The following is a 229,437-nucleotide window of genomic DNA, read 5'->3' as shown; positions in this document are numbered from 1 at the left end:
ATGCCTTGCGGCGACGGGCTCGCGAATCCTCCGGAACTGACTTAAGTCAGTGACTGAAACATGCGAGCGCAGTCAACAATAAGGTCATTTGAAGGACGGAGAGTATAAGAAACCTCTTTAAAGCGCGCTAAGTAGACCACAGAGAGAGGAAAAAGTACCGGGAGGGAATGTGATCCAACCAAACATTTACAAAACATTTGGTTGGACTGGCACAATTTGCTTAGGAGGCTAGCGCTTCAAGCCGGGATGGCCGTGCCTTCAGGCGTGCGCTTCGCTATAAACCTCGCCTTTCGGTTGGCGAATGGTGGTGGACAGCGCCAGCGAAATAATCAGTAGCGCGAATATAACGCAGAAGGTGACATAGAACCCGCCGAACAGCGAGGCAATCAGCGACCCGCAGATACTGCCGATACCGAAGCCGAGGTAAATCACACCGTAGTTTTTCGCCAGGTTGTTCAGACCGAAGAATTCGCTAATCAACGATGGGAACACGGTAATGGTGCCGCCGAAGTTGAAGGCCACACAGGCGATAGCGGCAAAGAAGGTCATCGCGTTCAACGGAGCGAACAGCAGCGCCGCCATCCCAATCAGGGATACCACCTGACCAATCGTAATCACGCGGATGCGGGAGATTTTATCCGACAGGATGCCCAGCACCAGACGTCCGCTCAGGTTAGCGATAGAGATAACGGTGACCGCATTCGCCGCCGTTGCGACATCCAGATGTACCATCCCCTGAGCGATATCTTTCGCCACGCCAATCACATACAGACCACTCATGCAGGCGGTCAGGAACATCACAGCTAACATCCAGTACTGCGGTTTACGCATCGACTCAGCCAGCGTGAAGTCATTTTCCACCACGCCGTTGTGGGAAGTCGCGGTATGTTCTGGCGCATCTTTCATTAATGTCGCACCGAAGACAATCATCACCAGGACGATGGCACCCCAGATAATGAAGGTTTTCTCCAGCCCGACGGTAGCCAGCAGATGGGTATCAATAAACTTAAAGCCAAGGCTGCCGAGACCGTAAGAACCAATGGAGAAGGCAGAAATCAGCCCCTTACGTTCCGGGAACCATTTCACGCAGTTGGAGAGCGTCAGCAGGTAGCCCGCGCCGTCCGCCAGACCCACCAGCAGACCCGCGCTCAGCCACAGCATTAACAGGCTGTTGGAGTGGGCGGTGAGGAAAAAGCCGAGGCCCAGCAAAATCCCGGACGCCATCGTGACGCGTTTGACGCCAAAACGTTCCTGTAATTTACCGGCAACGGAAGAGGATAGCGCCAGACCGAGACTTAACAGACCGAAGGAGAAAGCCACCTGGCTGACCGGTTCATCCAGTTTTGCGGAAAGGGAACTGTTGAACAAACTCCATGTATAAACCGATCCCAGCGCGAATTGTGTAACGATCGTGCCGGCTAGCGTAAGCCAGCGGGTATATTGACTGTTTGCAGCGTTCATAGCAGATATCCTGAAGAATTAACTGCCGCCACAATAGCGAAGTCCCCTGACCGCCAGGTTAAAAAAGGCATGAAATGCCATCAGCATGGAATGAAATGCATGCAGGCAGGAATGAATGACATTGGAAAAGCGATGGCGCATGAAAACATCGGCAATATGTTAGTGTTTACTATCTTACAACCCTGCGCCATTACTGTATTTTTTAGGTAACAACTACGTTTCCAGGATGCTACAAAAACGCTAAAAGTTAGCGCTGACACCCATCACGTAGAGATAATTTGCGCCCGTCGTCGGATTTTCCGCCTGGGATAATGCCGCCCATGCCGCAAGGTGTGAATTGAGCGACATGTCTGCCCCAAAGGTCACATCGCGCCAGGCGGCATCCTGCCCGCGGTTTGGCCCAATCTGTTCCGACGACAGCGGTTGGTTATAGCTCACCTGCGCCCACGGGTGCACGCCCCACAGCTCCTGGTAGTCCATACGCCAGCCGAGCGTATTGACCCATGGATTGTCGGTCGCCCGACGCGCCGGCGGGGTCGATACCACATCGCTACGCAAGCTCGCCACCGGCCCGGAGGTCACGCCGTTGGCCAGGGCAAAATTCCAGCCCACGCTCATCCCGTGGCTGCTGTCCGGCGGTGCGACGGCCTGATTCAATGCCATGCCGGGAAGATCGCCGGAGGCATTCATCCGCTCAGCCAGAATATCTTCATAACGTGGTTGGTGATCGCTATCCCACGTATAGCGCTCAGAGGTATTACTTTTAGTATCGTTAGCGATATATTCCTGTTGCCAGGCATACGCACCAGTAACCAATGAGGCCCAGACGGCCACACACGCCGGAAGCAAGCGCCCCCGAATGCCATAGCTTTTCTTTATTATCATTAATGCGACTCCAGAGAAGAGCCAAACCAGTATTATTGCTGTGTTTTTATGGGATCGGCTTCCCGTGAATACCCGGAATAATGTGACTGGACGAGCGAATGCTGCCAATGCACATGCAACCTGAATAATGGCGGGTATATTTGAGAGTGGTATCCCTGTATTAACTATTATCTTTATCTTTCAGCCGTCAAGGTGAACGCGTAAGTTTTATTGCTAAAGGGAGAGAGACATGCAACGTTGCGGATGGGTAAGCCAGGACCCGCTTTATATCGATTATCATGATACCGAGTGGGGCGTTGCGCAAAGAGATGCCCATAAACTGTTTGAAATGATCTGCCTTGAGGGCCAGCAGGCCGGGCTGTCGTGGATAACGGTCCTGAAAAAACGCGAAAATTATCGCCAGGCCTTTCATCATTTCGACCCCGTTCGCGTCGCAGCCATGGACAACGCCGATATTGAACGGCTGGTGCTGGATGCCGGTATTATTCGTCATCGTGGGAAAATTCAGGCTATTATTGGCAACGCGCGCGCTTTCCTGGAAATGGAGCAAAGTGGCGAGCCTTTCAACGATTTTGTCTGGTCTTTCGTCGACAATCAGCCACAAATTTCCCATGCCGCCACCCTGGCGGAAATCCCGACCACGACCCCAGCTTCCGATGCGCTCTCAAAGGCGCTGAAAAAACGCGGCTTTAAGTTTGTCGGCTCCACAATCTGCTACTCCTTCATGCAGGCCTGCGGTCTGGTCAACGATCACGTGACGAGCTGCTTCTGCTACCCGGGAGGCGATGATGATCCGCAAGTGGGACGCTAACGATACCGCTCCGCTGCTCACCCTGTGGCTGGAAAGCACCATTCATGCGCATCCGTTTATCCGTGAAGCATACTGGCATGAGAGTCTCGCGGTAGTGCGCGATGTCTATCTGCCCGCCGCCAGCAGCTGGGTGTGGGAAGAGCATGGCGTGGTCAAAGGGTTTGTCAGCGTCATGGAAGCCCGCTTTATCGGTGCGCTGTTCGTCGCCCCGGATGCCATTCGGCGGGGCATCGGCAGCGCGCTGCTGGAGGAGGTCAAACAGCATTACCTCTGGCTAAGTCTGGAGGTGTATCAGAAAAACGTTGAGGCGGTGAATTTCTACCATGCGCAAGGCTTCCGGATAGAAGACTGCGCATGGCAGGATGATACCTTACAGCCGACCTGGATTATGCATTGGCCGGCGGATCAAACGCTGTAAGCGTCAGCGCGGGACCATCATATTTCTCCAGCCACGCCAGCGCCGTATTTCCGGCGCAGCCGTTGCCCAGCCGCGAGGTCGGGATATCTTTGGTCAGCATGTTCACCGCGCCGTTTTTGCAGATGCCCGCCTGCGGGTCAATATCAGGCCAGGCGCCTTCGTGCAGGCAGATAACGCCCGGACGAATGCCGTCGGTCACCACCGCGCCGGCCAGCACCTGGCCCCGCGCGTTCCAGACCCGCACCACATCACCGTCGGCAATATTGCGCGCCTGCGCATCCTGCGGGTGTATGGTCAGCGGTTCACGGCCGGCAACGGCGTAACGTTCACGTAGCGATGTGTGGTTAAGCTGGCTGTGCAGACGATGCGCCGGGTGCGCCGAGAGAACCTGCAGCTGCCCGGCCTGCGCGTTACCGTGCCACTCATCCGGTGCCAGCCACATCGGGTGTGGCGGACAGTCGGGATAGGCAAAACCGGCAATCGTCGGGGAGTGGATCTCAATTTTTCCGCTGGCGGTTTTCAACGGATGGGCCTGCGGGTCGGCGCGGAAGTCGGCGAAGCGGGCAAAGCGCGCATTCTCCGGGTTCTCCGGCATCTCTATCAGCTGGTTAGCCTGCCAGAATTGCTCAAACGGCGGCAGGGTGACCTGCTGGCTCGCCCCGCGTTGCGCCGCAATCTGGTAGAAACTCTCCAGCCACTGTAGATCACTTTTCCCTTCCGTAAAGCGCTCACGGCCCCCGGCTTCCCACCGCTCGCTGAGATCGGCAAAGACGTCAAAATCATCCCGCGCCTCATCGCGCGGCGCCACCACGCGCTTCATCGGGACCAGATGCTGGTTGCTGTAATCCCCGGTCATCGTCAGATCGTGACGTTCAAACGAGGTAGTCGCCGGCAAAACGATATCGGCATGACGAGCGGCGGCGGTCCAGAAGCATTCGGAAATCACGATAAGCTCCGGCTTCTGCCACGCCTGGATCAGGCGGTTGGTATCCTGGTGATGGGTAAAGTTGGCGCCGCCCGCCCACCAGACGAAACGGATATCCGGGAAGTGGCGGTCCATCCCGTTATGCTGATACGCGGCGCCGGGGTTTTCCAGCGCTTCGACGATACGCGCCACCGGGATTTTATCAACGGCGTCAGTGCCGCCCGCCACGCTGCCCTGCATCGATGCCAGCACCGCCGCCCGTCGGGTGGGGTTGCCGCCATTGGAAAAATGGTAAGAAAGCCCGAAGCCACCGCCAGGGGTACCAATCTGCCCCAGCATCGCGGCGAGAGTCACCAGCATCCAGTGTTTTTGCTCACCGTACTGCTGGCGCTGCATTCCCCAGCCGGACATCAGCATGGTGGTATTTTCGTGGAATAACGCCGCCAGTTCACGGATCTTAGCTGCGCTAACGCCGCAGATATCGGCGGCCCACTCGGCACTTTTCGGTGTGCCGTCGCTCTCGCCGGTCAGGTAGCGGGCGAAAATGTCATAGCCGCTGGTGTAGCGCGCAAGAAACGCCGTGTCCTGCCAGCCGTTTTCCACCAGCGTATGGGCGATCCCCAGCATCATCGCCACGTCCGTGCCCATATGGGGCGCGATCCACTCGCCGTCCTGGCCGAAGAAATCCACGGTTTCCGATCGCATCGGATCGATACAGATCACCCGCTTGCCGCTTTTGCGCAGCCGGTCAAACCATTCGATCCCCTGCTCATCGGAAGCGTTCCAGGCAATTTTTAGCGTATTCAGCGGGTTGGCGCTCCACAGCACCACCACATCGCTGTGCTCCAGCACCATCGGCCAGCTGGTTTGCTGCTGATACACCTCATTGCCACCCACGACATACGGCATAATCGCCTGCGCCGCCCCGGTGGAATAGTCACCCAGGTGGCCGGTGTATCCCCCCGCCAGGCTCATATAGCGTTGCAATAACGTCGCCGCTTTGTGCAGGACGCCGTTAGAGCGCCAGCCGTAGGAACCGGCAAAAATCGATGCGGGCCCGTAACTTTCCCGGATCCGTCGGTGCTGGGTATGGATAAGATCCAGCGCCTGCTGCCAGCTCACCCGGACAAACTCATCCTGGCCACGAACACCCTGCGGGTGCTCCGGCGAGTCCAGAAAACCTTTCCGTACCATCGGATAGCGCACGCGGGTTTTGCTATGCACTTGCTCGCGCACGGCGGTTTGCAGCGAGTTGGCGAAAGAGGTCTCCAGCGCGCCGCGAGACGAGAGGACATTTTCTCCATCCGTTTCAACCAGCATTGGCCCCCAGTGGGCTGCGGTTAAGATGGTTTCGGTTGCAGATGAGGTTGGCAAAGCAGGCTCCTGGTCAGCGAATGCAGGTGTGGTGACGGTCTGTTACGCGACCGTTCAATGTTATTTACAAAAAGAGATGTTATCCGGGGAATTTTCTACGCTTTTGGGCGTCATAATCAACCGTCACGCGCGCTGTGACAAAGAATAAAAAGGATTAAGGAAATAACATGAAAAAAAGCGTACTCATGATTGCGGCGGTAGTTAGCGGCACCCTGGCCATTTCTGGCTGTACCACTAACCCGTACACCGGCGAACGCGAAGCGGGCAAATCCGGGATCGGTGCCGGCATCGGCTCACTGGTCGGCGCGGGCGTAGGCGCCCTCTCCTCGTCGAAAAAAGATCGCGGTAAAGGTGCGTTGATTGGCGCAGCAGCCGGGGCGGCGCTGGGCGGCGGTATCGGTTATTACATGGATGTGCAGGAAGCAAAACTGCGCGAGAAAATGCAGGGAACCGGGGTCAGCGTGACGCGAAATGGCGATAACATCGTGCTGAACATGCCGAATAACGTCACTTTCGACAGCAGCAGCGCCAACCTGAAACCTGCCGGCGCCAACACCCTGACCGGCGTGGCAATGGTTCTGAAAGAGTATGAAAAAACCGCGGTGAACGTCGTGGGCTATACCGACAGCACCGGCGGTCAGGATCTGAATATGCGTCTGTCACAGCAACGTGCCGACAGCGTCGCCAGCGCGTTGATCACCCAGGGCGTTTCCGCAAACCGTATCCGCACCAGCGGACTGGGCCCGGCGAACCCGATTGCCAGCAACAGTACGGCAGAAGGCAAAGCGCAGAACCGTCGCGTGGAAATCACCCTCAGCCCGCTCCAGTAATCCCGCCGGTCATTGCACCGATTGCGGTTTCCTCCGCCCGGCAACGCTCACCTGCCGGGCAAAATGCTTGATATAGCCAATTTTCGCGCTAAGGTGTTCTCCAGATTTCAGCAAAGGATGCCATCATGGCGAAAGCGGCGCGAGCAACTATTAGCGATGTGGCGAAAGCCGCAAAGACCGGAAAAACCAGTATTTCACGCTATCTCAATGGCGAAAAACACCTGCTTTCCGATGACCTGCTGGCCAGAATTGAAGCCGCAATTGCTGAACTCAACTATCACCCCAGCCTGATGGCGCGCGGGCTGAAGCATGGCCGGACCCGGCTTATTGGCCTGATTATCGCCGACATCACCAACCCCTACTCCGTCAATGTCCTCAGCGGTATCGAAGCCGCCTGCCGGGAGAAAGGCTTTACCCTGCTGGTGTGTAATACCAACAACCAGCTCGACCAGGAGCTGCACTATCTCGACCTGCTGCGCAGCTATCAGGTTGAAGGTATCGTCGTCAATGCGGTGGGGATGCGTGAAGAGGGGCTGAATCGCCTGCAACAGTCGGCGCTGCCGATGGTGCTTATCGACCGCAAAATTCCTGATTTCGCCTGTGACGTCGTCGGTCTGGACAACACCCAGGCCGCGACTACGGCGACAGAGCATCTGGTAGAGAAAGGCTTCGAGGCCCTGCTGTTCCTGAGTGAACCGCTGGGTTCGGTGAACACCCGCCGCGAGCGCCTGAGCGCGTTTCGCGCCACGATCCAGCGCCACACCGGCATCGTCGCGGAGAACGCCGAAGTCCAGCTTAACGACGGCGCGATGCTGGATACGGTGCTGCGCCAGTTCTACTCCCGGCATCGCGGCATGCGCAAGGCGCTGATTTCCGCCAACGGCGCGCTGACGCTGCAGATTGCGCGCGCACTCAAACGGGTCGACCTGATTTGGGGCAGCGATATTGGCCTGCTCGGTTTCGATGAGCTGGAGTGGGCGGAGCTGGCTGGCGTGGGCATCACTACCCTGAAACAACCCACGTGGCAGATTGGCTATGCCGCCGTTGAACAGGTGGTTCGGCGTATTGAAGGCAGCAACGATCCTGTCTGCGAGCGGGTATTTTCCGGCGAGCTGATCGTGCGCGGCTCCACCTCCCGCTAATCATCCTTCGTGATGGTGATCATAAATCAGACATCCTTCGCTTTCCTTTGGAACCGGTACCATCTAGCGTTATAGAAAGATTCGCTACAGTGCTACCGGGAGTTTGTCAGATGGCCAGAAAGATTATTGTCGTGACCGCCGCCTATGGTCACGATCGCATTAAGGAACTGGGTGGGCAATCCGCCGTACTGCCGTTTATCGCCGGCTCCGGCGCCGACGGCGTGGAAATCCGCCGTGAATTATTCAGCGCGGACGAGCTCAATCAGCTGCCCGCGCTGGCGGCGGACATCGAGCGCCATAGCCTGTTAGCCTGCTATTCCGCGCCGGAAGCCCTGTTTGAAGCCAATGGCGCCCTCAACCCGCGCCTGCCGGCGCTGCTGCAGGAGGCGCAAACCCTCAACGCCCTGTGGTTGAAACTGTCGCTGGGCCACTTCACCCATCACCAGGATCTGGAAACGCTGCGCCACACTTTGCAGGAGAGCGGCATGGCGCTGGTGGTGGAAAACGACCAGACCGACTGCGGCCAGCTGGCGCCGATGCTGCGCTTTCAGTCCGCCTGCCGGGTGAAACAGCTGCCGGTGACCCTGACCTTCGATATGGGGAACTGGCTGTGGGTTGGCGATTCGCCCGAAGAGGCCGCCCGCCATCTGGCGCCCACCGTCAGCTATATCCATGTCAAAGCCGCAGAACCTCACCTGGAAAACTATCGCGCCGTTCCCCCTGATGAAGCGCCGACGCGCTGGCTGGCCCTGCTCGATAACCTGCCCGCCGATGCCCCGCGCGGTATCGAATTTCCGCTGGTTGGCCACGATCTGACGGCCGTGACCCGCCGCTACGTCAATTTGCTACGCGAGGAGTAAGCCATGGAAAACAAGGTGATAGAAAGCTCGAACACGCAAACCCCATTAGATGTCATCACCATTGGCGAAGCGATGGCCATGTTTGTCGCCACGCAAACCGGCGATCTGGCCGACGTCGAGCACTTTATCAAACGCGTGGCAGGGGCGGAGTTAAACGTCGCCACCGGTCTGGCTCGTCTGGGGCTGAAAGTGGGCTGGGTCAGCCGCGTCGGCAAGGACAGCTTCGGCCGTTTTGTCCTGCGTTCACTGGCAAAAGAGGGCATTGATGCGCGCGGCGTTAGCGAAGACAGCCGTTACGCAACCGGCTTCCAGCTGAAATCAAAAGTCGAAAATGGAACCGATCCCATTGTGGAGTACTTCCGTAAAGGCTCCGCCGCCAGCCACCTCTCGACGGATGATTTCCACGCCGATTACTTCGCCAGCGCCCGCCATCTGCACCTCAGCGGCGTGGCGGCGGCACTGTCAGAAAGCTCATATACCCTGCTGGATCATGCGGCCAGCACCATGAAAGCCCAGGGGAAAACGATCTCTTTCGATCCTAACCTGCGCCCGGTGCTGTGGAAGAGTGAGGCCGACATGGTCGAGAAGCTTAACCAGCTGGCCTTCCAGGCCGATTGGGTTCTGCCGGGCCTGAAAGAAGGGATGATCCTCACCGGCCAGCAGACCCCGGAAGGTATCGCAGATTTCTATCTGACGCGCGGCGTGCAGGCGGTGATTATTAAAACCGGCTCCGACGGCGCCTGGTTTAAAACCGCCGCGGGTGAGCAAGGGGCGGTCGCCGCCGTCACCGTCGACAACGTGGTTGATACCGTGGGCGCTGGCGATGGTTTTGCCGTCGGGGTGATCAGCGCCCTGCTGGAAGGTCACGCGCTGCATCATGCGGTGCAACGCGGGAACCGCATCGGCGCGCTGGCGATTCAGGTCCAGGGCGATAGCGAAGGATTACCGACTCGCGAGGCGCTGGGCGAATAGCCCAGGCTGGCGAACCATAACAGCCTCTTCTGTACCCTACATACAGCGGCGGCATCATAAACCTCAACTTTAGAGGCAAGCCTATGAACAGCTCAACCAATGCAGCAAAACGTTGGTGGTACATCATGCCTATCGTGTTTATCACGTACAGCCTGGCGTACCTCGACCGCGCAAACTTCAGTTTTGCTTCGGCAGCGGGCATTACTGAAGATTTAGGCATTACCAAAGGGGTGTCGTCGCTCCTGGGGGCGCTTTTCTTCCTCGGCTATTTCTTCTTCCAGATCCCGGGGGCGATTTACGCCGAGCGCCGCAGCGTGCGCAAACTGATTTTTATCTGTCTGATTCTGTGGGGTGCCTGCGCCTCGCTGACCGGCATGGTACACAATATTCCGGCGCTGGCGGCTATCCGCTTTATTCTGGGCGTCGTCGAAGCGGCAGTGATGCCGGCCATGCTGATTTACATCAGTAACTGGTTTACCAAATCTGAACGCTCGCGGGCCAATACCTTCTTAATTCTGGGGAACCCGGTCACGGTACTGTGGATGTCGGTGGTATCCGGCTACCTGATTCAGTCCTTCGGCTGGCGTGAAATGTTCATTATTGAAGGCGTCCCAGCGGTGCTTTGGGCCTTCTGCTGGTGGGTGCTGGTAAAAGACAAACCGTCACAGGTCAACTGGCTTGCTGAAAGCGAAAAAGCGGCGCTGCAGGCGCAACTGGAAAGCGAACAGCAGGGCATCAAAGCCGTGCGTAACTACGGCGAAGCCTTCCGTTCACGTAACGTTATTCTGCTGTGCATGCAGTATTTTGCCTGGAGCATCGGGGTGTACGGTTTCGTCCTGTGGCTGCCGTCGATTATCCGCAGCGGCGGTGTCAATATGGGCATGGTGGAAGTGGGCTGGCTCTCTTCCGTACCGTACCTGGCCGCAACTGTCGCGATGATCGTAGTGTCATGGGCGTCCGATAAAATGCAAAACCGTAAACTGTTCGTCTGGCCGCTGCTGCTGATTGGCGGGCTGGCCTTTATCGGTTCCTGGGCGGTCGGCGCCAACCATTTCTGGGCTTCATATACCCTGCTGGTGATTGCCGGTGCAGCGATGTATGCCCCTTATGGCCCGTTCTTCGCCATTATCCCGGAAATGCTGCCACGTAACGTCGCCGGCGGCGCGATGGCGCTGATTAACAGCATGGGTGCGTTAGGTTCGTTCTTTGGCTCGTGGTTCGTGGGTTACCTGAACGGCAGCACCGGCAGCCCGTCCGCCTCATACATTTTCATGGGGGTGGCGCTTTTCGTCTCGGTATGGCTTACTTTAATTGTTAAGCCTGCTAATCATCAAAAACTTCCGCTTGGCGCTCGACACGCCTGACCTTTATCACCAGGGAGATCCGCATGAAGCCGTCCGTTATTCTCTACAAAACGCTTCCCGACGACCTGCTACAACGTCTGGAAAAACACTTTACCGTGACTCAGGTTAAGAATCTGAGCCACGACACTATCCAGCAGCACGCCGATGCCTTTGCCAACGCGGTAGGGCTGCTGGGATCGAGCGAAAAAGTTGATGCCGCGTTACTGGAGAAAATGCCCAGGCTTCGTGCTACCTCAACCATCTCCGTCGGCTACGACAACTTCGATGTTGCGGCGCTGAACGCGCGTAAGGTGCTTCTGATGCATACGCCGACCGTGCTCACCGAAACGGTGGCCGATACGGTGATGGCGCTGGTGTTAAGCACGTCGCGTCGCGTCGTCGAAGTGGCGAATCGCGTGAAAGCCGGGGAGTGGACCAAAAGCATTGGTCCGGATTGGTTCGGCACCGATGTGCACCACAAAACGCTGGGGATCGTCGGCATGGGCCGCATTGGGATGGCGCTGGCACAACGGGCGCACGCCGGTTTCGGCATGCCGATTCTGTACAATGCCCGCAGCCGACATCCACAGGCGGAGGAGCGCTTCAACGCGCGTTACTGCGATCTGGATACGCTGCTGCAGGAAGCCGATGTGGTCTGCCTGATCCTGCCGTTGACCGCGGAAACGCATCATCTGTTCAACGCCGACAAATTTGCCCTAATGAAGTCCTCCGCCATCTTTATTAATGCCGGACGCGGTCCGGTCGTTGATGAACAGGCGCTGATCGCAGCATTACAGCAAGGCGAAATCCACGCGGCGGGGCTTGATGTTTTCGAGCAGGAACCGCTGGCGAAAGACTCTCCGTTGCTGAGTCTGCCGAATGTCGTCGCGCTGCCGCATATCGGTTCCGCTACCCATGAGACCCGCTACAACATGGCGGCCTGTGCGGTAGATAACCTGATTGATGCGCTGAATGGTCAGGTGGACAAAAACTGCGTTAACCCGCAGGTAAAGTGAAGGGATAAGCTGATACTACCCGGCAGCATACGGCCGGGCAGTCTCCCGGGTCGGCCTCAGAGCCAGACCCGGGGTGGCAAACCGATTAACGCGTTGCGTTAACTGCCGCCGTCCACGCCTGGTTGAAAGCCTGATGCTGGGCAGCCAGCGGGCCAATCAGGGTGTTGTACTGGCTGGCCTGCTGCGACGTCGGGAACTGGATCCCGTTCGCCACGAAGCTCACCTGAGTATTTTGCTGAGCGATGAAATCACCCACCTGTACCAGCTGCTGCGTGAAGACCTGCGCGGCAGGGATCAGCGGCTGCAATGCATTGGCCGGAGTGGTCACGACTTTATTGTAAACCTGGTCAAAGACCGGCTTCAGATCGTCACCCTGCTTCAGCGCGCTATGTGCGCCATCGGCCTGCATTTTTGCATTTTCCAGCTGCTGGCTCAGCACGCCCAGCGCACCGTTTGCCTGGCGCAGCGGTTCACGCTGAGTCACATAATCCTGGGGAACGCGAATCGCGCCCACGCTATCTACGACCGGACGCAGACCTGCATCCATCGCCTGACTTACCTGCTGTGAATAGCCGTAAATCACCGCGTAATCGGAGACAAAAGGACCGAACTGTTTTTTCTGATCGGCAGTCAGCGTCGGCAGACGTTCGCCGCTACGCATTGCCGTATTTTGCAGGAAATCGATAAACGCTTTGCGCTGATCGCCTTCTTTATCAAAACACCCACTCAGGCTAACCACCATCAATAAGGCCGCAATAGCCGCAAACCAGCGAGAGCAGGACTTTCCTGTCGCCATTTTTTTACTCCTTTCAGCCAAAAAAAGCGCACACAGACACACACGTGCCAGACGCTGACAAGGATAGTCCAGGTCGGCCCGGCAGGATACTCTTTCCTGACAATCTCCGCAGGAAAAGCACGGTTCCCGGCGTTTTATCGCCAGAGGCTGGCGTATGTTAAGCCCATCACAATTACCGCCATCATTCATCGGTCGCTAAAAAACAACAACTTCATGATTTAACTAATATTTAAAAAACACACTTTCTGCCCGACGGCGAAAGCGAACGATAATCGCACGCTTCCTGGCGTGCCTGCGTTGCCTGGGTAGGCGTTCGGTGATTTGATAAACGAGCGATTAACGGCAACTCGTTCGATTATCGCACAAATTATCTCAACGACAGCGAGGGAGTGAGTCATCACCCTGCCCCGCTCTGGCTGCCAGGAATGCCGTATGAATAAGACAACCATCGATATTCAGGCTTTTATTAATGAACATCCGTTTACCAGATATCAGTGGATGATTCTGGCCTTATGCTTTATCACCGTCGCGCTGGACGGGTTCGATACCGCCATTATCGGTTTTATTGCCTCTGACCTGGTGCAGGAATGGGGCGTGGAGAAATCCGCCTTAGGCCCGGTGATGAGCGCCGCGCTGGTCGGTCTGGCGGTTGGTGCGCTGACCGCCGGCCCGCTGGCTGACCGCATTGGTCGCAAGAAAGTCCTGCTCATGTCGATTGTGGTTTTCGGCAGCTTTAGTCTGTTGACCGCCTTCGCCACCAGCCTCAACCAGCTGGCGCTGCTGCGCTTTTTGACCGGCCTGGGACTTGGCGCCGCGATGCCTAACGCGGCCACGCTGTTGAGCGAATATGCCCCTGAACGCCGTCGCGCGTTGCTAGTGAACCTGATGTTCGTCGGCTTCCCGATGGGTTCATCGCTGGGCGGCTTTCTCTCGGCCTGGATGATCCCCCATTACGGCTGGCAAAGCGTGTTGATCCTCGGCGGCGTCATGCCGCTGCTGCTGGCGGTGGCGCTGGTGTTCTTATTGCCGGAGTCGGCGCGCTATATGGTCGTCAAACGCCAGCCAGCGCCACGTATTGCGGCGATTCTCCGGCGTATCGCGCCGCTGCCGGAGCAGGTTGACTTTACGCTGCATGAAGCCGACCAGGTGAAAGAGAAATCGGCGCTGGCGGTGATTTTCTCGCCGCGCTACATCGTCGGGACCGTGATGCTGTGCATGACCTACTTTATGGGGCTGCTCATCTTCTATTTACTGACCAGCTGGCTGCCGCTGCTGATTCGCGAAACCGGCGCATCGATGAGCCAGGCATCAATCATCACCGCGTTGTTCCCGCTGGGCGGCGGTATCGGGGTACTGATCCTCGGCGCGCTGATGGACAAGATAAACCCCAATAAAGTGGTGGCTGTGGGCTGGCTGTTGACCGGTATTTTCGTCTGCCTCGTGGGCTTCTCTACCAGCAGCCTGGTCTTGATGGGGGTGATGGTGTTTATTGCCGGCAGCATCATGAACGGCGCGCAATCCTCAATGCCCGCCCTGGCCGCCGGATTTTATCCGACCCAAGGTCGGGCGACCGGCGTGGCATGGATGCTGGGTATCGGCCGATTTGGCGGCATCCTTGGTGCCTTCAGCGGTGCGTTCCTGATGCAGGCTCAGCTCTCCTTCGAGACCATTTTCACCCTGCTGTCGATTCCGGCGTTCTTATCTGCCGGTGCGCTGCTGGTGAAATATAAGATGAGCAAGCAGCAACAGGCATCGCCTCAGACCCAGGCAAAAAGCATGCAAAAAGCCTGATCCTCAGGCCAGCGGGAAGCCGCTGGCCTGACCGTTTTCATCAGCGTTTACAAAAATTTTCCATAGCCGATCGACTGATGATTAATCATCACCTTACCTGCCGTTTTCCTCTGCGTATCGCCGCTCAAACGATAGCCTGCATGCACATAATCACCCACGTGATCATTATTTGCCTTTTTTCTGACTATTCTTAATAGGCTAAATAAATCTACCCTTTTGCTGTGTGATAAAAGGAGTTCTCAATGGAATATAAAGATCCCGTGTTTGAACTGCTTAGCAGCCTGGAACAAATTGTTTTTAAAGATATTTCGCCGACTAACGCCCAGCCCAGGAAGCAGACCGCATTCAGCGAGTTTGAGCGGCTTCGTCAAGGCAGCGGCCTGCAAATTGATGATTTTGCCAATGCCATGGGCGTCAGCGTGGCGATGGTACAGGAGTGGGAATCAAGACGGGTGAAACCCTCTTCCACCGAGCTCAAATTAATGCGCCTGATTCAGGCAAACCCTCAGCTTTCAAGGCAACTTCTCGACTAAAGTTCTATAATGAAGTGAGGGTCTGACTACGGTCCTGATACGGGACCGTTTTTATTTGTGTGAAAAAAAGGTTTGCTATCGCTACGCAAAAATGAGTTAATGCTCGCAGGTTTGATGTACAGACCACAGAGCATTGGTATAGAGTAGTCCTTGAGCGGTTATCATAGATACCCCGGTAGTGAACTTTCCCTTTATAGCTTCAAATCTGTAGTCCAGACCTTATCGCCGAAAGGTTCATTTATTATTTAAAGGTATTTCGCTATGTCCGGTAAAATGACTGGTATCGTAAAATGGTTCAACGCTGACAAAGGCTTCGGCTTCATCACTCCTGATGACGGTTCTAAAGACGTGTTCGTACACTTCTCCGCTATCATGAACGATGGCTACAAATCTCTGGATGAAGGTCAGAAAGTTTCCTTCACCATCGAAAGCGGCGCTAAAGGCCCGGCAGCTGGTAACGTAACCAGCCTGTAAGCTTAAATTAAGCTCAGAATTCAAGATCCCTGCCTCACGGCGGGGATTTTTTTATCTGTAGATCAACAACCGCCGTCTTCACAGAGGGCGGTTTTTTTGTCTTCACAGCGCTGAAAAATGCCAGCCTTCCATGCGCCACTCCAGCGAGTGGGTCAGCCGCAATCCCTGGAGAAAATCATCGTCATGCGACACGACAATCATCGCCCCAGGAAACGCCGCTAATGCCGACTCAATAGCCCGGGTGGACACTAAATCAAGATGGTTAGTTGGCTCATCTAACAACAGAAGCTGCGCCGCTTCACGCCGCCACAGCACACAGGCCAGCGCGGCTTTTAATCGCTCGCCGCCGCTCAATGCCGACAACGGCAGATTAATTTTATCCGCCCCCAGTTGCAGTTGGGCAAGACGGCTGCGTAATGCGCCCGCCTCCAGCGGCGTATCATCAAGATTAAGGTGCGCCATGACCGACAGCGACAAATCCAGCTGCGACAAGTTCTGATCCAGCCAGGCCGCATGCACCGATACCCGACACTCGCCGGATAAAGGTGCCACCAGACCCATCAGCGTTTTCAGAAGCGTGGTTTTCCCGCAACCGTTAGGGCCACGCAACGCCACGCGCAGCGGTCCGTCAAGCCGCCAGTCAAGCGGCAGAGTGTCAGAAAATGCCAGCTGTAAAGCGTCGAGGACTAATACCTGTTTGCCGGCGGAAATCTGACTCCCCGGCAAGGTAAACATCACCGCCGCCTCTTCTTCAACCCGCTCACGCGCCTGAGCAACCGCAGCGTTTAGTGCGCTATTTTGTTCCCGGTGCTGGCGATGCACTGTACCCGGACGCTCCTTCGCCGCCCCTTTGTATTTCACCCGCTCAAAGGAGGCGATATTCAGCGTATCAACCACTCGCAGTGTCTGAGCAGAGCGTCGCTGGCTGGCGTCATGTTCCTTTTGCATCCGTATACGCGTACGACGGCGCTCGGTTGCAGCATGTTCCAATGCCGAACGTGCCGCCTGCTGCTCCACATCACGCTGCTGCTGATAATCGGCGTAGTTGCCTCCGTAGCTGCGCAGCGCGCCGGGCGTGTGTTCAAGTATGCGCGGCATGTTAGCCAACAGCGCACGATCGTGACTCGCTATCAGCGCCCCTCCGGGCCAGCGTTCAAGCTGTTGATACAACCAATCGCGTCCTTGTCTGTCCAGATGGTTAGTTGGCTCGTCCAGCAATAAATAGTCCGCGCCTGACAGAAAGGCCCCGCACAGCAACGCTTTCACCCGCTCCCCGCCGCTCAGTGAAGATGCGAGTCGATCGGGGGAAAACGCTGGCAGATCAGCAGCTTCAAACGCCGTACTCAGGCGATCGCGTAGATCCCAGAAACCTTCCAGGCTATCGACGTCATCAGGCAGCCCTTCACCGCACTCAAGCCGCCGCAAAGCAGAAAATATGGACTCATAGCCCAACAGGGCAGCCAGCGATGTGCTGGAGGTGATAGCCGGCTGTTGGGCAACATAGGCCAGTGAGGTACCGCGTTCGATATGTCCACCAGAGGGAGAATCTATGCCCGCCAGCAGGCGCAGCAGCCGGGTTTTCCCGACGCCATTTCGCCCGACCAGACCGCAGAGTGAACTCTCCAGCGCGATATTCAGCGGACCAAAAAGCATTTCTCCCGTCGCAAACTGACAGGTGACCTGATGCAAAATAAAAGAGGGGGATTGGGCACAATGGGCCATAAGCACTCCTGAATGAAATCAATACATCCCCTGCTGACGCAGTGCGCTAGCAAGGATCCGAATTCAGCAGGCGTGTTTGTCCATTTCAGTGTGCTCTCAGTGAGACGAGGGATTCGTCGGGGCATAGAATAGCCATACCCCCGCCCTTATGACAAGGTTAATTTTCCAACAACCGTGATCAGGCTAATCAACTCTCCCCGCTAGCAGATGCAAAACACTGTCGATATCGCTTAATTTTTATCGCTCAATTTTCATTCTAATTTTTTGACAGAGATGAGCAAATTGTTCTGATTTTAATCAGTCGTCAATAGTCCTATTATTTATCACATCAGAGCAACAACGCGCTCTAACACACAAAACCACTTAAGGAATATGACCATGAAATCTATCAAAACTTTAGCTGTAGTTTCCGCTCTCTCCCTGATGTCTTTCGGTGCGTTTGCCCAGAGTATCAGCACCACCGCCTCCACGCTGGACCGCGCAGAAGCGAAAATTGCCGCTCAGGCAGCCGAACAGGGTGCGTCATACAAAATCACCAGCGCCCAGTTTAACAACCGCGTGCATATGACTGCCGAACTGACCAAATAAGTCGTCCCCGTTTTTGCCGGGCCGCCGGACGTGAACCAGACAGGCGACAACGACAACACGATGAAGAAGGAATACAGAATGAAAAATATCAGCGTGATCACCGCCCTGTTGCTGGCTGCTTCACTCTCCTCTGGCGTGATGGCCGCAGAGCGTCAGCCTGCACAGCCGGAAGCCGGTTCGAACATTGATACCTCAGTGCATCAGAATCGCATCAACGTCAGCCACGCGTTTGATAAAGAGAACCTGACTGCAGGGACTCTGCAATAAATCAGAAGGGCCGAACGGCCCGTAGATGAGCTAATCCATCGCTTAGCGCATAAAAAAACCTGCCATCGGGCAGGTTTTTTGTTTTGCAGACGCAACCGTTACTGCAGCAGAGAGATATCCGCAACCTGCAGGAACAGCTCGCGAAGCTTCGACAGCAGCGTCAGACGGTTGATACGCACGTCTTTATCTTCGGCATTCACCATCACGTTCTCAAAGAACTCATCCACCGGCTCACGCAGGGCGGCCAGCTCGATCAGCGCTTCCTGATAACGACCTTCGGCAAAGTACGGCTGCAGCTTATCGCGCAGTACGACCAGGTTTCTGGCGAGGTTCATCTCAGCATCTTCCTTCAGCACCGAGGCGTGAACGATGTCGTTCAGAACTTCGTCGGACTTCGCCAGGATGTTGGAAACACGCTTGTTGGCCGCGGCCAGTGCAGACGACGCTTCCAGAGTACGGAAGTGCGATACCGCCTTCATGCGGGCATCGAAATCTGCCGGACGGGTCGGACGACGCGCCAGTACCGCCTGAATGGTGTCAACGGTGTAGCCTTCATCCTGATACCAGGCGCGGAAACGACCGAGCATGAAGTCGATAACATCATCGACAACCTTCGCGTTGGTCAGCTTGTCGCCGTACAGACGCACCGCTTCTTCAGTCAGCGTCTGCAGATCCAGATTCAGGTTCTTCTCGACGATGATGCGCAGCACGCCCAGCGCGGCACGACGCAGCGCAAACGGGTCTTTATCACCTTTAGGATGCTGGCCGATGCCAAAGATACCCGCCAGGGTGTCCATCTTGTCGGCAATCGCCACGGCACAGGCTACCGGGTTGGACGGCAGGTCATCACCGGCAAAGCGCGGCTGATACTGCTCGTTCAGCGCGACGGCAACGTCTTCGGCTTCGCCATCATGGCGCGCGTAGTGCATCCCCATGACGCCCTGAGTATCGGTGAACTCGAAGACCATATTGGTCATCAGGTCGCACTTCGACAGCAGGCCTGCACGGGTCGCGTGGTTAACGTCGGCGCCGATCTGACCGGCAATCCAGCCCGCCAGGGCCTGAATACGGTCGGTTTTGTCGCGCAGCGTGCCCAGCTGCTGCTGGAACAGCACGGTCTGCAGACGCGGCAGATGATCTTCCAGACGCTTTTTACGGTCGGTATTGAAGAAGAACTCCGCATCCGCCAGGCGCGGACGAACCACCTTCTCGTTACCGGAGATGATCTGCTGCGGGTCTTTAGATTCGATGTTAGCCACGAAGATAAAGTTCGGCAGCAGTTTGCCGTCCTCGGCATACACCGGGAAGTACTTCTGGTCACCTTTCATGGTGTAAACCAGCGCTTCAGACGGTACCGCGAGGAATTTTTCTTCGAATTTCGCTGTCAGGACTACCGGCCACTCGACCAGCGAGGTGACCTCTTCCAGCAGGCTTTCGCTGAGATCGGCTTTACCACCAATCTTCTGCGCCGCAGCTTCTGCGTCGGCTTTAATCATCGCTTTACGCGTTGCGTAATCCGCCACCACTTTGCCGCGCTCCAGCAGAATCTGCGGATACTGATCGGCATTGTCGATGGTGAACTCCGGCTCGCCCATAAAGTGGTGACCACGAATCACGCGGTCGGAAGCGATACCCAGAATCGTTGCCGGGATCACTTTATCACCCAGCAGCAGCGTCACGGTGTGGACCGGACGGACGAAGTGGACGTCAGAGTCGCCCCAACGCATCAGTTTCGGGATCGGCAGTTTCGCGAGTGAGGTTGCTACCATGTTTGGCAGCAGCGCTTCGGCGCTTTCGCCCGTCACATGCGCACGATACAGCAGCCATTCACCTTTATCGGTAGCCAGACGCTCGGCCTGGTCGACGGTGATCCCGCAGCCACGCGCCCAGCCTTCGGCCGCTTTGCTCGGTTTGCCTTCTGCATCAAACGCCGCAGAGACTGCCGGGCCGCGTTTTTCGACTTCGCGATCCGGCTGAGATGCCGCCAGGTTAGCGACTTTCAGCGCCAGACGACGCGGTGCAGCAAACCATTCAACGGCGCCGTGGGCGAGGCCAGCAGCATCCAGTTCCGCGGTAACATTCGCAGCAAAGGATTCAGCCAGGCTGCGCAGGGCTTTTGGTGGCAGCTCTTCGGTGCCGATTTCCACCAGGAAAGTTTTATCAGACATGGCCGCCTCTTATTTGTTTTTGTTGCACATCGGGAAGCCGAGGGCTTCACGGGAAGCGTAGTAAGCTTCCGCCACTGCTTTGGTCAGGGTGCGAATGCGCAGGATATAGCGCTGACGCTCGGTGACGGAAATGGCTTTACGTGCATCCAGCAGGTTGAAGCTATGGGCGGCCTTCAGAATACGCTCGTAGGCAGGCAGCGGCAGCGGGTTTTCCAGCGCCAGCAGCTGCTGTGCTTCTTTCTCATACTGCTCGAAGCAGGAGAACAGGAAGTCGACATCCGCGTATTCAAAGTTGTAGGTCGATTGCTCGACTTCGTTCTGATGGAACACGTCGCCGTAGGTGGTTTTACCCAGCGGGCCGTCGCTCCAGACCAGGTCGTAAACGCTGTCTACGCCCTGAATGTACATTGCCAGACGTTCCAGACCGTAGGTGATCTCACCGGTAACCGGTTTGCATTCCAGGCCACCCACCTGTTGGAAGTAAGTGAACTGCGTCACTTCCATGCCGTTCAGCCACACTTCCCAACCCAGACCCCAGGCACCCAGCGTCGGGTTTTCCCAGTTGTCTTCCACGAAGCGAATATCGTGAATGGTCGGATCCATACCCAGCTCTTTCAGAGACCCAAGGTACAGCTCCTGAATGTTGTCCGGCGATGGCTTAATGACCACCTGGAACTGGTAATAGTGCTGTAAGCGGTTCGGGTTTTCGCCATAGCGACCGTCGGTCGGACGGCGGGAAGGCTGCACATAGGCGGTCGCCATCGGCTCTGGCCCCAGCGCACGCAGGCAGGTCATCGGGTGAGAGGTGCCGGCGCCGACTTCCATGTCCAGTGGTTGAACAATGGTGCAGCCCTGACGAGCCCAGTAATCCTGTAAGGTCAGGATCAGGCCCTGGAAGGTCCTGGTATCAAACTTTTGCATATTATTTCGTGCTGGATACGTGTGGATTTAAAGGAAGGGATCAGTATACCCGCTGGATGCGAGATATACAGTACGAAACGGTGTTGTTTAAACAAAATTGCGGAAATTAGCGCCATCATGGGGCATCAGAGCCCGATTTACCGCATAGAAAGATGTAAAAACTGCCCGTCTGGGTCAAAAGAACAGATAAAGTGCTCATTCTTCGAGGTCAGGCCAGAGAGCTCGTAGCTCCCCTGGAACTGCTCGAAACGGCTGACGTCCACCATTCGGGTTCCGGTACTATAGCGTTTCGCCGCCTGATCCTTGCACAGTTGCTCCATATTAAGGGTAATTTGCGGCGTAATACGCGCACGCTGCGCTTTTTGCACCGGCTGAGCTGGCGACTGGCTGCAGCCCGCAAGCAGGAGCACTAACAGACCAGAAAATAAATATTTCATCACCATTTTTTCCAACCGTTTTGTTAGCAAATTGTTATCTTGCAGGCTACGTGAAATCACCGGACCATTGTGCGAATCTCTCCACATCCCGACAAGAGTATTGCGGGAAACTCGGAATATTCCATTGCGACACCCTCCGATAAGGGAAGTCAGACTCTCTTTAAGCAGGAGCAACTGAGGCACTGATGCAGGAAAAAATACGCTGGATTACACATTTGCGCGGTATCGCATGCCTGATGGTGGTGATGATTCACAGCACCACGTGGTACATCACCCATCCCCATACGATTAACCTGCTGGACTGGGATATTGCCAACCTGCTTAACTCCGCGTCCCGGGCCAGCGTCCCGCTGTTTTTCATGATGTCAGGTTATCTGTTTTTCGGTGAACGCAGCGCCCAGCCGCGGCATTTCCTGCGTATCGTCCTGTGTGTACTGTTCTATAGCGCGCTGTCGCTGCTCTACATCACCTTGTTCACCCACATCAACGTGCTGCTGTCGCTGAAGAATCTGCTGCAAAAACCGGTGTTCTATCACCTGTGGTTTTTCTTCGCCATCATCGTCATTTACCTGCTCTCTCCGCTGCTGCAGGTGAAACAGGTGGCGCCCAAAATGCTGCTGGTCCTGATGCTGGTCATCGGCCTGCTGGCGAACCCCAACATGGTGTCGGTTAAAGCCGGCGGCATCGAATGGCTGCCGCTCAACCTCTACATCAACGGCGATACGTTTTACTACGTCCTGTATGGCGTGCTGGGCCGGGCAATAGGCATGATGGAGACGGAGAAAAAATGGCTCACGCTGCTGTGCGCCGGGCTTGTTGCCACGGCTGTCTGGGGGATTTCACGCGGGACTCTGCACGAGCTGGCGTGGCGGGGCGACTTCGGCGATACCTGGTATTTATACTGTGGACCGGCGGTGTTTATCTGCGCGATAGCCCTGTTCACGCTGGTGAAAAACACGCTGAACCAGTGCCAGATCCCTTTCCTGACGCTGATTGCCCGTCATTCGCTGGGGATCTACGGCTTTCATGCCCTGCTCATTCATGCGCTGCGGGCCAGCGGCCTGGTGCTGACCCGCTGGCCGCTGCTGGATATTTTGTGGGTGTTTGGTGCGGCGTTGTCGGGCAGCCTGCTGCTGTCGATACTGCTACAGCGCCTGGATACCCGACGTCTGGTCAGCTAATCCCCCGGATTTATGACGACATCAGCGGCAACAGCTGCTGATAAATCTGCCGGAAGGTTTCCCGGCGCGGCGCATAACGGGCAAAACGTTCGGCGTCGGGTCGGTGCGCCTGTTCCAGCGGCAATTGCGGCAGCAGGTCTGAGAACGCCACGCCTTTATGCAGCGCCAGCTGCGCCAGACGAGCGGCCCCAAGGGCTGGCCCGACGTCACCGCCGGTGCGGAAATCAAGCTGCTGACCGCTGATATCCGCCAGCATCTGCCGCCACCAGGGACTGCGCGCCCCGCCGCCAATCAGGGTGATACTTTCCGGTTTCACGCCGCAGGCATGCACCACGTCCATGCCGTCCGCCAGCGCATAACCCACGCCTTCCAGCACCGCGCGCGCCAGCTCCGCCGGGCCATGCTGATGAGTCAGGCCGAAAAATACGCCTTTGGCGTGCGGGTTGTTGTGCGGGGTACGCTCGCCGGAGAGATAGGGTAAAAACCAGACCGCATCGCTATGCTCATTCGCCGATTCCGCCGCGGCGATCAGCGCAGGCACGGTGCCAAGGCCGGTCAGTTTTGCAGCCCAATCCAGGCAGGAAGCAGCGCTCAGCATCACCGACATCAAATGCCAGCGACCCGGCAGGGCGTGGCAAAAACTGTGTACCGCGCTTTCAGGTTTGCTAAGAAAGCCGTTGCTGACCGCGAAATAGACCCCGGAGGTTCCCAAAGAGAGCATGGCCTGGCCCGCGTCCGCCATCCCCACGCCGACCGCGCCGGCAGCGTTATCGCCGCCGCCAGCCACCACCAGCGCCTGCGGCATATTCCAGGCCTGAGCGACCTCGGCACGCAGCGTCCCCGTCACCTCACAGCCCTCAAACAGCGCGGGCATGTTATCGCGGCTCAGGCCGCAGGCGGCGAGCATCTCATCGCTCCAGTCGCGTTTTTCGACATCCATCCACAGGGTGCCGGCGGCATCTGACATATCGCTGGCATAATCACCGGTCATCCGCAGACGGAGATAATCTTTCGGCAGCAGGACTTTATCGACCTGACGGAAGATCTCAGGCTCATGGTGCTGAACCCAGAGTAATTTCGGCGCGGTGAAACCCGGCATCATCAGGTTGCCGGTAATCTGCCGCGAGCGCCCCACGGCCTGTTCCAGCTCGGCACACTCGTCTCCGCTACGCCCGTCATTCCACAAAATCGCCGGACGCAGAACCCGCTGTTGTTTATCCAGCAACGTGGCGCCGTGCATCTGCCCGGCAATACCGATGGCTTTGACGTCGCGCAGCGCGTGCTGTGCGCCCAACGCCTGCATGGCGTGGTCTGTCGCCTGCCACCATTGCTCGGGGTCTTGTTCAGACCACAGCGGGTGTGGGCGCGATACGTTGAGGGGCGCGGTGTGCGACGCCAGAAGCTCACCCTGCTCATTGAGCAGAATGGCCTTCACGCCCGAAGTGCCTAAATCAATCCCGATGTACATACGGACTCTCCTTAATCGCGCGCCACGGCTAAGAGCCTATCCCAGTAGGCGTAGATGTTGCAGCCAGTTTGGGCACGGACAGCGCGGAACCACCGGAGCGTACACGCAGTACGTGAGGATGGTGAGCACTGCCCAGGGCCAAAATGGCAAATAAAATAGCCTAATGGGATCGGCTCTAAGCGTGGCGCGAGAATGCATGCTATTGCAACGCCCGGCAGTGCCGGGCGTCATCATTACTTATCAAAGAGATAATAGTTAACCAGATTCTCCAGTTGCTCCTGATGGCCGCTCTGGTGCTGCGGCGCCAGATTATGCTGCGCCGCGTACTGGGCGATCTCCGTCAGGGTCATTTTCCCGGACAGGATTTGCTGGCCCAGATCGCCGTTCCAGCCGGCGTAGCGCTTCGCGACGCGCTTATCCAGCTCTCCCTCTTCAATCATGCGCGCCGCCACTTTCAGCGACAGTGCCATGGTATCCATCGCCCCAATATGACCATAGAACAGATCGTATTTGTCGGTGCTCTGGCGACGCACTTTGGCATCAAAGTTCAGCCCGCCGGTGGTAAAACCGCCCGCTTTGAGGATTTCATACATCACCAGCGCATTCTCTTCCACGCTGTTCGGGAACTGGTCGGTGTCCCAACCCAGCTGCGGGTCGCCGCGGTTGGCATCGACGGACCCAAACAGCCCCAGCGCAATGGCGGTGGCAATTTCGTGGTGGAACGAGTGGCCGGCCAGGGTCGCGTGGTTGGCTTCAATGTTCAGTTTGATCTCTTTTTCGAGGCCGAACTGCTTGAGGAAGCCGTAGACGGTAGAGGCATCGTAATCGTACTGATGCTTGGTTGGCTCCTGCGGTTTAGGTTCAATCAGCAGCGTGCCCTGGAAACCGATTTTATGTTTGTGTTCAACCACCAGCTGCATGAAACGGCCAATTTGCTCACGTTCCTGGCGCAGGTCGGTATTCAGCAGGGTTTCGTAACCTTCACGACCGCCCCACAGGACATAGTTTTCCCCGCCCAGTTTGTGGGTCGCATCCATGGCGGTCACGACCTGAGTCGCCGCCCAGCTAAAGACTTCCGGATCCGGATTAGTCGCAGCCCCGGCACCGTAGCGCGGGTTGGTGAAGCAGTTTGCTGTGCCCCACAGCAGCTTCACGCCGCTTTGTTCCTGCTTCGCCGCCAGCACATCCACCATCCGGGAGAAATTCTCCAGGTACTCTTTCAGCGAGGCGCCTTCCGGAGAGACGTCCACATCGTGGAAGCAGTAATAGGGGACGTTCAGCTTGTGGAAAAACTCAAAGGCGACATCGGCTTTACGTTTGGCCATTTCCAGCGCATCGCCCGGCTGCTGCCACGGACGGTTAAAAGAGCCCACGCCAAACATATCGGCCCCGTTCCAGCAGAACGTATGCCAGTAGCAGGCGGCAAACCGCAGATGCTCTTCCATACGTTTGCCCAACACCAGCTCGTCCGGGTTGTAGTGACGGAATGCCAGCGGGTTAGTGGTTTTCGGGCCTTCATAACGAACGCGATCGAGTTGATCGAAATAGGTCTGCATAATGAACTCCATATTCAGGGATGCGGCGGGTAATATCTCTGACCTCAATATAGAATCGCTGTTTTACTTTCCTCAATTACGTTATTTCACACCACCATTGAGAGAATCCACAAACGTGCGCCAGATCCCATAACGCGATATTAATAACCACACCGCCACTTTCCCTTCAGAGACATATCAATGATATAGCGCAAACCATCATTTTTAAAAATAAGATCGTGGTCATAAATCAGCAAACAAACGAAATTTCGTAACCGCAAAATAAGCACAGATAATTGCCAGCGGTCCTTTGGCTGTTAAGAATCTACTAAGTACCAGGCCGTTTCTTTACCCCGTTCGTCTTATCCTGCACCCTACAAAAAAGGCGTTATTATTATGAAGATAAAGAACCTTTGCCTCACGCTCTGTGCTTCACTCCTGCTCACCAGCATGGTGGGTATGGCTAAAGAAGTTAAGATTGGTATGGCCATTGACGATCTCCGTCTTGAACGCTGGCAGAAAGATCGTGATATTTTTGTCAACAAAGCCGAATCATTAGGTGCGAAAGTATTTGTGCAGTCCGCCAATGGTAATGAAGAAACACAAATGTCGCAAATCGAAAATATGATAAATCGCGGCGTCGATGTTCTGGTTATTATTCCCTACAACGGTCAGGTATTAAGTAATGTCATTAAAGAAGCGAAACAGGAAGGGATTAAAGTCCTGGCCTATGACCGCCTGATCAACAACGCCGATATCGATTTCTATATTTCATTTGATAACGAAAAAGTTGGCGAAATGCAGGCCCAGAGTCTGGTTGATAAAACCCCGCAGGGGAATTATTTCCTGATGGGCGGCTCTCCGGTCGATAACAACGCCAAGCTGTTCCGAGCCGGGCAGATGAAAGTCCTCAAGCCGTATATTGATGAAGGCAAGATTAAAATTGTCGGCGACCAGTGGGTCGACGGCTGGCTGCCGGAAAATGCGCTGAAAATTATGGAAAATGCGCTCACCGCCAACAATAACAAAATCGATGCGGTTGTCGCGTCTAATGACGCTACCGCCGGCGGCGCCATTCAGGCATTAAGCGCCCAGGGCCTGGCAGGTAAAGTGGCGATATCCGGTCAGGATGCCGACCTTGCCGGCGTGAAACGTATTATTGCCGGAACCCAGACCATGACCGTCTACAAACCGATCACCACCCTGGCCACCACCGCGGCGGAGATCGCCGTCGAGTTAGGCAACGATAAGCAACCGAAGGCCGATACCACGCTGAACAATGGGCTGAAAGATGTCCCGGCCCGGCTGTTAACCCCGGTTGAAGTGAATAAAGACAATATCGAACAAACGGTGATCAAAGACGGGTTCCACAAAAAGAGCGAATTATAATTTTTGGCGCCCCTGCCGGGGCGCTATTTCTGTCCAGCCGGATATCGCTTATGCGGAGCATCTATGACCTGGTTACTCGAAATGAAAAACATCACCAAATCCTTCGGCACCGTCAAAGCGCTGGATAATATCAGCCTGCGGCTCAATGCCGGGGAAATTGTCTCATTATGTGGTGAAAATGGCTCGGGAAAATCCACCCTGATGAAAGTCTTGTGCGGCATTTATCCTCACGGCAGCTATCAAGGGGAGATCGTTTTTGCCGGTGAAACCATCACGCCCCATCATATTCGTGACACCGAACGCAAAGGCATTGCCATTATTCATCAGGAGCTCGCGCTGGTAAAACACCTGAGCGTGCTGGAGAATATTTTTCTTGGTGCGGAAATATCCCGCCATGGCCTGCTCGATTATGAAACCATGACCCTGCGCTGTCAGAAATTGCTGACCCAGGTTAATTTAGCCATTTCACCCGACACCCGCGTCGGCGATTTAGGCCTCGGTCAGCAGCAGTTGGTTGAAATTGCTAAAGCGCTCAATAAGCAGGTCCGTTTATTAATTCTCGATGAGCCTACAGCGTCATTAACCGAGCAGGAAACGGCGATTCTGCTGAATATTATTCGCGATCTCCAGCATCACGGGATCGCCTGTATTTACATCTCCCACAAGCTGAATGAGGTGAAGGCCATCTCCGACACCATCTGCGTCATTCGCGACGGTCAGCATATCGGCACCCGCGACGCCAGCGGCATGAATGAAGATGACGTGATCACCATGATGGTAGGCCGCGAACTCACCGCCCTCTACCCCAACGAACCGCACGAACGCGGCGATGAAATTCTACGCGTCGAGCATTTAACCGCATGGCACCCGGTGAATCGCCATATTAAGCGGGTCAACGATGTCTCCTTCTCGCTGCATAAAGGCGAGATCCTCGGCATTGCCGGGCTGGTCGGTGCCGGGCGCACCGAGGCCGTGCAATGCCTGTTTGGCGTCTGGCCGGGGCGCTGGCAGGGGGACATTTTCATCGACGGACAACCGGTTGCTATTCATCACTGCCAGCAGGCTATCGCCCACGGTATCGCCATGGTGCCGGAGGATCGCAAAAAAGATGGCATCGTCCCGGTGATGGCGGTCGGAAAGAACATCACCCTGGCGGCGCTGGACCAGTTTACCGGCCCGCTGAGCAGCCTGGATGATGCCGCCGAGCAGCACTGCATTCAGCAATCCATTCAGCGGCTGAAAATCAAAACCTCCTCGTCGGAGCTGGCCATCGGTCGTCTGAGCGGCGGCAATCAGCAGAAAGCGATTCTGGCCCGTTGCCTGCTGCTGAATCCCCGCATTCTGATCCTCGATGAGCCAACCCGCGGCATCGATATCGGCGCGAAATACGAAATCTACAAACTGATTAATCAACTGGTGCAGCAGGGTATCGCCGTCATCGTCATCTCTTCCGAACTCCCCGAGGTGCTGGGGTTAAGCGATCGGGTGCTGGTGATGCATGAAGGCAAGCTGAAAGCCAATTTAGTCAACCACGATCTGACCCAGGAACAGGTGATGGAAGCCGCGCTGAGGAGCGAACCCCATGTCGAAAAACACGTCGTCTGAGATTAAAGTTATCCCGCCCGCCCCTGCTGGCCTGCCTGGATTCAAGGGGCTGAACCTGCAGGTTTTCGTCATGCTCGCCGCGATCGTGGTGATTATGCTGTTCTTCACCTGGGCCACCGAGGGGGCCTATTTAAGCGCGCGTAATATTTCCAACCTGCTGCGACAGACGGCGATCACCGGGATTCTGGCGGTCGGCATGGTCTTCGTGATTATTTCCGCAGAGATCGACCTCTCCGTTGGTTCGATGATGGGCTTGCTCGGCGGTGCGGCGGCGATTTTTGACGTCTGGCTTGGCTGGCCACTGCCGCTGACCATCGTGGTCACACTGGTCATGGGGCTGCTGCTTGGTGCCTGGAACGGTTGGTGGGTTGCCTATCGCAAAGTCCCGTCGTTTATCGTGACCCTCGCCGGGATGCTGGCGTTCCGCGGTATTCTCATCGGCATTACCAACGGCACCACCGTCTCCCCCACCAGCCCGGCGATGTCGCAAATTGGCCAAAGCTATCTGCCCGATGGCCTGGGCTTCGGCATCGGGGTGATGGGCATGGCGGCCTTTATCGTCTGGCAGTGGCGCGGTCGCCTGCGTCGCCAGTCGTTGGGATTAACCACGCCGGCTCCCACCTCTACGGTGGCGCGTCAGAGCATTACCGCAGTTATCGTGTTAGGCGCCATCTGGTTATTAAACGATTATCGCGGCGTGCCGACGCCGGTGCTGATTCTGGCGGCTCTGCTGCTGGCAGGCATGTTTATGGCGACCCGCACCGCGTTTGGCCGCCGGATCTACGCCATTGGCGGTAATCTGGAAGCCGCGCGTCTGTCCGGCATCAGCGTCGAGCGCACCAAACTGGCGGTCTTTGCTATCAATGGCCTGATGGTGGCGATCGCCGGCCTGATTCTGAGCTCGCGTCTGGGGGCCGGTTCGCCTTCCGCCGGGAACATTGCCGAGCTGGATGCCATCGCCGCCTGCGTTATCGGCGGTACCAGCCTGGCCGGCGGCGTGGGGAGCGTCGCAGGAGCGGTCATGGGGGCCTTTATTATGTCGGCGCTGGATAACGGCATGAGCATGATGGACGTCGCGACCTTCTGGCAGTACATCGTCAAAGGCGCCATTTTGCTGCTGGCGGTATGGATGGATTCAGCCACCAAACGTCGCGGGTAGGTCCGTTAAGAAAATAATGCCCGAATTATTTGCGCTACCGCCAGATTTGCGCATAAGACGCTTGTCATGATTCGGGCATTGGCCGGTATTGTATGGCCAGTCAGAAAGACCAGGGAACAACACTATGTTTGCAAAGCGCCACCGTATTACGCTGCTGTTCAATGCCAACAAAGCCTATGACCGGCAGGTTGTCGAAGGGGTTGGTGAATATTTACAGGCATCGCAACAGGAATGGGACATCTTCATTGAAGAGGATTTTCGGGCGCGAATTGAGAATATCAGGGAGTGGTTGGGTGACGGCGTCATTGCCGATTATGACGACCCGGAAATTGAAAAACTGCTCGCGGGGGTCGAGGTGCCGATTATCGGCGTGGGCGGCTCCTACCACCATCCCGACGACTATCCTCCGGTGCACTATATCGCGACGGATAACGCCGCGCTGGTTGAGAGCGCCTTTCTGCATTTGAAAGAAAAAGGCGTGCAGCGTTTCGCCTTCTACGGCCTGCCGACCTCCAGCGGCAAGCGCTGGGCGGTGGAGCGCGAGCATGCGTTCTGTCAGTTGGTCGCGAAAGAGAAATATCGCGGCGTGGTCTATCAGGGACTGGAGACCGCGCCGGAGAACTGGCAGCACGCCCAGAATCGCCTGGCCGACTGGCTACAGACGCTGCCTCCGCAAACCGGCATTATCGCGGTGACCGACGCCCGCGCCCGCCATGTGTTACAGGCCTGCGAACTGCTGCATATTCCGGTGCCGGAGAAGCTGTGCGTCATTGGGATTGATAACGAAGAGCTGACCCGCTACCTGTCGCGCGTCGCGCTCTCCTCGGTGGCCCAGGGAACCCGCCAGATGGGCTACCAGGCGGCAAAGCTGCTGCATCGTCTGCTGGATAATGAGCCGCTGCCGCTGCAGCGTCGGCTGGTTGCGCCTATGCGTGTCGTCGAGCGCCGCTCAACGGACTACCGCTCGCTGAGCGATCCCTCGGTCATTCAGGCGATGCACTACATCCGCAATAACGCCTGCAAAGGCATTAAGGTCGAACAGGTGCTGGATGCCGTCGGCATCTCCCGCTCCAACCTCGAGAAGCGCTTCAAAGAGGAGGTGGGCGATACCATTCACACCATCATTCATAGCGAGAAGTTAGAGAAGGCCCGCAGCCTGCTGGTCTCCACCACGCTGTCGATTAACGAAATCTCACAGATGTGCGGCTATCCGTCGCTGCAATATTTCTATTCGGTGTTTAAGAAAGAGTACGACGTCACGCCGAAGGAGTACCGGGACCGGCACAGTGAAGTGATGATGTAGGGCATGTAGCAGAGACAGACGCAGGGAAAAGTGCAGAAAGAAAAATGCCCGGGCTTGCGCACCGGGCATTTTCAATTACATATGAGCAGCAATTAAGCGCTGATTGTCCTGATACATCGCGAAGAGATAGTTGTTGTAGCTCGACCCTTTGGTCGAATAGCCCTTCAGCTTATGAATCATGGTGCTGGCCGTCACTTCCTGATCCGTTTTACGCAGCTGCGCGCGGGATTTGCGGAAGGATTTGTAAGCCGGGTGCGTGTTCAGGTTAGTCACATACGCCTGAACCGACTGCTCTACAGAATCAAACTGCGAATAGCCTTTCATGGCACCCTGGCAATTACCGCCGCCACATTTCATACCAAACAGGTTGTTGTTCACACGCGCCAGTTTGGACGTGCCCCAACCACTTTCCGCTGCCGCCATCGTCGCGACCATACTGTTTGGAATGATATCAACGCGGTCCATCAGCGTGTTCCATGGAATGTGTCGGGTATTACCGGACCATTTCACTTTATAGCGTGACGCAATGTCCTTCAGACGTGTACGCTCTGTCGGTGACCAGCGCGAGTCGTACTGCTTAGTAACAAGCCAGTTGCGATCGGCGGTAATCACCTGATTTTGTTTAGTAATATAAGGCATTACTGTCCGGAGAAACGCTTTTTTCCTTGGTGTCCCGGAAGGGTATTTTCGCAAATCAGGAAGTGAACTGCTCTTTACACTATTGCGAGAATACTCTTGTTTACTGCTTACCTTAACTTGACTACTTTTTGTAACTTTTGAGGCTTTATGACTCGTTGTTGCCGTGTGGGTTGTTGCCAACACACTACCTGAAAATATGCAGGTAAGTAACATGAGTATCGCCGCCCCATATCGTCGCATGGGAATCGATATCATTAGATCTCCTGGTCGGATTTAATCATTCCAACACCTTGTTTTACGCAAAAAAACGTTAATTGAGTCGCGAATAGTATCAAAAATACCCAGTGAGAGCACTAACAGAAATAGTCCAATTCCTAAATGCTGTCATCTGAAATCGGTTTCGGTGCCGTTACGAGGGTGCGAAAATGCTAGCGCCGTCTCATTTTTTGTCTATTTTTTGACCTCTGTCACTCACCCCTTTTCGTCATCCCTGCAAAAGCCTCGGCGGGATGAGTTCATCCCTGAATTTGCCGGGCACACTAGGTAAAAACCGCTCACAGGACTCCGGAATGAAACTCGCTGCGCTTGCGTCGCTGTTGTTGCCTGGGATGGCGTTCGCCGCCTGGACCACCACTGATTTTCCTGCCTTCACTGAAGAAGGCAGCGGCCGATTTATCAGTCAAAATGAGGTGGCGAAGGGTACACGTCCTTTACACATTAATTTTGACCAACAGTGCTGGCAGCCCGCCGGAGCCATAAAACTCAACCAGATGCTGTCGATGGAACCCTGCCACGGTACCCCTGCACAGTGGCGGGTTTTCCGCGAAGGTCTGTACACTCTGGCGGTGGATACCCGTTCCGGTACGCCGACGTTGATGATCTCGCTGGAGGAAAAAGAGCCGGTGACGGCGTCGGCCACGCCGCTGCGCCAGTGCCCGAAATGGGACGGCAAGCCGCTGACGCTGGACGTCAGCAAAACCTTTGCCGAAGGCAGCCAGGTCCGTGATTTCTACAGCGGCAACATCGCCACGGTCAGCGGCGGCAAAATCACCCTGCAACCGGCGCACAACAGCAACGGCTTACTGCTGCTCGAGCAGGCAAAAACCGCCGCCGACGCCCCGTTCAACTGGCATAACGCCACCGTCTATTTCGTCCTGACCGATCGCTTTGTCAACGGCAATCCGGCGAACGACAACAGCTACGGGCGCCACAAAGACGGCATGCAGGAAATTGGCACCTTCCACGGCGGTGACCTGCAGGGCCTGACCAGCAAACTGGATTACCTGAAAACATTAGGCGTTAACGCGCTGTGGATAAGCTCGCCGCTGGAGCAAATACACGGCTGGGTCGGCGGCGGAACCAAGGGTGACTTCCCCCATTACGCTTACCACGGCTACTACGCCCAGGACTGGACCAAACTGGATGCCAATATGGGCACCGAGGCGGATTTACGCCGTCTGGTCGACGAAGCCCACAAACGCGGCATTCGCATCCTGTTCGACGTGGTGATGAACCACATCGGCTACGCCACGCTCGCCGACATGCAGGAGTTCAAATTCGGATCGCTGTACCTGCAGGGCAACGAGTTGAAAAAGACGCTTGGAGAGCACTGGACCGACTGGAAACCCGGCCCGGGCCAGAGTTGGCACAGTTTTAACGACTACATCAACTTCAGCGATAAAGCCGGCTGGGAAAAATGGTGGGGGAAAAAGTGGATCCGCACCGATATTGGCGACTACGACAACCCCGGCTTTGACGATCTGACCATGTCGCTGGCCTTCCTGCCGGACCTGAAAACCGAATCGACCACCGCTTCCGGGCTGCCGAACTTCTATCAACAGAAGCCGGACACCGCGGCAAAAGCGATCCCCGGCTACACGCCGCGCGATTATCTGACCCACTGGCTGAGTCAGTGGGTGCGTGATTATGGCATCGACGGTTTCCGCGTCGATACCGCCAAGCACGTGGAACAGGCCGCGTGGCAACAGCTGAAAACCCAGGCCACCGCGGCGCTGGCGGAATGGAAACAGGCCAACCCGGACAAAGCGCTGGATAACGCCCCGTTCTGGATGACCGGCGAAGCCTGGGGTCACGGCGTGATGCAGAGCGATTACTACCGCCACGGTTTTGATGCGATGATTAACTTCGACTATCAAGACCAGGCGGCGAAGGCCTCAGGCTGTCTCTCCGGGATTGATCTGACCTGGCAGCAGATGGCGGATAAACTGCAGACCTTTAACGTCCTGAGCTACCTCTCCTCTCACGATACCCGCCTGTTCCGTGAAGGCGGCTCGTCGGCGGCAGAACTGTTGCTGCTGGCGCCAGGAGCGGTACAGATCTTCTACGGCGATGAGTCCGCCAGGCCGTTTGGCCCTACCGGGTCCGATCCGCTGCAAGGAACCCGTTCCGATATGAACTGGCAGGATGTCGAGGGTAAAGCCGCCCTCAGCGTCAGCCACTGGCAGAAGCTCGGCCAGTTCCGCGCCCGCCACCCGGCGATTGGCATGGGTAAACAGACCACCCTCTCGATGCCGCAGGGCTATGGCTTCACCCGCGAAAGCGGCGATGACAAAGTCATGGTGGTGTGGGCTGGCCAGCGATAACCCGCCTTCTGGAGGCTCCTCCGTTCCTGGAGGAGCCTTAACAGAATAAATAACTGCAGAACAAAATAATCAAAGAATAATCGCGATACCTTTGTCGATCCTGCCGATTTGCACCGCGCTAACGCTGGCGTTATGGTTACCCACTTTCCAGGAAGACCGATAGATTATCCGCGATGACATTTTCACTTTTCGGCGACAAATTCACCCGTCATTCGGGCATTACCCGCTTGATGGAAGACCTCAATGACGGCCTGCGCACGCCAGGCGCCATCATGCTGGGCGGCGGTAACCCCGCGCAGATCCCAGAGATGAATGACTACTTCAACAATCTGCTGGCCGATATGCTGAGCAACGGCAAAGCCCTTGATGCGCTTTGCAATTACGACGGCCCACAGGGGAAAAGCGAGTTGCTGACTCTGCTGGCGGAGATGCTGCGGGACGAACTGGGCTGGGAGATTGAACCACAGAATATTGCACTAACAAATGGCAGTCAGAGTGCATTTTTCTACTTATTTAACCTCTTTGCCGGGCGCCGTGCGGATGGCACCACCCGTAAAGTCCTGTTCCCGCTGACGCCGGAATATATCGGCTACGCCGACTCGGGCCTCGAAGAGGATCTGTTTGTCGCCACACGACCGAATATCGAGCTGCTGCCGGAAGGCCAGTTTAAATATCACGTCGATTTCGAGCACCTGCAGATAACCGAAGAGACCGGCATGATTTGCGTCTCTCGCCCCACCAACCCCACCGGCAACGTCATTACCGATGAAGAGCTGATCAAGCTCGATGCGCTGGCCCATCAGCACGGGGTGCCGCTGGTGATTGATAACGCCTATGGCGTGCCGTTCCCGGGCATTATCTTCAGCGATGCCAGACCGCTGTGGAACCCCAATATTGTGCTGTGCATGAGCCTGTCAAAACTGGGGCTGCCGGGCAGCCGCTGCGGCATCATCATCGCCAATGAAAAGATCATTACCGCCATCAGCAATATGAACGGGATTATCAGCCTGGCGCCAGGCGGAATGGGCCCGGCGATGATGTGTGAAATGATCAAACGCCATGACCTGCTGCGGCTGTCAGAAACGGTGATTAAGCCGTTCTATTACCAGCGCGTACAGGAGACGATCGCGACCATTCGCCGCTATCTTTCCGAAGAACGCTGCCTGATTCATAAACCGGAAGGGGCGATTTTCCTCTGGCTGTGGTTTAAAGATCTGCCGATCTCCACCGAACTGCTGTATCAGCGTTTGAAAAAGCGTGGCGTGCTGATGGTGCCGGGCGACTATTTCTTCCCGGGGCTGGATAAACCCTGGCCGCACACCCATCAATGTATGCGTATGAACTACGTACCGGACCCGGAAAAAATCGAAGCGGGCGTGAAAATCCTCGCCGAAGAGATTGAGCGGGCCTGGAGTGAACAGGGCGCGTAACCAACCCGTCGCCCCGGCAGGCGCGCCAGCGCTGCCTCCGGGGAATACGCTACATCGCCAGCGCCATGCGCTGGCGACGCTCGGCGCTTAGTCTTTCCAGCTCGATCGGTTCCATGCAGTGCAGCGCCTGGGTCGGACAGGCCGCCATGCAGGCCGGACCTGCCTCGCTGTGGCTGCATAAATCGCATTTCAACGCCTGCACCCCTTCCCCGGTCATCATCACGCTCATCGCCCCATACGGGCAAGCCACCATACAGCTTTTACAGCCGATACAGCGGCGCTGGTCGACGCGCCAGACCCCACGGTCGCGCTGGATAGCCTCAACCGGACAGACATTGGCACAGGGGGCATCTTCACATTGCCGGCACAGGGTGGCCGTAGACAGCGCATCGCTTTTCACCACGCGAATGCGCGGCGCAAACTGAGTCGCAGAAACCGTCGAACAACTTTGGTCGTGCTGATGGGAGACCACGCAGGCCACTTCACAGGTACGGCAGCCAATACACTTCTGCGCATCCGCGATGATAAAACGGTTCATCCACTGCTCCATTGGGGATAAAACGGCAGCGTGCCAGAAAAATCCTCCTGCGCGCCTTGATCCTGAATGGAGTCAGCGGTCTTTTTTTCGCTACGTCAGCGGAATTTGGTCATCTGCCTTAGTTTTCTCTTACGGCAAAACCCAGCTCACGGGAAATCGCCTCTGCGGTATCGCGCAGCGGTTTCAGCAAGTTCTTTTCGCCCACCTGCTTCAGGCGCGAGGTCGACAGGGAGATAGAGATCGCATAAGGCACCCGGCGATGGATATCGAACACCGGCACCGCCAGGCAGGAGACGCCCAGCTCGTTCTCTTCCCGGTCCATCGCCATATTACGCTCGCGGATCTGCGCCAGCTCATCATGCATCGCCGGCAGCCCGGTGATGGTATTTCGGGTCAGCGGCTGAATAATATCCTGGTGAGTTTCCCAGTAGCTCTCGACATAGTCAGGGTGACCAAAAGCCATGTAGATCTTGCCCATCGCCGAGCAGTACAGCGGCATATGCTGGCCGATATAGGCCCGCGTGCGCAGCATCCCGGTGGTGGGTTCCAGCTTGTAAATCAGAATGGCGTGATCATCTTCCCGGCTGGAGAAGTTCACCGTCTCGCCGGTGACCAGGTTCAGCGTCTCAAGGTGCGGCGCAGCAACGTGGATGATATTCAGTGAGGAGAGCGCTTTTTGCCCCACCGCAATGAACTTGGTGGTCAGCCGATAGCTACCGGCCGCGGGTGCGGGCGTCACATAGCCACAGGACTGGAGCCCCTGCAGCAGGCGATGGACGGTGCTTTTGTTCAAGCCCGCCAGCTCCGAAAGGTGCGCCAGCGGGCAACCGTTCGGATAGTTACTGAGGATTTCAATCAGCATCAACCCGCGGAACAGGCTCTGGCTTCCCGCAGGCCTTTCTTTATCTTGCGTCATTTCTCTCTCTTTTGTGTCCATCGCGTCAGCTCCCCTTTTCGACCCGCTCTGATGGTAGCGCAAAGTGTGTTTCACTTCACGATCTGAACAGAAATTTTGTAATTATATGATTTTATTGAATTTCAAAAACAACCTCACCGATTGCTTTGTCAAATCATGATCGATATATTTGAAATCAGATTTCGCATAGTGAAATTTATAGCGTGCAAAACGTTCTTTCCCACGCATCGGGAGGTCACCTTAAATGGCAGAAGCAGCAGTGTTGTCTCCGTTGTTATCCATGCGCCACATTATCAAGCGCTTTGGTGGAAACGTGGCGGTCAATAACGTCAGCCTAGATATTTATCCGGGCCAGGTTGTAGCGCTGCTGGGAGAAAACGGTGCCGGTAAATCGACGCTGATTAAGGTGCTGGCGGGCGTTTATTCCCGTGATGGCGGAGAGATCCTGTTTCGCGGGCAGCCGGTGGATTCCGCCGCCGCGTTACGTCAGGGCAACGAACAACCCATCGCCTTTATTCATCAGGATTTAGGCCTGGTAGAGTGGATGACCGTCGCCGAAAACATGGCGCTGGTGATGGGTTTCCCCCGTCGCTTCGGCCTGATTGACTGGGCGGCCACCAAACGCCAGGCGCAAAAAGCGCTGGAAGATATCGGCATTCAGCTCGACCCGGATGACCGCGTGTTTGACCTTTCCCGCACCGAAAAATCCCTGCTGGCGATTGCCCGCGCGGTGGCCGTTGATGCCTCGGTGCTGGTGCTCGATGAACCGACAGCCTCACTGCCTGCTGACGATGTCCGCCACCTGTTCCGCGTGATGAACATCCTGCGCGAGAAACAGGTCGGCATGATTTACATCACCCACCGCCTGGATGAGGTGATGGAGATGGCTGATACCGTGTGCGCAATGCGCGACGGCTGCTACGCCGGGGGCGGCGATATCGGTCGCTATAGCCTGCGTGGTCTGGTCGAACTGATTGTGGGTGAAAGCCTCCGCGACGATCAGCGTCAGGCCTTACCCGATGCCACCGCGCCGGTGCTGTTGAAAATGGACAACGTCAAAGTGGGCGATACCGGGCCGGTCTCCTTCGAGCTGCGTGCCGGTGAGATGGTGGCACTCGCCGGTCTGCGTGGCGCCGGTCAGGAAGAAATTGGACGTTTACTGTTTGCCTGCAGGCCGCAGGAGAGTGGACAAATCACCTTAAGTGGCGTGCCGTTTACGGCGACAACACCAGGGGAGGCGATGTCCGCAGGCATCTCTTTTGTTGCCGGCGACCGTCTTCATGAAAGTCTGATCCCGGGCATGATGGTGCGTGAAAACCTGTTTATGAACCCGTGTAAACACGGTCACGCGCTGCTTTCCCGCTATAACGAAAAAAGCGAAGCGCCACTGAGCTGGGAGAAAATCCGCCAGTTCGACGTGCGTCCTGCGCAGATAAATATTGAAATCAGTGCACTGTCGGGCGGCAACCAGCAAAAAGTGGTCATGGCGCGTTGGCTCTCGCTCAATGCACCGTTGCTCATCCTGGAAGATCCTTCTGCCGGCGTTGACGTAGGCGCACGCGCAGAAATTTACGATTTACTCAATCAGGCGCTGCAAAACGGCGTTGCCATTCTGGTCATCTCCAACGACCTGGAAGAGGTGGCGCACATCTGTAACCGGGCGCTGGTGTTTAACCGCGGGCAGATCGTCGGCGAACTTCTCAACCAGGATGTCACCTTTGCCAGATTGCTTGAGCTGGCATCGGGCAGCGGCACCATACATTAAGTCGGAGTGCGTTATGGCTAAAACATCAATGAAATCGACGGCCCTGGAATCACGCGTATCACTTCATGAACACGGTGCGGCCACCTGGCTTGGACAATTGACCACTCGTTACGGTTTACCCGCGATCTGCGTGATGCTGGTTATCGTTTTTTCACTGACAACGCCTTCGTTTGCTTCCCTGTTGACGCTGCAGGCGATTCTCGACAGCAAATCGAAAATCGCCCTGCTGGCGCTGGCAGCCACCATCCCGATGATTGTCGGCAAAATCGACCTGAACGTCGGCTTCGGCATCGTGCTCTGGCACATCCTCGCTATTACGTTGCAGGTTGAATATGGTTTCTCCTGGCCCGTCGCTGTGGCGATCGTGCTGGTGCTCTCTGCGCTCTACGGCTTACTGAACGGGATTCTGGTGGCGCTGGCGGATATCGACAGCTTTGTTGCGACCCTGGGTTCCGGTACGGTGCTGTACGCCATCGCGCTCTGGCACTCTGGCGGTCGGCAGATCGTCGGTGACTTGCCGGATGCCTTTATCGCTCTGCATCACTCCGACCTGTTCGGCATTCCGGTGGTGGCCTTCTACGTCCTTATTGCCGCCGTGGTGCTGTGGATTATCACCGAACATACCCCGATCGGCCGCTGCATGTATGCGGTGGGCGGCAACCCCGTCGCCGCAGCGCTCAACGGCATTTCCGTTAATCGTTACATCATCGGGGCATTCATTACTTCCAGCACCTTAACCGGCTTTACCGGGGTGATCATCGCCGCCGAACAGGGCGTGGGCCAGGCCAGCGTCGGGATGGATTATCTGCTCCCGGCTCTGGTGGGCGCCTTCCTTGGCAGCACCACGATTCGTCCCGGCCGGGTGAACGTCTGGGGCACGGTGGTCGGTATTGCGGTGCTGGCGATTGGTATTGCGGGTATCCAGCAGTTCGGCGGCGCGTTTTGGGTCGAACCGCTGTTTAACGGCGCGACGCTGCTGCTGTCGATTACCCTGGCGGGCTACGCCCAACGCCGTCGGGCATTAAATAAAAAACTGGTGCAGCGGACACAATCGCCAGCATCAGGCTCCTCCGTTACCCAATGACTCTCGCGTAAGGAACTGAAAATGAATAACAAAATAGTTCAATGCTGTCTGGCTGCCGGGTTGATGATGGCAAGTGGTTTCAGCCTCGCCGACGATGCCTTTGTTCAGCAAGCGAAAACGGCGATTGCCAAAGCAACCGCGCCAGTCACCACATGGGACGGCCCAACCCAGGGCCCGGCGCTGCAGCCGAATAAGAAGATCATTTTCATCGCCTCGGACATGAAAAACGGCGGCGTACTGGGCGTTAAAGAGGGTCTGGAGGAAGCGGCGAAAACCGCAGGCTGGCAGCTGGATGTGCTGGATGGAGCAGGTTCGGTGAAAGACCAACTGGCGGCGCTGAACCAGGCGATCGCCCGTAAACCGGACGGGATCGTCATTGGCGGCTGGAACCCGAACGTCGCCAAAATTCCGCTGAAAAAAGCCGTAAAAGAGGGCATCGTGCTGACCGCATGGCACGCGGTTCCCGCGCCTGGCCCGGTTCCGGCTTACAACATTTTCTACAACGTGACCTCCGACTCGAACGACGTCTCGCGCATGGCGGCGCTGTATGCGGTGGCGAAATCCAACGGCACCGCCAGGGTGCTGATTTTCACCGACTCGCTGTACCAAATCGCGCTGGATAAAGCCAACGCGATGAAGAAGGTGATCGAGCAGTGCAGCGGTTGCCAGGTGGTGGAGTTTATTGATACTCCGCTGGCCGATACCTCCAACCGCATGCCGGGCATGACCTACAGCCTGATCCAAAAATATGGCGACAAATTCGAATACTCGCTGGCGATTAACGACCTGTACTTCGACTTTATGGCCCCAGCCCTGCAAACCGCGGGTAAAGGCAGCGGCGATAAACCACCGTACAACATCTCCGCTGGCGATGGTTCCGTCACTGCCTACCAGCGTGTGCGTGAAGGCAAAGCGCAGATCGCAACCGTCCCAGAGCCGCTGAAACTGCACGGCTGGCAGCTGCTGGACGAATTTAACCGCGCCTTCGCGGGCAAAGCGCCGTCTGGGTATGTCACTCCGGCACATCTGGTGACCAAAGACAATATCGCCGCCGACGGCGGCCAGAACAACGAATTCGACCCGGACAACCATTATCGCGATCGCTACAAAGCCATCTGGGGCGTGAAGTGAGATGTTAGCCGTCACGGGAAGTGTTGAACGTCTGTGCTCACCGGCGATCTGGGCGGAAGGCCCGGTGTGGCTGGCAGACCAGCAGTGCCTGATTTTCAGCGATGTGAAAGGCAACAGAATGTTCCGCTGGGATGGGCAAAATGGCGTCAGCGTGTTTCGTGCCGAATCCCACTTTGCCAACGGCAACGCGCGGGACTTGCAAGGGCGTTTGTTGACCTGCGAGCACGGTCGGCGCGGGATCAGCCGTACCGACGCCGCAGGCAATCACACCCTGCTGGTGGATAAAGTCGACGGGCTGCGTTTTAACTCACCCAACGATATCGCGGTGCGCCAGGACGGGTCGATTTGGTTTACCGATCCGCCCTACGGCATCGTCGGTGACGAAGAGGGCTATCGCGCCGCCAGTCAGGTCATTGGCTGCTACGTCTACCGCTTTGATGAAACGCGTCACCAGGTCGCGATTGCCATCAGCGATACCCAGCGCCCCAATGGGCTGGCCTTTTCGCCGGATGATAAATGGTTATACGTAGCAGATATGTCGGTTATTGATTTTCCGAGCCAGGGTCGCCGGGAAATTCGTGCTTACCGTCTTGAAGGCGATAACGCGCTATTTTCCCACGTCGTCACCCAGGTCAAACCGGGTATTCCGGACGGATTCTGCGTCGATCAGGACGGGAATATTTACTGCAGCTGCGAGACGGGGATTTTGATTTTCTCCGCCGCAGGCGAATTACTGAACACGATTGCGGTCCCCGAGCGCGTCTCTAACTGCACCTTTGGTGGCCCCGACGGGAATACGCTTTTTATTACGGCGACGACATCGCTGTACCGGGTGACCCTCACCCCATCCCGCCTTCAGGGATAAACCGGAGTAATACCGAAACGCACCGGCCCTGCCGGCGTGTTTTTGCAACCTGACACTATTTAGTGGAATCACATTCCACTATGTGAAACACAAGCTGTAATGGAGAAAAGGTATGTTACTGAGTTTTTCTGACCTTAAAAATGAGTTTACCCGTGTCCTGCTGGCACGCGGCGTGGCGGCTGAAACCGCCGATGCCTGTGCTGAAATGTTCGCTCGCACCACCGAGTCAGGCGTCTATTCCCACGGCGTAAACCGCTTCCCGCGCTTTATTCAGCAACTGGAAAACGGCGATATCATCCCGGAGGCCCAGCCAAAACGCACCACTTCGCTGGGGGCGATTGAGCAGTGGGATGCCCAGCGTTCAATCGGTAACCTGACGGCGAAAAAAATGATGGACCGGGCCATTGAACTGGCTTCTGACCACGGTATTGGTCTGGTTGCTGTGCGAAACGCCAACCACTGGATGCGCGGCGGCAGCTACGGCTGGCAGGCGGCGGAAAAAGGCTACATCGGTATCTGCTGGACCAACTCCATTGCCGTGATGCCGCCGTGGGGTGCCAAAGAGTGCCGCATCGGAACCAACCCACTGATCGTCGCCATTCCGTCAACGCCGATCACCATGGTGGACATGTCGATGTCGATGTTCTCCTACGGCATGCTGGAAGTGAACCGTCTGGCGGGCCGCCAGCTGCCGGTTGACGGCGGCTTTGATGACGAAGGCAACCTGACCAAAGACCCGGCGCCGATCGAGAAAAACCGCCGTATTCTGCCGATGGGTTACTGGAAAGGTTCGGGCCTCTCCATTGTGCTGGACATGATCGCCACCCTGCTTTCCGATGGCGCTTCCGTCGCTGCGGTAACTGAAGACAACAGTGACGAATTCAACATTTCACAAGTCTTTATTGCTATCGAAGTGGACAAGCTGATCGACGGTGCCACCCGCGACGCCAAGCTGCAACGCATCATGGATTACATCACCAGCGCCGAACGTGCCGACGAAAACGTGCCGGTCCGTCTGCCCGGTCATGAGTTTTCCCGTCTGCTGGAAGAGAACCGCCGCAACGGCATCACCGTTGATGACAGCGTGTGGGCAAAAATCAAAGCGCTGTAAGGAATATCATCATGATTTATGGACATATTTCTCAACCCAACGCCTGCCGGTATCCGGCGGCGATTGAAAAGGCACTGGAATTTTTGCGCACCACGGACTTCGGCAAACTGGAGACCGGGGTGGTCGAAATCGAGGGGCGCACGATCTTCGCGCAGATCCTCGACCTGACCACCCGCCCGCACGATGAATTGCGCCCGGAAGTACACCGCCGCTACCTGGATATCCAGTTTTTATATTCCGGTGAAGAGCAGATCGGTGTTGCTATCGATACCGGCAATAATGTCGTCAGTGAAGAATTACTTGAGCAGCGGGATATTATTTTCTATCACCACAGCGAAAATGAATCGTTAATAGAAATGAGGCCGGGGAACTACGCCATATTTTTCCCGCAGGATGTTCACCGACCAGCCTGTAATAAACACCGGGCAACGGCAATCAGGAAAATAGTGGTTAAAGTTGCTATTTCCGCTTTAGATTAATCCGTAATTTATTTGTCGCACGGCGATAAATAAAAGGAGTGAAAAATGGAAAGAAATGACGCCGGTTATATCATCGGCGCATACCCTTGCGCGCCTTCATTTCACCAAAAGAGCGAACAAGAAGAGACGGAATTCTGGCGCTTACTCGCGGACACGCCCCACATCCGTGGGCTCGAGCAGCCATGCCATGAGAACTTTCACCCCTATGGCGATGAGTGGTTGATCCAGCATACGCCGCAGGAGTGGAAGATGGTGGTGACAGCCATCCCGGAAACGATGCGGCGCCGCGGCGGCGGCAACACGGCTTTCGGCCTGGCCTCCAGCGATGAAGAACAGCGCCTGGCATGCGTCGAATTCCATCGTCATTTACGCAACAAAATCAATGCGCTAAACAAACGTTTTGCCGGCAAGGTTATCTCCCTGGAGCTGCAGGCCGCGCCGCTTGCAGGCAATACGAACGTTGGGCAGGCAACCGATGCTTTCGCGCATTCCATCAAAGAGATAGCGGCGTGGGACTGGTCATGCTCACTCGTGCTGGAACATTGTGATGCCATGAACCAACCGGCGCCGCGCAAAGGCTTTCTGCCGCTGGAAAACGTGCTGGAGGTCCTGGCAGGTTACAACATCGATATCTGTATCAACTGGGCGCGTTCGGCGATTGAAGGGCGTAATACCGCCCTGCCGCTGACGCATGCTCAGGCGGTACATGCCGCAGGCAAACTGGGGGCGCTGATGTTCTCTGGCACCGCAACCCAAGGGCCGTACGGCGAATGGACTGACCTGCACACCCCGTTCGCCCCGTTCTGCCCGCACAGCCTGTTAACGGCGGCGCACGCACAAGAACTATTTAATGTGGCTGATTCAGCAAAATTACAGTTTGCCGGTATTAAGTTACTGGAAATTGATGAGAATGCTGATGCGAATCATCGCATAGCCATATTACGCGATGGCATTAACGCGTTAAACCTAGCCCAACAATAAATATAAAGCGTCAATTTAATCGCAACGTCAGCTACTTTAAACACGAGATTAATATGAACACTTCCTCTTACGCTACAACCGCGGATATTCCGCGCCAACGCTGGTTAAGAATTATTCCCCCTATTCTTATCGCGTGTATTATTTCCTATATGGACCGGGTCAACATTGCTTTCGCCATGCCCGGCGGGATGGATGCTGAACTCGGTATTTCTGCCACCATGGCGGGGCTGGCGGGCGGGATTTTCTTTATCGGCTATCTGTTTTTACAGGTGCCGGGCGGAAAAATCGCGGTCCACGGCAGCGGCAAGAAGTTTATCGGCTGGTCGCTGGTTGCCTGGGCGGTGATTTCGGTCCTGACCGGTTTAATCACCAACCAGTATCAGCTGCTGGTCCTGCGCTTCTTACTGGGCGTCGCCGAAGGAGGCATGTTGCCCGTGGTGCTGACGATGATCAGCAACTGGTTCCCGGATGCTGAACGTGGCCGTGCCAACGCGATTGTGATTATGTTTGTCCCGATTGCCGGCATTATCACCGCCCCGCTCTCCGGGTGGATCATTACCATCCTCGACTGGCGCTGGCTGTTCATTATTGAAGGCTTGCTCTCGGTGGTGGTGTTGGCGTTGTGGGCCTATACCGTCTACGACCGTCCGCAGGAAGCCCGGTGGATTTCTGAAGCCGAAAAGCGCTACCTCGTCGATACCCTCGCCGCCGAGCAACGCGCCATCGCCGGAACCACCGTCAAAAATGCGTCCCTCAGCGCCGTTCTGGCCGACAGAACCATGTGGCAACTGATCGCCCTGAACTTCTTCTATCAGACCGGTATTTACGGCTACACCCTGTGGCTCCCCACCATTCTCAAAGAGCTGACGCACAGCAGCATGGGGCAGGTTGGGATGCTCGCTATCCTGCCGTACGTCGGGGCGATTGCCGGGATGTTCCTGTTCTCTTCCCTCTCTGACCGTACCGGAAAACGCAAACTGTTCGTCTGCCTGCCGCTGGTTGGCTTTGCCCTGTGCATGTTCCTGTCGGTGGCGTTGAAGAACAACGTCTGGCTGGCCTATGCCGCGCTGGTGGGCTGCGGCTTCTTCCTGCAGTCCGCGGCGGGGGTGTTCTGGACCATTCCGGCCCGTCTGTTCAGCGCTGAAATGGCCGGCGGCGCCCGTGGCGTCATCAACGCCCTCGGCAACCTCGGCGGCTTCTGCGGCCCATACGCGGTGGGCGTACTGATCACCCTCTACAGCAAAGACGCCGGGGTTTACTGCCTGGCGATCTCCCTGGCGCTGGCTGCGCTGATGGCCCTTCTGCTGCCGTCAAAATGCGATACCGGCGCAGCCCCGGTAAAGACGATGAGCCCACGTAAACACGCGGCGTAAACCCTGCCGGGGGGTCTGCGCCTCCCGGCAACAAAGAGAATGCAAAGATGAGTGAGAAAAAGACCTTCTGGCTCGGTATCGATTGTGGTGGTACCTATCTGAAAGCCGGTTTATATGACGCCAAAGGTCATGAGCATGGCATTCATCGGCAGTCGCTGCAGACGGCGTCGCCATTGCCAGGCTATGCCGAACGTGACATGCACCAGCTCTGGCAACAGTGCGTGGCGACCATCGCCGGGCTACTGCAACGCACCGGCGTCGTGGGCGAAAAGATTGCCGGGATCGGTATTTCGGCGCAGGGCAAGGGGCTGTTTCTCCTGGATAAACAGGATCGGCCGCTGGGCAATGCCATGCTCTCTTCCGATCGCCGGGCGCTGGACATCGTCCAACGCTGGCAGCAGGACGGCATCCCTGAGCAGCTGTATCCGGTCACCCGCCAGACGCTGTGGACCGGGCATCCGGCCTCGTTGCTGCGCTGGGTAAAAGAGCATGAGCCTCAGCGTTACGCGCAGATCGGCAGCGTTATGATGGGGCACGACTACCTGCGCTGGTGCTTAACCGGCGTCAAAGGCTGCGAAGAGAGCAACATCTCCGAGTCCAACCTCTACAACATGGCAACCGGCCAGTACGACCCACAGCTGACCCGCTGGCTGGGCATCAGTGAAATCGATAGCGCGTTACCGCCCATCGTCGGTTCAGCAGAAATATGCGGGGAAATCACCGCTCAGGCAGCCGCTATTACCGGTCTGGCGGCGGGAACCCCCGTCGTCGGCGGTCTGTTTGATGTGGTTTCCACCGCACTCTGTGCAGGGATCGAAGATGAGTTCACCCTCAATGCGGTGATGGGGACCTGGGCGGTGACCAGCGGGATCACCCACGGCCTGCGCGACCACGAGGCCCACCCTTACGTTTACGGGCGCTACGTCAACGACGGGCAGTACATCGTTCACGAAGCCAGCCCGACCTCTTCCGGCAATCTCGAATGGTTCACGGCCCAATGGGGCGATCTCTCTTTCGATGAGATAAACCGGGCCGTCGCCGGGCTGCCGAAAGCCGACAGCCAGCTCTTTTTCCTGCCGTTTCTCTACGGCAGCAACGCCGGGCTGGAGATGACCTGCGGGTTTTACGGTCTGCAGGCGCTGCACACCCGTGCCCATCTGCTGCAGGCGGTCTACGAAGGGGTGGTCTTCAGCCATATGACCCACCTGAACCGCATGCGTGAACGCTTTACCGATGTGCACGCCCTGCGCGTCACCGGCGGCCCGGCGCACTCTGACGTCTGGATGCAGATGCTGGCCGACGTCAGCGGTCTGTGCATCGAACTGCCGCAGGTCGAGGAGACCGGCTGCTTCGGCGCGGCCCTTGCCGCCCGCGTCGGAACCGGCGTCTACCGCACCTTCCACGACGCCCAGCACGATCTACAACATCCGGTACGCACGCTGCAGCCCGACATGGCCGCGCACGCGCGCTACCAGCACAAATACCAGCAATACCAACATTTGATTCAGGCACTACAGGGCTACCACGCCCGCATTAAGGAGCACGCACTATGAGCCGTCCATTACTGCAACTGGCGCTCGACCATACCCATCTTCAGGCGGCACAGCACGATGTCGCCCTGTTACAGGACCACGTCGATATCGTTGAAGCCGGCACGATCCTGTGCCTTGCCGAAGGGCTGCGCGCGGTGACCGCCCTGCGCGCCCAGTGTCCGGACAAAATTATCGTCGCCGACTGGAAGGTGGCGGATGCCGGCGAAACCCTGGCACAGCAGGCGTTTAACGCCGGTGCCAACTGGATGACCATCATCTGCGCCGCCCCGCTCGCCACGGTAGAGAAAGGCCACGCCGTGGCGCAGGCCTGCGGTGGAGAAATTCAGATGGAGCTGTTTGGCAACTGGACGCTGGAGGATGCCCGCGGCTGGTATCGCACCGGGGTTCGTCAGGCGATCTACCACCGCGGACGCGACGCCCAGGCCAGCGGACAACAGTGGAGTGACGCCGACCTGACGCGCATGAAGGCGCTGTCGGATATTGGCCTCGAGCTGTCGATTACCGGCGGCATCACCCCCGCCGACCTGACGCTGTTCCGCGATATTAACGTCAAAGCGTTTATTGCCGGACGCGCATTGTCAGGCGCCGCCCACCCGGCACAGGTTGCCGGTGAATTCCACGCACAGATTGACGCCATCTGGGGAGAACAGCATGCGTAATCATCCATTAGGTATCTATGAGAAAGCGCTGGCCAAAGATCTCAGCTGGCCAGAGCGGCTGGTACTGGCAAAAAGCTGCGGGTTTGATTTTGTTGAAATGTCGGTGGATGAGACCGACGACCGCCTGTCGCGCCTCGACTGGAGCCCCGCTCAGCGCGCCTCGCTGGTGACCGCCATGCTGGAAACCGGGGTGGCCATTCCGTCGATGTGCCTCTCCGCCCATCGCCGCTTTCCTTTTGGCAGCCGCGATGAGTCCACCCGCCAGCGAGCGCGGGAGATCATGACCAAAGCCATCCGTCTGGCGCGCGATCTGGGTATCCGCACCATTCAGCTGGCGGGCTATGACGTCTACTACGAAGAACATGATGAAGGCACCCGTCAGCGCTTTGCCGAAGGGCTGGCGTGGGCGGTGGAACAGGCCGCGGCAGCGCAGGTGATGCTGGCGGTGGAGATCATGGATACCGCCTTTATGAACTCTATCAGCAAGTGGAAAGCGTGGGATGAGATGCTCTCTTCTCCGTGGTTCACCGTTTATCCGGACGTCGGCAACCTCAGCGCCTGGGGTAACGATGTGGCCGCCGAGCTGAAACTGGGTATCGACCGCATCGCCGCCATCCATCTGAAAGACACCCAGCCGGTCACCGCGCACAGCCCAGGGCAGTTTCGTGACGTGCCGTTTGGCGAAGGCTGTGTCGATTTTGTCGGCATTTTCAAAACCCTGCACGAGCTGAACTATCGCGGCTCGTTCCTGATTGAAATGTGGACGGAGAAAGCCAGCGAACCGGTGCTGGAAATTATCCAGGCGCGGCGCTGGATTGAATCGCGGATGCAGGAAGGAGGATTTACATGTTAGAACAACTCAAAGCCGAGGTCCTGGCCGCCAACCTGGCGCTGCCGGCACACCACCTGGTGACGTTTACCTGGGGCAATGTCAGCGCGGTCGATGACACCCGCACGCTGATGGTCATCAAGCCTTCCGGCGTCGAGTACACGGTGATGACCGCCGACGATATGGTGGTGGTGGAGATCGCCAGCGGTAAGGTCGTTGAAGGCAGCAAAAAGCCGTCTTCCGATACCCCGACCCATCTGGCGCTCTATCGCCGCTATCCGCAGATCGGCGGGATCGTGCACACCCATTCCCGCCACGCGACGATCTGGTCGCAGGCGGGCATCGACCTGCCGGCCTGGGGCACCACCCATGCGGACTATTTCTATGGTGCCATTCCCTGCACCCGCCTGATGACCGTCGACGAAATTAACGGCGAATATGAATATCAGACCGGCGAAGTGATCATTAAAACCTTCGAAGAACGCGGGCTGGATCCAGCGCAGATCCCGGCGGTCCTCGTCCATTCGCACGGCCCGTTCGCCTGGGGCAAAGACGCCGCCGATGCGGTGCATAACGCGGTGGTGCTGGAGGAGTGCGCTTACATGGGGCTGTTCTCGCGCCAGCTGGCCCCGCAACTGCCGGATATGCAGTCTGAACTGCTCGATAAACACTATCTGCGTAAACACGGCGCCAATGCCTATTACGGGCAAAACTGACGTCTGCCGCTTGACGCGCCTGTCCGGGCTACCGACGCGATCCGGTAGCCCGGACAGCGCAGCGCCACCGGGGTAGTTTTTGTATGAACCGCTAAATCCTACGCCGAATTCACGTGCTCTTTACAATAGCGTCGCTTCCAGGCCGCCGGGGTCAGACTGGTGTGCTTGCGGAAAATTTTGCGGAAATAGCCCACATCGTTAAACCCACACTTCAACGCCACGTCGGTCAACGACAGCGAATCGCTGATCAGCAGCTTTTCCGCCGCCCTCACCCGCTGGCGATGCAGCGCTTCGGTGAGCGTCAGCCGGAAAGCATGGCGATAGACCCGCCCAAGATAGTCCGCGTTGCAGTGCAGCTCCTTCGCCAGCGTGGAGGCGGAAATCGGCAGATGAAACCGGGTCAGGATGATTTGCTGCGCTTTCCACGCCAGCGCGGTACCGGGGCTATCGGCGGGCTGCTCGCTGGCCGCCGCCGCAATCTGCTGCAAAATCAGCAGCAGGATCAGCTCCAGCGCGACGCTACGATGAATATTTTCCTGTTCGTGCAAGAATTGCCTGAACAGGGAGATTATATATTGCGGCTCGCTCACCCGCGTGTGCTGGGGCACCGCCAGCAGCGCTTCTGGCAGCAACGCGGCCTCGTCTGATATCACTTCGAAATGCAGCCAGTAGAATTTTAAATCCGCCGGAAATTGCCCTACCCCAACATGCAAACGCTGCGGCCACAGCAGCAAACTTTCCCCGGCATTTACGCTAAATACCTCGTTATCTTCGCGAATCGTTAATGTCCCTTTTTCAACGAAGATAATTTCCCAGGAGCGAAGCTGTCGTGCCGGATGGCTACCAATACCGCGAGAAATAAATAACCCGCCATTTTGGACTCTAATCGGTAAAGACATGGATAATTCAAGCATAGATATGAAAATTCCCGCTATTTGCATCACCAGATATTCGCTTTACCTTTGATTATTCAAGATAAAACAGCATGATTCAGGATCGCAATCACACTTTTATCATGAAGTCGGAATCGTCACCTTTTTATACTTTTCCCTTCCCTTGTTAGCCCAGGTATTTAGTGCAGAATAAATAACGTACTTTGCAAATGACAAATAAAAGCCCGCACTTCAGCGGGATATTATTCCGCACATCATCTCCGGGAGTTATTTATGACTTCGGCTCCGATTACGACAAGTGAATTAGCACAACGCACCCAGGACGATACCCTCACGCTCCGTGAAAAAATCGGTTATGGCCTGGGCGATGCGGGCGGGACAGTCATTACCTGCCTGATCATGAACTTTTTAACCTTCTTCTATACCGACGTCTTTGGACTGACGCCAGCGCTGGTCGGGACGCTGTTCCTGGCGCTGCGCGTGTTTGACGCCATCTCCGACCCGATTATGGGCGTGCTGGCCGACCGTACCCAAAGCCGCTGGGGACGCTTTCGCCCGTGGCAGCTGTGGATAGCGCTGCCCATCGGCATCATCGGCGTTCTGACCTTTACCGTGCCGGATGCCAGCATGGGCGTAAAAATCGCCTGGGCTTTCGGCACGTATCTGCTGCTGTCGGTGAGCTATACCGCGATTAACGTGCCCTACTGCGCGCTGATTAACACCATGACCACGCGCCACAGTGAAGTGATCTCATGCCAGGCGTGGCGTTTTGTACTGTGCGGCGTGGCAGGGTTCCTGGTATCCGTTGGGCTACCGTGGCTGGTGAAGGCGCTCGGCCAGGGCAACACCGCGCAGGGTTATCAGTATGGCGTCGGCGTACTCTGCGCCATCGCGGTGGTGATGTTCCTGTGCTGTTTCTTCTGGGTTCGCGAACGCGTCTCGCTGGACATGATGGGCAAATTCACCCTGCGCGAGCATATCGCCGGGCTGCGCCAGAACGACCAGCTGCTGCTGATGCTGGTGATGTCGTTCCTGCTGATCAACGTCTTTAATATCCGCGGCGGCGGCTACATGTACTTCATCACCTACGTGTTGGGTGGCTCTACCGGCTATACCTCGCTGTTCTTCACCATGGTGACCTTCGCCTCGATTGGCGGCTCGGTGATTATCAACCTGCTGTCGCGCCGCTTCGATACCGTCAAACTCTACTACTACACCAACCTGGTGTTAGCCGCGATTGCCTTCGCGATGTGGTTTTTGCCGACCGGCCCGGCCTACCAGACCTTGTGGCTGGTGGTGATCCTCGGTAACGGCATTATTCTCGGCTTCACCCTGCCGCTGCACTTCTCGCTGATGGCCTTCTCCGACGACTACGGCGAGTGGAAGACCGGCGTGCGCTCTTCCGGCATGAACTTCGCCTTTAACCTGTTCTTCATCAAGCTGGCGTGGGCCTCCAGCGCCGGCATTATCAGCCTGGTGTTTATCTATGTGGCCTATCAGCCGGGCGCGGAAAACCAAACGGCATCATCGCTGGCCGGTATCTCCTCCATGGAGACCCTGCTGCCTGCCCTGTTCCATCTGCTGCTGGCCTTCACCATTCGCGCCTGCAAGCTTAATAATCCTATGATGGCGCGCATTGCCAGCGACTTGCGCACCCGTCACGTTCAGTCTTAAGGAGTCCGTCATGTCTGTTATGGAAGTCGATCTGCACAAACTGAAAATCAGCGACCCGTTCCTCGGCCAGTACCAGCAGCTGGTGCGCGATGTGGTGATCCCATATCAATGGGACGCGCTGAACGACCGCATTGCCGAGGCGGACCCGAGCCATGCGATAGAAAACTTCCGGATTGCCGCGGGGCAGCAGGAAGGAGAATTTTACGGCATGGTCTTTCAGGACAGCGACGTGGCGAAATGGCTGGAAGCCGTTGCCTGGTCGCTGTGCCAGAAGCCGGACGCCGAACTGGAAAAAACCGCCGACGAGGTGATTGAACTGGTGGCGGCCGCCCAGTGCGAAGATGGCTACCTGAACACCTATTTCACGGTCAAAGCCCCGGCGGAACGCTGGACCAACCTTGCGGAATGCCATGAGCTGTACTGCGCGGGCCACATGATTGAAGCGGGCGTCGCCTTCTTCCAGGCCACCGGCAAACGCCGCCTGCTGGAGGTGGTCTGCCGTCTCGCCGACCATATCGACAGCGTGTTCGGCCCCGGCGAGAACCAGCTGCACGGCTACCCCGGCCACCCGGAAATCGAGCTGGCGTTAATGCGTCTTTACGATATCACCCAGCAGCCGCGCTATCTGGCGCTGGTGAACTACTTCGTCGAAGAGCGTGGCACCCAGCCGCACTTTTACGATATCGAATATGAAAAGCGGGGCAAAACCTCCTACTGGAACACCTACGGTCCGGCCTGGATGGTGATGGATAAGCCCTACAGCCAGGCGCATCAGCCGATTGCCGAACAGCCCGTCGCCATCGGCCATGCGGTGCGTTTTGTCTACCTGATGACCGGCGTTGCCCATCTCGCCCGCTTAAGCCAGGACGAGGGGAAACGTCAGGACTGCCTGCGCCTGTGGAACAATATGGCCCAGCGCCAGCTGTATATTACCGGCGGCATTGGTTCGCAGAGCAGCGGCGAAGCCTTCAGCAGCGACTATGACCTGCCAAACGACACGGTTTACGCGGAGAGCTGCGCGTCGATCGGGCTGATGATGTTTGCCCGCCGGATGCTGGAGATGGAAGCCGACAGCCAGTATGCCGATGTGATGGAGCGCGCGCTGTATAACACCGTGCTGGGCGGGATGGCGCTGGATGGTAAGCACTTCTTTTACGTTAACCCGTTAGAAGTGCACCCGACATCGTTAAAATTCAACCATATCTATGACCATGTGAAGCCCGTGCGTCAGCGCTGGTTTGGCTGCGCCTGCTGCCCGCCAAACATTGCCCGCGTGCTGACCTCGCTGGGGCACTATATCTACACGCCGCATCAGGATGCGCTGTACATCAACCTGTATGTGGGGAACAGCGCGGAGATCCCGGTAGGGGATGAAACTCTGCGCCTGCGTATCAGCGGCAACTATCCGTGGCAGGAGCAGGTGAAGATCGCGATCGACTCGCCGACGCCGGTCAATCACACCCTGGCGCTGCGCCTGCCGGACTGGTGCGATGATCCGCAGGTGACGCTCAACGGCAAGCCGGTGGCGCAGGATGTGCGCAAGGGGTATCTGCATATCAGCCATCGCTGGCAGGAAGGCGACACGCTTCTGTTAACACTGCCGATGCCGGTGCGCCGTCTTTACGGTAATCCGCTGGTGCGTCATCAGGCCGGCCAGGTTGCCGTTCAGCGCGGTCCGCTGGTGTACTGTCTGGAGCAGGCGGATAACGGCGAGCAATTGCATAACCTGCAGCTGCCGCGCGACGCCCGGTTCAGCGCCTTTGAAGGGAAAGGGATTTTTGCCCACAAGGTGATCCTGCAGGCGCCGGGTTATAAGCAAACGGCGGAAGAGGCCGGTCAGCAGGCGCTGTGGCATTACGACCGCGCACCGACAACCCGCCAGCCGCAGACCCTGACCTTTATTCCGTGGTTCAGTTGGGCTAACCGTGGCGAAGGTGAGATGCGCATCTGGGTGAAAGAAGCGGAGGCATAAGCGCGAAGGCTGTCGCTGAACCACCGGCGGATTCACATTTCCCGGTGGCGCTGCGCTGACCGGGCTACGGGTCGGTGGTCCGGGCTGGTTTCCCGGTGGCGCTACGCTGACCGGGCTACGGATCGGTGGCCTGGGCTGGGTCCGGGCTACGGGTTGGTAGCCCGGACAGGCGCGTCAAGCGCCGCCTCCGGGATTTCCCTGGCTACAGGAACAGCGCCTTATCGCGCAGGATATGGTCGTTGCCGCGTCGGCGGGTAAAACCAATCCGGTCGAAATATTCCAGGATCTGAATCGCCAGCTTGCGCCCGACGTTCAGGGTATCGCGGAAATCGGCCGCACAGGTGGATCCGCGCGCCAGATCCAGCTCGCGGATCATCCTCGCGAACGCCACAATCCGATCGTTACGGTAATAACGATCTTTGACGATCGCCGTAATCATCCCCTGCTGCGCGGCCTGACGTAACACCGCACGCATAACAGGCTCTTCGACACGGGCCTCCCGTGCCAGATCGCGCACCCACCAGGGCTCATCGGCAAACAGCCCGGCAACCCGCTGCCAGATGACCTGCTGCTCATCGGTAAAGCCCGCGGTATGCTCCGGCAGATGCAACCAGCCGTGATGGCTGCAAACAATCCCGCTGTCGCGCATCTGCTCGATCAGCAGCAGCACCAGCGCTTCGTCTTCCATCGGTAACGCAATACGTCGCAAACGCTCGCGGCCCGGACCCGGCTCGTCGCGATGCTGGTCATGATAACGCGCCAGGGCGTCGAGCAGCTTGCGCTGCCAGCGCGCGGCCAGCGGGGCACTGAGCAGACTGTTGCCCGCCTGCAGGTAATCCGGGCGATTGATCAAGGCGTTCAGGCCTTCATCGCTGAGCTGACGCGCCCAGGCAAAATCATCAAGGCGAACCGCATCGCGTTGCAGATGAATATCCAGCGCCTGAGCATCATCGCGCTGCGATGCGGCCAGCGCCGCCAGCCACTGTAAATATTCGGGCTTACGCTTGCCGCGACGCGGCGGAGCCAGCGCCACCACCCGCGCGCCGGCCAGGGTGACGCGGGCGGAAATATCGCGCAGCACCAGCCGATCGTTATCCGCCAGCCACAGCGGCGTATCCAGCACCAGCTCCGCCAGCGCCCCCTCCAGCAGCGATACGCGGCCGGTAATGTGGCTGGCAGCATGGTGAATATGCAGCGGTTGCCACTGGCTCAGCGGCGTGTGGCACTGCAGTTCAACAATCACCCGTTCCGAGGCTTCCGGCGGCCGTGTCGAGAGCAGCCAGTCGCCGCGATTCAGCGCCTCTTTTTGCGCATCGCCGACAATATTCAGCGCAATGCGTTGGCCTGCCCAGGCCTGTCCAACCGCCTGGTTCTGCGCGTGCAGACCGCGCACGCGCATCGGTTTATCGACCCCGGTCAGCCACAGCGTATCGCCCACATTGACCTCGCCCGACAGCGCCGTGCCGGTGACCACCAGCCCGGCACCTTTAACCGTAAAGGCCCGGTCGATCGCCAGACGAAAGCGCTGGTGCTGCGGGTGCGCACGGGCAGACAGCTGCAGTAAATGCTCACGCAGTTCGGCGATCCCCTGGTTTTCAGTGGCCGCGGTGGCAAACAGCGTGGCGTCGGTAAAACCAAATTCTGCCAGCACCGCCGTCACGTCGCCACGCACCTCTTCAACGCGTTGCGCTTCGACGCGGTCCGCTTTGGTCAGCGCGACGGTCAGCGTCGGCTTGCCCGTCAGCTGGAGGATCGCGAGATGTTCGCGGGTCTGGGCCATGACGCCATCGTCACAGGCCACCACCAACAGCGCGTGATCGATGCCGCCCACCCCCGCCAGCATGTTGGACAAAAACTTTTCATGACCGGGCACGTCGATAAATCCCAGCACCCGCCCATCGGGCTGCGGCCAGTAGGCGTAGCCGAGGTCAATCGTCATGCCGCGTGCTTTTTCTTCCGGCAGGCGATCGGCATTGATGCCGGTAATGGCCTGCAGCAGCGTGGTTTTGCCGTGGTCAACGTGCCCGGCGGTGGCAATAATCATCTCAGTAGCATCTCCATAAACCCGGATTCATCGTCAAGACAGCGTAGGTCCAGCCACAGGCGCCCCTCATAAACCCTGCCGATAACCGGCACCGGCAGCAGGCGCCAGCGGGCCGCCAGCGCGTCGAGTTGGCTGCCGCGGCCGTCGCGTGGGCTGAACGTCAGCGCCGCGCTGGGTAAACGGTCCACCGGCAGCGAGCCGCTGCCAATCTGCGACAGGCACGGCTCTACCCGCAGCGCAAAGTCGGGATAATGTGCCGCCAGGGCGCTCAGCATGCGCTGGCCCTGCTCGGCAATATCCTCCGCCTGGCGGGTCAGCAGGCGTAGCGTCGGCAGACGGTCGGCCAGTTTTTCAGGGTGCAGATACAGACGCAGCGTGGCTTCCAGCGCCGCGAGGGTCATCTTATCGACCCGCAGCGCGCGTTTCAGCGGGTGGTTTTGCAGGCGGGCGATCAACGCTTTCTTGCCGACAATAATCCCCGCCTGGGGACCACCCAGCAGTTTATCGCCGGAGAAGCTCACCAGGCTGACGCCGGCGGCAATCATCTCCTGCGGCATCGGCTCTTTCGGCAGGCCGTACTGGCTTAAATCGACCAGTGAACCGCTGCCAAGGTCAACCACAACCGGCACATTCATCTCCTGCCCGAGGGCCGCCAGTTCGGTTTCATCGACCACCTTCGTAAAACCTTCAATGCTGTAGTTGCTGGTGTGGACTTTCATCAACAGGCCGGTATTGTCATTCACCGCCTGGCGATAATCTTTCGCGTGGGTACGGTTGGTGGTGCCGACTTCATGCAGCACACAGCCGGCCTGGCGCATCACGTCGGGAATGCGGAACGCGCCGCCGATCTCCACCAGCTCACCGCGCGAAACGACCACCTCTTTGCTCGCCGCCGTCGCCGCCAGCATCAGCAGCACCGCCGCCGCGTTATTGTTAACGATACAGGCATCTTCCGCACCGGTAATCCGACACAGCAGCTCAGCCAGCGCGCGATCGCGGTGGCCGCGCCCGGCATCATCGAGGCTGTACTCCAGCGTCACCGGTGCCCGCATCGCCCGCACTACCGCCTCGACCGCTGCATCGGCCTGTACGGCACGCCCTAAATTGGTATGCAGTACGGTGCCGGTCAGGTTGAAAACCGGACGCAGCGCGCTTTGCCCGGTTTGCGCCAGCCGCCGCGCGGTCTCCTGCGCCCAGTCGTCACACCAGGCCGGCAGCGCCTGCGTCTGACGAACAGATTCACGGGCCTCTTCCAGCATCTGACGCAGCAGCGCCACAACCTGAGCATGGCCATACTCGGCCAGCACGGTGGAAAACGCGGGATCGCGGAGCAAACGGTCGGTAGCCGGAAGGCGGGTGTAAAGCGCACGAATATCGGTAGTCATGAATGGACCTGGCGGTAGGTTATTTTCCCCCCTCCCGACGGGAGAGGGAGTCAACAAATCAGCAGTGATTGTAACGTCTCCAGGGGGAAACTGTTACCTGTCTGGGTCAAGTCCTTGGTGGTTCGGTACGGGCAAAACTGGCGCGCTGGAACAGCGTATCGACCAGTTTAATGAGCCTGGGCCGCGTCGCGCACCAGCCGGGGGCCACCCGACGGAAGTTAAGGTAGGCAATGGCGCACGCCGCCGAGATCGAGGCCAGATTGACCTCATCGGTACGCAGGCTGCCGTCGGCAACGTGAGCCTCGAGGGCATCGAGGCCCCGGGCCACCTTCTCCCGCTGGCGCAGCAGTTCGCTTTCCGACTGCTGCGCCGGAGGACGGGCCTTTTCACGCACCAGCGCCTGTGCCGCCTCCATCACGCCATCGGCCAGGGCTTCCATCTGGCGCATTTTTAGCGCCGCCTGCGGGTCCGCGGGCAGCATCGCCGGTGCGACGCCGAGCAGTTCAAGATATTGCGCGATAATGGGCGAGTCGAACCAGCACTCGCCGCCGTCGGTGACCAGCACCGGCACTTTGCCTAACGGATTGAATTTACCGACCCCGTTGACCTCCTGGTAGGGAAATTCATTGACGAATTCAAAGGGGAGATTTTTCTCCAGCAGAATGACGGAGATTTTGCGCACAAAGGGACTGGTGTAGCTGCCGATCAGTTTCATTGCCTGCTCCTTTCGCCAACAAAAGTAGAAGCCTAATGGGATAGGTTCTATACCCTAAATAATTCGAGTTGCAGGAAGGCGGCGACGCAGAGAATCCCCAGGAGCTTACTCAAGTAAGTGACTGGGGTGAACGAGGACAAATTCGTCAGGAACGAATTTGAACGCTGCTCGCAGCGCCCGTAGGGCGAGGCCCAGGGATGGGCCGAGTATTGCCAACGCCCATGCAACTTGAAGTATGACGGGTATAAGTATGGTTCAGGCACAGACAAATGGCAGACTGACGTTGCGTCAGTCTGCCGCGGTTTGAATTAATGATCGAGATAGAGGTAGTGCATCCAGCTGGTCATGCGCAGCAGCACCTTCCTCATCACCGAGACATGGCTGAAGTGATCGGAGTAGACCGCCACCTGGGCATAGATGCCATCCGGCAGCGAATCCACGTCGGCGTTGGCATCAAGCTCGATGGTCGCCAGCACGCCATCGGTCCCCGGCAGGACGCTCAGCGACTGCAACGCCCCCTGCGCCTGGTAGGAACCGCCGGGCACGACCGGAAGAATGCTGGTCAGCTTGCCATGAAAAACCTGGCCCGGCAGAGCGTTGAAGACCGCTTCGGCATCATCGCCAGGTTTAAGTCGCAGCAACGAGTTCTGGCGGAACTGGGCCACAATCTGGCGCTTTTGTTCCGGAATAAAGACCATCACCGGACGCAGCGGCAGCGCCGCCGCATAGGTGCCGGGGCGGATCAGCACCTGCGTCACGTAGCCGTTGCTCGGGGCACGAATGACCGTCTGGTCGAGGTTATATTTCGCCTCTGCCAGTTGGGCACGCAGGCTGACAACCTGCGACTGTTCGCCGCCCACCGTACTGTCTAACTGACTCTGAACCTGCGCCTGATCAGCGATCGACGCTTTCACTAACGCATCCTGCGCCAGATAGTTTTGCCGGGCGTTATCGATATCGCTCTCGGAGAACGGATTGACTCTCGCCTGGCTGCCCTTCAGGTAACGCTGATAATCTTTGTAGAGCCGATCGCGCTCGGCGGAAACGCGAACCGTGTTGGCCTGTGCTTCCGAAAGCTGCGCCTTCAGCGTATTAATGCTGTGCATGGCGGTCACCAGATCCGCCTGCAGCCGATCCACCCGGGCCTGATAACGCGCCGGGTCGATAGTAAACAGCACATCGCCTTTGTTAACCCGCTGGTTGGTTTTATCCGTGACGGTACTGACAATCCCGGTCACCTGCGGGGTAATCGGAATAGAAATAACCGCTTTTTGCGCCGTAAAGGTATAAGGGTGGTTATAGTTCATTAATAATATGAGGGCACCGACCAGAAATATACCGCCCAGCGTTGCCGTGGCCAATGTCCACTGATTAACCGGAATACGGAATATTTTAAACACGGTCCATGCAAGCGCGACATAGGTCAATACAATAAGCAGATCCATGATTAGCGCTCCGGCGTCTCTTTATCTGTGGAGGGGGACACCGCCCCTAGTCGTTTTTCCAGCTCGGCAACGCGTTGCGATAGTTGATCAACGCTGGGATCGCGCTCGGGAGGCGGGATATGGGATTTCATTCCCCACCCGCGTTCAGGTTGATAGAGCGTGGCCCAGATCCACAGAAATGGCCAGATAACATGCAGCGTAAACAGGCTCACCCATCCAGCGGTATGGATGGCGTCAGCGTGGGGGTGATTACGTTTTTTAGCCATTAGATATGGAATATCGTGGATCGCGATGATGCCATAGAAAAGAACCAGAAAAACAAAAATCAATACACCCAGTGCAAAGTAGTTGAGAAACATATGTGCCTCACTAAATACGATGTCAAATCGTCAATGATTTAAAATGCTAAGCAATCAAATTAATTAATTAAATTAAATTACAAACGGCGTGTATTTATAATTTAAGGCCGGGGAGTATTGGTTTTCGCTATTCTCCTTGCAAGTTTTTAAGCGTGACAAAATATATCTTGAATAACAACATACTTAACTTTACACGTTGAGCTTAAGACAGATCTTTACTTTTTTCCATGTCGGGTTTTGATGATGTTTTTTCATTCAGTTCGTCAGTCGTGGCTGGCGCAAGCGGTGACGGCCAGATGGAATTTGTGGTGGATCACAGTCGGAAAAAACAGCGCACTTTTTATTGTGATTAACATCACATTATCAAAACAAACAACAAACCATATTTCGTGACATATCTCACATTAATTATCCGAAATGGCCTATTTTTGACCTGCTGCATTTTTTTTGCACAGCCATTTTGTGATGCACATCACTATAAATGACCGTCGAATGCCTATATTCACGTGACTCAGATCACATAAAAAGCCACCGACTGGACAGTTTTACGATTCGGTGCCAAATTCGCTTCATCAAACAGGGTCCGGCGACCTCTGCCGCCATATTAACAACAAGCCTCAGGCTTTTAGCCTACGCGATAAGCTCAACAGAAGAAGGGGTGTTTTATGTCATCCGATATCAAGATCAAGGTGCAAAGCTTTGGTCGTTTCCTCAGCAATATGGTGATGCCCAACATCGGCGCGTTTATCGCGTGGGGTATCATCACCGCACTTTTCATACCAACGGGATGGTTACCAAGCGAAACGCTGGCGAAGTTAGTCGGTCCCATGATCACCTATCTGCTGCCACTGCTGATTGGTTACACCGGTGGTAAGTTGATTGGCGGCGAGCGCGGTGGCGTGGTTGGTGCCATTACCACCATGGGCGTCATTGTCGGTGCCGATATGCCGATGTTCCTCGGCGCGATGATCGCCGGTCCGCTGGGCGGCTGGGCGATTAAACACTTTGATAGCTGGGTAGACGGTAAGATCAAATCCGGCTTCGAGATGCTGGTCAACAACTTCTCCGCCGGCATTATCGGGATGATCCTCGCCATCCTGGCCTTCCTCGGCATTGGCCCGGCGGTTGAAGTCCTGTCCAAAATTCTGGCAGCGGGTGTTAACTTCATGGTTGTCCATGACATGCTGCCGCTGGCATCCATCTTCGTCGAGCCGGCGAAAATCCTGTTCCTGAACAACGCGATTAACCACGGTATCTTCTCACCGCTGGGTATTCAGCAGTCTCACGAACTGGGCAAATCCATCTTCTTCCTGATTGAAGCTAACCCGGGTCCGGGGATGGGCGTCCTGCTGGCCTACATGTTCTTTGGCCGCGGCAGCGCGAAGCAGTCTGCAGGCGGTGCGGCAATCATCCACTTCCTGGGCGGTATCCACGAAATTTACTTCCCGTATGTGCTGATGAACCCGCGTCTGATCCTCGCCGTTATCCTTGGCGGTATGACTGGCGTGTTCACCCTGACCATCCTCAACGGCGGTCTGGTTTCTCCGGCGTCTCCGGGTTCTATCCTGGCGGTACTGGCGATGACCCCGAAAGGTGCCTACTTCGCGAACATCGCAGCGATTGTTGCGGCTATGGCGGTCTCGTTCGTGGTCTCCGCTATCCTGCTGAAAACCAGCAAAGTGAAAGAAGAAGATGATATCGATGCCGCGACCCGTCGCATGCACGATATGAAAGCCGAATCCAAAGGTGCTGCAACGCCGCTGTCTGCCGGGAACGTCGCTAACGATCTGAGCCACGTACGCAAAATCATCGTTGCCTGTGATGCCGGTATGGGTTCCAGCGCCATGGGTGCCGGCGTACTGCGTAAGAAAGTGCAGGATGCGGGACTGAGCGCAATCTCCGTTACCAACTGTGCAATCAACAACCTGCCGCCGGATGTCGACCTGGTGATTACCCACCGCGACCTGACCGAGCGGGCGATGCGCCAGGTGCCGCAGGCCCAGCATATTTCGCTGACCAACTTCCTCGACAGTGGCCTGTATACCAGCCTGACCGAACGTCTGGTTGCCGCGCAGCGCCATGAAGATAACGAAGTGAAAGTACGCGACAGTCTGAAAGACAGCTTTGATGCCAAAGACACCAACCTGTTCAAACTCGGTGCCGATAACATCTTCCTCGGCTGCACAGCGGCAACCAAAGAAGAAGCGATCCTCTTCGCCGGTGAACAGCTGGTCAAAGGGGGCTACGTTGAGCCGGAGTATGTGCAGGCGATGCTGGACCGTGAAAAACTGACCCCGACCTATCTGGGTGAGTCCATTGCGGTACCGCACGGCACCATTGAAGCCAAAGACCGCGTTCTCAAGACCGGCGTGGTGTTCTGCCAGTATCCGCAGGGCGTCCGCTTCGGTGAAGAAGAAGATGACATTGCCCGTCTGGTCATCGGTATCGCGGCCCGCAACAACGAGCACATCCACGTGATCACCAGCCTGACCAACGCGCTGGATGATGAATCAGTTATTGAACGCCTGATTCATGCCACCAGCGTTGACGAAGTGCTGGCGCTGCTGGCGGGGAATAAAGCGTAATTTAACCCAGGCCCTCTCTTCCTGAACGGGAGAGAGGGTTCCGGTGAGGGACAAGCCTCACCCGAACCCTCTCAGGTAAAAACATTAATGAAGGTTAATACTATGAATGCATTACATTTTGGCGCAGGTAATATCGGACGTGGCTTCATCGGCAAACTGCTGGCTGATGCGGGACTCGCATTAACATTCGCCGATGTGAATCAGGTCGTCCTGGATGCCCTGAATGCCCGTCATAGCTATCAGGTCCATGTTGTCGGCGAGAACGAGCAGGTGGATACCGTTTCCGGCGTCAATGCTGTCAGCAGCATCGGCGACGAGGTGGTTGACCTGATTGCCCACGTCGACCTGATCACCACCGCCGTCGGCCCGGTGGTTCTGGAACGCATCGCACCGGCTATCGCGAAAGGGCTGGCGCAACGTAATGCTCAGGGGATCGCCACCCCGCTGAACATCATCGCCTGTGAGAACATGGTGCGCGGCACCACGCAGCTCAAAGGCCACGTGTTTAAGGCCCTGGCAGAAGAAGACAAAGCCTGGGTTGAGGCCAACGTCGGGTTTGTCGATTCCGCCGTTGACCGGATTGTGCCGCCGTCCGCCTCCGCAACTCACGATCCGCTGGAAGTGACGGTGGAAACCTTCAGCGAGTGGATCGTCGATAAAACCCAGTTTAAAGGTGCGCTGCCCGAGATCCCAGGAATGGAATTAACCGACAACCTGATGGCATTTGTCGAGCGTAAGCTATTCACCTTAAACACCGGACATGCTATAACCGCCTACCTTGGAAAACTGGCCGGTCACCAGACAATCCGCGACGCGATTCTCGATGAGCGCATTCGCGCGGTGGTCAAAGGGGCCATGGAGGAGAGCGGTGCGGTGCTGATCAAACGCTACGGCTTTGATGCACAGAAGCACGCTGCCTACATCCAGAAAATCCTCGGCCGTTTCGAGAACCCGTACCTGAAAGATGACGTGGAGCGCGTAGGTCGTCAGCCGCTGCGTAAACTGAGCGCCGGCGATCGTCTGATCAAACCGCTGCTGGGCACGCTGGAGTATGCACTGCCGCACGTTAATCTGGTGAAAGGGATCGCTGCCGCGATGCACTTCCGTAGCGAAGACGATCCGCAGGCGCAGGAACTGGCTGCGTTGATTGACGAGAAAGGCCCACAGGCCGCACTGGCAGAAATTTCTGGCCTCGATGCAGCAAGCGCCGTGGTAGCGGAGGCCGTTCTCGACTATAACGCGACCAAATGATGCAAGATCTGGCGCGGTATGAACCGCGCCCATTACCACCCCTGTCAGATATGCAGGCAATAATGGAAGAAACACAGGCATTTGAAAACCGCGTGCTTGAGCGTCTGAATGCTGGCAAAACCGTACGAAGCTTCCTGATTGCGGCCGTCGAACTACTCACGGAAGCGGTCAATATCCTGGTGCTTCAGGTCTTCCGCAAAGACGATTACGCGGTGAAATACGCAGTGGAACCGTTGCTGGATGGTGACGGGCCGCTGGGCGACCTTTCTGTACGCCTGAAGCTGATTTACGGCCTTGGGGTGATAAGTCGCGCCGAATACGAAGACGCCGAGCTGCTGATGGCCCTGCGGGAAGAGCTCAATCACGACGGTAATGACTACAGTTTTACCGATGATGAGATTCTTGGGCCGTTTGGCGAGCTGCATTGCGTCGCCGCCCTGCCGCCGTTGCCGCTGTTCGATGACAGCGACGATGAACTGCTGGCAATGCAGAAACTGCGCTACCAGCAGGTTGTGCGTTCAACGATGATGCTGTCTCTGACTGAGCTGATTTCCCGAATCAGCTTAAAAAAAGCCTTCCAGAAATCAACGCTCTGATCCGGACTCTACCTGTTCATCAACAGGCCGGTAAAGCTGCCGGTAGTACTCCAGACGACTCAGATACAGCGCCTCTTTATTCTGCGGAATATCGCGCGGCACGCGCTGTATGCGCGGGGATTTTTTCAGATACTCCATAAATGCCTGGCTTGAAGCCATAAAATCAACCGTCTTGTCGATAATACGCGGTACGCCGTCACCGATTTTTGTCATCATGCCCTCCTCTTTTTCATGGATAAATCTTATAAAGGATCGGATAAAAGCAGGGGGTTGTTTGAGGAAAACGTGCGGTATTACCGACGAACTTCACAGAGATGAAATTCAGGCGAACATTAGTCATAATATTATTTATATTCAAATAATTAAGATTCATCACTTCTGATGCTCGCGCGGAAAAAACGCCGCATTTTTGATAAATAACTACCCACAATACCCGTCACAGCCCATACTATATGACGTCGAAATCCCTTTATTAATAGATTAAGTCACCATGAAAGAAGTCGAAAAGAATGAAATTAAGCGTTTGAGCGACCGTCTCGACGCCATCCGCCACCAGCAGGCGGACCTGTCTCTGGTTGAAGCGGCGGACAAGTACGCCGAACTGGAAAAAGAAAAAACCACCATCGAAGCTGAGCTCGTTCGCCTGCGCGACGTGCAGGGCCAGAAACTGAGCAAAGAAGCGCAACAGTTGATGAAGCTGCCGCATCGCCGCGCGATCACCAAAAAAGAGCAGGCCGATATGGGCAAGCTGAAGAAAAGCGTGCGCGGGCTGGTGATTGTCCATCCGATGACCGCGCTCGGCCGCGAAATGGGCCTCAAAGAGATGACCGGCTTTTCAAAAACCGCGTTCTGATCTTTAGCTCCTGAGCATTCCCCCGGTGGCGCTACGCTTGCCGGGGCGACCTGATTCCTCCCCCGCATTATTGGCCCTACCAATTATTTCTTAAACCGTCCAGCAGTTCACATATCCATCATTTTTGGTCACAGATATATTGCCTGGTAATAACATTTGGTTAACCATTCGTTGTCGTTAATCCTACAACTGAATTTGGCTGGGCCAATTTTACAAATAATGTGACCTGCAAGGAGCGCAGACTCAGCACCACATTATGATGGCCCGATGGAGACCTGCATGAACCTCTGGCAACAAAACTACGATCCGGCCGGCAATATCTGGATCTCGAGTCTTATCGCATCGCTACCGATTCTGTTTTTCTTTTTTGCCCTGATTAAGCTCAAACTCAAAGGGTACGTCGCGGCAACCTGGACCGTCGCCATTGCGCTGTCGGTCGCGCTGCTGTTCTATAAAATGCCGGTCGACCGCGCGCTGACGTCCGTGGTTTACGGCTTCTTTTACGGCCTGTGGCCTATCGCGTGGATTATTATCGCCGCGGTGTTCGTCTATAAGATCTCGGTCAAAACCGGGCAGTTCGACATTATTCGCTCATCGATTCTCTCGATTACCCCTGACCAACGTCTGCAGATGTTGATTGTCGGCTTCTCCTTCGGGGCATTCCTGGAAGGGGCCGCGGGCTTTGGCGCCCCGGTGGCAATTACCGCCGCGCTGCTGGTTGGCCTGGGCTTTAACCCGCTGTATGCCGCCGGGCTGTGCCTGATCGTCAACACCGCGCCGGTCGCCTTCGGAGCGATGGGGATCCCGATTCTGGTTGCCGGTCAGGTGACCGGGATTGATAGCTTCGCCATCGGCCAGATGGTGGGTCGCCAGCTGCCGTTCCTGACCATTATCGTGCTGTTCTGGATTATGGCGATTATGGATGGCTGGCGCGGCATCAAAGAGACCTGGCCGGCCGTGATGGTCGCCGGTGGCTCTTTCGCTATTGCCCAGTATCTCAGCTCCAACTTCCTCGGGCCGGAACTGCCGGATATCATCTCCTCGCTGGTGTCGCTGGTCTGTCTGACCCTGTTCCTCAAACGCTGGCAGCCGGTGCGCATTTTCCGCTTCGGCGATATGGGCGCGGCACAGGTCGATCAAACGCTGGCCCGCACCCACTACAGCGCCGGACAGGTGGTTCGCGCCTGGTCGCCCTTCCTGTTCCTGACCGCCACCGTGACCTTATGGAGCATCCCGCCGTTTAAAGCCCTGTTCGCCCCCGGCGGTGCGATGTATGACTTCGTCATCAATATCTCCGTGCCGTTCCTCGATAAGATGGTCGCCCGCATGCCGCCGGTAGTCAGCGCAGCGACCCCTTACGCCGCGGTGTATAAGTTCGACTGGCTGTCCGCCACCGGCACCGCCATCCTGTTCGCAGCGCTGCTTTCTATCGTCTGGCTGCGCATGAAGCCAAAAGATGCGCTGGTCACCTTTGGCAGCACGCTGAAAGAGCTGGCGCTGCCGATTTACTCCATCGGTATGGTGCTGGCGTTCGCCTTTATCTCTAACTATTCCGGGCTCTCTTCGACGCTGGCGCTGGCCCTGGCGCATACCGGACACGCGTTTACCTTCTTCTCGCCGTTCCTCGGCTGGCTGGGGGTATTCCTGACCGGTTCGGATACCTCATCTAACGCCCTGTTCGCCGCGCTGCAGGCCACCGCAGCCCAGCAAATCGGCGTCTCCGATATCCTGCTGGTCGCGGCTAACACCACCGGCGGCGTCACCGGCAAGATGATTTCACCGCAGTCCATCGCCATCGCCTGTGCGGCGGTCGGCCTGGTGGGTAAAGAGTCGGATCTGTTCCGCTTCACGGTGAAACACAGCCTGATCTTTACCTGCATGGTTGGCGTCATCACCACGTTGCAGGCCTATGTATTAACCTGGATGATCCCATGATAGTGATGCCCCGGCGCCTTGCAGACGATGTGGCTCGTCGTGTGCGAGCGCTGATTGAAGAACAACATCTGGAGGCGGGCATGCGATTGCCCGCCGAGCGCCAGCTGGCCGCACAGCTTGGCGTTTCACGTAACTCACTGCGTGAAGCACTGGCGATGCTGGTCAATGAAGGTCTGCTTGTCAGCCGCCGCGGCGGCGGGACCTTCCTGCGCTGGCAGCATGAGGCGTGGTCGGAACAGAACATCGTCCAGCCACTGAAAACCTTGCTCGCCGACGATCCCGATTACAGCTTTGATATTCTGGAAGCCCGCCACGCCATCGAAGCCAGCACCGCCTGGCATGCGGCGCTGCGGGCGACCGATGCCGAAAAAGAGCGTATTCGCCTGTGCTTTGAAGCCACCCAGAGCGAAGACCCGGACCTCGCCTCGCAGGCCGACGTCCGCTTCCACCTGGCGATTGCCGAAGCCTCACATAACGTTGTGCTGCTGCAAACCATGCGCGGCTTTTTCGACCTCTTACAATCCTCGGTCAAGCAAAGCCGCCAGCGGATGTACCTCGTCCCGCCGGTATTCGCCCGCCTCACCGAGCAGCACCAGGCCGTGATGGAGGCCATTTTCGCCGGTGACGCCGAAGGCGCACGGCAGGCGATGATGGCGCATCTCGGCTTTGTCCACGCCACGATTAAACACTTTGATGAAGACCAGGCCCGCCAGGCGCGAATTACCCGCCTGCCCGGTGACCATAATGAAAATGCCAGGGAGAACCCGTGATGATTATTTCAGCCGCCAGCGACTATCGCGCCGCCGCCCAGCGGATCCTGCCGCCGTTTCTGTTCCATTACATTGACGGCGGTGCCTATGCCGAACACACGCTGCGCCGCAACGTTGAAGACCTCTCCGACGTGGCGTTACGCCAGCGGATACTGAAGAACATGTCGGATCTGAGCCTGGAGACCTCGCTGTTCAAAGAGACCCTCTCCATGCCGGTTGCGCTGGCGCCGGTTGGGCTGTGCGGCATGTACGCGCGTCGCGGTGAAGTGCAGGCGGCAGGGGCGGCGGACGATAAAGGCATTCCGTTTACCCTCTCCACCGTTTCGGTCTGCCCGATCGAAGAGGTTGCGCCGACCATCAAGCGCCCGATGTGGTTCCAGCTGTACGTACTGCGCGACCGTGGCTTTATGCGCAACGCGCTGGAGCGTGCCAAAGCCGCAGGATGTTCAACCCTGGTGTTTACCGTGGATATGCCGACGCCTGGCGCACGCTATCGTGATGCCCATTCCGGCATGAGCGGCCCGAATGCCGCTATGCGCCGCTACTGGCAGGCGATGACCCATCCGCAGTGGGCATGGGACGTCGGCTTAAACGGTCGCCCGCACGACCTCGGTAATATCTCGACCTATCTGGGCAAACCGACCGGTCTTGAGGACTATATTGGCTGGCTGGCGAATAACTTCGATCCGTCGATTTCGTGGAAGGACCTTGAGTGGATCCGCGAGTTCTGGGATGGCCCGATGGTGATCAAAGGGATCCTCGACCCGGAAGATGCGCGCGATGCGGTGCGCTTTGGCGCCGACGGGATTGTGGTCTCCAACCACGGCGGCCGCCAGCTCGACGGCGTCCTCTCCTCCGCCCGTGCCCTGCCGGCTATCGCCGATGCGGTGAAAGGCGACATCACGATCCTTGCCGATAGCGGTATCCGCAACGGCCTTGATGTGGTGCGGATGATTGCGCTGGGTGCCGATAGCGTACTGTTGGGTCGCGCCTATCTGTACGCCCTGGCCACCCACGGTAAGCAAGGGGTCGCTAACCTGCTGAACCTGATTGAGAAAGAGATGAAGGTGGCGATGACCCTGACCGGGGCGAAGAGCATCGGCGAAATCAGCCGTGATTCGCTGGTGCAGAGCGCCGACGCGCTCCAGACCTTCGCGGCCCTCAAGCAGGGTAACGCGGCGTAATCTGCCCGCCCGGCGCGCGCCCGCAGGGGTGAGCGCCGGGCAAATATCTGCTATTCTGCCCCCCGCGATCAAGAGCCTAATGAGACAGGGCAGCATGCTGAACATTGTATTATTCGAACCAGAAATCCCGCCGAATACCGGCAATATTATCCGCCTGTGCGCCAACACCGGCTTTCGCCTGCATATCATCGAGCCGATGGGATTCACCTGGGATGATAAGCGCCTACGCCGCGCCGGGCTGGATTACCATGAGTTCACCGCCGTTCAGCGTCATCACGATTATCACGCCTTTGTGGAAAGCGCAAAGCCGCAGCGCCTGTTCGCTCTGACCACCAAAGGTACGCCGGCCCACAGCGCGGTCAGCTATCAAGAGGGTGATTTTTTGATGTTTGGCCCGGAAACGCGCGGCCTGCCGGCCAGCATTCTTGATGCTCTGCCCGCAGAGCAGAAAATCCGAATCCCAATGATGCCGGACAGCCGCAGCATGAATCTGTCAAACGCCGTGTCGGTGGTGGTATATGAGGCGTGGCGCCAGCTGGGATATGCTGGCGCAGTATTGCGTAGTTGAGTCCCGGACAGCGCTCGGTTTTATCGCCCGGATAGATGCGCAGCATCTATCCGGGAAATCAATCAAATCCCGTCACCGTATTCGAAAGTATGGTGTATCCCGTTGAAGTGCTGGTCCATATCCATCGCCGGTTTGTCGCTCTCCGGCTTCCCGACGATACGCGCCGGCACGCCCGCCGCGGTGGTGTGCGGCGGCACTGGCTGAAGCACCACAGAGCCGGCGCCGATTTTCGCGCCGCGCCCGACTTCGATATTGCCGAGGATCTTCGCCCCGGCGCCAATCATGACCCCTTCGCGAATTTTCGGATGACGGTCACCGCTGGTTTTACCGGTACCGCCCAGGGTTACGGACTGCAGAATGGAGACGTCGTCTTCAATCACCGCCGTTTCGCCGACAACAATGCCGGTGGCGTGATCGAGCATGATCCCGCGGCCAATTTTAGCCGCCGGGTGGATATCGACCTGGAACGAGACCGACACCTGGTTTTGCAGGAAAATCGCCAGCGCGCGACGCCCCTGCGCCCACAGCCAGTGACCAATACGGTAAGCCTGCAGCGCGTGGAAGCCTTTCAGGTACAGCAGCGGGGTTGAATATTTATCGACTGCCGGGTCTCGGGTGCGCACGGCCTGAATGTCACAGGCGGCGGAGGCAACCATTTCCGGGTCTGCGGCATAGGCCTCTTCCACCACTTCGCGAATGGCGATGGCAGGCATAATCGGTGATGCCAGCTTGTTGGCCAGCATATAGCTCAGGGCGCTGCCCAGATTTTCGTGCTTGAGTAGCGTTGCGTGGTAAAAACTGGCGAGCATTGGCTCACAGTCAGCTAAAGCCCGAGCTTCGGCTTTAATATTATTCCAGACGATATCCAGTTCTTCACACGGCATTGCTGACTCCAGACGATATAATAATGACCGGCCAGTTCTTTGCTGGCCGGGTCATTCAGGTGATCCAGGTTCCATCGCAGTTAGTTGCTACGCTCGTCCTTGCGTGCACGACCTAATAAGCTCAATGCTGCCTCGCGCGCATTTTTTCCGCAATACAATACCTGATAAATTTGCTCAGTTATTGGCATTTCGACACCTAAACGCTGTGCCAGAACGCGAACTTCCTTGGTATTGCGATAACCTTCGACTACCTGGCCAATCGTATCCTGTGCGCCTTGTACATCCATGCCCTGACCGAGCATCATGCCAAAGCGACGGTTACGCGACTGGTTATCGGTGCAGGTCAGCACTAAATCGCCGAGTCCCGCCATGCCCATAAAGGTTTCCGGGTCTGCGCCCAGCGCGGCGCCGAGACGAGACATTTCCACCAGGCCACGGGTAATCAGCGCGGTACGCGCATTGGCGCCAAAGCCGATGCCGTCAGACATCCCGGCGCCGATAGCGATGACGTTTTTCACCGCGCCGCCAAGCTGCACGCCGATAAAGTCCGGGTTGATATATACCCGGAAGCTTTTGCCGCAGTGCAGCAGGCGTTGCAGATCGTCAGCAAACTGCGGATCCGTTGCGGCCAACGAAATGGCCGTCGGCAGCCCCGCCGCCAGTTCTTTGGCGAAGGTGGGGCCAGAAATGACCGCCAGCGGGATAGTGTCGCCCAGCGCTTCGCGCGCGACATCCTGCAGTAAGCGGCCGGTTTCCGCCTCAAGCCCCTTGGTCGCCCAGACCAGGCGCGCATCAGGGCGCATCAGCGGTTTAATCTGACGCAGGACCTGGCCAAAAACATGGCTCGGCACCACCACCAGAATGTCACGGCTGGCGGCCAGTGCGGCAGCAAGGTCGCTTTCAAGATGCAGCGTGTCAGGGAACGGAACGTCAGGGAGGAACGCCGCATTGCAGCGATCGTGCTGCAGCGTCGCGATATGTTTCGGGTCATGGCCCCAGAGTACGACATCGTGGCCATTTCTTGCCAGGGTGATGGCAAGAGCGGTGCCGTAAGAGCCGGCACCGATCACAGTCATTGCAGCATTAAGTGCGTTCATCAGGCATCCTGATGTTGTTCGGCACCTTCGCCAGCCTGCTGCTGCAGATAGTTCATAAACAGCGCATCAAAGTTCACTGGCGCAAGGTTCAGTTGCGGGAAGGTACCGCGAGAAACCAGGCTGGTGATGCACTCACGCGCATACGGGAACAGGATGTTCGGGCAGTATGCACCGAGGCAATGTGCCATCTGGTTGCCGTCAATGCCTTCGATGGAGAAAATACCGCCCTGCTGTACTTCGCACAGGAATGCAGTTTCTTCGCCCAGCGAGGCGGTTACGGTCACACGCAGCACCACTTCATAAACGCCTTCAGCCAGCTGGCTGGAAGCGGTATCCAGATCAAGTTTAACCTCTGGCTGCCAGTCTTTCTGGAAAACTTGCGGCGCGTTCGGCGCTTCAAAGGAGATATCCTTGGTATAAATACGTTGGATCTGGAACGTCATTTCGGTGCTGTTTTGTTCTGACATAGTAAAACCCTTTCGTGTTGTCCTTAAATACGTCTATCCGAGGTGGATGGACGCAAAATTAGCGCAGCAGGGGATCAAGTCCACCACGTGAATCAAGCGCATACAAGTCGTCACAGCCGCCAATGTGCTGTTCATCAATAAAAATCTGCGGAACCGTCGTCCGACCGCTGCGCTGGATCATCTCTTCACGCTTTGCGGCATTGCCATCGATCGGCAGTTCATTGAAGGTTACGCCTTTGCTGTTCAGCAGCGCTTTAGCACGCACGCAGAACGGACAGGTCGCTTTGGTATAGATATCAATATTGGCCATGACTTCACTCCTGTTTTTACCCTGAGGATTTTACGCCGCAGACAAGGCGCCCCCCGGCGGTTCAGCGCAATGGGGGACCCGGTCACGCCATAAAGACGCGGGGTAAATTATTTGCCGCGTACCAGCGGAAGGTTCTCGCCGCTCCAGCCAGCGATGCCTTCTTTCAGTACAAAGACTTTCTCGAATCCGGCTTTATTCAGCGAGCTGGCTGGATCTTGAGCCTGCATACCGGAACCGTCTACCACTATAATGGGTTGTGCTTTGTGCTTTTCCAACTCACCCACGTTATTTGCCTTGATATCGCTCGGCAGCAGGTTGATGGAGCCAGCAATATGGCCTTTACGGAAATCGTCACGCTGACGCAGGTCGACGACAACGGCATCTTCTTTGTTGATTAGGCGCGTCGCTTCACCACGGGTAATGACTTTAACTTTCGACATCAGCCCTTTAAAGGTGGTGAACAGCACCGCCACCAGCAGCGCGATCCACGCGATGCTCAGGACGGGATGACGGCCGACGAATTGCATAATTTCTTGCATGGGGGGTTACAACTCCCGACTAAGTGATAAAAAAACCAGGGAAGGAGTATACCTGTGCATTGCGGCAAATACAGCCAGTGAGCGCGATGTAATGCATTTTCTGCGGTCCGTCACGAAAAAATAATCGCCGCGTGACTTTCGTTGACGATTGCCGCTCTCTTTCTTTGATCTTTTACGGTGCTTTGATCGATTCAGCTGTAGTAAAATTACGCAAATTTTCTGTCTTTGAGCATGAGGTTGTCGCAATGTCGAATTCTAAAAAGCCAATGGTACTGGTCATTCTTGATGGCTATGGCTATCGTGAAGACCAGCAGGATAACGCGATTTATAGCGCGAAAACCCCCGTCATGGACGCATTGTGGGCCAAACGTCCCCATACGCTGATTGACGCTTCTGGTCTGGAAGTCGGTCTGCCGGACCGCCAGATGGGTAACTCTGAAGTGGGTCACGTTAACCTCGGCGCCGGTCGTATCGTGTATCAGGATCTGACCCGTCTCGATGTCGAAATTAAAGAACGCACCTTCTTTGCTAACCCGGTGCTGACCGCCGCGGTCGATAAAGCCGTTGCTGCCGGTAAAGCGGTGCACATCATGGGCCTGATGTCTGCTGGCGGCGTTCACAGCCACGAAGACCACATTATGGCGATGGTAGAACTGGCCGCAGAGCGCGGTGCAGAAAAAATCTACCTGCACGCTTTCCTTGATGGCCGCGATACCCCGCCGCGCAGCGCTGAAAACTCCCTGGCCAAATTTGAAGAAAAATTTGCGGCCCTGGGCAAAGGCCGTGTGGCTTCTATCATTGGTCGCTACTACGCGATGGACCGTGACAACCGTTGGGATCGCGTTGAACAGGCGTATGACCTGATGACCCTGGCGAAAGGCGAGTTCCAGGCAGACAGCGCAGTCGCCGGTCTGCAGGCCGCTTACGCCCGTGATGAAAATGACGAATTCGTTAAAGCGACCGTGATCCGTGCTGAAGGCCAGGCCGATGCCGCCATGGAAGATGGCGATGCGCTGATCTTCATGAACTTCCGTGCCGACCGTGCGCGTGAAATCACCCGCGCCTTCGTGAACGCCGATTTCGACGGCTTCGCCCGTAAGAAAACCGTCAAACTCGACTTCGTGATGCTGACCGAATACGCCGCCGACATCAAAGTCGCCTGCGCCTATCCGCCTGCTTCACTGGCCAACACCTTCGGCGAGTGGATGGCGAAGAACGACAAAACCCAGCTGCGTATCTCCGAAACGGAAAAATATGCTCATGTGACCTTCTTCTTCAACGGCGGTGTCGAAGAGCCGTTCCAGGGCGAAGAGCGCATTCTGATCAACTCCCCGAAAGTGGCGACCTACGATCTGCAACCGGAAATGAGCTCTGCCGAGCTGACCGAAAAACTGGTTGGCGCCATCAAAGGCGGTCAGTATGACACCATCATCTGTAACTACCCGAACGGCGATATGGTCGGTCATACCGGGGTGATGGAAGCGGCGATTAAAGCCGTTGAAACCCTGGATAACTGCATCGAGCAGGTCACCAAAGCGGTAGAATCCGTCGGCGGCCAGCTGCTGATTACCGCCGATCATGGTAACGCAGAACAGATGCGCGATCCGGCAACCGGCCAGGCCCATACCGCTCACACCAACCTGCCGGTTCCGCTGATCTACGTTGGCGATAAAAACGTCAAAGTGGCTGAAGGTGGCAAGCTTTCCGATATCGCGCCAACCATGTTGTCGCTCATGGGAATGGAAATCCCGCAAGAGATGACTGGCAAGCCGCTGTTCATCGTGGAATAATCCTTCCCCATGAGGGGAAAGGCGACTTATTCAAACACATGGATCGCAACGGCTGTTCGATCCGTCCTTTACGCCAGCGCACTCAGCGCTGGCGTATTGCTGTGCGCCGCACCCGCTCAGGCGGACGATCGTGACCAGCTAAAATCCATTCAGGCTGACATCGCCGCGAAACAGCAGGCGATCAAGCAGCAGCAACAGCAGCGCGCTTCCCTGCTCGCCCAGCTCAAGGCCCAGGAAGAAGCCATTTCCGCCGCGGCCCGTAAACTCCGTGAAACCCAGGACACCCTTAATCAGCTGAATAAGCAGATTAACGAGATGAACGCGTCTATCGCGAAGCTCGAGCGCCAGCGCGCCTCCCAGGAGCGCAACCTCTCCGCTCAGCTCGATGCCGCGTTCCGTCAGGGGCCGCATACCGGGGTGCAGATGATCCTCAGCGGTGAAGAGGGGCAGCGTAACCAGCGCATGCAGGTCTATTACGGTTACCTGAACCAGGCTCGCCAGGAAACCATCCTCCAGCTGAAGCAGACCCGCGAAGAGGTCGCCGCCCAAAAGGCCGAGCTGGAAGAGAAACAGAGCCAGCAGCAGACGCTGGTTTACGAACAGCGGGCACAGCAGGCGAAGCTGGAACAAGCGCGCAACGAACGTAAGAAAACCCTTTCAGGCCTTGAATCCTCCATTCAGAAAGGCCAGCAGCAGCTTGGCGAAATGCGGGCCAACGAATCGCGCCTGCGTGGTCGCATCGCTCAGGCGGAAGCCGCGGCGAAGGCCCGTGCCGATCGAGAAGCCCGCGATGCGCAGGCCGTGCGCGATCGCCAGCAGGATGCGTCCCGTAAAGGCACCACCTACAAACCAACGGAAAGCGAGCGTTCGCTGATGTCCCGTACCGGCGGTCTGGGCTCGCCGCGCGGTCAGGCCTACTGGCCGGTTCGCGGAACGTTGCTTCATCGTTATGGCGAACAGCTGCAAGGTGAACTACGTTGGAAAGGGATGGTTATCGCTGCGTCTGAAGGTACCGAGGTCAAGGCAATTGCCGATGGCCGGGTCATTCTCGCCGACTGGCTGCAGGGCTACGGCCTGGTAGTCGTGGTCGAACACGGTAAAGGTGACATGAGCCTTTACGGCTATAACCAAAGCGCGCTGGTCAGCGTCGGCACTCAGGTCCGGGCGGGCCAGCCGATTGCTCTCGTAGGCAGCAGCGGCGGTCAGGGCCGCCCGTCGCTCTATTTCGAAATTCGTCGCCAGGGTCAGGCGGTCAATCCACAGCCGTGGTTGGGAAGATAAGTTTTGCTTCAATTTCGCAGAATTGCATTCGCGGTAGCCGGTTCGCTGGCTATGGCATCGCCCGCATTTGCCGGCAAACTCTCCATTGTTATCGACGACTTTGGCTACCGTCCCCAGACGGAAAGCCAGGTGCTGGCGCTGCCAGCGACCATTTCCATCGCCGTTTTACCGAACGCGCCCCATGCGCATGAAATGGCGACCCGGGCGCACAATCTCGGTCACGAAGTACTGATCCACCTGCCGATGGCGCCAATCAGCAAACAGCCGCTGGAAAAAGATACCCTGCGCCCTGATATGAGCAGCAGTGAGATCGAACGTATCATCCGCGACGCCTATGGCAAGGTGCCCTACGCCGTTGGCCTGAACAACCATATGGGCAGCGCGATGACCTCCAGCCTGTTCGGCATGCAAAAGGTGATGCAGGCGCTGGAGCGCTACAACCTCTACTTCCTCGATAGCGTCACCATCGGGAATACCCAGGCCATGCGCGCCGCGCAGGGGACCGGGGTCAAGGTTATCAAGCGCAAGGTGTTTCTGGATGACACGCAAAATGAGGCCGATATTCGCGTCCAGTTTAATCGGGCGATCGCTCTGGCACGCCGTAACGGTTCCGCCATCGCCATCGGTCACCCGCACCCCACCACGGTGCGCGTGCTGCAGCAGATGGTCTATAACCTGCCGCCGGATATCACCCTCGTTCGCCCCAGCAGCCTGCTGAACGAGCCTCAGGTCGATACCTCAACGCCAGACAAAGGCCAGCCGCCAGCGCAGAACACTCAGCCGCGCAACCCGTTCCGCGGCGTGAAATTCTGCAAGCCGAAGCATCCGCCTGAGCCGGTTTCCGCCAGTCGTTTCTTCACTATCCTGAGCGAAAGCATCAGCCAGAGCACCCTGGTGCAGTACTACCAGCTGAAATGGCAGGGCTGGGATAACCCCAATAACTAAGAGCCTGTCCCGGTAGGCGTAGATTGATGCGGCCAGCCTGGCCACGGACAGCGCGGAACCACCGGAGCGTACACGCAGTACGTGAGGATGGTGAGCACTGCCCAGGGCCAAAATGGCAAATAAAATAGCCTAATGGGCCAGGCTCTAAGTTGAGCGGGAATCTGTCTGCTTCTCCACGGCAGGTTCCCGTTTGTCATCCCCGGCATACCAGGCTTTAAAATACTTCAGAAAACTGTACAAGGTCGCATACAGCCCGGTGACCACCCCAACCTTCCCCTGACGCCACGCGCCGCTGAACAGATACCACTTAAAAAACGCGCCAATCGCGCTGACGATCCCGCGGCATAAAGACGGCCTGATCTTCTGGTTTTTAACCAGTCGGGTGGTGTAACCATTCAGCTTATTAAACACTTCGTGCAGCGAATAAAACGTATCGTGGCGCACGTGGCCCGGCAGCTTGAGTGAGCGCCTGTGGCCCACCACCTGATCGTCGACCGGGCGGTCATTAAAGGCGGCGGTGGTACGGTTAAACAAGCGGACCGGGTAATCCGGCGAGGAGACGGGGTAGATAGTTCTGACCGCCTCGCCAAGCACATACCAGTAACGCGGCAGACGCCACGCGCAGGCCGGATCGGGCGCCTCGCCAGCTTTCAGCTTCAGGATCGCCGCGACGACGTCGCTATCAAGAATTTCATCGCTATCCATGCACAGCACCCAGTCATGGCTGGCCAGGGCCGTGGCGTAGTTCATCTGATCGCCGTGGGCGGTATAGGGGTGGTGATGAACCGTTAGGCCGAACTGCTGGCAGATATCCAGCGTCGCATCGCTGCTGCCGGAATCGACGACAATACACTCATCCGCTACGGCGAGCAGCGGGGGCAAAACCTGCCGTAGAAGGCGGGCAGAATTACAGGTCAGCAGGCAAACAGAGAGTTTAAACATGGTTTTATAAAATTAAACGGTGATTAAACGACTGTATAAACGAATAGGCTAAAAATCGATTTAGAAATAGTGCGTTTGCGATGAAGACGCGTTGAAATGTTATCCAAAACTAAATAAAAAAAAGCGCCCGCAGGCGCTCAGTGGATCGCGACGTTACGCCCGGTCATCGCCGGGCGGCAGTCGTTATGGCTCAATCCCAGCTCAGAATCACTTTGCCGGACTGGCCGGAGCGCATCGCGTCAAAGCCCTGCTGGAATTCATCGATGCCGAAACGGTGGGTGATGATCGGCGAGAGATCCAGACCAGACTGGATCAGGGCCGCCATCTTGTACCAGGTTTCAAACATTTCGCGGCCATAAATCCCTTTGATTAACAGCCCCTTAAAGATGACCTTGGTCCAGTCGATCGACATATCCGACGGCGGAATACCGAGCATCGCAACGCGACCGCCGTGGTTCATGGTGTCCAGCATGGTGCGGAAGGCCGGCGGCGCGCCAGACATTTCCAGCCCGACGTCGAAGCCTTCGGTCATGCCCAGTTCCGCCATCACGTCAGTCAGGCTCTCCTGCGCGACGTTGACCGCGCGGGTCACGCCCATCTTACGCGCCAGGCCCAGGCGGTATTCGTTGACGTCGGTGATGACGACGTTGCGAGCACCTACGTGCTTAGCCACCGCCGCCGCCATGATGCCGATCGGGCCCGCACCGGACACCAGCACGTCTTCACCTACCAGGTCGAAGGAGAGCGCGGTATGCACGGCGTTACCAAACGGGTCAAAAATGGACGCCAGATCGTCAGAAATGTTGTCCGGAATTTTGAAGGCGTTGAAGGCCGGGATCACCAGGTATTGCGCGAAGCAGCCCGGACGGTTGACGCCCACGCCGATAGTATTGCGGCACAGGTGAGTACGCCCGGCACGGCAGTTACGGCAGTGGCCGCAGGTAATATGCCCTTCACCGGAAACGCGGTCGCCAATCTTAAAGCCACGCACTTCCTGACCGATACCCACCACCTCACCGACGTACTCATGCCCAACCACCATCGGTACCGGGATGGTTTTTTGCGACCACTCGTCCCAGTTATAGATGTGTACGTCAGTACCGCAAATCGCGGTCTTGCGGATTTTGATCAGCAGATCGTTATGGCCGACTTCCGGTTCCGGTACGTCGGTCATCCAGATGCCTTCTTCCGCTTTCAGTTTGGATAACGCTTTCATCTCACACCCTCAGGCAATGACGCCCAGTTGTTTGCCGATGCGGGTAAAGGCTTCCACCGCACGTTCAATTTGTTCAGGGGTATGCGCCGCCGACATCTGGGTGCGAATACGCGCCTGGCCTTTTGGTACCACCGGATAGAAGAACCCGGTGACGTAAATACCTTCTTTTTGCAGTTCGCGCGCAAAGTTCTGCGCCACCACGGCTTCGCCCAGCATTACCGGGATAATGGCGTGGTCGGCGCCGGCGAGGGTAAAGCCCGCGGCGGTCATTTTTTCGCGGAACAGGCGTGCGTTGGACCACAGGCGGTCGCGCAGCTCGCTGCCGCTCTCGACCATCTCCAGCACTTTGATGGAGGCGGCGACGATCGCCGGTGCCAGCGAGTTGGAGAACAGGTACGGGCGCGAGCGCTGGCGCAGCCACTCAACCACCTCTTTGCGTGCGGCAGTGTAGCCGCCAGACGCGCCGCCCAGCGCTTTGCCGAGCGTACCGGTGATGATGTCCACCCGGCCCATCACGTCGCAGTATTCATGGGAGCCACGACCGTTGTCGCCGACAAAGCCGACGGCGTGAGAGTCATCGACCATCACCAGCGCATCGTACTGGTCCGCCAGGTCGCAGACGCCTTTCAGGTTGGCAATGACGCCATCCATTGAGAATACGCCGTCGGTGGCAATCAGCACGTGACGCACGCCGGCTTCACGGGCCTCTTTCAGACGTGCTTCCAGCTCCTGCATATCATTATTGGCATAGCGATAGCGTTTCGCTTTGCACAGACGTACGCCGTCGATGATTGAAGCGTGGTTAAGGGCATCAGAAATAATGGCATCTTCCGGCCCCAGCAGGGTTTCAAACAGGCCGCCGTTGGCATCGAAGCAGGAGGAGTAGAGAATCGCATCTTCCATACCGAGGAACTCAGCCAGCTTCTTCTCAAGCGCTTTGTGGCTGTCCTGAGTCCCACAGATGAAGCGCACGGAAGCCATACCGAAACCGTGGCTGTCCATGCCGTCTTTTGCCGCGGCGATCAGTGCCGGGTGGTTCGCCAGACCCAGGTAGTTATTGGCGCAGAAGTTAATAACGTTGCTGCCGCCGACGGTGATATCCGCCTGCTGCGCCGATGTGATAATGCGTTCTTCTTTAAACAACCCCTCTGCACGAGCGGTCTCCAGGTCATTGGTTAACTGTTTGTAAAAATCACCACGCATTGCAACTCTCCAGATTCGGCAAAATTTGGCACATATTACCCAAAGCTATACGCTGATACGAGATGATGCATGCCTTAATGAATTATTTGCAGCATTAATCACGCTCAACACCCCCTTTTCGGCGAATGGCTGAAGCCTTCTCCATGTGGTGATATGATATGAATATTCGCGTCCGGATTGTCTCTGGACGCCACACTTCAAAGGTTACAGTTATGATCATCGTTACCGGCGGCGCAGGCTTTATCGGCAGCAACATCGTTAAAGCCCTGAATGACAAAGGCATTACCGACATTCTGGTCGTAGACAATCTGAAAGACGGCACCAAGTTTGTGAATCTGGTTGACCTGAACATCGCGGATTACATGGATAAAGAAGACTTCCTGATCCAGGTGATGGCCGGCGAAGAGTTTGGCGAAATCGAAGCGGTGTTCCATGAAGGCGCCTGCTCTTCCACCACAGAGTGGGACGGCAAGTACATGATGGATAACAACTATCAGTACTCTAAAGAGCTTCTGCATTACTGCCTGGAGCGCCAGATCCCGTTCCTGTACGCCTCTTCGGCGGCGACCTACGGCGGTCGCACCAGCGACTTTATCGAATCCCGCGAATACGAGCAGCCACTGAACGTCTACGGCTACTCCAAATTCCTGTTTGACGAGTACGTCCGCCAGATCATGCCGGAAGCAGACTCGCAGATCGTCGGCTTCCGTTACTTCAACGTTTACGGGCCGCGTGAAGGCCACAAAGGCAGCATGGCGAGCGTGGCATTCCACCTCAACACCCAGCTGAACAACGGCGAAAGCCCGAAACTGTTCGAAGGCAGCGATGGCTTCAAACGCGATTTCGTCTACGTGGGTGACGTCGCTGCGGTGAACCTGTGGTTCTGGGAAAACGGCGTCTCCGGGATTTTCAACCTGGGTACCGGTCGTGCAGAATCCTTCCAGGCGGTGGCGGACGCTACGCTGGCCTATCACCAGAAAGGCAGCATCGAGTACATCCCGTTCCCGGATAAGCTGAAAGGCCGCTATCAGGCGTTTACTCAGGCGGATATGACCAACCTGCGCGCAGCAGGCTACGACAAACCGTTTAAAACCGTTGCCGAAGGCGTAACGGAATATATGGCCTGGCTCAACCGCGACAGCGATACAAATTCACAAAATCATTCGAGCGGTAACAAGGCGGCAGCTAAGTGAATCTCCGGGAGCTTACAAAAGTAAGTGACCGGAGTGAACGCAGGTAGCCAACGCAGAGACCGTTTGAAGGATGAAGTGAATGAAAATATTGGTGGTTGGCCCGTCCTGGGTGGGCGACATGATGATGTCGCAAAGTCTCTATCGCACGCTCAAGGCGCGCTATCCCCAGGCCATTATCGACGTGATGGCGCCCGCGTGGTGCCGTCCGTTGTTGTCGCGTATGCCAGAAGTCAACGAAGCCATCCCGATGCCGCTCGGCCACGGTGCGCTGGCCATCGGCGAACGTCGCAAGCTCGGGCACAGCCTGCGCGAACGTCGTTACGACCGCGCCTATGTGCTGCCAAACTCGTTTAAATCGGCGCTGGTCCCCTTCTTCGCCAATATTCCGCACCGTACCGGCTGGCGGGGTGAGATGCGCTACGGTTTGTTGAACGATGCGCGGGTGCTGGATAAAGACGCCTGGCCACTGATGGTCGAGCGCTATGTCGCGCTGGCTTACGATAACGGCGTCATGCGCAGCGCCAAAGATCTGCCGCAGCCTCTGCTCTGGCCACAGCTGCAGGTTTTCGACGGTGAAAAATCGCAGGTCTGTAACGCCTTTGCTATTTCGGCCGATCGGCCCATGGTCGGCTTCTGCCCCGGCGCGGAATTTGGCCCGGCTAAACGCTGGCCGCATTACCACTATGCCGAACTGGCAAAGCAACTCATCGATACCGGGTACCAGGTTATCCTGTTCGGCTCGGCCAAAGATCATGAAGCCGGTAACGACATTCTCGCCGCGCTGAACACTCAGCAGCAGGCATGGTGCCGCAACCTGGCGGGCGAAACCCAGCTTGAGCAAGCGGTGGTGTTGATTGCCGCCTGTAAAGCGGTGGTCAGCAATGACTCTGGCCTGATGCACGTTGCCGCAGCATTGAACCGCCCGCTGGTGGCGCTATATGGCCCGAGCAGCCCCGATTTCACCCCACCGCTGTCGCACCAGGCGCGGGTTATCCGTCTGATTAGCGGCTATCACAAAGTCCGTAAAGGCGATGCCGAGCAAGGCTACCATCAGAGCCTGATCGATATTACACCGCAGCGCGTGCTGGAAGAGCTGACCGCGCTGCTGCAGGAAAAACCGGAACAAGAGGAAGCGTAACGGATGCGGGTATTGATCGTGAAAACCTCGTCCATGGGCGACGTCCTGCATACGCTGCCCGCGCTGACCGACGCTGCGCAGGCCATTCCCGGCATTCGTTTTGACTGGGCTGTGGAGGAAGGGTTCGCGCAGATCCCCTCCTGGCATAATACCGTCGACCGCGTGATCCCGGTCGCCATTCGCCGCTGGCGCAAAGCCTGGTTCTCTGCGCCGATTAAAGCGGAGCGCGCGGCCTTTCGTCAGGCCATCCGCGCCCAGCGCTATGATGCCATTATCGATGCCCAGGGCCTGGTCAAAAGCGCCGCGTTAGTGACCCGCCTGGCGCAGGGGGTCAAGCACGGCATGGACTGGCACAGCGCCCGCGAGCCGCTGGCGAGCCTGTTCTACAATCGCCGTCACGCGATTGCAAAGCAGCAACACGCCGTCGAGCGTACCCGGGAACTGTTTGCCAAAAGCCTCGGCTATACCCGACCGACGCAGCAGGGTGATTATGCCATCGCCCGTCACTTTACGGATGCGTCAGCTGCTGCGGCTACGCCGTACCTGGTCTTCCTGCATGCCACCACTCGCGACGATAAGCACTGGCCAGAAAGCCACTGGCAGGCGCTGATCGCCCTGCTGGCCGACAGCGGTCTGCAGATTAAGCTGCCGTGGGGCGCACCGCACGAAGAGGCGCGGGCTAAACGGCTGGCAGCAGGCCACGACGGTGTCGAGGTGCTGCCGCGGATGAGCCTGGAGCAGGTCGCTCAGGTGCTGGCGGGCGCCAGAGGCGTGGTCTCCGTCGATACCGGTCTGAGCCATCTGACCGCGGCGCTCGATAAGCCGAACTTTACGCTGTATGGCCCCACCGATCCGGGGCTGATTGGCGGCTACGGTCAAAATCAGTTTGTCGTCCGCCCGGACAGCGGCAACAGCACCGGGGATATTGCCGCAGAGCAGGTGGCGCAGTTGCTAAAATCACAAGGACTGCTGTAATGGGTTCACTGTTTAAGCAATTTTATCGCTACACCCGCCCGCGGGCCTACCGCCACAACGAAAATCTCTGGCCATGGACGAAAATCACCCGCGCGGCAAGCGGGGAAATTAGCACGCTGGTTTATAAAGGAAAATCCGTTCCGCTGGTCAGCCTGAGCGCGCTCAAAAATACCTTTTCCGGGCCGCTGCTGCTTACCGCCACTGGCCCTTCAGTGAAAGAGATCGATTTTTCCGTTACACCTGCTTCAGTACCGGTAATGGGCGTTAACGGTGCTTATTTTCTGACGGGCCAGGTCAATTTCTCTTTCTATTTGATTGTGGATATGGAGTTTTTCGACCGAAAGCCCGAGATCATCGCCGCCATCGTCGCTAATCCTAAGATTCTGTTTTTTACAACGGTTCACGGCATTGCCAAAATAATAGACCGACTGGGTTTCGGCCATATTCAGTGCCGCCTCGCGGCGATCGAAGATGCGTGTTATCGCATTTATCAGGCCCGAATTCCGTGTGCCAATATTAAAAAGACATTCCACCAGGCTGATACCGTCATCCTGCATCAACATTCTGACGAGATTGGGTTTGCCATCGATATTCGCCAGGGGATATTTGATGCAGGCACCGTCGCCTACTGGGCATTGCAGATTATTGCCTGGCTGGGGTTTGATAAAGTGATCATTGCGGGTCTGGACATGACCAACTTTGAGCAGCCGAGATTTTATGAAAGCAACAGCAATAAGCTCCCTTCTTATCTGGCAAACAAGGTCGAATCGTTGATTTTCCCGGCCTTTGAACTTGCCAGCACCTATATGTGCAGCGTAGGTATCGATATTATCAATACCTCAACAGAGAGCGCTATTCCTGAGCATATATTCAATAAAGCACCGTTTAGCCAGTCCATGAAAGCAGTGACCCGCTAGGCCACTGCATTTCCTGTATCACGGTTGCGCCTGTTTTACGCGTTGTAATCCAGCACAGATAACCAGGCAGACGATAAACATAACGATAAACCGGTCATGAATAAAAAGCGTATCGACCAAACCAAACAAAATAACCGGCGCACATACAAACATCGTTGCACATGACAACACCCGCTTCCTGTGCACATAGAATAGCATTGCGGCATACAGCCCCAGCAGAATGACTCCACTGATAGCCCCTTGCAGCGACATCGTCTCTATCAGGTCATTATGCAGGTGATAAACCATATTGCGGATCCCTTCCGGGTTACCCTGCTCTTTCTCCTGCATCAGCTGCAACAGAATGTCATAGCGTTGCTGTGCACTCACCCCGGTCGGATGGCGGTATATTTCGTAGAGCCCCGTATGCCACATGCTCAATCTGGCGCCTAATGAGGTGTTGTTATCACTCTGATATTCTGAAAGTTCCGTCACCGCATCCACTGCACGCGTTTTGATAGAGGGAAACGCAATTTCAATGATCACCACTGAGAGCAAGACGGATACCAGACACAGCGCAATCATTTTGGACTTCGACATGAAGTTACTGTTCAGTAAGGCATATATCAAAATAGCGGGGTAAAAAAGTAGCACTGAACGCGTTTGCGTTAAAAAGATAACCCAGAAAGAGAAAACAATGACCCCAAATATTATATATTGCCGATAACGCATATTGACACATGCTAAAGCATACAGCGTCACCATCGTATAAAGAGCATACAGATAAGCGCTCAGGGTTGCAGAGTTACCAATTCTCAAGCGATCGTCAGAGACAAAAAAGTGGAAATGTAAGGCATACAACGTTAAATACGTGAAACCAAACAACAGCACAGCATTAATAAACTTCCCCGGCCCCACCGATATAAGTCTTAATATCGCGGAAACTAACGGTACCATTACGGCACCGATGATCAGATAACTCCCCGTACGCACGTAACTCACGTCCGCCATATAAATTTCCGCGGCATTCGCAGGAAACCGATATGCCCACAACAGTTGTGAACTTCCCATCAAAAACAAGAACAGCGCCAGGATCAACTCTTCTTTTTTGAAACGAAGTGCTTTGGCATGACACAGGGCATAGCCAACCGTCATGAGCGCAGAAAGGTAGAAAAGATTTCTCCCCATGATTTTTTCTGTCATAACGGAAGCGGCAGCCAGAATTGCTGCCAGAAATATAAGCAAGGGGAACTTATCTTTGATCATGAACGATTAACTTCTCACAAATGGGGGAACCCATACCTCACCGCAATCCCACGGTCTTGGTTTCCCGTGGAAGCATACGATGCGCGTCCCGGGTGGAACGGAACCATTCCCGGTGGCATGTTCATTTTTTTTCTTACTGACCACATGCTTTTTATAGCTCACGATTTGTCCCGGGAGGATATCCTGCCAGATAGCAGCATGAGGATAAATCTTACTAATAAACTCCTGATCGCCACCGCTCTGATAGCGTGACATAAACAGTTCAGGATAACGTTTAAACGCCTCCCAGACCTTATACTTCTCCTCATGCGGGATGCGCATAATGGCCGAGTTTTTCGTTTTCTGCGGGAAAAAGAAATCGCTGAGCATGGTCAGTCGGGTATTCTGCAAAATATCGGAAATATCACCCACAACAACAATATCCAGATCAATATAAAAAATATCGTCGTCAATTTTTTGCGGATCAAATATTTCAATCTTTGACCACCAGCCAGGCAGGTTTTCCGTCAGCTTAATTGTCTGCACGCCGGGAATAGTCAGATCGGTAAAGCACACTTTTTCGATGTCATCCGGTAATTGCTTATACAACCACTGAACATGATCATGATTATAATCACCACCAGAACGCAATACCGTTACAATTTTCATACATGCCTCATAAATGAAAACACAGTGCATCGAAAAATAAAGACCAGCAGGCCGATGTAAAATCGGCGCTAATATTACACTAGAAAACCGGTGTATCTCTATGACACACAGTTATTTTATGTAAGATTTCTCCGGAATTGATAGTATTCCGCCAACGTCATTCCCTTCACCTGCGGGGCCAGCCAACTGAAAAACGCTTCCAGGTCAGCATATAAGCGCTCGATATCCTGCTCGTTTTTAAACGTTGGGCTGCCGCCAGGCATGTACTCAGAAGAGTGGAGCATATATTCAACGTAGTCATTCCCCTGCGTCAACGTCTGGGTTACGACTTTTTTCATGGTCTCGACGTTGCCGCCCATCGGACGCAGCCAGTGCACCGACGGCGATCGGACTTTGCCGCGCAGACGGTCGTAGCCCTGCTTCACGCTGTTCATCCAGCCGGAGTGCTTATACTGAATGCTCATCGGCACTTCCAGCAGCGAGGAATGCCCCTCGCGGCTGATGTCGTTCTCATCGAGGAAATAGGCATGCTGCGGGAAGCGACGATAATCGGTACCGCCATCGCCCTGCGGTGCGCCTTTCGCCGTCTTCCAGTTGACCCGCGGGGTCACCGAACAATCCACCAGATAGCCATGCTCCACCAGCAGGCGAGCATAGCGCTCGTCGAAGGCCCAGCGCCCGGCGCGGTGGCTGACCATTTTGGTCTGGAAAGTCTCTTCCAGCAGATGGGTCATATAGGCGACTTTTTCACGCATTGCCGCATCGGAATATTCAACCAGGTAGGGCTTATGACGCCAGTCATCGTCGGTCAACGGGTCCGTCGGCGGGCTATTCCAGGCATGCAGGTGCATGCCAATCTCCGCCGTACCACGGGCAATCACATCTTTGGCGAAGTCGATATAGAAGGGGTCGATCGCCATTTCATAGTTGGTCAGATAGACGGGTTTAAAACCATACTTTTCGCAAAGCTGCTGAAAACGCGGTAAATAGCGCGCATTCTCGGTGGTAATGCTGTCGTGTTTTTGCCAGAGGTTGTCGCCCTCTGTATCAATCGTGATGAGAAATGCGGGTTTGTGCACGAAAACGTCCTCAGACCATACGTATCGGGTCATGGTAGAGCAATACAACGCTTCTCTCAATCTGTCTGATCCCCTAGAATCGGAAACCTGATACTGAATGAAGAACAGAGAATGACGCCTGAAACCCGCTCTCCCGGCACCGTGACCCCGGCGCGAATCCTGGTCATCAAGCTGCGCCACCATGGCGATATGCTATTGATCACGCCGCTCATTCACGCCCTCAAACAGCAATATCCCGCGGCCAGCGTCGATGTTCTGCTTTATGAAGAAACCCGGGATATGCTCGCGGCCAATCCTGACATCCGCCAGATTTTTGCCATTGACCGGCGCTGGAAAAAACAGGGGAAAGGGCATCAGCTCAGGATGGAATTCAGACTGATCCGCACCTTGCGCCAGCAGCACTACGATATGGTGCTTAATCTTGCGGACCAGTGGCCCAGCGCCATCATCACCAGACTGACCGGCGCGGCGACGCGTATCGGCTTTGACTTCCCGAAACGCCGCCATCCGGCCTGGCGTTTCTGCCACACCGCGCTGGCCTCAACCCAGGCACATCAGCGCCTGCACACGGTGCAGCAGAACCTGTCTATTCTGGCCCCGCTCGGTTTCGCTCTCGATGATGCCCCGGCGCGGATGGGCTACAGCGAACAGGACTGGGCCACCAGCCGTTCACTGCTGCCCGAGGGGTTTGAAAATCACTACATCGTGATTCAACCGACCTCCCGCTGGTTCTTTAAATGCTGGCGGGAAGATCGCATGAGCGCCGTGATTAACGCGCTGTCTGACGCCGGCTACGCTATCGTCCTGACCTCCGGACCGGATGCCAAAGAGAAGCAGATGGTGGACACCATTATTGCCGGCAGCCCGCAGGCTCGCCTGCACTCGCTTGCCGGTCAGCTGTCCCTGCGTCAGCTGGCGGCGGTCATCGACCATGCCCGCCTGTTTATCGGCGTGGATTCAGTGCCCATGCATATGGCAGCCGCCCTCGGCACGCCGCTGGTGGCACTGTTCGGCCCGTCAAAGCTAACGTTCTGGCGTCCGTGGCAGGCACAAGGCGAAGTCATCTGGGCCGGCGATTTCGGTCCCCTGCCTGATCCTGATGACATTGATACCGGCACCACTGAACGGTATCTCGATTTAATCCCCACCGACGCGGTGATCGCGGCGGCGAAAAAGGTACTGGCATGAGTACATTCAGGCTGGCCCTGGTGCGACAGAAATATCGCCCGGACGGCGGCGCGGAGCGTTTCGTCTCCCGTGCGCTGGAAGCCCTTGATAGCAGCAATATTGAACTGAACGTCATCACCCGTGAATGGCAAGGGCCGGTCAAACCCGACTGGCAGATCCACATCTGCAATCCGCGCAAATGGGGCCGCATCAGCCGCGAGCGCGGTTTCGCCAATGCCGCGCGCCAGCTATGGCAGCGCGAACAGTTCGATCTGGTGCAGAGCCATGAGCGTATCCCTGGCTGCGATCTCTATCGCGCCGGTGACGGCGTCCACCAGCGCTGGCTGCACCAGCGCTCGCGTATTCTGCCCGGCTGGAAAAGCCGCCTGCTGTTTGCTGACCGCTATCATCGCTATGTCATGCAGGCCGAGCGGGAGATGTATCAGGACCCGCATCTGCGGGGAGTGATCTGCAATGCCGCGATGATCAAGCAAGAGATCATCGATGATTTCGCGATCCCGGCAGAGAAGATCCACGTTATCTACAACGCCATTGACCACCGGCGGTTCCTGCCGCCCACCGCCGAGGCCTTCGCGGCCCTGCGCGCGCAGTGGGATCTCCCGCTGCAGGCGACCTGTCTGGTGTACGTCGGTTCCGGTTTCGAGCGTAAAGGACTGGAGGCGGCGATTCGCGCCATTGCGCCCACCGACCGCTATCTGCTGGTGGTGGGCAAAGACAAAGATCAGAACCGCTACCAGTCGCTGGCGAAAACGCTGCACTGTGAAAACCGGGTACGCTTCTTCGGGATGCAGTCGGAAACCCTGCCGTTTTACCAGATGGCCGACGGCCTGCTGCTGCCGACGCTGTATGACCCGTTCCCTAACGTCATTCTGGAAGCCATGGCCTGCGGTCTGCCGGTGATCACCACCACCGGCTGCGGTGGTCAGGAGTTTATCGTTCAGGGTCACAACGGGTATGTCTGCGACGCGCTGGATATTCCGGCGCTACAGCAGGCGGTGGTCGCGCTTCCCGCCCGCGCGCTGGGCTCCAGCGAAGGCGAGCGCGCCCGGGAACGCATTATGGACTGCACCAGCGAACGCTTGTCGGCGCAGCTGCTCTCCCTCTATCAGGATCTGGTGAAATAGCGATGCGCATACTGTTTGTCATTGACGGCCTGCCCGGCGGCGGTGCCGAAAAAGTGGTGCTGACCCTGGCAGAGCACTTTCTGAGCCAGGGTGAACGGGTGTCGCTGTTTTCTCTGCGCGACGTCTGCGAGTATCCGCTGCCGGAAAGGCTGGATTACCAGGTCATTGGCGACCGTTGCCGCGCCCCGTGGCGCAAACTCACCGAACTGTCGCGCCGCGCCCGCCAACTGGATGCGGCTGTCGCGCAAGCCGAGCAGCAGGGCGAGTTCGATCTGGTGCTCTCCAGCCTGCATAAAACCGACCGCATCGTCGCCCGCAGCCGCCAGCTCGCCCACCGTAACCTCTGGTTCTGCCTGCATGGCGTCTTCTCCACCTCATACCTCGGTCACCGCACCGGTTTCGACCGTTGGATGAAGCAGCAGAAGATTAAGCGCGTCTACCAGGGACGCAACATCGTGAGCGTCTCCAGTGCGGTAGGCCAGGATCTGGTCGAACAGTTCGCGGTGCGCCCGGCGCAGTTAAAAACGATTTATAACCCGTTCGACATCGCCGCGCTGCGTGCCGCCGCCGATGCCCCCAGCGATCGGCCCGATGGCGACTATATTATTCACGTCGGCCGTTTTCATCCCGGTAAGCGTCATGACCGCCTGATTGAGGCCTACGCGCAAAGCGGTATTACTGCGCCACTGGTGCTGCTGGGCCAGGGCAAACCGGAGCAGGAACAGCGCCTGCGCCAGCTGGCGCAACAGCACCAGGTGGCCGACAGGGTGCTGTTTAAAGGCTTTCAGCAAAACCCGCTGCCGTGGATCAAACAGGCGCGGATGCTGGTGCTCAGCTCCGACAGCGAAGGTTTTGGCAACGTGGTGGTTGAAGCGCTACTGCTGGATACGCCCGTCGCCAGCACCCGCTGTCCTGGCGGGGTCACGGAAATCCTCACTGGCGAATTAGCCCGCGGTCTGGCCGATCTGAACAGCCCGGCGCTGGCCCGGACGATGCAAAGCATTTACCATAGCCCGCCGGCCATCGAACCTTCGACGCTGGAGAAATTCAGCGTCGATACGATTTGTCAGCAGTACCGTCAATTGCGTCGCGACTGACGCCGCTATTTAACCAGGATCGAATGATTTATGAGTCAAACGCCTTTACTGAGTATCGTGGCCGCCGTCTACAACGGTGAAAAATTCCTTGCGCAATTCTTCGAGTGCCTTGAGCAACAGCAGCTGGAAAGCTATGAACTGATCCTGGTGAACGACGGCTCAACGGACGGGAGCCTCGCGGTCATCGAGGCGTGGAAAGCGCGCCTGCAAAACGTGAGGGTCCTGGAACAGGAAAACCAGGGCGTCTCGGTCGCCCGCAACACCGGTCTGGCGGTAGCGACCGGTAAGTACCTGGCGTTTCCGGATATCGACGATAAGCTCTATTCCGGCATGTACCGCACGCTGCTGGAGATGGCAGAAAAGGGCAACCTGGATATCGCCACCTGCAACGGCCGTTATGTTTACGAGACCCGCCAGGATATTCATCCGATTCTGCCGCCGGACCGCCTGCCCTCGACCGGGGTTGTGCCCGGTCACGTCTGGCTCAAACAGGCGCTGGACTCGCGCAAGTTCCTGCACGTCACCTGGCTGAATATCTATCGCCGGGACTTTATCATGCAGCACCACTTCCACTTTGAGCCAGGACTGCGCCATCAGGACATTCCCTGGACCACGGAAGCGCTGCTGGCGGCAGAGCGCGTGCAGTACACCAGCGAACAATTCTACGATTACTATATTCACTCGGAATCGGTATCGCATAAGCCGGACAACGACGACACCCTGATGCGTTCGGCACGCCACTACATGAAGATTCTGGAGATGCTGGACGCCATCAACGAGCGCTATCCGGACAAGGTGCGCCACATTTCCGCCTGCCGCTGGCAAATCGCCAAAGAGGGGCTGGGAATTATTCATACCTTCGATAGCATGAAAGATGAGTCAAAAAAGCATATCATCATTAAAGAGTTCTTTGACCGCGGCATCTGGCGTCTGATCTGGAAAAATGCGCGGACCTTCCGTTTACGCTGGCGCCTTGGCCGGCGCTACCTGCGGATTAAACGTTATCGCGACGCGGCCTGATTCACAATCCCGCTGTTGCCGCCAAAGAGATAGCTTTACGCGGGCTAAATGCTTAGAATTTGCCCGCTAAAACATAAAACGGATAAATCGCTTGGAATTGCTTTATACCACCCTACTCTACCTTATTCAGCCGCTGGTATGGCTGCGATTGCTGCTGCGCAGCCGTAAGGCGCCGGCCTATCGAAAGCGCTGGGCTGAACGTTATGGCTATTGTCAGAACAAGGTAGCACCGGATGGGATTTTGCTGCATTCCGTTTCCGTCGGTGAGACGCTTGCAGCCATCCCGTTAGTGCGTGCGCTGCGCCACCGCTACCCTTCCCTGCCGATCACCGTCACCACCATGACGCCGACCGGCTCCGAGCGCGCCATGTCGGCCTTCGGCAAAGATGTTCACCACGTCTACCTGCCGTATGATTTACCCTGCGCGATGAACCGTTTTCTCAATACCGTTCAGCCGAAGCTGGTTATCGTGATGGAAACCGAGCTGTGGCCCAATATGGTCGCCGCGCTGCATAAACGTAAAATCCCGCTGGTCATCGCCAACGCCCGCCTGTCGGAGCGTTCAGCAAAAGGCTATGCCAAACTCGGCAAGTTTATGCGTCGCCTGCTCAGCCGCATCACCCTGATTGCCGCGCAAAACGAAGAAGACGCCAACCGCTTCCTGGCCCTCGGCCTGAAGCGCAACCAGCTGGCGGTAACCGGTAGCCTCAAATTCGATATCTCCGTGACGCCAGAGCTGGCGGCACGTGCCGTGACCCTGCGTCGCCAGTGGGCGCCGCACCGCAAAGTGTGGATCGCCACCAGCACCCACGATGGCGAAGAGCAAATCATCCTGCAGGCGCACAAAAAGCTGCTGGAGACCTTCCCTGATTTACTGCTGATTCTGGTTCCTCGCCACCCTGAACGCTTCGGCGATGCGCGAGACATGGTGCAGAAAGCGGGCATGCGCTTCACGCTGCGCAGCACCGGCGAAATCCCATCGAACGATACCCAGGTGGTGATCGGCGATACCATGGGCGAACTGATGCTGCTGTACGGCATTGCCGACCTCGCTTTTGTTGGCGGCAGCCTGGTTGAACGGGGCGGTCATAACCCGCTGGAACCGGCGGCGCACGCTATCCCGGTGCTGATGGGCCCGCACACCTTCAACTTTAAAGACATCTGCGCCAAGCTGCAGCAGGACGACGGCCTGATTACGGTGACCGACGTGAGTTCACTGGTCACCCAGGTATCTAACCTGCTGACCGACGAAGACTACCGTCTGTGGTACGGCCGCCATGCGGTGGAAGTGCTGCATCAAAACCAGGGAGCGCTTTCGCGTCTGCTGCATTTGCTGCAACCCTATCTTCCGCAGCGGAGCCACTGATGGCTCCCCGACTGTCCGTCGTGCTGATCGCCAAAAACGCGGCGGAGCTGCTGGCGGATTGCCTCGCCTCAGTGAGCTGGGCCGATGAAATCGTGCTGCTGGATTCCGGCAGCAGCGATAACACCGTCGAACTGGCCCGCAGCCTCGGCGCCACGGTCTACATCAACACCGACTGGCAGGGCTACGGTATTCAACGCCAGCGCGCTCAGGATTATGCGACCGGCGAGTATGTGCTGATGCTTGATACCGATGAGCGCGTCACGCCGGAGCTGGAGCAATCCATCCGCCGGGTTCTGGAAGCGCCTGACAACAGTGCGGTGTACAGCATTGCCCGTCGCAACTATTTCCTGGGTCGCTTTATGCGCCATAGCGGTTGGTACCCCGACCGCGTGATGCGTTTGTACGAACGCCGCCGTTTCCGCTATAACAATAATCTGGTACACGAATCCCTTGATGCCAAAGGCGCGCAGGTTATCGAACTGTCGGGCGATTTACTGCATCTGACCTGCCGCGACTTCTCCGGCTTCCAGCAAAAACAGCTGGCCTATGCCACCGCCTGGGCGCAGGAGCGCCACCAGAAGGGGAAGAAGACCTCGCTGGCGGGTATCTTTGGCCATACGCTGGGCGCGTTTGTCAAAACGCTGCTGCTGCGCGGCGGCGTGCTGGATGGTAAACAAGGCTGGCTACTCGCCGTGGTCAACGCGCAGTATACGTTTAATAAATACACCGAGCTGTGGGCGCTGAGCCGCGGCTACTCAGAGAAAGTGTAATTATGAGCACAAAAGCGATCTATCCTGGGACCTTCGACCCCATCACCAACGGCCATATCGATATCGTCACCCGGGCGGCCAGCATGTTTGACAAGGTGCTGTTGGCGATTGCCGCCAGCCCGAGCAAGAAGCCGATGTTCACCCTCGATGAACGCATCGCGCTGGCAGAACAGGCGACGGCGCATCTGGTCAACGTTGAGGTGATTGGCTTTAGCGATCTGATGGCTAATTTTGCTCGCGCCCAGCAGGCAAATATTTTGATTCGCGGCTTACGCGCGGTGGCGGATTTCGAATATGAGATGCAGCTGGCGCACATGAACCGCCATCTGATGCCGACACTCGAAAGCGTCTTTCTGATGCCGTGCAAAGAGTGGTCGTTTATCTCTTCATCGCTGGTGAAGGAAGTGGCGCGCCATCAGGGCGATGTGTCCCACTTTCTTCCTGCCAACGTGCACCAGGCGCTGCTGAAGAAGCTCTAGTCCTGCGCCATCGGGGTTATTCCCGGAGGCGGTGCGCTGCACCTGTCCAGTCTACCGGAGCAGGCGCAGCGCGAGCCGGGATCACACAACCACCACACGTTACTTCTGGCACTGGCGGCAATAAAAGGTCGCCCGCTGCGCATGTTTGCTGGCGATAATCGGGGTACCGCAGATGCGGCAAGGCTCGCCTTTGCGGCCATAGACCTGCAGTTCCTGGGCAAAATACCCCGGCTTACCGTCGCTTTGCAGGAAATCCTTCAACGTCGTTCCACCCTGCTCAATCGAACGCAACAACACCGCTTTAATCACCTTGACCAGCCGCTCACACTCTTCACGCGACAGCGACGAGGCCAGCCGATCGGGATGGATCCCCGCGGAAAACAGTGATTCGCTGGCGTAGATATTGCCGACGCCGACCACCAGCTTGTTGTCCATCAGCCACGGCTTAATGGGCGCTTTCTTCTTCGCGCACTTCAGCTGGAGATACTCTGCAGTGAAGGCATCGCTCAGCGGCTCCGGCCCCAGATGCGCCAGCGCCGGATGGCCCTCCAGCGCTTTGGTCCACAGCCAGGCGCCAAAGCGACGCGGGTCGGTGTAACGCAGCACATAGCCGTTGCTCATCACCAGATCCACATGGTCATGCTTTTCGGCGGGCAGGTCGTCCTTGAGGATGCGCAGGCTCCCGGACATCCCCAGATGGATGATGATCCAACCGTCGGGCAGTTCCAGCAGCAGATATTTGGCGCGTCGGCGTACGCTCAGCACCGGTACGTCGCTCAGGCGATAGATTTCGTCACTGACCGGCCAGCGCAGGCGTCCGTTGCGAATCACGGCGTGCTGGATGGTCGCGCCCACCAGATACGGTTCAATACCGCGACGGCTGGTTTCTACCTCAGGTAATTCAGGCATTTAATTTCCTCCGTTAACCTAACGTATTGTGATTCAGCAGCAGGCGTCTGGGAAGCAAATTCCCGGCAGGGGTTGTCCGCAAGTTTCCGTGGGACAAAAAGCAGAAAACCCCGCCGAGGCGGGGTTTCCTTTACATCGAAAACTAAAATTATTTGATTTTAGCTTCTTTGTATAAAACGTGCTGACGGACAACTGGATCGAACTTTTTCAGTTCCAGTTTTTCCGGCTTAGTACGTTTGTTCTTCGTGGTGGTATAGAAGTGACCAGTACCAGCAGAAGAAACCAGCTTGATTTTCTCACGAATACCTTTAGCCATGATTTATTTCCTCTTAGTACTTAGTACTTTTCGCCACGGGCACGCAGTTCGGACAGAACTGTATCGATGCCTTTCTTATCAATAACACGCATACCTTTAGCAGATACACGCAGGGTGACAAAACGCTTTTCGCTCTCAACCCAGAAACGGTGAGAGTGCAGGTTCGGCAGGAAACGGCGTTTGGTCGCGTTCAGTGCGTGGGAACGGTTGTTACCGGTCACCGGACGCTTGCCAGTAACTTGGCAGACTCGGGACATGTCTATTCTCCAAAAATCAAATTAGCTCGAGCTTCGTATGGGGTATTGGCGCCTCGTCAGGCTTTACAGCCCGGTCATCGCAGTTCTACACGTCATCTTTCAAGCTACTTCAGCGTTGGCTCACCCAGGTCATGTACAGAGTACGTTCCCAGGGATTCACTCTCTTGCCGACTTGATGCAACCTGAATGATTGGGTGTCTAAGTGAACCATCGATTGCCAGGCCCAAATGCCAAACCCGAGATTCTCAAAGGTGGCGTAGTATACGCTGACTCGGCGATGTGCTCAAGTCCCGAACAGACAAAGATCCCGCGGGATCGCGTGATCGGGGCTAAATCCAGCCGCGCTCGGCAAAAGATACGTACGCACCGCGGCCGATTACAAGATGATCGAGCACTCGTATCTCCATGAAACCACAACACTTTACCACCCTTTCGGTAATCAGTCTGTCAGCCTTACTCGGCTCAGGACTACCGGACGGATGATTATGTGCAAGGATCACCGCAGCGGCGTTCACTTTGATGGCTTCGCGTACAATTTCTCGCGGATGCACCTCTACGTGGCTAAGAGTACCAGAAAAAAGCCGGCTATGTTTCAATACCCGGTTCTGATTATCTAAAAAGATCACGATAAAGATCTCCCGCTCTTCATGGGCCAGATGGCTTTGTAGAAACTCCAGCGTCATCATCGGCGTTTCCAGGGAGGGTTCCGCAATCAACCGCAGGCTAAAATAACGCCGGGCCAGTTCGGCAATCCCCTTCAGCTGAGCATATTTTGCCAGGCCAATCCCTTCGACCTCATTAAACCGGGCTTTATCCGCCGACAGCAGGCCATGAAGAGACCCGAAGTGCTTCAGCAGGTCTTCCGCATAGACCATGACATCTTTCTGCCGCGTCCCGGTGCGTAAAAACAGCGCCAGCAGTTCAATATCCGATAACGCTTCAATGCCATAAAGCGACATTTTTTCCCTCGGCATGAGGGCCTCGTCTGCATCCATAGGGCCTCTCCTTTCCAGTGCCGCCTATCCTGGCACAGCCCGCTGGCGCTGCCGACCACCACGTCGCCCGCTTGCGTAGCGTCTCGCAAAGTGAATGCCTGGTAGCCGCACGACGGCGACAGGATTGTGGTAAGATGCGCGGATTCTGGTGTACTGCAACAGGAAAGAATCATGATGAGTCTGGCTGGTAAAAAGATCGTTCTGGGCGTGAGCGGCGGCATTGCTGCTTATAAGACGCCAGAGCTGGTGCGCCGCCTGCGTGACCGTGGCGCGGACGTCCGCGTCGCCATGACCGAAGCCGCGAAAGCCTTCATTACCCCGCTGAGCCTACAGGCGGTATCCGGGTATCCGGTATCCGATAGCCTGCTCGACCCGGCTGCGGAAGCGGCGATGGGCCATATCGAGCTGGGTAAATGGGCGGACCTGGTTATCCTCGCACCGGCCACCGCCGATCTGATTGCCCGTGTCGCCGCCGGTATGGCCAATGACCTGGTCTCCACCATCTGCCTCGCAACCCCTTCTCCGGTTGCCGTCGTACCGGCGATGAACCAGCAAATGTACCGTGCCGCAGCCACCCAGCATAACCTGACCGTCCTTGCCTCACGCGGCCTGCTGCTCTGGGGCCCGGATAGCGGCAGCCAGGCCTGTGGCGATATCGGCCCGGGCCGTATGCTGGACCCGATGACCATCGTCGATATGGCAGCTGCGCATTTTTCGCCTGTCAAAGATTTGCAACATCTCAATATCATGATTACCGCTGGCCCTACCCGTGAGCCGCTGGATCCGGTGCGCTATATCACCAACCACAGCTCCGGTAAAATGGGGTTCGCCATTGCCGCCGCCGCCGCCAACCGCGGGGCGAACGTGACCCTGGTGAGCGGGCCGGTCTCTTTACCCACGCCGCCGCTGGTACAGCGCATCGATGTGACCACCGCGCTGGAGATGGAATCAGCAGTCCAGCAAGGCGCTCAGCAACAGCAGATTTTTATTGGCTGCGCCGCCGTAGCCGACTATCGTGCCGTGGCGATTGCTGAAGAAAAAATTAAAAAGCAAGGTGATGAACTCACCATCAGGATGGTCAAAAATCCGGATATCGTTGCCGGGGTAGCCGGACTGACGACTAACCGACCGTTTGTCGTTGGGTTTGCTGCCGAAACGAATAATGTGGAAGAATACGCGAGGCAAAAACGCGCTCGCAAAAATCTCGACCTGATTTGTGCTAACGATGTTTCGCAGCCTAATCAAGGATTTAACAGCGACAGCAATGCATTACACCTTTTCTGGCAGGATGGAGATAAGCGCTTACCACTTGAGCGCAAGGAACTCCTGGGCCAATTATTACTCGACGAGATCGTGACCCGCTATGATGAAAAAAATCGACGTTAAGATTCTGGACCCGCGTGTTGGCCAGCAATTTCCGCTGCCAACCTATGCCACCTCCGGTTCTGCCGGACTTGACCTGCGAGCCTGTCTCGATGACGCCGTAGAGCTGGCACCGGGCGCCACCACGCTGCTGCCGACCGGTCTGGCAATCCATATCGCCGACCCTTCTCTGGCGGCGGTGATTCTGCCGCGTTCCGGGCTGGGCCATAAGCATGGCGTGGTACTGGGCAATCTGGTCGGGCTTATCGACTCTGACTACCAGGGACAGCTGATGGTTTCCGTGTGGAACCGTGGTCAGCAGAGCTTTACTATTGAGCCCGGCGAGCGCATCGCTCAGATGGTCTTTGTACCCGTCGTCCAGGCGGAATTTAACCTGGTGGAAGATTTTGACGCCACCGAACGTGGCGAAGGCGGCTTTGGCCACTCAGGGCGCGCATAAGCCCGACCACAGTACATCCGCATCCCAAAGTGCATTAATGCAATAACATCACCGCAAACGACCGTTTGCGGTCACTTTGTGGATGCCTGCCTGACTAGTGCTTATTTTCAGGGGTATTTTAAAACATGGCAGAAAAACAAACTGCGAAAAGGAATCGTCGCGAAGAAATACTTCAGTCTCTGGCCCTGATGCTTGAATCCAGCGATGGAAGCCAGCGGATTACCACAGCGAAACTGGCGGCATCCGTTGGGGTCTCCGAAGCGGCGTTGTACCGTCATTTCCCGAGTAAAACCCGCATGTTTGATAGTCTGATCGAGTTTATCGAAGACAGTCTGATTACGCGCATCAATTTGATTTTAAAAGATGAAAAGGACACATCGGCACGACTTCGCCTGATTGTGCTGCTGATTCTTGGGTTTGGTGAGCGTAATCCTGGGCTGACGCGGATTTTGACCGGCCATGCGCTGATGTTCGAACAGGACCGTCTGCAAGGGCGGATTAACCAGCTATTCGAACGCATCGAGGTTCAGCTGCGCCAGGTGATGCGCGAAAAGAAAATGCGTGAAGGTGAAGGCTATGCCGTCGATGAAGCCCTGCTGGCCAGCCAGCTGCTGGCGTTCTGCGAGGGCATGCTGTCACGTTTTGTACGCAGCGAGTTTAAGTATCGTCCGACGGATGACTTTGACGCCCGCTGGCCGCTGGTCGCCGCCCAATTGCAGTAGTCCGCATCACGCTCTATGCAGCCCAAAAGGCTGCATCTCATTTTTGATTTATCTGTTATAAAGCCCAGGACAATTCGTTGAATTGCCAGATGTTTTCGGCTCGACCTCTCTCATAACATCCTTTGATTGCATCTTTTCAATGGACAAGGAGAAGGCTGATGGCGACATCACGGCGTGAATTGCTCAAACTGGGCGGTCTGGCGACCGCATCACTATTGCTCAGTCAAAAAAGTTTCGCGGCCTGGGCACCATCTGCACGTTATCCCGACCCACGCATTATGGCGACGGATGACAGCTTCCGCCGCTATATGCTTGCCAGCGCAAAAGTCGAACAGATCGCCACGGGCTTTCGCTGGGCGGAAGGACCGGTATGGTTTGGCGATACGCGTATGCTGCTCTGGAGCGATATTCCCAATAACGCCATCATGCGCTGGGATGAAGCCACCGGTGAAACCAGCGTCTTTCGTCAACCGGCAAACTACGCGAACGGCCACGCCCGCGACCGGCAGGGACGGCTGATTAGCTGCGAGCACGACACCCGCCGCATTACCCGCACCGAATACGACGGTACGATTACCGTCCTGGCCGACAGCTTTGACGGCAAACCGCTAAATTCGCCAAACGATATCGTCGTGAAGTCGGACGGCAGCATCTGGTTTACCGATCCGCCGTTCGGTATCAGCGGGTTCTATGAAGGACACAAAGCCACGCCGCAGTTGCCTCAGAACGTCTATCGGCTGGATCCAGAAAGCCGCAAGCTGAGCGTCATGCTGGGCGACGTAAAAGGGCCAAACGGACTCTGTTTCTCCGCCGATGAGAAAACGCTGTACGTCGTGGAGAGCCGTGCGACGCCAAACCGTCTTATCCTGGCGTGGGATGTTGTCGATAACACGTTGAAAAACAAAAGAGTACACATTGACTGCGGTAACGGCACCGCTGACGGTATCGCCTGCGACATGGACGGGAATCTGTGGTGTGGTTGGGGAACCGGCAGCGAGGAGCTGGACGGGGTGCGCGTCTTCAATCCTCAGGGGAAAAACATCGGCATCATTCAATTGCCGGAACGCTGCGCGAACCTCTGTTTTGGCGGTGAGCAGCGCAATCGCCTGTTTATGGCCTCCAGCACCTCAATCTATTCGCTGTACGTCAATGCCCAGGGGGCAAAGCTGGTCTGAAACCGACCCGGCAGGTCGTTGCCTGCCGGGCTGAGGCTTATACCCCGTAGGCTTCGCGATAAGCCCGCACCGCTGCCAGATGCTCAGCCATCTCTGGCTTCTCTTCCAGGTAGGAAATCAACTCTTTCAGGGTGACGATGGAGATCACTTTACAGCCGTAATCGCGCTCAACTTCCTGAATCGCAGAGATGTCGCCACGCCCGCGTTCCTGACGATCCAGAGAAATCAGGACGCCCGCCAGTTCAGCGCCGTGCGCCTGGATAATTTCCATCGACTCACGAATCGCGGTGCCGGCGGTGATGACGTCGTCGACCAGCATAACTCGTCCCTGCAGAGTGCTGCCGACCAGGTTGCCGCCTTCACCATGGGTCTTCGCTTCTTTGCGGTTAAAGCAGTATGGCAAATCCAGATCGTGGTGTTCCGCCAGCGCTACCGCGGTAGTGGTCGCGATAGGGATACCTTTATAGGCCGGGCCAAACAGCAGATCGAAATCGATGCCGGAATCGACCAGCGCCTCGGCATAGAAACGGCCTAACAGTGCCAGATCGCGCCCGGTGTTAAACAGGCCGGCGTTGAAGAAATAGGGGCTCTTACGCCCGGATTTCAGCGTAAACTCGCCAAACTTAAGGACCTGTTTGCTAAGCGCAAACTCAATAAACTGGCGCTGATATAACTTCATAGAATAGCCCCTTACTATTTTCAGACAAAAAAAAGGCGACTTCTCAGTCGCCTTAAAAACTAGTTTTCTAACGCCGCTTTCTGCGTCGCCACAATGGATTCGATTCCCCCTCGGGCCAACGCCAACAGGGTGAGTAGCTCTTCGTGGGTAAACGGCTCGCCTTCTGCCGTGCCCTGCACCTCAATGATGCGACCGTCTTCGGTCATCACCACGTTCATATCAGTTTCCGCTGCCGAATCTTCGACATACTCCAGATCGCACAGCGCTTCGCCGTTGACGATACCGACGGAAACCGCCGCCACCATCCCTTTCATCGGGTTGCTTTTCAGCTTGCCGGCAGCAACCAGCTTATTCAGCGCATCGGCCAGCGCCACGCAGGCACCGGTAATGGATGCGGTACGGGTGCCGCCGTCCGCCTGCAGAACATCGCAGTCGAGGGTAATGGTGAATTCGCCGAGTGCTTTCAGGTCTACTGCTGCGCGCAGTGCACGTGCAATCAGACGCTGGATTTCCATCGTGCGGCCGCCCTGCTTACCTTTCGCCGCTTCACGCGCGTTACGGGTATGGGTTGCGCGCGGCAGCATGCCGTATTCTGCGGTGATCCATCCTTGTCCCTGACCTTTCAGGAAACGTGGCACACCTTCGTCGATCGACGCGGTGCACAACACTTTGGTGTCACCAAATTCGACCAGCACGGAGCCTTCTGCGTGTATTGTATAGTTACGGGTCAGGGTGACGGGACGCACCTGATTAGCGCTACGACCTGCTGGACGCATAATGTTATCTCCGGCTTGAAACGAATGTGGCGCGCATTATACACAAATTCATGCAGTATGCATCGAGGCGAGAAGCACCTGACAACATAGATAAAATGTGTTTCCGGCATTGCGGTGCCGCCAGGCACGAGGCTGTCAGAAGGATAACGTGTATATAGCGATAATGCTCGCTTATTCCTATCCTGACAGGCCCCTGAAAGCTATAATCCACCTCACTCTCCTTTAAAAACAGGAACGTCTATGATCCGCAGTATGACCGCCTATGCCCGGCGAGAAATCAAGGGTGACTGGGGCAGCGCCGCGTGGGAACTGCGCTCGGTAAACCAACGATACCTGGAAACCTATTTCCGCCTGCCGGAGCAGTTCCGTAGCCTGGAGCCCGTTGTACGTGAGCGCATTCGTTCGCGCCTGACCCGTGGCAAAGTAGAATGTACCTTACGCTTTGAACAGGATCCCAGCGCTCAGGGCGAGCTGATTCTGAACGAAAACCTCGCTAAACAGCTGGTCAATGCCGCCAACTGGGTCAAAATGCAGAGCGACGAAGGCGAAATTAACCCGGTGGATATTCTGCGCTGGCCTGGGGTGATGGCAGCCCGTGAGCAGGACCTCGACGCGATTACCGCTGAAATTTTGTCCGCCCTGGACGGTGCGCTGGATGATTTTATCGTCGCCCGCGAGAGCGAAGGCCAGGCGCTGAAAACCCTGATCGAGCAGCGTCTCGACGGCGTGACCGCCGAGGTGACAAAAGTCCGCGCCCATATGCCGGAAATCTTGCAGTGGCAGCGTGACCGCCTGGTCTCGAAACTGGAAGATGCAGAAGTACAGCTGGAAAATAACCGCCTCGAACAAGAGCTGGTTCTGATGGCACAGCGTATCGATGTGGCCGAAGAACTGGACCGTCTGGAAGCGCACGTTAAAGAAACCTGGAACATCCTGAAGAAGAAAGAGGCCGTTGGCCGTCGTCTCGACTTTATGATGCAGGAGTTTAACCGCGAGTCGAATACCCTGGCGTCAAAATCCATCAATGCGGAAGTGACCAAATCCGCCATCGAACTGAAAGTGCTGATCGAGCAAATGCGCGAGCAGATTCAGAACATAGAGTAAGGTTTTATTGACCTCTATCAAAAATCAACAACCCGCCAAGCCCGCACTCTAGCGGGCTTTTTTGTTATCATGAGCTATCATAAAGAATCACGGAAGCGCAAGTTAATGGTGTACCCAAGGGTGTACCTTTTGCAGATAAAAAATTCCACTTTGGGTACACCTCAATTTCAAGTTCGGATATATGACCAATGCCAAAGCTTACAGACATGCAGATCCGCGCATGGATAAAGTCGGGAGAGCGATTTGAAGGCCGTTCGGACGGTAATGGCCTTTATTTGAGGTTCAGAGAAGTAGATAAAACTCCAACATGGCGGTTCCGCTTCAAGCTTGCTGGGAGATCTCGTGCCATGCTCATTGGCTCTTATGCCGACCTGTCCCTTTCCAAAGCCAGAGAGGTAGCAAAAGAGTTATCTGCTCGTATCGCGTTGGGTTATGACGTAGCAGCAGAGAAGCAGATACGTAAAGCTGAAGCGCTGGCGAAGATTGAGGCGGAGAAAAATGCCCTACGCGTTTCTGATCTTGCAGCCGAATACTTCCAACGACAAATCCTTCCACGTTGGAAACACCCTGATATTCTTCGTAGACGCATCGACAAGGATATAAACCCATGCATCGGTCATATGAAAGTGGAAGAGGTCAAGCCTCGTCATATCGACAATATGCTGAAAGGTATTGTTGATCGCGGAGCCCCCACCATCGCAACAGATGTACTTCGTTGGACACGCCGTATTTTCGACTATGGCATTAAACGTATGCACCTCGAGGTAAATCCCTGTTCTGCATTTGAAGTTTCCGATGCTGGTGGAAAGGAAATTGCCCGTGATCGCTGGTTAAGCCGCGCTGAACTTATACGGTTCTTCCAAGCTATGCGTGTGGCAAAAGGTTTTAGCCGTCAGAACGAAATTACCTTTAAGCTGTTACTTACTCTCTGTGTCCGCAAAATGGAGCTTTGCGCCGCCCGCTGGGAGGAGTTTGATTTAGATAGCGCTATCTGGCACTTGCCTGAAGAGCGTAGCAAAAACGGCGATGCTATAGATATACCACTACCCCAGCCAGCAGTTGAATGGTTACGCGAACTTCATACCTTCTCATGTAACAGTGTTTGGGTCTTACCTGCGCGAAAAATGCAACACAGAATGATCCCCCACATCCAAGAAAGCACCCTCCCCGTTGCGCTGGCAAAGGTACGTGCTGAAATGTCAGACATTCCCAACTTTACAATTCATGATTTTCGACGTACAGCGCGAACTCATTTAGCCGCACTAGGTATCGATCCACTCGTGGCTGAAAGATGCCTAAACCACCGCATAAGAGGCGTAGAAGGTATTTATAACCGTCACCAGTATTTTCAAGAGCGTAAAGCAGCATTGTCTCTTTGGGCAAATTTACTATTGGAGTTAGACACCTATTGAAGAATGCAACAGACATTAATTAAAAGACTGACTACATGAAAATAGTTTTGGACTTAGGGGAAGGCATAGAGAGGCATACCGCTTAGTTCTGACACTCCTTCAAGAATGAGTTAAAGGTAACGTAATGAATGAAGCAATGAAAAAAAATATATGGGCTGATAAAAATATCCCAGCAATAGAATATTGCAAACTTGAACGTTCTGCAGAATTACTTGGATGTCATATTAATGATTTACTACATTGGGCAGAGATCAACGCAATTCAATTGTGCTTAAAAATAGACTGGATGCCGGCGGTCATTGAAACATATAATACTAATGACTCATATCTTACTTGGCTTAATAAACAGTTAAACAGAAAAGGCCTCTTGCAACCTAGCATTAGCTTCTCAAAATCATCAAATTTTACACCGAGTGTGATTATGGCGGACCCCAATACATCTGATCTAATATACACTTTAGACAATGCAACCCTTGCATATGATATACAGCGAAATGATGAGGGTTTAATTTATGGTCATGCCGAAGGTTTATGGTGTTTCTTTGTGAGAAATATGAATGATAATATTTATGAGAAGTTAGCAAACCACCATTCCGTAACTTTTGAATTCCTTGACTTAGCCATTCATGCTTCAGATAGGGAAGAAGAACCTGATTTTCATCTTTCGGCATCTGATATCAAAGAGCTTGATTTTTTTGGAGGGGAAAATGAGGATTTATTCATTGAAGAAAACTTGCCAGATATAATCACATTGACAAAGAATGATTTATACATATCTAGGAAACAGATAGAATATATTTACACTAATAAAGGTAGAGTTATGGATAGTATTGTAACTGGAGATAAAACTCGTCCAATTAAAGACTTAAACAAAATTGAAGAATCAATCAAAAACAAAAGAAAGGCTCCTAAAAAAGAAGCTTTAATACAACAGCTAATGATTCTGAACGGTGTGAACCCTGATACGCCATTAAAGACCCTTTTGGCTTTGCTTGGCATAACCCAAGAAAAGCAACGGGCATATAGTGAGACACAATTACACAGAGCTGTTAGTAAACTACTAAGTGATGCCCCCCTTGATGCTGATCCTAAGACACTTGCGAGATGGTTAAAAGAAGAAGGAGCCCGTTAGTGTTAGGATTGGGATCCTATCCTGATATCCGGATTTTAACCTTTAAAATCCCGACTGATTTAAATTTCTTTGATTTAATTATCCCGTTACGAACCATCAGCCATCAGAAAGAGGTAACGGGATATATGAGAAATCAACCTTACGCACAATCCGCAATTCCAACAACCGGCTACATCCGCCGCTACCGTCTGGCAGAAATGCTGGGTATGAGCCTTTCTACTCTGGATCGCAAGGTACGCAACGGCACTTTACCGAAGCCAACAAAGCTGGGTGAGAAAATCACTGCATTTGACGCAGTGGAGATCAATCGCTGGCTGGAGGAACGTCGCCATTCCGCCTAGTGGGAAACAATACTTGTGAGAACGAATTGTTGTTGTACCGGAAAAGTTATCAACTAAAACGGACTCGATGACGATACGGGGCAAACAACGGGTATAACTGATTATCAATAATCAATATGGATCCAGGTTTCATGCGGGTCTTAGAAAACTACTCTGGGGCCATAAAAGCTGAATCGGCTGCAGACTGCGGTTTCAGCAGGAATGCATCTGATTTTGATTAATCAACCCGTTATGTTGAGACATGGTATTTTTTTTAGGCACAGCAGTCAGGTATCTGTTCGTTGGTGCGATAGCAAAATTTTAGCGGAGTAAAAAGTGACAAAGAAAAAATATGACCTTTCTGGTCAGGGCCAAACTCAGCCCAAAATCAGCCCAGATGATATTTCAGTAATCAACTTTGAGGGTGTAAAAGTCCGCATTGTTAAGAGCAATGGCGAACCCTGGTTCATTATTAAGGATATTTGTGCGGCACTGGAAATCGCCGATCATCTGGTACCTTTGCGCCGTCTGGGCGCACATGAAAAGGGGGAGTATTCAATACCTACCCTTGGAGGCATTCAGCGGATGATTGCCGTTTCTGAATCTGGTTTCTACAAATTGATTGCCCGAAGCCGAAAGGCCTCGACAGAGGGCTCGGCGGCTTTCCGATTCAGCGAGTGGGTATTCGGTGAGGTAATACCTTCGATCCGTAAAACTGGCTCCTATGGTGTGCCGTTTGCGTTCCTGAACGATTTTAGCAAGCGTATGGCGGCGTACCAGCAGGAGGCCAGTAAACGCGGGTACAAGTTGCAACGTTGCAAGGAGGTAAAACAGGCTCTGGAAAGCGAAGAAGCAGAGTTATGGCGCAAGTATCAGCCTGATTTTCTGGAGGGGGCGAGCGATGCGTAATTTCATCACTGTACAAAATAGCCGTATGCCGCTGGTGGAGTATCAAGGGCAAAGAGTGGTCACGTTCTCTATGGTGGATGAGGCCCACCAGCCAAATAAAAAGGGCGAGGTTCGCGGCCTCGCCCTTGGGTACCAAGCGGATCAATCTTCTGACGTATCTGCTTTCTTACGACGCTGTCTGCGCTTAATTTCGCCTTTAGCCGCAGCCACAAGAAACCCCGCAGTACTTTCGCCGGTTTCTTTAAGCTGTTCGATTTCTTCCATGACTTCATGGGGGATTCGAACCGTCGTCATTTGCGACTTAGCATTCTTCGCACCTGTTGCCATTACTGAGACTCCTTTGAGCAGGTGTATTTCAGTATACGCAAGAAAATTAGCAAAAAAAACCTTGAGGTGTATTTCACTTGGGGTTATTTTAAACTCCCCAGGTGACATACACCTAATGAGAGCGAAGCCCGCGGGTGCTACCAACACCAACGGGCCTCTTACCAGCAACGTTAACGGAGATAACGCTATGGCTGTGCCGCAGTGTACCCAAACTCACCCTAAATTTACATGGCGCTTTCTGGCGCTTGGCCTCTCTACCCGTGAAATCCTGTCTGTGGATGCCTCCACTGAGCGAGAAGCTCGGGAGCTAACTCCTTCAGGCTGCGTGATCATTTTCATAGCCCGTACCAGGCTGGTGGAGGTGAATTATGCTCGCAACTAAATATGTTCAGGCTGAGAAATTCAGTGGTCGTGTGCTGGTGACGTTCGAGAACGGCGAAATTATCCGTGAGCAGGTAGCCCGTCAAAACGAACACCTGGCAACCCTTGAGGGATTTATTGAAACCGCGCGCCTGGCCGGTTTTACCGTTATTCCCCCTGCAGCCGTAAGCGAGTAACACCATGAAGAAAATTAAATCCGGATTAAGTTCCGGGGGCAAAACTCAGCCTGAGATCAGACCTGGCGATAAATGGAAAGACAAACATGGCTCTGTCGTTACCGTTTCTGAATATGCCCGGAACAGGGTGATTTATTACCGGGAGGGTTACTCCTCCCCGTGTATCTGCTCATCGGAAAGGCTGAGGCGTGACTTTCGGCTGGTTGCCAAAGCCCCACCAGCGCAAAGCAGTGATTTAAGCAGAGTCATGAGCGTTACGGGCGCAGAAAGAATCAGGGTTGTACGGGAAATTATTCAGGAACGGGGAAAGCGAAAATGAAAAACGCACCGAATTTAAAAAATCTGCCGAAGGACAAATTCACGGAGGCGATTATTTTTGCTGGCGCGGATGCCTGGGTGCATGCAAAAGCCTGGCAGGAAAATAACCCGGCGCATGACACCGTTCCTCCGGTCACGCTGGGTACCTCCCAGTTAACCGAACTGGATAACCTGCGAATCATCGATCACGGGCGCCGCTATGCCCGTGTTTATCGTGCCGGGGAACTGGAGCAGGAAACCATTACGGCCATTGCCACGCAGCTGGCGATAGCAGGGGTGCAGGAAGCCCGTTTTTATTCTGAAAGCTACGAACTGCTGGAGAACTGGACGGCGCAGCTGCCCCGGCTGAAGGCTGCTGCCGAAGAAAAACAGTCAGCGGTACCCGCAAACAAGGCCACCCGCAAACCCCATGACACCCACGGTGACGCGCTCAGGTCACACGTTGAGAGCCGCGCTGACGGTGTGTTCTGGGTAGAGCCAAAACAGGACCGTGATTCAGGCGAGGTGATTAACCGTGAAAGCTGGCTGTGTTCGCCGCTCGATGTAACCGGCATCGGGACCGACGGTACCGAGCGTTTCCTGATATTGCGCTGGCTGGCTCAGGGGGCATCGACTGAAACCACACAGGCCATTCCCCTGGCTGATATTGGTGAACGGGAGGGCTGGCGCAAGCTAAAGGCTGGTGGGGTGAACGTGACCACCAGAACAGGCCTTCGCGCCACCCTGGCTGACTGGCTGCAGCGTTCTGGTAACGGTGAGGTCTGGCAGGTATCACACGCCACAGGCTGGCAGCATGGCGCATACATCATGCCTGACGGGGAAATCATTGGTACACCTGCAGCCCCTGTCCTGTTTAACGGCCGTAGTTCTGCCGCAGCCGGCTACACGCTGAAGGGCACTGCAGAGGGCTGGCGTGAAAGCGTGGGACGCTTAGCCGCAGGGAATTACTCCATGATGACGGGTATTGCCGCGGCACTCGCCGCACCGCTTATCGGGCTGGTGGAGGCTGACGGCTTCGGGCTGCATTTCTACGAGCAGTCGAGCGCAGGTAAAACCACGACCGCCAACGTCGCTGCCAGCCTGTACGGAAATCCTGACCTGTTGCGCCTGACGTGGTACGGGACGGCGCTGGGGCTGGCAAACGAAGCAGCGGCCCACAATGACGCGCTGATGCCCCTGGATGAAATCGGGCAGGGTGCTGACCCCGTGGAGGTCTATAAGTCGGCCTACGCCCTGTTTAACGGCACAGGCAAGCTGCAGGGCGCGAAGGAAGGCGGTAACCGGGAGCTGAAACGCTGGCGAACGGTCGCTGTCAGTACGGGGGAGGTGGATTTAGAAACCTTCATCGCCGGGGCGGGGCGCAAGGCCAAAGCGGGCCAGCTGGTACGCCTTCTGAATATCCCTCTCAGCAAGGCCATTCATTTTCAGGAATACCAGAACGGGAAGCAGCACGCCGATGCGCTGAAAGATGCCTGGCAGCACCAGCACGGGGCAGCAGGGCGTGAATGGGTTAAATGGCTGGCGGACCACCAGCAGGAAGCGAAAGACGCTGTGAGGGCGGCAGAGGCACGCTGGCGCAGTCTTATTCCTGCCGACTATGGGGAACAGGTTCACCGTGTAGGGGCGCGGTTTGCGATCCTTGAGGCGGCGCTGGTGCTGGGGGAAGTGATAACCGGATGGGACACACAGACCAGCCGTGATGCCATACAGCACAGCTTTAATGCCTGGGTGCGCGAGTTCGGCACAGGGAACAAAGAACACCAGCAGATTATTGAGCAGTGTGAGGCCTTTCTTAACGCCTATGGCATGAGCCGTTTCGCTCCGCTGGATTATGACCCGCGCGATTTACCTATCCACGAACTGTACGGCTACAGGGACAAAGGCGGCGAGTCAGATGAACCTGTGCTGTTTTATGTCCTGCCTGCGCCGTTCAGGGATCAGCTTGCAAAAGGATTCAACAAGGACACCGCCGCACGAATTCTCAGTGAGGCCGGAATGCTGAAAAAGTCCTCCAGCGTTAAGGGGTGGCAAATCCGCATGCCACGGCTCAGACACCTGAACAATGCCCGCCCCTGGGCGTATGCGTTGTTCTTCGCGCCGGAGGCTGAACCAGAGCCAGAACAAAAACTCACACGCGAGGCATAAAACAGTTAGCCCAGTTAGACCAGATAGCAGGTGAAATAATTAACTCATTGTTATTTATATAAACCTTATCCAAAAACTGGTCTAACTCTGGGCTAAATATTGGTGTGTTTGGGCTAAATATTCATGTTTCTGGGCTAACTAATCCTCAGAGGAGGGCTGGTCCAACCCAAAAATCCGCAAATTTAGCCCAAACCCCTAACGAGTTAGCCCAAGAAATCAGAGTGCATTCAGTTAAATCAACAAGTTAAGTGCGTTGGGCTAAATGGTCCAACTGGGCTGACTACTTTTCTGTGTATATAACGAATTTTTCAGGAGTGGAAATGAGCGATCGTTCAAACGTGATAGATGAATTACTGATGTCCCTGAGGCTGGAAACTGATGCCAGCTCTTTCAGAAAGGCCAGCGACACAATCAACGGGATAAAAAGCAGCATGCTTCAGCTTGCTGCAGCGACCGGAACGGGGATGGGATTTAAGGCTGTCACCAGTGACCTGGCAGTTACCGTCCAGGGCATGATGAATCTTTCCCGCAATACAGGCCTTGCGGTAGAGAAAATCCGGGCGTTAAAGCATTCTTTCGCCATGCTGACGGGCAACGGGAATGATGCTGTCGGGTTTATCCAGAAGATGAAGCAGCTGCAGTTTACAATTGACAGCCATACACTGAATGAGAAGGCGTACATCAGCGGGGCGTTTTCACCGGAAAAATTTAACGCCGAATATAAACGGGATCCGATGGCTGCAGTTCGCTATTACCTGGAGTCTGTAAACAGGGAACAGGCTCCGACCCGGCGTCAGGAGCTGATTAACTCAACAATCGGACAGGATGAAAAAATACAGGCCTTTCTGAACGCTGGTGTACAGCACCTTGATAAATCCATGCAGTCATGGTCGCAGGTAGGAAGGAATATGCCTGAAAATCTGGATGCCGATACCGAACTGTTTATTCAGCGTATGGGGATGCTTCAGACCCAGTTCAGCCAGCTGGCTGAAAGTATAGGTTCTGACCTTTACCCAGTGATTAATGATGTACTGGGTATCATTTCAGATTTCATCAGAGAGCACCCAGGGGCATCTAAGGCGCTGGCTTATGGCACAATGGCTGGTGGCACGCTCGGGGCAGCAGCATTGCTGAAAGGCTTATTCACCCGAGGGGCGGCAATTAAGTTTTCCGGTGGCGGTTCCGCTGCGGCGGCCGCAGGAGGAAGTGCATTAGGAATGGTTCCGCAGCTGGCTCTTGCTGCAGGTACGGCTTACATGACTGAACCCTTGCTGGATAGTGCACTGAATACTGCCTTTGGGAACTTTGATTACTTCCAGCGTTTGCGTACTGCCCAGACCTGGGGAGACTTCGGTGATGCTCTCATGGGGAAAGGGGATGCCCACTGGAACGGAGGGAAATGGGTTGATAATCGTGGCGGCTTACCTGGTGTCACAGGACAGGCAAACGGTGGTACTTCGCTCCCGCGGGGGATCCGTAACAATAATCCCGGCAATCTTAATTTTGCGGGTCAGCGTGGCGCTTCGCTGGAAGGTGGCCCCGGGGGAAGGTTTGCCACTTTTGATTCTATGGACGAGGGCGTAGCGGCACTTCATCGCCAGCTGGGGCTCTATCTTCAACGCGGGAAAAATACCATATCCTCCATTGTGAAGACCTACGCCCCGTCATCTGATGGCAACAACGTCGGCGCATACATTCAGGCGCTGTCGAAAAAAACAGGCTTAGATCCCAATGCGGTGATATCTGCAGGCGATACCCAGACGATGGTTAATCTCATGAAGGGGATTATCGATCATGAGAACGGGGGCAATTATCTTTCCAAAGGTGATATATCACGCGTCATAAGCAGCGGGATGAATTACGACCCCATGCAGTACCTTAGTGGCTATGGCGCTCCTGTGGTTTCATCCACCAGCAGCCATACCGGAGGAACCATCAATCAGACAAACCACTACAACATAACTGCTGGTGGCGTGGATGCCGACGGCCTGGTGAGGCGTATCAAGCAGGAACAGTCGGAGGACATTCATCAGGCATTGAATATGACCAAGACTGACAAATTCTAATACCCCTAACTTCCTGATAGGATTAATCCGAATACTTTCAACTGGGATAGGGATATGAAGAAAACTTTGATTGCAACATTAGTGGGCATAACGATGTTAACCGGGTGTGGGCCACAAGAGTTAACCCCGGAACAAAAACAGGAAGTTGCGGCTCTTAAGACTGAGCTATCACAGACTGAGGGCGAAATCTCAGCAGCGAAAGAAGTTGATCAACAATTTTCTGGTGGGCTGATCAAGAATTTAACCACCGCAAGACTTGAAGTTTTGGGAACGAATAAGGCTCTTTTGGAACAGCGTATAAATGCTATTGAGTCCGGTGCCAAAATTGATTTAGTAGTCTCTGGTACCAAGCCAGACCCTGAACTTGCGGCCTCCATTAAAACAGAGATCGATAATCTGACTGCAAAAATCAACGAAGCTAAAGCAGATGCCAGCCAGTACACTGGCGGTTTGATACAGGTACTCAAACTATCAGCCGTTGCCACTGAAGAACAAAGCATGGCTATGCTGCAGCAAAAATATCTAACCGCTAAGTATGGTCTCGCTGAAGTTAAGCTGGCACCAATTCAGGACAGTGCAGCAACCGCCAGTGACAAGAAGGAAGCAACGGCTAAAACTACACAAGAACAACCCCCTCTTTTGCCACCCGCTGAAGGCCCGTTCGGTCTTGAGGCTGGTCTGACCCAGAAAAATATCGAAGATATGATCGGGGCAAAGCTAAAACCACTACCGGACAGCGTGAATCTCTATACTTCCGATAAACTACCAAAGCAAAACGCGGATTTTGAAATGTATGGTTTGTTGATCTCGCCTAAAGCTGGCTTATGTCAAATTAGGGCTGTCGGTAAAAACATTGATACCGATAGCTATGGGCTTGCCTTAAAATCCCGGTTTGAAGATTTAAGTAGCTCGTTAAGCTCACTTTATGGAAAGGCAGAAACCACAGACCTTTTACTGGCTGGTTCAATCTGGAAAGAGCCTCAGGACTGGATGATGGGGCTAAATAAAAAAGAGCGCTTCCTATCCGCCACCTGGAAAGGCACAAAAGAAACGCCGCTAAAAAATAATATTGGCGCTATTTCTATCGAAGCCAGAGCGAACAGTTCTGCACAGGGATATGTTTACCTACAGTATACATTTACAAATGATGATGTTTGTCAGGCGGAGATTGAGGGAGCGAAAAAGAGCTCTCTGTAACTAATCACGCAAAAGCCTCATGAATTGGGGCTTTACTGATGTTGATATAAATATATTGTGTAAAACGGGAGAGATATGAATTCACGTGATGAAGCTGGTTCGTTTGGTTTACCTGAAGGAGAGAAAGGTGAAATCATCACCATGATAGATTTTGGTGAGTTTATGGAGGTTTACACAGAACAATCCACATATAAACTCATGACTCCAGATAGTATTGATCCTAAGAGAGAACATCAAAACGTACCCTGGGTGTATACTAAAATTTCTGACTTTGGAGCATCTAATCCTTTAGTTGCTAATACTGTAATTATGGTTAACGAGTTTTTAAGGCAACTTTACTCCAATGAGGATAGTAATCGCATTCAAATTATTAGTAAGGCGAGAGATATAAAAAATGTTTTGTTGAATTACTTGCTCTCTCTGCAGTCTTTGATAGACAATTCAAATTCTGAAATCAAAAAGTTTATTGAAAATGGAAGTGTCATGAATGGTAAGGCTCATGCTTATTTCCCTCAGTTAAAAGAGCTAGATGGACATGCAACGGATTTTTTGATTTCAGCCAAGCGATGCATCCAGGAAATTTCTGTGATGGTGAATTTTTTCTTACCATTAAAGAGCAAGCATGGGCGAATTGATAGGTTGTTAAAGGATGTAAAGACAAATCATCAGGATGCGACAATGCTAATCAATGTTCTAAAAGAACACTTGCCGATGTGCGAGCATATTTATAGTTTTAGGAATGCACAGGAACACGCCGCCACAACTGATGCGCCGTTGATAGTCAATAACTTTAGCTTTGAAAATGGAAATGAAATTAATCCTCCCAAATGGGGGATAAAAGGACAGGGATTTAAGTGTGTTCATGAAGAAGCAAATGAAATACTTTGGTTCCTGATTACATTTTTTGAAGAGGTATTTTTATCATGTGTGTCGTTGGTCTTTCCAACATTCCCAAAATATGAAATAGTTTTTAATGAAAACCCAGTGAAAAAGAACCCCGTGCGCTACAGACTCCATTTATCACTTCCAGATGAATTTATTAATAAAGAGCAGTAAAACGCATCTTTATGCAACTTATAATGTAGTGGGGTTGGCTAACTTTTATGGAGTGTATATGTTGTTAACTAAAGCAGCTTATGCCCGTCACTGTGGTGTGAGCCGCCAGACTGTCTATGATTGGGTAGCCAAGGGTGAAGTAGTGATGTCCGGTAGCAAAATTGACGTTGAAGCTACTGAACAAATGCAGCATGGCAACGAACATTCTGAGGGCAAGGACTACCTGGTTCTGTCTGCCTCACAGGTAATTGAATGGATTCATACCAATCAGGACAAGTTCCCTGCGGCGCAAAGCCAGGAAGAGGCAAAACAGCTACTGGAAGCCGCCACCCAGTTAATTTCATACGATATTGAGTACCTGTTTGATGGAGACGGAGAAGAGGTTGTCAGGCTTTATCACGAACCCGACGATTGCGAGCACTATTTCCATGGGTTTCACCAGCTGGGCAATGCTATAGCCTTCATACAGGATTTTATCTTGGCAGATTGCCTGAGGATGAAATTACGCGGGAAAGGAGACCATATTGACCCTGAGTGGGACCGTTGGTCAATAAAGGGGCTTAAGGCATTGTGTACGCCGACTGAAACAGATGAGGCTCGTTTAAAGCGCTTCCACGAACACATGGGGGAGGATGAAAGTTAGTGTTGAAAAGTATGCTGTAAGTCATTGCCCAGGGGAAAAGCTTAAACTCAGTACAGCCTCAATCAAAACGCCCATCCAAAGTGGGAACCTACTCTCTGGCTCTTGCTATCGCGGTGTCCAAGAAAAATACGAGCCGAAAATATACAGAATTATTAAGGTCAAGGACGGCTTTCAGGAGAAAAGTGTCAAGTTGGTATGCTAAGAAATGCTAAGGTTTAGGGCAAAAAAAAGAAAAGTGTAAACCAGCCTACAGGCCTTGTGATTACTGGTTTTTTCGTTATGAAGAGCTTCGGTTTTAGTCAGAAAACCCCGTAACTTTGGATAAAATGTGTCAACCTGCGATGCTTAGAAATGCCAGGGTTTTTGCGCAAAAAATGCGTAGTTCCTAAGAAATCCTAAGGTTTGATGGGGCAGAACGGCAAGTATAAACCACGCTGAGAACGGTACGAATACCGGGCTAAGGACAAATCTGTCAAGTGATGATGTATAGAAATGTTAAGGTTCGCGCGGGATGAAAAGCAAAAGTGTAAAGTGACCATCCTCACTTGCGCCAGCCCCCCAAGAGTCATGGCTGGTTTTATGCTCCTGTTTCCCTCACAACGTCTGGAAGAGTGAAAGGAACTGAGCAGGGGTGCTTAAGTTACAGTTGCTTCAGTCAGTTTGCTTAATTATGTACGAGTTACTTTTTTCCCAGATCTAACTCAGAGCGCATTTGGTTAATTATCTTGTCCTTGAGTTCTTTAATTTGTTCAGCTTTAGCTTTCATTTTCTTAGCTATTGGGGCATCCAGATCAGGGGCAATAAGCACTTGATTGAGTTCACCTAACCATTCAGAAGTCATTTTCATAATTTCCTGATTCAATTGCTCAAACTCAGCAGTTAGCATGAAAAGTTCATCAGAACCTAAAATTTTCAGTGAGGTGATTTCTTCAGTCGCCTTTCGATGAGAATCTTGGATTTGTGAAGGAAATCGACCTATTTCATCGCTGAATTTGACCATTGCTTCTGGTGAGCTATTGGACTCGAGTAACTCTCTAAACGCGTTTCTTAATGTAACCTTGGTAAACTTCTCGTAATCTACGCCCACTCCAGCAGCAGCTTCTTCATACTTTTTGAAGTAATCAGTATAAACTTTTGTTCTGATGTCTAAAGTTTTATATCTAAGTTCCCTCCTTGCCTTTGTATGATGTATTAAAATTGGAACGATTACTGATGCTAGCACTGCCGTAATTGCAGGAATTACTAGTTTAGGATCAAGCCACAACGTATTACATGCTGTTTCTAAAATATCGTTAGCCATATACCCTACTTTTATCTTTTTTAAAGTGTAAAGCCCCAATTAGGGGCTCTCAGGAAAACTACGGGAATACTGACCACCCATGCATCGCAAGAACCTCTTTTTCCAACTCCACCGATTCAGGTGAATTAATTTTCAATTCCGGAAGTAAAATGTAATAACAATCTTCATCGAACTGACAGACAACCTGAGAGATCTCAAGTGACTCATGCCACATTGAATCCTGAATGAACATTCCAGGTGTGGGCAGTAAGTTGGTTTCATAAGTTTTAGTGATCTGCTTGTAAGGCTCACCTTCTGGCAACACCATCATTCTCTGTGCTTTGATCATGGTCATAGAATCCTTTAATTTTGTAGATTGCGATACTTAGGCAAATAAGCAATATATCATCTTTCAGCTTATCAATTTCATCAACAAAAATGCTATCTTATGGTCATTCTTGCTTCTTTGTAGGTGTCAACATGGCTAAAGACTTAACAACCTCTGCTCATGACAGACAGAACATCCTTAACAATTCTTATGCCTTGAGCCATGCAGAAAAACACATGGCCTTGGGAGGCATTGAGTTCAACGGTGAAAGGCTTTTTACTAAAAATCAGCTCATGGAGATTTTCAGTATTAGCGATGCGACTGTGGAACGATACATTGCAAATCATAGTGATGAGTTGAAGAACAACGGCTACCGTTTGATAAAAGGGAAAGAGCTAAGAGAATTCAAGAGCTTAGACCATGTCTCCCTCATCAATGAGGGTAACAAGGCACCAACCATCGGGGTGTTCAATTTTAGAGCAGTTTTGAACTTCGCGATGCTACTTGCTGAGAGTGAACAAGCAAAAATCATTCGAACAAGATTATTAGATATAGTGATTGATACTCTTGCTGAGCGTGCAGGCGGCCATACTAAGTACATAAACCAAAGAGATGAGAACTATCTTCTCGCTTCATTTCAAGAAGAAAGCTATCGCAAGCAGTTCACAGATGCTTTGGAAGAGTGTGTTGAAGGCAATAATTGGAAATATGCAAAATTCACGAACCTTGTTTATCAGAGCATTTTTCATGAAGATGCTGCAGAGTACCGTAAGGTACTGAATTTAGCCCAAAAAGATAAAATTAGAGATACTATGTACTCGGAAGTTCTTACTCTGATTGCAGGATTTGAGTCTGGTATCGCGCACGAACTAAAAAACGAGTTTAATCGACTAGGAAGGAAATTGACTCAGCCAGAAGCTGAAACATTATTCAGGCAGTTCGAATCACATCCCCTCTTTAAGCCTATGATGCTTGATGCGCGCTCGAAAATGGCAAGTAGAGATTTGTGTTTTCGTGACGCGCTGCACGAAAAATTAGAAGCTTATGTTAGAGCCGTTCCTGAAGCTGATTTCGAGAGATTCTTAGGTGAAAAAAGCAAATCGCTTGAAGAACGGTTAAATGACCCTGAAACCTTAGAAGTTTTCAAGCGACTTAAAGATCGCTAAGGAAAACCATGGAAGAGCTACGCTTCAACTATTTTGATATTGAGCACGCGATTACTGTTCATGATTGGATAATAGTAAAGTCAGGTGGTTTCGAAGGAATCAGGGATATCGGTATTTTAGAAAGTGCATTAGACCACATCCAAAATGATTGGTACTACCCTGGTTTTGTGGACAAGCTTGCACACTTGTTTTTTGCCATCAATAAATTTCATGCTTTCAACGATGGCAACAAACGCTCAAGTATTGCCCTCTCCACATATTTCTTAGAAATCAATGGACTAGGGCATTGTGTTAATTTTTTTGCGCAAGAAATGGAAAACATTGCTGTTTGGGTTGCAGATGGAGCAATTGAGAAAGAGTTGCTCGGCGCAATCATTCATGACTTGGTTCTATGTGAAGAGCTTCTGGAAAGCACAAAACTGGAAATTGCTCTTGCAGTTTCAGCTTATGAAGCCCGCAAGGCAGAGCAGCCATGAACTAAAGTCTAAACACTTAAAATTTGTGTACCCAAGGGTGTACACAAATTCATATCCAGTATATGACAACTCCATTAAAACAAGGCCTCTACTCAAATACTAAACAAACAGATTCAGAATATCGAGTAATCGCTTTTGCTGGCTCTCTGCATAGTGAGCCAGCATTATTTTTTCTTATCTGTTTTTTCGCCATCGACCCACAATCATCCCTGAATGACTCGCCACATCCAACCTCATACATTAGTTTTTCCTGGGGAAAACGCTTCGCCTTAGAAAATCTCAATCGTGATCTTGCGCACAAATCGCTAACCTTCCCGGCATCACTGTGGGGGATCTATGCTGCTTCATATTCTTTATTTAATTGGTATCACCGCCGAAGCGATGACCGGTGCTCTGGCGGCCGGGCGCCGCCGGATGGATACCTTCGGCGTCATTATCATTGCGACCGCAACCGCACTGGGCGGTGGTTCAGTCCGGGATATCCTGCTGGGACACTACCCGCTCGGATGGGTCAAGAACCCGGAATACGTCATTATTGTTGCCGTTGCCGCGGTACTCACCACCATTGCCGCGCCGGTGATGCCCCATTTACGCCGTTTGTTTCTGGTCCTCGACGCCCTGGGCCTGATCGTCTTCTCCATCATCGGTGCACAGATTGCGCTGGATATGGGAGAAGGGCCGGTCATCGCCTCCATCGCGGCAGTGGTCACCGGGGTATTCGGCGGCGTATTGCGGGATATGTTCTGCAAACGCATCCCACTGGTGTTCCAGAAAGAACTGTATGCCGGCATCTCATTTGCCGCTGCTATCCTCTATATCGCCCTGCAACACTACGTCAGCAGCCACGATGTGGTGGTTATCTCCACCCTGTTGTTTGGCTTTACCGCCCGCATGCTGGCGCTACGTTGGAAGCTGGGACTGCCCGTCTTCAACTACAACCATAGCGCTCACTGATCGCGTCAAAACCCCGGAATACCTTGCCTGCCGAGCCAGTACGCCAGCGCGGCAACCTCCGGGTGCTGAAGAAAAATGACCAGCTGTCGGGCGCGCTCTGCGCCCACCCCAGGCAGGCGCTGCCACTGCGCTTCATTGCGCGCCTGGAGCTGCTGCCAGCTCTCCCCCGCCAGACCGGCCAGCGCCACCTGAGGAATCGGTATCCCCATTGCCTGTATCCAGCGCAGAAACGGCTGCTCGCGAGCCAGATTAAACTGATGCCATAACCGCTGTCCCCGTGCCGCAGAGATCCCTGGAATCCGCGCCAGCTGCTGGGGGGTTAATGTCAGCCAGGAGAAAAGATGCTCCAGCGGGTGGGTAAGCTGAATGGTCCGCCATACCGACTCCCCGACACCATCAAGATTCAGTATCGGTTTTGACGACAGCCAGACCAGCCGGGAGAGAAACTGTTCACTGCAGCCAGGCGCCAGGAAATAACAGCTCAGTGGCGTATAACGTTCCGCCGGCGGCTGCGGTTTATCCCGCGGGCTTACCCGCCATACCACGCGGTCGATACGCGGAATACCCTGGCCTGCCAGGCTGATCTGCAACTGGTCGCCGCGGCCAATATCCAGACGCTTCCAGCGAGACAGCGACCCGACACTCACCCGCTGAACCAGCTTGTCATCCAGGCGCTCCGGTTCCAGCCGGGCCACCACGGCAATGTTGCCGCTGCGCCCGATGCGAAACTGGATGTCGCGGACCTCCATCAGCCGCGACATCGGCGGATATTTCCATGCGACTACCCACTCTCCCTGCCCTGGTGACCAGTATCGCCCGGCGGGCTCCTGCCCACGGCGCACAACCACGCCATCGGTAGCAAATGGCAGCGCTGAGGTTAGCCAACGCCCGCGCCACTGTTCCACCTGCCGCACGGTGGTTACCGGCTGCGAAAAACGGGCGCTATGGTGAAATCCGCCTTCTTCCAGCAGCTTCAGGCGCTGACGCATGTCCTGGGGACCATCTGGCCACGCCCAGATAAAAAGACCCAGGCCCGCCAGCTGGCCGGGGGATTCCCGGCGCATCATCATCCCGGCGACTTTCGCCCGGGCGTTCATGCCCCCCATCTGCTTCTGCACATGCCCGGTATGCTGCAGGAAAATCTCGCCCTGCAGCACGCTGTTCGCCAGTTCGCCTTGCGTGATCGCGGGAATCGCCGGGATCTGCCGCACTTTGTCCGTCCACGCCTCGCCGCTGCGCCCGTTTCCGCGGCTGATGGCCTGAACCAGTCGCCCGTCGCGGTACACCAGCGTCACGGCCACACCATCGACCTTCGGCTGTACCCAGAGATCCGTTTTACCGCGCATCCACCGGGCAACGTCGGCCTTATCCGCCAGTTTACGCACGCCGGTATGCGCAACCGGATGGCTGGCCGCTCCGGTTGCCGGCGGCGGGTCATCGTCACGGGGAGAGGCAATCGACGCGCAGCGCTGCCACTGCTGCAATCGCGCCAGCAGCTGATCGTAGACGTCGTCGCTGACGTCGCTGCGCCCTTCCCGCCAGTAAGCATTGTTCCAGTCTGTGACCTGCTGATTCAGGCGAGCGATTTCCTGCTCGGCCTGCGCCTGCGGCCACTCGGGACACGCCGCCTGCCCGTATTCCATCACCAGCCACAGGCCGATTGCCCAGATCCCTTTCTGCATGATCCCGCCTCCTGTTTTGCTCGCGGTCATTGTGTCGGAGAAGGTATTTTCCAGGCGATGGGCGATTTTTCAGGTTGCGATCGGGCTTCCTGACTTTGTCCTTCAGCGCTGCAAGACGCAGCGAAATCAGGGAAACGGCAGGCAAAATGAAAGAAACAGAAGCAAAATGTGTGACAGGGACTGCGTCACAGTGCAGCGCCGTGTATAATAGGCTCGTATGTAGTTTCTCTTTCGATCATCACATACAAAAGACTCTCATGGCTCAAGGCACGCTTTATATTGTTTCCGCCCCAAGTGGCGCGGGTAAATCCAGCCTGATTCAGGCTTTATTGAAAACCCAACCGCTGTACGACACCCAGGTTTCTGTTTCACATACCACGCGCGCGGCGCGTCCGGGTGAAGTGCACGGTGAACACTATTTCTTTGTTAATCACCACGATTTCAGAGCGATGATTGCCAGAGATGCATTTCTTGAGCACGCAGAAGTATTTGGCAACTATTACGGCACCTCGCGCGAAACCATCGAGCAGGTACTGGCAACCGGCGTCGACGTGTTCCTCGATATCGACTGGCAGGGTGCTCAGCAAATCCGTCAAAAAATGCCGGGCGCGCGCAGCATTTTCATTCTGCCGCCGTCAAAAGATGAGCTTGACCGCCGCCTGCGTGGCCGCGGCCAGGACAGCGAAGAGGTGATCGCAAAACGTATGGCGCAGGCTGTTGCAGAAATGAGCCATTACGCGGAATATGATTACCTTATTGTGAATGATGATTTTGATACCGCCTTGAGCGATCTGAAAAACATTATTCGCGCCGAACGTCTGCGCATGAGCCGCCAAAAGCAGCGACATGGCGCTTTAATCACCAAACTGTTGGCAGACTGAACCCACATTCAGTATCATGCCCAGTCATTTCTTCATCTGTGGAGCATTTTAAGTATGGCACGCGTAACTGTTCAGGACGCTGTAGAGAAAATTGGTAACCGTTTTGACCTGGTACTGGTCGCCGCGCGTCGCGCTCGTCAGATGCAGGTAGGCGGAAAAGATCCGCTGGTTCCGGAAGAAAACGATAAAACTACCGTTATCGCGCTGCGCGAAATCGAAGAAGGTCTGATCAACAACCAGATCCTCGACGTCCGCGATCGTCAGGAACAGCAAGAGCAGGAAGCCGCTGAATTACAAGCTGTTACCGCTATTGCTGAAGGTCGTCGTTAATCACGCAGTGGGTCGCCCTTGTATCTGTTTGAAAGCCTGAATCAGCTGATTCAACACTACCTGCCGGAAGAGCAAATCAAGCGTCTTCGGCAGGCCTATCTCGTTGCACGTGACGCTCACGAGGGCCAGACACGTTCAAGCGGTGAACCCTACATCACGCACCCGGTGGCGGTAGCCTGTATTCTGGCCGAGATGAAACTCGACCACGAAACGCTGATGGCTGCGCTGCTGCATGACGTGATTGAAGATACCCCTGCCACCTACCAGGACATGGAGCAGCTCTTTGGCAAAAGCGTTGCCGAGCTGGTAGAGGGGGTATCGAAACTTGATAAGCTCAAGTTCCGCGATAAGAAAGAGGCGCAGGCCGAAAACTTCCGCAAAATGATTATGGCGATGGTGCAGGATATCCGCGTCATCCTCATCAAACTCGCCGACCGCACCCACAATATGCGTACGCTGGGCTCGCTTCGCCCGGACAAACGCCGCCGCATTGCCCGTGAAACGCTGGAGATCTACAGCCCGCTGGCTCACCGTTTAGGTATCCATCACATCAAAACCGAGCTCGAAGAGCTGGGCTTTGAAGCGCTGTACCCCAACCGTTATCGCGTAATCAAAGAAGTCGTCAAAGCGGCGCGCGGCAACCGTAAAGAGATGATTCAAAAAATCCTCTCCGAAATTGAAGGGCGTCTACAGGAAGCGGGAATCCCCTGTCGCGTCAGCGGTCGCGAAAAGCATCTGTACTCCATCTACTGCAAAATGGTGCTGAAAGAGCAGCGTTTTCACTCGATCATGGACATCTACGCCTTCCGCGTGATCGTGCATGATGCCGATACCTGTTACCGCGTGCTTGGCCAGATGCACAGCCTTTACAAGCCCCGTCCTGGTCGTATGAAAGATTACATCGCCATTCCGAAAGCGAACGGCTATCAATCTTTGCATACCTCGATGATCGGCCCGCACGGCGTGCCGGTTGAGGTACAAATTCGTACCGAAGACATGGACCAGATGGCAGAAATGGGGGTCGCGGCACACTGGGCTTATAAAGAGCACGGTGGCGAAAGCAGCACCACCGCGCAAATCCGCGCGCAGCGCTGGATGCAGAGCCTGCTGGAACTGCAGCAAAGTGCCGGTAGCTCGTTTGAATTTATCGAGAGCGTCAAATCCGATCTGTTCCCGGATGAGATTTACGTTTTCACCCCGGAAGGACGCATTGTCGAACTGCCCGCTGGCGCCACGCCGGTGGACTTCGCCTATGCAGTGCATACCGATATCGGTCATGCCTGCGTTGGCGCGCGCGTCGACCGCCAGCCGTATCCGCTGTCACAGTCGCTCTCCAGCGGCCAGACGGTGGAAATCATCACTGCGCCGGGCGCACGTCCGAATGCCGCGTGGCTGAACTTTGTCGTCAGCTCGAAAGCGCGCGCCAAAATTCGCCAGTTGCTGAAAAACCTCAAGCGCGATGACTCCGTCAGCCTGGGTCGTCGTCTGCTCAACCATGCGCTGGGCGGCAGCCGTAAACTGGCCGAAATTCCGCCGGAGAGCATCCAGCGCGAACTCGAGCGTATGAAGCTGGCGAGTCTTGACGACCTGCTGGCAGAAATCGGTCTCGGCAACGCCATGAGCGTGGTGGTGGCGAAAAACCTGCAACAGGGCGAAACCACCGTCAGCGCGCCGGCACAAGGAAACGCTTCAGGCCACGGTCATCTGCCGATTAAAGGCGCCGACGGGGTTCTGATTACCTTTGCGAAGTGCTGCCGTCCGATTCCTGGCGACCCGATTATCGCCCACGTCAGCCCTGGCAAAGGCCTGGTCATCCACCATGAGTCCTGCCGTAACATTCGTGGCTACCAGAAAGAGCCCGAGAAGTTTATGGCCGTCGAGTGGGATAAAGAGACCGCGCAGGAGTTTATTACCGAAATTAAGGTGGATATGTTTAACCACCAGGGTGCACTGGCGAATCTCACCGCGGCGATTAACACCGCCTCCTCCAATATTCAGAGCCTGAATACGGAAGAAAAAGATGGCCGCGTGTACAGCGCCTTTATCCGCCTCACGGCGCGCGACCGCGTGCATCTGGCGAATATCATGCGCAAAATTCGCGTCATGCCGGATGTGATAAAAGTCACCCGTAACCGCAACTAGAACTCGTTTTATGAATATTCAACGTTATGCACGTATTTGTGAGATGCTCGCCAGGCGTCAGCCCGACCTGACGGTCTGCATGGAGCAGGTCCATAAACCTCATAACGTGTCGGCGGTGGTGCGTACCGCAGATGCCGTTGGTGTTCATGAAGTACACGCTGTCTGGCCCAGCAGTCGTATGCATACCATGGTCTCTGCCGCCGCCGGCAGCAACAGCTGGGTACAGGTCAAAACCCACCGCAGTATCGGCGATGCCGTCGGCCATTTAAAGGGCCAGGGCATGCAAATCCTTGCGACGCATCTCTCAGATAAAGCCGTCGATTTTCGCGAGATCGACTACACCCGCCCCACCTGCATCCTGATGGGCCAGGAAAAAACCGGCATCACTCAGGAAGCCTTAGCGCTGGCTGACCAGGATATCATCATCCCGATGACGGGCATGGTGCAATCGCTCAACGTCTCCGTTGCCTCTGCCCTGATCCTCTACGAAGCGCAACGCCAGCGGCAAAATGCGGGCATGTATAAACGCGAGAACAGCATGCTGCCGGAAGAAGAGCAGCAGCGCCTGCTGTTTGAAGGGGGTTATCCGGTTCTGGCCAGAGTCGCCAGACAAAAGGGGCTGCCTTACCCGCACGTGAACGCGCAAGGCGAAGTCGAAGCCGATGCGCAATGGTGGGCCACCATGCAGGCTGTCGGCACGGTCGAATCGCAAAGAAGTCGCCGTATTCCGCGCCCTACCCCTGGAGCAGACCAGCAAAAGCACAACCTGATGGATGACGAGTAACATGGCAGGCCGCCTGTTAGATGCAGTGCCGCTCAACTCGCTTACCGGCGTAGGGGCAGCACAAAGCAGCAAACTGGCAAAAATCGGCCTGCATACGGTGCAGGATCTCCTGCTGCACCTGCCATTACGCTATGAAGACCGCACCCATCTTTATCAGATTGGCGAACTGCTGCCCGGGGTGTATGCCACCGTCGAGGGCGAAGTCCTCAGCAGCAACATCACCTTCGGCGGTCGCCGGATGATGACCTGTCAGATCAGCGACGGTTCCGGCATCCTCACCATGCGCTTCTTCAACTTCAACGCCGCCATGAAAAATAGCCTGGCGACCGGTCGGCGCGTGCTGGCCTACGGCGAAGCCAAACGCGGCAAATACGGGGCGGAGATGATCCACCCGGAATATCGCGTACAGGGCGACATGAGCACCCCTGAACTTCAGGAAACTCTGACGCCAGTCTACCCAACCACCGAAGGCATCAAGCAGGCCACGCTGCGTAAGCTGACCGATCAGGCGCTGGAACTGCTGGAAACCTGCGCTATCGCCGAGCTACTGCCGCCCGAACTGGCGCAGGGGATGATGAGCCTGCCGGAGGCGCTGCGCACCCTGCACCGGCCACCACCATCGTTACAACTGAGCGATCTGGAAAGCGGTAAGCACCCGGCACAGCAACGCTTAATTCTGGAAGAGCTGCTGGCACATAACCTGAGCATGCTGGCGCTGCGCGCCGGCGCACAGCGTTTTCACGCCCTGCCGTTGAGCGCCAACGACACCTTAAAACATCAGCTGCTTGCCGCCCTGCCCTTTAAACCAACCGGCGCGCAGGCGCGGGTTAGCGCGGAGATCGAGCGCGATATGGCGCTCGACGTGCCGATGATGCGTCTGGTACAGGGCGACGTTGGCTCCGGCAAGACGCTGGTTGCCGCCCTTGCGGCGCTGCGGGCCATCGCCCATGGCAAGCAGGTGGCGCTGATGGCGCCGACCGAACTGCTGGCGGAACAGCACGCCACCAACTTCCGACAGTGGTTTGCCCCGCTGGGCATTGAAGTGGGCTGGCTGGCGGGTAAACAGAAAGGGAAAGCGCGACAGGCTCAGCAGGAAGCGATCGCCAGCGGTCAGGTACAGATGATCGTCGGCACCCATGCCATTTTTCAGGAGCAGGTGCAGTTCAACGGTCTGGCGCTGGTGATTATCGATGAGCAGCACCGTTTTGGTGTTCACCAGCGGCTGGCGCTGTGGGAAAAAGGCCAGCAGCAGGGCTTCCATCCCCATCAGCTGATCATGACCGCCACGCCGATTCCGCGCACCCTGGCGATGACCGCCTATGCCGATCTCGATACCTCGGTTATTGACGAACTGCCTCCGGGCCGAACGCCGGTCACCACGGTCGCCATTCCCGATACCCGCCGCCACGATATTATTGACCGGGTACGCAACGCCTGCACTCAGGAAGGTCGTCAGGCCTACTGGGTCTGTACGTTGATTGAAGAGTCCGACCTGCTGGAAGCGCAGGCGGCAGAAGCCACCTGGGAAGAGCTGAAACTGGCGCTGCCGGAGCTGAATATTGGCCTGGTGCACGGCCGCATGAAGCCCGCCGACAAACAGGCGGTCATGCAGGCCTTTAAAGTGGGCGAGCTGCATCTGCTGATCGCTACCACGGTTATCGAAGTCGGGGTGGATGTCCCCAACGCCAGCCTGATGATCATCGAAAACCCAGAGCGTCTGGGGCTGGCGCAGCTGCACCAGCTCAGAGGGCGCGTCGGCCGCGGCGCGGTCGCCTCTCACTGCGTGCTACTCTATAAATCGCCGCTGTCGAAAACGGCGCAAAAACGGCTGCAGGTGCTGCGCGACAGCAACGACGGTTTCGTCATTGCCCAAAAAGACCTGGAAATTCGCGGTCCAGGCGAACTGCTCGGTACCCGGCAAACGGGGAGCGCCGAATTTAAAGTCGCCGATCTGCTGCGCGATCAGGCCATGATCCCCGACGTTCAGCGCATCGCCCGCCACATTCATGAACGTTATGCCCAGCAGGCCCAGGCGCTTATCGAGCGCTGGATGCCGGAAACCGAACGCTATTCCAACGCCTGACGTCCCGTCTGCGCCCGCAGGGTCGGGCCGTGACGCCTGGCTCAATGTATCTTCACAACGAGTGGATTATGAAACGAGAACTGGCCATCGAATTTTCGCGTGTCACCGAAGCTGCCGCCCTGGCAGGCTATAAATGGTTGGGTCGTGGCGATAAAAACACCGCCGATGGCGCTGCGGTCAACGCCATGCGCATTATGCTCAATCTGATCAATATCGACGGCACCATCGTGATTGGCGAGGGTGAAATTGATGAAGCGCCGATGCTGTTTATCGGCGAGAAGGTCGGCACCGGCAACGGCGACGCAGTGGACATTGCCGTAGACCCGATTGAAGGAACCCGCATGACGGCGATGGGCCAGGCAAACGCCTTGGCGGTGATGGCGGTCGGCGATAAAGGCTGCTTCCTCAACGCGCCGGACATGTACATGGAAAAACTGATTGTCGGTCCCGGGGCCAAAGGGGCCATCGACCTCAATCTGCCGCTGGTCGAAAACCTGCACAATATCGCCGCAGCGCTGCAGAAACCGCTGGGTGAGCTGACCGTGACCATTCTGGCCAAACCACGCCACGATGCGGTCATTGCCGAGCTGCAGCAGGCCGGCGTCCGGGTCTTCGCGATTCCGGATGGCGACGTCGCAGCATCGATTCTGACCTGCATGCCGGACAGCGAAGTCGACGTGCTGTATGGCATCGGCGGCGCGCCAGAAGGGGTGGTATCGGCGGCGGTTATCCGCGCGCTGGATGGCGACATGCAGGGCCGTCTGCTGGCACGCCATGTCGTTAAAGGGGATACCGAAGAGAACCGCCGCATCGGCGAAAACGAGCTGGCGCGCTGCAAAGCGATGGGCATCGAAGCGGGCAAAGTGTTGCGCCTGGACGAAATGGCCCGCAGCGATAACGTGGTGTTCTCCGCCACCGGCATCACCAAAGGCGATCTGCTGGACGGCATCACCCGCAAAGGGAATATGGCCACCACCGAAACGCTGCTGATCCGCGGTAAATCCCGCACTATTCGCCGCATCCAGTCCATTCATTATCTCGACCGTAAAGATCCGGACATCCAGCTGCACATCCTGTAAGCCTGGGTGAAAAACGGCGAGCAGGTTCCCCACCGGCTCGCCTGTTCCATCACGGGAATATTTGATCAATAGAGCTTTTCTACTCTGTCGGGCTGGAAATCTTTGCCATGTGCAACGAAGATAAGGCAACGCTTCGCGCAACGGGAGAAGAAGATGGCGGACTGGGTTAGCGGCAAAGTAACAAAAGTGACGTTCTGGACCGATACGTTGTTCAGCTTGTACCTCCACGCGCCGGTTCAACCGTTCACCGCCGGGCAGTTTGCCAAGCTCGGGCTGGAGATCGACGGCGAGCGCGTACAGCGCGCCTACTCCTACGTGAATGCGCCGGGCAATCCCGACCTTGAGTTTTACCTGGTTACCGTACCGGAGGGCAAACTCAGCCCCCGCCTGGCGGCCCTGAAGCCGGGCGATGAGGTGTTGATCGTCAGCGAAGCCGCGGGCTTTTTTGTCCTCGAAGAGGTGCCGGATTGCGACACCCTGTGGATGCTGGCTACGGGCACCGCTATCGGTCCCTATCTGTCCATTCTGCAGGAAGGCAAAGACCTCGAGCGCTTTAAAAACCTGGTGCTGGTCCACGCCGCCCGCTATGAAGCCGACCTCAGCTACCTGCCGTTGATGCGCGAATTAGCACAACGCTACGGCGGAAAATTGCGGATTCAAACCGTCGTAAGCCGCGAGGCCGCGCCGGGTTCCCTGACCGGGCGACTGCCCTTCCTGATCGAAACCGGCGCGCTCGAAGAGGCCGTTGGCCTGCCGATGACGGCGGACACCAGCCACGTGATGCTGTGCGGTAATCCGCAGATGGTGCGCGATACTCAGCAGTTGCTGAAAGAGACCCGCGAGATGACCAAACATCTGCGTCGCCGTCCGGGCCACATGACTGCCGAGCATTACTGGTAATCAGGACGCCGCTTTCCAGCGCACATCCAGCGTCTCTTTGCCAAATTTATTCTCGCCCTGGGTGCCCACAAACGCGCCCAGGTCGATGAGCATCATGACGATAATTAAGGTCGGGATAAACCGCCCTACGCCCCATTGCCAGACGCCGGGCAGCATCGCCCAGTTGCCGGCCAGCAGCATCCACGCCAGCACCATCAGCAACGCCCACAGCCCCGATTTGCCCCGGTCATGCAGTCGCTTAATGGTCACCGCCGCCGTCGGCCACAGCAGGCAAACCAGCATGAACGCCGCGGTCTGCAAATTGAGCAAATTAGTACCGGCCAGGGTAAACAGCACGCACATCGTCAGAACCCAGATCCCCATCCAGATCCAGAAATCACGGCGTCCGATACGCCCTTTTATTGAGAACATCCACTGCTGTAGGGTCATGTTTTATTCCTTACCATCATCATTCGCGTAGTTTACCCTGAAGCCGCCACTTTTTGACAAGCGCGACGGTTCCCGTTTTAATCGTCAGCAGATAAAAAAAGGAAAGACTGACATGAAGATGTGGACGACATTGTGTTTTATAGGGCTGACAGCGTTATCTGTCGGCCAGAAGGCATTGTCCGCACAGCCAGAATCTTCCGCCACAGCCCCCTATCTGCTGGCGGGCGCCCCCACGTTTGATATGTCCATCAGCGAGTTTCGGGAAAAATTCAACACCGACAATCCAAAGCTCCCGCTGAATGAGTTTCGCGCCATCGCCTCTAACCGCGACCGGGAAAACCTGACGCGAGCGGCGACTAAAATTAATGAGAATCTCTATGCCTCGGCGGCACTGGAGCGCGGGACGCTGAAAATAAAATCGATGCAGATCACCTGGCTGCCTATTCAGGGGCCGGAGCAGAAAGCAGCCAAAGCCAAAGCGCAGCTCTATATGAGCGCCGTATTATGCGCCTTTGTCCCCACCATAAGCCTGGCGCAGAGCCAGCAAAAATTGCAGAAAATTCTCGCCGCTGGCAAAGGCAAACGCTACTTCTCCGAAACGGAAGGCGCGATACGCTATGTGGTGGCAGACCACGGCGAAAAGGGGCTGACCTTCGCTGTTGAACCGATTAAGCTGGCGCTATCTGAATCGCTTGAGAGCAATAATAAATGACAAAAAGCAAAGCCTTTCCAGCGATGAATCTCTATACTGTTTGACAGACCATGCTGCCCTTCCGGGCGGCTATATTCCTTAATTCGCTTAAGTAGCGTGGAGAATTAAAATGCGACATCCTTTAGTGATGGGTAACTGGAAACTGAACGGCAGCCGCCACATGGTAAACGAACTGATCGCGAACCTGCGTACCGAACTGGCTGGCGTTTCTGGCTGTGCCGTTGCGATTGCTCCGCCAGAAATGTACATCGACCTGGCTAAGCACGCGGCAGAAGGTAGCCACATTCACCTGGGCGCGCAGAACGTAGACCTGAACCAGTCCGGCGCATTCACCGGTGAAACCTCCGCTCAAATGCTGAAAGATGTCGGTGCTGAATACATCATCATTGGTCACTCTGAGCGTCGTACTTACCACAAAGAATCTGACGAGTTCATCGCCAGGAAATTCGCCGTGCTGAAAGAGCAGGGTCTGATCCCGGTACTGTGCATTGGTGAAACCGAAGCGGAAAACGAAGCGGGCAAAACTGAAGAAGTGTGCGCACGCCAGATCGACGCCGTTCTGACCACTCAGGGCGCAGCTGCCTTCGAAGGCGTGGTTATCGCTTACGAACCAGTATGGGCTATCGGTACCGGCAAATCCGCGACCCCGGCTCAGGCTCAGGCCGTGCACAAATTCATCCGTGATCACATTGCTAAAGCTGACGCAAAAGTGGCTGAGCAGGTCATCATCCAGTACGGCGGCTCTGTTAACGCATCCAACGCCGCAGAGCTGTTCACTCAGCCGGATATCGACGGCGCGCTGGTTGGCGGTGCATCCCTGAAAGCAGACGCTTTCGCGGTGATCGTTAAAGCAGCAGAAGCAGCGAAAAACGCGTAATTCGTTTTAGCCGATCTTTCCCCGGTCGCGCTTCGCAACCGGGGTTATCTCCTGCTAGCCCGGACAGGTGCGCTGCACCGCCTCCGGGGAAATCCCCAAGCGGAACAGGCTACAGTTTCCCCAACGCCTGATACCACAGATAATCCAACGGCAGCAGAATCAAATAGCTCACCGCCGCCAGCGCAATACACAGCAGCATGCCGGAACGCGCCGGAACTTTCCCCAACGCCATCGCCACCACAATCGGCGAAGCCTGATACGGCAGCAACGGCGTCGAATAGCCCAGCACCTGAATCATAATCACGCTTAACAGCGGGAAGCCGGTGGCATCGGAAAAACTCTGCGCAAAGGTGGTGTACAGCGCGGGAACGCCGTTGGCGGTCATAATGAAGTTCAGGGCGCTGGTGATGCCGGTTAAGGCCAGGAAGCTGGTAAACGGACTCTCTTTATCGAGCGGCATCACGTGCAGCAGCGCATTGCCCACCACCTCGCCGATGCCGGTTTGGGTGACGGTAATCGCCAGCCCGAGGATCCCGGCAACGTAAATGCAGGTGCAAATATTCACGCCGCTGGAGAATTCTTCCCCGCTGATAAACCCGACGCGCGGCAGCAGCGTCACCACCGCAGCCGCCAGCCCGGTCCAGGCCGGACCGATGCCGTGCCAGCTCTCACTGACCCACAGCACCAGCACCGCCGCCAGCAGCCACGCCAGGCGTTTCTCATCGCGGCTCATCGGCGGCAAAGGCGCCAGATCGCGCGGTGGATGCGGTTTTCCGGGAAACAGCCAGCAAATCAGGGCAATCAATGCGCCGCCTTTCAGCCAGCCCAGCACCGGGGTGTGCAGCAGCAAATAGGGCAGATAGTTAAGGTGGATCCCGTAGGAGCCTTCCGCCGCCCCGCTCATCACCAGGTTCGGAACGTTGGCGGGCAGAATAGTGGCCGACAGCTGGAACGTCCCAAAGCCCACCGCCAGCGCCAGCCCGAACCAGGGACGAGTCCCCTCTCCGATGCCCGCCCGCTTCGCCATCGCCGCGACAATCGGCATCAACAACGCAATACGCCCCATGTTAGAAGGCATCACGAAGGCCAGCGCATAGCTCAACAGCACCACGCTGGCGACCATCAGCGGCCAGGAGTCGGTTAAGCGCGCCGACAGCGCCCGAGCCGCTCTGTCTGCCAGACCGGTTTTACGAATCGCAATTCCAAGAACAAAACCGCTGAACACCAGCCAGAACGCCGACGAGGCAAAGCCGCCAAAAATCACTTCCGGCGGGGCAATTTTGGCCATCATAGCGGCGGCGAAAAACAGCAGCGCGGTCATAAATTCCGGCAGCAGCGAGGTCGCCCACAGCAGGATGGTGATGCCAACAATGATAGAAGGAAGGAACAGAGGGTGGGACAACCAGAGCGACATACCTGTCTCCTGTCGTTTTTTTCAGCAAGAATACGACGGACAGTAAGACAGGTAAATGCCAGATATAGTGGGGTTATCGCAGGATTGCGCAGCTATGATCCTGAATCTCTTCCGCCGAGGCTCGATTGAGCGTCAGCAAATTACGCTCGGTCGCCAGCAGCACCAGCGAGCCGTCGCTCTGCTTCGCCATCGCCAGCGCAAAGCGCCCCATATGCTCACGCGCTTGCGGCACTTCTTCCGCCAGCATCAGAAAAGGGCTGCGCTGCGCCAGTTCCGTCTCGGTGACCCGGCGGGCCAGATATTCATGGCCCATTAAGCCACCGGGCAGCGGCAGCCAGCGGCTACTAATCACGGAGACTTCTTTATCGAGCTGGGTTCGAACGTCGGGGCGTAAGCAGGAGATATGAATATGGAAATGATTTTGCGTGCGTCCGCTACGCGAATTAATCGTCAATGAGACCGCCTCATCCGCTACGGCAGAGCCACGACGTTCGCTCATAATTTCGCGCCCCTGCCACGCCTGCCAGAAGAAGTTCGGCGTCAGTGGGTCAAGCAGAAGTGGGCTTTCGGTGCCGTTAATGCGGTAAGTCGGCATCAACAGATACTGCAGTGGGCCATTACGGTCTTTAAACAGGACATAGCCGCCCTTCAGGTTTACTTCCGCACAGGGCGCGGGATTCTGCTGCTGCTGTTGATTGGGAACACACTGTTGCAGAACAATTTTGCGCAACGCATCCGGATTGCCAGAATGAAGCCAGTAATAGCCGCCCGCAATCGCCGCCAGCACCACCACCAGCAGCGCTAATAAAAGGTATCGCACTCTTCGCATTATGTTTTCCTGTCTCAGCCAGAAACGGAAGAGTAGCGCAATTTGATGACTAAAAGATAACGCCCGGTGAGGGAACCGGGCGCTGAGGGAGATTAACGCTGACTGATTTGGTCGAAAGTACCGCCGTTAGAGAAGTGTGTTTTCTGGGCTTTGGTCCAGCCGCCGAACTCTTCATCGATGGTAAACAGCTTCAGTTTCGGGAACTCGCTCGCATATTTCTTCGCCACTTCCGGGTCACGTGGACGATAGAAGTTCTTCGCTGCGATCTCCTGGCCCTGCGGTGAGTACAGATACTTCAGGTAGGCGTCAGCCACCTGACGGGTGCCTTTTTTGTCCACGACTTTGTCCACGACGGAGACGGTCGGCTCGGCGAGAATCGATTCGCTCGGGGTGACGATTTCAAACTTATCTTTGCCCAGTTCGTTCGCCGCCAGCAGCGCTTCGTTTTCCCACGCAATCAGCACGTCGCCAATACCGCGTTCAACGAAGGTGTTTGTCGAGCCACGAGCGCCTGAATCCAGTACTTCAACATTCTTATACAGGGCTTTCACAAAGTCCTGAGCCTTAGCCTGGTCGCCGTTATTCTGGTGCAGAGCATAGCCCCATGCCGCCAGGTAGTTCCAGCGCGCGCCACCGGAGCTTTTCGGGTTTGGCGTAATGACCGACACGCCCGGTTTGATCAGATCGTTCCAGTCATGAATCTGTTTCGGGTTGCCTTTACGAACCAGGAACACGATGGTTGAGGTATACGGTGCGGAGTTATCCGGCAGGCGTTTCAGCCAGTTTTTATCGATACGACCACGTTCGGCGATCGCGTCAACGTCATAGGCCAGTGCCAGGGTGACCACATCGGCTTCAATACCGTTGATGACCGACGTCGCCTGCTTGCCTGAACCGCCGTGCGACTGACGAATAATCACGTTGTCGCCCGTTTCCTGTTTCCAGTGTGCGCTGAACGCTTTGTTGTACTGTTCGTACAGTTCGCGCGTTGGATCATAAGATACGTTTAATAACTGAATGTCTTTTGCCAGAACGCTGGCGGATGCCAGCAACAGAGTTAACCCAACGCCCCACTTATTCATCGCACCGCTCTCTTTATGTCGTGTTGTGATGGGATAAGCGTGCCAGAAAGCGAACCAATGATTAAAGAATAAAAAAAGATTGGCTATAACTTGAGAGTATATATACAGCGGGGAAATGCTTACCCTCTCCCGGACAGGAGAGGGCGAGGACGAGAGGGTTACACTTCTTCCATGCGACCCAGCAGTGCCTGCAGACGATCCTGCCAGCCCTGCTGCTGTTCTCTCAGCTGACCGTTTTCACGTTCCAGCTCTTCACGGCTGTGCTGTGCGCCCTGAACTTCCTGCGCCAGCGTGTTGTTTTTTTCTTTCAGCTCTTCGATTTCCATCTGTAACAGAGTGATGGTATCAATCGCCTGCTGTACTTTTGATTCTAATTTCTCAAACACTTCTAATGACATCGTCATACCTCTCCTGAACTTGCAAGGCGTTGATAGAGTACTATCCCGTACACGCCGTCCTTCAAGCTGCTTCTGCGTTAGCGGGTTCGCCCCGGTCGCTTACTACAGTAAGCGGCTGAGGATTCATTCGCTGGCCGTTTTGACGCATCCCGAATGATGTTGTGTACCTACGCGGTGACGCCTTAACGAAAATAAGCGCGCTACAGTGATCATGCTGTCGATTGTATGAATCCCCGCCGTCCCTGTCCAGCGACAACCCGCGTAGATCGCGGTTTGCAACACTTTTCAGTCTTTACCTGGCGCATTCGGCGCTTTTCCCCGGAACTTCACCCGCAATTGTTAATCAATGGGTTAACAAAAACCGCCATCAACGCGTCTTTGATGTGTCACAACACGCGTTTATAGCGCGAAATCGCTCATTTTCTTGACGCAGTACACACATTTATATTTCGATATTTCTCGTTTTTGTTCGTTAACGATAAATTAACACTATGCCTACATGGCAGCGTGGTCGCTTGCGACCTTCATACATACCATAATCACCACTTCGCTTCAGGATTCGATATGAGCCAAACATCAACATTAAAAGGCCAATGCATCGCAGAGTTCCTAGGTACCGGGTTGTTGATCTTTTTCGGGGTTGGATGCGTCGCCGCATTAAAAGTGGCGGGCGCCAGCTTCGGTCAGTGGGAAATCAGCATCATCTGGGGTCTGGGGGTGGCCATGGCTATCTATCTGACCGCGGGTGTCTCCGGCGCGCACCTCAACCCTGCAGTCACGATCGCACTGTGGCTTTTTGCCTGCTTCGACGGGCGTAAAGTTGTACCCTTTATCTTTTCTCAATTTGCCGGCGCCTTTTGCGCTGCAGCGTTAGTTTACGGGCTTTACTACAATCTTTTCTTCGATTTCGAACACAGCCACAATATGGTGCGTGGCAGCGTCGAAAGTCTTGAGCTGGCCGGTATCTTCTCCACTTACCCGAACCCACATATCAATTTTGTGCAGGCATTCGCGGTAGAAATGGTGATTACCGCTATCCTGATGGGCGTGATTCTGGCGCTGACCGACGATGGCAACGGCATACCGCGTGGCCCGCTGGCACCGCTGCTGATCGGTCTGTTAATCGCCGTCATCGGCGCATCGATGGGGCCGCTGACCGGTTTTGCCATGAACCCGGCACGTGACCTGGGACCGAAAACGTTCGCCTGGCTCGCCGGCTGGGGTGACGTCGCCTTTACCGGCGGCAAAGATATCCCTTATTTCCTGGTGCCGCTGTGTGCGCCGGTGGTAGGCGCCGCGCTGGGCGCGTTCAGCTACCGCAAGCTGATTGGCCGCCATCTGCCATGCGACACCTGCGTTGAGGAAGAGAAAGAGACCTCCTCGACAACGCAACACAACGCTTCGCTGTAATCTGACTACGGGACTCATACTATGACCGACAAAAAATATATCGTTGCGCTCGACCAGGGCACCACCAGCTCCCGGGCCGTTGTGATGGATCACGATGCCAATATCGTCAGCGTTTCACAGCGCGAATTTGAACAAATTTATCCGCGTCCAGGCTGGGTTGAGCACGACCCGATGGAGATCTGGGCTTCCCAAAGCTCAACCCTGGTTGAAGTGCTGGCGAAAGCCGATATTAGCTCCGATGAGATTGCCGCTATCGGCATCACCAACCAGCGTGAAACCGCCATTGTGTGGGAACGCGAAACGGGCAAACCGATTTATAACGCGATCGTCTGGCAGTGCCGTCGTACCGCCGAAATCTGTGAGCAACTGAAGCGTGACGGGATGGAAGAGTACATCCGTAAGGCCACCGGTCTGGTGGTTGACCCGTACTTCTCCGGGACCAAAGTAAAATGGATTCTGGACCACGTTGAAGGTTCTCGTGAGCGCGCAAAACGCGGCGAGCTGCTGTTTGGCACCGTAGATACCTGGCTGGTATGGAAAATGACCCAGGGCCGCGTCCACGTAACCGACTACACCAACGCCTCGCGTACCATGCTGTTCAACATTAACGAGCTGGACTGGGACGATAAGATGCTCGACGCGCTGGATATTCCGCGCGCCATGCTGCCGGAAGTGCGCAAGTCTTCCGAAGTGTACGGCCAGACCAACATCGGTGGTAAAGGCGGCACCCGTATTCCTATCGCCGGTATCGCGGGCGACCAGCAGGCGGCGCTGTTCGGCCAACTGTGTGTTAAAGAGGGTATGGCGAAGAACACCTACGGTACCGGCTGCTTTATGCTAATGAATACCGGTGAAAAAGCGGTGGCGTCGACTCACGGCCTGCTGACCACCATCGCCTGCGGTCCGCGTGGTGAAGTGAACTATGCGCTGGAAGGTGCGGTGTTTATGGCCGGTGCTTCTATTCAGTGGCTGCGCGACGAAATGAAGCTGATTAACGACGCGTTCGATTCCGAATATTTCGCCACCAAGGTGAAGGATACCAACGGGGTGTATGTCGTCCCGGCGTTTACCGGCCTCGGCGCACCGTACTGGGACCCGTATGCTCGCGGCGCGATCTTCGGCCTGACCCGCGGGGTAAATGCCAACCACATTATCCGTGCCACCCTGGAATCAATTGCCTATCAGACACGTGACGTGCTGGAAGCGATGCAGGCTGACTCAGGTATTCGTCTGCACGCGCTGCGCGTCGACGGCGGTGCGGTAGCCAACAATTTCCTGATGCAGTTCCAGTCCGACATCCTGGGCACCCGCGTAGAGCGCCCGGAAGTCCGTGAAGTTACCGCGCTGGGTGCCGCTTACCTGGCCGGCCTGGCCGTCGGCTTCTGGCAAAATCTGGATGAGCTGCAGGAGAAAGCGGTAATCGAGCGCGAGTTCCGCCCGGGGATCGAAACCACCGAACGTAACTTCCGCTACAGCGGCTGGAAAAAAGCGGTGAAACGCGCCCTGGCGTGGGAAGAGCACGAAGAGTAAGTACCCTCCGGTCCCCGGTGGCGCTGCGCTGACCGGGCTACAAGCCAGCACAGACCGTTGGAGTAGCCCGGACAGGTGCGTAGCACCGCCTCCGGAAATCCTGCCAGTCAATGCAGTCCCGGTGGCGCTGCGCTGACCGGGCTACTGGCCAGCACAAACCGTTGGAGTAGCCCGGACAGGTGCGTAGCACCGCCTCCGGGAAATCCTGCCAGTCAATGCAGTCCCGGTGGCGCTGCGCTGACCGGGCTACTGGCCAGCACAAACCGTTGGAGTAGCCCGGACAGGTGCGTAGCACCGCCTCCGGGAAATCCTGCCGTTCAATGCAGTCCCGGTGGCGCTGCGCTGACCGGGCTACAAACCAGTACAAACCGTTGGAGTAGCCCGGACAGGTGCGTAGCACCGCCTCCGGGGAGGCCTAAAAGATGACAGGGATTTAGCCAAAGATCGGCAACAGCAGATACAGCTTAATCACCAGCGCGTTCACAATATCGATAAAGAACGCCCCCACCATCGGCACCACCAGAAACGCCATATGCGACGGGCCAAAGCGGTCGGTAATCGCCTGCATATTGGCAATCGCCGTCGGTGTTGCGCCGAGACCAAAGCCACAGTGACCGGCAGCCAGCACCGCGGCATCATAGTTTTTGCCCATCATGCGGTAGGTGACGAAAATCGAATACAGCGCCATCGCCACCGCCTGCACCGCCAGGATGGCAAGCATCGGCAGCGCCAGCGAAGCCAGCTCCCACAGCTTCAGGCTCATCAGCGCCATGGCGAGGAACAGCGACAGGCTGACGTTACCCAGGATCGATACCGCCCGGTCAAACACGCGATAGAAGCCCGCCAGCGCCAGACCGTTGCTGAGGATCACGCCGATAAACAGCACGCAGACAAAGGTCGGCAATTCCAGCACGGTTCCCATCAACAGTTGCGCAACCACCTTCCCGAGCGTCAGACAGATTGCGATTAAGGCAATACTCTCGATCAGCACCAGCGAGGTGATCATTCGGCCCATCTCAGGCTTTTCAAACGCGGTAGGCGCCAGTTGATCGTCTGGAGTTCCGTCCGGAGAAGAGGAGTGTTTAACCAGATAACGCGCCACCGGGCCGCCAATCAGGCCGCCCAGCACCAGACCGAAGGTGGCGCAGGCCATTGCCACTTCGGTGGCGTTGGCAAAACCGTAACGTTCAACAAACAGTTTACTCCACGCCGCGCCGGTACCGTGGCCGCCGGAGAGGGTGATCGAACCGGCCAGCAGGCCCATCAGCGGGTCCAGACCCAGCAGCTTCGCCATGCCAATGCCGAGGGCGTTTTGCAGCAGCAGCAGACCCACCACCACTATCAGAAACGTCCCCAGAACTTTACCGCCTGCCCGCAGGCTGGCCAGGTTAGCGTTAAGCCCGATCGTCGCAAAGAACGCCAGCATCAGCGGGTCTTTCAGGCTCATATCAAAGTCGATTTCCCAACCCATGCTTTTTTTCAGCACCAGCAGCGCCAGCGCCACCAGCAGGCCGCCAGCAACAGGTTCAGGGATAGTGTATTTCTTCAGGAAGGGGACTTTCTGGACAAGTTGTCTGCCCAGAAGCAGCACCAAGGTTGCGGCAACGAGCGTCGATAAGGTATCGAGGTGAAACATAAAAAAGAGCTCCTTATTTGCGCATGATTCATTCACACGCGACGGTATTCCCGGTGTCGATAGATTCTCGTCTTGAGAAATCGGAGCCAGATTTTAAGCAGAAGCACGTAGCAAATAACAGGAAAAGATAGTTTGTTTTGATATTGATGCGATCAAGCATACAAAATGTTAATAAAATTTCCGGGCTGGTTTTTTGTATAAAAATTTCCCGCCAAAGAGTGGCAAACGTTTGCTTTTGTACTACAGTCCGATAAAATTCCCGCTTTGATACTTTGGGAATGCTTGTGATGTCCGTTAATACCGCCGAGTCAGAAGTTGCGCAACCGGTTGCGTCAAAAACAACCAGCGAATTAATCTACCGTCTCGAAGACCGCCCGCCTTTACCACAAACCCTGTTTGCCGCCTTTCAGCACCTGCTGGCAATGTTTGTCGCGGTCATCACACCGGCGTTACTCATCTGCCAGGCGCTGGGCCTTCCGGCTCAGGATACCCAGCACATCATCAGCATGTCGCTGTTCGCTTCCGGCGTGGCATCTATCATCCAGATTAAAGCCTGGGGCCCGGTCGGCTCCGGACTGCTCTCTATCCAGGGCACCAGTTTTAACTTCGTCGCCCCGCTGATTATGGGCGGCACCGCGCTAAAAACCGGCGGCGCCGACGTGCCAACGATGATGGCGGCGCTGTTCGGCACCCTGATGCTGGCAAGCTGCACAGAAATGGTCATTTCCCGCGTGCTGCACCTGGCCCGTCGGGTGATCACCCCGCTGGTCTCCGGCGTGGTGGTGATGATTATCGGCCTGTCGCTGATTCAGGTCGGCCTGACCTCGATTGGCGGCGGCTACGCGGCCATGGCGGACCATACTTTTGGCGCGCCGAAAAACCTGCTGCTGGCGGGCATCGTGCTGGCGCTGATTATTATTCTTAACCGTCAACGCAACCCGTACCTACGCATTGCGTCGCTGGTGATCGCCATGGCGGCGGGCTATCTGGCGGCCTGGCTGCTCGATATGCTGCCGGCCAATGCCGCTCCGGCCAACGACAGCCTGATCATGGTTCCAACGCCGCTCTACTACGGCCTCGGCATTGACTGGAGCCTGCTGCTGCCGCTGATGCTGGTGTTTATGATTACCTCGCTGGAAACCATCGGCGATATCACCGCGACCTCCGACGTTTCCGAGCAGCCGGTATCCGGCCCTCTGTATATGAAACGCCTGAAAGGCGGCGTGCTGGCGAACGGCCTGAACTCCTTTGTTTCTGCCGTATTCAACACCTTTCCGAACTCCTGTTTTGGCCAGAACAACGGCGTGATCCAGCTGACTGGCGTAGCCAGCCGCTACGTCGGTTTTGTGGTGGCGCTGATGCTGATCGTGCTCGGCCTGTTCCCGGCAGTCAGCGGCTTTGTGCAGCACATTCCTGAGCCGGTACTGGGCGGCGCCACGCTGGTGATGTTCGGTACTATCGCCGCGTCCGGCGTGCGTATCGTCTCCCGCGAGCCGCTGAACCGTCGCGCGATCCTGATTATCGCCCTGTCGCTGGCCGTCGGTCTCGGCGTGTCCCAGCAGCCGCTGATTTTGCAGTTCGCCCCTGACTGGCTGAAGAACCTGCTCTCCTCCGGGATTGCTGCCGGTGGTATTACGGCGATTGTGCTGAACCTGGTCTTCCCGCCAGAGAAAAACTGATCCTGCCTTAACTTCCCCGGTCGCGTTCGGCGGCCGGGGCCACCTGCGAATGACCTCTGCGGTAACCTCACATCATCTGATTACACAATTCCTGTCTTGAGGATTGCGCATAATTCGGGCATAACAGCCTTATGTGCCTCGCTCAGGATGTAAGACCATGAAATTGCCTGGAAAGTTACTGCTCTGGCTGCTGACCGCCCTGCTGGTCGCGATCGTCGCCGCCTGGTTCCTGCTGCAAACCCATTGGGGCGCGCGTCAGGCCAGCGCCTGGCTGAGTGACGGCACCGGCTGGCAGGTCTCCTTCGACGAGATGGACCATGATTTCTCTTCGCCGCTGCATCTGCAGCTGCAAAATGTGACGTTCGGGCGCGACGGCAAGCCGCCGACGCTGGTCGCCAAAACGGTCGATATTGGCTTCAGTACCCGCCAGTTCAGCGACCCGCTGCACGCCGACGAGATCGTGCTGAGCGACGGGACACTAAACCTTTCCCCCTCTTCCGCCTCCTTACCGTTTGCCGCCGACCGCCTGCAGTTGCGCAATATGGCGTTTAACAGCCCGGAAACCGGCTGGGAGCTGAGCGCCCAGCGCGTCACCGGCGGCGTCAGCCCCTGGGCACCGGAAGCGGGTAACGTACTGGGCAAAAAGGCGCAGATTCAGATGAGCGCCGGTTCATTGACTCTCAACGGCGTTGATGCCAGCAACGTGCTGATTCAGGGCAGCCTCGATAACGGCGAGGTGACGCTCTCCACCCTCGGCGCCGATGTCGCGCGCGGGACGCTGACCGGCAACGCCAGACGCAACGCCGACGGCAGCTGGTTGGTGGATAACCTGCAGCTCAACGAAATTCGCCTGCAGAGCGATAAATCGCTGGCAGACTTCTTCACCCCGCTGACCAGCATTCCTTCGCTGCAAATTGGCCGCCTCGATATGACCGATGCGCGCCTGCAGGGGCCGGACTGGGCGGTGACGGACCTCGACCTTAACTTGCGGAACCTGACCCTGAGCCACGGCGACTGGCAGAGCGAAGAGGGAACCTTGTCGATGAATGCCAGCGAGTTCATTAACGGCTCGCTGCATCTGCTCGACCCGATCGCCAATGCCGAATTTTCACCGCAGGGGATTGCCCTGCGCCAGTTTACGTCGCGTTGGGAAGGGGGAATGGTGCGCACCTCCGGTAACTGGTTGCGCGCCGGTAACGCACTGGTGCTGGATGACGCCGCCTTTGCCGGGCTGGAGTACACCCTTCCTGAAAACTGGAAACAGCTGTGGATGGAGCCGCTGCCAGCATGGCTGCAAAGCCTGACGCTGAAGAAATTCAGCGCCAGCCGTAACCTGGTGATCGACATCGATCCTACCTTCCCGTGGCAGATCACCGCCCTGGACGGTTACGGTGGCGAATTGCAGCTGGTGAAAGATCGTCGCTGGGGGGTCTGGAACGGCAACGCCACGCTGAATGCCGCTGCCGCCACCTTTAACCGCGTGGATGTCCGTCGTCCTTCGTTAAAACTGAGCGCCAACGCCTCCACGGTCAATATCAGTGAGCTGAGCGCCTTTACCGAGCGCGGTATTCTGCAGGCCACCGCGGCGGTGTCGCAGCTTCCTCAGCGCCAGGTCACTCTGAGCCTGAACGGCCGCGGTGTGCCGCTGAATATTCTGCAGCAGTGGGGCTGGCCGGCCTTGCCGATTACCGGCGATGGTAACTTCCAGCTGACCGCCGGCGGCAGCGTGCTGGCAGAGGCGCCGCTGAAACCTACGGTGAGCGGCCAGCTCAGCGCGGTGAATATGGACAAACAGCCGGTTGCGCAGACCATGCACAACGGCGAGGTCACCACCGCCCAGGCCGCGCCAGCCCCTGTCGCCCCTTAAGCCCGTCTTCCTTCAGCCTTCTCCCCAGCGGGAGAAGGCCTCTCACCCGCCCCGTCACCGAAACCTGTTGCCATATTGCGGCTGTTTGTACCTATTTCCCGCAACCTGTTCCTTTCAAATAGCGGAATTGCTATAACAAAAAGACTGGAAGTAAAAAAAATAATTAAAGTCCCTGTACCTACAAAAATAAAAGGAACAACTATGTCTGTAATACGTCAACATGCTCTGGAGAATATGCAAAAATTCTCCAGAGCAATGATCGGTGCAGTATTGTTCTTGCCGGTTATCGGTTTAATTCTGGCACTCAGCTCTGTCTTAACCAACCCCACATTAATTTCTGAAACCAGTTTCTTACATCAGCTGGGGCAGTTACTCGGCGATACCTTCTGGCCATTATTCGGCAATCTCGGCTTACTGTTTTGCGTCGGTATTAGCTATGGCCTGGCAAAAGATAAAAAAACCGAAGTGGCGCTGGTTTCCGTGATGTGTTTTATCATGTTTCTGGGCGCCAACCATTCATGGCTGGAGCATACTCACGGTATTGCCGAAAAAATTAACGGTGAATATTACGGTACCGGCCAGACGCAGCTTCTGGGGTTTGTGGTAGTCGATATGGGGGTTTTCCTCGGCATTATTCTCGGCTGCACTATCGCCTGGGTTCATAATAAAGTCTCAACCATTGAACTGCCCGGCGCGCTGTCGATGTACGGCGGTGCCAAGCTGACGCTGGTAGCCATGACGCCGGTGATCATCTTCTATGCTATCGCCTTCACCTGGATCTGGCCGTTTATGACTCACGGCATTGCGGCACTCACCGGGTTTATGAAAAATGCCGGCGTCGCGGGCGTCTTCGTCTACGGCTTCTTTGAGAAATTCCTCATCCCGACCGGCCTGCACCATTTCGTGTGGTCCCCGTTCCAGTTAACGCAAATCGGCGGCACCCTGAACGTTGACGGCCAGGTGGTATCCGGCACCCAGGCCATTTTCCTCGCCTACATGCGCCACCCTGATCTGACCCCGGTGATGAACGACGCCCTGCGCTTCTCCCAGCAGGGGATGACCACGATCTTCGGCCTTGCCGGGGCCTCCCTGGCGTTCTACCACACCGCAAAACCCGAGAAGAAAATGCTGGCCAAAGCAATTCTGCTGCCCGCCATTATCACCTCAATGCTGACCGGTATTACCGAGCCCATCGAGTTCACCTTCCTGTTTGTTTCACCGCTGCTGTGGGTTATTCACGCCACGTTAACCGCTGCATCCCAGGCAATTTGCGACATCTTTACCGTTCGTCCGTGGGGCGCGTCGGGGTTGATCGAGTTCCTGATTTATAACCTGCCACTCCCCGTTTCATTAACACGCTGGCCTGGCTATGTGCTGATCGGTATCGGCCAGTTTGCCGTCTACTATGTTATTTTCCGCACCCTGGTGGTTAAGCTGAACCTGAAAACGCCGGGCCGCGAAGATGATGAAAACGTGAAGCTATATAGCAAAGCTGATTATCGCCAGAAGATGAATGATAAGTCGGCGGTGACAGATGAGATTATTAATGGCTTAGGTGGTAAAGATAATATTATTTCCGTGGACAATTGTTTTACCCGCCTGCGGGTTGCAATACGCAATATGGATCTGGTTGACGATGTCATATTAAAAAGCACCGGGGCTAACGGCGTCGTGCGCAACAGAAATGAAGTACAGGTTATTTATGGCGTCAAAGTGGGACAGGTTCGTTCCCGGGTTGATAGCTGGCTAGCAGAAAATTAATCAGGAGTTATTTATGAAATTAACCGTATTAGGCGGGGGCGGCGTTCGCTCTGCGTTCCTGGCAAAGTCACTGGCTTATAACGCGCACCGCATTGGTTTAACGGAAGTGGTATTTCTCGACAGCTCCGCTGATAACCTGACCATCTTTGGTGAGATCGCCCGCTATGTGTTTCAGGCTATCCGCCCGGATATTCATTTTAGTATTACCCGCGATCCGGTCGCGGCGCTGACCGAGACTAACTACGTCATTACCACCCTGCGGGTGGGCGGCGATGAGAGCCGTATTCGCGATGAGCGTATTGCGCTGGAGCATAATACGCTGGGCCAGGAGACCACCGGAGCCGGCGGTTTTGCCATGGCGATGCGTTCGATACCGGCGATTCTGGACTACTGCCGCCTGATCGAAGAGCACGCCGCCGACGATGCGATTCTGTTTAACTTCACCAATCCGTCAGGGCTGGTGACCGAAGCGATTATCAAGTCGGGCTTTAAGCGCCGCGTGTACGGTATCTGCGATGCGCCCTCGGAGCTGATCCGCGAGCTGCCGGAGATTCTGGGCTGCGACGAGCGTGACCTTGGCGTCGAGTGCTATGGCCTGAACCATTTCTCCTGGTTTACCCACTTCACGGTGCGCGGGGAAGACGTGACCGAACGGCTGATTACCAGCCCGGACCTGTACCGTAAAACGGCGATGCAGTATTTCTCGCCGGAGCTGGTTAAGCTGTGTGATAACCAGCTGCTGAACGAATACCTCTATTACTACTACTACCGCGAAGTGGCGTTAAAGGCGATTCAGGACGCGCCGGAAACCCGCGGCGAGCAGATCGCCCGCATCAACCGCGATATGCGCGATGAGCTGCACACCGTGGATGTCCATACCAACCCGGAAGCGGCGTTTAATATCTGGATGAAGCACTACCTGCGCCGGGAAAATAGCTATATGCAAAATGAGTCCCAGCAGGAGAAATTCCATACCCGCGAACCGCTCACCCTGCAGCAGTTTATCGAAGAGCCGGATACCGGCGGCTACGCGGGGGTGGCGCTGGATATACTGGAGGCGGTCAACAGCACCACCACCAAGCGTATTGTCGTATCGATATCCAACAACAACACCCTCGATTTTTTACGCCCTGATGACGTCATTGAGATTAGCTGCGATCTGAGCAGAGAGGGTCTGAAGCCGGTCACCCCGGCACAGGTGCCAACGGCGCAGAAGAACATGATCGCCAGCGTCAAAGAGTATGAACGTCTGGCGGTGGCGGCAATTCTGCAGCGGAATAAATCGCTGGCGATCCGGGCGCTGATGGCCCATCCGCTGGTCGGTTCCTGGTCGCTGGCGCAGAAGCTGGCTAACGCCTACCTCGACGATAAGCTGTTTGCCGACTGGCAATAACGCCCCCTCCCGGTGGCGCTGCGCTGACCGGGCTACCGGCTCAGCGCGAGCCTTGTAGCCCGGACAGGCGCGTTAAGCGCCGCCTCCGGGTATGCCCATCTGCATAAACCACATCTTCAGAAAGCGCTCAAAACCTAATATGCAGTAGCCGAAAAACGGGTTGCTCCAGTAAATATCATCATCAAACTTCTGCGGGTCGTGAATAATGAACGCGGTATCCGCCGCCTGGGCCAGCGGGCTTTGATAATCGCCGGTAAAGCAGACCAGGTTAATCTCCTTGCCCTCCAGCGCCTTCACCCAATTTAGCGCCGAACTGCTGCGTCCTGATTTAGAAATTATCCAGATCGAGTCAAATTTGGCGGCGTTCTTTTGCTCGAGAATTTCATAATCCGGCCACAGCGCGAGGCTGGCATTTACGCCGGTCACCAGAAACTTATTATAAATATATTGGGCAATCAGCTGCGAAAAGCCGCTGCCGTGGATCAGGATACGATGCTGCTGAAGGCTTTCCAGCAGCGGAGTGACCCGCTCAGCCGGGAGAATACTCATATAGTCGATATCATTGGTGACATCGAGCTTAGGCATCGTGATATTGAATTTGATGAAATAGACCAGCTCCAGCCAGCCGCTGAACTTGAGCTTCTTTGCCAGGCGCACCAGCGACGAAGGATTGCTGTAGCAGCGCTCGGCAACGGCGCGGATCCCCTCCCGCACGCACCGTTCAGGATCGTTCTGAATAAAGCGCAGGACGGTCATTTCGGTTTTGTTCAGCTTCACGTCACGAAAGATATTTTCTAAATCCATTCCTGGCTCCTCTCAGCGGCAGCGTACGCTATCACCGAACAGCGGCACTGTCTGTGGGATCAATCACCGGAATGAAACAAACGTTACTTTCTTAGAAAAAATGGAATAAAAAAACCCTCTCCGGCAACGAAGAGGGTCTCAGGCGGTTACGAATTAACTCACAACATAATGGTCAACGCGTTGCCCTGCGCGGTCACCACCACGCCCAGCTCACTGCCCGTCTGCGTACCGCCCTGCACTCCGGCAACGTGCACAATGTTACGCAGGCACAGCGTCCAGTCGCTGGCCGTACCGTCACTGCTGACAGCAATCGTATTACCCTGACGTTTCGCCCGTAGGGTGAAGACCACCGTGCCGTCCGCCGCCGGGAGCTGGCAAACCGCCTCATGGCCGTCCGCCAGATGGAACAGCTGGAAGGCGGTGCCTTCGTTCCAGGCGTAATCCGGTTTCTGGTCGTTATCGCCCAGCGCCAGCAGGGTATTCTCGCGCACGTACACCGGCAGGCTCAGCACATCATGAGTCTGTTTAAGCCAGCGCCTGCCCTGCGCTTCATCGTTGTGCCACAGGTGCGTCCAGCGGCCTTCCGGCAGGTAGAACTGCACCTCGCCCGCTTCGCTAAACACCGGTGCCACCAGCACCGAATCCCCCAGCATGTACTGACGATCCAGATAGTCGCAGGCTGGGTCGTCCGGGAACTCAAGCATCATCGAACGCAGCATCGGCGTCCCGCACTCGCTGGCCAGTGCCGCCTGGCGATAGAGATACGGCATCATGCGGCATTTCAGCTGCGTGAAGTGGCGCACCACATCGCAGGATTCATCATCATAAGCCCATGGCACCCGATAGGATTTGCTGCCATGCAGCCGGCTGTGGCTGGAGAGCAGACCGAACGCGCACCAGCGCTTGTAGACATGGGCCGGCGCGGTGTTTTCGAAGCCCCCGATATCGTGGCTCCAGAAGCCAAAGCCGGACATGCCGATCGACAATCCTCCGCGCAGGCTCTCTGCCATCGATTCGTAGTTGGCGTAGCAGTCGCCGCCCCAGTGCACCGGGAACTGTTGCGCGCCCACCGAGGCGGAGCGAGCGAACAGTACCGCCTCTTGCTCGCCAAGGTTGTCTTTCAGCACGTTCCACACCAGTTCGTTGTAGATAAAGGCGTAGTGGTTATGCATTTTCTGCGGATCGGAACCGTCGAACCACTGCACGTCGGTCGGGATACGCTCGCCAAAGTCGGTTTTGAAGCAGTCAACGCCGATATCTATCAGGCCTTTCAGCTTATCGGCATACCACTGGCAGGCTTCCGGGTTAGTGAAATCATAGATCGCCAGACCCGGCTGCCACTTATCCCACTGCCAGAGCGAGCCGTCCGGGCGCTTGAGCAGATAGCCCTTCTCTTTCAGCTCTTTAAACACCGGCGAGCGCTGGCCAATGTAGGGGTTAATCCACACGCAGACCTTCAGCCCTTTCTCTTTCAGCCGTTTGATCATCCCTTCCGGGTCCGGGAAAGTCAGCGGATCCCATTCGAAATCGCACCACTGGAAGGCTTTCATCCAGAAGCAGTCGAAGTGGAACACGTGCAGCGGCAGGTTACGCTCCGCCATTCCGTCGATAAAGCTGTTCACCGTCGCTTCGTCATAGTTGGTGGTGAACGAGGTGGTCAGCCACAGGCCAAAGGACCAGGCCGGCGGCAGCGCCGGGCGCCCGGTAAAGCGGGTGTAGCGGTCAAGCACCGCTTTCGGCGTCGGGCCATCGATAACGAAATACTCGAGATACTCGCCTTCCACGCTGAACTGCACCTTAGAGACTTTCTCCGACCCGACCTCAAAGGAGACGCGCTGCGGATGGTTGACCAGCACGCCGTAGCCACGGTTGGTCAGATAAAACGGGATATTTTTGTAGGACTGCTCGGTACTGGTTCCGCCATCTTCGTTCCAGGTTTCTACGGTTTGTCCGTTGCGGACCAGGGCGGTAAAACGCTCTCCGAGTCCGTAAACGGTTTCACCAACGCCAAGATCGAGGCGTTCAAACAGGTAATTACGGTTGGTGTTCGTATCCTGCACGTAGCCGTTGTTTTTCAGCTGGCTGCCGGTAATGCGTACGCCGTTGCGCAAGAAATCCAGCGCCCAGAACTCCCCTTTGGTCACCCGCACGCTCAGGTTACCGCTTTTCAACTCGGCGAACGCTTCAGTGTTTTGTATCTCAACGTCGACATCGGGAAGGATATTCAGCGGATAGTGCGGGCCGTTATCCAGCGCCCCCTGGAAATGCTCCATCCGCACGCCGATGATGCCCTCCTGCGGAGAGAAAAAGCGCAGGGTAAACAGCGGAGTATCCAGCTGCCAGGTGCGCTCGCGGACGTCACGCGGAGCGGCATAGACCACCATCTCATTGCCCTGCTGTTCCACCTCGTAGACCTGTACGGGTTGGATCAGATTGAGTCCCGGTTGAATAAGCCAGTTTCCATCACTGATTTTCATTAAAACGTCCTCTTAGGGCCTATCTCAGTAGGCGTACATTGTTGCAGCCAGTTTGGCCACGGACAGCGCGGAACCACCGGAACGTACACGCAGTACGTGAGGATGGTGAGCACTGCCCTGGGCCAAAATGGCAAATAAAATAGCCTAATGGGCCAGGCTCTTAGTTTTGCAATTCTTTGCCGATCGGGGCTGAAGCGAAATCTTGTTCGTTACGACGTGCGCCCTGGGCCAGTTCGGCCATGATTTTTACCAGGAACGGCGTTTTCAGCGTGTAGTAACGTTTGGCGATAACCGCGCTCAGCGCATAGCAGACTGCCGGTACGAGGGTAAAGAGCGCGATAATAATGGTGATGGTCGCGCCATTTTGGGTTTTGGCCGCCGCATCATAGCCACCACCGGCCAGCATCCAGCCAATCATCGCGCCGCCCAATGCCAGACCAAGCTTGAGTACAAACAGGGTGCCCGCGAAGCTGATGCCCGTCAGCCGTTTGCCGTTGCACCATTCGCCGTAGTCAACGGTGTCGGACATCATCACCCACTGAATAGGCGTGACCAGCTGGTGCAGAACGCCAATCGCGAAGATAAAGACGAACATGGTGATTTCCGCATCGATCGGCACGAAGAACATCGCCACGCTCAGCACCGCCAGAATCGCGTTGGTCCACCAGAACACGCTGACTTTGCATTTCCAGTCCGTGAGCGGTTTTGCCAGCGCCGAGCCAATCAGGTTGCCGACGCAGTAGGTGGTCAGGAAGACGGTAAACAACGCCGCTGAGCCCATGATCCAGGTGGTGTAGTACATCATGGCGCCACCGCGGACGCAGACCGCGAGGATATTCAGGATGGTCAGCACGCCGACCACACGCCACTGGTCGTTGCGCCAGATGTCGCGCAGGTCTTCACGCATGGAGGTGGTGCTCGGCGGTGCCTGCACGCGCTCTTTGGTGGTGAAGAAACAGAAGGTCAGCATCAGGAAGGCGATGACGGAGAGCACCGCAATGCCGCCCTGGAAGCCAAACGCTTTGTCGTCGCCGCCGATAAAGTTGACCAGCGGCATCATCAGCACGGTGGAGAGCATGCCGCCCGCCGTCGCCAGCACAAAGCGCCAGGACTGCAGTGAGATACGCTGGGTCGGGTTATCGGTGATGACGCCGCCCAGCGCGCAGTAGGGAATATTCACCACGGTATAGAGCAGGGTCAGCAGGGTATAGGTGACGGCGGCATAAATCAGTTTGCCGTTGTGGCTGAGGTCCGGTGAGCTGTAGGCCAGTACGCAGACCAGGCCAAACGGGATCGCGCCGAAGAGGATCCACGGGCGGAATTTCCCCCAGCGGCTGCGGGTACGGTCGGCGAGCAGCCCCATGCAGGGGTCAGAAATCGCGTCCAACGCACGCGCCAGCAGGAACATGGTGCCAACAAAACCAGCGGGAATACCAAAAATATCGGTGTAGAAAAACATCATGTACAACATGACGTTATCAAAAATGATATGGCTGGCGGCGTCACCCATGCCGTAGCCAATCTTCTCTTTGACGGACAATATATGTTCTTTCATGTGCGCACTCTTCCCCAAACGGTATCACGGGTTGGTACCGGTTACAGAATTTGTAAACGATCCGCTGAGTAAGATGAATTGCGATATCTCGTTATCAAATTATGTTTCTTGTTTTCTGTGATCGCGGTAGGACGAATGCAGACGAAAAAGTGTAACCCTCGGATTTCGAAAGGGTTTATGTAAGACTGTTCTGTAATGTCCAGTTTTAACAGTAAAAAAGTGCGTTTAGGTATGTGGTAAATGGCGGAAAGTAGCTATAATGCGCCCCGCCTCCATGTAGCAATCGAGGCGCGGAAGATCGTCATCTCCGGTGAGGTGGCTGGACTTCAAATCCAGTTGGGGCCGCCAGCGGTCCCGGGCAGGTTCAACTCCTGTGATCTTCCGCCAAAATCCTTCCATAGCAGTCCATACCCGTCCATTGATAACGACAAAAACAATAAAAAATCGACTGTTAGAGAAGGGTGGAAAAATCCTCGGATCAAGCAACCATCAAGCAAATTGCAAAACAGAAAAAATTCTATCCATTTGTTTTTCAAGATTAAAATTTAAATTCCTGTTGCCATCTGAACTCAGAATCAAGCAACCATCAAGCAAACCTTCTCACTAAGCCCAGAATGGGATGTAGCGCATTGCCTTGGTTCCTACCGATGAATCGTATTGTTTAATACGACCCTCTTTCATTGCTTCCTTGATGATACGGCTAATCATTGCGCTGTTTTTTTCATCAACCCCAAATCTTTCCCGCAGCGTGGTGTTGTTCATCGGAACCTTTTCAAGGTATTTCAAAACACAATGAAGGTAAGTCGCTCTGACTTTTTCCTCGTTATCCATATCCTTAAAATCGCGATGAGCAAACAAAGTGACTTTCGTATGCTCCTGATAGACTTCAAACTGTGGGGCTGGCAGCTGATAAATCTCAGTTTCAATAACAACTTTATCGATACCGCTTCCCCGCTCTTCACAGATCCCCATCCTGCGCATGAGAGAGGCGATTCTTTCATTACGGCTACGTGGGGGGAGAATCAAGAAGGCGATCAATCGCCACTAATGGTATACCCGGATTTGAGATTTCCATGCGGTCGGCAAACAACTCAAGCATTGGCCCCGTCCCGCTAATATTGAAATCCTGGTGAATAAGAGAGTTGGCAACAACTTCTCTTATAGACAGCTCAGGATACATTCTTACTTCGCTGCGAAAAGCCTTTCCAATCACTTCATTTGATGGAAGAAGGTTATTAATATAATCAATCAAACCTTCAAAACCGACAGCATAACCTTTGTGGCCTTGTAATTCCTTTACTGTTTTAAAACGATTATTTGCATCGTACTGGATTAAACGAATGGCCTTGCGGGATAATTTTTCAAAGACATCTAACTCTCTCGCAAAAAGTATTGCCCCAAGATTTGTTATATCCCAGGATCCTGCATCATTTCTCTCAACCACAGAATTCCTTGCGAGGTAATCCATTATAGCATCTTTGTTTTCAGGTAACGGCTGAGATAAAAGCGAGAAGAATGATGGGTAGTCGATTAACTGCAATACCTCATCAATAGAACACCTGTCCCGTGCTATGCAGTATTCCCAGGGTTTCCTGTCAAAGACACGCCAGAGAGCACGTTCTTTTTCTGGATGTTTACCCAGTGGTTTTTTATAAGAGCCAATACGAATAAATTCTGTTCCAGAAAAACGCACAGGGGTATGGCAATTTGCATTTATCTCCAGAATAACAACAGCATCGTTCTCGAATGACGAGAACTCATGGAATGTAAAATCAATCTTTGGTTCCAGGCCCTGCAATAACCAGCTTTCCAGCTCTTGCTGTTTATGTTTAGCCAGAGAGGGTTTAAAATCAGTACCGATTACAGAATGAGTCTCATCATCAACACCCCATACCATATAGGCTGTTGGCTTTCCAAGCAAAGCAGCCGAATTTGCCAGAGCGGAGATATATTCACCGAGTTCTTCTGGTTTTATTGCATTGCGCTTAAACTCTGCCCACTCAGTCTCTTTCGGCAATGAAACCAGCTCTTTCAGTAAAGAACGCAAACCGACTTCCTTTTTAGAAACAGATATTTAAACACCAAACAATAGTTATACCAGGCTACAAGAATATGGCTTTAGGCTGCCCATGGCAATGTTCCATATCACATCGCCTGATTCTGAGAGCAGTCGGTGAAAAGTAATCTCGATGAACGCCCTGGATACCACTGTAGGTATAGCCTGACATTCAAGGATGCTGTTGATATTGCAGCTAAAGGTGACATGTATAGGAAGATGTATATAAATTCAAAACCATTAAAATATCCTAAATCCTGCGCCTGATCGGCCAGCGACTGCCTCGCTTCCAGCAGCTTCACCATATACGGGAGACATTCAGTATATTTGCCGCCTCCTGCGTGGTCAGGTCAGCATACACGGGAACAACCGGTGGCGAGTTCACCCTCACCCCCTGATTTTCACTTTTTGCATATAACAGTTATCGCCGCCGGGGCGTTTTTCCCCTTCTCCTACCGGTCTATCCTCGACGCATGCCATTGATAAACCCAATTCCTTCTGCGGAGAAAATATGAAAGCGATCGCCATTACCCGTGCCGCCACAGACGGCAGCAACCTCTCTTTTTTACGTGATATTGAGCTACCGGAGCCGGTTGCCGCAGGGCATGACCTGCTGATCGAAATCAAGGCCATTTCCGTCAACCCGGTGGATACCAAAGTCCGCGCCGGGTTTACGGGCGACACCCCGCGCGTGCTGGGTTGGGATGCGGTCGGGGTCGTCAAATCGGTCGGCGAAGCGGTCACGCTGTTCACGCCGGGGGATGAAGTCTGGTACGCCGGGGCGCTGGGCCGCGCGGGAAGCAACAGCGAATTTCAGCTCGTCGATGAACGTCTGGTCGCGCTGAAGCCGCGCTCGCTGGATAACGCCTCTGCCGCCGCCCTGCCGCTGACCGCCATTACCGCATGGGAACTGCTGTTTGACCGGCTCGGCGTGCAGGAAGGCGGCAACAGCGGAGACACGCTGCTGATTGTTGGCGCGGCGGGCGGCGTCGGTTCGATTCTCACCCAGCTGGCCAGCAAACTGACCGGAATGACGGTGATCGGCACCGCCTCGCGGCCGGAAAGCCAGAAATGGGTACGTGATGCGGGCGCACACCATGTTATCGATCACAGCAAGCCGCTCAGCGAAGAGCTGGCGCGGATTGGGATCCCCGCGGTTACCCACGTCGCCAGCCTCAACAATACCGAACAGCATTACGCCCAGCTGATCGCCGCCCTCGCGCCGCAGGGTAAACTGGCGCTGATTGACGATCCGGAAACCCTCGATGCCCGGCCGCTGAAGGCCAAAAGCATCTCGCTGCATTGGGAATTTATGTTCACCCGCTCAATGTTCACCACGCCGGACATGATCGCCCAACACCAGCTGCTGACCCGGGTTGCCAGCCTGATTGACGACCAGACCATCAAAACCACCCTGGGCGAGCATTACGGGCCGATTAACGCCAGCAACCTGCAAAAAGCCCATGCGCAGCTGGAAACCGGCCGCGCTGTCGGCAAAATCGTGCTGGAAGGATTTTAAGATGAGCCACGACGCGATCTCGATCCTGGCAGTATTGAAAGCCAAACCGGGCCAGGTTGAAGCGCTCGGCAAGGCGCTGCAGGCACTCCTGCAGCCAACCCGCCAGGAGCCGGGCAACCTCGATTACGCCCTGTTCCAGCTGCGCGACACCCCGGACACGTTCTATATGCGCGAGTCCTGGCGCGACGCCTCCGCGCTGGAAACCCATATCTCGCTGCCGCATTTTCAGGCCTTTATCGCGCAGATGAACAGCCTGCTGGCCGAACCGTTGCGCCTGGACTACCTGACGCCGATCGAATAAGCCTTGCGCCATAACGGATCCCCTGCCACGCGGGGGATTTGCCGTTGGCTCACCTTTTTCTTTTTAACACTCTGAGCTAATCGCGCCACGCCCGGCGCTGACCAGGCTACGCTTACCGTTGCCAACAACGATTCGTTCCCCCCTCCGGTTTCTTCAGCTCGAACATTCAGAAAGAGGTTTCGCTATGCAGATCAACGCTATTGGTACGTACTCCGCCACCCAACCGCTGAAAGCAATGGCCATCTCACGCCGCGACCCAGGCCCTCATGATGTGCAGATCGCTATCGATTTCTGCGGCGTCTGCCACTCGGACCTGCATCAGGCCCGTTCCGAATGGGCCGGCACGCTCTACCCTTGCGTGCCGGGGCACGAAATCGTCGGCCAGGTCACCGCCATCGGTAATCAGGTCTCGGGATTCAGCGTCGGCGACCTGGTGGGCGTCGGCTGCATGGTCGACAGCTGCAAAGCGTGTGAAGAGTGCGAAGCGGGGCTGGAAAACTACTGCGACCACATGGTGCTGACCTACAACGGCCCGACGGCCGATGAGCCCGGACACACCCTCGGCGGCTATTCACAGCAGGTGGTGGTACACCAGCGCTATGTGCTGCACGTCCGCCATCCGAAAGCCCAACTTGCCGCCGTGGCGCCGCTGCTCTGCGCCGGGATCACCACCTATTCTCCGCTGCGCCACTGGAACGTCGGGCCGGGGAAAAAAGTCGGTATCGTTGGTATTGGCGGGTTAGGACATATGGGGATCAAGTTGGCCCACGCCATGGGGGCCCACGTGGTGGCCTTTACCACCTCGGAATCCAAGCGTGAAGCGGCGAAAGAGCTGGGCGCCGATGAGGTGGTAGTCTCGCGCAACGACGACGAAATGGCCGCGCACCTGAAAAGCTTCGATTTTATTCTCAACACCGTGGCGGCACCGCACAACCTCGATGCCTTCACCACGCTGCTCAAGCGCGACGGCACGCTGACCCTGGTTGGCGCCCCGGCCACCCCGCATCCGTCACCGGAAATCTTCAATTTAATCTACCGCCGCCGCGCGATTGCCGGCTCGATGATTGGCGGGATCCCGGAAACCCAGGAGATGCTCGACTTCTGCGCCGAACACGGCATCGTCGCCGATATCGAACTGATTCGCGGCGATCAGATCAACGAAGCCTGGGAGAGAATGGTCAAAGGGGACGTGAAGTACCGCTTCGTGATCGACAGCGCCACCCTCGCCGGTTAAGGGCCACGCCGAAAGGTACGTCGCCACTCCCTCGGGCTCACGCCGAAGCGGGATTTAAACTGCTGGCGCCAGGTAACGGCGGAACGGAAGCCCACCATTTCCGCCACCTGCTCCACCGGCATATCTCCCGCTTCAAGCAGGACCTGGCTGCGCCGCAGACGCTCGGCGGTCAGCCAGTCGGCGATGCTCATGCCGGTGGCGTGGGCAAAATGGCGGGTGAGCGTCCGGCGGCTCATCGCCACCACCTGCGCCAGCGTGTCGAGGTTGTGCGGTTCGTGAATATGCTGCTGGAGATACTCCAGCAGGCCATTAATCCGCGCATCGCGGGTGTTTTTCGGCACCGGCTGGGCAATAAACTGCGCCTGGCCTCCCTCACGATGGGGCGGGACGATCAGCCGTCGGGCAATCTGGTTCGCCGCCAGGCTGCCAAAGCGCTGGCGGATAATGTACAGGCAGCAGTCCAGCGCCGCCGCGGTGCCCGCGGAGGTAATCATCCGCTGGTCATCGACGTACAGCGCGTTGATATCCAGCTGCACCTGGGGAAACAGCTGCTGAAACGCCTGCTCAAACTCCCAGTGGGTGGCGGCTCGTTTGCCATCCAGCAGCCCGGCATAGCCCAGCACAAAGGCGCCAAGGCACAGGCCGACAATCTCCGCCCCCTGTTCTCTGGCCCGCACCAGGTTGTCCAGCAGCGACTGCGGCGGGCGCTGATGCACCGCGCCCCAGAACGGCACCACCACGATATCGGCCTGCTCAAGAGCCTTAAAATCGGCGCTGGCGTTCAGCGCAAAACCGTCGCGGGCGGTCAACAATCCCGGCTGCTCGGCGCAGATCTGCAGGTTGAAACGCCGGGTGTCCGATACGCTGTCGCCAAACACCATGCAGGGAACCGAGTAGTGGAAAGGGCTAAAGCCATCCACGGCGACAATCGCGACATCGGTGAGTTTCATGGCGCCCTCCGTTCCCTACCACCGGTTAAAAGAAAAGACTTTCCCCATCCTGCGGGATACTGACCGCATCGGCAATCTGATTGTCAGCCACATACTCGCGCAGCTCCTCGCGGCTCAGCAGGCAGTGGTTAACCGCTTCGAGATGGATAGCCACAATGTGTGCTTCCGGCAGCGTGAAATGCGCTTTCAGTACATCCTCTTTGCCCATGATAATCGGGCCAAAACCGATCACATGCGCGTATCCGGCATTCAGCACCACCACGTCAGGGTGCAGTCGCCGCATGTCGGCTTCAATCTCCGGGCGCCAGATGGTATCGCCCACCAGCCACAGCGTTTTCTCCTGCGGATGGCGGAACACCACCCCGCAGGCCTCACCCAGGCGCTCCGCCATGGCCGGTACCGCATAGGTACGGTCACTACCGTGCTGCCCGGAGGTGGTTTTCTGCAGCGTCACGCCGTCAAACTCGCTGTGCTCAGACAGCAGACGAATATCGCTGAACCCCTGCCCACGCAGCAGCCCGGCATCGGCTTCATGCTGCACGAAAACCGGCAGCGCTTTCGGGATCGCAGCGATCGCCGCCTCGTCCCAGTGATCTTCGTGGGTATGGGTGACGATCGCGGCATCGACATCCACCAGCGTATTGACGGAAACAGGCAGCCCCACCAGCGGGTTACGACGTTCGGCCCGGGCGGTGCCGGCAAATCCCGGCCAGGCGCCCTGATCCGCCAGCATCGGGTCAATCAGGAATTTTTTACCTGCATACTCAATCAGTTGCGTTGCATTACGAATGTGGGTCATTTTCATGATGTTCACTCCTCTTCACGGTCATCTGGCGAACATCGTACGTCCCACCAGCCTGGTACAATATGGGCATTTGGGCAATGATCGATGAGATTGGGCCAACTTTGCGTGCTTGCCATCTGACTATGGCTTGCTCGTAATCAGGAGTAGGTCGGGATGGATGCGGATCAGGGTGAGGTGATAGGGCGGACTCTCTCTGGTACCGCTGCTGCATCTGATGATGCAGCAGCGGGGTTACATCACGGGCAGAGGATCACCAGCCGGGAACCGCGCCGCCGTTAAAGATAGTCTCCGCCGCTTTCGCCACTTCCGGCGACTGATAGGACTGGATGAATTCCTTCACGTTTTCGGCGTTTTTGTTCTCTTCGCGGGTCACGATGATATTCACGTACGGCGAGTTTTTATCTTCGATGAAAATCCCGTCACGCACCGGCGACAGCCCGGTTTGCTGCAGATAGGTGGTGCTGATGATCGCCACGTCGACTTTCGGGTCGTCGATCACCCGCGGCAGCTGCGCGCCTTCCAGCTCCATAATCTTCAGGTGATACGGGTTATCCGTGATATCAACCGCCGTCGGCAGCAGCCCGGTACCGGCCTTGAGGGTAATCAGCTTCTCCTGCTGTAACAGCAGCAGCGCGCGGCCAAGGTTGGTCGGATCGTTGGGAATGGCAATGGTCGCCCCGTCTTTCAGGTCGGCCACTGATTTTATTTTGCGCGAGTAGCCGGCCATCGGGAACACGAAGGTGTTACCGACGGCAACCAGATGATAGTTATGCGCTTTATTATCCTGCTCGAGGAACGGTCGGTGCTGGAAGACGTTAGCATCCAGATCCCCGGCGTTGGTCGATTCGTTCGGCAGCAGCGACCCGCTGAAGCCCACCAGTTCGACGTCCAGGCCGAACTTCTCTTTGGCGACCTTCTTCGCCACTTCCGCCACATCCTGTTCGGCGCCGTTAATCACGCCAACTTTAATATGTTTCGCATCACCGCTTTTTTGGTCGCAACCTGCCAGCAGCAGGCCCGCCAGCATCACTGCGGCGGCTGTCCGTAAACACAATTTCATCATTGTTATCCTGTCAGTCCATGAGAAAGTCATTATTATTTTCGAAGAAAACTATAACGGCTTTAAGACCAGTTTTTAAACACCCAAAACAGCAACAGGAAATAAAATCATCTAGCGATATTTCGCTTCATGCGCCAGCAGCCACGCCTTGCGCGCCAGCCCACCGCCGTAGCCGGTCAGCGAGCCATCTTTGCCGATAATACGATGACAGGGAATGACGATCGCCACCCGATTGGCGCCGTTGGCGTTGGCGACCGCCCGTACCGCGCCGGCGTTGCCCATCTGCTGCGCCAGCCCCTGATAATGTTCGGTGCTGCCGTACGCCACCGCCTGGAGCTGCTGCCACACCGTCTGCTGGAAATCGCTGCCCGGCGTCTCCAGGGTCAGGGAAAAATGGCGCCGCTGGCCAGCAAAATATTCGCCGATCTCCGCCACCGCCTGGCGCGTATGGTGATTCTCGCCGGCGATAATCCTCGCCGCGAGCAAGCGCTGAAGGTCGCGAAACTCCGTCTCCAGCATCCGCCGGTCGACAAACTCCAGCAGGCAAACCCCGCGCTCACTGGCGCAGACAAACATTGGGCCAATGGGCGTGGTAAAGCGGTGCAGCAGGATCACCTGCGCCGCCTCGCTGGGCGCGTGGCCGGTGAGTTTTTTACAGGTGTAGCCAAACCCGCTCAGCGAGTCGTATCCGCTGTCGAAGGCCACGTCGGTGGCGCGTCGTCCGCCCTTCAGCTCCTGCAGGGCGGTATTCACCCGCAACATCCGCTGAAAGGCCTGAAACGTCATGCCGTAGTGATGGGTAAACCAGCGCCGGATCCGCTCGGGGCTGATGTGCTGCTGACGCAGCTGGTCGTCACTGATCCGCACTTTCGGGTTGGCCCGCAGCTGCTGCATCACCTGCTCCACCATCGGCGGCGCGGAGCTGGCGTTTTCGGTGGGTCGGCAGATCTTACACGGGCGAAACCCGGCGCTGAGCGCGGCTTTAAAGTCGCGATAGAATTCGACGTTTTCCCGCTTCGGCTTGCGGGCGCGGCAGGTCGCCAGGCAAAACACGCCGGTGGTTTTCACCCCCACGAAAAAAACGCCCGCGTAGCCGGAGTCGCGGGCCAGCAGCGCGTCGTACCAGGTATCGCATAACCCGCTATCAGTCACCTGCATGGTCAAATACCTCTTTAAACGATCGTTGCTGCCGGACGGTTTTCAGCAGCCGGTACAGATGCCCTTGTTGCGCATCGTGCAGCGCATTGCCCATCGAAATACGCTTCACGCCCAGTTGCGCAAGCTGGTCATGATCGGGCAGCGCGGGCATCGCCATGACGTTCAGCGGCAGCGCCACCGCCGCAACCATTGCCGCTATATCCGCAGCCTCGGTCACGCAGGGCACAAACAGCCCGTCGGCACCGTGTCCGGCGTACAGCTGGCCCCGGGAAATGGTCTCCGCCAGCGCCTGGGGGTGGTTCAGTACAAAGGGATCGGTGCGGACATTGATAAACAGCGACACCCCCGCCTGCGCCAGCCCGGTGGCTATCTCCTGCAGACGCCGGGCAAAAGCCTGCGCTGCCGCCAGAGTCCGTACGCCCTCGTTCACCACGCTGTCTTCGAGATTGACGCCGACCACCCCGCTGTGCGCCAGGGCGAGCAGATTTTCTACCACCTCTTCTGCGCTGGCGCCATAGCCCGCTTCCATATCCACGCTGAGCGGTAACGCCACCCGGGCGCGAATGCGGGTGACCCGATACAGCAGTTCCGCGAACGGCAACGCTTCGCCATCGTCCAACCCCAGGCTGTGGGCGATCGCGGCGCTGGAGGTTCCTATCGCCGTATACCCGGCCTCGGCGGCGGCGCTGGCGCTGGTGACGTCCCAGACGTTGGCCAGCAGCAGTGGCGTGGCCTGGTGATGCTGTTGTGTGAAATCCATAGATCCTCCGGTGTTGTGGTGATATTGCGGATTCTGGCCTGTACGCCGCAGATGCAACAACCGAAAACCGGACGACTATTTTTTGCTGTTAGCGACGCCGCCACTCGCCGGGGGTCACGCCATACAGCTTCTTAAAGGTCTTTGAGAACGACGCCTGTGACTGAAATCCGCAGCGCCCGGCAATCACCTCGAGGTTGGTCTGCCGCTCAATGCGCAACAGGCGCGCGGCCATCGCCATCCGCAATTGCGAGAGCCACGCCTGCGGCGTCAGGTGATAGACGCGGGCAAAGTGACGCGCGAAGGTGGCGCGCGACAGAAACGCACGGGCGGCCATGCTCTCCAGCGTCCACGGCTGCTCCGGCGCCGCCAGCACCGCCAGCACCGCGGGCATCAGCCGTTCATCACTCATCAGGCGCAGCAGGCCCTCCGGCGGGGTGTCGCTGCCCAGCAGCGTGCGCAACAGGAATACCAGCAGCGTATCGCCGAGGCTGCGCACAATCGCCGCGCCGCCGGGGTGCTCCAGCAGGCTTTCGCGCACCAGTACGTCAAGCAGCAGCGCCAGCTCCGGGCACTCCGCCCGCTCGTCGGTATGCAGGTGAATCAGATCGGTCTCTTGCGCAAACAGCCAGCTAACGTGTGGCCCGAAGTAAAATTCCCCGCACAGCATCTCCAGCGCATCATGGTCGCTGCCGGTACGCACCTCGGTCACCGTGCCGTTAAAGCGGTGGGCGACGGGCAGGATCTGGCCCCACTCCACCAGGCTCTCCATCAGATGCGGCGAACCATGCGGCAGGAGGATCACATCCCCCGCCCGCATATGCCGGCTTTGTTTGCCGACCGTCAGCCGCCCCTCGCCGTGCAGGACAAAGTGCCACGGCACCACCCCACGGCGCATTTGCTCATGCCCGGCCTGCCAGCGGCCGCCAAACCGACAGTGCAGATTCACTTCACAACGCGGCGCCAGCAGCGCCAACAGATGACTGAGACTGTCCATGCCACTCCCTGAGACGATAAGACATAAATATGAGACGCAGAGCCTCAGTCTAGCACGCGGAACTTCCCTAAGATGACCTCATTGCCACGACATACCCTAACCCAGACAGGAGCACACTATGAGCCGTTTAACTGAGATTCATGAACAAGACGTCACCGGGAAAGCCGCCGAGATTTTTACCGGGATGAAGAAAGCGATGGGCAAGGTCCCGAACGCCTATCTGACCATTGGCGGCCATTCGCCGGCGGCGTTACAGCAGGCGCTGGCGCACAACGCGATGCTGAGCAAAGGCAGTCTGAACGCAAAAGAGCTGGAGGCCATTAACGTGGCGGTGAGCGAAGCCACCGGCTGTGATTATTGCCTGGCGGCACACACCCTGATGGCGAAAAAAGCGGGCTACAGCCGCGAGCAGATCCAGGCGCTGCGCCACGGTGATTATGCTGACGATGCCCGCATCAACACGCTGGTGACCTTCGTCCAGACGCTGGTGACGACCCGCGGCACCCTGCCAGAAGCGGAGGTCAGCGCGGTGCGCCACGCCGGCTTCAGCGACCAGCAGGTGATTGAGATCATCAGCGCGGTGAGCGCTATTCTGTTCACCAACATGGTGAACCGGGTGAATGACACCGTCGTCGACTTCCCGAAAGCGGATTAACCCGAAGCGCGCCTGTCTACAGCCCCAGTTCGCTCAGTCCCGGATGCGTATCCGGGCGGCACCCCTGAGGCCAGTGGAACAGGCGCTCGCTCTGCGCAATCGGCAGGTCGTTAATGCAGGCGTAGCGGGTATGCATCAGCCCATGCTCATCGAAGGCCCAGTTTTCGTTGCCGTAGGAGCGAAACCACTGGCCGCTATCATCACACCACTCGTAGGCAAACCGCACCGCGATACGCTCATCGCTCCATGCCCACAGCTCCTTGATTAAGCGATATTCCTGCTCTTTGTTCCATTTTCGCGTCAGGAAGTCGATGATTTCGGCCCGGCCATGCACAAACTCACTGCGGTTGCGCCACTCACTGTCGATGGTATAGGCCTGCGCCACTTTTTGCGCATCGCGGCTGTTCCAGCCATCTTCTGCGGCGCGCACCTTTTGCATCGCGCTTTCACGGGTAAACGGCGGTAATGGCGGACGGTGATCGGTCATCATGGCTCTCCTTTGAGGGTTAACTGTTGTTGCAGTCGTTGGTTTTCCTGCTCCAGTTCATGGATGCGCTGTTGCAGCGTCTGGCTGTATTCCGCGATCTGCTGCGGGCTGTAGCGCGGCGTAATATGCTGCGGGCAGTTCCAGTCGAATGCCTGAAGATGAAAGCGATAAATCCGTTCGACTCTGGCCCGATAGTTTTCCGGTGTGACCCGCGCCAGCAGTTCAGGCGCATCCTCCTTCGCCAGCACCTCAATGGTGGCATAAATTTTGAGCCTCGCACGCCGCGGGTAATCCATCAAAAACAGGCAGGCCCGGTCGCTACCGCGCAGGTTGCCGGTGGTGATGTACTGCCGGTTACCACCAAAATCGGCCATCGCCAGGGTGGTGTCATCGAGCAGGTGAAGAAATCCCGCAGGCCCACCGCGATGCTGGATGTAGGGCCAGCCGGTCTGGGAGATCGTCGCCAGGTAAAAACTGTCGCGGGTGGTAATCATCTCTTCTTCGCTGGCAGAGAAGCGCTCGCCCCGACGCGGACGGTGCGGGGACTGCCACATGCCGTCACTGCCCATTTCATGCTGCACATCCATCACATCAGGTGTGATGGCGATATCAAGAAAGTCGCCTGACATAACGCCTCCGGGTCCGGTATCACTGCGCTCATCATGGACTCTGCCGTCATAAATGATAATACTGGGATATTGAGAATCATCTTTCCGATAAACGGGATAATCATGGATCGCTTAAGCGCGATGGCACTGCTGGTGAAGGTCACGGAACTGGGCAGCATGTCGGCCGCGGCGCGCACGCTGCATATGCCGCTGACCACCGTCAGCCGCCACATCGCCGAACTGGAAAGCGCGCTCGGAGTGCGCCTGCTGATCCGCACCACCCGCAAACTGACGCTGACCGATGCCGGGGTCGATTATGTCGCTGCCGCGCGGCGCATTCTGGAAGAGGTGGAGCAGGCTGAGCGCCAGGCGGCGGGAGAATATCAGCAGCCGAAGGGGGAGCTGGTGATTGCGGCGCCGACGATGTTTGGCCGGCAGCACGTTTTACCGATAGTTACCGCTTTTCTCGCCAGTTACCCGCAAATTCGCATCCGTTTACTGCTCAGCGACCGCAATGCCGATCTGATTGACGACCATATTGACCTCGCGGTACGCATCGGCGTGTTGCCGAACAGCGGCATGGTCGCCATTCGCCTCGGCGAGATGCGCATCGTTACCTGCGCGCACCCGACGCTGCTGGAAAAGCACGGGACGCCGCAGCGCCCCAGTGAACTGAGCGCGCTCCCGACGATCCATATTGAATCGCCGATGCCCTATAACGGCTGGCGCTTTAACGCGCCGGCGGCGGAAGACCGGCTGGTCGTGCTGCAGCCGGTGCTCGGGGTCACCACCCCGGAGAGCGCGGCGGACGCCGCACGGCTGGGGGCCGGCGTTGCGCGCCTGCTGCACTATCAGGCCATCGATGGCCTGGCCTGCGGAGAGCTCCGGCTGGTACTGGAAACCGTCGAGCCGCCAGCGGCGCCGGTCCATCTGCTGTATCCCGCTCGTGAACTGGCGCCGCTGAAGCTGCGGAAATTTCTCGATTTCGCCACCCCCGCGCTGCGTCAGGCGCTGCGACGGATCGCGGCAACCGGTTAGTCCATCGCCTTTTTCAACGGCACCTCTTTCAGCAACCACGACAGCAGGAACGCCACCGCCATGATGCAGGCCGCCATCAGGAAGGCAGCATGGATCGCCGAGCCAAACGCATCGAGATAATCGAGACGGATCTCAGACGGCAGGTTCTGTACCGCCGCCGGGTTCAGCGCCCGCGGCAGTTCGGCCCCTTCCGGCAACAGACGCTGGAGGTTGTTTTGCAGCACGTGGGTAAACACCGCACCAAACAGCGCCACCCCAATGGAGCCGCCAATCGAGCGGAACAGCGTCACCCCGGAGGTCGCCACGCCGTACATCTGCGCCGGCATCGCGTTCTGCACGGCCAGCACCAGCACCTGCATTACCAGTCCCAGCCCCATACCCAGCACGCCGGTAAACAGATACAGCTGCCACATCGGCGAATGGATCGTAATCCGCGTCAGCAGCAACATCCCGACCATACCTAACAGCGTCCCGAGAATCGGAAACAGGCGGTATTTCCCGGTACGGCTGATGATGCGTCCGCTGATGATCGACGTCAGTAGCAGGCCGCCCATCAGCGGGATCAGCTGCAGTCCGGCTTCGGTCGGGGTTGCCGCCTTCACCACCTGCAGATAGAGCGGCAGGAAGGTGACCGAGCCAAACAGCGCCATCCCGATAACAAAACCAATCATGCTGCACAGCAGGAAGCTGCGGTTACGGAACAGGGAGAGCGGAATGATCGGTTCTGCGGCAATCCGCTCTTCATAAATAAAGCCGATGACCCCCACCACGCCAAAGGCCAGAATGCACCACAGCTGCGGGTCGTTCCACGCGCGCACGCTGCCGCCTTCGGAAGTAAACAGGATGATGCACAGCAGCGCCATACTCAGGTAAATCGCGCCCAGCCAGTCCACCTGGTGCTGGCTACGTTTATTGCTGCTGTGGAACACCGCGCCGATCACCAGCAGCGCAAACAGCCCCAGCGGCAGGTTGATGTAAAAAATCCAGCGCCACGAGGCGTGCTGCACCAGGAACCCGCCGATGAGCGGCCCGATCACCGTGGCCAGGCCAAATACGCCACCGAACAACCCCTGATAGCGGCCACGGTTAGCCGGCGGGATCACGTCGGCAACTGCCGCCATGCTAATCACCATCAGACCGCCGCCGCCCAGCCCCTGCAAGGCACGCATCAGCACCAGCTGCGTCATATTCTGCGCCACGCCGCACAGCGCGGACCCGACCAGAAACAGGACGATCGCCACCTGCAGCACGATTTTGCGGCCATACAGATCGCCAAATTTGCCGTACAGCGGCACCACAATCGTCGAGCTAAGAATATAGGCGGTCACCACCCAGGAGAGCTTATCCAGCCCGCCCAGCTCGCCGACAATCGTCGGCAGTGCGGTTGACACAATGGTCTGATCCAGCGCCGACAGCAGCATCACCAGCAGCAGCGCGCTGAACAGTAAACGGATCGACGGCGCAGGTTGTTGGGTCGTGATTTGAGACGTCATCTCATCACTCACTTGAAATTAATTAAATGTATAATTAATATTTAGGGAAATGATGAATCACGTCAAGAGAACATTCCGAAATGCGCGCACAAAAAGACAATGATGTCCCTCGCCGCCCTGGCCGTCCGCGGGGTAAAAAACCCGGTACGGCCAACCGCGAACAGCTAATGGATATTGCCCTTGCGCTGTTTGCCCGTCAGGGCATCGGCCATACCTCGCTCAATGCGATCGCCAAAGAAGCGGGGGTCACCCCGGCGATGCTGCATTACTACTTCAGCTCGCGGGAAGCGTTGGTGGACCAGCTGCTGGAAGAACGTTTCATGCCGCTGCGTCACCAGATCAGCAAGATTTTCGTCGCCCATGCGGACGACCCGGTCACCGCCCTCACGCTGCTGATTGACGAGCTGGGCACCCTGGCGGAGCAACACGCCTGGTTTGCGCCCCTGTGGATGCAGGAGATGATCGGCGAGATGCCGGTGCTGCGCCAGCATATACATGCCCGCTTCGGCGAAGAGCGCTATCACCTGATGCTGAATACGGTCACACGCTGGCAGGAGGAGGGCAAAATCAACCCGGCCCTGTCGCCAGCGCTGCTGTTTACCTCGCTGATTAGCCTGGTGCTGGTGCCGTTCTCGCGCCTGCGTACCGATGAACGTTTAGCGGCGATCACCCGCCAGAACATCGTTGACCATGCGCTGGCGCTGCTCCGACAGGGCATTGCGGGATAGGCCACGAAGCGGCACTCCCCGGCAGGGCTATAGCGCCTTCGAGAGATAGTGGCGCTCCATGCCGACGTGGGGGAAATCCGGGAGCGACATCTGCAGCTGATAGCCCTGTTTTTGGTAGAACGGCAGGGCCTGAAAGCTAAAGGTATCGACCAGCACATGGCGACACCCCGCCTCCCGCGCCTGGTTTTCCGCCTCACGCATCAGCTGGCTGCCCAGGCCGCCGCCGCGCTGCGCCTCGCTGACCCATAAATAGTCAATACACAACCAGTTAGCCTTTCTTTTGGCAATCAGTCCGCCCAACATGACCCCCGCTTCGTCACGGATATAGACGCCGGTTTCACCAAATTGTGTCGCATCGAGATACCGCAGATTATATTCTCGTAGTCCTGCGAACAACTCTTCCTGATCCGCCGGATTAATGCTTTTTGTTATTATTAATGCCATCTTAATTCTCCATAATTGAATATTTATAAGAAATACCTATACCTTAAATTCACAAAAAATACTTAATTTCTCCATTATTTGCTGCGTAAATTCCCTGAGCATTTTTTTAATCAAAAAAACCTTTCCATCATTCGCTGAAACCGTATAATGACGAAAAATGAGAACGATCGTTCTCACTCTTCATTCCGAGGATAACACCATGAGCAGCGCACTGGCCGACCGACAAAAACGCCGACAGGATGAGATCATCGCTGCCGCACGCCACTGCTTTCGCCATCATGGTTTCCACGGGGCCAGCATGGCGAACATCGCCAGCCAGGCCAGCCTGAGCGTCGGGCAAATCTATCGTTACTTTGCCAATAAAGACGCCATCATTGAAGAAATGATCCGCCGTATCATTGATTACCGCATCACTAAAATGGACGGGAATACCCAGACGGATGAGATCCCCCGCGTGCTTGCCCACCGGGAAACGCTGGATGAAGATGATGACGCATTGATGTTAGAAATGGCGGCAGAAGCGACGCGTAACCCGCAAATCGCCGCCATGATGGTCGAGGCCGACAAACGTATGTTTGCTAACGCCTGCGCGCACATACAAAAGACCTATCCGCACCTCAGCGAGGAACGTGTTCGTTGTTGCGTAGAAGTCACCGCAGTGATGATGGAAGGGACGATTTATCGGCGCCTGGTTCCGCAAACCGTAGAGCCAGAGATACTCGAGAAACTGTATCGGGAAATAACCACTATGTTATTAACGGATAAATAATTAACCACCATCAATAGAACGGGAATATTGCATTCCCTTTTCGTCGTTTCCGTTTCGCGGAAATGCGTCATCAGCTGGCCACAACCTCGTTATTGAAATAACGAGGAGGACGTCGTTCATCCTGAGAATATATAATGAAATATACAATACTCCCCATCGCAGCGGCACTATTACTCCTCAGCGGATGTGATAATGCGCAAACATCCGCTCCCCCGCAGATGACGCCGGAAGTTGGTGTTGTCACCCTGAAAAATCAATCGGTTTCAGTGATCAGCGAGCTGACCGGACGCACCACGGCATCGCTAAGCGCGGAAGTGCGCCCGCAGGTTGGCGGCATTATTCAAAAACGCCTGTTTACCGAAGGGGATATGGTGAAAGCCGGACAGGCGCTGTATCAAATCGACCCTTCCAGCTATCGTGCGACCTACAACCAATCCGCCGCCGCCCTGAAACAGGCGCAGGCGCTGGTGATCTCCGACTGTCAGAAAGCCCAGCGCTATGCGGTGCTGGTGAAGGAAAATGGCGTGTCTCGCCAGGATGCCGACGATGCGATGTCTACCTGTAACCAGGACAAAGCCAGCGTAGAGTCGCAAAAAGCGGCCCTCGAAAGCGCGCGCATCAACCTCGACTGGACGACCGTCACCTCGCCGATCGCCGGGCGTATTGGTATCTCCTCCGTCACCCCGGGCGCGCTGGTGTCTGCCGATCAGGATACCGCGCTGGCCACCGTTCGCGGCCTCGACACCATGTATGTCGACCTCACCCGCTCCAGCGTCGATCTGCTGCGCTTGCGCAAACAGACCCTGGCCACCAACAGCGACACCCTCAGCGTCTCTCTGACCCTGGAAGATGGCAGCACCTATAGCGAGAAAGGCCGCCTGGCGTTGACGGAAGTGGCGGTGGATGAGTCCACCGGCTCGGTCACGCTGCGCGCGGTCTTCCCTAACCCGCAGCACGTCCTGTTGCCGGGGATGTTCGTGCGCGCCCACGTCGATGAAGGGGTCATGGACGATGCGATTCTGGCGCCTCAGCAGGGGATTACCCGCGATGCCAAAGGCACCGCCACCGCACTGATCGTCGACAGCAGCAACAAAGTGGAACAGCGTGAAGTGGAAACCGGCGAAACCTATGGCGACAAATGGCTGGTGGTTACCGGTCTGAAGGCCGGCGATAAACTGATTGTCGAAGGCACCTCGAAGGTCAGCATTGGCCAGCAGGTCAAAGCGGTCGAAGCCACCACTAACGGGGGCAATGCCTGATGTTCTCTCGCTTCTTCGTGCGACGCCCGGTCTTTGCCTGGGTTATCGCGATTCTGATTATGCTCGCCGGGGTCCTGGCCATCCGCACCTTGCCGGTTGCCCAGTATCCTGACGTGGCGCCGCCGGCGGTGAAAATCTCCGCCACCTATACCGGGGCCTCTGCGGAAACCCTGGAAAACAGCGTGACCCAGGTTATCGAACAGCAGCTCACCGGGCTGGATAACCTGCTTTACTTTACCTCCACCAGCAGCTCCGACGGCTCGGTCAGCATTACCGTGACCTTCGAGCAGGGTACCGACCCGGACACCGCCCAGGTGCAGGTACAGAACAAAGTTCAGCAGGCGGAATCTCGTCTGCCGAGCGAAGTGCAGCAGGCCGGCGTGACGGTGGAAAAATCGCAGAGCAGCTTCCTGCTGATCCTCGCGGTGTATGACAAAACCAACCGCGCCACCAGCTCCGATATTTCCGACTGGCTGGTCAGTAATATGCAGGACCCGCTGGCGCGTATCGAAGGGGTCGGGAGTCTGCAGGTGTTCGGTGCCGAATACGCCATGCGCATCTGGATGGACCCGACCAAACTGGCCTCCTTCGCGCTAATGCCGTCGGACGTGCAGTCGGCCATTGAAGCGCAGAACGTGCAGGTCTCTGCGGGCAAGATCGGCGCCCTGCCGTCTTCGAACGCGCAGCAGCTCACCGCCACCGTGCGCGCCCAGTCCCGTCTGCAAACGGTCGATCAGTTCAAGAATATTATCGTCAAAAGTAAATCCGACGGCTCCGTCGTGCGCGTCAGCGATGTCGCTCGCGTGGAGATGGGGAGTGAAGATTACACCGCGCTGGCTAACCTCAACGGCCACCCGGCGGCGGGTATCGCGGTGATGATGGCGCCAGGGGCCAACGCCCTTGATACCTCCACGCTGGTGAAGGACAAAATCAACGAGTACCGCCACCAGATGCCGGCGGGCTACGATATTGCCTACCCGAAAGACAGCACCGAATTTATTAAAATCTCCATCGAGGACGTGATTCAAACGCTGATTGAAGCCATCGTGCTGGTGATCTGCGTGATGTACCTGTTCCTGCAAAACTTCCGCGCCACGCTGATCCCGGCGGTGGCGGTGCCGGTGGTGCTGCTCGGTACCTTTGGCGTGCTGGCGCTGTTCGGCTACTCCATCAACACCCTGACCCTGTTTGCAATGGTGCTGGCCATCGGCCTGCTGGTCGATGACGCCATCGTGGTGGTGGAAAACGTCGAACGTATCATGCGTGACGAAGGGCTTTCCGCCCTTGAAGCCACCGAGAAATCGATGGGGGAAATCACCGGGGCGCTGATCGCCATCGCCCTTGTGCTGTCGGCGGTATTCCTGCCGATGGCCTTCTTCGGCGGCTCGACCGGGGTTATCTATCGCCAGTTCTCGGTGACCATTATCTCCGCGATGATGCTGTCGGTGGTGGTGGCGTTAACCTTAACCCCGGCGCTGTGCGGCGCGCTGCTCAGCCACTCCAAACCGCATACCACCGGCTTCTTTGGCGCCTTTAACCGCCTGTGGGGCCGTACCGAACAGGGCTATCAGCATCGTGTTATTGGCGGCCTGCGCCGCTCGGTGATCATGATGGGGGCCTTCGCGGTGATCTGCGCTGGTATGGCGCTGGCGATGTGGAAACTGCCGGGCAGCTTCCTGCCGGTCGAGGATCAGGGCGAAATCATGGTCCAGTACACCCTGCCGGCAGGCGCCACCGCGGTGCGAACCGCAGAAGTGCGCCGCCAGGTCACCGACTGGTTCCTGACCAAAGAGAAAGACAACACCGACGTTATCTTTACCGTCGATGGCTTCAGCTTCAGCGGCAGCGGACAAAACGCCGGGATGGCCTTCGTCTCGCTGAAAAACTGGTCCGAACGTAAAGGGGCAGAAAACACCGCCCAGGCGATTGCCCTGCGCGCCACCAAAGAGCTCGGCAGCATTCGCGATGCCTCCCTGTTTGCGATGATCCCGCCGTCGGTGGACGGCCTGGGTCAAAGCAACGGCTTTACCTTCGAGCTGATGTCCAGCGGCGGCACCGACCGCGATAGACTGATGAAGATGCGTACCCAGCTGCTGGCGGCGGCGAATCAAAGTACGGAACTCCAGTCGGTCCGTGCCAACGACCTGCCGCAGATGCCGCAACTACAGGTGGACATCGACAACAACAAGGCCGTCTCGCTGGGCCTGTCGCTGAGCGATGTAACCGACACGCTCTCCAGCGCCTGGGGCGGGACCTACGTCAACGACTTTATCGACCGTGGCCGAGTGAAAAAGGTCTATATCCAGGGCGATAGCGAGGCGCGCGCCGTCCCGTCTGATCTCAACAAATGGTTTGTCCGCGGCAGCGACGATAGCATGACGCCGTTCTCCGCCTTCGCCAGCACCCACTGGGAGTATGGCCCGGAAAGCCTGGTGCGCTACAACGGCTCTGCCGCCTTTGAAATCCAGGGTGAGAACGCCAGCGGCTTCAGCTCTGGCGCAGCGATGGACAAGATGGAAGCGTTAGCCAACAACCTGCCAGCTGGAACCACCTGGGCATGGAGCGGCTTGTCGCTGCAGGAAAAACTGGCCAGCGGCCAGGCGATGAGCCTCTACGCCATCTCGATTCTGGTGGTGTTCCTGTGCCTGGCGGCGCTGTATGAGAGCTGGTCGGTGCCGTTCTCGGTGATCATGGTTATCCCGCTGGGTCTGCTCGGTGCCGCGCTGGCGGCCTGGATGCGCGATCTCAGCAACGATGTCTACTTCCAGGTGGCGCTGTTGACCACCATCGGCCTGTCGTCGAAGAACGCCATCCTGATCGTCGAGTTTGCCGAAGCGGCGGTTGATGAGGGCTACTCGCTGTCACGTGCTGCACTGCGCGCGGCGCAAACCCGTCTGCGCCCTATCGTGATGACCTCGCTGGCGTTTGTCGCCGGGGTGCTGCCGCTGGCGGTCGCTACCGGGGCCGGGGCCAACAGCCGTGTGGCGATCGGTACCGGCATTATCGGTGGGACCCTGACCGCCACGCTGCTGGCGATCTTCTTCGTTCCCCTGTTCTTTGTGCTGGTGAAACGTCTGTTCACCCGCCGACGCCCCACTCAGGAGTAAGTTATGTTTCGTTTTACGTTAGTGTTTGTCGCGCTCCTGACCGCCGGCTGTGTCTCGCTCGATCCGGACTACAGCCGCCCGGCGGCGCCGATCCCCGCCACGCTCCCCGGCACCCACGGTGAAGCAAGCGCGGTGGTCGGCAACTGGCAGCAGGTTGTCAACGATGCGCGTCTCAACAAAGTGGTCAGCATGGCGCTGACCAGTAACCGCGACGTGCAGAAAGCGATCGCCGACATCGAAGCCGCCCGGGCGCAACTTGGCGAAACCCGCGCCACGCTGTTCCCGACCCTGAATGCGGAGCTCAGCCATACCCGCAGTCAAACGGTAGACAGCGGCCTGACCTCCTCATCGCAGGCCGATGGGGCGGTCTCCAGCTTCGAGCTGGATCTGTTCGGTAAAAATCAGAGTCTGACACGGGCGGCGCGGGAAACCTGGCTTGCCAGCGAATACACCGCGCAGAACACCCGCCTGACGATGATTTCCGACCTGACCACCGCCTGGGTTACCCTCGCGGCGGACAATAGCAACCTGGCGCTGGCCCAGGAGACGCTGGCCAGCGCCGATAATTCGCGCAAAATCGTCGCCCGTCAGATGGCGGTCGGCACCGCCTCCGCCGGCGATCTCAGCGATGCGGAAAGCGTTTATCAGCAGGCACGCGCCAGCGTTGCCAGCTATCGGACTCAGGTCGCCCAGGATAAAAACGCCCTCAACCTGCTGGCCGGTACCACCGTGCCGGACAGCCTGCTCCCGGGCACCCTGGAAAGCCTCGCCGACAACAGCATCGTGCTGGTGCCGGCAGGAGTTTCGTCATCGGTGCTGCTGCGCCGTCCGGACATTCAGGAAGCAGAGCACAACCTGAAGAGCGCTAACGCCGATATTGGTTCGGCGCGGGCCAACTTCTTCCCGACTATCTCCCTGACCGCCAGCGCCGGCGTCGGCAGCGATGCGCTGTCGTCGCTGTTCAGCCACGGGATGTCGGTGTGGTCATTCGCCCCGTCAATCAGCCTGCCGCTGTTCACCGGCGGCAGTAATCTGGCGCAGCTGCGCTATGCCGAAGCGGAGAAAAAAGGGCTGATCGCCACCTACGAGAAGACCATTCAGAGCGCCTTTAAGGACGTCGCCGATGCGCTGGCCCGCCGGGAAACATTGAGCGAGCAGCTGAGTGCCCAACGTGAGTACGTCGCGGCGGAACAGACGTCGTTGGATATTGCGATGCGTCGTTACCAGACCGGCATCGGTGATTATCTGTCGGTCCTGACCGCCCAGCGCACGCTGTGGTCGGCGAAGGCCACGCTGATTTCGCTGCAACAGACCGATCTGGAAAACCGCATCACCCTCTGGCAATCGCTGGGAGGCGGCGCCAGCTAAGTCATCCCTGCCGGGCTCTCGCCCGGCAGACATAAGGAGTTTTTATGCCACGCATCTCTCTTTCATGGGTGCTGATTCTCGGTCTGCTCACCGCCATCGGCCCGCTGTGCACCGACTTTTATCTGCCCGCCCTACCGGACATAACCCAGCAACTGAGCGCCACCGGCACCCAGACCCAGCTCTCCCTGACCGCCGCGCTGATTGGCCTCGGCGTGGGCCAGCTGTTTTTTGGCCCGCTGAGCGACCGTATCGGGCGCAAAAAGCCGCTGGCGCTGTCGCTGCTGCTGTTTATCTTCTCATCGGCGATGTGCGCCATGACCTATGACGTACATATGCTGATCGGCTGGCGTTTCCTGCAGGGCTTCGCCGGGGCGGGCGGCTCGGTACTGTCCCGCTCGATTGCCCGCGATAAATATCAGGGCACCCAGCTGACCCAGTTCTTCGCCCTGCTGATGGCCGTCAACGGCATCGCCCCGGTGGTGTCGCCGGTGATCGGCGGGTACATCACCACCTCCTTCGACTGGCGCTTTCTGTTCTGGGCGATGGCCGGTATCGGTGCCGTGCTGCTGATCGTCAGCCTGGCGGTGCTTCAGGAAACGCGTCCTGCCCAGGGCACCGCGACGGCAGCGCAGCAACACGATACCCCGGTGCTGAAAAACCGCCGCTTTATGCGCTACTGCCTGATTCAGGCCTTTATGATGGCGGGGCTGTTCTCGTACATCGGGTCATCGTCGTTCGTGATCCAGAGCGAATACGGCATGAGCGCCCTGCAGTTCAGCCTGCTGTTCGGTCTGAACGGCATCGGGTTGATTATCGCCGCGCAGATTTTTTCCCGCCTTTCGCACCACTACGATGCGGATATGCTGCTGCGTCGCGGCCTGACGCTGGCCGTCCTGTCGGCGACGCTGACGCTGCTCCTCGCCTGGCTGCAGCTGCCGTGGCTGGCGCTGGCTGGCCTGTTCTTCACAGTGTCCTTCATGAGCGGCATCAGCACGATTTCCGGCTCCAGAGCAATGAGCGAAGTCAGCAGCGCCCAGTCGGGCACCGCATCCGCCCTGATGGGGACCCTGATGTTCGTCTGCGGCGGTATCGCCGCGCCGCTGGCCGGGATCGGCGGTGAAACGATGCTGAAAATGAGCATCGCCATGACAATCAGCTATCTGATCGCCCTGTTTTTCGGCCTGCAAAAAGGCAACACCAGCTGCTAAATCATCGTGCAGTAATAAAATATTCCAATATTATTACTGCACGACACCCCGCCATACCTATAAATATCCGCTTATCCCTTCTGTCTTAATCGTGATACCCTTCACATGAAAGGAATAATTAATTCCTTAGAATCTATCTCAACTGTGACTGATGAGGTTTTATGATGAGTATCGACCTGAGCGCATTGCTGACCGAGCGCCGTAATGCCAATAGCGCCAATATAGACACCCTGTCCACCGTCGACATGCTGACGGTAATCAACCAGGAGGACCAGCAGGTAGCCCAGGCGATCGCCCCCTATTTGCCGCAGATTGCCCAGGTGGTGGATAAAGTGGCTGCCGCCATCCAGGACGGCGGACGGCTGATCTACATCGGGGCCGGCACCTCCGGCCGCCTCGGGATCCTCGATGCCAGCGAATGCCCGCCGACGTTCGGCACCCGCCCGGAGCAGGTGGTGGGGATCATCGCCGGCGGTCATAAAGCGATTCTCAGCGCCGTCGAAAACGTCGAAGACAACAAAGCGCAGGGCGCGCAGGATCTGCAAAACCTGAACTTCAGCAACCGCGACGTACTGGTTGGCCTGGCCGCCAGCGGGCGTACCCCTTATGTCATTGGCGCGATGGAATATGCCCACAGCCAGAACGCTTTTGTCGCCATCGTCAGCTGCAACCCGCATGGCGAAATGGCGCGTCTGGCCGATGTCGCCATCACCCCGGTCGTTGGCCCGGAAGTGGTCACCGGCTCTACCCGCCTGAAAGCCGGCACCGCCCAGAAGCTGGTGCTGAACATGATCTCCACCGGCGCGATGATCCGCGTGGGCAAGGTCTACAGCAACCTGATGGTTGACGTCGAAGCGACCAATGCCAAGCTTATCGAGCGCCAGGTATCCATCGTGATGGAGGCGACCGACTGCGATCGCGCCACCGCGCTTGCCGCGCTGGACGCTTGCGAGCGCCACTGTAAAACGGCCATTGTGATGGTGCTGGCGGATCTTAGCGCCGCAGAGGCGCAATCGCTGCTGAGCAAAAATAACGGCTATATCCGCCAGGCGCTGAGCAATACCTAAGCGCCGACAACCTGGTAACGTGCAATGGCAAAAATAAATAAAGAGATGATAGCGCGGATCCTTACCCATGTTGGCGGAGCCGGAAACGTCGCCCAGGCGGGGAACTGCATGACCCGCCTGCGCTTAACTTTACGTGATGAGCAGCTCGCCGATAGCGCCGCCATCCGCCAGATTGAAGGCGTGATGGGCGTTATCGTCAGCGATGAACAGTTCCAGGTAGTGCTCGGCCCCGGCAAAGCGCAAACCGCCGCAGAGATGATGAACGGAATGCTGGAGGACGCCCCCGCGGACGCGCCTTCTCTGGCGGATGTCGCGGCGGAGAAAAAACAGGCGCTGAAGAGCAAGCAAACCAGCGGCGTGCAGAAGTTTCTCGCCAAATTCGCCACCATTTTTACCCCACTGATCCCCGGCTTTATCGCGGTTGGCCTGCTGCTTGGCTTCGCGACGCTGGCGGAGCAGATGTTCGTGCTGGAAAACGCCCATCCCAGCGCCTCGCTGGTGGCGCTGATCGGCTACATGAAAGTGTTCAGCAAGGGGATGTTCACCTTCCTGAGCATCCTGATTGGCTATAACGCCCAGAAGGCGTTCGGCGGTTCCGGGGTCAACGGCGCGATCATCGCCTCGCTGTTCGTCCTCGGCTACAACCCCGAAGCCACCAGCGGATTTTATGCCGGGATCACCACCTTCTTTGGCCACGGCATTGACCCGCGCGGCAATATTATCGGCGTGCTGATTGCCTCGATTCTCGGCGCGTGGGTGGAAAAACAGGTGCGTCGGATCATGCCGGCCAACCTCGATATGATCCTCACCTCGGCGGTGACGCTGCTGATTATGGGCGCGGTAACCTTTACCGTGATCATGCCGATTGGCGGCTGGCTGTTTACCGGGATGTCGTGGTTGTTCCTGCATCTCAACGGCAACCCGTTCGGCTCCGCCGTGCTGGCCGGTCTGTTCCTGCTGGCGGTGATGTTCGGCGTGCACCAGGGCTTCGTGCCGGTCTACTTTGCGCTGGTCGATGCCCAGGGCTTTAACTCGCTGTTCCCAATCCTGGCGATGGCGGGAGCCGGGCAGGTCGGCGCGGCGCTGGCGCTGTACTGGCGGGCAAAGCACGGTTCGCTGCTGCGTACGCAGATTAAAGGGGCGATTATTCCCGGCTTCCTCGGCATTGGCGAACCGCTGATTTACGGCGTAACCCTGCCGCGCATGAAGCCGTTTATTACCGCCTGTATCGGCGGCGCCTGCGGCGGCTTCTTCCTCGGTCTGGTGGCCTGGCTGGGCCTGCCGGTAGGTCTGAACACGGTGTTCGGGCCGTCTGGCCTGGTGGCGCTACCGCTGATGACCTCCGCCAGCGGGATCTACGCCGGCATGGCGGTTTATGCCGCGGGGCTCGCGGTGGCCTATCTGTGCGGCTTTGTCTGCACCTGGCTGTTCGGCAGCAAAAACGTTGATTTGAGCTAGGACGCGGCTCGGATACATCACGGTGTACATTATTTAACCCGCCACATGGCGTAATATGGCGTAATGCTGGTCACTTAAGGTGGCCAGCATTTTTTATGGTTTACCGCATACCTGGCTTTTCACCAACACACCTGTGACCCGACTACCATTTCCTGCCCGTTGCTCCTCGCTGGCTCATGCTATGATGCCCGCTTTGCGCTATTTCACTCGAGGAAAAGATGGGCTCCAGCAAAAAAGGGATGCTGAACGTACTGATAGCCGCCGTGCTATGGGGTAGCTCCGGCGTGTGTGCACAGTACATTATGCAGCAAAGCCAGATGTCATCGCCGTTTCTGACCATGACGCGCCTGCTGTTTGCTGGCCTGATCCTGCTGATGCTCGCCTTCGTTCACGGCGATAAAATTTTCCGCGTCCTGCAAAACCGTAAAGATGCGCTGAGCCTGCTGATCTTCTCGCTGTTCGGCGCGCTGACCGTGCAGTACACCTTCCTGATGACCATCGAGAAATCGAATGCCGCGACCGCGACGGTGCTGCAGTTCCTGTCGCCAACCATTATCGTCGCCTGGTTCGCGCTGGCGCGCAAAACCCGCCCTCGCCCGTTGGTACTGGCGGCGATCGGCACGTCGCTGGCCGGGACGTTCCTGCTGGTGACCCACGGCAATCCGACCACGCTGTCTATTTCACCCTCGGCGCTGCTCTGGGGTGTCGCTTCGGCCTTTGCCGCCGCGTTTTACACCACCTATCCCTCGACGCTTATCGCCCGGTACGGCACGCTGCCGATCGTCGGCTGGAGTATGCTGCTGGGCGGCGCCATGCTGCTGCCGTTCTACGGCGGTCAGGGCAACAACTTTGTGGTCAACGGCCGCCTGCTGCTGGCCTTTTTCTATCTGGTGGTGATCGGCACCTCGCTGACCTTCAGCCTCTATTTAAACGGCGCGCAGATGATTGGCGGCGCGAAGGCGGGGATCCTCAGCTGTGCGGAACCGCTGAGCAGCGCCCTGCTATCCCTGCTGCTGCTGGGTATTACCTTCACGCTGCCGGACTGGCTCGGCACGCTGCTGATTCTCTCGTCGGTGGTGCTGATCGCCGTGGATTCCCGGCGTAAAGTGCGGGTAACATAGAAAAGCAATCAACTGATTTTAAACAACTTAATCTCAGCGCCATTTGCGTGTTTCGCCGCCTGAGCATATAGTTGACTGAAGCGACTAGTTAAGGAGAATCGCCATGAAAGCGTGTTGGATACTGTGTCTGGTTACCACCCTCAGCGCGACAGCGGCCTGGGCCGAATCACCGCTGAAAAGCCTGCAGTTCGAGCAACAAAAACAGCTGGTGTTAAAGGCGGTGAAGGAAAAATGCGCCCCGCAGACCACCATCAGCGATACCGATTTTGCCAATAAAATCCTCGCCACTCCGGCCAATCAGGAATATGTGCGCGAAGCGACGCTGGCAAAAGAGCGCAACAACCAGAAGGGCTACCAGGCAGCCATCGATAAAATCAGCTGCCCGGCGAAGTAATCACTTCAACTGAGCCGCCAGCGCTTTCCAGTCGAACGGCGTCAGTTGCCCGTAGGTCAGGCCGCACGCGGCCATACTCTGCGGCAGCTGGCGCTGAGTATGCGCCGTGGCCTGGCTCATCAGCCCCGCGCCGCCCGCATCGCGCAGCGTTTTCACCACCTCTTCCATCTCTTCGCTACGGCGAATACCGTGTTCGGCCACCCGGCTGATGAGATACCCCGCAAAAGCGCCATCCCAGCCCAGCGACGGGAAGCTGGCATGCAAAGAGGCCAGCACCTCCTCTTCGACGCCGTATTCCCGGGCGGCAAACAGGCATTCGGTAGTCAGCGCTTCCAGCCCCTTAATCATCACGCTGCGGCACATTTTTATCGCCGATACGTCGCCGATCTCATCGCCGCCGGCGCGGGCGTTCAGCCCTAAAGCATTTAGCGTTTGCGTGATGGAATGCGCCTGCGGGCCACCGATCAACAGTGGAGTTTTCAGCCGTGCCGGCGGCACCGGCGCCATCACCGCCACATCGACATAACCTCCCGCCCGGAACACCTTCGCCGCCTGGCGTTTGGTGTCCGGCGCCACCGAATTGAGGTCGAGAAAATAGCGCCCCTCGCCAATCATGGCCGCCGCCGAGCGCGCCACGTCCAGCGCGGAACCCGCTGTGACGGTGGAGAAGATCAGCGTTGCCCCTTCCAGCGCCTGCGCCAGCGAACCCGCCGCTAGCACGCCAGCCTGGCGCGCGCGCTCCCGCATCGCGTCGCCTTCCGGGCCGTTGAGTTTGCAATCCCAGATAGTGACGTCGTTACTGCACGCTAAATCACGCGCCAGAATGCCGCCCGCCTCGCCAAAACCAATAAACGTGATTGCCGTCATCCTTACTCCTCCAGTGGCCAGACGCGGGCCGGAATAGACACTTCGCCGGAAAACAACAGTCGGGCCGTACGCAGCAGTCCGCAGCCCACCAGTTCGCCCTGCTGGTTGCACTGCAGTGCCACGCTGAACTCGCCGCTCGGGTGCTCCACGCTGACCACCGGCTGCTCACCGGCAACGCCCCGGGCCAGCCCTTCGGCGACGGTGCCGGGGATCAGGCAGGCGCTGGCGACGCTCACCGCGCCAAAGACGCCAATAGAAGCGTGGCAGCGATGCGGGATAAACGTCCGGCTGGACACGGCGCCGCCGTCGCGCGGGGCGGCGATCAGGGTCATTTTCGGCACCGTTCGCCGGGTCACATCCCCCAGATTCATTCGCGGACCGAGCTGCAAACGTATCGACTCCAGCCGTTGCTTCAGTTCCTCGTCGCTATCGAGCTGTTCGCGGGTTTCGTAGCCGCTGCGCCCAAGGTCGCTGGCGCGGACGATCACCACCGGCATCCCGTTATCGATACAGGTCACGTCGATCCCGTCCACACGGTCGGTCGCCTGGCCCGTGGGCAACAATGCCCCGCAGCTGGACCCTGCTACATCAAGAAAATTCAGGACGATTTTGCTGGCGTGGCCCGGCACGCCGTCAATGCGCGTCTCGCCTTCATAGTTCACGCCATCGTCGTCACAGGGGATCCCGGCGATCGCCAGCTGGCTGGTGTTCTCCATGAAGATCCGCACCTGGGTCAGCGGCGCCGTGTGCGCTACCAGCCCGCGCTCGATGGCAAACGGGCCAACGGCGGCGAGAATGTTGCCGCAGTTCTGTCCGTAATCCACCACCGCGCGATCGACATTCACCTGAGCAAACAGATAATCAACATCCGCATCGGCGCGGGTGGAGCGGCGGATTATCGCCACTTTGCTGGTTAACGGATCGGCCCCGCCAATACCGTCAATCTGCCGGGCATCCGGCGAACCCATCACCGCCAGCAGCACCGCATCTCGCAGTACCGCGTCCGCAGGCAGGTCCTCGGCCAGAAAGCAGGCCGCTTTCGAGGTGCCGCCGCGCATCAACAGACAGGGTATTTTGCGTTGTGCCATCTTAGCCCTCTACATCATCCGCGTTGTCGTAGTAGCGCAGCCCTTTCTCCGCCAGGCGCGGGCGCATGGCGTAAATATCCAGCCCCAGTTCGCCGTTTCGCATCCGATCGCGCTTCGCCACTTCATTAGCCATCCGGGTTTCCGCTTTTCCCAGCACCGTGCGGGCCTGCCCATGCGGCACCACCACCACGCCATCGTCGTCGGCCACCACCACATCGCCCGGCTGAACCAGCTGGCCGGCGCAGATCAGCGGGATATTGACCGAGCCCAGCGTCTCCTTCACCGTCCCCTGGGCATAAACGTGGCGCGACCACACGGCAAAGCCCATTTCACGTAAGGTGTGCGAATCGCGAATACCGATATCGCCCACCAGGCCCACCACGCCACGCGACTGTAGCGAGGTGGCCAGCAGGTCGCCAAAGAACCCGTCGCCGCAGGGCGAGGTTGGCGCCACCACCAGGATATCGCCGGGTCGGCACTGCTCGACCGCCACGTGGAACATCCAGTTATCCCCCGGCGTGACCAGCACCGTCACCGCGTTGCCGGCGCGGCTGATACCCTGCTGGATCGGCCGGATGTCCGGGGCCATCAGCCCCTGTCGGTCATACGCTTCGTGGATCGTCGCCACACCGGCGGCGGCGAACTGGCTCAGCGTTGCCGCGTCATGGCGCGGCAGGTGGCGGATGACAATGCCTTTTTTATTCAACAGGTTCATGACAGATTCTCCGTCACCCGCGGGAAGATGCTGTGGAACGCTTCGCCGTGGACGATATCGCGGGCGGCAGCGATGCCGATATTGCGTTTCGCCTGTACCCCGCGCTGCAACGCCACCCGGGTGTAGTACTCCCAGAGGTGTTCCTGGCCCTGCATGCACTGAATCGCCTGGTATTTTTGTTCCCACACGCTGGTGATATCCAGCAGCACGTCCGGCTTCCAGTTGCACTGCTCCGGCTGGTGCGGCTCAAAGCAGTACACCGGCGGCGCGGCAACAATCGTTTCCCCCGGACGATACCCTTCCGCCTGGGCGATGATGCGCGCTTCCTGAGCCAGGTTGGAGGCCATCGGGTGGTCGTAGTTGTAGGGATCCTGCAGGGAGTGGGTCAGCACAAAGTGCGGCTGTACGCGACGGTACACGTCCGCCAGGCGGAACAGCGTCTCTTTGTCGGCGCGCAGCGGATAATCACCAATATCAAAAAATTCGACGCTGGCGCCGAGAATATCGGCAGCGGCCTGCGCTTCTTCGCGGCGGACCTGCTTCACCGTCGCTTCGGTCATATTGCCTTTACGCCACAGTTTTGCCGATTCGCCGCGCTCGCCGAACGACAGGCAAACAATATGTACCTGATAGCCCTGACGGGCGTGCAGCGCAATCGCACCGCCCGCACGCCAGACAAAATCGGCAGAGTGAGCGCTGACAACCAGGGCACTTTTGGGATGATGCGAATGAGACATGATGGCTTCCTCTGTTGTTTTTTTCAGCTTGTCATGTCGTGGCGAGGGTGGGTAATTCGTTAACTTGCGAAGGCTATGATTTTTATTTATGTTGTCGTTACGCTCACATTCCGGGACCCGGTGGGAAATGCTGAAGAGAAAGTACGATAAGACAATAAATATCATGCAGCTACGCTTCTTCTGCCAGGTGGCACAGCGCGGCAGCGTCTCGCGCGCGGCTGATGACTTATTTCGCACGCAGTCGGCAATCACCCGGGCGATTCGCGATCTGGAAGCGGCGCTGAACGTCACCCTGTTCGAACGCCACTACAGCGGAATGGTGGCGACGGAATATGGCCGCTGTATTCTGCCGCGAGCGCTACGCGCCATCGAAGATCTTCAGGCCATTCCCGCGCTGATGCAAAAGCTCCACCCGCGAAGCACCGCCTCCGGCGCGCTGCCGGATTCCGGCTGGCTGTTTAACACCCGACGGCTGGAGATTTTCCTGCAGCTGTACCACGTCAACCATACTCAAACGGTCGCCAGCCAGCTGGGGATCACCCAGCCCGCGGTCAGCGCCGCGCTGAAAATCCTTGAAAAAGGCGCCGGCTCGGCGCTGTTTCGTCGCACGCCGGAAGGGGTGCGCCCCACCCCGGCGGCAGACCTGCTCTACCCGCCCATCAGCCGGGCGTTGAACGAACTGGAAAATATCTGGAGCGATCTCGCCGCCCGTCGCGGGGTGCTGGAGGGCAGCGTGCGCATTGGCGCCCTGCCACTCAGCCGGACCCAGCTGTTGCCCGCGGCGATTAGCGCCTTTCTGGCGCGTTATCCCGGCATTATGGTGATGACCAACGAAAGCCCGTATGAGTCGCTGGTATCCGACATGCGGGCAGGACATATCGATTTTATTATCGGCGCGCTGCGCCAGGACGAGGATCTGCCGGACCTGCGCTGCGAAGCGCTGTTTGAAGAAGATATGCTTATTTTGCTGCGCAACGGTCACCCGCTGCTGCGCCACCCGGACCCGCAAAGCCAACTGGCGACCGCCCAGTGGGTGCTGCCCCGTTCCAATGCCCCGGCGCGACACCTGCTGGAGAAAGCGTTTTTGACCCTGGGATTGCCCCTGCCGCAGCCGACGGTGGAGACCGGCGATGCCGCCATGGTGCGCGGCCTGCTGAGGGACTCGGACATGCTGGCGGCGGTCTCCGCCAGCCAGATGCGGTTTGAAATCGACAACGGCCTGCTCACCGTTCTGCCAGTGTCGCTGCCCGATACCACTCGCCGCATCGGGCTGACCTTCCGCGCCGGGAGCCTGCCTTCACCGGCCACCCAGGCCCTGCTGCAGTTTATCCAGCAGCACGTGGCGCAGGGTTAACGGGTGCCCGCTACCGAATAGGTAACCTGCTGGTTACGCGTTTTCTGGAAATCTTCCAGCGTCTGCCCGCGCATGGCGGCGTAGATATGCAGGTTAGAGACCCCGACCACCGCGCCCATTTTTTCCAGCAGGAAGAAGCTGGCGCCATACTGAATCAGCCCGCGCCAGTCGCGATCGTCGAGCAGCTTCTGTTCTTGTTCGCTCAGCCCCGCTTCGGCATACAGCGCCTGCGGCTGGGTGAGAAAACGGTCGCGCCACGCGGGTTCAATCAGCTGATGCAGGAAACGGTTCAGCCGCAGGCCGTTGAGGCTACGCTCCTGAGTGAACGGGTAGGTGCCCGGCAGCGCCTCAACGCCGGCCAGCTGCTGCGCCATATGCTGACGGTGGCGGCTCAGGGTATCTACCGGCGGGGTGCGGGCATTATTTTCCAGGATCAGCGTGGCGATGCCGGTCATCGACGGCAGGTAGTAATCGCGCCAGGTTTCGCTGACGTTCGCCGAGAGCGCGCCGCGCATCACCAGCCACATAATGACTTCTGCCCCCTCCATGCCGCCGAGGGTGGCAAATTCGCCGAGGGTCATTTCCGTCAGTTTTTCCGGATCATTGACCAGCATATCCACGAACTCTGCGTCCCATTGTGGGTTGTTGAAACCGCAGCGCTCGCCGTGCACCTGATGCGACAGGCCGCCGGTGGCGACGATCGCCACGTCGATATCTTCCGGGTAGCTCTCAATCGCCCGACGCAGCGCCTGGCCGAGCTTGTAGCAGCGCCGGGCGCTGGGGATCGGGAATTGCAGGACGCCAATTTGCAACGGGATAACCCGCGTCGGCCAGCCGGTTTCCTGCTGCCACGGCAGCAGCGCCGACAGCGGCGAGAACAGCCCGTGATCGAGTTTTTTATTCATAAAGAACGACATATCAAACTCGTCGGCCATCAGGCTGGCACCGATATGTCTGGAGAGCGCCGCATCACCTTTTACCGACGGCAGATCGCGCGGGCCACCGCCCTCGTCGGCCACGCCGTATTCGTTATCAATCCCGAGGGTAAACGTCGAGTAGTGATCGAAGAAAAAGGCGGTCACATGGTCATTGAAGATATAGACCAGCGCATCCGGTTTTTTCTCATCAAGCCAGCGTTGCAGCGGCTCAAAGCTCTGGAAAATCGGCGCCCATGCGGCGTCCTGTTGTTTATGATGATCGACAGCAAAGCCGATGGTCGGGGTATGAGAAACGGCGATCCCGCCGAGTATTCTGGCCATGAAGAGACTCCACTTATCGGTTATGTACTGTGCCTGACAGCGCGCTAAGATCGGCCTCTGTTTGCCGAGGCTTCGGGTGGTTCATACGGTGCAGCAAAATCGCGGCCCCCGCCAGACAGGCAGGTAGCGCCAGCACCAAAAAGATTGAAGAGTGGCCCGGGACCGCCAGCATAATCACGCCGCCCAGCGTCGAGCTGAGTATCGCCCCGGTACGCCCGATGCCGTGCATCCAGCTCACGCCGGTGGCGCGGATTTCAGTCTGGTAATAGGCTGGCGAGTAGGCCTGCAGGCCATTCTGCGCGCCGTTAATGCACATGCCGCTGATAAAGATCAGCACCGACAGCGCCGCGGAGCCAAAATCCATCAGCCCCTGCGTCAGCAGGCATACGCAGCCCAGGAAATAGGTGACTGCAATCACCGCTTTAGCTGATGTGCGGTCCATCAGATACCCCACCAGAATGCCGCCCAGCGGGCCGCCAAGCTGGAACAGGCCGGTAATGATCGCCGCCTGCTGCAGCGATAATCCGCCGGAGCGCAGGATGGTCGGCAGCCAGCCATTGAGCAAATAAATCACGAACAGGCCCATAAAGTAGGTCAGCCACAGGGCGACGGTACCGCGGGCGTAGCCGTTGCGAAAGAGCTGCACCACTTTATTGTGCCGCGAGATTTGCGGGGCGTTCAGCTGGAAACGCGTTTCGCTGCTGAAGCTGCCGCCAAGACGGTTCAGCACCCCGGCAATCTGCCCGGACGGCAGCCGACGGGCCACCATATTCATCGCCGACTCCGGCAGCATCACTATCATAAACGGCAGAACCACCAGCGGCAGCACGCCGCCGAAAATAAGCGCCGAATGCCAGCTGTAGTGCGACAGCAGCCCGGCGGCAATAAAGCCCCCCAGCCCGGAGCCGACGTTAAAGCCGCTGTACATCAAGGTGATCATCAGCCCCTTGCGGCGCTCAGGCATATATTCCGCCACCAGGGTGACGCAGTTCGGCATGACCGCCCCCAGCCCCAGTCCGGTCAGAAAGCGCATCAGCGCCAGCTGCGACGGGCTTTGCGCCAACGCCCCGGCAAGGCTGAAGAGGGCGAAAAGCGCCACCGACCACAGCAGGATGCGTTTGCGACCATAGCGGTCGGAGAGCGGGCCGGCTACCAGCGCGCCGATGGCCACACCAAACATGGCCGCGCCGAGCACCGGGCCCATTTGCGCCCGGCTGATGCCCCAGTCTTCAATCAGAGCCGGGGCGATAAAACCCATCACCGCCGCGTCATAGCCATCAAGCATGATGATGACAAAACACAGCAGCAGGACGTTCCATTGAAAGCGCGAGATCGGTCGGGCATCGATCCACGCCTTCACATCGACAACACGAGAGTGGTTCATAGGGTCACTTCCTTAAGCAGGCGGTACGAATGTTCTGGTGACTGTTTTTTTTGGATTGAACTTTCGTATTCAACTTAAGGCAGTCCCCGGGCGCTGTCTGGTTCAAAAAACCGGCGTCAGCTATGAGTTCTGTTTATATTGTGAAGTGAACGACAAAAAGAGAGACATAAAAAAACCCACAGCGTAACGGCTGTGGGTGGTGGTGAGAGATAGCGATTGCGGCGGGTGAAATCAGCGGTTCGGAATGATTAAATCGCCGCGCAGCATACTGCCGCCGAGCATTTGCGTTTTTTCCGTCAGCCAGCTGACAATGCGCGTTGCCATCGCATCCATCGAATACTCAATGGCCGGAATAGTCGGGATGCCGGGGAGCTGTAACGATCCGGCCAGACTAAAGACCATCACTTTTTCCGGCACCGCCCGGTTGAACGCCATCAGCTGCGGCACGACATGCTGCGCCTGCTGCTCATCAGCCACCAGTAAGGCATTGAAATTTAAGGTGGTCGCATTGTTGACCAGCTCCTGAACCGCCACCGACGGCGAGGTGCTGTCGAGGAACACCAGGTTGCGATTAAACGGCAGGAAGTTTTTCTCCAGCGCGTGTTTGTAGCCCAGCAGCACCTGTTCGGCAAACCCACCCCCTTCCGGATGGATCAGCGCAATCTGCCGACGTCCCTGGCTAATCAGATAGTTACAGGCCGTTTCCGCCGCAAACGCGTGGTCAAACTGAATGCTGTTAGCCCCTTCGCTCTCCAGGCAGTCAATCAGCGCCACGTCCGGACGGTCGATATTCAGTGGAAAGCGCGCACCAATAATCAGTACATCGTCACACAGCCCGCAGCTCAGCTCTTCCAGCGAGTTCATCACCCCGGCACGGGTATTGGCAAAGCGCAGCAGCAGATGTTTTTGATGCTGGCTCAGCTGCTTTTCCAGGGCATACAGGTAGCTGGTCGTTTGATTAATATTGTCCTGCGCGCAGATCACGCCAATGCAGCCGGTGGTCTGGCTCAGCAGCGACTGGGCGATCATATTGGGCCGGTAGTTGAGCTCTTCCGCCGCCTGCAGCACCGCCTGACGACTGGCTTCTTTTACGCCGCGCGTACCGCTCAACACGCGAGAAACGGTCGCTTTGGATACTCCAGCTAAACGTGACACATCATTGATTGTAGACATCATTCTCCCCTGACAGGGTCCGTCCGATCCCCGTAAATTCCTGGTCCTGAATCGCTTCAATAATAACCATCTCAGTATATCCGTTTCCATTTTCATTTGGAAACCGATTCTCCATTTCACGGAAAAACATCGCAAAACTGGCCGATTTCTGTGAGCGAAATCCAATTAATTAGCGGCATAAGGAGAAGATCTTGACAGTCATCACAGTTCTGTTTTTTATGAATGGAAACCGGTTTCCGTCTGATATCAAATCATTCACGCAATAACTTTTTACATTTTGAGGATGAGTGTCGATGTACAAGATTATGCTGTGCTGCTCTGCAGGAATGTCCACCAGCTTACTGGTCAGAAAGATGGTGGATGTGGCCAAGGAACGTAACCTGCCGGTGCAGATTGACGCCTATGGCGTTTCCGAATTTGACATGCAGTTTCCGCAGTACCAGGTGGTGCTTCTTGGCCCTCAGGTGAAATACATGCTGAAAACCTTGTCTGACAAAGCCGCTTCGCTGAATATTCCGGTCCAGCCGATTAACACCATGGACTACGGCATGCAGCGAGGAGATAACGTTCTGGATTATGCCCTGTCGCTGATTAACCCGGCGCAATAAGAGGTGTTCAAATGAGTTCTCTGTATCAGTCCATGATTGCCGTGATCGAGCAATCTATTACTCCGCTGGCAGGACGCCTTGGGCAGCAGAAATATGTTATCGCGATTCGCGATGGCTTCACTGCCGCATTGCCGTTCATGATCATCGGCTCTTTCATGCTGGTATTTATCTTTCCACCTTTTTCACCGGACACCACTAACGGTTTTGCCCGCGGCTGGCTCGATTTCTCTCAGCAGTATCGCGAACAGCTGATGCTGCCGTTCAACCTCAGCATGGGGGTGATGACGTTCTTTATCTCCGTCGGAATTGGCGCCAGCCTCGGTCGTCAGTTTCAGCTGGACCCGGTGATGTCCGGCCTGCTGGCGTTTATGGCCTTTTTACTGGTGGCCGCGCCGTATGCTGATGGCAAAATCTCGACCCAATACCTGTCAGGCCAGGGGATCTTCACGGCGTTAATTACCGCGATTTACTCCACCCGCATTTATGCGTGGCTGAAACAGAACAACATTACCATTCGCCTGCCGAAAGAGGTGCCGACCGGCGTCGCCCGCTCTTTTGAAATTCTGATCCCGGTACTGGTGGTGATTGGTACCCTGCATCCGCTGAACCTGTTTATCGAAGCCCAGACCGGCATGATTCTGCCGCAGGCGATTATGCACCTGCTGGAACCGCTGGTTTCTGCTTCCGACTCCCTGCCGGCGATTCTGCTCTCCGTGCTGATGTGCCAGATTTTCTGGTTTGCCGGGATCCACGGCTCGCTGATTGTCACCGGCATCATGAACCCGTTCTGGATGGCGAACCTGTCGGCTAACCAGGCCGCGCTGGCCGCCGGTGCTGCTCTGCCGCACGTCTATCTGCAAGGTTTCTGGGACCACTATCTGCTGATTGGCGGCGTAGGTTCAACTTTACCGCTGGCCTTCCTGCTGCTGCGTAGCCGTGTGGCGCACCTGCGGAGCATCGGCAAAATGGGCATCGTGCCAAGCTTCTTCAATATTAATGAACCGATTCTGTTCGGCGCTCCGATTATCATGAACCCGATGATGTTTATCCCGTTCGTGTTCGTCCCGATGATCAACGCCATCCTCGCCTATGGCGCCACCCGCCTCGGCTGGCTGTCACAGGTGGTTTCCCTGACGCCGTGGACCACGCCGGCACCTATCGGCGCCTCCTGGGCCGCTAACTGGACGCTCAGCCCGGTGGTCATGTGCGTGATTTGCATGGTGATGTCTGCGGTTATCTACCTGCCGTTCCTGCGTGCCTATGAGCGCTCATTGCTGAAAACTGAAGTCGAAAAAGCCAAAAACGTCGTTCCGGTTGCTGAGACCGTTGGTCAGTAATCATTGGGAAATACATCCTTAATTGTATTTCCCGGCTCCACTAAATAATAAATCGACAGCACTGTCTGGAATAATGCGAAAAAGGAATTTTCGCTACATCCTTTAATATAAAGAACAACCTCAGGAATGATTATGATCGAACTAGAAGAAGCGGTAATGGAAATTATCGTGAATGCGGGACAGTCACGCTCATTATGTTTTGAAGCGTTACACGCAGCCCGCAACGGTAATATCGACGAAGCCAAATTACTCCTTAATGAAGCCGATGGTTATGCCCGTCGCGCGCACCAGATGCAGACCCAGCTCATCGAGCAGGATGCCGGTGAGGCGCGCCAGCCGATGACCTTAATCATGGTGCATGCGCAGGATCATTTAATGAATTCACTGCTTGCCCGTGAATTTTCAGAAGAGATGATTCATCTGTATCAGCGTTAATTTATTAATAAAACCACACTGAATAATAAGTCCCTTTATTCTTCAGCGTAGCTGTACCCTAAATAAACCGGATCAGCTTGCCCCGATCATGATATTTCATTCGGAGCGGGATGGTTATTGTCTGAACATCAATAAAATATTAAATGTGAGATAACCATGAAAACAATAAAAAGACTGCCATTAGCCATGGCGGTAGTCGCCGCGCTGTGCCCAGTTTCCGTACTCGCACAAGATTTTACTCAGGACCAAATCGACGCCATTGTGGCAAAAGCTGTCGATAAAGCGCTGGCCGACCGTCAGGCCAAAATCGATGCCGCCGCCGATAAGAAAGTGGATGTGGTGACCAACCCGCAAACCACCGCCGCCTCCCCGGATATGGCGATTCCGTTCGGCCTCAAATTCAGCGGCTACGCCCGTTACGGCGCGCAGTTCCAGACCGGCGACCAGAAATTTGTCGGCGTTGACGGCTCCTATAACGGCGCCTCGGCGATCGGTCGTCTGGGTAACGAAGGCAACGGCGGCGAATTCCAGATCACCAAAGCCTTTAAGAGCAGCCAGGGCGCGATCTGGGATATCAACGTGATGTTCGACCACTGGAGCGACGAAGTTAACCTGAAAAAGGCCTACGTCGGCGTGACCAACGTGCTGGAATCCAACCCGAACGCCTATATCTGGGCCGGTCGTGACTTCCACCAGCGTCCACAACAGGGCATCAACGACTACTTCTGGATGAACCACGACGGCCAGGGTGCCGGGGTGAAAAACTTCGATATCGGCGGCGTGCAGTTTGACGTGGCGACGGTCTCGCAGGTGGAATCCTGTAGCCCGGAAGTGATGGCCGATGAGTCGAACCCATCGCGCATCACCTGTACCGGCGGTTCCGGCACCGGCGACGACGGCCACTACGCGCTGACTTCGAAAATTCACAACATGAAAGCCGGCCCGATCGATGTTGAGGTGTACGCCAACTACGGCTTCGACTCGAAAGCGGTGGATGGTGATGAACGCCTCGATGCCTGGCAGGGCGGCCTGGTGCTGAGCCATACCAACGACAGCGGCATCAACAAGGTTATCCTGCGCTACTCCGATAATTCGGATAACAGCGTGTATAACAAAACCGATGACCTGACGACGGTGTACGCCAGCTTTGAAGGCAGCCATAAGTTCACCCAGCAGGCGCAGGTCGATTACCTGTTGGCATTCCACGATTATGACGACGGCAAAGACAATACCGACAACCGTAAGAACTACGGCGTGATCGTGCGCCCGATGTACTTCTGGAACGAAGTACACTCAACCTGGCTGGAAGCGGGCTACCAGCGTGTTGATTACGATCAGGGCGGGGATAACAAAGGCTGGAAGCTGACGCTGTCGCAGAACATCTCTATCGGTATGGGTCCGGAGTTCCGTCCGATGCTGCGCTTCTACGTTACCGGCGGCCAGGTCGATAACAAACATACCGCGAAAGTGAACAACACCAACGACAACCAGCTGGACTCGTTGAACGTCGGCGGGATGTTCGAAGCCTGGTTCTAAGATCCGTTCCCGGGCCGCGGCATAACGCCGCGCCCGGACACCTTCGGCATAACACCGGTGTGACGTTATTTCTGACTCAGGCGACGCGCGATACGCTCAAGCTTGATCATCAGTAATAGCGTCACCCCCGCCAGAACGATGGTGAGCGCCGAACCATCCGCAATATTGCCGCGGTCGGTCAGGCTGAAAATCGTTACCGGCAGCGTCGTCCAGCCCGGCGGATAGATCATCACCGTAGCCCCCAACTCCCCCATCGACAACGACAGGCTCAGCGCCAGCGCGGAGATCATCCACGGCATCATCAGCGGCAAAGTCACATGGCGCAGGCGGTATCCCGGCGATGCGCCCAGGCTTGAGGCAACGTTTTCAATATCCGGTGAAATACGCGCCAGCCCGGTGGAAACGTTGCTGAACGTAAAGGCGGAAATCAGTACGAAGTGCGCCGCCAGCACAATCCCGAAGGTCCCGTTCATCTGCAACGGCCCCTGGCTGAAGGCCACCAGAATCCCCAACCCTACCGATACCGACGGGATCGCGCTGGGCAGATAAAACGCCAGCCCCAGATAACGCTGCAGGCGGGCGCTGAACTGGCGCAGAGAGAGCGCCGCCCACATGCCGCACAGCAGGGCAAACAGGCTGGCGCAAAAGCCCACCACCAGGCTGGAGAACAGAGAATCCCAGGCGGCGCCCCGAAACGCATTCACAAAATGACCGAAGGTAAACCCCGACGGCAGCAGGCCGTTCCACTGCTGGCTCAGGCTGGACATCAGGATCGCCGCCAGCGGCAGGAAGAAAAAGCCGGCAAACAGCACGACTGCCAGCCCCCCCGCCGCCGCACGGCCTTTACGCGACCAGATTAACATCGTTAGCTCCTCACGCCGGTACGCGCGGCGGCTAGTCGGTAGAGCATAAACAGCCCCAGCGACAGCAGAATATTGATCAGCGCAATCATGCAGGCCACGCCGTAATCGGACTCAAGAATCGCCTTGCTGTAGACCATCATCGGCAGGGTATTCACCCCTTTGGCACCGATAAACAACACGATACCGAACTCGTTGGTGGTCAACAGCAGACACAGGCTGCCCCCCGCCATCAGCGCCGGGAGCGCCGCCGGAAAAATCACCTGGGCGATCACCCGCAGCGGATGGGCCCCGAGAATGCTGGCCGCCTCCAGCTGGCTTTTATCGATCTGCCGCAGCCCGGCCATCAGCGGGCGCATCACCAGCGGCGTGAACACGGTGATTTCCGCCAGAATCACTCCCTGAATCGAGTAGAGAAAATCGATCGGCGGCAAGGCGAAATCGAACAGCGACATCAGCGTGCCGTTCAGCAGTCCCGCTGACCCGTAAATAAAGGTGAAGGCCAGGGTGATCAGAAACGTCGGCAGGGCAATAAAGGTGTCGATCACCCGGCCAATCAGCGCGCTGCCGGGGAACGGAATAAACACCAGAATCAGCGCCAGCAGGCTGCCGAGCAGCAGACAGCCGAGGGTGGCGCATACCGCGATTTGCAGGGTGTTCAGCAGGGCGCCGATAAAACGCCGCGAGTCGATGACCTGCCAGAAGGTCCCGAGGCTCAGATGACCGCTGTCATCGCGCAGCGCCTGTTCGGCAATCAGCAGCAGCGGGTAGAAAAACAGCGTCGCCAGTACCAGCAGCGGCAGCAGTAGCCACAGGAAGGGCCGCAGGTTCAAGGCCGGGCGCGAAAGCGTGAGCATATGCGACATCGTTACACCTCAATCAGTACCGCATCGTTCGGTTCAAAGTAAAGCGTCAGCTGGTCGCCCGCCCGGGGCAGCGGATTGACGTGCGTCATCACGATGCGCACCGCTTCACCGGCAACGTCGCACAGCAGATGGGTCAAATCGCCCTGCCAGTGCACCGAGGTCAGCGTGGCGTGGAGCCGGTTACTGACCGCCGAACGGGGAACCAGGCTCATATGCTGCGGGCGAATACACAGCAGCTTGTTATGCCCGTGCTGCCCGCCCTGGCTGAAGGCCTGAATCAGCCCGCCGCCGCAGCTGACGCTGACCAGCCCAGGGCCGGCCATATCGCTCAGTGCCGTGGCCTGCAGGATATTGGCGCGCCCGAGGAACTCGGCGCTGAAGCGGTTCGGTGGGTTGTGATATAGCTGATGGGTCTCCCCGTGGGCGATCATCGAGCCGTCTTTCATGATGCCAATCTTGTCCGCGAGGGTCAGGGCTTCGGTCTGATCGTGGGTGACATAGAGAATGGTCAGCTCCGGCAGTTCGCGATGCAGGCGCGCAATCTCCTCCACCATGTTGTGGCGAATTTGCGCATCCAGCGCCGACAGCGGTTCGTCGAGCAGCAGCACCCGCGGGCGCACGGCAATGGCCCGAGCAATGGCGACGCGTTGCTGCTGGCCGCCGGAAAGCTGGTGCGGATAGCGGGTGGCGTAGTCCGCCATCCCGACAATCTTCAGCGCTTCCTTGACCCGGTCGACGATCAGCGCTTTTGGCTGCTTTTGCGCCCGCAGGCCGAAGGCGACGTTGTCTTCCACCTTCATGTGCGGGAACAGAGCGTAGTTTTGCACCACCATCGCCAGGCCACGCTTGTAGGGCGGCAGCCCGGTGACGTCGGTATCGCCGATCAGAATGCGCCCGCCCGCCGGTTGCACAAACCCGGCAATCGCCCGCAGCACCGTGGTTTTTCCGGAGCCAGACGGGCCGATCAGCGCCAGCACTTCCCCCGGTTCAATGGTCAATGACAGCGGTTTCAGCACCACGTTGCCGTGATAGGACACGCGCAGTGCGTCGAGGGTTATCCCGGAGGTCCCCGCCTGCGCCGGGGAGTGGGAAGCAGTCGTTTTCATCAGCATCAGGCTTACTCGCTGTCGGTCACTTGGTGCCAGCGGGCAATATCTGCCGATAGCGATCCGGCCACATCGTCCCAGTTCGGTTCCCAGCTTTTCACGCCGTTGAGCGCCGCTTTTGCCGCCTGGTAGTTTCCGTCGGTTGGCGTGACATCGCTGCGCACCGGCAGGCCCCAGGAGAGCGCGCTGACGTGGCTCTGCGCCGGTTTATCCAGCAGGAAGTTGATCAGCTTTTTGCCGTTTTCGCTCTGCGGACCATTTTTGACCAGGCCGACGGTGTACGGCAGGGCCAGGGCGCTGCGTTCGCCGTTCTCGTCCGCCGGCCAGAAGATTTTCACGTTGGGGTTGCGGGCAATCTGCGACAGGTTCATCTGCAGGTCGCCGTTAGCCACAAACAGTTCACCTTTATTCACCAGCGCGGTCAGCTTGCCGGTGGAGGCGGACGGGCCGACGTTATTGGCCTGCAGTTTGCCGAGATAGGCAAAGCCCGCCTCTTTGCTGCCGAGGCTGTGGAAGGCCTGCAGCATCACCGCGGTCCCATCGCCGGCCTGGCCTGGGGTGGAGTACTGGAGTTTGTTTTTGAAGCTGCTGTCCAGCAGCGCCTGCCAGCTGGCCGGGGCGCTTTTTAACAGCTGGCTGTTATAGATGAAGGTCAGGTAGTTGTTCACCAGCGGCGAGTAGTGGGCGTTGGCGCCGGGGATTGCGTCGCTGCCCTGCGGGGTAAATTCGGCGAGCAGGTTTTCTTTGGCGGCGCGCTGGATAAACGGCGGCACGGTGACCAGCACATCGGCCTGCGGGTTGGTCCGCTCTTTCGCCAGGCGCTCGACGATCGCCCCGGAGCCGCCTTCCACATACTGCACTTTGATGCCCGTCGCTTTGGTGAAGGCGTCGAACTGGTTCTGATACCAGCTGTTGTCGCCATCATGCAGGCCGTCAGCAGAATAAACCGTGACCACGCCATCGGCCCACACCGGGGTGCTGGCGAGTGCGAAAGCGGAGAGCAGAGCAAGTCGGGAGAGTTTCATCGTATCAGCCTCATTGGGTGGTGATGTCAAATGGTCTATACCAGATTGAATGTCACGCTACCGGGGATTTATGACAGAACGATGAACGAAGTGTGTCCGGTGGATGAAAAACGGAGGCAACAGAGAGGGAGAGCAGCGCGTGGAATTTCCCCGGAGGCGGCGCCTTCCGCGCCTTGTCCGGGCTACCTGACTACCCAGCGGCAAGAATCGTAGCCCGGTCAGCGCAGCGCCACCGGGGAAAAGGCCGCGCCCAGAGCCACGTGGATGCGATGAATCGTAGCCCGGTCAGCGCAGCGCCACCGGGGAAAAGACCGCGCCCAGGGCCACGTGGATGGGATGAATCGTAGCCCGGTCAGCGCAGCGCCACCGGGGAAAAGACCGCACACAGGGCCATGCGGATGCGATGAATCGTAGCCCGGTTAGCGCAGCGCCACCGGGGAAAAGACCGCGCCCAGGGCCACGCGGATGCGATGAACCGTAGCCCGGTCAGCGCAGCGCCACCGGGGAGAGGCCGCACCCAGAGCCACGCGGATGCGGTGAACCGTAGCCCGGTCAGCGCAGCGCCACCGGGGAAAAGACCGTGCCCAGAGTCACGCGGATGCGATGAACCGTAGCCCGGTCAGCGCAGCGCCACCGGGGAAAAGACCGCGCCCAGAGCCACGTGGATGGGATGAATCGTAGCCCGGTCAGCGCAGCGCCACCGGGGAGAGGCCGCGCCCAGAGCCACGCGGATGCGGTGAACCGTAGCCCGGTCAGCGCAGCGCCACCGGGGAAAAGGCCGTGCCCAGAGTCACGCGGATGCGATGAACCGTAGCCCGGTCAGCGCAGCGCCACCGGGGAAAAGACCGCGCCCAGAGCCACGTGGATGGGATGAATCGTAGCCCGGTCAGCGCAGCGCCACCGGGGAAAAGACCGTGCACAGAGTCACGCGGATGCGATGAACCGTAGCCCGGTCAGCGCAGCGCCACCGGGGAGAGGCCGCCCCCAGGGCCGAAAAAATCAGTGGGTATCGACTTCGATGCGCAAGCTGTCGTGACGCCAGTACTCGATATCGTAATCAAGAATGCGCCCGTGCTGATCGTAGTTGAGGCGGCGCAGCAACAGCGCCGGACGCCCTTCCATCACCCCCAGCACCTGCGCGGCCTGCGGCGGCATTGAGGTGGGATAGAACGACAGATGCATGCTGGTATATATCAGGTCGTAATGAGTCTGATAAATCTCGGTCAGGCTGCCGTTCAGGTCGTGACGCAGCAGCTCCGGCACGCGCGCCGGCAGACAGTGGTTTTCGCTGTAGCAGATCGCCCGCCCGTCGGCGTAGCGCAGGCGCGTCAGCAGGTACACCTGATCGAACGGCTGTAGCGCCAGCGGTGCCATCACATCCAGCGGCACCGCCGCGAGCCGGCCATTCAGCAGCACCGTTTTCGGCTCCCGCCCCTGCTCCAGACACAGCTTGTGGAAGTTGGTATTTTGCGTCGGGTCCAACCACAGGCGCTCCGGCGTCACAAACCAGCCGCGGCGATCGGCACGATAAATCACGCCGCTGGCCTCCAACTGCGCCAGGCTCTCACGCACCGTAATCCGCGTGGTGTTGAACAGGCTGCACAGTTCGCGTTCTGACGGCAGTTTGTCACCGCTTTTCAACGCGCCGTTTTCGATACGAGCCTGCAATTGCGCCTTAATCAACAGGTATTGCGGCGTCTCGCCAGAGGGTGATTTCATGATGTCTCGCACACAGATTGGATAGCGCCATTATACCCATGGAGATGAATTTTTTGTTGCAGCGCGATCTTTTCTTTGACCTTTTGCCGCCATTATCACCATTATAAAACCAATCTGGTATAGACCAAAATGGTGAGACAAATGACGTCACGTAATTACCTGCTGCTGACCCCTGGCCCGTTAACCACCTCCCGCACGGTGAAAGAGGCGATGCTCTTCGATAGCTGCACCTGGGATGATGACTACAACCTCGGGGTGGTACAGACCATTCGCCAGCAGCTGGTTCAGCTGGCAACGCCTGCGGAAGGCTACACCTCGGTGCTGCTGCAGGGCAGCGGCAGCTACGCGGTGGAGGCGGTGCTCGGCAGCGCGATCGGCGCGCAGGGCAAAGTGCTGATCGTCAGCAACGGCGCCTACGGTGCGCGGATGATTGAAATGGCACAGCGGATGGGCGTCGCCTGTCAGCCGTACGATTGCGGCGAAGTGACCCGCCCGGACGTGGCGGAGATCGAAAAGATCCTGCAGGCGGACCCGGCGATCGGCCATATTGCGATGGTCCATTGCGAAACCACCACCGGGATGCTCAACCCGATTGCCGAGGTGGCAGAGCTGGCGCAGCGCTACGGTAAACGCTATATCGTCGATGCGATGAGCAGCTTCGGCGGCATTCCGCTGGACGTCGCCGCGCTGAATATCGACTACCTGATAAGCTCCGCCAACAAGTGCATTCAGGGGGTGCCGGGGTTCGCATTCGTGATTGCACGGGAAAGCGAACTGGCAGCTTGCGAGGGTCGCTCGCGCTCGCTGTCGCTGGATCTGTATGCCCAGTGGCGCTGCATGGAAGACCATCATGGCAAGTGGCGCTTCACCTCCCCGACCCATACCGTGCTGGCCTTTGCCCAGGCGCTGAAAGAGCTGGCCGCAGAGGGAGGCGTGAGCGCCCGCCATCAGCGCTACAGCACCAACCAACGTCGGCTGGTGGCCGGCATGCGCGCCTTAGGTTTCCAGCCGCTGTTGGAAGACAGCCTGCATTCGCCGATCATCACCGCCTTTTACTCGCCGAAGGCGCCGCAGTACCGCTTTGAACGCTTCTATCAGCAGCTTAAGGCTCAGGGCTTCGTGATCTATCCGGGGAAAGTCTCGCAAAGCGACTGCTTCCGCATCGGCAATATCGGCGAAGTCTACGACGCCGACATCACCGCCCTGCTGACCGCCATCGATAACGCCATGTACTGGAAACACTGAGGAACCGCCATGAACCGTATTACCGCACTGATTCTTGACTGGGCCGGCACCACCGTGGATTTCGGCTCCTTCGCGCCAACCCAGATTTTTGTCGAAGCCTTCCGCAAGGCGTTTGACGTCGAGATAACGCTGGCGGAAGCCCGCGTTCCGATGGGGCTCGGCAAGTGGCAACACATTGAAGCGCTGGGGCAGCTACCCTCGGTGGATGCCCGCTGGCAGGCGAAATTTGGCCGCGCGATGAGCGCCGACGATATTGACGCGATCTACGCCGCGTTCATGCCGCTGCAGATTGCCAAAGTCGTCGATTTTTCTGCACCCATCGCCGGCGTTGTCGACACCATTGCCGCCTGTCGCGCCGATGGCCTGAAAATTGGCTCCTGCTCCGGCTACCCGCGCGCGGTCATGGAGAAGCTGATCCCCGCCGCCGCCGCCCAGGGCTACGCCCCGGACCATTGGGTGGCTACCGATGACCTGGCCGCCGGCGGGCGTCCCGGCCCGTGGATGGCGCTGCAAAACGTCATTGCCCTCGGCATTGATGCCGTCGCGCACTGCGTGAAGGTCGATGATGCCGTTCCGGGTATTACCGAAGGGCTGAACGCCGGGATGTGGAGCGTCGGGCTGGCGGTGTCCGGCAACGAATTTGGCGCGACCTGGGAGGAATATCAGCAGATGACGACAGAAGCGATCGCCACCCGTCGTGAACAGGCGGCTGAAAAACTGTATGCCGCCGGGGCGCATTATGTGGTCGATACCCTGGCCGATTTGCCGGGCGTCATTGCCGACATCAACGCCCGTCTGGCAAGAGGTGAGCGCCCGTAGTCCTGGCTCGCGTGCCCCCGGCAGCGGCCGCAACGCCGTGCCCGGGCGGCACGTTACACCCGGACTTTGGTGGCGACCAGCAGCCCGGTCAGCAGCATCAAGGCCCCGGAGATGACCAGCGGCGACAGCAGACCGAGATGGTCCAGCGCCACGCCGCCCACCGCCGCGCCACAGGTGTTTGCCAGCTGGATCACCGCCACCTGAATCGACCCGGCTTTTTCCGCCTGATCGGCAAGAGAGCGGGTGATCCACGTTGACCAGCCCACCGGAATCAACGCGAAGGCGAGACCCCAGATAATCGCCACCGTCGAGGCCACGATTTTGCTTTCCCCCCACAGCACCAACACCGCCGCGCTGACCGCCAGCACCACCGGCGCAATCGCCAGCGCCGCTTTGACCGAACGCTTGAGCAGCACGGAGGAGAGCGAGGTCCCGACGAAGCTGGCGATGCCGAAGCTCAGCAGTACCAGCGTCAGGCCAGAGACATCAAAGCCGGCGAGGTTCATAAACACCGGGCGGATATAGGTAAAGAAGGAAAACTGCCCGGCAAAGGCCATAAAGATGGCGCACATGCCGGCCATCACGCCGGGGCGCTTCAACAAGCCAAACATGTTTTGCTGTTGTGACGGGGATTCGCCCGGCAGTGAAGGCAGCGCCTTGATCACCCAAATCGTACACACCACGCCCATCACCGCCGCAGCGTTAAAGACGTTACGCCAGCCGATAATCCCGCCGAGGAAGCTGCCCAGCGGCGCGGCGATCACCAGCGCAATCGACACCGCGCCAAAGATAATCGACAGCGCTTTCGGCACCACCCGCATTGGCACAAGGCGCATCGTCAGCGAAGCCGACATCGCCCAGAAGCCGCCCAGCGCCAGCCCCAGACAGGCGCGGCCCAGCAGCAGCAAGGTGAAGCTGTTGGCGAAGGAGACCAGCAGGCACGAGAGGGTCAGCAGTACGGAAAACAGAATCACCACGTAACGACGGTCGGTGCTGCGGATAATCGAGGTAATAAACAGGCTGGAAAACATCGCCACAAAGGCGGTCGTGGTGACCGACTGCCCGGCGACGCCTTCAGAGATACCTAAATCCTGAGCCATCGGCGTGAGCAGGCTAACCGGTAGAAACTCCACGGTAATCAGGCAGGCCACGCAGAAGGCCACCGCGAATACCGCCGACCAGTTCGGTCGCGCAGTCTGGTGAGCATGTGGCGTGGAGGCATTTGAAGACGTCATGGGTTACCTGCATGGTTGGAGAGCGGAAAAGCTGCGCAGTGTAACATTTTGTGTGTGACTAATTTAACAATTCAATTACGAGAAGCTTGATTATTGCCGGTAAAACGGCTGGCAAGCCGGTCAGACAAGGCTTGCCAGCGCACAGAATGCTAAATTAGCCGCGCTGTGCGTTTTTGGCCGCCGTAGCCAGGCCGCAAATCCACTCCTGATGGCCGTTGATCATCGGGTTCGGCAGCGTCTGCGCCAGCGCCTGTGCCGGAGCCCCTTTCTGTGACTCCTGGGTCAGGATGCGCACGCGGCCGCCGGGCAAATCTTCGAACAGCCAGGCGTGGATCACGTCCAGCCGCGTGGTTGCATCCCCTTCAGCCCAACCGTGCCACGCGACGCGCGCCGCCTGTCCGGCCACCGGTGGAACATATTCGGTTACCTGCGCTTCGATCGGGAAGCCGAAGGTTGAGAAACGGAAGCGGGCGTTGGCGCTCAGCGTCGGGCCGCTGCCGTCATGAAAACGGATATCGGCCACGTTGCTGTAGTAGGTGGGCCATAAGGTAGTGTCATCGAGCTGCGCCCAGATTTCCGCCGCGGTCAGGCCGCTGACGATGATTTCATTGGAGGCAAAGTTATCGGTTGTCCCCGGCAGGTAATCTTCCGGCCAGACGATGGCGCTTTGGTGCATTGACTGTTTCATAAGAGACCTCGTAACGGTGAGATTTAACGAGGTCAATCATCTGCCGGGAGGTGATATAAATCTAATCATCATCATTGATGATGATTATCACAGGTGGTGATATCAGTGCAGCCAGTGGACACCATCTTGCGGTAAAAACAAGGCGTTATAGCGCTGTTGCAGCAGGACTATATCGCTCAGTTCCGGGTCCAGCTCGCGTAAAAACCCTTGGGCCAGACGGATCTGGGCGTCGGTGATCGGCGCCGCCAGGCGGGCCTTTTGCATCAGCCGATACCAGTAGTGCAGATTGCGCTCGCTGCCGTCGACGATCCCCACCTGCCAGATCAGCAGGACCTGGGCGGCGTTTTGCAGATGCGCCTCATTGGGGCGTTCAAGATAACGCAGATACTCGTGACCGGCGGCTTTCCCCAGCGCATCGATCATCGATTCCAGTGGCTCCGGGGTAATGCCCAGGCGCTCGCTCAGGCGGCGAATCGCACGGCGTGAATCAGAGGTAAGTACCCGAAAACCGACAACAAATACGACCACCAGCGTGGCCAATCCTATCCAGACCATTCATCCTCTCATTCTCTATCCGTCATACTTCACGCTGCAGATGCGTTGGCTACGCGCGTTCACCCCGGCCAGACGTTATCTCTGCCTCAGGGGAGCCGCTCCCTTGCCGCTTTCCTGTAACCTGAATGAGTGAGGGTATCCCGCATCCTCACTATCATAATGGGAATTTGCGCGCTGTCGACTCCCCGGCGTACCATAATGTGACTTATCGTCGCTGCGGATAGACATCATGAAATCTGATATCAGAAACCTCGATCTGAATCTGCTGAAAACGCTGGATGCGCTGCTCGATGAACGCAGCGTGACCCGGGCGGCGGCGCGGCTTTCGCTGACCCAGCCGGCGGTCAGCGGCATGCTGACGCGCCTGCGGGACGCCTTTAACGACCCGCTGTTTGTCCGCGCCCCGCACGGCATGGTGCCGACCCTGCGCGCGCAGGCGCTGGCGTTGCCGGTAAAGCAACTGCTGGCGGATGCCGACGCGCTGCTGCAGCCGGCCACTTTCGATCCGCAACGGGCCGAATTAACCTGGACGATAGCCGCCACCGATTACGCGCTGAAAGCGGTGATCGTGCCGTTTATCGCCGCGCTAAAGCCCCTGGCGCCGGGTATCCGGGTGCGCATTATCCCGGAATCGCCGCAAACCCTGTTCAGCCAAACCGAACGCGGGGATGTTGATATTGCCCTGCTGACGCCCCGCTCCACGCCGCCCGAACTTCACAGCCGGGCGCTGTATCAGGAAGAGTACGTGTGTCTGATGCGCGCGGACCATCCCCAGGCGGCGGAGCCGTTAACTCTGGATCTGTTCTGTACGCTGGAGCACGTGCTGGTCTCCTGGCAGGGCGATAGCTTTCGCGGTGTGACCGATGAGGCGCTGGCGGCGCTGGGACGGTCGCGGCGGGTAGGGCTGTCGGTCAGCAGTTTTCTGGTGCTGCCGGAGGTGCTGGCGGTCAGCAATATGATTGCGGTAGTGCCGCGTCGGCTGGCGAAAATGGCGAACGGAATGCGCATCGCCCCGCCGCCGCTGGCGATCCCCGGCTTTACCAAAAGCATGGCGTGGCACGAGCGTAGCCACCGCGACCCGGCGCAGCAGTGGCTGCGGGAACTGCTGCACCAGACTGCCCAGTTGGAGAGATAAAAAAAAGCCCGGCGCTAAGGCCGGGCAAGGTTACCAATACGCCATCACTCGGCGGTCTGCAAAATCTGTTTCTTTTTCTCGCGGCGAATTTTACGTTCTTCGAAGACCGCCACGATGGCCATCAGGCAGATACAGCCGATAGCTGCCGCATCCAGCGCCGCAAAGGTGCCGGCCCAGCCGGTCAGGCCGAATACCGGCGTGCCGTCGGCAATCATCCCCAGCCCCAGCTTGGCGAAGCTGTCGCCGATCAGATAGGCAAAGGTGCCTTTGATGCCATCGGCTGCCCCGATCGCTTTTTTCGGCACGAAGCCCACCGCGGCAACCCCGATCAGCAACTGCGGACCGAAGACCAGGAAACCTAAAGCAAACAGCGACATCAGGTAGACGTACTGGTTGCTGGCATGCTGATAGACGCCGAGGGTAGCGATGATTAACGCCAGCGCGACGCAGGCCACCAGCGCCCGACGACCGTTCGCCAGATCCGACAGCCAGCCCCACAGCAGCGTGCCGACCAGCGCGCCCACTTCAAACAGGGTAAAGCCCTGAATCGCCACCTCTTTAGACAGCTTCAGCTCCTGGAAGGCATAGACCGTCGACCACTGGTCGATACCGATACGCACCACGTAGAGGAAGATGTTGGAGAAGCACAGCAGCCAGATGACTTTGTTTTTCAGCACGTACTCGACGAAAATCTGCCATTTGGTCATGGCGTTCTCTTCGGTCTCTTTATCTTCTTCGCTGATCTCTTCGCCGAACAGCTCTTCGGCGTTGCCGAGGCCGTAGGATTCCGGGGAGTCGCTACCAAAACGCAGGCCGATAAAGCCGACAACCAGCGCGATAATCGACGGGAAGATGAACATGCCGATGACGTGGCCGTCGAACAGATAGTTCGCCCCGAACAGCGCCACGCCCGCCGCCCCCGCACCGCCGAGGTTGTGCGAGATATTCCAGAAGCCGAGGAACGTCCCGCGCTTGCGGCGTGGGGTCCATTTGGTGATGGTCGAATAGCTACAGGAGCCGCCGGTACTCTGGAAGAAACCGCTCAGCGCGTAGAAGGCGATCATCAGGAACAAGCTGGTGGAGCCGGCCCCCATGCTGGCGCTAAAGCCGAGCATACAGATGGCGGAGAGGATCAGCATAAACGGCAGGAACTGCTTGGTGTTTTTGCCGTCCGCGTAGTAGGAAACCAGCGTTTTCCCCACGCCATAGGTGATCGAGAAACCAAGACCGATCATCCCCAGCTGGGTCATGCTCAACCCGTAGGTGGAGATCATGTCATTCTGAGCAATGTTAAAGTTTTTGCGGATCAGATACATGGTCAGGTAGCCAATAAAGACCACCAGATAGGACTGCATGAACGGTTTGAACCACATCTTGCGCCGCACGTCGAGCGGTAGGTCTAGCGTGGGTTTGCGCACCTGGTTGAGAAAGGCCAGCATGGGTGACTCCTGATTTGAATACCTGCTTGATGGCAGGCATTGTAAAAATCAGCGACGTAACTGGCCTGAGACAGCGTCCAGGCGAAACCGGGAAAATGTCTTAGTTTTGCCCCGAATGGGGCAAAACAGTGAGGTGCATCACGCTTCGTGCGGCGTTCGCGGCGCCTGGGCGTTTAAAAACGGCAGCAGCAGCAGCGCGGAAATCCCGGCGGCAATGGCAATCACCACGAAAAATCCGGTCCAGTGCCAGCGCTCCAGCACCTGCGCCAGCGGCCAGCCAGAGAGCGAGGCGCCGAGGTAGGCAAACAGCCCAACAAACCCGGTGGCCGCCCCGGCCGCCGCTTTGTGGGAACACTCCGCCGCCGCCATGCCAATCAGCATCTGTGGGCCAAACACGAAGAAGCCGGTGGTGAAGAAGCAGGCCGCCTGCATCACGTAGCTGGCGAAGGGCATCAGCCATAAACCGCCGACCGACAGCAAAATCCCGGCGGCAAAAATCAGGTTCATCGGCCCGCGGTTGCCGTTAAACAGCTTATCCGACCCCCAACCGGCGACCAGCGCGCCGATAAATCCGCCCAGTTCGAACATCGTCACCGCCGAGTTGGCGGTCACCAGATCGACGCCGAGCGTCTCCGACATGTAGAGATTGCCCCAGTCGTTAATCGCCGCCCGCACCACATAAACCAGCACGTAGCACAGCGACAGCAGCCAGATGTAGGGGTTCGCCAGCACGTACTTGTAGAGGATCTCTTTGCGCGTCAGCCCCGCCCCTTCCTGCTGCTGGGCAATCTCCAGCTCGTCGTGGCGCCAGTCGCCCACCGCCGGCAGCCCGACAACCTGGGGCCGGTCGCGCAGCCGCCAGCAGAGAAACAGCCCGGCAAGGATTGCCAGCGTACCGGCAATCATCATCCCGGCGCGCCAGCCGTAGTGCAGCGCCGCCGCGCCCACCACCATCGGGATCACTGCCCCGCCGACGTTGTGCGCGGTATTCCACAGCGCCCACCAGCCGCCGCGCTCGGTACGCGAATACCAGGCCGTCAGCAGACGGGCGCACACCGGCGAACCCCAGCCCTGGAAGAAGGCGTTCAGCGCCCACAGCACGGCAAAGGCCCACAGCGAGGTGGAGAAGCCAAACAGGATATTGACCACCCCGGTGGCGACCAGCCCCAGTCCCATAAAATACCGGGCGTTGGAGCGGTCGCTGACGATGCCGGAGAAAAACTTCGACAGCCCGTAGGTGATGTAAAACAACGTCGCCAGCAGGCCGATATCGCTGCGGGTCAGGACGTTGCTGGCGAGAATTTCCGGTACCGCGGCGTTAAAGCTTTTCCGGGTAAAGTAAAACAGGGCATACCCTAACCAGATGGTCAGCAGGATATGACGCCGCCAGTAGCGATAGCGCTCATCCAGCGCCTGTTTATCGGTAATCGGCGCGGCATCGGGTGGGGATTTCAGCAAGTTCAGCATCATCGCGCCTCAGACATAACGTTGCGGTAGGTTGACGCAAACGCGGGTACCGTGGGTGCAGGAAATCGTCAGGGTCCCGCCCAGGGCGGTGACGCGCTCGCGCATACCGGTCAGGCCAAAGCCCGGCTGTCCGCTGCCCGGCGGCAGTCCGCAGCCATCGTCTTCCAGCACCAGCATCAGCCGCCCGTCCTGCTGCCAGCCCTGCAGCGTCACCGCGCTGGCGCTGGCATGTTTGACGATATTATTCAGCCCCTCCTGGCAGACGCGGAACAGGGTGACGCGCTGGTTTTCACTCAGGGCGGACTCATCGATACGCCAGTCGAGATGGCTGACCATACCGCGGTCCTCCAGCTCCATTTCGCGCATCAGCGAGCGCACCGCCTGTTCAAGGGTCAGGTCGTCGAGCTGGCGCGGACGCAGCCGACCCAGCAGGCGGCGCACCGAATCGTAAACCCCTAGCGACAGCTGTTCAATCAGCTGGCCGCTCTGCTGCACGCCGCCGTTGTGCGGCGCCAGGCGTTGCACAATCCCCGCCTGGGTACGGATGGCGGTGATGGTCTGGCCGATATCGTCGTGCAGCTCCCGCGCCACTTCCCGGCGCACGCTCTCTTCGGTCTCCATCAATCGCTCCGCCAGTCGCCGGTTACGCGCCAGCTCGCTTTGCAGCGACTGGTTGAGTTCGCGCAGGCGCTGGATCCCGGCCCCCAGCAGCAGCCCGGTCAGGCTTTGCGCCAGCAGCGAGAGCAGTAAATCCACCGGGTGATCGTGCCAGGTCTGGCTGGCTATCAGGGCGATGGCGTTCATCAGGGCGGCAATCAGCGCCCCCTGCCAGCCGTAATGCCACGCCAGGGCGATAATCGGCAGCGCAAGGCAGAACGGCGTAAAGCGCGACAGTTCAGCGGGCAGGCCCAGCTGGAGCCACAGGCTGATGACAAACAACAGCAGGTAGCCAATCAGGTGGCGGCCGCGCCAGTTGATCGGCTGCGACACCAGCGACGGGCCTAGCGGCTGCCAGACGGTGCTGGTGAGATAGTGCCAGATAACCAGGCAGGTCGGGGCCAGGGTCAGGCCGCCGGTGAGAGTCAGCAGCAGCGCGTTCAACCCGTCGCTTCCTTCGGCGGCCCACGGCAGCGATTGCAGCAACGCAGCGGTGATCAGCGCAGCCCCCTGACGTAGCAACGTGAGCCAGTCGCGCTGGTGGCGATAGCGCGAAATCAGCGCCACCGGCAGCAGGGTCAGCACCCCACCGATCATCAAAATTAACGGATGCGCCAGCGCCACTTCCTGCGCCAGCCAGAAGATCAGCAGCCACTCGGCACCCAGCAATACCGGCCAGTAGCCGCGCGGGCACTGCAGCATCAGGCCCAAACGCAGGCCGAAGGGGAACAGCAGCACGGCGAGATCTGCGCGGGCAACCAGGTGCAGGCTGATGCTCCACAGGCAGAACCACGCGGCGGAGAAAATACAGAAGCAGCCGGCCACCGAGAGCAGCCGGGAGAGGAGTGGTTTCATGGCCTGCTACTGCCAGCTGTCGAACATGCGCCGCGCCAGCTCGACATCGTTGCTGACCCCCAGCTTTTCCAGCAGGTTCGCCCGGTGGACGTGCACGGTTTTCGGCGACAGCCCTAGCTCGACGGCGATGGCTTTCACCGCCATCCCCTGGGCCAGCTTTTCCGCCACCTGACGTTCGCGTTTGGTCAGCGGATCCTGGCGGCCCGCGGTCAGCTTCAGCGCAATATCCGGCGTCAGGTAACAGCCGCCGGTCGCCACGGTTCTGACCGCAGCAATCAGCTCATCCGGGCTGCAGCGCTTGGAGAGAAAGCCGCGGGCGCCGGCGTTGAGCGCCTGCTCCACCAGCGCCGGGCTGTCGTGCACCGAGAGCATGATGATCCCCATGCCTTTCGGTAGCTGGCTTAACAGCTCGAGGCCGGAAATATCCGGCATCGAAATATCGCAAATACAGACCTGCACACCCCGTCCGGGCAGCCCCGCCAGCGCCTCACGGCCGGAGCCAAACTCAGCGACAACCTGGAAATCCGCTTCCAGCCCCAGCAGCTGGGCAAAACCGGAGCGGACGATAAGATGATCGTCAATAAGGGCAATGGTGGTCATGATGTATCCTGGCGGGTTAAAAAACGCGCTTACCTTAACGATATACACGGCATCCTTCAAGCGGCGTCTGCTTCCCCCAGGCACTGACTTAAGTCAGCGCCTGGGGATTCTCAGACTTGCCGCCTTGCGCAGTGTTATCCGCCTCAGGCGATCCCGGTGGTGACCGAGAAGCTTCGGGTCTCCTGCGGCGCCAGCGATATCAGGCTGCCATTGCGCTGGGCCGCCAGAAAGCCCTCCGGTCGGCAGGTGGCTGGCAGGGCGAAGGCAGCAACCTGCTGATCGCCGTTATAGAGGATCCAGCGGGTGATGTAATTCAGCTCGGCGCTGGAGAAACGCGTGATGAACGTGGTGCCATCGGTGGCGATCATGCGAAATTCCGGGCTGTCGGTGTAGCGATCCAGCTTATCGGCAAAAAAGACAATCTCCGGGTCATAGTACTGCGGCTCATTCAATGTCGCCACCGAGGCTTCCCCCTGCAGCAGACGCTGATTAAACGCCAGCCATGACGCCGTCGGCTGAACATGAGCCGGGACCGATTCGCGCAGCGCGAGCGCCTCGTCGGGGATATTCTGGCTGAAGGTGGCCCCCGCGACGTAGGCATAGTTCATATGGCACATGTACTGGAGCGGCATGGCGACGGACGCCAGGTTGGTCACCGCCATCTGGATATCAAACAGCGCGCTCGCTTTGTGTAATACCACCGCCGGTCGCGCCTCATAGTGATGACCAAAGCCCATCACATATTCGTAGCGCCCCGCCACGCGCAGGCTGTCCGCCTCCAGCTCCAGCCAGGCCTCATCCATTCCGGCGCAGGCCATTTCGCCATGCAGCGGATGGTTGTCCTCCGGCGACGGGCAGCCGTTTGCCAGCAGCCCCGAATGGAAAGCAAAGCAGCCATAGGTCGCCACCACCTCGGTGGCTGGCTTCGGTTGGTGGAACATATTGCGCATGGTCAGGTCATGACCATCAAATTCGGCGTCCCAGATCATCTGCCCCAGCCAGGGCAAAATCACCAGCGCGCCGCGGGCGTTGGCCACCCGCAACCCTTCCACGCCGCTGGCGTAGCGAAAAGCGGTGACCGTGAAGTCATCATTGGCCACAAGAGTGCGCGGCTGCTCGTGAAAGAGCGCGCGCCATAACGGTATACGTGTCGTCATCAACAGACTCCTCAGGATGCGGTAGCTTCGGTCAGCGTGCGGCGCACTTTGCACTCACGCCAGAAATAGACGCCCACGTAGATGAAGCACAGCATCGGCACCAGGAACGAGAGCTGCAGGGAGTGGAACATGTCGGCGATAAAGCCCTGAATCGCCGGCACCACGGCCGCCCCGATAATCGCCATCACAATCACGGCGCCAGCCATTTCGGTGTGTTCGTTATCGACCGTATCCAGCGTACCGGCATAGATGGTGGCCCAGCACGGCCCGAACAGTACGCTGACCAGCACCGCCACGTACACCGCGCTAAAGCTCGGCGCCAGCGCCACGTAGGCGAGGAACAATGCGCCGATAACCGAGTAGAGGATCAGCACTTTTTCCGGCGTAAACCGTGTCATCAAAATGTTGGCGACAAATTTGCCGATAAAGAAGCAGGCGAAGCTGTAGACCATAAAGGTTGAGGCATCACGCTCGTTGATATCGCCCAGCTCCAGCGCGAGGCGGATGGTGAACGACCAGACGGTGACCTGCATCCCGACGTACAGGAACTGAGCGGCAATTCCGCGACGAAAGCGGGCGTTGCTCGCCAGATAGCGCAGCGTATCGGCCGCCGACGGGCGTTTATGGTTTGCGGTCTGCGCGACTTTACAGGTCGGGAAGCGCGTCAGCAGGAACAGCACCATCACCACCACCAGTACCATGATCATGTACTTGTAGGGCTCCAGGGTGTTTTCCAGCATCAGCACTTTAAACTGATGGATCTGTTCCGCGTTCATGCCCGCCATCTGTTTTTCGAGGCTTTCACCGTCGGAAAAGACCAGATATTTACCCAGCAAAATCCCGGCTGCCGCGCCGATCGGGTAGAAGGTCTGGCTGATGTTCAGGCGCAGCGTGGCGTGGCTTTTCGGGCCGATCATCGAACTGTAGGTGTTCGCGGCGGTCTCGAGGAAGCTCAGGCCAATGGCAATGGCGAAAATCGCGGCCAGGAACATGGTGTAGGTTGCCATGTGCGAGGCCGGGAAAAACAGCGTACAGCCGACGATATAGAGCGTCAGGCCAATCATAATCGCAACTTTATAGCTGGTATTTTTAATCACTAATGACGCCGGAATAGCAATTAAGAAATAGCCGCCATAAAACGCACTTTGCACCAGGGCGGAGGCAAAGTTACTTAATGCAAAGACGCTTTTAAATTGCGTAATTAAAATATCATTTAATGCAGCAGCACATCCCCATAACGGGAATAAGCAGGATAACAAAATAAACTGGAACAGAGGGGTTTTATTCAGATAGCCGTCGGGCATCTGAATGATGTTTTTATCGTTCATAGTGCTACCTTTTACCATGCAGGGTGATTATTCGTTTAACGACAGATACTCATTAAACTGCTCGATACTGGGATAAGATGATTGGGTGCCTTTTCCGGTGACGCTAAATGCGGCAAACAGGGAGGCTTTTTTCATGGCGAATTCAACATCTCCGCTCTGAACATAGTAGTGGGCAAAACAGCCGATAAAGGCGTCACCCGCGCCGCTAGTATCCACCGCGCTGACCTTAAATGCCGGGACGTGGACCTCCTGGTCGCGGGTCATCCAGAGTGCGCCTTTCTCGCCCATGGTCACAATAATATTGTTGAGGCCTCTTTCAATAAGGCTGCGGGCGGCGAGGCAAATATTATCGTAAGAGTCCACCGGCAAGCCGGTTAATATTTCAAGCTCGGTTTCATTCGGGACAAAGAAATCGCATTTGCAGGCATAGGACATATCTAATTCACGCAATGCCGGCGCCGGGTTTAATAACACTTCAATGCCGTGCTTTTTACCAAATTCGATCGCGTGATATACCGTTTCCAGCTGGACCTCAAGCTGTAAAACAATCAACTGACATTTTTTTAAATCATCGGCAGCGCGGTCGATATCTTCCGGTGAGAGAAATTTATTGGCACCTTTAATAATAAGGATGCTGTTACTGGAGTTGGCATTGACGAAGATCGGCGCCACACCGCTGCTGGTGCAGGGGACCTTTTCAACATAGGTGGTATTGATGCCCCAGGATTCGAGATTGCGAATGGTGTTATCCGCAAAGATGTCATCGCCCACCTTGGTCAGCATCATGACTTTCGAGTTGAGCTTGGCGGCCGCGACCGCCTGGTTTGCCCCTTTGCCACCGCAGCCAATTTTGAACGCCGGTGCCTCAAGGGTTTCGCCCTCTTTTGGCATCTGGTTGGTGTAGGTGATGAGATCCACCATATTGGAGCCGATAACCGCGATATCCATTTTTACTACCTCTCAGAAACAATCACACAACAATGATATTATCGTAACATTATCATGTTACTTTCGTACCATTTGTGACCATGATCGCGATTGCGTTATCATTATCTGTTTATTTATCGCACACAAAAAATGAGTGATACGGCGAAAAATTAAAAAAAAGATAACCAAAACAATCATAACAAACTGAAAATAAAGTATTTATCATGATAAAAACGCGATCTGTCAGGCTTTTAATTCCCGCTGGCTCACAGTATAGTGATGTGAATGCAGGATGTTTCTTCAGGCGCAAAAATGTTACCAGAGGAACATTTGCGAGATAAATTGCGGAGAGAGTGAATGGAGACCAAGCAAAAAGAACGTATACGCCGCTTGATGGAACTGCTGAAGAAAACCGACCGCATCCATCTCAAAGAGGCCGCGCGTATGCTGGAGGTCTCTGTGATGACCATCCGCCGGGATCTCAGCCAGGAGCATGACTCGCCGCTGCCGCTTACGCTGCTCGGCGGCTACGTGGTGATGGTAAACAGGCCGTCAGCCCCGTCGCTCACCGCCGCCGTTGCGCCAAAACAGGCTCATCATCGTGACGATTTGCCGATTGCGATTCTCGCCGCGGGCCTGGTGAGTGAAAACGATCTGGTGTTTTTTGATAACGGCAGCGAAATGCCGCTGGTTATCAGTATGATCCCCGATGACATTGCCTTTACCGGCATTTGTTACTCGCATCGGGTGTTTATGGCCCTGAATGAAAAGCCCAACGCCACCGCCATTTTGTGTGGCGGTACCTATCGGGCCAAAAGCGATGCCTTCTACGATACCAGCAACCCTTCGGCGCTGGATTCGCTGAACCCGCGGAAAGTGTTTATCTCCGCCAGCGGGGTACACGAACATTTTGGCGTCAGCTGGTTTAACCCCGAAGACCTCGCCACCAAACGTAAAGCGATGGATCGCGGTCTGCGGAAAATCCTGCTCGCGCGCTATGCGCTGTTCGACGATGTGGCGCCTGCCAGTATCGCCCCGCTGTCGACATTTGACGTGCTGATCAGCGATCGTCCATTACCGGCAGACTATGCCGCCCACTGCCGGAATGGTTCGGTCAACGTTATCACGCCGGATACTGAGAGCGAGTAACTCATTCAAAGAAGACGGCTATTTTATTAAACATCGAAGGATCGGACTGGTTACGCGCGACCTTCACCACATCTTCCAGCTTTTCAATCTGGCTGATCATCTGCCCTAGCCGCTGGTCATCGTTGACCAGTAGCCAGATTCGGCTGTGGTTACTGTTCTGAATAGGCAAACAGAGAATGCCTTCCACGTTAAACGCGCGGCGGGCAAACAGCCCGCAAACGTGGGTCATTACCCCTGGGTGGTTGCGGACGGTGAGTTCCAGAATAACGTTGTCATGAGTCTGCTGTTGCATGGTTTATTCCCCCACCATTTCTGTATTTGCCGCTCCCGGCGGAACCATCGGATAGACTTTCTCTTCGGCATCAATGCGCACGTGAATCAGGGCCGGGCCAGGACGGTCAATGATCGCCTGCAGCGCCGCCTGCGGGTCGGCTTCGTTATTTAAATCACAGGTTTGCAGACCAAAACCGGCGGCAATCTGCATGAAGTTGATCATCCCCGGGTAGGTTGCGGCAAAAACGCCCTGCTGATAGAACAGGCTCTGCTGCTGATACACCAGCCCCAGCGCTTCGTTGTTCATCAGGATGATTTTAACATCCAGCTGATTCTCCGCCGCGGTGGCCATCTCCTGAATGTTCATCATCAGGCTGCCGTCGCCGGAGAAGCAGATCACTTTACGCTGCGGATTAGCCAGCGCGGCACCCACCGCTGCCGGCAGGCCAAAGCCCATGGTTCCCAACCCGCCGGAGGTCAGCCACTGGCGCGGACGGTTCAACGGATAGGCCTGGGCAACCCACATCTGATGCTGACCAACGTCGGTGGTAATGATCGCCTCGTCATCGACACAGGCGGCCACGGCGTTGATCAGGCCGTAGTGGGCCAGCGGATCGCGCTGCTGCGGAATGGTGGACGGAAACTCGCGTTGCAGGTCCGCCACCAGCTGGCGCCACTCGTCACGCGGCTGCGAGGCCACCAGCGGGATCAGCTGCGCCAGAACGTCGGCAACGTCCCCCTGAATCGCGACGTGCGGCTGCTTGATTTTGCCCAGCTCGGAACGATCGATATCGACGTGGATAATTTTCGCATTCGGGCAGAACTGCTCGGTTTTACCAATCGCCCGGTCATCAAAACGCGCGCCTAAAACAATCAGTAAATCAGACTCTTGCAAGATGAAGTTGGTGCTGCGTGCGCCGTGCATACCCAGCATGCCTAACGAGAGCGGGTGCGCCTTCGGCAGCATACCCAGCGCCATCAGGGTCAGGGTGGTAGGCAGGTTGGCTTTTTCAGCCAGCGCGCGAACCTGATCCCCGGCGTTAATCACGCCGCCGCCCAGATACAGCACCGGACGCTGCGCCGCATTGATCATCGCCGCCGCATCCTGAACGCTGGTGCTGTCAAACGTCGGGGTCGGCGCGCGGGTACCTGGCTCCGGTAACACCGCCAGCTCGATGGTTGCCGTCTGCACATCCTTAGGAATATCTATCCACACCGGACCCGGGCGGCCGGACTGCGCGATACGAAACGCGTCGCTCATCACCTGCGGCAGCTCAGCGATGTCGCGAACCAGGTAGTTGTGTTTCGTGATGGGGATAGAGATACCGTAGGTGTCGACTTCCTGGAACGCGTCGGTGCCGATCATCGATGCCGGCACCTGGCCGGTAATACAAACCAGCGGAATGGAGTCCAGGCGGGCATCGGCGATGGCGGTGATCAGGTTGGTGGCGCCCGGCCCGCTACAGGCCATACAGACCGCGGGTTTACCTTCGGTACGCGCCATCCCCTGGGCGATAAAGCCCGCGCCCTGCTCGTGACGCGCCAGGACGTGACGAATCTGCGTGCTTTGGCTTAATGCATCATAGATAGGGAGAATTGAGCCGCCCGGGATACCCGCAACGGTGGTGATCCCCTGACGCTCCAGTAAATGAACAACTAACTGCGCGCCGGTGAAGCGCATTTTTTCTGATGTTGTGCCCGAACTTGCCATGCTCCAGTCCTTTTATTCTGGGCCGACTTACCGGGCGAGTGTCGAAAAAAAACCCCGCTCGGTTTGCGCCGGCGGGGTTTGGAATCGTGTTGTTCCGGACCCTACGGCGCATTGCCGACGACGACCACCACACGCACGACGACCACCGCGGCAGGCGCGGTTTTTAGTAGAGTCGACGTCAGAATGGAAGTGTTCATTAGGGACCTGTTGTGCGAAAAATTAACTGAATTTATACAAACACAGCTGCCGCCATTACACAACGGAATTATTTTCATCCACGAGTATTTGCGTAAGGGATCACAATTTTTCGTCTGACGCACAAAAACAAAAAACCCCGCCGCAGCGAGGTTTTTGTCAGCATGTTTACGGCTGGTAACCGCAAGTACACTGTATTACGTCAACGGTGAAAGTATACGCGCGCGCCGGCGTTGACGCAATTTTCACGCGGCTGTCGCCGAAATTGAGTATGGAAGGCGGGTGCCAGATTGTCCAGAAAATACTGTTTAAATATACAGTATTTGTTTATACTGAATGCGTACACGTTGTGTTATTCGGGGCCGCATGTTTTACCGGCGCAATGAAGTCCTGGCTGAAACGGGTGGTGCCGTCAGCGCCTTAACCCCGAGAGAGCACACTGTGTTACGTCAACAAATACGCCACTGTGTTCCGGGCACACCAACGTACCCGGGCGGGCGGCGTATCCCCTCGCTGGCAACAGGCGGCGGAAAGGTACGCCAGCGGGTCGTGCTCCTCTACCAGAGGAGACGCGTATGGGCGCGATGGATATTATTGTTCTTATCCTGAGACTCATGGTTGCCGTGTTGCAACTGCTTGATGCAGTCCTGAGACAGCCTCGCTGATTCAGGTTCAAGTCGCACCTGAGAGGGGCGGGAAACCGCCCCTCTACAGGCGGTACCCCATCACCTGATGCCGACTAACTGGAGAAAATCATGCCACCGTTGTTGATTCGCCCTGTCACCCCGGAGACCCCCGGCTTTCTTGCCCTGCGCAGCGAAAGCCTGGAGCAACAATTTGCCATGCTGCGTCGCCTGACGGAGAACTGGCAAAGCGGTAAAAACCGCTTTAATGCACCGGGCGAGAAACTGCTGGGCGCCTTTGTTGCCGGACAGCTGGTTGGGGTCTGCGGGCTGAATGTTGACCCGTACAGTCAGCAACCGCGGGCCGGGCGTATTCGTCATTTATATATCCGCGAAGCTTCGCGTCGCCAGCGTGTCGGGCAGCAGCTGCTGGTATCGGTGATAACCCATTCCGGCCACTGGTTCGATTTTCTCAACACCCACGCGCCGTCGTCGGCGTGGCCCTTTTATGAAACCCTGGGGTTTCGCCCGGTTTATGATGAGCCGCGGGTCACGCATCGCCTGTTCTGCTCCCTTTAAGGGCCGCTGGCTGGTGGAAAACGCCCGTGTTACAGTGCCATAACATAGCCACTGACCGTCTCCTACGATGACCATTAGCGTTTTCTGCATTCTGCTGTTCGCCGCCCTGCTGCATGCCAGCTGGAATGCCATCGTCAAAGCCAGCGGCGATAAGATGTATGCCGCTATCGGCGTGAGCGGTTCTGCCGCGCTGATCGCCATGGTCGCGCTGCCTTTCGCGCCGCAGCCAGGCCTTGCCAGCGCGCCGTATCTGGTCCTCTCCAGCGCCTTACAGGTGGTCTACACCGTGCTGGTGGCTAAAACCTATCAGGTCTCGGATATGAGCCAGACCTACCCGCTGATGCGCGGCACCGCGCCGCTGCTGGTGGCGATTATCAGCGTCGCCGTGCTCGGCGATTCACTGTCACCGCTGGCCTGGAGCGGTATTGCCGTGATCTGCCTGGCAATCCTTGCGATGGCCTTCAATGGCCGCGCCAGCTCCCGCACCGGTATCATTCTCGCGCTGACCAACGCCTGTTTTATCGCCGGCTATACGCTGGTGGATGGCACCGGGGTTCGCCTGTCGGGCACCGCGCTGGGCTACACGCTGTGGTCCTTTTTTATGAACGGCTTCTGTTTGCTGAGCTGGTCAATGGTCGCCCGCCGGCGGGAAGCCAGCCGCTATCTGCGCCAGCACTGGAAAACCGGGCTGATCGGCGGGCTGAGCACCATGGGGTCGTATGGCCTGGCGCTGTGGGCCATGACCCAGGCGCCGCTGGCGGTGGTCGCGGCGCTGCGAGAAACCTCTATTTTATTCGGCGCTATCATCGCGTTGGTGCTGCTTAAAGAGAAGCTTATTGCCCTGCGTATCGTGGCCGCCTGCGGGATTGCGGCCGGGGCTATCCTGCTGCGCCTCTCCTGACGCACAATGGCAACATTTGTTGCCGATTATCGTTTACAAAACCTGCCTGGCATTCCTCACCAATCCTCGTCATGTGGTTGTACTGTCATTTTTATGTGGTAGATTCCTCCAGCATTAAAGGGATGTGCCAGTCACATATTCTTAATTTACTTCTATTATCAAAGTATTCATCGACATGAAACGGCATAAGAACTTCACTTTGTTGTTGATGCTGGTAGTGCTGGTGGCCGTAGGCCAGATGGCGCAGACCATTTATATTCCGGCGATCGCCGATATGGCTATTTCGCTGAACGCCCGTGAGGGCGCGGTACAAAGCGTAATGGCCGCCTATCTGCTGACCTATGGCGTATCGCAACTCTTCTACGGCCCGCTGTCTGACCGCGTGGGGCGACGCCCGGTGATCCTCATCGGGATGTCTATCTTTATGCTGGCGACGCTGGTTGCCATCACCACCCACAGTCTGACGGTGCTGATTATCGCCAGCGCGATTCAGGGCATGGGGACCGGTGTTGGGGGCGTCATGGCGCGTACCCTGCCGCGCGACCTGTACGAAGGTAGCCAGCTCAGACACGCCAATAGCCTGTTAAATATGGGGATTCTTGTCAGCCCGCTGCTGGCTCCGCTGATTGGCGGGATCCTCAATACCGTATGGAGCTGGCGTGCCTGCTACGCGTTCCTGTTGATCCTGTGCGCGGTGGTGACCTTCAGCATGGCACGCTGGATGCCGGAAACGCGCCCGGTCGGCGCGCCGCGTACCCGGCTGGCCACCAGCTATAAGACGCTTTTCGGCAATACTGCGTTCAACTGCTATCTGCTGATGTTGATTGGCGGTCTGGCGGGTATCGCCGTGTTTGAGGCCTGCTCCGGGGTGCTGCTGGGCGCCGTACTGGGCTTAAGCAGCATGGCGGTCAGTATTCTGTTTATCCTGCCGATTCCGGCGGCCTTCTTCGGGGCCTGGTTTGCCGGGCGTCCGAATAAGCGCTTCTCGACCCTGATGTGGCAATCGGTCATCTGCTGTCTGTTGGCAGGGGTGATGATGTGGATCCCTGGCCTGATGGGCGTCATGACCGTCTGGACGCTGCTGGTGCCTGCGGCGCTGTTTTTCTTTGGCGCCGGCATGCTGTTCCCGCTGGCGACCAGCGGCGCGATGGAGCCGTTCCCGTTCCTCGCCGGGACGGCAGGTGCGCTGGTTGGCGGGCTGCAAAATATCGGCTCCGGCGTGCTGGCCTGGCTCTCGGCGATGATGCCGCAGACCGGTCAGAGCAGCCTGGGATTGTTGATGATGCTGATGGGCCTGCTGATTCTGCTGTGCTGGCTGCCGCTGGCTTCACGCTTCAGCCGTCACCAGCAGCCGGTTTAACGCCCGGCGTCTCCCCCGGATGACGGCATACCAGCCTTATCCGGGCTACTCTCCGAAGCCCCGGTCAGCGTAGCGCAACCGGGGATTGTCAGCGCACCTGGCTTTGCAGCCAGTGGATAAACGCCTCGATTTTTGGCCACTGACGCCCCGCCAGGGTCGTCACATAGTAGTGCTGATGGCACTTCAGCGTCATATCACCAAAGGGGGCGATCAGTTCGCCGCTATCGATGCGTTTTTGCACCAGCCGTTTACGCCCCATCGCCACGCCGACATGGTTCATCGCCGCAATCACCGCTAAATCTGAACGATCGAAGCCAATTCCCGACGATTGTGGCAAATTCACCGCAAAATGCTGCGCCCAGCTAAACCACTCATCGGTGCCGGAGTCGTTGCTCCAGGCCTGGCGGTCATGCAGCAGCGTGCAATGCTGAAGATGCTCGGGGTGCTGCTGAAGCTGATGCTGACGGGCGTACTCCGCGGTACAAACCGGCACAATCGCCTCATCCATCAGAAAGTGGTGGGTGAGTTGCGATGAAGGTAAATCATCGAAATAGAGCGCCAGATCGATACCCGCGCGCTGCATATTGACGTTTTCGTTGCCGGTTAACACGGTCAGCGAGATAGACGGGTAGCGGCGAGTAAAATCCCCCAGCGCCGGGACCAGCCAGCATTGGGCAATCGACGGTCGCGAGTAAATGGTCAGGGTGCCGGACAGCTCCTGGTTTTTGATATCCAGAATTTCCTGGTTCAGGCTGTCCAGCGATGACTTCAGCGACCAGTAGACCCGCCGCCCTTCATGGGTTAACTCCACTTTGCGATGCGAGCGCACGAACAGCTGGATCCCCAGCTCCTCTTCCAGCTGATTTATCCGGTGACTCACCGCGCTGGGGGTGAGCGACAGCTCTTCCGCCGCCAGCGCGAAAGATTCATGCCGGGCGGCAACCTCAAAGGTATACAGTTTGGACAGCTGCCAGCCGTTCAGCAGCCGGTTGCCGATCTCTTTTCCCACATCCATCGTTCTTTTCCCTGTCATTTTTACCGTCAATGGTAAGCAAAATGGCTACGTCGCGCTGGTTTAAAGATGAAAAAAAGTGACCCATAGCGCAAATGCATGGCTTTTTTAGACCTTAATCACCACTTTGATTCAATCTGATTCACCTGAAGCGCCATTTATATCGTTTGTCAGCCGGTGACGTTTTTCTGTTCAATAGCCCCATCTAATACACAGGCGAGGTGGGGTATGGAATCTCAGATTTGGGTTGTGAGCACGCTACTCATCAGTATCGTGTTGATTGTACTAACTATCGTTAAGCTGAAATTTCACCCGTTTCTGGCGCTGCTGTTAGCCAGTTTCTTCGTCGGTGCAATGATGGGCATGAGCCCGCTGGATATGGTCAACGCCATTGAAAACGGCATCGGCGGCACCCTCGGCTTCCTGGCGGCGGTGATCGGTCTCGGGACCATCCTCGGGAAAATGATGGAGATTTCAGGCGCCGCCGAGCGGATCGGCCTGACGCTCCAGCGCTGCCGCTGGTTATCGGTCGATGTCATCATGGTGCTGGTTGGCCTGATCTGCGGGATTACGCTGTTTGTCGAAGTGGGCGTGGTGCTGCTGATCCCGCTGGCCTTCTCCATCGCTAAAAAGACCCACACCTCCCTGCTGAAGCTGGCGATCCCGCTGTGTACCGCATTAATGGCGGTGCATTGCGTGGTCCCGCCGCACCCGGCAGCGCTGTTCGTCGCCAACAAGCTCGGCGCCGATATCGGCACCGTGATTGTCTACGGCCTGCTGGTCGGGTTGATGGCCTCGCTGGTCGGCGGCCCGCTGTTCCTGAGACTGCTGGGTAATCGTCTGCCGTTCAAAGCGGTTCCCGCCGAGTTTTCAAATCTGGAAGTCCGTCAGGAAGAGACCCTGCCGTCCCTCGGCGCCACCCTGCTGACCATTCTGCTGCCGATTGCGCTGATGCTGGTGAAAACCGTGGCCGAGCTGAATATGACCCGGAGCGGCACGCTGTATATGCTGCTGGAGTTTATCGGCAACCCGATTACCGCCATGTTTATCGCCGTCTTCGTGGCCTACTACGTCCTCGGCATCCGCCAGAATATGAGCATGGGCACGCTGCTGACCCACACTGAAAATGGCTTCGGCTCGATTGCCAATATCCTGCTGATCATCGGCGCCGGCGGCGCGTTTAACGCCATCCTGAAGAGCAGCGGCCTGGCCGATTCGCTGGCGGTGATTCTGTCGGGCATGCATATGCACCCGATTCTGCTGGCCTGGCTGGTGGCGCTGATTCTGCACGCGGCGGTCGGTTCGGCCACCGTCGCCATGATGGGAGCGACCGCTATCGTGGCGCCAATGCTGCCGCTGTACCCAGGCGTAAGCCCGGAGATCATCGCCATTGCTATTGGTTCCGGCGCAATTGGCTGCACGATCGTCACCGATTCCCTGTTCTGGCTGGTAAAACAGTACTGCGGTGCGAGCCTGAGTGAGACGTTCAAATACTATACAACGGCCACATTTATCGCATCCTTGCTTGCACTTGCCTGCACGTTCCTGCTTTCTTTCATCATCTGAGCGCAAAGAGACGTCATATGAAAAACGCTGACATGACCACATTAATCACCCGGTTCCCGCTGCTGCAGGAGCTGATCGACCTGAAAGAAACCGCCTGGTTTAACCCGGCCACCACGTCACTGGCAGAAGGCTTACCCTACGTCGGCCTGACCAGCGAAGATGTTCAGGATGCCCGTGCGCGGCTGGAGCGCTTTGCGCCTTATCTGGCGCAGGCCTTCCCGGAAACCGCCGCTACCGGCGGGATTATTGAATCCGAGCTGGTGGCGATCCCGGCGATGAAAGCGCGGCTGGAGCAGGCATTTTCCGAGGCCATCGACGGTGAACTGCTGTTGAAAAAAGACAGCCATCTACCGGTTTCCGGCTCCATTAAAGCGCGCGGCGGAATTTATGAGGTCCTGACCCACGCGGAAAAACTGGTGCTGGAAGCGGGCCTGCTGACCACCGCAGATGACTACCGTCAACTGCTGACGCCGGCGTTTAAACAGTTCTTTAGCCAGTACAGCATCGCCGTGGGATCGACCGGTAACCTCGGGATGTCGATCGGCATCATGAGCGCCCGCATCGGCTTTAAGGTCACGGTGCATATGTCGGCCGACGCCCGGGCGTGGAAAAAAGCGAAACTGCGCAGCCACGGCGTGACGGTGGTGGAGTACGAGCAGGATTACGGCGTTGCGGTTGAACAGGGACGTAAGGCGGCGGAGGCCGATCCCAACTGCTTCTTTATTGATGACGAAAACTCACGCACGCTGTTCCTCGGCTATGCCGTCGCCGGTGAGCGCCTGAAAGCGCAGTTCGCGCAACAGGGGCGTGTGGTCGATGCCGATCATCCGCTGTTTGTCTATCTGCCGTGCGGCGTGGGCGGCGGCCCTGGCGGGGTGGCATTTGGCCTGAAGCTGGCCTTCGGTGACCATGTTCACTGCTTCTTCGCCGAACCGACCCACTCCCCTTGCATGCTGCTGGGGGTTCATACCGGGCTGCATGATGGTATTGCCGTCCAGGATCTCGGTATCGATAACCTGACCGCCGCCGATGGCCTGGCCGTTGGGCGCGCTTCCGGGTTTGTCGGCAGGGCGATGGAGCGTCTGCTGGATGGCTTCTATACCCTCAGCGACCAGTCGATGTACGACATGCTGGGTTGGCTGGCGCAAGCCGAAAATATTCGCCTGGAGCCATCCGCCCTGGCGGGGATGGCCGGGCCGCAGCGCGTCTGCGCCAGCAAGAGTTATCAGCAGATGCACGGCTTCAACGCCGGCCAGATGCACAATGCCACGCATCTGGTCTGGGCGACCGGCGGCGGCATGGTGCCGGAAGAGGAGATGGCGCAGTACCTGGCGAAAGGCCGCTAACGGTTTTCATCCAGGCCTTTGAAAAGGCCTGGAGATTCTCCCTGTTTTAATAACGCCATCAGCGTTGCCGGTGAACGTTGTCGCTTAATCAAATCTCGCATCATCCGCATTGATGGCGCCGAGTGGTAAAAAAACGCCCGGTATCCCTCACACAGAACGCTTTTCCCTGCTGTACGATGCTTTGGGCAATCGCCATGACAGAGGTGGCGAACCGGGCATCTCTGGCAGTCGTCGGACAGTGTGGCTTGTTTATACAGCCCGAATTCCCGCACTGCGTCGGTTTGATTGAGGCTGGAGATGGACGTCTGGTGAATATTGCCGAGTCGATATTGAGGATAAACATAGTGATCGCATTGATAGAGATCGCCGTTGGCCTCCAGGGCAAACGCCTGCCCGCATACTTCCGCCAGCGAACACATCTGCGAAGGATATCCGCACCAGACGCCCAGCGTTGAATCAAAAAGCTGAACGTATACGCGGCCAATATCTTCCCGGGCCCAAATATCAAATACCGTCTTCAGAAACGTCCCCCACTGCGCGGAGCTCACTGACTCAGGGTTATCGTGTTCAACCAACGGAATAAACTGCAAAAAAGGGGTGCCCAGCTCGCGCAGATAGCGATACAGCCGTTCCGGCTGCTGGCTGTTTTGCCGGTTGATGACGGTGAGTACATTGAATGAAACCCGATGGGCCCGCAGCTTCTCGATACCCGCCAGTACTTTATGATGTGTGGGGTGGCCACGCCGGTTGACCCGATACCGATCGTGCAGGTCCGCCGGACCATCCAATGAAATACCCACCAGCCACCCCTGCTGATGGAAGAAACGGCACCACTCATCGTTGAGCAGCAGACCATTGGTCTGGAAGGCATTGTCGATGTGTTTACCCTGACTATAGCGCTGTTGTAACACCACCACGCGACGGAAGAAATCCAGCCCGCACAGCGTTGGCTCGCCGCCTTGCCAGGCAAACTGTACCTCGGGTGCCGATTGCGCCGCGATATGCTGAGCCACAAACGCGTCGAGGGTCACGTCATCCATGACCGGCTGTTGAGGTTTGTCGATATAAAAGCAGTAGCGGCAATCAAGATTGCAGCGCGAACTGGCAGGTTTAGCCATCACCTGACATCTCATCAGGAAAACTCCCTGAAAAACAGAATGATTTTACTTACATGGGACGCTGCAAACAGTACGGAGAGAGCAAACACGGCGAGGGCGATTAGCAGTTTGTCACGCACGGAACGCGATTCGGAAAAGTCGCTTAGCGAGACATCCATCAACTGACGATGTCGGGTATAACGCCAAAGCACAATTGTTGCCACGGCCAGCACGCCGAGCGTTATCCAAAAGAGCGTGCCTGCCTGCTGACCCTGATGCTTAATCGCCAGCACCATTAAGGCGGCATAGCCCAAAAGGGTACGAAACCATGCCAGCGAGGTACGTTCCGGCTGTAATCCCGGATCGCTCTCTCTTCTTGCCCTACGCTTATCCGGCATACAGTACCAGACCCATGACAGCAGCGGCGACAAGCAGCAAAATCAGACTGATAATCAACAGCCCGCGCGTATAGGGAAGGTCCTCTTTCAGCCGCATCGCTTTTTCATTACGCAGCCAGCGGATATAGCCATAAATCGCCAGCCCGCCGGAAAACAGGCACAACAGCAGCGCAAGCACCTCACGAATCAGCGGCGTAGCAAAGTCTGGTGCCAGCTGATCCAGCCCAACGCCCGCGGCAAGAAAGCCCAATGCGGTACGAATCCATGCCAGAAAAGTGCGTTCGTTCGCCAGTGAGAAACGATAGTCCGGCGCTTCGCCGAGGCGGGAAATATTCATCATAGCTCCTTGAGCGGCTCCCGTTTGTCTAACATGCCAGTCATCCTGGTGATTGGCATGATGATAGCAAAGAGAGCCGTTATTAGGCCGGGTCGCGCACTTTCACCCGTGCCGCCAGACCACCATTAAAATTTCTGCGTTTTCTTTTCGACTTTCACCCCTTGCGTCGCAAGACCGGTATCGTAATCACGAACAACGGGCGAGTAGCCATCTTCAGGGCGCGGCCGAAAAGCGCCCATCCAGCGCGGCTGCGCATCCGGCCGCCAGGGCCGCAGGCTCCACTGATAGGTGCGGAACGGATCGCGTATTTTATCCATGTATTCCAGCAGGGCATCGTGCATCCGGCGACGAACGTCAGCGAGTTCAGACGCATCAATCAGATTCTCTAACTCATCCGGGTCATTGATCCTGTCGTAAAGCTCATCGCTGGTAAACAGGTTAAGCACCAGTTTCCAGCGATCTGTCACCCAACAACGCACCGGAATAAAGCCGCCAAAGCTATCATGCTCGATTTCATACCGGTTGAACTCCACCATCACCCCGCGGGAGGCATCGACGTTCAGGATATTTTCGCCTGGCAGGATATCCGGCTGGTCGATCCCTGCCAGCGCCATCATGGTGGGCAGCAAATCAATATGACTGACCGGCGTGTCAACCTGCTGCGATGTCCCACGCGGAGGGCGCATAATCAAAGGAATACGCGTGATATCATCGTACATCGCCGCCCCTTTGCTGATTAGCTTGTGGGCACCCATCATCTCGCCATGATCGGAAGTATAAATGACCCAGGTATTGTCACGCTGCTCAGGAGTTAACGCGTCGACGACTCTGCCTATCTGGTCGTCGACGAAATCATTGCAGGCAAAATAGAGTGGATGATGGTAGCTGCCATCTTCACCCACCGGAGAGGGCATGGCCTGCGACCACAGGCGGTGATGCTCCGGTTTGTCGTCCAGTGAGTCATGGGCCTTCGGCCCCAGCTGGTAGTAAAAATCCTGATACTTCTCCAGATAATTCACCGGGCAGGTAAACGGATGGTGCGGCTCATCATAAGAGACCACCATCAGGAAGGGCTCCCCAGAACGACCCGGCTGCTGCAGGAAGTCCACCGCGCGGTTACTGATGCGATGCGCCCAGGTAAAAGCTTCATCGATATTATTGGCCTGCAGGTCTTCGACACTGTTCAGCCCATTGCGCCACAGGCTGATTTCTTGCTCTGTCAGCTCTGCAAGATAATTCGCACCGTCAAACCAGTAGTCACGATCCCATTCCGGCGGACAGTCGCCGGTTCCGAAATAATCATGGCCATCAAGATGCCATTTTCCGATATAGCAGGTGTGATAGCCCGCATCTTTGAAATAGCGCCCCATCGTGGAGATATTTTTCCCCGGTGCGACGTTGTTTGTCCACGGACCGGACTGACTGGCATAAATACCGGTAAACAGCCCCGCACGAGCAGGCGTGCAGACCGGCGAGCAGGTATAGGCGGAATTAAAGCGGATCCCTTCCGCAGCCAGGTTATCAATATTGTTGGTATTGAGTGGCTTACCGCTATAACAGCCCACCATATTGGTCGCCTGTGTATCGGTCATAATGAATAAAAAATTGGGGCGACTCATGATTTTTCCTTAATGTCAGTAGCAGAGGGGGTTGTCTGGATGGTGCCGCGTGTACGACAGTGGCTATAAATCAGATACATCACCACCGCCGCCGTGATGGTGTAGCTACTCACCGCCAGCCAGCGTGTGCTGTACCCGCCAAATTCAGCCAGCCCGGCGTAAACACCAATCATGGCGAACAAAATGCCGACGGAGGCAATCTTCACATGCCGCCACGGCTGCATATCGACGGCGAAAGCGTCATGAAATTTGAATGGCGTGGCGCGCGGCTTAATAATGCCGATCACCAGCATCACTACGACGTTGATACAGAACGTACAGGCCAGAATGTAGAGAAAGTGGAAATCAAACTTCACCAGGTAGTTGATGGTGATGTAGCTGACAATCCCCAGCCCCATCGCCACTTTGGCGGCAATGGCCGGGATGCGTGGGAAAAAGAATCCCATGATAATGATCGTAACCAGCGGAACGTTATAAACCCCGTTAAGCTGTTTCATCCAGCTGTACAATCCCTGCGGCGCATTGGCGATCCACGGGGCGACGATCACGGAAATCACGGCGATGAAAAGACCAAACTTGCGTCCAACGCGCACCAGCTGATCCGGCTGGGCATCCTGGTTGATGATGCGGCGATAAATACCCATGCTGAACAAGGTGCTGGCGCTGTTTAAAAAACCGTTGAAGGTACTGATGACCGCGCCAAATAACACGGCACCGAAAAAGCCCACCAGCGGTAGCGGCAACACCTTGTTGACCAGTGTCGGATAGGCCATATCGGCACTCGGCAGATCCTGATAGAGATGAAAAGCAATTAACCCAGGGAGCACCAGAATGAGCGGGTCGAGCATTTTCAGTACGGCGGTCAGCAGTGCCCCTTTCTGCCCTTCAGCCAGGCTTTTTGACGCCAGGGTACGCTGAACAATCCCCTGATTCGTACACCAGTAGAAGGTATTCACCAGAATCAGGCCCGTGAACGCCGCGCCAAACGGTAGCGGGTCGGTGCTGCTGCCGATTGAGTTGAGTTTTTCGGCGTGCACAGTGGTCAATTGCACGATACCTTCAGAAAAGCTCCCTTTCCCCATAGCGATAAGCCCGAACACCGGCACCATCAAACCGCCAATCACCAGACCAATTCCGTTAATGGAATCGGCAATCGCCATAGCACGCATTCCGCCGATCACGGCATAGATAATCCCGGCCAGCCCCAACAAAATAACCAGCAGCCAGATAGCCGCCCCCTGCGCCAGCCCCAAGGATTCGCCAATATGAAACAGGCTGTTCAGCGCCAGTGCGCCGGAGTAGAGAACAATAGGTAAGAAACACACGCCGGTAGCTATCAGAAAACAGCAATCGATAATAATACGGGTGGTTTTATCGTACCGCTCTTCAAGAAAGTCCGGGATCGTCGCGATGCCTCGCTGCAAATAGCGCGGCAAAAAGATCAGTGCCAGGAAGATCAGCGTGACCGCCGAGGTCACTTCCCAGCCCATTACCGACATACCGCTTTTATAGGCCTGGCCGGATAATCCAACCAGTTGCTCGGTCGACAGGTTGGTTAACATCAGTGATGCGGCAATGACCGGTGCCTTCAGCGAACGTCCGGCAAGAAAATAACCTTGCTGTGAACCGGTATCCGTTTTTCTTACCTTTAACCAGGTAATGATAGCTACCAGCAGTGTAAAACCAACAAAGCTCAAAATTTGTATCGTATTCATCTTGTAGCCCTTGTTTATCATTATATCCCGGGGCTATCAGGTACAGGAGAATAGCTTATCCGGGTAAGGCGTTGAGATTAATAAAGTCAATGCAATGTATCCCTGAAGGGATCTCTTTTGCTAAAGTCACCGTTCAGGTTACCGGCATCATTCGCTGATGGGATTTTAAAATGAATGGAAAAATACATATTTCGCATGTAAAAAACGAAACCACGTATAACATCCCGTTAGTTCTGGAAGAAAATGTGATCTCAAGCGGGATTTCCCTGATCTCACTGTGGCATACCCTGGCGGATGAAAACTACCGTGTAAGCTGGCCACGAGATAAAAAGAAACCGCTAATAGCGAACTCGTGGGTAGCGATATATACCCTTCAGGGGTGCGGAACAATAATTCTGAAAGATAATTCTCAAATTACTCTGAATGGGAACTGCGTCATATTTTTAAAACCAACGGATATAAAATCCTATCACTGCGCCGGCTTAATTTGGGAACAGTACTGGATGGAGTTTATCCCCACCACGCTGATGCCACTACCAATATTTCAAACCGCAACAATTTATAATGGCAATGTATTTAATAGAGAACTCAGCGAAGTGGCAGCGTTGATTACCGAAAGCGATCCGCTAAAGAATAATCTGGCTGTCGCCTACCTCACTAAAATAATTTATCAGTGGATTTGCCTGATTGCGGAAAATGGTAATAAAGATCGCCAGTTGCAAAAGCTGGAAAATCTGATTGCCACGCTACATGCCAACCCGCAAAAGCGCTGGAGCGTAGCCGATATGGCTGATGCCATGCAGTGTAGCGAGCCCTGGTTACGACGCCTGTTCCTGCGCCATACCGGAAAAACACCAAAAGAATATTACCTCAATGCGCAACTGGAGTTGGCGCAGTCGTTATTAAAGCAGGAGGGAAGCTCGGTGAGTAAGGTCGCGGGAATGCTCAACTTCTTTGACTCTTTTCATTTTAGCAAGGCGTTTAAGCGTCGCTTTGGCTACGCGCCGTCGGAAGTACTAAATCGGAGGTGCTGATAATGAATGACCGGCACCCGATGGATGCCGGTTGGCGTGGGAGGGTTAGTGCAGTTCCGGCCAGTAGTCTTTGTTGGCTTCGATCATGTCGTCGAGAATCGCTTTAGCGACGGAAGCGCTCGGCACGGTTTTCGACAGCGTAATCGCCTGCCACAGTTTGTGGTAGGAGCGATGCTCCCAGGCATCAACCACCAGTTTCTCTACCGCGACCTGCTGGCTCATCATCCCTTTCTGGAAGTTCGGGATATCGCCGACGGTCAGCGGTTCCGGGCCGTTGTGGCCGACCAGGCACGGAATCTCCACCATCGCATCGGCGTCAAAGTTATGGATAGCGCCATTGTTC

215 protein-coding genes, 1 tRNA gene and 1 pseudogene (1 of these 217 running past the window's edge) are annotated in these 229,437 nt (G+C 56.7%); 123 read left to right on the top strand and 94 right to left on the bottom strand.

All coding sequences use genetic code 11. The features are described from left to right. Positions 1-258: 258 nt before the first annotated feature. Positions 259-1,461, bottom strand: coding sequence for an MFS transporter (locus tag HF679_RS19605; protein ID WP_123757185.1), 1,203 nt, complete (start codon positions 1,459-1,461; stop codon positions 259-261). Positions 1,462-1,701: 240 nt separating this feature from the next. Beyond that, positions 1,702-2,346, bottom strand: a complete 645-nt coding sequence (locus HF679_RS19600; protein WP_123757184.1) for an autotransporter outer membrane beta-barrel domain-containing protein — start codon at positions 2,344-2,346, stop codon at positions 1,702-1,704. 229 nt (positions 2,347-2,575) lie between these two features. Between HF679_RS19600 and tag the strand changes: the two genes are divergently transcribed. Next, on the top strand, positions 2,576-3,157 hold the full coding sequence (gene tag, locus HF679_RS19595) for a DNA-3-methyladenine glycosylase I (protein ID WP_123757183.1): 582 nt from the start codon (positions 2,576-2,578) through the stop codon (positions 3,155-3,157). Continuing rightward, positions 3,135-3,575, top strand: coding sequence for an N-acetyltransferase (locus tag HF679_RS19590; protein WP_123757182.1), 441 nt, complete (start codon positions 3,135-3,137; stop codon positions 3,573-3,575). Before tag ends, HF679_RS19590 begins: the two co-directional genes overlap by 23 nt. Here the strand turns inward: HF679_RS19590 and HF679_RS19585 are convergent. Next, a complete protein-coding gene (locus HF679_RS19585) occupies positions 3,544-5,874 on the bottom strand; it encodes a molybdopterin guanine dinucleotide-containing S/N-oxide reductase (protein WP_123757181.1) in 2,331 nt (776 codons plus the stop codon). The two genes, HF679_RS19590 and HF679_RS19585, sit on opposite strands and share 32 nt — an antisense overlap. A gap of 167 nt (positions 5,875-6,041) precedes the next feature. Between HF679_RS19585 and HF679_RS19580 the strand changes: the two genes are divergently transcribed. The 6 genes from HF679_RS19580 to ghrB all read left to right on the top strand — a co-directional run bounded on the left by HF679_RS19580 (position 6,042) and on the right by ghrB (position 12,037). Further along, positions 6,042-6,704: an OmpA family lipoprotein gene (locus tag HF679_RS19580; RefSeq protein ID WP_123757180.1), complete on the top strand. Its 663-nt coding sequence runs from the start codon at positions 6,042-6,044 to the stop codon at positions 6,702-6,704. A 125-nt stretch (positions 6,705-6,829) separates the two neighbouring features. Further along, positions 6,830-7,846, top strand: a complete 1,017-nt coding sequence (locus HF679_RS19575) for a LacI family DNA-binding transcriptional regulator (RefSeq protein ID WP_187042314.1) — start codon at positions 6,830-6,832, stop codon at positions 7,844-7,846. 110 nt (positions 7,847-7,956) lie between these two features. Then, positions 7,957-8,706: a sugar phosphate isomerase/epimerase family protein gene (locus tag HF679_RS19570; RefSeq protein ID WP_123757178.1), complete on the top strand. Its 750-nt coding sequence runs from the start codon at positions 7,957-7,959 to the stop codon at positions 8,704-8,706. Positions 8,707-8,709: 3 nt separating this feature from the next. After that, entirely contained in the window at positions 8,710-9,678 is a 969-nt protein-coding gene (locus tag HF679_RS19565) for a sugar kinase (RefSeq protein WP_123757177.1), read from the top strand. Between the two features lie 83 nt (positions 9,679-9,761). After that, positions 9,762-11,042, top strand: coding sequence for an MFS transporter (locus HF679_RS19560; RefSeq protein WP_123757176.1), 1,281 nt, complete (start codon positions 9,762-9,764; stop codon positions 11,040-11,042). A 23-nt stretch (positions 11,043-11,065) separates the two neighbouring features. Beyond that, a complete protein-coding gene (ghrB, locus tag HF679_RS19555) occupies positions 11,066-12,037 on the top strand; it encodes a glyoxylate/hydroxypyruvate reductase GhrB (RefSeq protein ID WP_123757175.1) in 972 nt (323 codons plus the stop codon). 85 nt (positions 12,038-12,122) lie between these two features. On the opposite strand, the gene HF679_RS19550 is transcribed toward ghrB, so the two are convergent. Beyond that, a complete protein-coding gene (locus tag HF679_RS19550; protein WP_123757174.1) occupies positions 12,123-12,833 on the bottom strand; it encodes a DUF3053 domain-containing protein in 711 nt (236 codons plus the stop codon). Between the two features lie 432 nt (positions 12,834-13,265). Between HF679_RS19550 and HF679_RS19545 the strand changes: the two genes are divergently transcribed. From HF679_RS19545 to cspA, 3 genes are all read left to right on the top strand, one after another. Then, positions 13,266-14,624, top strand: coding sequence for an MFS transporter (locus HF679_RS19545; RefSeq protein ID WP_123757173.1), 1,359 nt, complete (start codon positions 13,266-13,268; stop codon positions 14,622-14,624). Positions 14,625-14,866: 242 nt separating this feature from the next. Further along, positions 14,867-15,157 (top strand): HTH-type transcriptional regulator, encoded by a 291-nt coding sequence (locus HF679_RS19540; RefSeq protein ID WP_123757172.1) that lies wholly within the window; start codon positions 14,867-14,869, stop codon positions 15,155-15,157. A gap of 261 nt (positions 15,158-15,418) precedes the next feature. Further along, positions 15,419-15,631 (top strand): RNA chaperone/antiterminator CspA, encoded by a 213-nt coding sequence (gene cspA / locus HF679_RS19535; RefSeq protein WP_004868803.1) that lies wholly within the window; start codon positions 15,419-15,421, stop codon positions 15,629-15,631. A gap of 102 nt (positions 15,632-15,733) precedes the next feature. Here cspA and HF679_RS19530 read toward each other — a convergent pair whose 3' ends face one another. Further along, positions 15,734-17,353: an ABC-F family ATP-binding cassette domain-containing protein gene (locus HF679_RS19530; protein ID WP_187042313.1), complete on the bottom strand. Its 1,620-nt coding sequence runs from the start codon at positions 17,351-17,353 to the stop codon at positions 15,734-15,736. A 378-nt stretch (positions 17,354-17,731) separates the two neighbouring features. Here HF679_RS19530 and HF679_RS19525 point away from each other — a divergent pair, with 378 nt between their 5' ends. Next, a complete protein-coding gene (locus tag HF679_RS19525; RefSeq protein ID WP_123757170.1) occupies positions 17,732-17,941 on the top strand; it encodes a YdgH/BhsA/McbA-like domain containing protein in 210 nt (69 codons plus the stop codon). A gap of 78 nt (positions 17,942-18,019) precedes the next feature. Beyond that, positions 18,020-18,208, top strand: coding sequence for a hypothetical protein (locus HF679_RS19520; protein WP_123757169.1), 189 nt, complete (start codon positions 18,020-18,022; stop codon positions 18,206-18,208). A 98-nt stretch (positions 18,209-18,306) separates the two neighbouring features. Here HF679_RS19520 and glyS read toward each other — a convergent pair whose 3' ends face one another. The 3 genes from glyS to HF679_RS19505 all read right to left on the bottom strand — a co-directional run bounded on the left by glyS (position 18,307) and on the right by HF679_RS19505 (position 21,740). Then, positions 18,307-20,376, bottom strand: coding sequence for a glycine--tRNA ligase subunit beta (glyS, locus tag HF679_RS19515; RefSeq protein WP_187042312.1), 2,070 nt, complete (start codon positions 20,374-20,376; stop codon positions 18,307-18,309). Between the two features lie 9 nt (positions 20,377-20,385). After that, entirely contained in the window at positions 20,386-21,297 is a 912-nt protein-coding gene (gene glyQ / locus HF679_RS19510; RefSeq protein ID WP_004126458.1) for a glycine--tRNA ligase subunit alpha, read from the bottom strand. Between the two features lie 137 nt (positions 21,298-21,434). Further along, entirely contained in the window at positions 21,435-21,740 is a 306-nt protein-coding gene (locus tag HF679_RS19505) for a YsaB family lipoprotein (protein WP_123757382.1), read from the bottom strand. A gap of 179 nt (positions 21,741-21,919) precedes the next feature. Here HF679_RS19505 and HF679_RS19500 point away from each other — a divergent pair, with 179 nt between their 5' ends. Next, entirely contained in the window at positions 21,920-22,915 is a 996-nt protein-coding gene (locus HF679_RS19500) for an acyltransferase (RefSeq protein ID WP_123757167.1), read from the top strand. Between the two features lie 10 nt (positions 22,916-22,925). On the opposite strand, the gene xylB is transcribed toward HF679_RS19500, so the two are convergent. Continuing rightward, positions 22,926-24,383, bottom strand: coding sequence for a xylulokinase (gene xylB, locus HF679_RS19495; protein ID WP_187042311.1), 1,458 nt, complete (start codon positions 24,381-24,383; stop codon positions 22,926-22,928). Between the two features lie 233 nt (positions 24,384-24,616). Beyond that, positions 24,617-25,939, bottom strand: a complete 1,323-nt coding sequence (gene xylA / locus HF679_RS19490; protein WP_123757165.1) for a xylose isomerase — start codon at positions 25,937-25,939, stop codon at positions 24,617-24,619. A 375-nt stretch (positions 25,940-26,314) separates the two neighbouring features. Here xylA and xylF point away from each other — a divergent pair, with 375 nt between their 5' ends. The 4 genes from xylF to xylR all read left to right on the top strand — a co-directional run bounded on the left by xylF (position 26,315) and on the right by xylR (position 31,374). Next, on the top strand, positions 26,315-27,307 hold the full coding sequence (gene xylF / locus HF679_RS19485) for a D-xylose ABC transporter substrate-binding protein (protein ID WP_222618211.1): 993 nt from the start codon (positions 26,315-26,317) through the stop codon (positions 27,305-27,307). A gap of 63 nt (positions 27,308-27,370) precedes the next feature. Continuing rightward, entirely contained in the window at positions 27,371-28,912 is a 1,542-nt protein-coding gene (locus HF679_RS19480; RefSeq protein ID WP_154144315.1) for a xylose ABC transporter ATP-binding protein, read from the top strand. Next, positions 28,890-30,071, top strand: coding sequence for a xylose ABC transporter permease XylH (gene xylH, locus HF679_RS19475; protein WP_123757162.1), 1,182 nt, complete (start codon positions 28,890-28,892; stop codon positions 30,069-30,071). Before HF679_RS19480 ends, xylH begins: the two co-directional genes overlap by 23 nt. Before the next feature lie 124 nt (positions 30,072-30,195). After that, positions 30,196-31,374: a D-xylose utilization transcriptional activator XylR gene (gene xylR / locus HF679_RS19470; RefSeq protein ID WP_123757161.1), complete on the top strand. Its 1,179-nt coding sequence runs from the start codon at positions 30,196-30,198 to the stop codon at positions 31,372-31,374. Positions 31,375-31,449: 75 nt separating this feature from the next. On the opposite strand, the gene HF679_RS19465 is transcribed toward xylR, so the two are convergent. Beyond that, complete coding sequence (locus tag HF679_RS19465) at positions 31,450-32,268, bottom strand: protein bax (protein WP_123757160.1); 819 nt, start codon at positions 32,266-32,268, stop codon at positions 31,450-31,452. A gap of 314 nt (positions 32,269-32,582) precedes the next feature. Here HF679_RS19465 and HF679_RS19460 point away from each other — a divergent pair, with 314 nt between their 5' ends. Together HF679_RS19460 and avtA are read left to right on the top strand one after the other, a co-directional pair. Beyond that, a complete protein-coding gene (locus HF679_RS19460; protein ID WP_123757159.1) occupies positions 32,583-34,616 on the top strand; it encodes an alpha-amylase in 2,034 nt (677 codons plus the stop codon). 173 nt (positions 34,617-34,789) lie between these two features. Further along, complete coding sequence (avtA, locus tag HF679_RS19455; protein WP_123757158.1) at positions 34,790-36,046, top strand: valine--pyruvate transaminase; 1,257 nt, start codon at positions 34,790-34,792, stop codon at positions 36,044-36,046. 49 nt (positions 36,047-36,095) lie between these two features. Here the strand turns inward: avtA and HF679_RS19450 are convergent, their stop codons facing one another. Together HF679_RS19450 and yiaJ are read right to left on the bottom strand one after the other, a co-directional pair. After that, a complete protein-coding gene (locus tag HF679_RS19450; protein ID WP_123757381.1) occupies positions 36,096-36,584 on the bottom strand; it encodes a 4Fe-4S binding protein in 489 nt (162 codons plus the stop codon). Between the two features lie 118 nt (positions 36,585-36,702). Next, positions 36,703-37,521, bottom strand: coding sequence for an IclR family transcriptional regulator YiaJ (gene yiaJ / locus HF679_RS19445; protein WP_123757157.1), 819 nt, complete (start codon positions 37,519-37,521; stop codon positions 36,703-36,705). Between the two features lie 223 nt (positions 37,522-37,744). Between yiaJ and HF679_RS19440 the strand changes: the two genes are divergently transcribed. From HF679_RS19440 to araD, 12 genes are all read left to right on the top strand, one after another. Next, on the top strand, positions 37,745-39,265 hold the full coding sequence (locus HF679_RS19440) for a sugar ABC transporter ATP-binding protein (RefSeq protein WP_123757156.1): 1,521 nt from the start codon (positions 37,745-37,747) through the stop codon (positions 39,263-39,265). Between the two features lie 13 nt (positions 39,266-39,278). Beyond that, a complete protein-coding gene (locus HF679_RS19435; protein ID WP_123757155.1) occupies positions 39,279-40,349 on the top strand; it encodes an ABC transporter permease in 1,071 nt (356 codons plus the stop codon). Between the two features lie 63 nt (positions 40,350-40,412). Beyond that, the gene (locus HF679_RS19430) at positions 40,413-41,480 is read left to right on the top strand and encodes a substrate-binding domain-containing protein (RefSeq protein ID WP_227540155.1); all 1,068 of its coding nucleotides are present in this window, start codon (positions 40,413-40,415) and stop codon (positions 41,478-41,480) included. A gap of 1 nt (position 41,481) precedes the next feature. Next, positions 41,482-42,345: an SMP-30/gluconolactonase/LRE family protein gene (locus tag HF679_RS19425; protein WP_123757153.1), complete on the top strand. Its 864-nt coding sequence runs from the start codon at positions 41,482-41,484 to the stop codon at positions 42,343-42,345. 112 nt (positions 42,346-42,457) lie between these two features. Beyond that, positions 42,458-43,456, top strand: a complete 999-nt coding sequence (yiaK, locus tag HF679_RS19420) for a 3-dehydro-L-gulonate 2-dehydrogenase (protein WP_123757152.1) — start codon at positions 42,458-42,460, stop codon at positions 43,454-43,456. Positions 43,457-43,467: 11 nt separating this feature from the next. Continuing rightward, complete coding sequence (locus HF679_RS19415) at positions 43,468-43,935, top strand: YhcH/YjgK/YiaL family protein (protein ID WP_123757151.1); 468 nt, start codon at positions 43,468-43,470, stop codon at positions 43,933-43,935. A 45-nt stretch (positions 43,936-43,980) separates the two neighbouring features. Next, the gene (locus tag HF679_RS19410; protein WP_123757150.1) at positions 43,981-44,916 is read left to right on the top strand and encodes a DUF4862 family protein; all 936 of its coding nucleotides are present in this window, start codon (positions 43,981-43,983) and stop codon (positions 44,914-44,916) included. A gap of 53 nt (positions 44,917-44,969) precedes the next feature. Further along, positions 44,970-46,289, top strand: coding sequence for an MFS transporter (locus tag HF679_RS19405; protein ID WP_044350496.1), 1,320 nt, complete (start codon positions 44,970-44,972; stop codon positions 46,287-46,289). 47 nt (positions 46,290-46,336) lie between these two features. Continuing rightward, positions 46,337-47,842: an FGGY-family carbohydrate kinase gene (locus tag HF679_RS19400; RefSeq protein WP_187042310.1), complete on the top strand. Its 1,506-nt coding sequence runs from the start codon at positions 46,337-46,339 to the stop codon at positions 47,840-47,842. Beyond that, a complete protein-coding gene (gene ulaD / locus HF679_RS19395; RefSeq protein ID WP_154144321.1) occupies positions 47,839-48,501 on the top strand; it encodes a 3-keto-L-gulonate-6-phosphate decarboxylase UlaD in 663 nt (220 codons plus the stop codon). The genes HF679_RS19400 and ulaD overlap by 4 nt, the downstream gene beginning before the upstream one ends. Beyond that, the gene (locus HF679_RS19390; protein ID WP_123757147.1) at positions 48,494-49,354 is read left to right on the top strand and encodes an L-ribulose-5-phosphate 3-epimerase; all 861 of its coding nucleotides are present in this window, start codon (positions 48,494-48,496) and stop codon (positions 49,352-49,354) included. The genes ulaD and HF679_RS19390 overlap by 8 nt, the downstream gene beginning before the upstream one ends. Next, on the top strand, positions 49,348-50,046 hold the full coding sequence (gene araD / locus HF679_RS19385) for an L-ribulose-5-phosphate 4-epimerase (protein ID WP_123757146.1): 699 nt from the start codon (positions 49,348-49,350) through the stop codon (positions 50,044-50,046). Before HF679_RS19390 ends, araD begins: the two co-directional genes overlap by 7 nt. A 98-nt stretch (positions 50,047-50,144) precedes the next feature. Here araD and HF679_RS19380 read toward each other — a convergent pair whose 3' ends face one another. Next, complete coding sequence (locus HF679_RS19380; protein WP_123757145.1) at positions 50,145-50,960, bottom strand: helix-turn-helix domain-containing protein; 816 nt, start codon at positions 50,958-50,960, stop codon at positions 50,145-50,147. 252 nt (positions 50,961-51,212) lie between these two features. On the opposite strand from HF679_RS19380, the gene HF679_RS19375 reads away from it, so the two are divergent. Further along, the gene (locus tag HF679_RS19375) at positions 51,213-52,613 is read left to right on the top strand and encodes an MFS transporter (protein ID WP_187042309.1); all 1,401 of its coding nucleotides are present in this window, start codon (positions 51,213-51,215) and stop codon (positions 52,611-52,613) included. Between the two features lie 10 nt (positions 52,614-52,623). Continuing rightward, complete coding sequence (locus HF679_RS19370; protein WP_154144323.1) at positions 52,624-54,585, top strand: glycoside hydrolase family 127 protein; 1,962 nt, start codon at positions 52,624-52,626, stop codon at positions 54,583-54,585. Between the two features lie 202 nt (positions 54,586-54,787). Here the strand turns inward: HF679_RS19370 and selB are convergent, their stop codons facing one another. From selB to HF679_RS19345, 5 genes are all read right to left on the bottom strand, one after another. After that, positions 54,788-56,629, bottom strand: a complete 1,842-nt coding sequence (gene selB / locus HF679_RS19365) for a selenocysteine-specific translation elongation factor (protein WP_187042308.1) — start codon at positions 56,627-56,629, stop codon at positions 54,788-54,790. Then, complete coding sequence (selA, locus tag HF679_RS19360; RefSeq protein WP_154144325.1) at positions 56,626-58,014, bottom strand: L-seryl-tRNA(Sec) selenium transferase; 1,389 nt, start codon at positions 58,012-58,014, stop codon at positions 56,626-56,628. The genes selB and selA overlap by 4 nt, the downstream gene beginning before the upstream one ends. 106 nt (positions 58,015-58,120) lie before the next feature. Next, the gene (locus HF679_RS19355) at positions 58,121-58,729 is read right to left on the bottom strand and encodes a glutathione S-transferase (protein WP_123757140.1); all 609 of its coding nucleotides are present in this window, start codon (positions 58,727-58,729) and stop codon (positions 58,121-58,123) included. Between the two features lie 308 nt (positions 58,730-59,037). Continuing rightward, positions 59,038-60,174 carry an HlyD family secretion protein gene (locus HF679_RS19350; RefSeq protein ID WP_123757139.1) on the bottom strand — a complete coding sequence of 379 codons (1,137 nt, stop codon included), beginning with the start codon at positions 60,172-60,174 and terminating at the stop codon, positions 59,038-59,040. Positions 60,175-60,176: 2 nt separating this feature from the next. Beyond that, entirely contained in the window at positions 60,177-60,533 is a 357-nt protein-coding gene (locus tag HF679_RS19345) for a DUF3302 domain-containing protein (RefSeq protein ID WP_123757138.1), read from the bottom strand. A 665-nt stretch (positions 60,534-61,198) separates the two neighbouring features. Between HF679_RS19345 and HF679_RS19340 the strand changes: the two genes are divergently transcribed. The 3 genes from HF679_RS19340 (at position 61,199) to mtlR (ending at position 64,965) form a co-directional block, all read left to right on the top strand. Beyond that, positions 61,199-63,118 carry a PTS mannitol transporter subunit IICBA gene (locus HF679_RS19340; protein ID WP_123757137.1) on the top strand — a complete coding sequence of 640 codons (1,920 nt, stop codon included), beginning with the start codon at positions 61,199-61,201 and terminating at the stop codon, positions 63,116-63,118. A gap of 102 nt (positions 63,119-63,220) precedes the next feature. Continuing rightward, positions 63,221-64,369: a mannitol-1-phosphate 5-dehydrogenase gene (gene mtlD, locus HF679_RS19335; RefSeq protein WP_187042307.1), complete on the top strand. Its 1,149-nt coding sequence runs from the start codon at positions 63,221-63,223 to the stop codon at positions 64,367-64,369. Beyond that, positions 64,369-64,965, top strand: coding sequence for a mannitol operon repressor MtlR (gene mtlR / locus HF679_RS19330; RefSeq protein ID WP_123757380.1), 597 nt, complete (start codon positions 64,369-64,371; stop codon positions 64,963-64,965). Before mtlD ends, mtlR begins: the two co-directional genes overlap by 1 nt. On the opposite strand, the gene HF679_RS19325 is transcribed toward mtlR, so the two are convergent. Continuing rightward, positions 64,954-65,178, bottom strand: coding sequence for a hypothetical protein (locus HF679_RS19325; RefSeq protein ID WP_123757135.1), 225 nt, complete (start codon positions 65,176-65,178; stop codon positions 64,954-64,956). The genes mtlR and HF679_RS19325 overlap by 12 nt on opposite strands. A gap of 277 nt (positions 65,179-65,455) precedes the next feature. Here HF679_RS19325 and HF679_RS19320 point away from each other — a divergent pair, with 277 nt between their 5' ends. The 5 genes from HF679_RS19320 (at position 65,456) to trmL (ending at position 70,275) form a co-directional block, all read left to right on the top strand. Next, the gene (locus HF679_RS19320; protein WP_123757134.1) at positions 65,456-65,818 is read left to right on the top strand and encodes a YibL family ribosome-associated protein; all 363 of its coding nucleotides are present in this window, start codon (positions 65,456-65,458) and stop codon (positions 65,816-65,818) included. 279 nt (positions 65,819-66,097) lie between these two features. After that, entirely contained in the window at positions 66,098-67,753 is a 1,656-nt protein-coding gene (gene lldP, locus HF679_RS19315; RefSeq protein ID WP_123757133.1) for an L-lactate permease, read from the top strand. Continuing rightward, positions 67,750-68,523 carry a transcriptional regulator LldR gene (gene lldR / locus HF679_RS19310; RefSeq protein ID WP_123757132.1) on the top strand — a complete coding sequence of 258 codons (774 nt, stop codon included), beginning with the start codon at positions 67,750-67,752 and terminating at the stop codon, positions 68,521-68,523. Before lldP ends, lldR begins: the two co-directional genes overlap by 4 nt. Further along, positions 68,523-69,707, top strand: a complete 1,185-nt coding sequence (lldD, locus tag HF679_RS19305) for an FMN-dependent L-lactate dehydrogenase LldD (protein WP_123757131.1) — start codon at positions 68,523-68,525, stop codon at positions 69,705-69,707. Before lldR ends, lldD begins: the two co-directional genes overlap by 1 nt. A gap of 94 nt (positions 69,708-69,801) precedes the next feature. Beyond that, positions 69,802-70,275, top strand: a complete 474-nt coding sequence (gene trmL, locus HF679_RS19300) for a tRNA (uridine(34)/cytosine(34)/5-carboxymethylaminomethyluridine(34)-2'-O)-methyltransferase TrmL (RefSeq protein ID WP_123757130.1) — start codon at positions 69,802-69,804, stop codon at positions 70,273-70,275. 62 nt (positions 70,276-70,337) lie between these two features. Here the strand turns inward: trmL and cysE are convergent, their stop codons facing one another. The 5 genes from cysE to HF679_RS19275 form a co-directional block, all read right to left on the bottom strand. Then, positions 70,338-71,159 (bottom strand): serine O-acetyltransferase, encoded by an 822-nt coding sequence (gene cysE, locus HF679_RS19295; RefSeq protein ID WP_187042306.1) that lies wholly within the window; start codon positions 71,157-71,159, stop codon positions 70,338-70,340. 80 nt (positions 71,160-71,239) lie between these two features. Next, positions 71,240-72,256, bottom strand: coding sequence for an NAD(P)H-dependent glycerol-3-phosphate dehydrogenase (gpsA, locus tag HF679_RS19290; protein ID WP_123757129.1), 1,017 nt, complete (start codon positions 72,254-72,256; stop codon positions 71,240-71,242). Continuing rightward, on the bottom strand, positions 72,256-72,723 hold the full coding sequence (gene secB, locus HF679_RS19285; RefSeq protein ID WP_123757128.1) for a protein-export chaperone SecB: 468 nt from the start codon (positions 72,721-72,723) through the stop codon (positions 72,256-72,258). The genes gpsA and secB overlap by 1 nt, the downstream gene beginning before the upstream one ends. A 58-nt stretch (positions 72,724-72,781) precedes the next feature. After that, on the bottom strand, positions 72,782-73,033 hold the full coding sequence (grxC, locus tag HF679_RS19280; protein WP_123757127.1) for a glutaredoxin 3: 252 nt from the start codon (positions 73,031-73,033) through the stop codon (positions 72,782-72,784). A 107-nt stretch (positions 73,034-73,140) separates the two neighbouring features. Continuing rightward, positions 73,141-73,572, bottom strand: coding sequence for a rhodanese-like domain-containing protein (locus HF679_RS19275; RefSeq protein ID WP_123757126.1), 432 nt, complete (start codon positions 73,570-73,572; stop codon positions 73,141-73,143). A gap of 245 nt (positions 73,573-73,817) precedes the next feature. On the opposite strand from HF679_RS19275, the gene gpmM reads away from it, so the two are divergent. The 3 genes from gpmM to HF679_RS19260 are packed head-to-tail and all read left to right on the top strand — an operon-like array spanning position 73,818 to position 77,588. Then, positions 73,818-75,362, top strand: coding sequence for a 2,3-bisphosphoglycerate-independent phosphoglycerate mutase (gene gpmM / locus HF679_RS19270; protein ID WP_123757125.1), 1,545 nt, complete (start codon positions 73,818-73,820; stop codon positions 75,360-75,362). Between the two features lie 9 nt (positions 75,363-75,371). Next, on the top strand, positions 75,372-76,643 hold the full coding sequence (gene envC / locus HF679_RS19265) for a murein hydrolase activator EnvC (RefSeq protein WP_123757124.1): 1,272 nt from the start codon (positions 75,372-75,374) through the stop codon (positions 76,641-76,643). A gap of 3 nt (positions 76,644-76,646) precedes the next feature. Beyond that, positions 76,647-77,588, top strand: a complete 942-nt coding sequence (locus HF679_RS19260; RefSeq protein WP_174509563.1) for a divergent polysaccharide deacetylase family protein — start codon at positions 76,647-76,649, stop codon at positions 77,586-77,588. A gap of 144 nt (positions 77,589-77,732) precedes the next feature. Here the strand turns inward: HF679_RS19260 and HF679_RS19255 are convergent, their stop codons facing one another. From HF679_RS19255 to kbl, 3 genes are all read right to left on the bottom strand, one after another. Continuing rightward, positions 77,733-78,530: a glycosyltransferase family 2 protein gene (locus HF679_RS19255; RefSeq protein ID WP_123757122.1), complete on the bottom strand. Its 798-nt coding sequence runs from the start codon at positions 78,528-78,530 to the stop codon at positions 77,733-77,735. Between the two features lie 190 nt (positions 78,531-78,720). Continuing rightward, positions 78,721-79,746, bottom strand: coding sequence for an L-threonine 3-dehydrogenase (tdh, locus tag HF679_RS19250; protein WP_123757121.1), 1,026 nt, complete (start codon positions 79,744-79,746; stop codon positions 78,721-78,723). 9 nt (positions 79,747-79,755) lie between these two features. After that, positions 79,756-80,949, bottom strand: coding sequence for a glycine C-acetyltransferase (gene kbl, locus HF679_RS19245; RefSeq protein WP_123757120.1), 1,194 nt, complete (start codon positions 80,947-80,949; stop codon positions 79,756-79,758). A 212-nt stretch (positions 80,950-81,161) separates the two neighbouring features. Here kbl and rfaD point away from each other — a divergent pair, with 212 nt between their 5' ends. The 4 genes from rfaD to HF679_RS19225 all read left to right on the top strand — a co-directional run bounded on the left by rfaD (position 81,162) and on the right by HF679_RS19225 (position 85,172). Next, complete coding sequence (rfaD, locus tag HF679_RS19240) at positions 81,162-82,142, top strand: ADP-glyceromanno-heptose 6-epimerase (RefSeq protein ID WP_123757119.1); 981 nt, start codon at positions 81,162-81,164, stop codon at positions 82,140-82,142. A 79-nt stretch (positions 82,143-82,221) separates the two neighbouring features. Further along, positions 82,222-83,280 carry an ADP-heptose--LPS heptosyltransferase RfaF gene (rfaF, locus tag HF679_RS19235; protein ID WP_123757118.1) on the top strand — a complete coding sequence of 353 codons (1,059 nt, stop codon included), beginning with the start codon at positions 82,222-82,224 and terminating at the stop codon, positions 83,278-83,280. Between the two features lie 3 nt (positions 83,281-83,283). Further along, positions 83,284-84,255 (top strand): lipopolysaccharide heptosyltransferase RfaC, encoded by a 972-nt coding sequence (gene rfaC, locus HF679_RS19230; protein WP_123757117.1) that lies wholly within the window; start codon positions 83,284-83,286, stop codon positions 84,253-84,255. Further along, positions 84,255-85,172 (top strand): sugar glycosyltransferase, encoded by a 918-nt coding sequence (locus HF679_RS19225; protein WP_123757116.1) that lies wholly within the window; start codon positions 84,255-84,257, stop codon positions 85,170-85,172. Before rfaC ends, HF679_RS19225 begins: the two co-directional genes overlap by 1 nt. 18 nt (positions 85,173-85,190) lie before the next feature. Here HF679_RS19225 and HF679_RS19220 read toward each other — a convergent pair whose 3' ends face one another. From HF679_RS19220 to HF679_RS19210, 3 genes are all read right to left on the bottom strand, one after another. Continuing rightward, on the bottom strand, positions 85,191-86,417 hold the full coding sequence (locus tag HF679_RS19220; RefSeq protein ID WP_123757115.1) for an O-antigen ligase family protein: 1,227 nt from the start codon (positions 86,415-86,417) through the stop codon (positions 85,191-85,193). Positions 86,418-86,423: 6 nt separating this feature from the next. After that, the gene (locus HF679_RS19215; RefSeq protein ID WP_154144337.1) at positions 86,424-87,065 is read right to left on the bottom strand and encodes a hypothetical protein; all 642 of its coding nucleotides are present in this window, start codon (positions 87,063-87,065) and stop codon (positions 86,424-86,426) included. A gap of 116 nt (positions 87,066-87,181) precedes the next feature. Continuing rightward, complete coding sequence (locus HF679_RS19210; RefSeq protein ID WP_174509570.1) at positions 87,182-88,144, bottom strand: polysaccharide deacetylase family protein; 963 nt, start codon at positions 88,142-88,144, stop codon at positions 87,182-87,184. A 111-nt stretch (positions 88,145-88,255) separates the two neighbouring features. On the opposite strand from HF679_RS19210, the gene rfaQ reads away from it, so the two are divergent. From rfaQ to coaD, 7 genes are all read left to right on the top strand, one after another. Beyond that, positions 88,256-89,332, top strand: coding sequence for a putative lipopolysaccharide heptosyltransferase III (rfaQ, locus tag HF679_RS19205; protein WP_123757112.1), 1,077 nt, complete (start codon positions 88,256-88,258; stop codon positions 89,330-89,332). Beyond that, entirely contained in the window at positions 89,329-90,456 is a 1,128-nt protein-coding gene (locus HF679_RS19200; protein WP_123757111.1) for a glycosyltransferase family 4 protein, read from the top strand. The genes rfaQ and HF679_RS19200 overlap by 4 nt, the downstream gene beginning before the upstream one ends. 2 nt (positions 90,457-90,458) lie before the next feature. Next, on the top strand, positions 90,459-91,553 hold the full coding sequence (locus HF679_RS19195; RefSeq protein WP_123757110.1) for a glycosyltransferase: 1,095 nt from the start codon (positions 90,459-90,461) through the stop codon (positions 91,551-91,553). A gap of 30 nt (positions 91,554-91,583) precedes the next feature. After that, complete coding sequence (locus HF679_RS19190; RefSeq protein WP_123757109.1) at positions 91,584-92,573, top strand: glycosyltransferase; 990 nt, start codon at positions 91,584-91,586, stop codon at positions 92,571-92,573. A gap of 91 nt (positions 92,574-92,664) precedes the next feature. Beyond that, positions 92,665-93,939: a lipid IV(A) 3-deoxy-D-manno-octulosonic acid transferase gene (gene waaA / locus HF679_RS19185; RefSeq protein ID WP_123757108.1), complete on the top strand. Its 1,275-nt coding sequence runs from the start codon at positions 92,665-92,667 to the stop codon at positions 93,937-93,939. After that, positions 93,939-94,709, top strand: a complete 771-nt coding sequence (locus HF679_RS19180) for a glycosyltransferase family 2 protein (protein WP_123757107.1) — start codon at positions 93,939-93,941, stop codon at positions 94,707-94,709. The genes waaA and HF679_RS19180 overlap by 1 nt, the downstream gene beginning before the upstream one ends. A gap of 2 nt (positions 94,710-94,711) precedes the next feature. Then, positions 94,712-95,188, top strand: a complete 477-nt coding sequence (gene coaD / locus HF679_RS19175; RefSeq protein ID WP_100682896.1) for a pantetheine-phosphate adenylyltransferase — start codon at positions 94,712-94,714, stop codon at positions 95,186-95,188. 99 nt (positions 95,189-95,287) lie between these two features. Here coaD and mutM read toward each other — a convergent pair whose 3' ends face one another. The 4 genes from mutM to radC all read right to left on the bottom strand — a co-directional run bounded on the left by mutM (position 95,288) and on the right by radC (position 97,665). Then, positions 95,288-96,097, bottom strand: a complete 810-nt coding sequence (mutM, locus tag HF679_RS19170) for a bifunctional DNA-formamidopyrimidine glycosylase/DNA-(apurinic or apyrimidinic site) lyase (RefSeq protein ID WP_123757106.1) — start codon at positions 96,095-96,097, stop codon at positions 95,288-95,290. A gap of 148 nt (positions 96,098-96,245) precedes the next feature. Then, entirely contained in the window at positions 96,246-96,413 is a 168-nt protein-coding gene (gene rpmG, locus HF679_RS19165) for a 50S ribosomal protein L33 (RefSeq protein WP_003024094.1), read from the bottom strand. 20 nt (positions 96,414-96,433) lie between these two features. Further along, entirely contained in the window at positions 96,434-96,670 is a 237-nt protein-coding gene (gene rpmB, locus HF679_RS19160) for a 50S ribosomal protein L28 (RefSeq protein ID WP_002436699.1), read from the bottom strand. A gap of 329 nt (positions 96,671-96,999) precedes the next feature. After that, complete coding sequence (radC, locus tag HF679_RS19155; protein WP_123757105.1) at positions 97,000-97,665, bottom strand: RadC family protein; 666 nt, start codon at positions 97,663-97,665, stop codon at positions 97,000-97,002. A 174-nt stretch (positions 97,666-97,839) separates the two neighbouring features. On the opposite strand from radC, the gene coaBC reads away from it, so the two are divergent. The 4 genes from coaBC (at position 97,840) to HF679_RS19135 (ending at position 101,384) form a co-directional block, all read left to right on the top strand. After that, entirely contained in the window at positions 97,840-99,051 is a 1,212-nt protein-coding gene (gene coaBC, locus HF679_RS19150) for a bifunctional phosphopantothenoylcysteine decarboxylase/phosphopantothenate--cysteine ligase CoaBC (RefSeq protein WP_123757379.1), read from the top strand. Beyond that, the gene (gene dut / locus HF679_RS19145; protein ID WP_004868951.1) at positions 99,029-99,487 is read left to right on the top strand and encodes a dUTP diphosphatase; all 459 of its coding nucleotides are present in this window, start codon (positions 99,029-99,031) and stop codon (positions 99,485-99,487) included. Before coaBC ends, dut begins: the two co-directional genes overlap by 23 nt. 125 nt (positions 99,488-99,612) lie before the next feature. Continuing rightward, positions 99,613-100,209, top strand: a complete 597-nt coding sequence (slmA, locus tag HF679_RS19140; protein ID WP_123757104.1) for a nucleoid occlusion factor SlmA — start codon at positions 99,613-99,615, stop codon at positions 100,207-100,209. A gap of 158 nt (positions 100,210-100,367) precedes the next feature. Next, positions 100,368-101,384 carry an SMP-30/gluconolactonase/LRE family protein gene (locus tag HF679_RS19135; RefSeq protein ID WP_123757103.1) on the top strand — a complete coding sequence of 339 codons (1,017 nt, stop codon included), beginning with the start codon at positions 100,368-100,370 and terminating at the stop codon, positions 101,382-101,384. Between the two features lie 37 nt (positions 101,385-101,421). Here the strand turns inward: HF679_RS19135 and pyrE are convergent, their stop codons facing one another. Both pyrE and rph read right to left on the bottom strand, forming a co-directional pair. Next, positions 101,422-102,063, bottom strand: a complete 642-nt coding sequence (gene pyrE, locus HF679_RS19130; RefSeq protein WP_123757102.1) for an orotate phosphoribosyltransferase — start codon at positions 102,061-102,063, stop codon at positions 101,422-101,424. A 59-nt stretch (positions 102,064-102,122) separates the two neighbouring features. Beyond that, positions 102,123-102,839, bottom strand: a complete 717-nt coding sequence (gene rph, locus HF679_RS19125; protein WP_004868954.1) for a ribonuclease PH — start codon at positions 102,837-102,839, stop codon at positions 102,123-102,125. A gap of 240 nt (positions 102,840-103,079) precedes the next feature. Here rph and HF679_RS19120 point away from each other — a divergent pair, with 240 nt between their 5' ends. From HF679_RS19120 to HF679_RS19100, 5 genes are all read left to right on the top strand, one after another. Beyond that, positions 103,080-103,943: a YicC/YloC family endoribonuclease gene (locus HF679_RS19120; protein ID WP_174509579.1), complete on the top strand. Its 864-nt coding sequence runs from the start codon at positions 103,080-103,082 to the stop codon at positions 103,941-103,943. A 188-nt stretch (positions 103,944-104,131) separates the two neighbouring features. Further along, complete coding sequence (locus tag HF679_RS19115; protein WP_187042305.1) at positions 104,132-105,355, top strand: tyrosine-type recombinase/integrase; 1,224 nt, start codon at positions 104,132-104,134, stop codon at positions 105,353-105,355. 124 nt (positions 105,356-105,479) lie between these two features. After that, positions 105,480-106,487: a hypothetical protein gene (locus HF679_RS19110; protein ID WP_187042304.1), complete on the top strand. Its 1,008-nt coding sequence runs from the start codon at positions 105,480-105,482 to the stop codon at positions 106,485-106,487. Positions 106,488-106,612: 125 nt separating this feature from the next. Continuing rightward, positions 106,613-106,828 (top strand): helix-turn-helix transcriptional regulator, encoded by a 216-nt coding sequence (locus tag HF679_RS19105; RefSeq protein ID WP_187043074.1) that lies wholly within the window; start codon positions 106,613-106,615, stop codon positions 106,826-106,828. 315 nt (positions 106,829-107,143) lie between these two features. Continuing rightward, positions 107,144-107,716, top strand: coding sequence for a Bro-N domain-containing protein (locus HF679_RS19100; RefSeq protein WP_187042303.1), 573 nt, complete (start codon positions 107,144-107,146; stop codon positions 107,714-107,716). Positions 107,717-107,857: 141 nt separating this feature from the next. Here HF679_RS19100 and HF679_RS19095 read toward each other — a convergent pair whose 3' ends face one another. Then, the gene (locus HF679_RS19095; protein WP_187042302.1) at positions 107,858-108,043 is read right to left on the bottom strand and encodes a YlcI/YnfO family protein; all 186 of its coding nucleotides are present in this window, start codon (positions 108,041-108,043) and stop codon (positions 107,858-107,860) included. Here HF679_RS19095 and HF679_RS25045 point away from each other — a divergent pair. The 8 genes from HF679_RS25045 (at position 107,979) to HF679_RS24920 (ending at position 116,025) form a co-directional block, all read left to right on the top strand. Further along, on the top strand, positions 107,979-108,425 hold the full coding sequence (locus HF679_RS25045; protein WP_410003349.1) for a host cell division inhibitor Icd-like protein: 447 nt from the start codon (positions 107,979-107,981) through the stop codon (positions 108,423-108,425). The two genes, HF679_RS19095 and HF679_RS25045, sit on opposite strands and share 65 nt — an antisense overlap. Then, positions 108,412-108,600: a hypothetical protein gene (locus HF679_RS19085; protein ID WP_187042300.1), complete on the top strand. Its 189-nt coding sequence runs from the start codon at positions 108,412-108,414 to the stop codon at positions 108,598-108,600. Before HF679_RS25045 ends, HF679_RS19085 begins: the two co-directional genes overlap by 14 nt. A gap of 4 nt (positions 108,601-108,604) precedes the next feature. Continuing rightward, on the top strand, positions 108,605-108,919 hold the full coding sequence (locus tag HF679_RS19080) for a DUF4222 domain-containing protein (protein ID WP_187042299.1): 315 nt from the start codon (positions 108,605-108,607) through the stop codon (positions 108,917-108,919). Continuing rightward, positions 108,916-111,063, top strand: coding sequence for a DUF927 domain-containing protein (locus HF679_RS19075; protein WP_187042298.1), 2,148 nt, complete (start codon positions 108,916-108,918; stop codon positions 111,061-111,063). The genes HF679_RS19080 and HF679_RS19075 overlap by 4 nt, the downstream gene beginning before the upstream one ends. Positions 111,064-111,383: 320 nt before the next feature. Beyond that, positions 111,384-113,129 carry a hypothetical protein gene (locus tag HF679_RS19070; protein WP_187042297.1) on the top strand — a complete coding sequence of 582 codons (1,746 nt, stop codon included), beginning with the start codon at positions 111,384-111,386 and terminating at the stop codon, positions 113,127-113,129. Between the two features lie 54 nt (positions 113,130-113,183). Beyond that, positions 113,184-114,326 carry a hypothetical protein gene (locus HF679_RS19065; RefSeq protein WP_187042296.1) on the top strand — a complete coding sequence of 381 codons (1,143 nt, stop codon included), beginning with the start codon at positions 113,184-113,186 and terminating at the stop codon, positions 114,324-114,326. A gap of 75 nt (positions 114,327-114,401) precedes the next feature. Next, entirely contained in the window at positions 114,402-115,382 is a 981-nt protein-coding gene (locus HF679_RS19060) for a hypothetical protein (protein ID WP_187042295.1), read from the top strand. A gap of 58 nt (positions 115,383-115,440) precedes the next feature. Beyond that, on the top strand, positions 115,441-116,025 hold the full coding sequence (locus HF679_RS24920) for a helix-turn-helix transcriptional regulator (RefSeq protein ID WP_261802956.1): 585 nt from the start codon (positions 115,441-115,443) through the stop codon (positions 116,023-116,025). A 679-nt stretch (positions 116,026-116,704) separates the two neighbouring features. Here the strand turns inward: HF679_RS24920 and HF679_RS19050 are convergent. Both HF679_RS19050 and HF679_RS19045 read right to left on the bottom strand, forming a co-directional pair. Further along, the gene (locus tag HF679_RS19050) at positions 116,705-117,325 is read right to left on the bottom strand and encodes a hypothetical protein (RefSeq protein ID WP_187042294.1); all 621 of its coding nucleotides are present in this window, start codon (positions 117,323-117,325) and stop codon (positions 116,705-116,707) included. A gap of 58 nt (positions 117,326-117,383) precedes the next feature. Then, positions 117,384-117,659: a hypothetical protein gene (locus tag HF679_RS19045; protein WP_187042293.1), complete on the bottom strand. Its 276-nt coding sequence runs from the start codon at positions 117,657-117,659 to the stop codon at positions 117,384-117,386. 125 nt (positions 117,660-117,784) lie between these two features. Between HF679_RS19045 and HF679_RS19040 the strand changes: the two genes are divergently transcribed. The 3 genes from HF679_RS19040 (at position 117,785) to HF679_RS19030 (ending at position 120,228) form a co-directional block, all read left to right on the top strand. Next, positions 117,785-118,798: a DNA-binding protein gene (locus HF679_RS19040; protein ID WP_187042292.1), complete on the top strand. Its 1,014-nt coding sequence runs from the start codon at positions 117,785-117,787 to the stop codon at positions 118,796-118,798. Between the two features lie 8 nt (positions 118,799-118,806). After that, entirely contained in the window at positions 118,807-119,274 is a 468-nt protein-coding gene (locus HF679_RS19035) for a type II toxin-antitoxin system death-on-curing family toxin (protein WP_154682523.1), read from the top strand. A gap of 336 nt (positions 119,275-119,610) precedes the next feature. Next, on the top strand, positions 119,611-120,228 hold the full coding sequence (locus HF679_RS19030) for a trimeric intracellular cation channel family protein (protein ID WP_123757100.1): 618 nt from the start codon (positions 119,611-119,613) through the stop codon (positions 120,226-120,228). Between the two features lie 5 nt (positions 120,229-120,233). Here the strand turns inward: HF679_RS19030 and ligB are convergent, their stop codons facing one another. Continuing rightward, complete coding sequence (gene ligB, locus HF679_RS19025; RefSeq protein ID WP_123757099.1) at positions 120,234-121,910, bottom strand: NAD-dependent DNA ligase LigB; 1,677 nt, start codon at positions 121,908-121,910, stop codon at positions 120,234-120,236. A 257-nt stretch (positions 121,911-122,167) separates the two neighbouring features. Between ligB and gmk the strand changes: the two genes are divergently transcribed. From gmk to fpr, 7 genes are all read left to right on the top strand, one after another. Continuing rightward, on the top strand, positions 122,168-122,791 hold the full coding sequence (gene gmk, locus HF679_RS19020) for a guanylate kinase (protein WP_187043073.1): 624 nt from the start codon (positions 122,168-122,170) through the stop codon (positions 122,789-122,791). A 54-nt stretch (positions 122,792-122,845) separates the two neighbouring features. Beyond that, the gene (gene rpoZ / locus HF679_RS19015; protein WP_004868966.1) at positions 122,846-123,121 is read left to right on the top strand and encodes a DNA-directed RNA polymerase subunit omega; all 276 of its coding nucleotides are present in this window, start codon (positions 122,846-122,848) and stop codon (positions 123,119-123,121) included. 18 nt (positions 123,122-123,139) lie between these two features. Beyond that, positions 123,140-125,263, top strand: coding sequence for a bifunctional GTP diphosphokinase/guanosine-3',5'-bis pyrophosphate 3'-pyrophosphohydrolase (spoT, locus tag HF679_RS19010; protein ID WP_123757097.1), 2,124 nt, complete (start codon positions 123,140-123,142; stop codon positions 125,261-125,263). Positions 125,264-125,273: 10 nt separating this feature from the next. Beyond that, entirely contained in the window at positions 125,274-126,047 is a 774-nt protein-coding gene (gene trmH, locus HF679_RS19005) for a tRNA (guanosine(18)-2'-O)-methyltransferase TrmH (RefSeq protein ID WP_410003348.1), read from the top strand. Position 126,048: 1 nt separating this feature from the next. Next, positions 126,049-128,130 (top strand): ATP-dependent DNA helicase RecG, encoded by a 2,082-nt coding sequence (gene recG / locus HF679_RS19000; RefSeq protein ID WP_123757096.1) that lies wholly within the window; start codon positions 126,049-126,051, stop codon positions 128,128-128,130. Positions 128,131-128,198: 68 nt separating this feature from the next. Next, positions 128,199-129,209: a class II fructose-bisphosphatase gene (gene glpX / locus HF679_RS18995; RefSeq protein ID WP_123757378.1), complete on the top strand. Its 1,011-nt coding sequence runs from the start codon at positions 128,199-128,201 to the stop codon at positions 129,207-129,209. Between the two features lie 153 nt (positions 129,210-129,362). Next, positions 129,363-130,109, top strand: a complete 747-nt coding sequence (fpr, locus tag HF679_RS18990; RefSeq protein WP_123757095.1) for a ferredoxin--NADP(+) reductase — start codon at positions 129,363-129,365, stop codon at positions 130,107-130,109. Here fpr and HF679_RS18985 read toward each other — a convergent pair whose 3' ends face one another. After that, positions 130,110-130,538 carry a DUF805 domain-containing protein gene (locus HF679_RS18985; RefSeq protein ID WP_123757094.1) on the bottom strand — a complete coding sequence of 143 codons (429 nt, stop codon included), beginning with the start codon at positions 130,536-130,538 and terminating at the stop codon, positions 130,110-130,112. It abuts the gene before it with no gap. A 112-nt stretch (positions 130,539-130,650) separates the two neighbouring features. Here HF679_RS18985 and HF679_RS18980 point away from each other — a divergent pair, with 112 nt between their 5' ends. Together HF679_RS18980 and tpiA are read left to right on the top strand one after the other, a co-directional pair. Further along, on the top strand, positions 130,651-131,250 hold the full coding sequence (locus HF679_RS18980; RefSeq protein WP_123757093.1) for a DUF1454 family protein: 600 nt from the start codon (positions 130,651-130,653) through the stop codon (positions 131,248-131,250). Positions 131,251-131,359: 109 nt separating this feature from the next. After that, positions 131,360-132,127 carry a triose-phosphate isomerase gene (tpiA, locus tag HF679_RS18975; RefSeq protein WP_123757092.1) on the top strand — a complete coding sequence of 256 codons (768 nt, stop codon included), beginning with the start codon at positions 131,360-131,362 and terminating at the stop codon, positions 132,125-132,127. 109 nt (positions 132,128-132,236) lie between these two features. Here tpiA and HF679_RS18970 read toward each other — a convergent pair whose 3' ends face one another. The 4 genes from HF679_RS18970 to zapB all read right to left on the bottom strand — a co-directional run bounded on the left by HF679_RS18970 (position 132,237) and on the right by zapB (position 135,856). Next, positions 132,237-133,541, bottom strand: coding sequence for an SLC13 family permease (locus HF679_RS18970; protein ID WP_187042291.1), 1,305 nt, complete (start codon positions 133,539-133,541; stop codon positions 132,237-132,239). Positions 133,542-133,614: 73 nt separating this feature from the next. Beyond that, positions 133,615-134,370 carry a CDP-diacylglycerol diphosphatase gene (locus tag HF679_RS18965; protein WP_123757090.1) on the bottom strand — a complete coding sequence of 252 codons (756 nt, stop codon included), beginning with the start codon at positions 134,368-134,370 and terminating at the stop codon, positions 133,615-133,617. A gap of 92 nt (positions 134,371-134,462) precedes the next feature. Further along, positions 134,463-135,452 (bottom strand): sulfate ABC transporter substrate-binding protein, encoded by a 990-nt coding sequence (locus HF679_RS18960; RefSeq protein ID WP_123757089.1) that lies wholly within the window; start codon positions 135,450-135,452, stop codon positions 134,463-134,465. 158 nt (positions 135,453-135,610) lie between these two features. Then, entirely contained in the window at positions 135,611-135,856 is a 246-nt protein-coding gene (gene zapB / locus HF679_RS18955) for a septal ring assembly protein ZapB (protein ID WP_095102595.1), read from the bottom strand. A 558-nt stretch (positions 135,857-136,414) separates the two neighbouring features. Between zapB and HF679_RS18950 the strand changes: the two genes are divergently transcribed. Both HF679_RS18950 and glpK read left to right on the top strand, forming a co-directional pair. Continuing rightward, positions 136,415-137,260: an MIP/aquaporin family protein gene (locus tag HF679_RS18950; RefSeq protein WP_123757087.1), complete on the top strand. Its 846-nt coding sequence runs from the start codon at positions 136,415-136,417 to the stop codon at positions 137,258-137,260. Between the two features lie 21 nt (positions 137,261-137,281). Beyond that, entirely contained in the window at positions 137,282-138,790 is a 1,509-nt protein-coding gene (glpK, locus tag HF679_RS18945) for a glycerol kinase GlpK (protein WP_123757086.1), read from the top strand. A 433-nt stretch (positions 138,791-139,223) separates the two neighbouring features. On the opposite strand, the gene gltS is transcribed toward glpK, so the two are convergent. Further along, a complete protein-coding gene (gltS, locus tag HF679_RS18940; RefSeq protein WP_123757085.1) occupies positions 139,224-140,426 on the bottom strand; it encodes a sodium/glutamate symporter in 1,203 nt (400 codons plus the stop codon). A 287-nt stretch (positions 140,427-140,713) separates the two neighbouring features. On the opposite strand from gltS, the gene HF679_RS18935 reads away from it, so the two are divergent. The 4 genes from HF679_RS18935 (at position 140,714) to HF679_RS18920 (ending at position 147,126) form a co-directional block, all read left to right on the top strand. Further along, positions 140,714-142,105 carry a nucleobase:cation symporter-2 family protein gene (locus HF679_RS18935; protein WP_123757084.1) on the top strand — a complete coding sequence of 464 codons (1,392 nt, stop codon included), beginning with the start codon at positions 140,714-140,716 and terminating at the stop codon, positions 142,103-142,105. A 157-nt stretch (positions 142,106-142,262) separates the two neighbouring features. After that, positions 142,263-143,972 carry an AsmA family protein gene (locus HF679_RS18930; RefSeq protein ID WP_123757083.1) on the top strand — a complete coding sequence of 570 codons (1,710 nt, stop codon included), beginning with the start codon at positions 142,263-142,265 and terminating at the stop codon, positions 143,970-143,972. 201 nt (positions 143,973-144,173) lie between these two features. Continuing rightward, a complete protein-coding gene (locus HF679_RS18925) occupies positions 144,174-145,733 on the top strand; it encodes a PTS transporter subunit EIIC (protein ID WP_123757082.1) in 1,560 nt (519 codons plus the stop codon). Positions 145,734-145,746: 13 nt separating this feature from the next. Next, positions 145,747-147,126 carry a glycoside hydrolase gene (locus tag HF679_RS18920; protein WP_187042290.1) on the top strand — a complete coding sequence of 460 codons (1,380 nt, stop codon included), beginning with the start codon at positions 145,747-145,749 and terminating at the stop codon, positions 147,124-147,126. 72 nt (positions 147,127-147,198) lie between these two features. On the opposite strand, the gene HF679_RS18915 is transcribed toward HF679_RS18920, so the two are convergent. The 3 genes from HF679_RS18915 to HF679_RS18905 all read right to left on the bottom strand — a co-directional run bounded on the left by HF679_RS18915 (position 147,199) and on the right by HF679_RS18905 (position 151,962). Beyond that, positions 147,199-147,930, bottom strand: a complete 732-nt coding sequence (locus HF679_RS18915; protein WP_187042289.1) for a MurR/RpiR family transcriptional regulator — start codon at positions 147,928-147,930, stop codon at positions 147,199-147,201. Between the two features lie 158 nt (positions 147,931-148,088). Next, positions 148,089-150,407 carry an alpha-xylosidase gene (gene yicI / locus HF679_RS18910; protein WP_187042288.1) on the bottom strand — a complete coding sequence of 773 codons (2,319 nt, stop codon included), beginning with the start codon at positions 150,405-150,407 and terminating at the stop codon, positions 148,089-148,091. Between the two features lie 160 nt (positions 150,408-150,567). Further along, positions 150,568-151,962 (bottom strand): glycoside-pentoside-hexuronide family transporter, encoded by a 1,395-nt coding sequence (locus tag HF679_RS18905; RefSeq protein WP_123757078.1) that lies wholly within the window; start codon positions 151,960-151,962, stop codon positions 150,568-150,570. Between the two features lie 292 nt (positions 151,963-152,254). Here HF679_RS18905 and HF679_RS18900 point away from each other — a divergent pair. Further along, a tRNA-Sec gene (locus HF679_RS18900) sits at positions 152,255-152,349 on the top strand. Positions 152,350-152,565: 216 nt separating this feature from the next. Here the strand turns inward: HF679_RS18900 and HF679_RS24915 are convergent. Then, positions 152,566-152,943 carry an ATP-binding protein gene (locus tag HF679_RS24915; RefSeq protein ID WP_261802955.1) on the bottom strand — a complete coding sequence of 126 codons (378 nt, stop codon included), beginning with the start codon at positions 152,941-152,943 and terminating at the stop codon, positions 152,566-152,568. 25 nt (positions 152,944-152,968) lie between these two features. After that, positions 152,969-154,009 (bottom strand): RNA-binding domain-containing protein, encoded by a 1,041-nt coding sequence (locus HF679_RS18895; RefSeq protein WP_261802954.1) that lies wholly within the window; start codon positions 154,007-154,009, stop codon positions 152,969-152,971. A gap of 520 nt (positions 154,010-154,529) precedes the next feature. Here HF679_RS18895 and HF679_RS18890 point away from each other — a divergent pair. From HF679_RS18890 to HF679_RS18880, 3 genes are all read left to right on the top strand, one after another. Beyond that, on the top strand, positions 154,530-155,537 hold the full coding sequence (locus tag HF679_RS18890; protein ID WP_154144348.1) for a zinc-binding alcohol dehydrogenase family protein: 1,008 nt from the start codon (positions 154,530-154,532) through the stop codon (positions 155,535-155,537). A gap of 1 nt (position 155,538) precedes the next feature. Next, positions 155,539-155,838, top strand: a complete 300-nt coding sequence (locus HF679_RS18885; protein ID WP_123757076.1) for a putative quinol monooxygenase — start codon at positions 155,539-155,541, stop codon at positions 155,836-155,838. 184 nt (positions 155,839-156,022) lie between these two features. Beyond that, positions 156,023-157,072 (top strand): NAD(P)-dependent alcohol dehydrogenase, encoded by a 1,050-nt coding sequence (locus HF679_RS18880; RefSeq protein ID WP_123757075.1) that lies wholly within the window; start codon positions 156,023-156,025, stop codon positions 157,070-157,072. Here the strand turns inward: HF679_RS18880 and HF679_RS18875 are convergent. The 6 genes from HF679_RS18875 to HF679_RS18850 all read right to left on the bottom strand — a co-directional run bounded on the left by HF679_RS18875 (position 157,069) and on the right by HF679_RS18850 (position 162,799). Next, a complete protein-coding gene (locus HF679_RS18875) occupies positions 157,069-158,022 on the bottom strand; it encodes a GlxA family transcriptional regulator (RefSeq protein ID WP_123757074.1) in 954 nt (317 codons plus the stop codon). The two genes, HF679_RS18880 and HF679_RS18875, sit on opposite strands and share 4 nt — an antisense overlap. Before the next feature lie 25 nt (positions 158,023-158,047). Beyond that, positions 158,048-158,827, bottom strand: coding sequence for an MBL fold metallo-hydrolase (locus tag HF679_RS18870; protein WP_123757073.1), 780 nt, complete (start codon positions 158,825-158,827; stop codon positions 158,048-158,050). Between the two features lie 250 nt (positions 158,828-159,077). Beyond that, entirely contained in the window at positions 159,078-159,887 is an 810-nt protein-coding gene (gene nlpA / locus HF679_RS18865) for a lipoprotein NlpA (protein WP_187043072.1), read from the bottom strand. Positions 159,888-159,998: 111 nt separating this feature from the next. Beyond that, positions 159,999-161,045 carry a bifunctional transcriptional activator/DNA repair enzyme AdaA gene (locus tag HF679_RS18860; RefSeq protein WP_187042287.1) on the bottom strand — a complete coding sequence of 349 codons (1,047 nt, stop codon included), beginning with the start codon at positions 161,043-161,045 and terminating at the stop codon, positions 159,999-160,001. Next, entirely contained in the window at positions 161,032-161,805 is a 774-nt protein-coding gene (locus HF679_RS18855) for an isocitrate lyase/phosphoenolpyruvate mutase family protein (protein ID WP_123757069.1), read from the bottom strand. The genes HF679_RS18860 and HF679_RS18855 overlap by 14 nt, the downstream gene beginning before the upstream one ends. Before the next feature lie 88 nt (positions 161,806-161,893). Further along, positions 161,894-162,799, bottom strand: a complete 906-nt coding sequence (locus HF679_RS18850) for a helix-turn-helix transcriptional regulator (RefSeq protein WP_123757068.1) — start codon at positions 162,797-162,799, stop codon at positions 161,894-161,896. 118 nt (positions 162,800-162,917) lie between these two features. Here HF679_RS18850 and HF679_RS18845 point away from each other — a divergent pair, with 118 nt between their 5' ends. Continuing rightward, positions 162,918-163,454, top strand: coding sequence for a carboxymuconolactone decarboxylase family protein (locus tag HF679_RS18845; RefSeq protein WP_123757067.1), 537 nt, complete (start codon positions 162,918-162,920; stop codon positions 163,452-163,454). Positions 163,455-163,470: 16 nt separating this feature from the next. Here the strand turns inward: HF679_RS18845 and HF679_RS18840 are convergent, their stop codons facing one another. Both HF679_RS18840 and HF679_RS18835 read right to left on the bottom strand, forming a co-directional pair. After that, positions 163,471-163,941 (bottom strand): DUF1348 family protein, encoded by a 471-nt coding sequence (locus HF679_RS18840; protein ID WP_154144412.1) that lies wholly within the window; start codon positions 163,939-163,941, stop codon positions 163,471-163,473. Further along, a complete protein-coding gene (locus HF679_RS18835; protein WP_123757065.1) occupies positions 163,941-164,570 on the bottom strand; it encodes a pyridoxamine 5'-phosphate oxidase family protein in 630 nt (209 codons plus the stop codon). Before HF679_RS18835 ends, HF679_RS18840 begins: the two co-directional genes overlap by 1 nt. 102 nt (positions 164,571-164,672) lie before the next feature. On the opposite strand from HF679_RS18835, the gene HF679_RS18830 reads away from it, so the two are divergent. Next, entirely contained in the window at positions 164,673-165,587 is a 915-nt protein-coding gene (locus HF679_RS18830; protein ID WP_187042286.1) for a LysR family transcriptional regulator, read from the top strand. On the opposite strand, the gene HF679_RS18825 is transcribed toward HF679_RS18830, so the two are convergent. Further along, positions 165,584-167,080, bottom strand: coding sequence for an MDR family MFS transporter (locus HF679_RS18825; RefSeq protein WP_174509600.1), 1,497 nt, complete (start codon positions 167,078-167,080; stop codon positions 165,584-165,586). The genes HF679_RS18830 and HF679_RS18825 overlap by 4 nt on opposite strands. 80 nt (positions 167,081-167,160) lie before the next feature. On the opposite strand from HF679_RS18825, the gene HF679_RS18820 reads away from it, so the two are divergent. Continuing rightward, positions 167,161-167,808 carry a TetR/AcrR family transcriptional regulator gene (locus tag HF679_RS18820; protein WP_123757062.1) on the top strand — a complete coding sequence of 216 codons (648 nt, stop codon included), beginning with the start codon at positions 167,161-167,163 and terminating at the stop codon, positions 167,806-167,808. Positions 167,809-167,835: 27 nt separating this feature from the next. Here the strand turns inward: HF679_RS18820 and HF679_RS18815 are convergent, their stop codons facing one another. Further along, on the bottom strand, positions 167,836-168,252 hold the full coding sequence (locus tag HF679_RS18815) for a GNAT family N-acetyltransferase (RefSeq protein ID WP_123757061.1): 417 nt from the start codon (positions 168,250-168,252) through the stop codon (positions 167,836-167,838). 199 nt (positions 168,253-168,451) lie between these two features. Here HF679_RS18815 and HF679_RS18810 point away from each other — a divergent pair, with 199 nt between their 5' ends. The 9 genes from HF679_RS18810 (at position 168,452) to HF679_RS18770 (ending at position 180,003) form a co-directional block, all read left to right on the top strand. Continuing rightward, entirely contained in the window at positions 168,452-169,021 is a 570-nt protein-coding gene (locus HF679_RS18810) for a TetR/AcrR family transcriptional regulator (protein WP_123757060.1), read from the top strand. Positions 169,022-169,155: 134 nt separating this feature from the next. Continuing rightward, positions 169,156-170,280: an efflux RND transporter periplasmic adaptor subunit gene (locus tag HF679_RS18805; RefSeq protein WP_123757059.1), complete on the top strand. Its 1,125-nt coding sequence runs from the start codon at positions 169,156-169,158 to the stop codon at positions 170,278-170,280. Next, positions 170,280-173,387 carry an efflux RND transporter permease subunit gene (locus HF679_RS18800; protein WP_187042285.1) on the top strand — a complete coding sequence of 1,036 codons (3,108 nt, stop codon included), beginning with the start codon at positions 170,280-170,282 and terminating at the stop codon, positions 173,385-173,387. Before HF679_RS18805 ends, HF679_RS18800 begins: the two co-directional genes overlap by 1 nt. Before the next feature lie 3 nt (positions 173,388-173,390). Continuing rightward, positions 173,391-174,755, top strand: coding sequence for an efflux transporter outer membrane subunit (locus HF679_RS18795; RefSeq protein ID WP_123757057.1), 1,365 nt, complete (start codon positions 173,391-173,393; stop codon positions 174,753-174,755). Between the two features lie 44 nt (positions 174,756-174,799). Next, entirely contained in the window at positions 174,800-175,963 is a 1,164-nt protein-coding gene (locus tag HF679_RS18790) for a multidrug effflux MFS transporter (RefSeq protein ID WP_123757056.1), read from the top strand. 164 nt (positions 175,964-176,127) lie between these two features. Next, positions 176,128-177,030 (top strand): N-acetylmuramic acid 6-phosphate etherase, encoded by a 903-nt coding sequence (gene murQ / locus HF679_RS18785; protein WP_123757377.1) that lies wholly within the window; start codon positions 176,128-176,130, stop codon positions 177,028-177,030. Between the two features lie 24 nt (positions 177,031-177,054). Further along, positions 177,055-178,488 (top strand): PTS N-acetylmuramic acid transporter subunit IIBC, encoded by a 1,434-nt coding sequence (gene murP, locus HF679_RS18780; protein ID WP_123757055.1) that lies wholly within the window; start codon positions 177,055-177,057, stop codon positions 178,486-178,488. A gap of 218 nt (positions 178,489-178,706) precedes the next feature. Continuing rightward, on the top strand, positions 178,707-179,609 hold the full coding sequence (locus tag HF679_RS18775) for an EamA family transporter (protein WP_174509609.1): 903 nt from the start codon (positions 178,707-178,709) through the stop codon (positions 179,607-179,609). Between the two features lie 103 nt (positions 179,610-179,712). Then, on the top strand, positions 179,713-180,003 hold the full coding sequence (locus HF679_RS18770; protein ID WP_123757054.1) for a YicS family protein: 291 nt from the start codon (positions 179,713-179,715) through the stop codon (positions 180,001-180,003). On the opposite strand, the gene HF679_RS18765 is transcribed toward HF679_RS18770, so the two are convergent. Genes HF679_RS18765 through galB form a run of 4 tightly spaced genes read right to left on the bottom strand, consistent with a single transcriptional unit; the run spans position 180,004 to position 183,410 of the window. After that, positions 180,004-180,870, bottom strand: a complete 867-nt coding sequence (locus HF679_RS18765) for a DUF1932 domain-containing protein (protein ID WP_123757053.1) — start codon at positions 180,868-180,870, stop codon at positions 180,004-180,006. Between the two features lie 2 nt (positions 180,871-180,872). Beyond that, positions 180,873-181,958 (bottom strand): 4-oxalomesaconate tautomerase, encoded by a 1,086-nt coding sequence (locus HF679_RS18760; protein WP_123757052.1) that lies wholly within the window; start codon positions 181,956-181,958, stop codon positions 180,873-180,875. Between the two features lies 1 nt (position 181,959). Beyond that, positions 181,960-182,673: a 4-carboxy-4-hydroxy-2-oxoadipate aldolase/oxaloacetate decarboxylase gene (locus tag HF679_RS18755; RefSeq protein WP_154144359.1), complete on the bottom strand. Its 714-nt coding sequence runs from the start codon at positions 182,671-182,673 to the stop codon at positions 181,960-181,962. Then, on the bottom strand, positions 182,670-183,410 hold the full coding sequence (gene galB / locus HF679_RS18750) for a 4-oxalmesaconate hydratase (protein ID WP_123757050.1): 741 nt from the start codon (positions 183,408-183,410) through the stop codon (positions 182,670-182,672). The genes HF679_RS18755 and galB overlap by 4 nt, the downstream gene beginning before the upstream one ends. 127 nt (positions 183,411-183,537) lie before the next feature. On the opposite strand from galB, the gene HF679_RS18745 reads away from it, so the two are divergent. After that, a complete protein-coding gene (locus HF679_RS18745; RefSeq protein ID WP_123757049.1) occupies positions 183,538-184,764 on the top strand; it encodes a LysR family transcriptional regulator in 1,227 nt (408 codons plus the stop codon). Here the strand turns inward: HF679_RS18745 and HF679_RS18740 are convergent. The 3 genes from HF679_RS18740 to HF679_RS18730 all read right to left on the bottom strand — a co-directional run bounded on the left by HF679_RS18740 (position 184,761) and on the right by HF679_RS18730 (position 188,580). Next, on the bottom strand, positions 184,761-186,023 hold the full coding sequence (locus tag HF679_RS18740) for a gallate dioxygenase (protein ID WP_123757048.1): 1,263 nt from the start codon (positions 186,021-186,023) through the stop codon (positions 184,761-184,763). The genes HF679_RS18745 and HF679_RS18740 overlap by 4 nt on opposite strands. Before the next feature lie 13 nt (positions 186,024-186,036). Beyond that, positions 186,037-187,407, bottom strand: a complete 1,371-nt coding sequence (locus HF679_RS18735; protein WP_123757047.1) for an MFS transporter — start codon at positions 187,405-187,407, stop codon at positions 186,037-186,039. 231 nt (positions 187,408-187,638) lie between these two features. Then, the gene (locus tag HF679_RS18730) at positions 187,639-188,580 is read right to left on the bottom strand and encodes a LacI family DNA-binding transcriptional regulator (RefSeq protein WP_123757046.1); all 942 of its coding nucleotides are present in this window, start codon (positions 188,578-188,580) and stop codon (positions 187,639-187,641) included. Between the two features lie 293 nt (positions 188,581-188,873). Here HF679_RS18730 and HF679_RS18725 point away from each other — a divergent pair, with 293 nt between their 5' ends. From HF679_RS18725 to HF679_RS18710, 4 genes are all read left to right on the top strand, one after another. Further along, on the top strand, positions 188,874-189,188 hold the full coding sequence (locus HF679_RS18725; protein WP_123757045.1) for a PTS sugar transporter subunit IIB: 315 nt from the start codon (positions 188,874-188,876) through the stop codon (positions 189,186-189,188). Between the two features lie 11 nt (positions 189,189-189,199). After that, the gene (locus tag HF679_RS18720) at positions 189,200-190,525 is read left to right on the top strand and encodes a PTS sugar transporter subunit IIC (protein WP_123757044.1); all 1,326 of its coding nucleotides are present in this window, start codon (positions 189,200-189,202) and stop codon (positions 190,523-190,525) included. Positions 190,526-190,657: 132 nt separating this feature from the next. Next, the gene (locus HF679_RS18715; protein ID WP_123757043.1) at positions 190,658-190,960 is read left to right on the top strand and encodes a PTS lactose/cellobiose transporter subunit IIA; all 303 of its coding nucleotides are present in this window, start codon (positions 190,658-190,660) and stop codon (positions 190,958-190,960) included. 156 nt (positions 190,961-191,116) lie between these two features. Continuing rightward, entirely contained in the window at positions 191,117-192,496 is a 1,380-nt protein-coding gene (locus HF679_RS18710) for a carbohydrate porin (RefSeq protein ID WP_123757042.1), read from the top strand. Between the two features lie 65 nt (positions 192,497-192,561). Here HF679_RS18710 and phnV read toward each other — a convergent pair whose 3' ends face one another. From phnV to phnR, 5 genes are all read right to left on the bottom strand, one after another. Further along, positions 192,562-193,359, bottom strand: coding sequence for a 2-aminoethylphosphonate ABC transport system, membrane component PhnV (gene phnV / locus HF679_RS18705; protein WP_187042284.1), 798 nt, complete (start codon positions 193,357-193,359; stop codon positions 192,562-192,564). A 2-nt stretch (positions 193,360-193,361) separates the two neighbouring features. Then, complete coding sequence (gene phnU / locus HF679_RS18700) at positions 193,362-194,222, bottom strand: 2-aminoethylphosphonate ABC transporter permease subunit (protein ID WP_123757040.1); 861 nt, start codon at positions 194,220-194,222, stop codon at positions 193,362-193,364. Between the two features lie 2 nt (positions 194,223-194,224). Continuing rightward, positions 194,225-195,334, bottom strand: coding sequence for a 2-aminoethylphosphonate ABC transport system ATP-binding subunit PhnT (gene phnT, locus HF679_RS18695; RefSeq protein ID WP_123757039.1), 1,110 nt, complete (start codon positions 195,332-195,334; stop codon positions 194,225-194,227). A gap of 5 nt (positions 195,335-195,339) precedes the next feature. Continuing rightward, entirely contained in the window at positions 195,340-196,353 is a 1,014-nt protein-coding gene (gene phnS / locus HF679_RS18690; RefSeq protein ID WP_123757038.1) for a 2-aminoethylphosphonate ABC transporter substrate-binding protein, read from the bottom strand. Between the two features lie 999 nt (positions 196,354-197,352). After that, entirely contained in the window at positions 197,353-198,072 is a 720-nt protein-coding gene (phnR, locus tag HF679_RS18685) for a phosphonate utilization transcriptional regulator PhnR (RefSeq protein WP_123757037.1), read from the bottom strand. A gap of 141 nt (positions 198,073-198,213) precedes the next feature. Here phnR and phnW point away from each other — a divergent pair, with 141 nt between their 5' ends. Together phnW and phnX are read left to right on the top strand one after the other, a co-directional pair. Further along, on the top strand, positions 198,214-199,317 hold the full coding sequence (gene phnW, locus HF679_RS18680; protein WP_187042283.1) for a 2-aminoethylphosphonate--pyruvate transaminase: 1,104 nt from the start codon (positions 198,214-198,216) through the stop codon (positions 199,315-199,317). Positions 199,318-199,326: 9 nt separating this feature from the next. Next, positions 199,327-200,136: a phosphonoacetaldehyde hydrolase gene (gene phnX, locus HF679_RS18675; RefSeq protein WP_123757035.1), complete on the top strand. Its 810-nt coding sequence runs from the start codon at positions 199,327-199,329 to the stop codon at positions 200,134-200,136. A 53-nt stretch (positions 200,137-200,189) separates the two neighbouring features. Here the strand turns inward: phnX and nepI are convergent, their stop codons facing one another. The 3 genes from nepI to HF679_RS18660 all read right to left on the bottom strand — a co-directional run bounded on the left by nepI (position 200,190) and on the right by HF679_RS18660 (position 202,614). Beyond that, positions 200,190-201,371 carry a purine ribonucleoside efflux pump NepI gene (gene nepI, locus HF679_RS18670; RefSeq protein WP_123757034.1) on the bottom strand — a complete coding sequence of 394 codons (1,182 nt, stop codon included), beginning with the start codon at positions 201,369-201,371 and terminating at the stop codon, positions 200,190-200,192. A gap of 154 nt (positions 201,372-201,525) precedes the next feature. Beyond that, positions 201,526-202,047: an SRPBCC domain-containing protein gene (locus HF679_RS18665; protein WP_187043070.1), complete on the bottom strand. Its 522-nt coding sequence runs from the start codon at positions 202,045-202,047 to the stop codon at positions 201,526-201,528. Positions 202,048-202,161: 114 nt separating this feature from the next. After that, positions 202,162-202,614, bottom strand: coding sequence for a DUF1198 family protein (locus HF679_RS18660; RefSeq protein ID WP_187042282.1), 453 nt, complete (start codon positions 202,612-202,614; stop codon positions 202,162-202,164). A 229-nt stretch (positions 202,615-202,843) separates the two neighbouring features. Between HF679_RS18660 and HF679_RS18655 the strand changes: the two genes are divergently transcribed. Beyond that, on the top strand, positions 202,844-203,749 hold the full coding sequence (locus HF679_RS18655) for a LysR family transcriptional regulator (protein ID WP_154144377.1): 906 nt from the start codon (positions 202,844-202,846) through the stop codon (positions 203,747-203,749). 44 nt (positions 203,750-203,793) lie between these two features. Here the strand turns inward: HF679_RS18655 and uhpT are convergent, their stop codons facing one another. From uhpT to rbsK, 7 genes are all read right to left on the bottom strand, one after another. Next, positions 203,794-205,188: a hexose-6-phosphate:phosphate antiporter gene (uhpT, locus tag HF679_RS18650; RefSeq protein WP_123757030.1), complete on the bottom strand. Its 1,395-nt coding sequence runs from the start codon at positions 205,186-205,188 to the stop codon at positions 203,794-203,796. Positions 205,189-205,326: 138 nt separating this feature from the next. Continuing rightward, entirely contained in the window at positions 205,327-206,655 is a 1,329-nt protein-coding gene (locus HF679_RS18645; RefSeq protein WP_123757029.1) for an MFS transporter, read from the bottom strand. Positions 206,656-206,664: 9 nt separating this feature from the next. Then, positions 206,665-208,146 carry a signal transduction histidine-protein kinase/phosphatase UhpB gene (uhpB, locus tag HF679_RS18640; protein WP_174509664.1) on the bottom strand — a complete coding sequence of 494 codons (1,482 nt, stop codon included), beginning with the start codon at positions 208,144-208,146 and terminating at the stop codon, positions 206,665-206,667. 27 nt (positions 208,147-208,173) lie between these two features. After that, entirely contained in the window at positions 208,174-208,767 is a 594-nt protein-coding gene (uhpA, locus tag HF679_RS18635; protein WP_123757027.1) for a transcriptional regulator UhpA, read from the bottom strand. A gap of 143 nt (positions 208,768-208,910) precedes the next feature. Further along, the gene (locus tag HF679_RS18630; protein WP_187042281.1) at positions 208,911-209,924 is read right to left on the bottom strand and encodes an aldose 1-epimerase family protein; all 1,014 of its coding nucleotides are present in this window, start codon (positions 209,922-209,924) and stop codon (positions 208,911-208,913) included. Positions 209,925-209,935: 11 nt separating this feature from the next. Next, on the bottom strand, positions 209,936-211,252 hold the full coding sequence (fucP, locus tag HF679_RS18625) for an L-fucose:H+ symporter permease (RefSeq protein ID WP_123757025.1): 1,317 nt from the start codon (positions 211,250-211,252) through the stop codon (positions 209,936-209,938). 27 nt (positions 211,253-211,279) lie between these two features. Further along, positions 211,280-212,200, bottom strand: a complete 921-nt coding sequence (gene rbsK / locus HF679_RS18620) for a ribokinase (protein WP_123757024.1) — start codon at positions 212,198-212,200, stop codon at positions 211,280-211,282. A 336-nt stretch (positions 212,201-212,536) separates the two neighbouring features. On the opposite strand from rbsK, the gene HF679_RS18615 reads away from it, so the two are divergent. Further along, positions 212,537-213,328: a DeoR family transcriptional regulator gene (locus HF679_RS18615; protein ID WP_123757023.1), complete on the top strand. Its 792-nt coding sequence runs from the start codon at positions 212,537-212,539 to the stop codon at positions 213,326-213,328. A 1-nt stretch (position 213,329) separates the two neighbouring features. Here HF679_RS18615 and ilvN read toward each other — a convergent pair whose 3' ends face one another. The 3 genes from ilvN to ivbL all read right to left on the bottom strand — a co-directional run bounded on the left by ilvN (position 213,330) and on the right by ivbL (position 215,509). Continuing rightward, positions 213,330-213,620, bottom strand: coding sequence for an acetolactate synthase small subunit (ilvN, locus tag HF679_RS18610; protein ID WP_123757022.1), 291 nt, complete (start codon positions 213,618-213,620; stop codon positions 213,330-213,332). Positions 213,621-213,623: 3 nt separating this feature from the next. Further along, the gene (gene ilvB / locus HF679_RS18605) at positions 213,624-215,312 is read right to left on the bottom strand and encodes an acetolactate synthase large subunit (RefSeq protein ID WP_123757021.1); all 1,689 of its coding nucleotides are present in this window, start codon (positions 215,310-215,312) and stop codon (positions 213,624-213,626) included. 101 nt (positions 215,313-215,413) lie between these two features. After that, entirely contained in the window at positions 215,414-215,509 is a 96-nt protein-coding gene (gene ivbL, locus HF679_RS18600; RefSeq protein WP_123757020.1) for an ilvB operon leader peptide IvbL, read from the bottom strand. Positions 215,510-216,057: 548 nt separating this feature from the next. Here ivbL and tisB point away from each other — a divergent pair. From tisB to emrD, 4 genes and pseudogenes are all read left to right on the top strand, one after another. Beyond that, positions 216,058-216,172: pseudogene (gene tisB, locus HF679_RS18595) on the top strand (type I toxin-antitoxin system toxin TisB); the annotation flags it as partial. 90 nt (positions 216,173-216,262) lie between these two features. Then, on the top strand, positions 216,263-216,709 hold the full coding sequence (locus tag HF679_RS18590) for a GNAT family N-acetyltransferase (RefSeq protein WP_123757018.1): 447 nt from the start codon (positions 216,263-216,265) through the stop codon (positions 216,707-216,709). A 67-nt stretch (positions 216,710-216,776) separates the two neighbouring features. Then, complete coding sequence (locus HF679_RS18585; protein ID WP_187042280.1) at positions 216,777-217,610, top strand: DMT family transporter; 834 nt, start codon at positions 216,777-216,779, stop codon at positions 217,608-217,610. A 175-nt stretch (positions 217,611-217,785) separates the two neighbouring features. Beyond that, positions 217,786-218,970, top strand: a complete 1,185-nt coding sequence (gene emrD, locus HF679_RS18580; protein ID WP_123757016.1) for a multidrug efflux MFS transporter EmrD — start codon at positions 217,786-217,788, stop codon at positions 218,968-218,970. An 88-nt stretch (positions 218,971-219,058) separates the two neighbouring features. Here emrD and dsdC read toward each other — a convergent pair whose 3' ends face one another. After that, positions 219,059-219,985, bottom strand: coding sequence for a DNA-binding transcriptional regulator DsdC (gene dsdC, locus HF679_RS18575; protein WP_123757015.1), 927 nt, complete (start codon positions 219,983-219,985; stop codon positions 219,059-219,061). Positions 219,986-220,210: 225 nt separating this feature from the next. Here dsdC and dsdX point away from each other — a divergent pair, with 225 nt between their 5' ends. Both dsdX and dsdA read left to right on the top strand, forming a co-directional pair. Beyond that, complete coding sequence (gene dsdX, locus HF679_RS18570; protein ID WP_123757014.1) at positions 220,211-221,548, top strand: D-serine transporter DsdX; 1,338 nt, start codon at positions 220,211-220,213, stop codon at positions 221,546-221,548. A 17-nt stretch (positions 221,549-221,565) separates the two neighbouring features. Next, positions 221,566-222,894 carry a D-serine ammonia-lyase gene (dsdA, locus tag HF679_RS18565; protein WP_123757013.1) on the top strand — a complete coding sequence of 443 codons (1,329 nt, stop codon included), beginning with the start codon at positions 221,566-221,568 and terminating at the stop codon, positions 222,892-222,894. Here dsdA and HF679_RS18560 read toward each other — a convergent pair. The 5 genes from HF679_RS18560 to HF679_RS18540 form a co-directional block, all read right to left on the bottom strand. Then, complete coding sequence (locus HF679_RS18560) at positions 222,891-224,027, bottom strand: anaerobic sulfatase maturase (protein ID WP_261802951.1); 1,137 nt, start codon at positions 224,025-224,027, stop codon at positions 222,891-222,893. The genes dsdA and HF679_RS18560 overlap by 4 nt on opposite strands. After that, the gene (locus HF679_RS18555) at positions 224,027-224,389 is read right to left on the bottom strand and encodes a DUF202 domain-containing protein (protein WP_123757012.1); all 363 of its coding nucleotides are present in this window, start codon (positions 224,387-224,389) and stop codon (positions 224,027-224,029) included. The genes HF679_RS18560 and HF679_RS18555 overlap by 1 nt, the downstream gene beginning before the upstream one ends. Then, entirely contained in the window at positions 224,379-224,726 is a 348-nt protein-coding gene (locus HF679_RS18550; protein ID WP_123757011.1) for a YidH family protein, read from the bottom strand. The genes HF679_RS18555 and HF679_RS18550 overlap by 11 nt, the downstream gene beginning before the upstream one ends. A 125-nt stretch (positions 224,727-224,851) precedes the next feature. Beyond that, a complete protein-coding gene (locus tag HF679_RS18545; RefSeq protein ID WP_123757010.1) occupies positions 224,852-226,345 on the bottom strand; it encodes a sulfatase-like hydrolase/transferase in 1,494 nt (497 codons plus the stop codon). Further along, entirely contained in the window at positions 226,342-228,060 is a 1,719-nt protein-coding gene (locus tag HF679_RS18540) for a solute:sodium symporter family transporter (RefSeq protein WP_123757009.1), read from the bottom strand. Before HF679_RS18540 ends, HF679_RS18545 begins: the two co-directional genes overlap by 4 nt. A gap of 170 nt (positions 228,061-228,230) precedes the next feature. On the opposite strand from HF679_RS18540, the gene HF679_RS18535 reads away from it, so the two are divergent. Beyond that, positions 228,231-229,094 carry a helix-turn-helix transcriptional regulator gene (locus HF679_RS18535; protein ID WP_123757008.1) on the top strand — a complete coding sequence of 288 codons (864 nt, stop codon included), beginning with the start codon at positions 228,231-228,233 and terminating at the stop codon, positions 229,092-229,094. Positions 229,095-229,139: 45 nt separating this feature from the next. On the opposite strand, the gene HF679_RS18530 is transcribed toward HF679_RS18535, so the two are convergent. Beyond that, on the bottom strand, positions 229,140-229,437 hold the final stretch of the coding sequence (locus HF679_RS18530) for a 6-phospho-alpha-glucosidase (protein WP_154144387.1). 1,025 nt of this gene lie beyond the right edge of the window; only the last 298 of its 1,323 coding nucleotides appear in the window; its start codon lies beyond the right edge, outside the window; the stop codon is at positions 229,140-229,142.

This window comes from Enterobacter sp. JUb54, from assembly GCF_014298075.1.
Lineage (GTDB): Bacteria > Pseudomonadota > Gammaproteobacteria > Enterobacterales > Enterobacteriaceae > Klebsiella > Klebsiella lignicola.
This window is presented reverse-complemented; position numbering and strand designations above follow the sequence as displayed.

Excerpts from the sequence above, each read along its gene's own strand:
- HF679_RS19605 (WP_123757185.1), bottom strand. The coding sequence starts at position 1,461 with ATGAACGCTGCAAACAGTCAATATACCCGCTGGCTTACGCTAGCCGGC.
- HF679_RS19600 (WP_123757184.1), bottom strand. The coding sequence starts at position 2,346 with ATGATAATAAAGAAAAGCTATGGCATTCGGGGGCGCTTGCTTCCGGCG.
- tag (WP_123757183.1), top strand. The coding sequence starts at position 2,576 with ATGCAACGTTGCGGATGGGTAAGCCAGGACCCGCTTTATATCGATTAT.
- HF679_RS19590 (WP_123757182.1), top strand. The coding sequence starts at position 3,135 with ATGATCCGCAAGTGGGACGCTAACGATACCGCTCCGCTGCTCACCCTG.
- HF679_RS19580 (WP_123757180.1), top strand. The coding sequence starts at position 6,042 with ATGAAAAAAAGCGTACTCATGATTGCGGCGGTAGTTAGCGGCACCCTG.
- HF679_RS19575 (WP_187042314.1), top strand. The coding sequence starts at position 6,830 with ATGGCGAAAGCGGCGCGAGCAACTATTAGCGATGTGGCGAAAGCCGCA.
- HF679_RS19570 (WP_123757178.1), top strand. The coding sequence starts at position 7,957 with ATGGCCAGAAAGATTATTGTCGTGACCGCCGCCTATGGTCACGATCGC.
- HF679_RS19565 (WP_123757177.1), top strand. The coding sequence starts at position 8,710 with ATGGAAAACAAGGTGATAGAAAGCTCGAACACGCAAACCCCATTAGAT.
- HF679_RS19560 (WP_123757176.1), top strand. The coding sequence starts at position 9,762 with ATGAACAGCTCAACCAATGCAGCAAAACGTTGGTGGTACATCATGCCT.
- ghrB (WP_123757175.1), top strand. The coding sequence starts at position 11,066 with ATGAAGCCGTCCGTTATTCTCTACAAAACGCTTCCCGACGACCTGCTA.
- HF679_RS19550 (WP_123757174.1), bottom strand. The coding sequence starts at position 12,833 with ATGGCGACAGGAAAGTCCTGCTCTCGCTGGTTTGCGGCTATTGCGGCC.
- HF679_RS19545 (WP_123757173.1), top strand. The coding sequence starts at position 13,266 with ATGAATAAGACAACCATCGATATTCAGGCTTTTATTAATGAACATCCG.
- HF679_RS19540 (WP_123757172.1), top strand. The coding sequence starts at position 14,867 with ATGGAATATAAAGATCCCGTGTTTGAACTGCTTAGCAGCCTGGAACAA.
- cspA (WP_004868803.1), top strand. The coding sequence starts at position 15,419 with ATGTCCGGTAAAATGACTGGTATCGTAAAATGGTTCAACGCTGACAAA.
- HF679_RS19530 (WP_187042313.1), bottom strand. The coding sequence starts at position 17,353 with ATGGCCCATTGTGCCCAATCCCCCTCTTTTATTTTGCATCAGGTCACC.
- HF679_RS19525 (WP_123757170.1), top strand. The coding sequence starts at position 17,732 with ATGAAATCTATCAAAACTTTAGCTGTAGTTTCCGCTCTCTCCCTGATG.
- HF679_RS19520 (WP_123757169.1), top strand. The coding sequence starts at position 18,020 with ATGAAAAATATCAGCGTGATCACCGCCCTGTTGCTGGCTGCTTCACTC.
- glyS (WP_187042312.1), bottom strand. The coding sequence starts at position 20,376 with ATGTCTGATAAAACTTTCCTGGTGGAAATCGGCACCGAAGAGCTGCCA.
- glyQ (WP_004126458.1), bottom strand. The coding sequence starts at position 21,297 with ATGCAAAAGTTTGATACCAGGACCTTCCAGGGCCTGATCCTGACCTTA.
- HF679_RS19505 (WP_123757382.1), bottom strand. The coding sequence starts at position 21,740 with ATGGTGATGAAATATTTATTTTCTGGTCTGTTAGTGCTCCTGCTTGCG.
- HF679_RS19500 (WP_123757167.1), top strand. The coding sequence starts at position 21,920 with ATGCAGGAAAAAATACGCTGGATTACACATTTGCGCGGTATCGCATGC.
- xylB (WP_187042311.1), bottom strand. The coding sequence starts at position 24,383 with ATGTACATCGGGATTGATTTAGGCACTTCGGGCGTGAAGGCCATTCTG.
- xylA (WP_123757165.1), bottom strand. The coding sequence starts at position 25,939 with ATGCAGACCTATTTCGATCAACTCGATCGCGTTCGTTATGAAGGCCCG.
- xylF (WP_222618211.1), top strand. The coding sequence starts at position 26,315 with ATGAAGATAAAGAACCTTTGCCTCACGCTCTGTGCTTCACTCCTGCTC.
- HF679_RS19480 (WP_154144315.1), top strand. The coding sequence starts at position 27,371 with ATGACCTGGTTACTCGAAATGAAAAACATCACCAAATCCTTCGGCACC.
- xylH (WP_123757162.1), top strand. The coding sequence starts at position 28,890 with ATGTCGAAAAACACGTCGTCTGAGATTAAAGTTATCCCGCCCGCCCCT.
- xylR (WP_123757161.1), top strand. The coding sequence starts at position 30,196 with ATGTTTGCAAAGCGCCACCGTATTACGCTGCTGTTCAATGCCAACAAA.
- HF679_RS19465 (WP_123757160.1), bottom strand. The coding sequence starts at position 32,268 with ATGATATCGATTCCCATGCGACGATATGGGGCGGCGATACTCATGTTA.
- HF679_RS19460 (WP_123757159.1), top strand. The coding sequence starts at position 32,583 with ATGAAACTCGCTGCGCTTGCGTCGCTGTTGTTGCCTGGGATGGCGTTC.
- avtA (WP_123757158.1), top strand. The coding sequence starts at position 34,790 with ATGACATTTTCACTTTTCGGCGACAAATTCACCCGTCATTCGGGCATT.
- HF679_RS19450 (WP_123757381.1), bottom strand. The coding sequence starts at position 36,584 with ATGAACCGTTTTATCATCGCGGATGCGCAGAAGTGTATTGGCTGCCGT.
- yiaJ (WP_123757157.1), bottom strand. The coding sequence starts at position 37,521 with ATGGACACAAAAGAGAGAGAAATGACGCAAGATAAAGAAAGGCCTGCG.
- HF679_RS19440 (WP_123757156.1), top strand. The coding sequence starts at position 37,745 with ATGGCAGAAGCAGCAGTGTTGTCTCCGTTGTTATCCATGCGCCACATT.
- HF679_RS19435 (WP_123757155.1), top strand. The coding sequence starts at position 39,279 with ATGGCTAAAACATCAATGAAATCGACGGCCCTGGAATCACGCGTATCA.
- HF679_RS19430 (WP_227540155.1), top strand. The coding sequence starts at position 40,413 with ATGATGGCAAGTGGTTTCAGCCTCGCCGACGATGCCTTTGTTCAGCAA.
- HF679_RS19425 (WP_123757153.1), top strand. The coding sequence starts at position 41,482 with ATGTTAGCCGTCACGGGAAGTGTTGAACGTCTGTGCTCACCGGCGATC.
- yiaK (WP_123757152.1), top strand. The coding sequence starts at position 42,458 with ATGTTACTGAGTTTTTCTGACCTTAAAAATGAGTTTACCCGTGTCCTG.
- HF679_RS19415 (WP_123757151.1), top strand. The coding sequence starts at position 43,468 with ATGATTTATGGACATATTTCTCAACCCAACGCCTGCCGGTATCCGGCG.
- HF679_RS19410 (WP_123757150.1), top strand. The coding sequence starts at position 43,981 with ATGGAAAGAAATGACGCCGGTTATATCATCGGCGCATACCCTTGCGCG.
- HF679_RS19405 (WP_044350496.1), top strand. The coding sequence starts at position 44,970 with ATGAACACTTCCTCTTACGCTACAACCGCGGATATTCCGCGCCAACGC.
- HF679_RS19400 (WP_187042310.1), top strand. The coding sequence starts at position 46,337 with ATGAGTGAGAAAAAGACCTTCTGGCTCGGTATCGATTGTGGTGGTACC.
- ulaD (WP_154144321.1), top strand. The coding sequence starts at position 47,839 with ATGAGCCGTCCATTACTGCAACTGGCGCTCGACCATACCCATCTTCAG.
- HF679_RS19390 (WP_123757147.1), top strand. The coding sequence starts at position 48,494 with ATGCGTAATCATCCATTAGGTATCTATGAGAAAGCGCTGGCCAAAGAT.
- araD (WP_123757146.1), top strand. The coding sequence starts at position 49,348 with ATGTTAGAACAACTCAAAGCCGAGGTCCTGGCCGCCAACCTGGCGCTG.
- HF679_RS19380 (WP_123757145.1), bottom strand. The coding sequence starts at position 50,960 with ATGCTTGAATTATCCATGTCTTTACCGATTAGAGTCCAAAATGGCGGG.
- HF679_RS19375 (WP_187042309.1), top strand. The coding sequence starts at position 51,213 with ATGACTTCGGCTCCGATTACGACAAGTGAATTAGCACAACGCACCCAG.
- HF679_RS19370 (WP_154144323.1), top strand. The coding sequence starts at position 52,624 with ATGTCTGTTATGGAAGTCGATCTGCACAAACTGAAAATCAGCGACCCG.
- selB (WP_187042308.1), bottom strand. The coding sequence starts at position 56,629 with ATGATTATTGCCACCGCCGGGCACGTTGACCACGGCAAAACCACGCTG.
- selA (WP_154144325.1), bottom strand. The coding sequence starts at position 58,014 with ATGACTACCGATATTCGTGCGCTTTACACCCGCCTTCCGGCTACCGAC.
- HF679_RS19355 (WP_123757140.1), bottom strand. The coding sequence starts at position 58,729 with ATGAAACTGATCGGCAGCTACACCAGTCCCTTTGTGCGCAAAATCTCC.
- HF679_RS19350 (WP_123757139.1), bottom strand. The coding sequence starts at position 60,174 with ATGGATCTGCTTATTGTATTGACCTATGTCGCGCTTGCATGGACCGTG.
- HF679_RS19345 (WP_123757138.1), bottom strand. The coding sequence starts at position 60,533 with ATGTTTCTCAACTACTTTGCACTGGGTGTATTGATTTTTGTTTTTCTG.
- HF679_RS19340 (WP_123757137.1), top strand. The coding sequence starts at position 61,199 with ATGTCATCCGATATCAAGATCAAGGTGCAAAGCTTTGGTCGTTTCCTC.
- mtlD (WP_187042307.1), top strand. The coding sequence starts at position 63,221 with ATGAATGCATTACATTTTGGCGCAGGTAATATCGGACGTGGCTTCATC.
- mtlR (WP_123757380.1), top strand. The coding sequence starts at position 64,369 with ATGCAAGATCTGGCGCGGTATGAACCGCGCCCATTACCACCCCTGTCA.
- HF679_RS19325 (WP_123757135.1), bottom strand. The coding sequence starts at position 65,178 with ATGACAAAAATCGGTGACGGCGTACCGCGTATTATCGACAAGACGGTT.
- HF679_RS19320 (WP_123757134.1), top strand. The coding sequence starts at position 65,456 with ATGAAAGAAGTCGAAAAGAATGAAATTAAGCGTTTGAGCGACCGTCTC.
- lldP (WP_123757133.1), top strand. The coding sequence starts at position 66,098 with ATGAACCTCTGGCAACAAAACTACGATCCGGCCGGCAATATCTGGATC.
- lldR (WP_123757132.1), top strand. The coding sequence starts at position 67,750 with ATGATAGTGATGCCCCGGCGCCTTGCAGACGATGTGGCTCGTCGTGTG.
- lldD (WP_123757131.1), top strand. The coding sequence starts at position 68,523 with ATGATTATTTCAGCCGCCAGCGACTATCGCGCCGCCGCCCAGCGGATC.
- trmL (WP_123757130.1), top strand. The coding sequence starts at position 69,802 with ATGCTGAACATTGTATTATTCGAACCAGAAATCCCGCCGAATACCGGC.
- cysE (WP_187042306.1), bottom strand. The coding sequence starts at position 71,159 with ATGCCGTGTGAAGAACTGGATATCGTCTGGAATAATATTAAAGCCGAA.
- gpsA (WP_123757129.1), bottom strand. The coding sequence starts at position 72,256 with ATGAACGCACTTAATGCTGCAATGACTGTGATCGGTGCCGGCTCTTAC.
- secB (WP_123757128.1), bottom strand. The coding sequence starts at position 72,723 with ATGTCAGAACAAAACAGCACCGAAATGACGTTCCAGATCCAACGTATT.
- grxC (WP_123757127.1), bottom strand. The coding sequence starts at position 73,033 with ATGGCCAATATTGATATCTATACCAAAGCGACCTGTCCGTTCTGCGTG.
- HF679_RS19275 (WP_123757126.1), bottom strand. The coding sequence starts at position 73,572 with ATGCAAGAAATTATGCAATTCGTCGGCCGTCATCCCGTCCTGAGCATC.
- gpmM (WP_123757125.1), top strand. The coding sequence starts at position 73,818 with ATGTCGAATTCTAAAAAGCCAATGGTACTGGTCATTCTTGATGGCTAT.
- envC (WP_123757124.1), top strand. The coding sequence starts at position 75,372 with ATGAGGGGAAAGGCGACTTATTCAAACACATGGATCGCAACGGCTGTT.
- HF679_RS19255 (WP_123757122.1), bottom strand. The coding sequence starts at position 78,530 with ATGTTTAAACTCTCTGTTTGCCTGCTGACCTGTAATTCTGCCCGCCTT.
- tdh (WP_123757121.1), bottom strand. The coding sequence starts at position 79,746 with ATGAAAGCGTTATCCAAACTGAAAGCGGAAGAAGGCATCTGGATGACC.
- kbl (WP_123757120.1), bottom strand. The coding sequence starts at position 80,949 with ATGCGTGGTGATTTTTACAAACAGTTAACCAATGACCTGGAGACCGCT.
- rfaD (WP_123757119.1), top strand. The coding sequence starts at position 81,162 with ATGATCATCGTTACCGGCGGCGCAGGCTTTATCGGCAGCAACATCGTT.
- rfaF (WP_123757118.1), top strand. The coding sequence starts at position 82,222 with ATGAAAATATTGGTGGTTGGCCCGTCCTGGGTGGGCGACATGATGATG.
- rfaC (WP_123757117.1), top strand. The coding sequence starts at position 83,284 with ATGCGGGTATTGATCGTGAAAACCTCGTCCATGGGCGACGTCCTGCAT.
- HF679_RS19225 (WP_123757116.1), top strand. The coding sequence starts at position 84,255 with ATGGGTTCACTGTTTAAGCAATTTTATCGCTACACCCGCCCGCGGGCC.
- HF679_RS19220 (WP_123757115.1), bottom strand. The coding sequence starts at position 86,417 with ATGATCAAAGATAAGTTCCCCTTGCTTATATTTCTGGCAGCAATTCTG.
- HF679_RS19215 (WP_154144337.1), bottom strand. The coding sequence starts at position 87,065 with ATGAAAATTGTAACGGTATTGCGTTCTGGTGGTGATTATAATCATGAT.
- rfaQ (WP_123757112.1), top strand. The coding sequence starts at position 88,256 with ATGACGCCTGAAACCCGCTCTCCCGGCACCGTGACCCCGGCGCGAATC.
- HF679_RS19200 (WP_123757111.1), top strand. The coding sequence starts at position 89,329 with ATGAGTACATTCAGGCTGGCCCTGGTGCGACAGAAATATCGCCCGGAC.
- HF679_RS19195 (WP_123757110.1), top strand. The coding sequence starts at position 90,459 with ATGCGCATACTGTTTGTCATTGACGGCCTGCCCGGCGGCGGTGCCGAA.
- HF679_RS19190 (WP_123757109.1), top strand. The coding sequence starts at position 91,584 with ATGAGTCAAACGCCTTTACTGAGTATCGTGGCCGCCGTCTACAACGGT.
- HF679_RS19180 (WP_123757107.1), top strand. The coding sequence starts at position 93,939 with ATGGCTCCCCGACTGTCCGTCGTGCTGATCGCCAAAAACGCGGCGGAG.
- coaD (WP_100682896.1), top strand. The coding sequence starts at position 94,712 with ATGAGCACAAAAGCGATCTATCCTGGGACCTTCGACCCCATCACCAAC.
- mutM (WP_123757106.1), bottom strand. The coding sequence starts at position 96,097 with ATGCCTGAATTACCTGAGGTAGAAACCAGCCGTCGCGGTATTGAACCG.
- rpmG (WP_003024094.1), bottom strand. The coding sequence starts at position 96,413 with ATGGCTAAAGGTATTCGTGAGAAAATCAAGCTGGTTTCTTCTGCTGGT.
- rpmB (WP_002436699.1), bottom strand. The coding sequence starts at position 96,670 with ATGTCCCGAGTCTGCCAAGTTACTGGCAAGCGTCCGGTGACCGGTAAC.
- radC (WP_123757105.1), bottom strand. The coding sequence starts at position 97,665 with ATGGATGCAGACGAGGCCCTCATGCCGAGGGAAAAAATGTCGCTTTAT.
- coaBC (WP_123757379.1), top strand. The coding sequence starts at position 97,840 with ATGAGTCTGGCTGGTAAAAAGATCGTTCTGGGCGTGAGCGGCGGCATT.
- dut (WP_004868951.1), top strand. The coding sequence starts at position 99,029 with ATGATGAAAAAAATCGACGTTAAGATTCTGGACCCGCGTGTTGGCCAG.
- slmA (WP_123757104.1), top strand. The coding sequence starts at position 99,613 with ATGGCAGAAAAACAAACTGCGAAAAGGAATCGTCGCGAAGAAATACTT.
- HF679_RS19135 (WP_123757103.1), top strand. The coding sequence starts at position 100,368 with ATGGCGACATCACGGCGTGAATTGCTCAAACTGGGCGGTCTGGCGACC.
- pyrE (WP_123757102.1), bottom strand. The coding sequence starts at position 102,063 with ATGAAGTTATATCAGCGCCAGTTTATTGAGTTTGCGCTTAGCAAACAG.
- rph (WP_004868954.1), bottom strand. The coding sequence starts at position 102,839 with ATGCGTCCAGCAGGTCGTAGCGCTAATCAGGTGCGTCCCGTCACCCTG.
- HF679_RS19120 (WP_174509579.1), top strand. The coding sequence starts at position 103,080 with ATGATCCGCAGTATGACCGCCTATGCCCGGCGAGAAATCAAGGGTGAC.
- HF679_RS19115 (WP_187042305.1), top strand. The coding sequence starts at position 104,132 with ATGCCAAAGCTTACAGACATGCAGATCCGCGCATGGATAAAGTCGGGA.
- HF679_RS19110 (WP_187042304.1), top strand. The coding sequence starts at position 105,480 with ATGAATGAAGCAATGAAAAAAAATATATGGGCTGATAAAAATATCCCA.
- HF679_RS19105 (WP_187043074.1), top strand. The coding sequence starts at position 106,613 with ATGAGAAATCAACCTTACGCACAATCCGCAATTCCAACAACCGGCTAC.
- HF679_RS25045 (WP_410003349.1), top strand. The coding sequence starts at position 107,979 with ATGACTTCATGGGGGATTCGAACCGTCGTCATTTGCGACTTAGCATTC.
- HF679_RS19095 (WP_187042302.1), bottom strand. The coding sequence starts at position 108,043 with ATGGCAACAGGTGCGAAGAATGCTAAGTCGCAAATGACGACGGTTCGA.
- HF679_RS19085 (WP_187042300.1), top strand. The coding sequence starts at position 108,412 with ATGCTCGCAACTAAATATGTTCAGGCTGAGAAATTCAGTGGTCGTGTG.
- HF679_RS19080 (WP_187042299.1), top strand. The coding sequence starts at position 108,605 with ATGAAGAAAATTAAATCCGGATTAAGTTCCGGGGGCAAAACTCAGCCT.
- HF679_RS19075 (WP_187042298.1), top strand. The coding sequence starts at position 108,916 with ATGAAAAACGCACCGAATTTAAAAAATCTGCCGAAGGACAAATTCACG.
- HF679_RS19070 (WP_187042297.1), top strand. The coding sequence starts at position 111,384 with ATGAGCGATCGTTCAAACGTGATAGATGAATTACTGATGTCCCTGAGG.
- HF679_RS19065 (WP_187042296.1), top strand. The coding sequence starts at position 113,184 with ATGAAGAAAACTTTGATTGCAACATTAGTGGGCATAACGATGTTAACC.
- HF679_RS19060 (WP_187042295.1), top strand. The coding sequence starts at position 114,402 with ATGAATTCACGTGATGAAGCTGGTTCGTTTGGTTTACCTGAAGGAGAG.
- HF679_RS24920 (WP_261802956.1), top strand. The coding sequence starts at position 115,441 with ATGTTGTTAACTAAAGCAGCTTATGCCCGTCACTGTGGTGTGAGCCGC.
- HF679_RS19050 (WP_187042294.1), bottom strand. The coding sequence starts at position 117,325 with ATGGCTAACGATATTTTAGAAACAGCATGTAATACGTTGTGGCTTGAT.
- HF679_RS19045 (WP_187042293.1), bottom strand. The coding sequence starts at position 117,659 with ATGACCATGATCAAAGCACAGAGAATGATGGTGTTGCCAGAAGGTGAG.
- HF679_RS19040 (WP_187042292.1), top strand. The coding sequence starts at position 117,785 with ATGGCTAAAGACTTAACAACCTCTGCTCATGACAGACAGAACATCCTT.
- HF679_RS19035 (WP_154682523.1), top strand. The coding sequence starts at position 118,807 with ATGGAAGAGCTACGCTTCAACTATTTTGATATTGAGCACGCGATTACT.
- HF679_RS19030 (WP_123757100.1), top strand. The coding sequence starts at position 119,611 with ATGCTGCTTCATATTCTTTATTTAATTGGTATCACCGCCGAAGCGATG.
- ligB (WP_123757099.1), bottom strand. The coding sequence starts at position 121,910 with ATGCAGAAAGGGATCTGGGCAATCGGCCTGTGGCTGGTGATGGAATAC.
- gmk (WP_187043073.1), top strand. The coding sequence starts at position 122,168 with ATGGCTCAAGGCACGCTTTATATTGTTTCCGCCCCAAGTGGCGCGGGT.
- rpoZ (WP_004868966.1), top strand. The coding sequence starts at position 122,846 with ATGGCACGCGTAACTGTTCAGGACGCTGTAGAGAAAATTGGTAACCGT.
- trmH (WP_410003348.1), top strand. The coding sequence starts at position 125,274 with ATGAATATTCAACGTTATGCACGTATTTGTGAGATGCTCGCCAGGCGT.
- recG (WP_123757096.1), top strand. The coding sequence starts at position 126,049 with ATGGCAGGCCGCCTGTTAGATGCAGTGCCGCTCAACTCGCTTACCGGC.
- glpX (WP_123757378.1), top strand. The coding sequence starts at position 128,199 with ATGAAACGAGAACTGGCCATCGAATTTTCGCGTGTCACCGAAGCTGCC.
- fpr (WP_123757095.1), top strand. The coding sequence starts at position 129,363 with ATGGCGGACTGGGTTAGCGGCAAAGTAACAAAAGTGACGTTCTGGACC.
- HF679_RS18985 (WP_123757094.1), bottom strand. The coding sequence starts at position 130,538 with ATGACCCTACAGCAGTGGATGTTCTCAATAAAAGGGCGTATCGGACGC.
- HF679_RS18980 (WP_123757093.1), top strand. The coding sequence starts at position 130,651 with ATGAAGATGTGGACGACATTGTGTTTTATAGGGCTGACAGCGTTATCT.
- tpiA (WP_123757092.1), top strand. The coding sequence starts at position 131,360 with ATGCGACATCCTTTAGTGATGGGTAACTGGAAACTGAACGGCAGCCGC.
- HF679_RS18970 (WP_187042291.1), bottom strand. The coding sequence starts at position 133,541 with ATGTCGCTCTGGTTGTCCCACCCTCTGTTCCTTCCTTCTATCATTGTT.
- HF679_RS18965 (WP_123757090.1), bottom strand. The coding sequence starts at position 134,370 with ATGCGAAGAGTGCGATACCTTTTATTAGCGCTGCTGGTGGTGGTGCTG.
- HF679_RS18960 (WP_123757089.1), bottom strand. The coding sequence starts at position 135,452 with ATGAATAAGTGGGGCGTTGGGTTAACTCTGTTGCTGGCATCCGCCAGC.
- zapB (WP_095102595.1), bottom strand. The coding sequence starts at position 135,856 with ATGACGATGTCATTAGAAGTGTTTGAGAAATTAGAATCAAAAGTACAG.
- HF679_RS18950 (WP_123757087.1), top strand. The coding sequence starts at position 136,415 with ATGAGCCAAACATCAACATTAAAAGGCCAATGCATCGCAGAGTTCCTA.
- glpK (WP_123757086.1), top strand. The coding sequence starts at position 137,282 with ATGACCGACAAAAAATATATCGTTGCGCTCGACCAGGGCACCACCAGC.
- gltS (WP_123757085.1), bottom strand. The coding sequence starts at position 140,426 with ATGTTTCACCTCGATACCTTATCGACGCTCGTTGCCGCAACCTTGGTG.
- HF679_RS18935 (WP_123757084.1), top strand. The coding sequence starts at position 140,714 with ATGTCCGTTAATACCGCCGAGTCAGAAGTTGCGCAACCGGTTGCGTCA.
- HF679_RS18930 (WP_123757083.1), top strand. The coding sequence starts at position 142,263 with ATGAAATTGCCTGGAAAGTTACTGCTCTGGCTGCTGACCGCCCTGCTG.
- HF679_RS18925 (WP_123757082.1), top strand. The coding sequence starts at position 144,174 with ATGTCTGTAATACGTCAACATGCTCTGGAGAATATGCAAAAATTCTCC.
- HF679_RS18920 (WP_187042290.1), top strand. The coding sequence starts at position 145,747 with ATGAAATTAACCGTATTAGGCGGGGGCGGCGTTCGCTCTGCGTTCCTG.
- HF679_RS18915 (WP_187042289.1), bottom strand. The coding sequence starts at position 147,930 with ATGGATTTAGAAAATATCTTTCGTGACGTGAAGCTGAACAAAACCGAA.
- yicI (WP_187042288.1), bottom strand. The coding sequence starts at position 150,407 with ATGAAAATCAGTGATGGAAACTGGCTTATTCAACCGGGACTCAATCTG.
- HF679_RS18905 (WP_123757078.1), bottom strand. The coding sequence starts at position 151,962 with ATGAAAGAACATATATTGTCCGTCAAAGAGAAGATTGGCTACGGCATG.
- HF679_RS24915 (WP_261802955.1), bottom strand. The coding sequence starts at position 152,943 with ATGCGCAGGATGGGGATCTGTGAAGAGCGGGGAAGCGGTATCGATAAA.
- HF679_RS18890 (WP_154144348.1), top strand. The coding sequence starts at position 154,530 with ATGAAAGCGATCGCCATTACCCGTGCCGCCACAGACGGCAGCAACCTC.
- HF679_RS18885 (WP_123757076.1), top strand. The coding sequence starts at position 155,539 with ATGAGCCACGACGCGATCTCGATCCTGGCAGTATTGAAAGCCAAACCG.
- HF679_RS18880 (WP_123757075.1), top strand. The coding sequence starts at position 156,023 with ATGCAGATCAACGCTATTGGTACGTACTCCGCCACCCAACCGCTGAAA.
- HF679_RS18875 (WP_123757074.1), bottom strand. The coding sequence starts at position 158,022 with ATGAAACTCACCGATGTCGCGATTGTCGCCGTGGATGGCTTTAGCCCT.
- HF679_RS18870 (WP_123757073.1), bottom strand. The coding sequence starts at position 158,827 with ATGAAAATGACCCACATTCGTAATGCAACGCAACTGATTGAGTATGCA.
- nlpA (WP_187043072.1), bottom strand. The coding sequence starts at position 159,887 with ATGAAATTGTGTTTACGGACAGCCGCCGCAGTGATGCTGGCGGGCCTG.
- HF679_RS18860 (WP_187042287.1), bottom strand. The coding sequence starts at position 161,045 with ATGCAGGTGACTGATAGCGGGTTATGCGATACCTGGTACGACGCGCTG.
- HF679_RS18855 (WP_123757069.1), bottom strand. The coding sequence starts at position 161,805 with ATGGATTTCACACAACAGCATCACCAGGCCACGCCACTGCTGCTGGCC.
- HF679_RS18850 (WP_123757068.1), bottom strand. The coding sequence starts at position 162,799 with ATGGACAGTCTCAGTCATCTGTTGGCGCTGCTGGCGCCGCGTTGTGAA.
- HF679_RS18845 (WP_123757067.1), top strand. The coding sequence starts at position 162,918 with ATGAGCCGTTTAACTGAGATTCATGAACAAGACGTCACCGGGAAAGCC.
- HF679_RS18840 (WP_154144412.1), bottom strand. The coding sequence starts at position 163,941 with ATGACCGATCACCGTCCGCCATTACCGCCGTTTACCCGTGAAAGCGCG.
- HF679_RS18835 (WP_123757065.1), bottom strand. The coding sequence starts at position 164,570 with ATGTCAGGCGACTTTCTTGATATCGCCATCACACCTGATGTGATGGAT.
- HF679_RS18830 (WP_187042286.1), top strand. The coding sequence starts at position 164,673 with ATGGATCGCTTAAGCGCGATGGCACTGCTGGTGAAGGTCACGGAACTG.
- HF679_RS18825 (WP_174509600.1), bottom strand. The coding sequence starts at position 167,080 with ATGACGTCTCAAATCACGACCCAACAACCTGCGCCGTCGATCCGTTTA.
- HF679_RS18820 (WP_123757062.1), top strand. The coding sequence starts at position 167,161 with ATGCGCGCACAAAAAGACAATGATGTCCCTCGCCGCCCTGGCCGTCCG.
- HF679_RS18815 (WP_123757061.1), bottom strand. The coding sequence starts at position 168,252 with ATGGCATTAATAATAACAAAAAGCATTAATCCGGCGGATCAGGAAGAG.
- HF679_RS18810 (WP_123757060.1), top strand. The coding sequence starts at position 168,452 with ATGAGCAGCGCACTGGCCGACCGACAAAAACGCCGACAGGATGAGATC.
- HF679_RS18805 (WP_123757059.1), top strand. The coding sequence starts at position 169,156 with ATGAAATATACAATACTCCCCATCGCAGCGGCACTATTACTCCTCAGC.
- HF679_RS18800 (WP_187042285.1), top strand. The coding sequence starts at position 170,280 with ATGTTCTCTCGCTTCTTCGTGCGACGCCCGGTCTTTGCCTGGGTTATC.
- HF679_RS18795 (WP_123757057.1), top strand. The coding sequence starts at position 173,391 with ATGTTTCGTTTTACGTTAGTGTTTGTCGCGCTCCTGACCGCCGGCTGT.
- HF679_RS18790 (WP_123757056.1), top strand. The coding sequence starts at position 174,800 with ATGCCACGCATCTCTCTTTCATGGGTGCTGATTCTCGGTCTGCTCACC.
- murQ (WP_123757377.1), top strand. The coding sequence starts at position 176,128 with ATGAGTATCGACCTGAGCGCATTGCTGACCGAGCGCCGTAATGCCAAT.
- murP (WP_123757055.1), top strand. The coding sequence starts at position 177,055 with ATGGCAAAAATAAATAAAGAGATGATAGCGCGGATCCTTACCCATGTT.
- HF679_RS18775 (WP_174509609.1), top strand. The coding sequence starts at position 178,707 with ATGGGCTCCAGCAAAAAAGGGATGCTGAACGTACTGATAGCCGCCGTG.
- HF679_RS18770 (WP_123757054.1), top strand. The coding sequence starts at position 179,713 with ATGAAAGCGTGTTGGATACTGTGTCTGGTTACCACCCTCAGCGCGACA.
- HF679_RS18765 (WP_123757053.1), bottom strand. The coding sequence starts at position 180,870 with ATGACGGCAATCACGTTTATTGGTTTTGGCGAGGCGGGCGGCATTCTG.
- HF679_RS18760 (WP_123757052.1), bottom strand. The coding sequence starts at position 181,958 with ATGGCACAACGCAAAATACCCTGTCTGTTGATGCGCGGCGGCACCTCG.
- HF679_RS18755 (WP_154144359.1), bottom strand. The coding sequence starts at position 182,673 with ATGAACCTGTTGAATAAAAAAGGCATTGTCATCCGCCACCTGCCGCGC.
- galB (WP_123757050.1), bottom strand. The coding sequence starts at position 183,410 with ATGTCTCATTCGCATCATCCCAAAAGTGCCCTGGTTGTCAGCGCTCAC.
- HF679_RS18745 (WP_123757049.1), top strand. The coding sequence starts at position 183,538 with ATGCTGAAGAGAAAGTACGATAAGACAATAAATATCATGCAGCTACGC.
- HF679_RS18740 (WP_123757048.1), bottom strand. The coding sequence starts at position 186,023 with ATGGCCAGAATACTCGGCGGGATCGCCGTTTCTCATACCCCGACCATC.
- HF679_RS18735 (WP_123757047.1), bottom strand. The coding sequence starts at position 187,407 with ATGAACCACTCTCGTGTTGTCGATGTGAAGGCGTGGATCGATGCCCGA.
- HF679_RS18730 (WP_123757046.1), bottom strand. The coding sequence starts at position 188,580 with ATGTCTACAATCAATGATGTGTCACGTTTAGCTGGAGTATCCAAAGCG.
- HF679_RS18725 (WP_123757045.1), top strand. The coding sequence starts at position 188,874 with ATGTACAAGATTATGCTGTGCTGCTCTGCAGGAATGTCCACCAGCTTA.
- HF679_RS18720 (WP_123757044.1), top strand. The coding sequence starts at position 189,200 with ATGAGTTCTCTGTATCAGTCCATGATTGCCGTGATCGAGCAATCTATT.
- HF679_RS18715 (WP_123757043.1), top strand. The coding sequence starts at position 190,658 with ATGATCGAACTAGAAGAAGCGGTAATGGAAATTATCGTGAATGCGGGA.
- HF679_RS18710 (WP_123757042.1), top strand. The coding sequence starts at position 191,117 with ATGAAAACAATAAAAAGACTGCCATTAGCCATGGCGGTAGTCGCCGCG.
- phnV (WP_187042284.1), bottom strand. The coding sequence starts at position 193,359 with ATGTTAATCTGGTCGCGTAAAGGCCGTGCGGCGGCGGGGGGGCTGGCA.
- phnU (WP_123757040.1), bottom strand. The coding sequence starts at position 194,222 with ATGTCGCATATGCTCACGCTTTCGCGCCCGGCCTTGAACCTGCGGCCC.
- phnT (WP_123757039.1), bottom strand. The coding sequence starts at position 195,334 with ATGCTGATGAAAACGACTGCTTCCCACTCCCCGGCGCAGGCGGGGACC.
- phnS (WP_123757038.1), bottom strand. The coding sequence starts at position 196,353 with ATGAAACTCTCCCGACTTGCTCTGCTCTCCGCTTTCGCACTCGCCAGC.
- phnR (WP_123757037.1), bottom strand. The coding sequence starts at position 198,072 with ATGAAATCACCCTCTGGCGAGACGCCGCAATACCTGTTGATTAAGGCG.
- phnW (WP_187042283.1), top strand. The coding sequence starts at position 198,214 with ATGACGTCACGTAATTACCTGCTGCTGACCCCTGGCCCGTTAACCACC.
- phnX (WP_123757035.1), top strand. The coding sequence starts at position 199,327 with ATGAACCGTATTACCGCACTGATTCTTGACTGGGCCGGCACCACCGTG.
- nepI (WP_123757034.1), bottom strand. The coding sequence starts at position 201,371 with ATGACGTCTTCAAATGCCTCCACGCCACATGCTCACCAGACTGCGCGA.
- HF679_RS18665 (WP_187043070.1), bottom strand. The coding sequence starts at position 202,047 with ATGCACCAAAGCGCCATCGTCTGGCCGGAAGATTACCTGCCGGGGACA.
- HF679_RS18660 (WP_187042282.1), bottom strand. The coding sequence starts at position 202,614 with ATGGTCTGGATAGGATTGGCCACGCTGGTGGTCGTATTTGTTGTCGGT.
- HF679_RS18655 (WP_154144377.1), top strand. The coding sequence starts at position 202,844 with ATGAAATCTGATATCAGAAACCTCGATCTGAATCTGCTGAAAACGCTG.
- uhpT (WP_123757030.1), bottom strand. The coding sequence starts at position 205,188 with ATGCTGGCCTTTCTCAACCAGGTGCGCAAACCCACGCTAGACCTACCG.
- HF679_RS18645 (WP_123757029.1), bottom strand. The coding sequence starts at position 206,655 with ATGCTGAACTTGCTGAAATCCCCACCCGATGCCGCGCCGATTACCGAT.
- uhpA (WP_123757027.1), bottom strand. The coding sequence starts at position 208,767 with ATGACCACCATTGCCCTTATTGACGATCATCTTATCGTCCGCTCCGGT.
- HF679_RS18630 (WP_187042281.1), bottom strand. The coding sequence starts at position 209,924 with ATGACGACACGTATACCGTTATGGCGCGCGCTCTTTCACGAGCAGCCG.
- fucP (WP_123757025.1), bottom strand. The coding sequence starts at position 211,252 with ATGAACGATAAAAACATCATTCAGATGCCCGACGGCTATCTGAATAAA.
- rbsK (WP_123757024.1), bottom strand. The coding sequence starts at position 212,200 with ATGGATATCGCGGTTATCGGCTCCAATATGGTGGATCTCATCACCTAC.
- HF679_RS18615 (WP_123757023.1), top strand. The coding sequence starts at position 212,537 with ATGGAGACCAAGCAAAAAGAACGTATACGCCGCTTGATGGAACTGCTG.
- ilvN (WP_123757022.1), bottom strand. The coding sequence starts at position 213,620 with ATGCAACAGCAGACTCATGACAACGTTATTCTGGAACTCACCGTCCGC.
- ilvB (WP_123757021.1), bottom strand. The coding sequence starts at position 215,312 with ATGGCAAGTTCGGGCACAACATCAGAAAAAATGCGCTTCACCGGCGCG.
- ivbL (WP_123757020.1), bottom strand. The coding sequence starts at position 215,509 with ATGAACACTTCCATTCTGACGTCGACTCTACTAAAAACCGCGCCTGCC.
- HF679_RS18590 (WP_123757018.1), top strand. The coding sequence starts at position 216,263 with ATGCCACCGTTGTTGATTCGCCCTGTCACCCCGGAGACCCCCGGCTTT.
- HF679_RS18585 (WP_187042280.1), top strand. The coding sequence starts at position 216,777 with ATGACCATTAGCGTTTTCTGCATTCTGCTGTTCGCCGCCCTGCTGCAT.
- emrD (WP_123757016.1), top strand. The coding sequence starts at position 217,786 with ATGAAACGGCATAAGAACTTCACTTTGTTGTTGATGCTGGTAGTGCTG.
- dsdC (WP_123757015.1), bottom strand. The coding sequence starts at position 219,985 with ATGGATGTGGGAAAAGAGATCGGCAACCGGCTGCTGAACGGCTGGCAG.
- dsdX (WP_123757014.1), top strand. The coding sequence starts at position 220,211 with ATGGAATCTCAGATTTGGGTTGTGAGCACGCTACTCATCAGTATCGTG.
- dsdA (WP_123757013.1), top strand. The coding sequence starts at position 221,566 with ATGAAAAACGCTGACATGACCACATTAATCACCCGGTTCCCGCTGCTG.
- HF679_RS18560 (WP_261802951.1), bottom strand. The coding sequence starts at position 224,027 with ATGAGATGTCAGGTGATGGCTAAACCTGCCAGTTCGCGCTGCAATCTT.
- HF679_RS18555 (WP_123757012.1), bottom strand. The coding sequence starts at position 224,389 with ATGCCGGATAAGCGTAGGGCAAGAAGAGAGAGCGATCCGGGATTACAG.
- HF679_RS18550 (WP_123757011.1), bottom strand. The coding sequence starts at position 224,726 with ATGAATATTTCCCGCCTCGGCGAAGCGCCGGACTATCGTTTCTCACTG.
- HF679_RS18545 (WP_123757010.1), bottom strand. The coding sequence starts at position 226,345 with ATGAGTCGCCCCAATTTTTTATTCATTATGACCGATACACAGGCGACC.
- HF679_RS18540 (WP_123757009.1), bottom strand. The coding sequence starts at position 228,060 with ATGAATACGATACAAATTTTGAGCTTTGTTGGTTTTACACTGCTGGTA.
- HF679_RS18535 (WP_123757008.1), top strand. The coding sequence starts at position 228,231 with ATGAATGGAAAAATACATATTTCGCATGTAAAAAACGAAACCACGTAT.